The 227,149-nt window shown below is 71.9% G+C and carries 194 protein-coding genes, 6 tRNA genes, 1 rRNA gene, 1 other RNA gene, 1 pseudogene and 2 riboswitches (1 of these 205 cut by a window edge); of the genes and pseudogenes, 126 read left to right on the forward strand and 77 right to left on the reverse strand.

All coding sequences use genetic code 11. The features are described from left to right. Nucleotides 1-92: ribosomal RNA gene (rrf, locus tag ACH4MY_RS29135) — 5S ribosomal RNA — on the forward strand; the annotation flags it as partial. A gap of 104 nt (nucleotides 93-196) precedes the next feature. Here rrf and ACH4MY_RS29140 read toward each other — a convergent pair. The 6 genes from ACH4MY_RS29140 to ACH4MY_RS29165 form a co-directional block, all read right to left on the reverse strand. Beyond that, a complete protein-coding gene (locus tag ACH4MY_RS29140) occupies nucleotides 197-1,507 on the reverse strand; it encodes a DUF58 domain-containing protein (protein WP_398006710.1) in 1,311 nt (436 codons plus the stop codon). 12 nt (nucleotides 1,508-1,519) lie between these two features. Further along, nucleotides 1,520-2,503 carry an AAA family ATPase gene (locus ACH4MY_RS29145; RefSeq protein ID WP_398006711.1) on the reverse strand — a complete coding sequence of 328 codons (984 nt, stop codon included), beginning with the start codon at nucleotides 2,501-2,503 and terminating at the stop codon, nucleotides 1,520-1,522. Continuing rightward, nucleotides 2,500-3,696, reverse strand: a complete 1,197-nt coding sequence (locus ACH4MY_RS29150) for a DUF4350 domain-containing protein (protein ID WP_398006712.1) — start codon at nucleotides 3,694-3,696, stop codon at nucleotides 2,500-2,502. Before ACH4MY_RS29150 ends, ACH4MY_RS29145 begins: the two co-directional genes overlap by 4 nt. Continuing rightward, the gene (locus tag ACH4MY_RS29155; protein ID WP_398006713.1) at nucleotides 3,693-4,385 is read right to left on the reverse strand and encodes a DUF4129 domain-containing protein; all 693 of its coding nucleotides are present in this window, start codon (nucleotides 4,383-4,385) and stop codon (nucleotides 3,693-3,695) included. The genes ACH4MY_RS29150 and ACH4MY_RS29155 overlap by 4 nt, the downstream gene beginning before the upstream one ends. A 4-nt stretch (nucleotides 4,386-4,389) precedes the next feature. Continuing rightward, nucleotides 4,390-5,610, reverse strand: coding sequence for a hypothetical protein (locus ACH4MY_RS29160; RefSeq protein ID WP_398006714.1), 1,221 nt, complete (start codon nucleotides 5,608-5,610; stop codon nucleotides 4,390-4,392). A gap of 190 nt (nucleotides 5,611-5,800) precedes the next feature. Next, the gene (locus ACH4MY_RS29165; RefSeq protein WP_398006715.1) at nucleotides 5,801-6,298 is read right to left on the reverse strand and encodes a hypothetical protein; all 498 of its coding nucleotides are present in this window, start codon (nucleotides 6,296-6,298) and stop codon (nucleotides 5,801-5,803) included. A 275-nt stretch (nucleotides 6,299-6,573) separates the two neighbouring features. On the opposite strand from ACH4MY_RS29165, the gene mtrA reads away from it, so the two are divergent. The 6 genes from mtrA to ACH4MY_RS29195 all read left to right on the forward strand — a co-directional run bounded on the left by mtrA (nucleotide 6,574) and on the right by ACH4MY_RS29195 (nucleotide 14,077). Then, nucleotides 6,574-7,251 (forward strand): two-component system response regulator MtrA, encoded by a 678-nt coding sequence (gene mtrA / locus ACH4MY_RS29170; RefSeq protein ID WP_010356958.1) that lies wholly within the window; start codon nucleotides 6,574-6,576, stop codon nucleotides 7,249-7,251. Nucleotide 7,252: 1 nt separating this feature from the next. Beyond that, on the forward strand, nucleotides 7,253-9,268 hold the full coding sequence (gene mtrB / locus ACH4MY_RS29175) for an MtrAB system histidine kinase MtrB (protein ID WP_398006716.1): 2,016 nt from the start codon (nucleotides 7,253-7,255) through the stop codon (nucleotides 9,266-9,268). Nucleotides 9,269-9,353: 85 nt separating this feature from the next. Next, complete coding sequence (locus ACH4MY_RS29180; protein ID WP_398006885.1) at nucleotides 9,354-11,135, forward strand: LpqB family beta-propeller domain-containing protein; 1,782 nt, start codon at nucleotides 9,354-9,356, stop codon at nucleotides 11,133-11,135. Between the two features lie 175 nt (nucleotides 11,136-11,310). After that, the gene (locus ACH4MY_RS29185; protein WP_398006717.1) at nucleotides 11,311-12,129 is read left to right on the forward strand and encodes a ComF family protein; all 819 of its coding nucleotides are present in this window, start codon (nucleotides 11,311-11,313) and stop codon (nucleotides 12,127-12,129) included. Between the two features lie 295 nt (nucleotides 12,130-12,424). Beyond that, nucleotides 12,425-13,105, forward strand: coding sequence for a ribosome hibernation-promoting factor, HPF/YfiA family (hpf, locus tag ACH4MY_RS29190; RefSeq protein WP_398006718.1), 681 nt, complete (start codon nucleotides 12,425-12,427; stop codon nucleotides 13,103-13,105). A 219-nt stretch (nucleotides 13,106-13,324) separates the two neighbouring features. Continuing rightward, complete coding sequence (locus ACH4MY_RS29195; protein WP_327162341.1) at nucleotides 13,325-14,077, forward strand: response regulator transcription factor; 753 nt, start codon at nucleotides 13,325-13,327, stop codon at nucleotides 14,075-14,077. 27 nt (nucleotides 14,078-14,104) lie between these two features. Here ACH4MY_RS29195 and ACH4MY_RS29200 read toward each other — a convergent pair whose 3' ends face one another. Together ACH4MY_RS29200 and ACH4MY_RS29205 are read right to left on the reverse strand one after the other, a co-directional pair. Beyond that, nucleotides 14,105-15,301 (reverse strand): winged helix-turn-helix domain-containing protein, encoded by a 1,197-nt coding sequence (locus ACH4MY_RS29200; RefSeq protein ID WP_398006719.1) that lies wholly within the window; start codon nucleotides 15,299-15,301, stop codon nucleotides 14,105-14,107. Nucleotides 15,302-15,394: 93 nt separating this feature from the next. Continuing rightward, nucleotides 15,395-15,982, reverse strand: coding sequence for a GNAT family N-acetyltransferase (locus ACH4MY_RS29205; RefSeq protein ID WP_398006720.1), 588 nt, complete (start codon nucleotides 15,980-15,982; stop codon nucleotides 15,395-15,397). A gap of 239 nt (nucleotides 15,983-16,221) precedes the next feature. Here ACH4MY_RS29205 and secA point away from each other — a divergent pair, with 239 nt between their 5' ends. Next, nucleotides 16,222-19,026, forward strand: coding sequence for a preprotein translocase subunit SecA (secA, locus tag ACH4MY_RS29210; RefSeq protein WP_398006721.1), 2,805 nt, complete (start codon nucleotides 16,222-16,224; stop codon nucleotides 19,024-19,026). Between the two features lie 83 nt (nucleotides 19,027-19,109). Here secA and ACH4MY_RS29215 read toward each other — a convergent pair whose 3' ends face one another. Next, a complete protein-coding gene (locus ACH4MY_RS29215; RefSeq protein ID WP_398006722.1) occupies nucleotides 19,110-19,733 on the reverse strand; it encodes an Rv3235 family protein in 624 nt (207 codons plus the stop codon). A 276-nt stretch (nucleotides 19,734-20,009) separates the two neighbouring features. Here ACH4MY_RS29215 and ACH4MY_RS29220 point away from each other — a divergent pair, with 276 nt between their 5' ends. Together ACH4MY_RS29220 and ACH4MY_RS29225 are read left to right on the forward strand one after the other, a co-directional pair. Further along, nucleotides 20,010-20,516, forward strand: a complete 507-nt coding sequence (locus ACH4MY_RS29220; RefSeq protein WP_398006723.1) for a DUF6912 family protein — start codon at nucleotides 20,010-20,012, stop codon at nucleotides 20,514-20,516. Between the two features lie 121 nt (nucleotides 20,517-20,637). Beyond that, nucleotides 20,638-21,309 (forward strand): HAD family hydrolase, encoded by a 672-nt coding sequence (locus ACH4MY_RS29225; protein WP_398006724.1) that lies wholly within the window; start codon nucleotides 20,638-20,640, stop codon nucleotides 21,307-21,309. Between the two features lie 74 nt (nucleotides 21,310-21,383). On the opposite strand, the gene ACH4MY_RS29230 is transcribed toward ACH4MY_RS29225, so the two are convergent. After that, nucleotides 21,384-21,938, reverse strand: coding sequence for a DJ-1/PfpI family protein (locus ACH4MY_RS29230; RefSeq protein WP_398006725.1), 555 nt, complete (start codon nucleotides 21,936-21,938; stop codon nucleotides 21,384-21,386). A gap of 431 nt (nucleotides 21,939-22,369) precedes the next feature. Between ACH4MY_RS29230 and ACH4MY_RS29235 the strand changes: the two genes are divergently transcribed. Next, nucleotides 22,370-27,343 (forward strand): NAD-glutamate dehydrogenase, encoded by a 4,974-nt coding sequence (locus ACH4MY_RS29235; protein ID WP_398006726.1) that lies wholly within the window; start codon nucleotides 22,370-22,372, stop codon nucleotides 27,341-27,343. 125 nt (nucleotides 27,344-27,468) lie between these two features. Here ACH4MY_RS29235 and ACH4MY_RS29240 read toward each other — a convergent pair whose 3' ends face one another. From ACH4MY_RS29240 to ACH4MY_RS29250, 3 genes are read right to left on the reverse strand one after another with little or no spacing between them, the layout of a single operon-like run. After that, complete coding sequence (locus ACH4MY_RS29240) at nucleotides 27,469-28,773, reverse strand: glycosyltransferase 87 family protein (RefSeq protein ID WP_398006727.1); 1,305 nt, start codon at nucleotides 28,771-28,773, stop codon at nucleotides 27,469-27,471. 26 nt (nucleotides 28,774-28,799) lie between these two features. Beyond that, entirely contained in the window at nucleotides 28,800-29,615 is an 816-nt protein-coding gene (locus tag ACH4MY_RS29245; RefSeq protein WP_398006728.1) for an ABC transporter ATP-binding protein, read from the reverse strand. Further along, a complete protein-coding gene (locus ACH4MY_RS29250; protein WP_398006886.1) occupies nucleotides 29,602-30,462 on the reverse strand; it encodes an ABC transporter permease in 861 nt (286 codons plus the stop codon). The genes ACH4MY_RS29245 and ACH4MY_RS29250 overlap by 14 nt, the downstream gene beginning before the upstream one ends. Before the next feature lie 325 nt (nucleotides 30,463-30,787). Between ACH4MY_RS29250 and ACH4MY_RS29255 the strand changes: the two genes are divergently transcribed. Further along, nucleotides 30,788-31,387, forward strand: coding sequence for a TetR/AcrR family transcriptional regulator (locus tag ACH4MY_RS29255; protein ID WP_398006729.1), 600 nt, complete (start codon nucleotides 30,788-30,790; stop codon nucleotides 31,385-31,387). A 45-nt stretch (nucleotides 31,388-31,432) separates the two neighbouring features. Here ACH4MY_RS29255 and ACH4MY_RS29260 read toward each other — a convergent pair whose 3' ends face one another. The 4 genes from ACH4MY_RS29260 to ACH4MY_RS29275 all read right to left on the reverse strand — a co-directional run bounded on the left by ACH4MY_RS29260 (nucleotide 31,433) and on the right by ACH4MY_RS29275 (nucleotide 39,134). After that, nucleotides 31,433-32,353 (reverse strand): carbohydrate ABC transporter permease, encoded by a 921-nt coding sequence (locus ACH4MY_RS29260; protein WP_398006730.1) that lies wholly within the window; start codon nucleotides 32,351-32,353, stop codon nucleotides 31,433-31,435. Then, nucleotides 32,350-33,723, reverse strand: a complete 1,374-nt coding sequence (locus ACH4MY_RS29265; protein ID WP_398006731.1) for a carbohydrate ABC transporter permease — start codon at nucleotides 33,721-33,723, stop codon at nucleotides 32,350-32,352. The genes ACH4MY_RS29260 and ACH4MY_RS29265 overlap by 4 nt, the downstream gene beginning before the upstream one ends. 8 nt (nucleotides 33,724-33,731) lie before the next feature. Next, complete coding sequence (locus ACH4MY_RS29270) at nucleotides 33,732-35,096, reverse strand: ABC transporter substrate-binding protein (RefSeq protein ID WP_398006732.1); 1,365 nt, start codon at nucleotides 35,094-35,096, stop codon at nucleotides 33,732-33,734. Nucleotides 35,097-35,219: 123 nt separating this feature from the next. After that, complete coding sequence (locus ACH4MY_RS29275; RefSeq protein ID WP_398006733.1) at nucleotides 35,220-39,134, reverse strand: FtsK/SpoIIIE domain-containing protein; 3,915 nt, start codon at nucleotides 39,132-39,134, stop codon at nucleotides 35,220-35,222. Nucleotides 39,135-39,669: 535 nt separating this feature from the next. On the opposite strand from ACH4MY_RS29275, the gene ACH4MY_RS29280 reads away from it, so the two are divergent. The 4 genes from ACH4MY_RS29280 (at nucleotide 39,670) to ACH4MY_RS29295 (ending at nucleotide 45,069) form a co-directional block, all read left to right on the forward strand. Continuing rightward, a complete protein-coding gene (locus tag ACH4MY_RS29280) occupies nucleotides 39,670-41,457 on the forward strand; it encodes a serine/threonine-protein kinase (protein WP_398006734.1) in 1,788 nt (595 codons plus the stop codon). A 108-nt stretch (nucleotides 41,458-41,565) separates the two neighbouring features. Next, nucleotides 41,566-42,804 (forward strand): protein kinase, encoded by a 1,239-nt coding sequence (locus ACH4MY_RS29285; protein WP_398006735.1) that lies wholly within the window; start codon nucleotides 41,566-41,568, stop codon nucleotides 42,802-42,804. Between the two features lie 54 nt (nucleotides 42,805-42,858). Further along, entirely contained in the window at nucleotides 42,859-43,962 is a 1,104-nt protein-coding gene (gene prfB, locus ACH4MY_RS29290; protein WP_398006736.1) for a peptide chain release factor 2, read from the forward strand. Nucleotides 43,963-44,352: 390 nt separating this feature from the next. After that, nucleotides 44,353-45,069 (forward strand): LPXTG cell wall anchor domain-containing protein, encoded by a 717-nt coding sequence (locus tag ACH4MY_RS29295; protein WP_398006737.1) that lies wholly within the window; start codon nucleotides 44,353-44,355, stop codon nucleotides 45,067-45,069. Between the two features lie 117 nt (nucleotides 45,070-45,186). Here the strand turns inward: ACH4MY_RS29295 and ACH4MY_RS29300 are convergent, their stop codons facing one another. Then, a complete protein-coding gene (locus tag ACH4MY_RS29300; RefSeq protein ID WP_398006738.1) occupies nucleotides 45,187-45,372 on the reverse strand; it encodes a hypothetical protein in 186 nt (61 codons plus the stop codon). A 235-nt stretch (nucleotides 45,373-45,607) separates the two neighbouring features. Between ACH4MY_RS29300 and ftsE the strand changes: the two genes are divergently transcribed. The 5 genes from ftsE to ssrA all read left to right on the forward strand — a co-directional run bounded on the left by ftsE (nucleotide 45,608) and on the right by ssrA (nucleotide 49,562). Next, nucleotides 45,608-46,297, forward strand: a complete 690-nt coding sequence (gene ftsE, locus ACH4MY_RS29305) for a cell division ATP-binding protein FtsE (protein WP_030692056.1) — start codon at nucleotides 45,608-45,610, stop codon at nucleotides 46,295-46,297. 23 nt (nucleotides 46,298-46,320) lie between these two features. Beyond that, nucleotides 46,321-47,238 (forward strand): permease-like cell division protein FtsX, encoded by a 918-nt coding sequence (gene ftsX / locus ACH4MY_RS29310; RefSeq protein WP_398006739.1) that lies wholly within the window; start codon nucleotides 46,321-46,323, stop codon nucleotides 47,236-47,238. 78 nt (nucleotides 47,239-47,316) lie between these two features. Continuing rightward, a complete protein-coding gene (locus ACH4MY_RS29315) occupies nucleotides 47,317-48,513 on the forward strand; it encodes a S41 family peptidase (RefSeq protein WP_398006740.1) in 1,197 nt (398 codons plus the stop codon). Nucleotides 48,514-48,531: 18 nt separating this feature from the next. After that, entirely contained in the window at nucleotides 48,532-49,071 is a 540-nt protein-coding gene (gene smpB / locus ACH4MY_RS29320) for an SsrA-binding protein SmpB (RefSeq protein WP_398006741.1), read from the forward strand. Between the two features lie 98 nt (nucleotides 49,072-49,169). Beyond that, nucleotides 49,170-49,562, forward strand: a transfer-messenger RNA (tmRNA) gene (gene ssrA / locus ACH4MY_RS29325). Between the two features lie 83 nt (nucleotides 49,563-49,645). Here ssrA and ACH4MY_RS29330 read toward each other — a convergent pair. Beyond that, nucleotides 49,646-50,884, reverse strand: coding sequence for an MFS transporter (locus ACH4MY_RS29330; RefSeq protein WP_398006742.1), 1,239 nt, complete (start codon nucleotides 50,882-50,884; stop codon nucleotides 49,646-49,648). A 218-nt stretch (nucleotides 50,885-51,102) separates the two neighbouring features. Between ACH4MY_RS29330 and ACH4MY_RS29335 the strand changes: the two genes are divergently transcribed. From ACH4MY_RS29335 to ACH4MY_RS29365, 7 genes are all read left to right on the forward strand, one after another. After that, nucleotides 51,103-52,089, forward strand: a complete 987-nt coding sequence (locus ACH4MY_RS29335) for a LysR family transcriptional regulator (protein WP_398006887.1) — start codon at nucleotides 51,103-51,105, stop codon at nucleotides 52,087-52,089. A 222-nt stretch (nucleotides 52,090-52,311) separates the two neighbouring features. Then, complete coding sequence (locus tag ACH4MY_RS29340; protein WP_398006743.1) at nucleotides 52,312-53,670, forward strand: nitrate/nitrite transporter; 1,359 nt, start codon at nucleotides 52,312-52,314, stop codon at nucleotides 53,668-53,670. A gap of 84 nt (nucleotides 53,671-53,754) precedes the next feature. Then, nucleotides 53,755-54,891, forward strand: coding sequence for a uroporphyrinogen-III synthase (locus ACH4MY_RS29345; RefSeq protein ID WP_398006744.1), 1,137 nt, complete (start codon nucleotides 53,755-53,757; stop codon nucleotides 54,889-54,891). Between the two features lie 412 nt (nucleotides 54,892-55,303). Next, nucleotides 55,304-55,870 (forward strand): GNAT family N-acetyltransferase, encoded by a 567-nt coding sequence (locus tag ACH4MY_RS29350; protein WP_398006745.1) that lies wholly within the window; start codon nucleotides 55,304-55,306, stop codon nucleotides 55,868-55,870. A gap of 63 nt (nucleotides 55,871-55,933) precedes the next feature. Continuing rightward, nucleotides 55,934-58,282 carry a HelD family protein gene (locus tag ACH4MY_RS29355; RefSeq protein ID WP_398006746.1) on the forward strand — a complete coding sequence of 783 codons (2,349 nt, stop codon included), beginning with the start codon at nucleotides 55,934-55,936 and terminating at the stop codon, nucleotides 58,280-58,282. 399 nt (nucleotides 58,283-58,681) lie between these two features. Next, a complete protein-coding gene (locus tag ACH4MY_RS29360) occupies nucleotides 58,682-60,112 on the forward strand; it encodes an NAD-dependent malic enzyme (RefSeq protein ID WP_398006747.1) in 1,431 nt (476 codons plus the stop codon). A gap of 312 nt (nucleotides 60,113-60,424) precedes the next feature. After that, entirely contained in the window at nucleotides 60,425-60,706 is a 282-nt protein-coding gene (locus ACH4MY_RS29365; RefSeq protein WP_015033921.1) for an HU family DNA-binding protein, read from the forward strand. Nucleotides 60,707-60,893: 187 nt separating this feature from the next. Here the strand turns inward: ACH4MY_RS29365 and murA are convergent, their stop codons facing one another. Continuing rightward, nucleotides 60,894-62,234, reverse strand: coding sequence for a UDP-N-acetylglucosamine 1-carboxyvinyltransferase (gene murA, locus ACH4MY_RS29370; RefSeq protein ID WP_398006748.1), 1,341 nt, complete (start codon nucleotides 62,232-62,234; stop codon nucleotides 60,894-60,896). A gap of 300 nt (nucleotides 62,235-62,534) precedes the next feature. On the opposite strand from murA, the gene ACH4MY_RS29375 reads away from it, so the two are divergent. The 15 genes from ACH4MY_RS29375 (at nucleotide 62,535) to ACH4MY_RS29445 (ending at nucleotide 80,456) form a co-directional block, all read left to right on the forward strand. Continuing rightward, nucleotides 62,535-63,095 carry a YqgE/AlgH family protein gene (locus tag ACH4MY_RS29375; RefSeq protein WP_073913348.1) on the forward strand — a complete coding sequence of 187 codons (561 nt, stop codon included), beginning with the start codon at nucleotides 62,535-62,537 and terminating at the stop codon, nucleotides 63,093-63,095. 30 nt (nucleotides 63,096-63,125) lie between these two features. Further along, nucleotides 63,126-63,413 (forward strand): DUF3039 domain-containing protein, encoded by a 288-nt coding sequence (locus tag ACH4MY_RS29380; protein WP_024761666.1) that lies wholly within the window; start codon nucleotides 63,126-63,128, stop codon nucleotides 63,411-63,413. 271 nt (nucleotides 63,414-63,684) lie between these two features. After that, nucleotides 63,685-65,001: an extracellular solute-binding protein gene (locus ACH4MY_RS29385; RefSeq protein WP_398006749.1), complete on the forward strand. Its 1,317-nt coding sequence runs from the start codon at nucleotides 63,685-63,687 to the stop codon at nucleotides 64,999-65,001. A gap of 5 nt (nucleotides 65,002-65,006) precedes the next feature. Then, nucleotides 65,007-65,963 carry a carbohydrate ABC transporter permease gene (locus tag ACH4MY_RS29390; RefSeq protein WP_398006750.1) on the forward strand — a complete coding sequence of 319 codons (957 nt, stop codon included), beginning with the start codon at nucleotides 65,007-65,009 and terminating at the stop codon, nucleotides 65,961-65,963. Further along, the gene (locus ACH4MY_RS29395) at nucleotides 65,960-66,799 is read left to right on the forward strand and encodes a carbohydrate ABC transporter permease (protein ID WP_398006751.1); all 840 of its coding nucleotides are present in this window, start codon (nucleotides 65,960-65,962) and stop codon (nucleotides 66,797-66,799) included. The genes ACH4MY_RS29390 and ACH4MY_RS29395 overlap by 4 nt, the downstream gene beginning before the upstream one ends. 4 nt (nucleotides 66,800-66,803) lie before the next feature. Further along, on the forward strand, nucleotides 66,804-68,438 hold the full coding sequence (locus ACH4MY_RS29400; protein WP_398006752.1) for a beta-N-acetylhexosaminidase: 1,635 nt from the start codon (nucleotides 66,804-66,806) through the stop codon (nucleotides 68,436-68,438). A gap of 225 nt (nucleotides 68,439-68,663) precedes the next feature. After that, on the forward strand, nucleotides 68,664-69,539 hold the full coding sequence (locus tag ACH4MY_RS29405; protein WP_398006753.1) for an FAD binding domain-containing protein: 876 nt from the start codon (nucleotides 68,664-68,666) through the stop codon (nucleotides 69,537-69,539). Further along, complete coding sequence (locus tag ACH4MY_RS29410) at nucleotides 69,536-71,023, forward strand: (2Fe-2S)-binding protein (protein ID WP_398006754.1); 1,488 nt, start codon at nucleotides 69,536-69,538, stop codon at nucleotides 71,021-71,023. The genes ACH4MY_RS29405 and ACH4MY_RS29410 overlap by 4 nt, the downstream gene beginning before the upstream one ends. Further along, on the forward strand, nucleotides 71,020-73,347 hold the full coding sequence (locus ACH4MY_RS29415; protein WP_398006755.1) for a xanthine dehydrogenase family protein molybdopterin-binding subunit: 2,328 nt from the start codon (nucleotides 71,020-71,022) through the stop codon (nucleotides 73,345-73,347). The genes ACH4MY_RS29410 and ACH4MY_RS29415 overlap by 4 nt, the downstream gene beginning before the upstream one ends. Before the next feature lie 138 nt (nucleotides 73,348-73,485). After that, nucleotides 73,486-73,944 (forward strand): hypothetical protein, encoded by a 459-nt coding sequence (locus tag ACH4MY_RS29420; protein ID WP_398006756.1) that lies wholly within the window; start codon nucleotides 73,486-73,488, stop codon nucleotides 73,942-73,944. A gap of 44 nt (nucleotides 73,945-73,988) precedes the next feature. Beyond that, nucleotides 73,989-75,503, forward strand: coding sequence for a hypothetical protein (locus ACH4MY_RS29425; RefSeq protein ID WP_398006757.1), 1,515 nt, complete (start codon nucleotides 73,989-73,991; stop codon nucleotides 75,501-75,503). Between the two features lie 17 nt (nucleotides 75,504-75,520). Continuing rightward, a complete protein-coding gene (gene mycP, locus ACH4MY_RS29430; protein ID WP_398006758.1) occupies nucleotides 75,521-76,765 on the forward strand; it encodes a type VII secretion-associated serine protease mycosin in 1,245 nt (414 codons plus the stop codon). A 245-nt stretch (nucleotides 76,766-77,010) separates the two neighbouring features. Further along, on the forward strand, nucleotides 77,011-77,430 hold the full coding sequence (locus tag ACH4MY_RS29435) for a hypothetical protein (RefSeq protein WP_398006759.1): 420 nt from the start codon (nucleotides 77,011-77,013) through the stop codon (nucleotides 77,428-77,430). Nucleotides 77,431-77,466: 36 nt separating this feature from the next. Beyond that, nucleotides 77,467-79,809 (forward strand): hypothetical protein, encoded by a 2,343-nt coding sequence (locus ACH4MY_RS29440; RefSeq protein WP_398006760.1) that lies wholly within the window; start codon nucleotides 77,467-77,469, stop codon nucleotides 79,807-79,809. Next, nucleotides 79,806-80,456: a hypothetical protein gene (locus ACH4MY_RS29445; RefSeq protein ID WP_398006761.1), complete on the forward strand. Its 651-nt coding sequence runs from the start codon at nucleotides 79,806-79,808 to the stop codon at nucleotides 80,454-80,456. Before ACH4MY_RS29440 ends, ACH4MY_RS29445 begins: the two co-directional genes overlap by 4 nt. A 27-nt stretch (nucleotides 80,457-80,483) precedes the next feature. On the opposite strand, the gene ACH4MY_RS29450 is transcribed toward ACH4MY_RS29445, so the two are convergent. The 3 genes from ACH4MY_RS29450 to ACH4MY_RS29460 form a co-directional block, all read right to left on the reverse strand. After that, nucleotides 80,484-82,586 (reverse strand): PQQ-binding-like beta-propeller repeat protein, encoded by a 2,103-nt coding sequence (locus ACH4MY_RS29450; protein WP_398006762.1) that lies wholly within the window; start codon nucleotides 82,584-82,586, stop codon nucleotides 80,484-80,486. 54 nt (nucleotides 82,587-82,640) lie between these two features. Continuing rightward, nucleotides 82,641-84,839, reverse strand: coding sequence for a protein kinase (locus tag ACH4MY_RS29455; protein WP_398006763.1), 2,199 nt, complete (start codon nucleotides 84,837-84,839; stop codon nucleotides 82,641-82,643). Between the two features lie 84 nt (nucleotides 84,840-84,923). Beyond that, nucleotides 84,924-85,814: a serine/threonine protein kinase gene (locus ACH4MY_RS29460; RefSeq protein ID WP_398006764.1), complete on the reverse strand. Its 891-nt coding sequence runs from the start codon at nucleotides 85,812-85,814 to the stop codon at nucleotides 84,924-84,926. A gap of 323 nt (nucleotides 85,815-86,137) precedes the next feature. Here ACH4MY_RS29460 and ACH4MY_RS29465 point away from each other — a divergent pair, with 323 nt between their 5' ends. From ACH4MY_RS29465 to ACH4MY_RS29475, 3 genes are all read left to right on the forward strand, one after another. Continuing rightward, nucleotides 86,138-86,566, forward strand: a complete 429-nt coding sequence (locus tag ACH4MY_RS29465) for a hypothetical protein (protein ID WP_398006765.1) — start codon at nucleotides 86,138-86,140, stop codon at nucleotides 86,564-86,566. Between the two features lie 14 nt (nucleotides 86,567-86,580). After that, the gene (locus tag ACH4MY_RS29470) at nucleotides 86,581-88,920 is read left to right on the forward strand and encodes a hypothetical protein (RefSeq protein WP_398006766.1); all 2,340 of its coding nucleotides are present in this window, start codon (nucleotides 86,581-86,583) and stop codon (nucleotides 88,918-88,920) included. A gap of 74 nt (nucleotides 88,921-88,994) precedes the next feature. After that, nucleotides 88,995-89,678, forward strand: a complete 684-nt coding sequence (locus tag ACH4MY_RS29475; RefSeq protein WP_398006767.1) for a hypothetical protein — start codon at nucleotides 88,995-88,997, stop codon at nucleotides 89,676-89,678. Between the two features lie 213 nt (nucleotides 89,679-89,891). On the opposite strand, the gene ACH4MY_RS29480 is transcribed toward ACH4MY_RS29475, so the two are convergent. Further along, a tRNA-Cys gene (locus ACH4MY_RS29480) sits at nucleotides 89,892-89,963 on the reverse strand. Nucleotides 89,964-90,142: 179 nt separating this feature from the next. Here ACH4MY_RS29480 and ACH4MY_RS29485 point away from each other — a divergent pair. The 6 genes from ACH4MY_RS29485 to ACH4MY_RS29510 all read left to right on the forward strand — a co-directional run bounded on the left by ACH4MY_RS29485 (nucleotide 90,143) and on the right by ACH4MY_RS29510 (nucleotide 96,407). Then, nucleotides 90,143-91,621 carry an MFS transporter gene (locus ACH4MY_RS29485; protein ID WP_398006768.1) on the forward strand — a complete coding sequence of 493 codons (1,479 nt, stop codon included), beginning with the start codon at nucleotides 90,143-90,145 and terminating at the stop codon, nucleotides 91,619-91,621. A gap of 225 nt (nucleotides 91,622-91,846) precedes the next feature. Next, a complete protein-coding gene (locus ACH4MY_RS29490) occupies nucleotides 91,847-92,035 on the forward strand; it encodes a hypothetical protein (RefSeq protein WP_398006769.1) in 189 nt (62 codons plus the stop codon). Beyond that, a complete protein-coding gene (locus ACH4MY_RS29495; protein ID WP_398006770.1) occupies nucleotides 92,032-92,424 on the forward strand; it encodes a type II toxin-antitoxin system death-on-curing family toxin in 393 nt (130 codons plus the stop codon). Before ACH4MY_RS29490 ends, ACH4MY_RS29495 begins: the two co-directional genes overlap by 4 nt. A 106-nt stretch (nucleotides 92,425-92,530) precedes the next feature. Continuing rightward, a complete protein-coding gene (locus ACH4MY_RS29500; RefSeq protein WP_398006888.1) occupies nucleotides 92,531-94,327 on the forward strand; it encodes a DEAD/DEAH box helicase in 1,797 nt (598 codons plus the stop codon). Between the two features lie 513 nt (nucleotides 94,328-94,840). After that, nucleotides 94,841-95,482, forward strand: coding sequence for an IclR family transcriptional regulator (locus tag ACH4MY_RS29505; protein WP_015033894.1), 642 nt, complete (start codon nucleotides 94,841-94,843; stop codon nucleotides 95,480-95,482). Between the two features lie 130 nt (nucleotides 95,483-95,612). Beyond that, a complete protein-coding gene (locus tag ACH4MY_RS29510; RefSeq protein ID WP_398006771.1) occupies nucleotides 95,613-96,407 on the forward strand; it encodes a S16 family serine protease in 795 nt (264 codons plus the stop codon). Here the strand turns inward: ACH4MY_RS29510 and ACH4MY_RS29515 are convergent. From ACH4MY_RS29515 to ACH4MY_RS29530, 4 genes are all read right to left on the reverse strand, one after another. Next, a complete protein-coding gene (locus tag ACH4MY_RS29515) occupies nucleotides 96,340-97,707 on the reverse strand; it encodes an MFS transporter (RefSeq protein ID WP_398006772.1) in 1,368 nt (455 codons plus the stop codon). The genes ACH4MY_RS29510 and ACH4MY_RS29515 overlap by 68 nt on opposite strands. Next, nucleotides 97,704-97,904 carry a hypothetical protein gene (locus tag ACH4MY_RS29520; RefSeq protein WP_398006773.1) on the reverse strand — a complete coding sequence of 67 codons (201 nt, stop codon included), beginning with the start codon at nucleotides 97,902-97,904 and terminating at the stop codon, nucleotides 97,704-97,706. The genes ACH4MY_RS29515 and ACH4MY_RS29520 overlap by 4 nt, the downstream gene beginning before the upstream one ends. Before the next feature lie 19 nt (nucleotides 97,905-97,923). Continuing rightward, nucleotides 97,924-98,505: an ArsR/SmtB family transcription factor gene (locus tag ACH4MY_RS29525; protein ID WP_398006774.1), complete on the reverse strand. Its 582-nt coding sequence runs from the start codon at nucleotides 98,503-98,505 to the stop codon at nucleotides 97,924-97,926. 139 nt (nucleotides 98,506-98,644) lie between these two features. Then, entirely contained in the window at nucleotides 98,645-99,112 is a 468-nt protein-coding gene (locus tag ACH4MY_RS29530; RefSeq protein ID WP_398006775.1) for an Lrp/AsnC family transcriptional regulator, read from the reverse strand. A 121-nt stretch (nucleotides 99,113-99,233) separates the two neighbouring features. Here ACH4MY_RS29530 and hppD point away from each other — a divergent pair, with 121 nt between their 5' ends. Further along, the gene (gene hppD / locus ACH4MY_RS29535; protein ID WP_398006776.1) at nucleotides 99,234-100,379 is read left to right on the forward strand and encodes a 4-hydroxyphenylpyruvate dioxygenase; all 1,146 of its coding nucleotides are present in this window, start codon (nucleotides 99,234-99,236) and stop codon (nucleotides 100,377-100,379) included. 188 nt (nucleotides 100,380-100,567) lie between these two features. Here the strand turns inward: hppD and ACH4MY_RS29540 are convergent, their stop codons facing one another. After that, nucleotides 100,568-102,061: a tetratricopeptide repeat protein gene (locus ACH4MY_RS29540; RefSeq protein ID WP_398006777.1), complete on the reverse strand. Its 1,494-nt coding sequence runs from the start codon at nucleotides 102,059-102,061 to the stop codon at nucleotides 100,568-100,570. Nucleotides 102,062-102,159: 98 nt separating this feature from the next. On the opposite strand from ACH4MY_RS29540, the gene ACH4MY_RS29545 reads away from it, so the two are divergent. After that, nucleotides 102,160-103,527, forward strand: a complete 1,368-nt coding sequence (locus ACH4MY_RS29545) for an FAD-binding oxidoreductase (RefSeq protein ID WP_398006778.1) — start codon at nucleotides 102,160-102,162, stop codon at nucleotides 103,525-103,527. Between the two features lie 41 nt (nucleotides 103,528-103,568). Here the strand turns inward: ACH4MY_RS29545 and ACH4MY_RS29550 are convergent, their stop codons facing one another. Beyond that, on the reverse strand, nucleotides 103,569-104,060 hold the full coding sequence (locus ACH4MY_RS29550; protein ID WP_398006779.1) for an SsgA family sporulation/cell division regulator: 492 nt from the start codon (nucleotides 104,058-104,060) through the stop codon (nucleotides 103,569-103,571). 321 nt (nucleotides 104,061-104,381) lie between these two features. Between ACH4MY_RS29550 and ACH4MY_RS29555 the strand changes: the two genes are divergently transcribed. Both ACH4MY_RS29555 and ACH4MY_RS29560 read left to right on the forward strand, forming a co-directional pair. Further along, nucleotides 104,382-105,938: an RDD family protein gene (locus ACH4MY_RS29555; RefSeq protein ID WP_398006780.1), complete on the forward strand. Its 1,557-nt coding sequence runs from the start codon at nucleotides 104,382-104,384 to the stop codon at nucleotides 105,936-105,938. Nucleotides 105,939-106,069: 131 nt separating this feature from the next. After that, complete coding sequence (locus ACH4MY_RS29560) at nucleotides 106,070-106,867, forward strand: RDD family protein (RefSeq protein ID WP_398006781.1); 798 nt, start codon at nucleotides 106,070-106,072, stop codon at nucleotides 106,865-106,867. Nucleotides 106,868-106,880: 13 nt separating this feature from the next. On the opposite strand, the gene ACH4MY_RS29565 is transcribed toward ACH4MY_RS29560, so the two are convergent. Then, nucleotides 106,881-107,159, reverse strand: a complete 279-nt coding sequence (locus tag ACH4MY_RS29565) for a hypothetical protein (RefSeq protein WP_398006782.1) — start codon at nucleotides 107,157-107,159, stop codon at nucleotides 106,881-106,883. Between the two features lie 370 nt (nucleotides 107,160-107,529). Between ACH4MY_RS29565 and ACH4MY_RS29570 the strand changes: the two genes are divergently transcribed. Continuing rightward, nucleotides 107,530-109,968 (forward strand): immune inhibitor A domain-containing protein, encoded by a 2,439-nt coding sequence (locus ACH4MY_RS29570; protein WP_398006783.1) that lies wholly within the window; start codon nucleotides 107,530-107,532, stop codon nucleotides 109,966-109,968. Nucleotides 109,969-110,100: 132 nt separating this feature from the next. Beyond that, on the forward strand, nucleotides 110,101-110,412 hold the full coding sequence (locus tag ACH4MY_RS29575) for a hypothetical protein (protein WP_189829830.1): 312 nt from the start codon (nucleotides 110,101-110,103) through the stop codon (nucleotides 110,410-110,412). 107 nt (nucleotides 110,413-110,519) lie between these two features. On the opposite strand, the gene ACH4MY_RS29580 is transcribed toward ACH4MY_RS29575, so the two are convergent. Then, the gene (locus tag ACH4MY_RS29580; RefSeq protein WP_398006784.1) at nucleotides 110,520-111,119 is read right to left on the reverse strand and encodes a nicotinamidase; all 600 of its coding nucleotides are present in this window, start codon (nucleotides 111,117-111,119) and stop codon (nucleotides 110,520-110,522) included. Between the two features lie 207 nt (nucleotides 111,120-111,326). Continuing rightward, on the reverse strand, nucleotides 111,327-112,655 hold the full coding sequence (locus tag ACH4MY_RS29585) for a nicotinate phosphoribosyltransferase (RefSeq protein ID WP_398006785.1): 1,329 nt from the start codon (nucleotides 112,653-112,655) through the stop codon (nucleotides 111,327-111,329). 111 nt (nucleotides 112,656-112,766) lie between these two features. On the opposite strand from ACH4MY_RS29585, the gene clpS reads away from it, so the two are divergent. The 10 genes from clpS (at nucleotide 112,767) to ACH4MY_RS29635 (ending at nucleotide 120,465) form a co-directional block, all read left to right on the forward strand. Beyond that, nucleotides 112,767-113,072, forward strand: coding sequence for an ATP-dependent Clp protease adapter ClpS (clpS, locus tag ACH4MY_RS29590; protein WP_030222252.1), 306 nt, complete (start codon nucleotides 112,767-112,769; stop codon nucleotides 113,070-113,072). Next, nucleotides 113,072-113,653 carry a DUF2017 domain-containing protein gene (locus tag ACH4MY_RS29595; RefSeq protein ID WP_398006786.1) on the forward strand — a complete coding sequence of 194 codons (582 nt, stop codon included), beginning with the start codon at nucleotides 113,072-113,074 and terminating at the stop codon, nucleotides 113,651-113,653. Before clpS ends, ACH4MY_RS29595 begins: the two co-directional genes overlap by 1 nt. 332 nt (nucleotides 113,654-113,985) lie before the next feature. Then, the gene (locus ACH4MY_RS29600) at nucleotides 113,986-115,413 is read left to right on the forward strand and encodes an amino acid permease (protein ID WP_398006787.1); all 1,428 of its coding nucleotides are present in this window, start codon (nucleotides 113,986-113,988) and stop codon (nucleotides 115,411-115,413) included. 121 nt (nucleotides 115,414-115,534) lie between these two features. Next, a complete protein-coding gene (locus ACH4MY_RS29605; protein ID WP_398006788.1) occupies nucleotides 115,535-115,963 on the forward strand; it encodes a Mov34/MPN/PAD-1 family protein in 429 nt (142 codons plus the stop codon). A 32-nt stretch (nucleotides 115,964-115,995) separates the two neighbouring features. Beyond that, a riboswitch (cobalamin riboswitch) is annotated at nucleotides 115,996-116,071 on the forward strand. 59 nt (nucleotides 116,072-116,130) lie between these two features. Continuing rightward, the gene (locus tag ACH4MY_RS29610; RefSeq protein WP_398006789.1) at nucleotides 116,131-117,099 is read left to right on the forward strand and encodes an ABC transporter substrate-binding protein; all 969 of its coding nucleotides are present in this window, start codon (nucleotides 116,131-116,133) and stop codon (nucleotides 117,097-117,099) included. 10 nt (nucleotides 117,100-117,109) lie between these two features. Further along, nucleotides 117,110-118,195, forward strand: coding sequence for a FecCD family ABC transporter permease (locus ACH4MY_RS29615; RefSeq protein WP_398006790.1), 1,086 nt, complete (start codon nucleotides 117,110-117,112; stop codon nucleotides 118,193-118,195). Further along, on the forward strand, nucleotides 118,192-118,977 hold the full coding sequence (locus ACH4MY_RS29620; protein WP_398006791.1) for an ABC transporter ATP-binding protein: 786 nt from the start codon (nucleotides 118,192-118,194) through the stop codon (nucleotides 118,975-118,977). Before ACH4MY_RS29615 ends, ACH4MY_RS29620 begins: the two co-directional genes overlap by 4 nt. Nucleotides 118,978-119,021: 44 nt before the next feature. Continuing rightward, entirely contained in the window at nucleotides 119,022-119,138 is a 117-nt protein-coding gene (locus ACH4MY_RS29625) for a putative leader peptide (protein ID WP_327162274.1), read from the forward strand. 92 nt (nucleotides 119,139-119,230) lie between these two features. Further along, nucleotides 119,231-119,509: a MoaD/ThiS family protein gene (locus ACH4MY_RS29630; protein ID WP_398006792.1), complete on the forward strand. Its 279-nt coding sequence runs from the start codon at nucleotides 119,231-119,233 to the stop codon at nucleotides 119,507-119,509. Between the two features lie 5 nt (nucleotides 119,510-119,514). After that, nucleotides 119,515-120,465 carry a PLP-dependent cysteine synthase family protein gene (locus tag ACH4MY_RS29635; protein ID WP_398006793.1) on the forward strand — a complete coding sequence of 317 codons (951 nt, stop codon included), beginning with the start codon at nucleotides 119,515-119,517 and terminating at the stop codon, nucleotides 120,463-120,465. Between the two features lie 147 nt (nucleotides 120,466-120,612). Here ACH4MY_RS29635 and ACH4MY_RS29640 read toward each other — a convergent pair whose 3' ends face one another. After that, on the reverse strand, nucleotides 120,613-121,107 hold the full coding sequence (locus tag ACH4MY_RS29640; protein ID WP_398006794.1) for a type II toxin-antitoxin system PemK/MazF family toxin: 495 nt from the start codon (nucleotides 121,105-121,107) through the stop codon (nucleotides 120,613-120,615). 203 nt (nucleotides 121,108-121,310) lie between these two features. Between ACH4MY_RS29640 and ACH4MY_RS29645 the strand changes: the two genes are divergently transcribed. Continuing rightward, nucleotides 121,311-122,063, forward strand: coding sequence for an MBL fold metallo-hydrolase (locus ACH4MY_RS29645; protein ID WP_398006795.1), 753 nt, complete (start codon nucleotides 121,311-121,313; stop codon nucleotides 122,061-122,063). A gap of 74 nt (nucleotides 122,064-122,137) precedes the next feature. On the opposite strand, the gene ACH4MY_RS29650 is transcribed toward ACH4MY_RS29645, so the two are convergent. After that, nucleotides 122,138-123,403 (reverse strand): PTS transporter subunit EIIC, encoded by a 1,266-nt coding sequence (locus ACH4MY_RS29650; RefSeq protein ID WP_398006796.1) that lies wholly within the window; start codon nucleotides 123,401-123,403, stop codon nucleotides 122,138-122,140. 311 nt (nucleotides 123,404-123,714) lie between these two features. After that, complete coding sequence (locus ACH4MY_RS29655) at nucleotides 123,715-125,013, reverse strand: PTS transporter subunit EIIC (protein WP_398006797.1); 1,299 nt, start codon at nucleotides 125,011-125,013, stop codon at nucleotides 123,715-123,717. Between the two features lie 198 nt (nucleotides 125,014-125,211). On the opposite strand from ACH4MY_RS29655, the gene ACH4MY_RS29660 reads away from it, so the two are divergent. The 4 genes from ACH4MY_RS29660 (at nucleotide 125,212) to rdgB (ending at nucleotide 127,417) form a co-directional block, all read left to right on the forward strand. Continuing rightward, on the forward strand, nucleotides 125,212-125,484 hold the full coding sequence (locus tag ACH4MY_RS29660) for a glucose PTS transporter subunit EIIB (protein ID WP_398006889.1): 273 nt from the start codon (nucleotides 125,212-125,214) through the stop codon (nucleotides 125,482-125,484). Between the two features lie 123 nt (nucleotides 125,485-125,607). Then, entirely contained in the window at nucleotides 125,608-126,339 is a 732-nt protein-coding gene (rph, locus tag ACH4MY_RS29665; protein ID WP_398006798.1) for a ribonuclease PH, read from the forward strand. Between the two features lie 59 nt (nucleotides 126,340-126,398). Next, nucleotides 126,399-126,806 (forward strand): hypothetical protein, encoded by a 408-nt coding sequence (locus ACH4MY_RS29670; protein WP_398006799.1) that lies wholly within the window; start codon nucleotides 126,399-126,401, stop codon nucleotides 126,804-126,806. An 8-nt stretch (nucleotides 126,807-126,814) separates the two neighbouring features. Then, a complete protein-coding gene (rdgB, locus tag ACH4MY_RS29675; RefSeq protein ID WP_398006800.1) occupies nucleotides 126,815-127,417 on the forward strand; it encodes an RdgB/HAM1 family non-canonical purine NTP pyrophosphatase in 603 nt (200 codons plus the stop codon). Nucleotides 127,418-127,472: 55 nt separating this feature from the next. Here rdgB and ACH4MY_RS29680 read toward each other — a convergent pair. From ACH4MY_RS29680 to bcp, 3 genes are all read right to left on the reverse strand, one after another. After that, nucleotides 127,473-127,556: transfer RNA gene (locus ACH4MY_RS29680), tRNA-Leu, on the reverse strand. A gap of 242 nt (nucleotides 127,557-127,798) precedes the next feature. Next, nucleotides 127,799-129,298 carry a glycine betaine/L-proline transporter ProP gene (gene proP, locus ACH4MY_RS29685; protein WP_398006801.1) on the reverse strand — a complete coding sequence of 500 codons (1,500 nt, stop codon included), beginning with the start codon at nucleotides 129,296-129,298 and terminating at the stop codon, nucleotides 127,799-127,801. Between the two features lie 167 nt (nucleotides 129,299-129,465). Further along, entirely contained in the window at nucleotides 129,466-129,939 is a 474-nt protein-coding gene (gene bcp / locus ACH4MY_RS29690) for a thioredoxin-dependent thiol peroxidase (RefSeq protein WP_398006802.1), read from the reverse strand. A gap of 122 nt (nucleotides 129,940-130,061) precedes the next feature. Between bcp and ACH4MY_RS29695 the strand changes: the two genes are divergently transcribed. From ACH4MY_RS29695 to ACH4MY_RS29705, 3 genes are all read left to right on the forward strand, one after another. Further along, on the forward strand, nucleotides 130,062-130,382 hold the full coding sequence (locus ACH4MY_RS29695) for a DUF3618 domain-containing protein (RefSeq protein ID WP_398006803.1): 321 nt from the start codon (nucleotides 130,062-130,064) through the stop codon (nucleotides 130,380-130,382). Between the two features lie 46 nt (nucleotides 130,383-130,428). Then, nucleotides 130,429-130,767, forward strand: a complete 339-nt coding sequence (locus ACH4MY_RS29700; protein ID WP_015033852.1) for a co-chaperone GroES — start codon at nucleotides 130,429-130,431, stop codon at nucleotides 130,765-130,767. A 52-nt stretch (nucleotides 130,768-130,819) separates the two neighbouring features. Next, nucleotides 130,820-130,886, forward strand: a riboswitch (guanidine-III (ykkC-III) riboswitch). A 33-nt stretch (nucleotides 130,887-130,919) separates the two neighbouring features. Next, nucleotides 130,920-131,240 (forward strand): multidrug efflux SMR transporter, encoded by a 321-nt coding sequence (locus tag ACH4MY_RS29705; protein WP_093800677.1) that lies wholly within the window; start codon nucleotides 130,920-130,922, stop codon nucleotides 131,238-131,240. Nucleotides 131,241-131,265: 25 nt separating this feature from the next. Here ACH4MY_RS29705 and ACH4MY_RS29710 read toward each other — a convergent pair whose 3' ends face one another. Beyond that, nucleotides 131,266-133,629 carry a transglycosylase domain-containing protein gene (locus ACH4MY_RS29710; RefSeq protein ID WP_398006804.1) on the reverse strand — a complete coding sequence of 788 codons (2,364 nt, stop codon included), beginning with the start codon at nucleotides 133,627-133,629 and terminating at the stop codon, nucleotides 131,266-131,268. A 166-nt stretch (nucleotides 133,630-133,795) separates the two neighbouring features. Between ACH4MY_RS29710 and ACH4MY_RS29715 the strand changes: the two genes are divergently transcribed. Genes ACH4MY_RS29715 through ACH4MY_RS29730 form a run of 4 tightly spaced genes read left to right on the forward strand, consistent with a single transcriptional unit; the run spans nucleotide 133,796 to nucleotide 137,861 of the window. Next, nucleotides 133,796-134,596, forward strand: coding sequence for an ABC transporter permease (locus ACH4MY_RS29715; protein ID WP_398006890.1), 801 nt, complete (start codon nucleotides 133,796-133,798; stop codon nucleotides 134,594-134,596). Further along, nucleotides 134,589-135,596: an ABC transporter permease gene (locus ACH4MY_RS29720; RefSeq protein ID WP_398006805.1), complete on the forward strand. Its 1,008-nt coding sequence runs from the start codon at nucleotides 134,589-134,591 to the stop codon at nucleotides 135,594-135,596. The genes ACH4MY_RS29715 and ACH4MY_RS29720 overlap by 8 nt, the downstream gene beginning before the upstream one ends. Before the next feature lie 7 nt (nucleotides 135,597-135,603). Further along, a complete protein-coding gene (locus tag ACH4MY_RS29725) occupies nucleotides 135,604-136,581 on the forward strand; it encodes an ATP-binding cassette domain-containing protein (RefSeq protein WP_398006806.1) in 978 nt (325 codons plus the stop codon). 11 nt (nucleotides 136,582-136,592) lie between these two features. Continuing rightward, on the forward strand, nucleotides 136,593-137,861 hold the full coding sequence (locus ACH4MY_RS29730) for a DUF445 domain-containing protein (RefSeq protein ID WP_398006807.1): 1,269 nt from the start codon (nucleotides 136,593-136,595) through the stop codon (nucleotides 137,859-137,861). Between the two features lie 33 nt (nucleotides 137,862-137,894). Here ACH4MY_RS29730 and ACH4MY_RS29735 read toward each other — a convergent pair whose 3' ends face one another. Both ACH4MY_RS29735 and ACH4MY_RS29740 read right to left on the reverse strand, forming a co-directional pair. Continuing rightward, nucleotides 137,895-138,197, reverse strand: a complete 303-nt coding sequence (locus tag ACH4MY_RS29735) for a hypothetical protein (RefSeq protein WP_398006808.1) — start codon at nucleotides 138,195-138,197, stop codon at nucleotides 137,895-137,897. A 37-nt stretch (nucleotides 138,198-138,234) separates the two neighbouring features. Then, nucleotides 138,235-138,603, reverse strand: a complete 369-nt coding sequence (locus ACH4MY_RS29740; protein ID WP_398006809.1) for a hypothetical protein — start codon at nucleotides 138,601-138,603, stop codon at nucleotides 138,235-138,237. A gap of 807 nt (nucleotides 138,604-139,410) precedes the next feature. Here ACH4MY_RS29740 and ACH4MY_RS29745 point away from each other — a divergent pair. Then, nucleotides 139,411-140,106, forward strand: coding sequence for an aspartate/glutamate racemase family protein (locus ACH4MY_RS29745; RefSeq protein ID WP_398006810.1), 696 nt, complete (start codon nucleotides 139,411-139,413; stop codon nucleotides 140,104-140,106). A 577-nt stretch (nucleotides 140,107-140,683) separates the two neighbouring features. Here the strand turns inward: ACH4MY_RS29745 and ACH4MY_RS29750 are convergent. Further along, on the reverse strand, nucleotides 140,684-141,169 hold the full coding sequence (locus ACH4MY_RS29750; protein WP_398006811.1) for a TrmO family methyltransferase: 486 nt from the start codon (nucleotides 141,167-141,169) through the stop codon (nucleotides 140,684-140,686). A 55-nt stretch (nucleotides 141,170-141,224) separates the two neighbouring features. After that, on the reverse strand, nucleotides 141,225-142,610 hold the full coding sequence (locus tag ACH4MY_RS29755; protein WP_398006812.1) for a Tat pathway signal protein: 1,386 nt from the start codon (nucleotides 142,608-142,610) through the stop codon (nucleotides 141,225-141,227). A gap of 137 nt (nucleotides 142,611-142,747) precedes the next feature. On the opposite strand from ACH4MY_RS29755, the gene ACH4MY_RS29760 reads away from it, so the two are divergent. The 3 genes from ACH4MY_RS29760 to ACH4MY_RS29770 all read left to right on the forward strand — a co-directional run bounded on the left by ACH4MY_RS29760 (nucleotide 142,748) and on the right by ACH4MY_RS29770 (nucleotide 145,207). Next, on the forward strand, nucleotides 142,748-143,368 hold the full coding sequence (locus ACH4MY_RS29760) for an ATP-binding protein (protein ID WP_398006813.1): 621 nt from the start codon (nucleotides 142,748-142,750) through the stop codon (nucleotides 143,366-143,368). Between the two features lie 14 nt (nucleotides 143,369-143,382). Next, nucleotides 143,383-144,006, forward strand: coding sequence for an ATP-binding protein (locus ACH4MY_RS29765; protein ID WP_398006814.1), 624 nt, complete (start codon nucleotides 143,383-143,385; stop codon nucleotides 144,004-144,006). A gap of 190 nt (nucleotides 144,007-144,196) precedes the next feature. Further along, nucleotides 144,197-145,207 (forward strand): MrcB family domain-containing protein, encoded by a 1,011-nt coding sequence (locus ACH4MY_RS29770; protein WP_398006815.1) that lies wholly within the window; start codon nucleotides 144,197-144,199, stop codon nucleotides 145,205-145,207. 7 nt (nucleotides 145,208-145,214) lie between these two features. Here ACH4MY_RS29770 and ACH4MY_RS29775 read toward each other — a convergent pair whose 3' ends face one another. Continuing rightward, entirely contained in the window at nucleotides 145,215-146,216 is a 1,002-nt protein-coding gene (locus tag ACH4MY_RS29775; protein ID WP_398006816.1) for an SEC-C metal-binding domain-containing protein, read from the reverse strand. 63 nt (nucleotides 146,217-146,279) lie between these two features. Between ACH4MY_RS29775 and ACH4MY_RS29780 the strand changes: the two genes are divergently transcribed. After that, nucleotides 146,280-147,110 carry a class E sortase gene (locus ACH4MY_RS29780; protein ID WP_398006817.1) on the forward strand — a complete coding sequence of 277 codons (831 nt, stop codon included), beginning with the start codon at nucleotides 146,280-146,282 and terminating at the stop codon, nucleotides 147,108-147,110. Nucleotides 147,111-147,196: 86 nt separating this feature from the next. Here the strand turns inward: ACH4MY_RS29780 and ACH4MY_RS29785 are convergent, their stop codons facing one another. Beyond that, complete coding sequence (locus ACH4MY_RS29785; RefSeq protein ID WP_398006818.1) at nucleotides 147,197-148,654, reverse strand: MFS transporter; 1,458 nt, start codon at nucleotides 148,652-148,654, stop codon at nucleotides 147,197-147,199. A gap of 163 nt (nucleotides 148,655-148,817) precedes the next feature. Between ACH4MY_RS29785 and ACH4MY_RS29790 the strand changes: the two genes are divergently transcribed. From ACH4MY_RS29790 to ACH4MY_RS29805, 4 genes are all read left to right on the forward strand, one after another. Beyond that, nucleotides 148,818-149,360, forward strand: coding sequence for a winged helix-turn-helix transcriptional regulator (locus ACH4MY_RS29790; protein ID WP_398006819.1), 543 nt, complete (start codon nucleotides 148,818-148,820; stop codon nucleotides 149,358-149,360). An 84-nt stretch (nucleotides 149,361-149,444) separates the two neighbouring features. Further along, complete coding sequence (locus tag ACH4MY_RS29795; protein WP_398006820.1) at nucleotides 149,445-149,741, forward strand: DUF6412 domain-containing protein; 297 nt, start codon at nucleotides 149,445-149,447, stop codon at nucleotides 149,739-149,741. A gap of 114 nt (nucleotides 149,742-149,855) precedes the next feature. Then, the gene (locus tag ACH4MY_RS29800; protein ID WP_398006821.1) at nucleotides 149,856-150,584 is read left to right on the forward strand and encodes a YidC/Oxa1 family membrane protein insertase; all 729 of its coding nucleotides are present in this window, start codon (nucleotides 149,856-149,858) and stop codon (nucleotides 150,582-150,584) included. A 137-nt stretch (nucleotides 150,585-150,721) separates the two neighbouring features. Then, nucleotides 150,722-151,579, forward strand: a complete 858-nt coding sequence (locus ACH4MY_RS29805; protein WP_398006822.1) for a fumarylacetoacetate hydrolase family protein — start codon at nucleotides 150,722-150,724, stop codon at nucleotides 151,577-151,579. Nucleotides 151,580-151,745: 166 nt separating this feature from the next. Here the strand turns inward: ACH4MY_RS29805 and ACH4MY_RS29810 are convergent, their stop codons facing one another. Together ACH4MY_RS29810 and ACH4MY_RS29815 are read right to left on the reverse strand one after the other, a co-directional pair. After that, on the reverse strand, nucleotides 151,746-152,231 hold the full coding sequence (locus ACH4MY_RS29810) for a heme-degrading domain-containing protein (protein ID WP_398006823.1): 486 nt from the start codon (nucleotides 152,229-152,231) through the stop codon (nucleotides 151,746-151,748). Beyond that, on the reverse strand, nucleotides 152,228-153,349 hold the full coding sequence (locus tag ACH4MY_RS29815; protein WP_398006891.1) for a Gfo/Idh/MocA family oxidoreductase: 1,122 nt from the start codon (nucleotides 153,347-153,349) through the stop codon (nucleotides 152,228-152,230). Before ACH4MY_RS29815 ends, ACH4MY_RS29810 begins: the two co-directional genes overlap by 4 nt. 92 nt (nucleotides 153,350-153,441) lie before the next feature. Between ACH4MY_RS29815 and ACH4MY_RS29820 the strand changes: the two genes are divergently transcribed. From ACH4MY_RS29820 to ACH4MY_RS29885, 14 genes and pseudogenes are all read left to right on the forward strand, one after another. Then, nucleotides 153,442-154,488 carry an ROK family protein gene (locus ACH4MY_RS29820; RefSeq protein WP_398006892.1) on the forward strand — a complete coding sequence of 349 codons (1,047 nt, stop codon included), beginning with the start codon at nucleotides 153,442-153,444 and terminating at the stop codon, nucleotides 154,486-154,488. Nucleotides 154,489-154,769: 281 nt separating this feature from the next. Continuing rightward, nucleotides 154,770-155,804: a hypothetical protein gene (locus ACH4MY_RS29825; protein ID WP_398006824.1), complete on the forward strand. Its 1,035-nt coding sequence runs from the start codon at nucleotides 154,770-154,772 to the stop codon at nucleotides 155,802-155,804. A gap of 50 nt (nucleotides 155,805-155,854) precedes the next feature. Next, entirely contained in the window at nucleotides 155,855-156,613 is a 759-nt protein-coding gene (locus ACH4MY_RS29830; RefSeq protein ID WP_398006825.1) for a GntR family transcriptional regulator, read from the forward strand. Between the two features lie 135 nt (nucleotides 156,614-156,748). Next, a complete protein-coding gene (locus tag ACH4MY_RS29835) occupies nucleotides 156,749-157,870 on the forward strand; it encodes a TIGR03364 family FAD-dependent oxidoreductase (protein ID WP_398006826.1) in 1,122 nt (373 codons plus the stop codon). Nucleotides 157,871-157,884: 14 nt separating this feature from the next. Further along, a complete protein-coding gene (locus ACH4MY_RS29840) occupies nucleotides 157,885-158,604 on the forward strand; it encodes a phosphonatase-like hydrolase (protein WP_398006893.1) in 720 nt (239 codons plus the stop codon). Then, on the forward strand, nucleotides 158,601-159,662 hold the full coding sequence (locus ACH4MY_RS29845; protein ID WP_398006827.1) for an ABC transporter ATP-binding protein: 1,062 nt from the start codon (nucleotides 158,601-158,603) through the stop codon (nucleotides 159,660-159,662). The genes ACH4MY_RS29840 and ACH4MY_RS29845 overlap by 4 nt, the downstream gene beginning before the upstream one ends. Then, a complete protein-coding gene (locus tag ACH4MY_RS29850; protein WP_398006828.1) occupies nucleotides 159,655-160,509 on the forward strand; it encodes a 2-aminoethylphosphonate ABC transporter permease subunit in 855 nt (284 codons plus the stop codon). The genes ACH4MY_RS29845 and ACH4MY_RS29850 overlap by 8 nt, the downstream gene beginning before the upstream one ends. Continuing rightward, nucleotides 160,496-161,293, forward strand: a complete 798-nt coding sequence (locus ACH4MY_RS29855) for an ABC transporter permease (RefSeq protein WP_398006829.1) — start codon at nucleotides 160,496-160,498, stop codon at nucleotides 161,291-161,293. Before ACH4MY_RS29850 ends, ACH4MY_RS29855 begins: the two co-directional genes overlap by 14 nt. A gap of 24 nt (nucleotides 161,294-161,317) precedes the next feature. Beyond that, the gene (locus ACH4MY_RS29860) at nucleotides 161,318-162,376 is read left to right on the forward strand and encodes a 2-aminoethylphosphonate ABC transporter substrate-binding protein (RefSeq protein ID WP_398006830.1); all 1,059 of its coding nucleotides are present in this window, start codon (nucleotides 161,318-161,320) and stop codon (nucleotides 162,374-162,376) included. Between the two features lie 132 nt (nucleotides 162,377-162,508). Next, complete coding sequence (locus ACH4MY_RS29865) at nucleotides 162,509-164,044, forward strand: alkaline phosphatase family protein (RefSeq protein WP_398006831.1); 1,536 nt, start codon at nucleotides 162,509-162,511, stop codon at nucleotides 164,042-164,044. A 79-nt stretch (nucleotides 164,045-164,123) separates the two neighbouring features. Then, nucleotides 164,124-164,903 (forward strand): HAD-IIA family hydrolase, encoded by a 780-nt coding sequence (locus tag ACH4MY_RS29870; RefSeq protein ID WP_398006832.1) that lies wholly within the window; start codon nucleotides 164,124-164,126, stop codon nucleotides 164,901-164,903. A gap of 84 nt (nucleotides 164,904-164,987) precedes the next feature. Continuing rightward, nucleotides 164,988-165,698: a PT domain-containing protein gene (locus ACH4MY_RS29875; RefSeq protein ID WP_398006833.1), complete on the forward strand. Its 711-nt coding sequence runs from the start codon at nucleotides 164,988-164,990 to the stop codon at nucleotides 165,696-165,698. Then, nucleotides 165,695-166,369, forward strand: a complete 675-nt coding sequence (locus ACH4MY_RS29880) for a class F sortase (RefSeq protein WP_398006834.1) — start codon at nucleotides 165,695-165,697, stop codon at nucleotides 166,367-166,369. The genes ACH4MY_RS29875 and ACH4MY_RS29880 overlap by 4 nt, the downstream gene beginning before the upstream one ends. Nucleotides 166,370-166,940: 571 nt before the next feature. Then, a pseudogene (locus ACH4MY_RS29885) lies at nucleotides 166,941-167,986 on the forward strand (glycoside hydrolase family 6 protein). An 80-nt stretch (nucleotides 167,987-168,066) separates the two neighbouring features. On the opposite strand, the gene ACH4MY_RS29890 reads toward ACH4MY_RS29885, so the two are convergent. After that, nucleotides 168,067-168,140: transfer RNA gene (locus ACH4MY_RS29890), tRNA-Lys, on the reverse strand. Nucleotides 168,141-168,324: 184 nt separating this feature from the next. Between ACH4MY_RS29890 and ACH4MY_RS29895 the strand changes: the two genes are divergently transcribed. From ACH4MY_RS29895 to ACH4MY_RS29920, 6 genes are all read left to right on the forward strand, one after another. Continuing rightward, a complete protein-coding gene (locus tag ACH4MY_RS29895) occupies nucleotides 168,325-169,737 on the forward strand; it encodes a peptidoglycan-binding protein (RefSeq protein ID WP_398006835.1) in 1,413 nt (470 codons plus the stop codon). Between the two features lie 1,121 nt (nucleotides 169,738-170,858). Beyond that, nucleotides 170,859-172,655 carry an SPFH domain-containing protein gene (locus ACH4MY_RS29900; protein WP_398006836.1) on the forward strand — a complete coding sequence of 599 codons (1,797 nt, stop codon included), beginning with the start codon at nucleotides 170,859-170,861 and terminating at the stop codon, nucleotides 172,653-172,655. A gap of 129 nt (nucleotides 172,656-172,784) precedes the next feature. Then, a complete protein-coding gene (locus tag ACH4MY_RS29905; RefSeq protein WP_398006837.1) occupies nucleotides 172,785-173,378 on the forward strand; it encodes a lytic polysaccharide monooxygenase in 594 nt (197 codons plus the stop codon). Between the two features lie 68 nt (nucleotides 173,379-173,446). Continuing rightward, nucleotides 173,447-175,141 carry an AMP-binding protein gene (locus tag ACH4MY_RS29910; protein WP_398006838.1) on the forward strand — a complete coding sequence of 565 codons (1,695 nt, stop codon included), beginning with the start codon at nucleotides 173,447-173,449 and terminating at the stop codon, nucleotides 175,139-175,141. An 82-nt stretch (nucleotides 175,142-175,223) separates the two neighbouring features. After that, nucleotides 175,224-176,633: a sensor domain-containing protein gene (locus tag ACH4MY_RS29915; protein ID WP_398006839.1), complete on the forward strand. Its 1,410-nt coding sequence runs from the start codon at nucleotides 175,224-175,226 to the stop codon at nucleotides 176,631-176,633. Continuing rightward, on the forward strand, nucleotides 176,540-177,226 hold the full coding sequence (locus tag ACH4MY_RS29920) for a response regulator (RefSeq protein WP_398006894.1): 687 nt from the start codon (nucleotides 176,540-176,542) through the stop codon (nucleotides 177,224-177,226). Before ACH4MY_RS29915 ends, ACH4MY_RS29920 begins: the two co-directional genes overlap by 94 nt. Before the next feature lie 117 nt (nucleotides 177,227-177,343). Here the strand turns inward: ACH4MY_RS29920 and ACH4MY_RS29925 are convergent. Beyond that, a tRNA-Lys gene (locus ACH4MY_RS29925) sits at nucleotides 177,344-177,417 on the reverse strand. 84 nt (nucleotides 177,418-177,501) lie between these two features. Beyond that, complete coding sequence (locus tag ACH4MY_RS29930) at nucleotides 177,502-178,260, reverse strand: IclR family transcriptional regulator (RefSeq protein WP_189829773.1); 759 nt, start codon at nucleotides 178,258-178,260, stop codon at nucleotides 177,502-177,504. 383 nt (nucleotides 178,261-178,643) lie between these two features. On the opposite strand from ACH4MY_RS29930, the gene ACH4MY_RS29935 reads away from it, so the two are divergent. Together ACH4MY_RS29935 and ACH4MY_RS29940 are read left to right on the forward strand one after the other, a co-directional pair. Then, nucleotides 178,644-179,717 carry an LLM class flavin-dependent oxidoreductase gene (locus ACH4MY_RS29935; RefSeq protein ID WP_398006840.1) on the forward strand — a complete coding sequence of 358 codons (1,074 nt, stop codon included), beginning with the start codon at nucleotides 178,644-178,646 and terminating at the stop codon, nucleotides 179,715-179,717. A 295-nt stretch (nucleotides 179,718-180,012) separates the two neighbouring features. Beyond that, nucleotides 180,013-181,722, forward strand: a complete 1,710-nt coding sequence (locus tag ACH4MY_RS29940) for a glycosyl hydrolase family 18 protein (protein WP_398006841.1) — start codon at nucleotides 180,013-180,015, stop codon at nucleotides 181,720-181,722. Nucleotides 181,723-181,833: 111 nt separating this feature from the next. Here the strand turns inward: ACH4MY_RS29940 and ACH4MY_RS29945 are convergent, their stop codons facing one another. Further along, a complete protein-coding gene (locus ACH4MY_RS29945) occupies nucleotides 181,834-183,801 on the reverse strand; it encodes a putative bifunctional diguanylate cyclase/phosphodiesterase (protein ID WP_398006842.1) in 1,968 nt (655 codons plus the stop codon). Between the two features lie 356 nt (nucleotides 183,802-184,157). Between ACH4MY_RS29945 and ACH4MY_RS29950 the strand changes: the two genes are divergently transcribed. Continuing rightward, entirely contained in the window at nucleotides 184,158-185,408 is a 1,251-nt protein-coding gene (locus ACH4MY_RS29950) for a M6 family metalloprotease domain-containing protein (RefSeq protein WP_398006843.1), read from the forward strand. A gap of 78 nt (nucleotides 185,409-185,486) precedes the next feature. On the opposite strand, the gene ACH4MY_RS29955 is transcribed toward ACH4MY_RS29950, so the two are convergent. The 4 genes from ACH4MY_RS29955 to ACH4MY_RS29970 form a co-directional block, all read right to left on the reverse strand. Continuing rightward, a tRNA-Lys gene (locus ACH4MY_RS29955) sits at nucleotides 185,487-185,560 on the reverse strand. Next, nucleotides 185,551-186,177 (reverse strand): bifunctional DNA primase/polymerase, encoded by a 627-nt coding sequence (locus ACH4MY_RS29960; protein ID WP_398006844.1) that lies wholly within the window; start codon nucleotides 186,175-186,177, stop codon nucleotides 185,551-185,553. The genes ACH4MY_RS29955 and ACH4MY_RS29960 overlap by 10 nt, the downstream gene beginning before the upstream one ends. A 241-nt stretch (nucleotides 186,178-186,418) precedes the next feature. Continuing rightward, entirely contained in the window at nucleotides 186,419-186,775 is a 357-nt protein-coding gene (locus tag ACH4MY_RS29965; RefSeq protein WP_398006845.1) for a hypothetical protein, read from the reverse strand. A gap of 131 nt (nucleotides 186,776-186,906) precedes the next feature. Continuing rightward, nucleotides 186,907-187,521, reverse strand: coding sequence for a TetR/AcrR family transcriptional regulator (locus tag ACH4MY_RS29970; RefSeq protein WP_398006846.1), 615 nt, complete (start codon nucleotides 187,519-187,521; stop codon nucleotides 186,907-186,909). A gap of 161 nt (nucleotides 187,522-187,682) precedes the next feature. On the opposite strand from ACH4MY_RS29970, the gene ACH4MY_RS29975 reads away from it, so the two are divergent. Further along, on the forward strand, nucleotides 187,683-188,267 hold the full coding sequence (locus ACH4MY_RS29975; protein ID WP_398006847.1) for a peroxiredoxin-like family protein: 585 nt from the start codon (nucleotides 187,683-187,685) through the stop codon (nucleotides 188,265-188,267). On the opposite strand, the gene ACH4MY_RS29980 is transcribed toward ACH4MY_RS29975, so the two are convergent. Genes ACH4MY_RS29980 through ACH4MY_RS29995 form a run of 4 tightly spaced genes read right to left on the reverse strand, consistent with a single transcriptional unit; the run spans nucleotide 188,251 to nucleotide 193,133 of the window. Beyond that, entirely contained in the window at nucleotides 188,251-189,606 is a 1,356-nt protein-coding gene (locus ACH4MY_RS29980) for an AAA family ATPase (RefSeq protein ID WP_398006895.1), read from the reverse strand. The genes ACH4MY_RS29975 and ACH4MY_RS29980 overlap by 17 nt on opposite strands. Before the next feature lie 2 nt (nucleotides 189,607-189,608). Beyond that, complete coding sequence (locus ACH4MY_RS29985; protein WP_398006848.1) at nucleotides 189,609-191,198, reverse strand: hypothetical protein; 1,590 nt, start codon at nucleotides 191,196-191,198, stop codon at nucleotides 189,609-189,611. Continuing rightward, on the reverse strand, nucleotides 191,189-192,361 hold the full coding sequence (locus tag ACH4MY_RS29990; protein ID WP_398006849.1) for a hypothetical protein: 1,173 nt from the start codon (nucleotides 192,359-192,361) through the stop codon (nucleotides 191,189-191,191). The genes ACH4MY_RS29985 and ACH4MY_RS29990 overlap by 10 nt, the downstream gene beginning before the upstream one ends. Beyond that, nucleotides 192,294-193,133, reverse strand: coding sequence for a phosphatase PAP2 family protein (locus ACH4MY_RS29995; RefSeq protein ID WP_398006850.1), 840 nt, complete (start codon nucleotides 193,131-193,133; stop codon nucleotides 192,294-192,296). Before ACH4MY_RS29995 ends, ACH4MY_RS29990 begins: the two co-directional genes overlap by 68 nt. A 143-nt stretch (nucleotides 193,134-193,276) precedes the next feature. Here ACH4MY_RS29995 and ACH4MY_RS30000 point away from each other — a divergent pair, with 143 nt between their 5' ends. Continuing rightward, on the forward strand, nucleotides 193,277-193,870 hold the full coding sequence (locus ACH4MY_RS30000) for a histidine phosphatase family protein (protein WP_398006851.1): 594 nt from the start codon (nucleotides 193,277-193,279) through the stop codon (nucleotides 193,868-193,870). Between the two features lie 161 nt (nucleotides 193,871-194,031). Here ACH4MY_RS30000 and ACH4MY_RS30005 read toward each other — a convergent pair whose 3' ends face one another. Beyond that, on the reverse strand, nucleotides 194,032-195,318 hold the full coding sequence (locus ACH4MY_RS30005; protein WP_398006852.1) for a tetratricopeptide repeat protein: 1,287 nt from the start codon (nucleotides 195,316-195,318) through the stop codon (nucleotides 194,032-194,034). 226 nt (nucleotides 195,319-195,544) lie between these two features. On the opposite strand from ACH4MY_RS30005, the gene ACH4MY_RS30010 reads away from it, so the two are divergent. Both ACH4MY_RS30010 and ACH4MY_RS30015 read left to right on the forward strand, forming a co-directional pair. Next, a complete protein-coding gene (locus ACH4MY_RS30010; protein ID WP_398006853.1) occupies nucleotides 195,545-195,988 on the forward strand; it encodes a hypothetical protein in 444 nt (147 codons plus the stop codon). A gap of 76 nt (nucleotides 195,989-196,064) precedes the next feature. Beyond that, nucleotides 196,065-196,931: a spermidine synthase gene (locus ACH4MY_RS30015; RefSeq protein WP_398006854.1), complete on the forward strand. Its 867-nt coding sequence runs from the start codon at nucleotides 196,065-196,067 to the stop codon at nucleotides 196,929-196,931. A 24-nt stretch (nucleotides 196,932-196,955) separates the two neighbouring features. Here the strand turns inward: ACH4MY_RS30015 and ACH4MY_RS30020 are convergent, their stop codons facing one another. Next, nucleotides 196,956-197,534 (reverse strand): hypothetical protein, encoded by a 579-nt coding sequence (locus tag ACH4MY_RS30020; protein ID WP_398006896.1) that lies wholly within the window; start codon nucleotides 197,532-197,534, stop codon nucleotides 196,956-196,958. A 78-nt stretch (nucleotides 197,535-197,612) separates the two neighbouring features. On the opposite strand from ACH4MY_RS30020, the gene ACH4MY_RS30025 reads away from it, so the two are divergent. From ACH4MY_RS30025 to ACH4MY_RS30045, 5 genes are all read left to right on the forward strand, one after another. Beyond that, nucleotides 197,613-198,314 carry a response regulator transcription factor gene (locus ACH4MY_RS30025; protein WP_398006855.1) on the forward strand — a complete coding sequence of 234 codons (702 nt, stop codon included), beginning with the start codon at nucleotides 197,613-197,615 and terminating at the stop codon, nucleotides 198,312-198,314. Then, entirely contained in the window at nucleotides 198,311-199,720 is a 1,410-nt protein-coding gene (locus ACH4MY_RS30030; protein ID WP_398006856.1) for an ATP-binding protein, read from the forward strand. Before ACH4MY_RS30025 ends, ACH4MY_RS30030 begins: the two co-directional genes overlap by 4 nt. A 269-nt stretch (nucleotides 199,721-199,989) precedes the next feature. After that, nucleotides 199,990-201,507, forward strand: coding sequence for a cellulose binding domain-containing protein (locus ACH4MY_RS30035; protein WP_398006857.1), 1,518 nt, complete (start codon nucleotides 199,990-199,992; stop codon nucleotides 201,505-201,507). Nucleotides 201,508-201,705: 198 nt separating this feature from the next. Beyond that, the gene (locus ACH4MY_RS30040) at nucleotides 201,706-204,366 is read left to right on the forward strand and encodes a cellulose binding domain-containing protein (protein WP_398006858.1); all 2,661 of its coding nucleotides are present in this window, start codon (nucleotides 201,706-201,708) and stop codon (nucleotides 204,364-204,366) included. After that, on the forward strand, nucleotides 204,351-205,694 hold the full coding sequence (locus ACH4MY_RS30045; protein WP_398006859.1) for an endo-1,4-beta-xylanase: 1,344 nt from the start codon (nucleotides 204,351-204,353) through the stop codon (nucleotides 205,692-205,694). The genes ACH4MY_RS30040 and ACH4MY_RS30045 overlap by 16 nt, the downstream gene beginning before the upstream one ends. 47 nt (nucleotides 205,695-205,741) lie before the next feature. Here ACH4MY_RS30045 and ACH4MY_RS30050 read toward each other — a convergent pair. The 4 genes from ACH4MY_RS30050 to ACH4MY_RS30065 form a co-directional block, all read right to left on the reverse strand. After that, nucleotides 205,742-205,814 (reverse strand) — tRNA-His (locus tag ACH4MY_RS30050). A 118-nt stretch (nucleotides 205,815-205,932) separates the two neighbouring features. Beyond that, nucleotides 205,933-206,535, reverse strand: a complete 603-nt coding sequence (gene orn / locus ACH4MY_RS30055; RefSeq protein ID WP_398006860.1) for an oligoribonuclease — start codon at nucleotides 206,533-206,535, stop codon at nucleotides 205,933-205,935. Nucleotides 206,536-206,664: 129 nt separating this feature from the next. After that, nucleotides 206,665-207,834: a helix-turn-helix domain-containing protein gene (locus tag ACH4MY_RS30060; protein ID WP_398006861.1), complete on the reverse strand. Its 1,170-nt coding sequence runs from the start codon at nucleotides 207,832-207,834 to the stop codon at nucleotides 206,665-206,667. Between the two features lie 444 nt (nucleotides 207,835-208,278). Further along, nucleotides 208,279-208,659 carry a hypothetical protein gene (locus ACH4MY_RS30065; protein WP_398006862.1) on the reverse strand — a complete coding sequence of 127 codons (381 nt, stop codon included), beginning with the start codon at nucleotides 208,657-208,659 and terminating at the stop codon, nucleotides 208,279-208,281. A 345-nt stretch (nucleotides 208,660-209,004) separates the two neighbouring features. Between ACH4MY_RS30065 and ACH4MY_RS30070 the strand changes: the two genes are divergently transcribed. Beyond that, complete coding sequence (locus ACH4MY_RS30070) at nucleotides 209,005-209,526, forward strand: universal stress protein (protein WP_015033782.1); 522 nt, start codon at nucleotides 209,005-209,007, stop codon at nucleotides 209,524-209,526. A gap of 176 nt (nucleotides 209,527-209,702) precedes the next feature. Continuing rightward, entirely contained in the window at nucleotides 209,703-210,266 is a 564-nt protein-coding gene (locus ACH4MY_RS30075) for a GPR1/FUN34/YaaH family transporter (RefSeq protein ID WP_398006863.1), read from the forward strand. A 158-nt stretch (nucleotides 210,267-210,424) separates the two neighbouring features. Here ACH4MY_RS30075 and glmS read toward each other — a convergent pair whose 3' ends face one another. Next, entirely contained in the window at nucleotides 210,425-212,242 is a 1,818-nt protein-coding gene (gene glmS / locus ACH4MY_RS30080; protein ID WP_398006864.1) for a glutamine--fructose-6-phosphate transaminase (isomerizing), read from the reverse strand. 60 nt (nucleotides 212,243-212,302) lie between these two features. After that, the gene (locus ACH4MY_RS30085) at nucleotides 212,303-212,578 is read right to left on the reverse strand and encodes a hypothetical protein (protein ID WP_398006865.1); all 276 of its coding nucleotides are present in this window, start codon (nucleotides 212,576-212,578) and stop codon (nucleotides 212,303-212,305) included. A gap of 193 nt (nucleotides 212,579-212,771) precedes the next feature. On the opposite strand from ACH4MY_RS30085, the gene ACH4MY_RS30090 reads away from it, so the two are divergent. Continuing rightward, on the forward strand, nucleotides 212,772-214,415 hold the full coding sequence (locus tag ACH4MY_RS30090; RefSeq protein ID WP_398006866.1) for a beta-N-acetylhexosaminidase: 1,644 nt from the start codon (nucleotides 212,772-212,774) through the stop codon (nucleotides 214,413-214,415). An 87-nt stretch (nucleotides 214,416-214,502) separates the two neighbouring features. Here ACH4MY_RS30090 and ACH4MY_RS30095 read toward each other — a convergent pair whose 3' ends face one another. The 9 genes from ACH4MY_RS30095 to ACH4MY_RS30135 form a co-directional block, all read right to left on the reverse strand. Further along, nucleotides 214,503-216,290 carry an IucA/IucC family protein gene (locus tag ACH4MY_RS30095; RefSeq protein WP_398006867.1) on the reverse strand — a complete coding sequence of 596 codons (1,788 nt, stop codon included), beginning with the start codon at nucleotides 216,288-216,290 and terminating at the stop codon, nucleotides 214,503-214,505. Beyond that, nucleotides 216,287-216,817, reverse strand: a complete 531-nt coding sequence (locus ACH4MY_RS30100; RefSeq protein WP_398006868.1) for a GNAT family N-acetyltransferase — start codon at nucleotides 216,815-216,817, stop codon at nucleotides 216,287-216,289. Before ACH4MY_RS30100 ends, ACH4MY_RS30095 begins: the two co-directional genes overlap by 4 nt. Further along, a complete protein-coding gene (locus ACH4MY_RS30105; RefSeq protein WP_398006869.1) occupies nucleotides 216,814-218,097 on the reverse strand; it encodes a lysine N(6)-hydroxylase/L-ornithine N(5)-oxygenase family protein in 1,284 nt (427 codons plus the stop codon). Before ACH4MY_RS30105 ends, ACH4MY_RS30100 begins: the two co-directional genes overlap by 4 nt. Beyond that, complete coding sequence (locus tag ACH4MY_RS30110) at nucleotides 218,084-219,523, reverse strand: pyridoxal phosphate-dependent decarboxylase family protein (RefSeq protein ID WP_398006870.1); 1,440 nt, start codon at nucleotides 219,521-219,523, stop codon at nucleotides 218,084-218,086. The genes ACH4MY_RS30105 and ACH4MY_RS30110 overlap by 14 nt, the downstream gene beginning before the upstream one ends. A gap of 183 nt (nucleotides 219,524-219,706) precedes the next feature. Beyond that, on the reverse strand, nucleotides 219,707-220,558 hold the full coding sequence (locus tag ACH4MY_RS30115) for a siderophore-interacting protein (protein ID WP_398006871.1): 852 nt from the start codon (nucleotides 220,556-220,558) through the stop codon (nucleotides 219,707-219,709). Between the two features lie 96 nt (nucleotides 220,559-220,654). Continuing rightward, the gene (locus tag ACH4MY_RS30120; protein ID WP_398006872.1) at nucleotides 220,655-221,815 is read right to left on the reverse strand and encodes an acyl-CoA dehydrogenase family protein; all 1,161 of its coding nucleotides are present in this window, start codon (nucleotides 221,813-221,815) and stop codon (nucleotides 220,655-220,657) included. Between the two features lie 8 nt (nucleotides 221,816-221,823). Next, nucleotides 221,824-222,759: a hydroxymethylglutaryl-CoA lyase gene (locus ACH4MY_RS30125; RefSeq protein WP_398006873.1), complete on the reverse strand. Its 936-nt coding sequence runs from the start codon at nucleotides 222,757-222,759 to the stop codon at nucleotides 221,824-221,826. Beyond that, nucleotides 222,756-224,684, reverse strand: coding sequence for an acetyl/propionyl/methylcrotonyl-CoA carboxylase subunit alpha (locus ACH4MY_RS30130; protein ID WP_398006874.1), 1,929 nt, complete (start codon nucleotides 224,682-224,684; stop codon nucleotides 222,756-222,758). Before ACH4MY_RS30130 ends, ACH4MY_RS30125 begins: the two co-directional genes overlap by 4 nt. A gap of 14 nt (nucleotides 224,685-224,698) precedes the next feature. Then, entirely contained in the window at nucleotides 224,699-226,306 is a 1,608-nt protein-coding gene (locus ACH4MY_RS30135; protein WP_398006875.1) for a carboxyl transferase domain-containing protein, read from the reverse strand. Between the two features lie 87 nt (nucleotides 226,307-226,393). Between ACH4MY_RS30135 and ACH4MY_RS30140 the strand changes: the two genes are divergently transcribed. Further along, nucleotides 226,394-227,002: a TetR/AcrR family transcriptional regulator gene (locus ACH4MY_RS30140; RefSeq protein ID WP_398006876.1), complete on the forward strand. Its 609-nt coding sequence runs from the start codon at nucleotides 226,394-226,396 to the stop codon at nucleotides 227,000-227,002. Between the two features lie 122 nt (nucleotides 227,003-227,124). After that, nucleotides 227,125-227,149, forward strand: the 5' portion of a protein-coding gene (locus ACH4MY_RS30145; RefSeq protein ID WP_398006877.1) for a phosphatase. 752 nt of this gene lie beyond the right edge of the window; 25 of the gene's 777 nt are visible here — the first part of the coding sequence; it begins with the start codon at nucleotides 227,125-227,127; the stop codon falls past the right edge of the window.

Below are 227,149 nucleotides of genomic sequence, written 5' to 3' on the forward strand. Positions count from 1 at the left end.
CGCCCGGTTACATTCCGAACCCGGAAGCTAAGCCTTTCAGCGCCGATGGTACTGCAGGGGGGACCCTGTGGGAGAGTAGGACGCCGCCGAACAATCATTGTGGGAAAGCCCCGCACCTCATGGTGCGGGGCTTTTCTGCGTTTACGGTCCGGATCCCTTTCGGGCCCGCCCGGACCGGGCCGTGCGGTGGGCGGTGTCAGAGGCGGCCGGCTGCCTTCAGGGCGAGATAGGCGTCCGCCAGCGCGGGAGCGAGAGTGTCGGGTGTGGCGTCCACGACCGTGACGCCGTGGCGCTGGAGCTGCTCTGCGGTGCGAGAGCGCTGTACCTGGTTCTGAGTCGCCGCCGCGGCTTCGTAGACGCCCTCGATCGTCCCGCGCTTCGCCGCCATGCCGGCGATGTGGGGGTCCGCGACCGAGGCCACCAGGAGTGTGTGGCGCTGGGCGAGCTGCGGCAGGACGGGGAGGAGGCCCTCCTCGATCGGGGCCGCGTCGAGGCTCGTCAGGAGGACGATCAGGGAACGGCGGGGAGCGCGTGCGAGGGCCGTCGCCGCCAGGCCGCGGGCGTCCGTCTCCACCAGCTCGGGTTCGAGCGGGGCGAGGGCGTTGACCACGGCGGGCAGGACGTCGCCGGCGGAGCGGCCCTGGACCTGGGCGCGGAGCCGCCGGTCGTAGGCCAGGAGATCCACGCGGTCGCCGGCGCGGGAGGCCAGCGCGGTGAGGAGGAGGGCCGCGTCCATGGAGGCGTCCAGACGGGGGACGTCGCCGACGCGGCCGGCCGAGGTGCGGCCGGTGTCGAGCACGATGAGGATGTGGCGGTCGCGTTCGGGACGCCAGGTGCGGACGGCGACCGTGGTCCGGCGGGCGGTGGCACGCCAGTCGATCGAGCGGGTGTCGTCGCCGGGGACGTACTCGCGGAGGCTGTCGAACTCCGTGCCCTCACCGCGGGTCAGCACACTGGTGCGGCCGTCGAGTTCGCGGAGCCGGGCCAGCCGGGACGGCAGGTGCTTGCGGCTGGTGAACGGGGGCAGGACACGAACGGTCCAGGGGACCTCGTGGTTGCCCTGGCGGGCGGCGAGGCCGAGGGGGCCGTACGAGCGGACCGTGATCCGTTCGGCGTGGCGGTCGCCGCGGCGGGTCGGGCGCAGGGTCGTCGTGAGGCGGCGGCGTTCGCCGGCGGGGACGGTCAAGCGTCGGCGCGAGGAGGCCTGTTCGGTGCCGGGGAGCCAGCTGCTGGGCGGCCAGGCGTCGCGGAGCTGGGCGCGGAGGCGGCGGCGGGACGGGTTGGTGACCGTGAGCTGCACATCTGCCGCGTCACCGAGTCGAACGGATGTATCACCACTTCGGGTGAATTGGAGCGTTCGTACTGGCGCGGCCAGGGCGTAGTCGCACAGAATTGCGAGGGAGAGGGGCGCGTTCACCGCGAGCATCCCCGCCCAGCTGGGGGCGAGGACGCCGACGGGGAGCGATCCGAGGGCGGCGATCAGCGCGGTTCGTCCGGTGAGGGCCATGGGGCGCCGTTCTCAGCGGGGGACGGGGACGTGGGCGAGGATCGAGTTGATGACGGAGTCGGGGGTGACTCCCTCCATCTCGGCCTCGGGCCGCAGGTGGATGCGATGACGCAGGGTGGGGAGAGCGAGGGCCTTCACATCGTCCGGGGTGACGTAGTCCCGGCCGGTGAGCCAGGCCCAGGCGCGGGCGGTGGAGAGCAGGGCGGTGGCACCTCGGGGGGAGACCCCGAGGGTGAGTGAGGGGGATTCACGCGTGGCACGACAGATATCGACGACATAGCCGGCGATCTCGGCGGAGACCGAGACCTTGGCGACGGCGGTCCGGGCGGCTTCGAGTTCGGCGGGGCCGGCGACGGGGCGGACTCCGGCGGCCTTCAGGTCGCGGGGGTCGAAGCCCTCGGCGTGACGGGTGAGGACCTGGATCTCGTCCGCGCGGGAGGGCAGAGGGACCGTCAGCTTGAGCAGGAAGCGGTCCAGTTGGGCTTCGGGGAGAGGGTAGGTGCCCTCGTACTCGACGGGGTTCTGCGTCGCGGCGACCAGGAAGGGTTCCGGCAGGAGGCGCGGGGTGCCGTCGACCGTGACCTGGCGTTCCTCCATCGCCTCCAGGAGGGACGACTGGGTCTTCGGGGGCGTGCGGTTGATCTCGTCGGCGAGCAGGAGATTCGTGAAGACCGGGCCGGGCTGGAAGGAGAACTCCGAGTTCCGGGTGTCGTAGACCAGGGAGCCGGTGACATCACTGGGCATCAGGTCGGGGGTGAACTGGACGCGCTTGGTGTCGAGTTCGAGAGCGGCGGCGAGCGAGCGGACCAGCAGGGTCTTCGCGACGCCGGGGACGCCTTCGAGGAGGACATGTCCTCGGCAGAGCAGGGCGACGACGAGACCGGTGACGGCGGGGTCCTGGCCGACCACAGCCTTCCCGATCTCGGTGCGCAGGGCCTCCAGGGAGGCGCGGGCGCTGTCCGAGGTCGTAGCGGTCTCGGGGGTCGGGGCGCTCATGAGGTGCGTACCTCTCTTTCGAGGGCGTCGAGTTGGTCCGCCAGGCGGATGAGTGCGGCGTCGTCGGCGGGAGCCGGGCCGAAGAGGAGGTTCCCCGGATCCGCGGTGGTCTCGGGGAGACGGGCGGAGAGAGCGGGGAGGAGACGGTCGGAGGAGTGGGCGTCCTGGACGGGGACGCCGAGAAGGGGGGCGATCCGGGTGCGGGTCGCGGTGCGCAGGACGGAGGCGGCGCGGTCGCGGGCGTTGGCCTTGCGGTAGAGGCGGGCGCGGCCTTCGGTGGCCTCGGAGGCGCGGAGGGCGACGGGGAGTCGCTCGGTCACCAGGGGGCAGAGACGGCGGCCGCGCCAGATGGCGGCGAGCAGGGCCGCGATCGCGAGCTGGAGTGTGCCCCACAGCCAGCCGGAGGGGATGAGGGTGAGGAAGTTGCCCGTCGTGTCGTCGTCGGGTGTGTCGGCGGAGGCATCGGTCAGGGAGGGGAGGTACCAGACGAGATGGGGCCGGGAGCCGAGGAGTTGAAGGGCGAGCGAGGCGTTGCCCCGCTGGTCGAGACGGTCGTTGTAGAGGATGTCGGGCGAGCCGAGGAGGACCGTGTCGGTGGCGTCGGGGCCGGGGAGGCGGACCAGGGACGGCAGACCGTCGGAGGGGTAGCAGGAGTCGGCGGTGGTTCCGGGGGCGATGCGGTAGCGCTCGCCTCCGAGGTCGACGCTGCCGGCGCGGGTGGCTGCCGCCAGGGTGCAGGAGGGAGCACGGTTCCCCACTGGGGCGCTGGTGGCGCCGGTGACCTCCGGGGCCAGGGTGGGGAGGGAGGGATGACCTGCGCCGAGGAGGACGGTGCGGCCGGCGGTGCCCGCGATGACCCCGCGGAGTCTGGACTGCTGAGTCTCCGTCAACAGGTCGGGTGTGGTGACCAGGAGCGTGGCGTCGGCGTCGGTCGCCGTGGTGGCCTCGTCGAGGGTGGTGGCGAGGGTGATCGTGACGCCACGGGCCTTGAGGAGTTCGGCGACGGCTCGGCTGCCGGTCGGGTCGGCGGAGCGGGGGTCGAGGGCGCCGTGGGAGTCCGAGGAGCGCACCGTCGCGAGGACGAGGCCGCCGATGAGGACCAGGGCGAGGACGAGGGCCGCGCCGCGGGCTCGGGTCCAGAGCTGATGGGCGGAGGCGGCGGTCGACGTGGTGCTGGTGGCCGGGCGGCTCATGCGGGCGTCCCCGTGGAGGCGGTGTCGAGGGTGGGACGGGTGCGCTCCAGGGCGGTGTCCAGTTCCTCGATGCGGCGGTACGCGGGCTCGTCGGTGGTACGGCCGCCGTATGTGACGTCGTCGAAGGCGCGGACGGCGAGGCGGAGCTCGTCCGCGTGGGCCGGCAGGGAGCGGCCGGCCTCGGCGGCGGCCTCGTCCGCGGTGCGGCCGGGGCGGGGGTCGAGCAGGGCACGTTCCTCGAGGGAGCGGACGATGGCCCGGGTGCGTTCCTGGACGGCCTCGTTCCAGTGGCCGGCGGCGGCGTGGCGGTCGGCGGCCGCGCGGTGGTCGCGGGCGGTGCGGGGGCCGTCGGCGAAGAGGGAGTCTCCGGTGGCGCCGGGGGTCCGGTGCGGGGTGCCGAGCCGCCACCAGAGGGCGACGAGGACGGCGACCACGAGCAGGATCACCACGACGAGGCCGAGGACGCCGCCCGGGGTGGCCCCCGAGGCGGCGCCGAACAGGTCGTCGATCCACTCCCAGAAACGGTCGAGGCCGCGCTGGAGGAGGTTCGGGTCGTTCTCGTGGTACCTCGGATCGGACAGCTCCCGTTCCGCCGCCTCGCGGGCGGGGACGCGGGAGATGTCCACCGGGACGTCGCCGTCGGTGCGCAGGCGCGCCAGTGCCGTGGTCGTTCCCCCCGTGACCGTCACGGCATCAGCCGCCGACGGTCTGTTCGCCCGGTGTGGGGCCGTAGCCGGGGAGACCCGCGGCCCGTGCCAGTTCGAGGTCCAGGGCTTCGCGGCGGATGCGTTGGTCCACGTAGAGGAGGACCGTCACGCCCGCCGAGATCGGGTAGGTGATCGCGCTGGTGATCACGCCGCCGATGCCCGTGACGATCAGGAACGGCCAGCCGAAGGTGGCGGACGTGCCCGAGAGGAGGCCGGAGAAGCCGTCGCCGTCGACCGCGATGCCGATGATGGTGAACGGGATCGCCACGATCATGGCGAAGACGAAGATCAGCAGCTGCGTGAGCAGGGTGATCCCGAAGATCCGCCACCAGGTGCCCTGCACCAGCTTGGCCGAGCGCTTCAGGGACGCGATCACGCCCTGGCGCTCCAGCATCAGGGCGGGGGAGGCGAGACTGAAGCGGATCATCAGCCAGACGGCCGCCGCCAGGGCACCGAAACCGCCGACAATGACCAGGGCCACGCCCGCGGCGCCGCCGATCAGGAGTCCGGGCAGCAGACCGACCATGACGATGCCTGCGCTCAGTGCGGCGAGCAGCAGGGTCAGGCCCACGAGCTGGAGGAGCCGCGGCCGGGCCTCCTGCCAGGCGGAGCTCAGCGAGACCGGCTTGCCGAGGATGGCGCGGCTGATGACGACGGTCAGCAGGGCCGCGCTGACCAGGGACGCCATCAGCGTCACGAGCAGGGCGGGAGCCAGGCCGATCAGGGACGACTGGGCCGCGTCGAGGGACTGCTCAAGGGCCTCGGCGGGGGTGGCGTCCGCGCTCGCGGCGGGGACCTCGGGAACGAGATACCGCTGGGCGAGGATGTCGGCGATCTGGGAGACCACCGCGACCGTGACCGTGATCGCCAGGACCGTGCGCCAGTAGCTGCGGAGGGTCTTCACCGCGCCGTCGAGGATCTCGCCCATGGCCAGCGGGCGCAGCGGGATCACACCGGGCTTGGCGGCCGGCGGCCTGCCCCAGTGGGCGTTCGGGGGCGGAGCGCCCCAGCCCGGTCCCTGGCTCGGTGCCGGGGGAGGGGTCTGACCGGTCGGCGGGGACCACTGTCCGGCGGGCGGCTGGTCCTTGGACCACTGAGGGGCGGAGCCGTTCGCGTCGGCCGGAGCGGCGGGCCGGGGGACCCCGGAGCCGTTCTGGTCGTCGGAGGGGGCGGATCCGGGCGAGGTCCAGCCCGGAGTGTCGTTCACGGTCGTCCACCTCGGAGGGAATGGTCGCGGTGCCGGATCGGCGAACCGGCTCGGTCACGGCGGCCGACACCCTGACACGGCGGCGGGCCGGGTGCCATCGTGCCACGCGGGGCCCGCCCGTGGGCGGGACCGGCCTTGACGTTCGTACCTTTGTCCGGACCTTCGTGGTGCCGGTTCCGCTCCGGGCGGGTCAGAACTGGTCGCAGACCGTCTCGCGGAAGTCCTCGATCGAGGCGATGGACACCTCGTCGCCGATCTCGTACCGCACCTGGCCGGGCTTCAGCTCCGCGAGGTCCGCGGCGGTGAACCCCACAGGCGCGGAAGCCCAGGAGCTGTCGGTGGTCCAGCCGTACATGCGGTAGCTCTGCTCCGGGTCCAGGGTGCCCAGCGGCTTCTCGACGGTCCAGCCGTCGCCGGCGCCGTCGATGTCCGAGGTCAGGGGCCAGGTCGAGAAGCCGGTCAGGGCCTCGGAGCGGTGCCAGCGGCCGGCGGTGTCCCGCGTCGCCGGGTCGTCGTCGGCGGGGTAGAGGCTCGCGCCGTCGATGTGGTCGTGACACACGACGATCACGCCGAGCGGCTGTCCGTCCGCCGTCACCGAGATACCGGTCGCCCCGGCGGAGGGAACGGTGCAGCCCGTGAGGAAGGGGGCGGCGGCGAGCGCGGCCGGGCGGCGGGTCCATGTCGGCACGGACACATCCTGCGGCCCGTACCCGGGCCGTGGCCAGGGACGGGAGGGAAAGGCGAGGGGCTCGGGAACGGGTGACTCACCCCATGGGCCGCACCGGGCGGCACGCGGTACGGTTCATGGCGACCATGGGGGAGCCACGGGGGTGACATCCATGTCTGGCATCAACACACACGGACACCGGCAGTCGACGGTGGGCGATCACGGACGTCACCGCAGGTCAGTGAGGTATCTCACCAGCCGCCTTGAGACTGATACGGAAATGGGATGATGTCGATATGAAGGGACGCGTTCTTGTCGTCGACGACGACACCGCACTGGCCGAGATGCTCGGCATCGTGCTGCGGGGTGAAGGGTTCGAGCCGTCGTTCGTCGCGGACGGCGACAAGGCGCTTGCCGCATTCCGGGAGGCCAAGCCTGACCTGGTGCTGCTCGACCTGATGCTGCCCGGAAGGGACGGCATCGAGGTGTGCCGGCTCATCAGGGCCGAGTCGGGTGTGCCGATCGTCATGCTCACGGCCAAGAGCGACACGGTCGACGTGGTCGTGGGCCTGGAGTCCGGGGCGGACGACTACATCGTCAAGCCGTTCAAGCCGAAGGAGCTCGTCGCCCGTATCCGGGCACGGCTGCGGAGGTCCGAGGAGCCGGCTCCTGAGCAGCTCACCATCGGTGACCTGGTCATCGACGTGGCCGGCCACTCCGTGAAGCGGGACGGGCAGTCCATCGCCCTCACCCCGCTGGAGTTCGATCTGCTGGTCGCGCTGGCGCGCAAGCCGTGGCAGGTCTTCACCCGTGAGGTCCTGCTGGAGCAGGTCTGGGGATACCGGCACGCGGCCGACACCCGGCTGGTGAACGTGCACGTCCAGCGGTTGCGCTCGAAGGTCGAGAAGGACCCGGAGCGACCGGAGATCGTGGTGACCGTCCGTGGCGTCGGTTACAAGGCGGGACCGAGCTGACATGAGTACAGGCAGTACTGCTCCGAAGCCCGGGGATCCGGGAGTCCGTACGGGGCGGGCTGCCGGACCGGGGCGGGGGGGCTCGCGTACCGGCCGCCTGCCGCGAGGTGGACGACTCTTCCGGGACGGAACACCGGGCGGACCGGTCCTCCGGCTCTTCGCGCGCTGGGTGCGCCGGCCGTTGCTCCCCGCTGTGCGGCTGTGGCGACGGAACATCCAGCTGAGGATCGTCGCGGGCACCCTGCTGATGTCCCTCGGAGTGGTGCTGCTGCTCGGCCTGGTCGTGATCGGCCAGGTCCGCAACGGCCTGCTCGACGCCAAGGAGAGGGCCGCCCAGAGCCAGGCCGCCGGAGGGTTCTCCGCCGCCCAGGACAGGGCGGCGACCACCCCGTCGGCGCCCGGCGACCAGGACGGCGCGCGGGCCGGTTCCTCCGTGAACTGGCGCTCCACGCTGGTCGAGCAGCTCGCCAGCGGTGGCCAGAGCGCGTTCAACGTGGTCGCGCTCTCCCTCGACACCGGTGACACCGCGAGCCGAGGCGTCCGTGCCTCCGGCGAGGTCGACCCGATCACGAGCATCCCCGCCGATCTGCGGCACTCGGTCGCCCAGGGCGCCGGGACCTTCCAGAAGTTCACCAGCATCCACTACACCAGCGGCAAGGCGTCCGAGGCCGGTCTGGTGATCGGCAAGCGGCTCAACGAGGCCGACGGCACCCAGTACGAGCTGTACTACCTCTTCCCGCTGACGCAGGAGGAGGACTCCCTCACCCTGGTCAAGGGCACCCTCGCGACCGCCGGTCTCTTCGTCATGGTGCTGCTCGGCGCCATCGCCTGGCTCATGGTGCGCCAGGTCGTCACGCCCGTACGGATGGCCGCCGGGATCGCCGAGCGGCTCTCGGCCGGGCGTCTTCAGGAGCGGATGAAGGTCACCGGCGAGGACGACATCGCCCGGCTCGGCGAGGCCTTCAACAAGATGGCCCAGAACCTCCAGCTAAAGATCCAGCAGCTGGAGGAGTTGTCGCGGATGCAGCGGCGCTTCGTCTCGGACGTCTCGCACGAGCTGCGCACGCCGCTGACCACCGTCCGGATGGCCGCCGACGTCATCCACGAGGCCCGTGTCGACTTCGACCCGATCACCGCCCGCTCCGCCGAACTCCTCGGCGACCAGCTCGACCGCTTCGAGTCGCTGCTCTCCGACCTTCTGGAGATCAGCCGCTTCGACGCGGGAGCGGCGGCCCTGGAGGCCGAGCCGATCGACCTGCGTCAGGTCGTGCGCCGGGTCATCGGCGGCGCCGAACCCCTCGCGGAACGCAAGGGCACCCGCATCGTCGTCGTCGGGGACAAGCAGCCCGTGGTGGCCGAGGCGGACGCCCGCCGGGTCGAGCGGGTCCTGCGCAACCTCGTCGTCAACGCCGTGGAGCACGGCGAGGGCCGGGACGTCGTGGTGAAGCTGGCCGCCGCCGGTGGGGCCGTCGCCGTCGCGGTACGCGACTACGGCGTCGGACTCAAGCCGGGCGAGGCCACCCGGGTCTTCAACCGCTTCTGGCGCGCCGACCCCGCCCGCGCCCGCACCACCGGCGGCACCGGCCTCGGCCTGTCGATCGCCGTCGAGGACGCCCGGCTGCACGGCGGCTGGCTCCAGGCCTGGGGCGAGCCCGGCGGCGGATCGCAGTTCCGGCTCACCCTGCCGCGGACGGCGGACGAGCCGTTGCGGGGCTCCCCGATACCCCTGGAGCCCGAGGACTCACGGCGCAACCGCGAACAGGCGGCCGCCGGCCGCAGCCAGGAGAGCGCCCGGCTCGCGGCGGTGCCGGCGCAGCCCGCCGGCGACCGGCCGCAGCTCCCCGGACCACCGAGGCTGCCCTCGCCGCAGCGGGCGACCGTCGACCCGACGGCCCTGCCCGGCAGCGGCGCAAGGGTCGTGGCGCGCACGGCGACGGACAACGACGGTGGGGCGGGTCGGGCGACGGCCGGTGGACACGGGAACGCGGAGCGGGAGGACGGGACACGTGGGCGCTGACTCCCGAGAGGGGCACGCGGGGCGGGACGCGCGAGCGGGCCGGAGCAGGCGTGTCGTGGTGCTCGCCGCGTGCGGCGGGCTCCTGATGACCGGCTGCGCGACGATGCCCGACAGCGGGGACGTCCAGGAGGTCAAGGGAGCCAATCAGGGCGACTCGCAGGTGCGGGTCTATGCCGTCGCGCCCCGGGACAACGCGGATCCGGACGAGATCGTCGACGGCTTCCTGGAGGCGATGACCAGTGACGACCCCGGCTTCGCCACCGCCCGCAAGTATCTGACGAAGCAGGCCGCGCGGACCTGGAAGCCGGAGCAGAGCATCACCGTGCTCACCACCGCGCCCGACCGCGACCAGGCCGACCGGAACGCCGACCCCGACAACCAGGGCCGCGCCTATCCGCTGTCCGGCCGCAAGATCGCGACCGTGGACGCCCGGCACGCGTACCAGCCGATCAGCCCCGCCAAGTACCTGCAGTCGATCCATGTGGTGCAGCAGCCCACGGGCAACGGCAAGGGCAAGGAATGGCGCATCGACAGCCTTCCGCCCGGCCTGGTGCTGGGCGAGGCCGACTTCCTGCGCAACTACCGGTCGGTCAACAAGTACTACTTCGCCTCAGGGGAGGACTGGGTCGTCGCCGACCCCGTCTACATCCGGCAGCGCCAGGACCCCGTCACCCGGATGGACTCGGTGACGCAGACGGTCAGGGCGCTCCTCGAAGGTCCGACGAACTGGCTGAAGCCGGCCGTCGATTCGAGCTTCCCCTCCGGTACGGAGCTGAAGAAGGGCGTCACCACCCTCACGACCGACGACCAGTCGACGCTCAAGGTGCCGCTCAACGCCAAGGCGGACCTGGTGGGCGGCCAGCCGTGCCGGCGGATGGCGGCGCAGCTGCTGTTCACGCTGCGCGACCTGACCTCCGTACGGGTCGAGCAGGTGGAGCTCCAGGGCTCTTCCGGGCAGGCGCTGTGCCGGCTCGGCAAGGGGCAGGCGGCGGAGTTCGCCGCGGTGCGGGACACGGACCGGGACGAGAACCCGTACTTCGTGGACGAGCACCACAAGCTGATGGTGCTGGACGTCGGGGGCAAGGAGGCGACCGCGCCGACCGAGGTGCCCGGACCGCTCGGCAAGGGCACGACGCCGCTCCGGTCCGTCGCCGTCGACCGGGGCGAGACCCGTGCCGCGGGGGTCGGGGAGAGCGGCCGCGAGCTGTTCGTCTCCTCCATCACCACGGACCAGGAAGCCTCGCCGGCGATCCTCAGCAGCAAGGCGGCCAAGCCGGGCGACCGGCTGTCCGCGCCCAGCTGGGACGGCCGCGGCGACCTGTGGATCGCCGACCGCGACCCCGCCGCGCCCCAGCTGTGGATGGTGCCGGACGGCACCGGTGAGCCCGTCAAGGTGCGGACGCCGTGGCTGGAGGACGACACCAGGATCGAGTCGTTGCGGGTCTCCGCCGACGGGGTCCGGATCGCCCTGGTGGTCACCCGGGGCGGGGACACGACCCTGCAGATCGGCCGGGTCCAGCGGCAGACGACGGGTGAGGAGCCGGTGGTCTCCGTGCTCGACCTCCAGCCCGCCGCACCCCGGATGGAGTCGGTCACGGCCGTCTCCTGGGCCGGGCCGAGCCGGCTCGTGGTGGTCGGCAGGGAGGCGGGCGGCGTCCAGCAGATCCGCTACCTCCAGACGGACGGGTCGACCTCGGTGACCTCGGTGCTTCCCGGTCTGAACGGGGTGACCTCGGTGGCGGCGCCGCACAAGGACTCCGTGCCGGTGGTCGCCGACTCCGGCAACGACGGGATCGTGCGGCTGGCGCCGGGGACGAACTGGCAGCCGGTGGTCAAGACCGGGACCTCGCCCGTCTATCCGGGATAGCGGCTCCCGGCTCCCGGCTCCCCGGCCCCGGCTCCCGGCTTCCCGGGATCGGCCGTGGGGCCGGGACGGCCGCCCGCGCGCCTGACGTACCGCTGCGCACCTGACGTACTTCGGGGGCTCCCGCGGGTTTTCCACAGGGGTGGCCGGGGCGCCGGGGAAGGCGCAGAGTGGAGCCATGCGGGGGTGGTGGCGCGAGATCGCCGGGCTGGTGCTGCCGGTCGCCTGCGGAGGCTGCGGCCGACCGCGGACCGAGCTGTGCCCGTCGTGCGCGGCCGTGCTGACCGGGGCGACGGAGGGGGCGCGGGGGGCGCGCAGGGTGCGTCCTTCGCCCGAGCCGGCCGGGCTGCCCGTCGTCCATGCCGTCGCGCCGTACGACGCCGCCGTACGGGAACTTCTGCTCGCCCACAAGGAACGCGGGGCGCTCGGCCTCGCCCGGCCCCTGGGCGGAGCCCTGGCCGTCGCCGTGGAGGCCGCTGCCGGGCCCGTCGAGGGCTCCGCGGCGCGACCGCTTCTCCTTGTGCCGGTGCCGTCCTCGCGGCGCTCCGTGCGGGCGCGTGGCCACGATCCGACGCGGCGCGTCGCGCTGGCCGCGGCGGCCCGGCTGCGGAGCACCGGGCGGCGGGCGCGGGTCGTGCCGGTGCTGAGGCAGCGGCGGTACGTGGCGGACCAGGCGGGTCTCGGGGCGCGCGGACGGCTCGCGAACCTCTCCGGCGCGCTGGAGGTCGTGCCCGGCGGCGGACGGCTGCTCGGGGCGGGTCGGGTGGTCCTCGTGGACGACCTGATGACCACTGGAGCGTCGCTCGCGGAGGCCGCGCGCGCCGTCGGAGCCGTACGACTTCCGTTCATTACTGGAATACCGCACGGCTTACCGATCGGTTCGGCGCAGCGCGGATTCGAACAGCCGGTGGGGGCTGTGATCGCATCCTCTCCCGCTTCGTTCGAAATAAACCGGAACTCGTCAAGAACTTGGATCGTTGCAGGTGGTGAGAGGTGAAAGCGCCCGAACGGAGGTATGTCGCGGTAGCGGGTGCCGACACCCGTCCGAAGGGGCTATGTTCGGTTGTGAGGAATGGTGAAAGCCATCGCCTCGCCGATTACATGGTTGCGCCTACAGGACGGGAGTTCAGGGCGAATTAACCTCTTGTCGATGGGGTGGGGATCTTGTCGACTGGGGAGGAGGAGGTGAAAGTCGCCAAGTCCGAGCTCCGGTAATCCACCGGAGTCTGGTGCAAAGGGAGATGCCCGGCGGCCGAGGAGCCGATCCGGGCGATCCGGGAACGGAGTTCTGCGTGGACATCGTCGTCAAGGGCCGCAAGACCGAGGTGCCCGAGCGGTTCCGCAAGCATGTGGCCGAGAAGCTGAAGCTGGAGAAGATCCAGAAGCTCGACGGCAAGGTGATCAGCCTCGACGTCGAGGTGTCCAAGGAGCCCAACCCGCGGCAGGCCGACAGGTCCGACCGCGTGGAGATCACCCTCCACTCCCGAGGCCCGGTCATCCGGGCGGAAGCTGCGGCAGGCGACCCGTACGCAGCGCTCGACCTCGCCAGCGACAAGCTCGAGGCACGACTGCGCAAGCAGCACGACAAGCGGTACACCCGCCGTGGCAACGGCAGGCTTTCGGCGGCGGAGGTCGGGGACGTGGTGCCCGGCGCCGCCCAGCTCAACGGGGACGGCCAGCTCGTCGCCGACGAGTCCGACAAGGTGCCCACCACGATGATGGGTTCGATCGAAGTGCAGGGCGAAGGCCCGCTGGTGGTCCGCGAGAAGACCCACGGGGCCGCCCCGATGACACTCGACCAGGCGCTCTACGAGATGGAACTGGTCGGGCACGACTTCTACCTGTTCGTCGACTCCGACACGAAGCAGCCGAGCGTCGTCTACCGCCGGCACGCGTACGACTACGGCGTCATCCATCTGGAGAGCGACCCGCTTGCCGAAGGCGGCGGCGCCGGTGGTGCGCTGGGCGGCTGACGGCCGCTTCGCGCCCCCCACACCTCAGTTGCCCCTCACGGTGCCCCTGGAGCGACCTTCGCGCCCCCAGGGGCACCCTCGTGCGCCCGTGGGATCGCCACGGATCACGCGTTTGGCGCCGGGGCATGAAAGCATGACGTGCACGCCAACCGGTGCCCATCGCGTACCGGTTGGAGGACCGGAAACGAATTCAGGCCACGGCCTTCAGGGGGAGGAACGATGGCGGACAGCTTCGGGCCGGTGCTCAGCGGGCGGGAGCACGGTAGTGCGGTCCCGGAGGGATCGGATTCGGACAGTGGTGGATTCCGCAAGGAGCCCATCCGGGTCCTCGTCGTGGACGACCACGCCCTCTTCCGCCGCGGACTGGAGATCGTCCTCGCGCAGGAGGAGGACATCCAGGTCGTCGGAGAGGCCGGTGACGGCGCCGAGGCCGTCGACAAGGCGGCCGATCTGCTGCCCGACATCGTCCTGATGGACGTACGGATGCCCCGGCGCGGCGGCATCGAGGCCTGCACCTCCATCAAGGAGGTGGCCCCCAGCGCGAAGATCATCATGCTGACGATCAGCGACGAGGAGGCCGACCTCTACGACGCCATCAAGGCGGGGGCGACCGGCTACCTCCTCAAGGAGATCTCCACCGACGAGGTCGCGACGGCCATCCGCGCGGTCGCGGACGGGCAGTCGCAGATCAGCCCCTCGATGGCCTCCAAGCTCCTCACCGAGTTCAAGTCGATGATCCAGCGCACCGACGAGCGCCGGCTCGTGCCCGCGCCCCGGCTGACCGACCGTGAGCTGGAAGTGCTCAAGCTCGTCGCGACCGGGATGAACAACCGGGACATCGCCAAGGAGTTGTTCATCTCGGAGAACACCGTGAAGAACCACGTCCGGAACATCCTGGAGAAGCTTCAGCTCCACTCCCGGATGGAGGCCGTGGTCTACGCGATGCGGGAGAAGATCCTCGAGATCCGGTAGCCCCGCGGGCTCCGGCCGCCCGGGCGGTCAGCCCAGGGCGCGTACCAGCTCCGGTGCGAGCTCCGGGTGGTTCACCCGGTCCGGCACCACCGACACCGTGTCGCAGCCGACCCACTCGGCCGCCTCGCGCAGCGCCCGCGCCACCGCCGGCACGGCCTTCGGGCCGTCGAGCGTCACCTGCCGGGCGACGAGCGTCCTGCCCTCCCGCGCCGGATCCACCCGGCCGACCAGCCGGCCGCCGGCCAGGACCGGCATCGCGAAGTAGCCGTGCACCCGCTTCTGCTTCGGCACGTAGGCCTCAAGACGGTGCGTGAAGCCGAAGATCCGCTCCGTACGGGCCCGCTCCCAGATCAGCGAGTCGAACGGCGAGAGCAGGGTCGTACGGTGCCGGCCGCGCGGCTCCGAGGCCAGCGCCGCCGGGTCCGCCCAGGCGGGCTTCCCCCAGCCCGCGACCGTGACCGGCACCAGGCCCGCCGCCTCGACCACGGCGTCGAACTGCTCGCCCTTGAGCCGGTGGTAGTCGGCGATGTCCGCGCGCGTGCCCACGCCCAGCGCCTCGCCCGCCTGCCGGACAAGGCGCCGTACGCACTCGGTGTCGTCCAGCTCGTCGTGGAGCAGGGCCTGCGGGATCGCCCGCTCCGCCAGGTCGTACACCCGCTTCCAGCCGCGCCGCTCGACGACGACCACCTCGCCGTACATCAGCGCCCGCTCGACGGCGATCTTGGCGTCGGACCAGTCCCACCACTCGCCCTTGTTCTTGGCGCCGCCCAGCTCGGTCGCCGTCCGGGGCCCCTCGGCCCGCAGCTGGGCGATCACCTTGTCGTACGCCTCCTGCGACAGCTCGTGGCCCCAGTGGGGCCGGTCGCGGTAGGCGCGCCTGCGGAAGGCGAAGTGGGGCCATTCCTCGACGGGCAGCACGCAGGCCGCGTGCGACCAGTACTCGAAGGCGTGGGGTCGTTCCGGCGGGGTGCTGTCGCTCGCGGTCGGCCAGTAGGCGTCCTCGACCGCCGGACGGCCGACGGCGCCCAGGCGCGCGTACGGAATGAGCTCGTGCGAGCGGGCGAGGACGGAGATCGTGTCGAGCTGCACCTGGCCGAGTGCGCGCAGCACGCCGCGCACCCCCGCGCGCCGGTCGGGCGTGCCCAGGAAGCCCTGCGCGCGCAGCGCGATGCGGCGGGCTTCGTCGGCGGACAGTTCGGCGGCGGGGCGCGGCGCAGTCGTCATGAACGGCACCCTAGGCCCCGGCACTGACAGTCGTCCGGGGGGGTGATCCGCACCGGGGACGCGAGGCGGGCCCAGGGGCGCCGGGCGGGGGCGTCAGGGGTGGGACGGCAGTTCACGGGCCGGGAGGTACGGGAGGGGGCCGGCGAGGCCGAAGTCGGAGGGGAGCAGAGCGCCGATCCAGCAGTCCCGGAGCGTCCCCTTGTTGGTCAGGGCGGCCCGCTGGTCGCCCTCCATGACGAAGCCGACCCGCTCGGCCACGGCGCGCGAGCCGACGTTGCCGATCTCGGCGCGCCACACCAGACGCGTGCAGCCGAGCCCGGTGAAGGCCCAGTGGGCGACGGCCCGGACGGTCTCCGTCATATAGCCGCTGCCGCGGTGCTCCCCGCCCAGCCAGAAGCCGACCTCCCACACCCCGACGCCCCGGCTGCTCAGGGTGACGGCGGCGAGCAGCGGGCCACCGGCCAGCGGTTCGACGGCGAAGGTGTACTCGCTGTCCTCTCGCCAGCCGTCGGGCACGAGCCGGTGCACGAAGAGCTCGGCGTCCTGCCGCGTGTAGGGGTCGGGAACGACGGTCCAGCGGCGGATGGCCGGGTCCTGGCAGATGGCGTACACCGCTTCGAGGTCCTCCGGAACGAAGTTCCGCAGGCGCAGTCGGTCGGTGGTGAGGGTGATCGGCTCCATGCGTGGATTGTGGTGAGCCGGAGGTCGGGAAGCGAACACTTTTCGGGTGGGGCGGCACCTTCCGCCCACCTCGGGCGTTCTCTTTGCGGGCGGGCGTACGGCTCCGGCACTGTGGGCCTCCCTTCGCGAGGGCGGTCTCGCTTACGATGGCCGTTGCGGTGGGGACCACCTGCCGTGCCCGCGCTCGCGTCCATGACAAGACCCAGTGCCAGGCCCGACCGGCAAGGAGACCAGCCTCAGTGTCCGTCTTCAACAAGCTCATGCGTGCAGGCGAAGGAAAGATCCTGCGCAAACTGCACCGCATCGCGGACCAGGTCAACTCCATCGAAGAGGACTTCACCAACCTCTCCGACGCCGAGTTGCGGGCGCTCACCGATGAGTACAAGCAGCGGTTCGCCGACGGCGAGAGCCTCGACGACCTGATGCCCGAGGCCTTCGCGACGGTGCGCGAGGCCGCCAAGCGTGTCCTCGGTCAGCGCCACTACGACGTCCAGCTGATGGGCGGCGCCGCCCTCCACCTCGGCTATGTCGCCGAGATGAAGACCGGTGAGGGCAAGACCCTCGTCGGTACCCTCCCGGCGTACCTCAACGCGCTCTCCGGCAAGGGCGTGCACCTGATCACGGTCAACGACTACCTGGCCGAGCGCGACTCCGAGCTCATGGGCCGGGTGCACCGCTTCCTCGGTCTGACCATCGGCTGCATCCTCGCCAACATGACGCCGGCCCAGCGCCGTGAGCAGTACGCCTGCGACATCACGTACGGCACGAACAACGAGTTCGGCTTCGACTACCTGCGCGACAACATGGCGTGGTCCCAGGACGAGCTCGTCCAGCGCGGCCACAACTTCGCCTGTGTCGACGAGGTCGACTCCATCCTCGTCGACGAGGCCCGTACGCCGCTGATCATCTCCGGCCCGGCCGACCAGGCGACGAAGTGGTACGGCGACTTCGCCAAGCTCGTCACCCGTCTCGCCAAGGGCGAGCCCGGCAACCAGCTCAAGGGCATCGAGGAGACCGGCGACTACGAGGTCGACGAGAAGAAGCGCACCGTCGCCATCCACGAGGCCGGTGTCGCCAAGGTCGAGGACTGGCTCGGCATCGACAACCTCTACGAGTCGGTGAACACCCCGCTCGTGGGCTACTTGAACAACGCCATCAAGGCGAAGGAACTGTTCAAGAAGGACAAGGACTACGTCGTCATGGACGGCGAAGTGATGATCGTCGACGAGCACACCGGCCGTATCCTCGCCGGTCGCCGCTACAACGAGGGCATGCACCAGGCGATCGAGGCGAAGGAAGGGGTGGCGATCAAGGACGAGAACCAGACCCTCGCCACGATCACCCTGCAGAACTTCTTCCTCCTGTACTCGAAGCTCTCCGGCATGACCGGTACGGCCATGACCGAGGCCGCCGAGTTCCACCAGATCTACAAGCTGGGCGTCGTCCCGATCCCGACGAACAGGCCGATGATCCGCAAGGACCAGTCCGACCTGATCTACCGGACCGAGGTCGCCAAGTTCGCCGCCGTCGTCGACGACATCGCGGAGAAGCACGAGAAGGGTCAGCCGATCCTCGTCGGCACGACCTCCGTCGAGAAGTCCGAGTACCTCTCGCAGCAGCTCTCCAAGCGCGGTGTGCAGCACGAGGTCCTCAACGCCAAGCACCACGACCGCGAGGCCAGCATCGTCGCGCAGGCCGGCCGCCGCGGCGCCGTCACCGTCGCCACGAACATGGCCGGTCGCGGTACGGACATCAAGCTCGGCGGCAACCCGGACGACCTCGCCGAGGCCGAGCTGCGCCAGGCCGGTCTGGACCCGGTCGACCACGTCGAGGAGTGGGCCGCGGCCCTCCCCGCCGCCCTGGAGCGCGCCGTCAAGGCCGTCAAGGCGGAGTTCGAGGAGGTCAAGGACCTCGGCGGGCTGTACGTGCTCGGTACCGAGCGCCACGAGTCCCGCCGTATCGACAACCAGCTGCGCGGTCGTTCCGGCCGTCAGGGCGACCCCGGCGAGTCCCGCTTCTACCTCTCGCTCGGCGACGACCTGATGCGCCTCTTCAAGGCGCAGATGGTCGAGCGCGTGATGGCCATGGCCAACGTGCCGGACGACGTGCCGATCGAGAACAAGATGGTCACCCGGGCGATCGCCTCCGCCCAGTCGCAGGTCGAGACGCAGAACTTCGAGACCCGCAAGAACGTCCTGAAGTACGACGACGTCCTCAACCGGCAGCGCCAGGTCATCTACGGCGAGCGCCGCCGCGTTCTGGAGGGCGAGGACCTGCACGAGCAGATCCAGCACTTCATGGACGACACGATCGACGACTACATCCGCCAGGAGACCGCCGAGGGCTTCGCGGAGGAGTGGGACCTCGACCGTCTGTGGAACGCCTTCAAGCAGCTCTACCCGGTGAAGGTCACCGTGGAGGAGCTGGAGGACGAGGCCGGGGACCGCGCGGGCATCACCGCCGAGTTCATCGCCGGGGCCATCAAGGGCGACATCCACGAGCAGTACGAGTCGCGGGAGAAGCAGCTCGGCTCGGAGATCATGCGTGAGCTGGAGCGGCGCGTGGTCCTGTCCGTCCTGGACCGCAAGTGGCGCGAGCACCTCTACGAGATGGACTACCTCCAGGAGGGCATCGGCCTGCGCGCCATGGCGCAGAAGGACCCGCTGGTCGAGTACCAGCGCGAGGGCTTCGACATGTTCACCGCCATGATGGAGGGCATCAAGGAGGAGTCCGTCGGCTACCTGTTCAACCTGGAGGTCCAGGTCGAGCAGCAGGTCGAGGAGGTCCCGGTGCAGGCCAGCGCTCCCTCGCTGGACAAGCAGGACGCGGTCCCGGCCGGGCGTCCGGAGATCCGCGCCAAGGGGCTCGACGCCCCGCAGCGGCCGGACCGGCTGCACTTCTCCGCGCCGACCGTCGACGGTGACGGCGGTGTCGTCGAGGGCGACTTCGCCTCCGACGACGCGGACGCCGGCGACGGGATGACCCGCGCGGAGCGTCGCAAGGCGCAGAAGAACGCGGGCGGCGGGCGTCGTCGCAAGAAGTGACACCCGCCTGCTGACGCGCTGCCGCTGAGGCGGTGAGTGCTTCGCGGAGGGGTCGGTCGCCCGAGGGGTGGCCGGCCCCTTCGTCATGCCCGGCGGGCCGTCGCGCCGAGGCCGTCGAGCTCCACGGCGGCGCAGCGCCAGCGCTGGTCGGCGCCGCGCTCCAGCCGGAACGCCATCGCCCGTACGCGGTGGCCGGTGGCGATCGTCGCGAAGGCCTCCAGCGCCGTGCGGTCCTCGATCACCTGGACCGAGCAGCGGCGCAGGACCGGGCGGGGGCCGAGGGAACGCAGGGGCGTCTCCGGGGCGATCCGGACGAGCTGCTCGTAGGCCTCGCCGACCGTGTGGCCCAGCATCCAGTGGACCGGGCGTTCCCCGCTGAGCACGGCGAGGAGGCGCTCGGCGAAGGCGGTGTGCGGGGGGAGGGCGCGGGGCGGGGCCGTCGCGCGGGGCGGGGCCGTGCGGGGGTGGGTGCCGGCGGGGCCGCGGGGGCGGGTGCCCGCCGGGCCTCCCGGGGCGGTGCGGGGGCGTGGGGTGCGGGGGCGGGTGGTCGCGGTGGCGGGGTGCGCGTGGGGGTGCGGGGGTGACGGGGGCTGCGGCCGCGGGGCGGCGGGTGAGGGCGTGACGGCGGGCGGGTGCGGGGCCGCGTGCGGGGCCGGCGTGGGCGTGGCTGCGGGCGTGGCCGCTGTGGTGGTGAGCGTGGTGGTCATGGCGAGCCCCTGTCGTTGCGTCACCGAGCGATACCGGTCGGTAACTTTCCGTTGGGGATCTTGTACGGGTGGGCTCGGAGGGCCCGCAAGGACTCCGTCGCCGCGGGGCGGACCGAAAACGGAATCACCTATCCGGGTGACGCCGGGGAAAATCGGCTCTCGGGGGTCCTGACGAGGGCCTCCCGGAGTGGACGTACGCCTGCCCCGGTCGACCACCCCGAAGGGGGACTCCGCACGTATCCTGAGGGCCTCTCCGTCTACGAAAGCGGCCAGCCAATGCGCGTGTACGTCCCCCTGACCCTCCCCGGTCTCGCACAGGCGCACAAGGCGGGCGAGCTGGGATCCGGCCCGCTGACCGCCTATGCCGTCACCCCGGCCCTGCGCGAGTGGTACGTCTCCGACGACATCGAGGAGCTGGAGTACGCGGCGCTCAACCGGGCCGCGTCCGCCTCCCTGCGGCTGCTGGCCGGCGACCCCGAGGCCCCCCGGCGCCGGATCGTCGTGGCCGTCGACGTCGCCGACAAGGACGCCGTCACGGACCCCGACGGGGGGCTCACCGTCGCCTCCATCGGCGAGGTCCGGATCACCGGACCCGTCCCGTTCGCCAAGGCGGCGGCCGTGCACGCGGACGCGGGCGACGCGGTGGCGGACGTGACGGCGGCGGCGGACGCGCTGGGCGCGGCGGACCAGGGCGACGACGACGCGCAGTTCGTCGTCGACGGCGCCGAGGACCATGAACTGCTCTGGTTCGGGGTGCAGGAGATTCCGGCGCTGCTGGGCTGAGGCGGGTGGTGAGGGCCGTTCGGCGCCTTCGGCCGGCTCGACCGGTTCGGGCCGGTGGGTCGACTCTCACCGATCCCGTGCTCGAATCTTGAGTGTCCGAGTGGCCGGGTACCGTCCTTCCATGGGGAAGCGCGACAGCTTGCACGGCAAGCACCTGGTCTGGGACTGGAACGGCACACTGCTGGACGACACCGGCGCGGTCATCGGGGCGACCAACGCCGCCTTCGCCGAGCTCGGCCTCGAACCGATCACTCTGGAGCGGTACCGCGAGCTGTACACGGTGCCGGTGCCCAAGTTCTACGAGCGGCTCATGGGGCGGCTGCCCACCGACGCCGAGTGGACCGTCATGGACGGCGTCTTCCATCGGCACTACTGGACGCGGGCCGAGAACTGCGGGCTCACCTCCGGCGCCGCGGAGCTGCTCGCGGCACGGCAGGAGTCCGGCTTCACACAGTCACTGCTGTCCCTCGCGCCGCACGCGGAGCTGATACCGCTGGTGCGCCGGCACGGGATCGCCGAGCGGTTCGTGCGGATGGACGGGCGCGTCGACACGTCCACGGACGGGAAGTCCGGGCACATGGTGCGGCATCTGGCCGCCCTCGGCGGGGTTCCGGCGGAGCGGGTCGTCGTCATCGGTGACGCCGCGGACGACGCCCTGGCCGCGGCGCACGTCGGGGCGAAGGCGGTGCTCTACACCGGGGGATCCCACAGCCGGGCTTCGCTGGAGCGGGTGGGGGTGCCCGTGGTGGACTCGCTGGCCGAGGCCGTGGCCGTCGCGGAGGAGCTGGTCTGACGGGCTCGCCCCGGTGGGCGCGGCCGCCCACCGGGACGGGCGGGCGGAACGCCGCCCGCGGCCGCCCTGTGCCGTCAGCCCTTCGCGCGCAGGACCTTGAGGAATTCGCGCATCCAGGTGGGGTGGTCCGGCCAGGCCCGGGAGGAGACCAGGAGGCCGTCGACCACCGCCGCGCTGTCCTGGAAGGTCGCCCCGGCCGCCTGCATGTCCAGTTCCAGGGCCGGGTACGCCGTGACCCTGCGGCCCTCCAGGCCGCCGATCGCCGCCGTCAGGAGCGGACCGTGGCAGATCTGGGCCACCGGCTTGTCGGCGTCGAAGAAGGCCTTGAGGATCTTGCGGAGCTCGGGATCGTTGCGCAGGTACTCCGGCGCCCGGCCGCCCGGGATCACCACCGCCACGTACGCACCCGGGTCCACCTCCGAGAAGGCCAGGTCGGCGGGCCAGGTGTAGCCGGGCTTCTCCGTGTACGTGTCGAACCCGGGCTCGAAATCGTGGACGACGAACCGGAGCTGTTTGCGGGCCGGGGCCGCGATGTCGACCTCGTAACCCTCCTCGAGCAGCCGCTGGTAGGGGTACATCACCTCCAGCGACTCCGCCGCGTCCCCGGTCACGATCAGGATCTTCGCCATGGCTCTCCCAGATCACAGATGGTCGGTCTGCCGTGCTGCGCCCATGCTCGCGTACACGCTGCCCGCGGCGGGGCGCTTTGCCAAGAGGACATGTGTCGCTGTCCAGAACGTCAAACTTCCACCCCCTCTTTTGTACACATACGGACCATGACGGTTCGGGGGGCGAGGGCGATAGGCTTTTGCCGTGATCAGCGCGATACGCCGAGGGGGCAGTGAAGCCCCCGGCTGCCGCCCGGTCCGCGACAGCGGCCGGGCCGACAGCGCGTTCGCCGATCCTCTCCGTCCGGGCGCGCCGCGCTCTGTGGCCGAAACCGCCCCGGGCATCTCTCAAGCGGGCATAACGTCGTCTTCGACCGGAATCACCGCGTCGTGGCGTTGCGCCCTTTCTTCCACCGACGTCACGCAACGGCGCGCGACAGGAGTCAGAGGACATGCAGACCAAGCTGGACGAAGCCAAGGCCGAGCTGCTCGAAAGGGCCTCTCGGGTAGCTGAGCACAGCCCGGTCGGGGGGCGACTTCCGACGGGCCCGGAGGGTGCCGGGGAGCGCCCGGACCGGGACACCGTGCTCGAGTACCTCCAGCGCTACTACCTGCACACGGCACCGGAGGACCTCGGCGACCGGGACCCGGTCGACGTGTTCGGTGCCGCGCTCTCGCACTACCGCCTCGCGGAGAACCGACCGCAGGGCACCGCGAACGTGCGTGTCCACACTCCGACGGTCGAGGAGAACGGCTGGACAAGCAGCCACTCCGTCGTCGAGGTCGTCACCGACGACATGCCCTTCCTCGTCGACTCGGTCACCAACGAGCTCTCACGCCAGGGCCGCGGCATCCATGTCGTGATCCACCCGCAGGTCCTCGTCCGCCGTGATGTCACCGGCAGGCTCATCGAGGTCCTGTCGGCGCAGATCCAGGGCGAGCTGCCGCACGACGCGCTCACCGAGTCCTGGATCCACGTCGAGATCGACCGTGAGACCGACCGCGCCGACCTCAAGCAGATCACCGCCGATCTGCTGCGAGTCCTGTCCGACGTCCGCGAGACGGTCGAGGACTGGGACAAGATGCGCGACGCCGCTCTGCGGATCGCCGAGGGCCTTCCGGCCGAGCCCACCGCCTCCGACCTGCGTCCCACCGAGGTGGAGGAGGCCAGGGAGCTGCTGCGCTGGCTCGCCGACGATCACTTCACCTTCCTCGGCTACCGCGAGTATCAGCTGGTCAACGGGGACGCGCTGTCCGCCGTGCCCGGCACCGGCCTCGGCATCCTGCGCTCCGACCCGCAGCACACGGGCGACGACCAGGGCCACCACGCCCACCCCGTCTCGCCCTCCTTCAGCCGGCTGCCCGAGGACGTCCGCGCCAAGGCGCGCGAGCACAAGCTGCTGATCCTGACGAAGGCCAACAGCCGCTCGACCGTGCACCGCCCCTCGTACCTCGACTACGTCGGTGTGAAGAAGTTCGACGCCGACGGCAACGTCATCGGCGAGCGCCGCTTCCTCGGCCTGTTCTCCTCGGCCGCGTACACCGAGTCCGTCCGCCGGGTGCCGGTCGTCAAGCGCAAGGTCCAGGAGGTCCTGGCGGGCGCCGGCTTCTCGCCGAACAGCCACGACGGCCGCGACCTGCTCCAGATCCTGGAGACGTACCCGCGCGACGAGCTGTTCCAGACCCCGGCCGACCAGCTCCAGTCCATCGTCACCAGCGTCCTGTACCTCCAGGAGCGGCGCCGGCTGCGCCTGTACCTGCGCCAGGACGAGTACGGCCGCTACTACTCGGCCCTCGTCTACCTGCCGCGCGACCGCTACACGACCCGCGTCCGGCTGCGGCTCATCGACCTCCTGAAGGAGGAGCTCGACGGCATCAGCGTCGACTTCACCGCCTGGAACACCGAGTCGATCCTGTCCCGGCTGCACTTCGTCGTCCGCGTCCAGCCCGGCACCGAGCTGGCGAAGCTCACCGACGTCGATGTCGACCGCATCGAGGCCCGGCTCGTCGAGGCCGCCCGTTCCTGGTCCGACGGCTTCGGCGAGGCGCTGAACGCCGAGTGCGGCGAGGAGCGTGCCGCCGAGCTGCTGCGCCGCTACGGCAACGCCTTCCCCGAGGGCTACAAGGCCGACCACTCGCCGCGCGCGGCCGTCGCCGACCTGGTCCACCTGGAGGCCCTCACCCGGACCGGCGGCGGCAAGGACTTCTCGCTCTCGCTGTACGAGCCGGTCGTCGCGGGCCCCGGCGAGCGCCGCTTCAAGATCTACAAGACGGGTGATCCGATCTCCCTCTCCGCCGTGCTCCCGGTGCTGAACCGGCTCGGCGTCGAGGTGACCGACGAGCGCCCGTACGAGCTGCGCTGCGCCGACCGTACGCACGCGTGGGTCTACGACTTCGGCCTGCGGATGCCCATCGCGACCGCCAACGGCGGCGACTACCTCGGCGACGACGCCCGCGAGCGCTTCCAGGAGGCCTTCTCCGCCACCTGGACCGGCGAGGCCGAGAACGACAACTTCAACTCGCTCGTCCTCTCCGCCGGGCTCACCTGGCGCGAGGCGATGGTGCTGCGCGCCTACGCGAAGTACCTGCGCCAGGCCGGTGCGACGTTCAGCCAGGACTACATGGAGGACACCCTCCGCAACAACGTCCACACCACCCGGCTGCTCGTCAACCTCTTCGAGGCCCGGATGGCCCCGGAGCGCCAGCGCGCCGGCACCGAGCTGATCGACGCGCTCCTCGAAGAGCTGGACGCCGCCCTCGACCAGGTCGCGAGCCTGGACGAGGACCGGATCCTGCGGTCCTTCCTGACCGTCATCAAGGCCACGCTGCGGACCAACTTCTTCCAGCTGGCGACGGACGGGAAGCCGCACTCCTACGTGTCGATGAAGTTCGACCCGCAGGCCATCCCCGACCTTCCCGCGCCCCGCCCGGCCTTCGAGATCTGGGTGTACTCCCCGCGCGTCGAGGGCGTCCACCTGCGCTTCGGCAAGGTCGCCCGAGGCGGTCTGCGCTGGTCCGACCGCCGTGAGGACTTCCGTACGGAGATCCTCGGCCTGGTCAAGGCGCAGATGGTGAAGAACACCGTCATCGTGCCCGTCGGCGCCAAGGGCGGCTTCGTCGCCAAGCAGCTCCCGGACCCGTCCGTGGACCGTGACGCCTGGCTGGCCGAGGGCATCGCCTCGTACAAGACCTTCATCTCGGCGCTGCTCGACATCACCGACAACCTGGTCGCGGGCGAGGTCGTGCCGCCGCTCGACGTGGTCCGCCACGACGAGGACGACACCTACCTCGTGGTCGCCGCGGACAAGGGCACCGCGACCTTCTCCGACATCGCCAACGGGGTCGCCGAGTCGTACGGCTTCTGGCTGGGCGACGCCTTCGCCTCCGGCGGTTCCGCCGGCTACGACCACAAGGGCATGGGCATCACCGCCCGCGGCGCCTGGGAGTCCGTCAAGCGGCACTTCCGCGAGCTGGGCCACGACACCCAGACCGAGGACTTCACGGTCGTCGGCGTCGGCGACATGTCCGGCGACGTCTTCGGCAACGGCATGCTGCTCTCCGAGCACATCCGCCTGGTCGCGGCCTTCGACCACCGCCACATCTTCATCGACCCGAACCCGGACGCGGCCGTCTCGTACGCCGAGCGTCGCCGGCTGTTCGACCTGCCCCGCTCGTCCTGGGCCGACTACGACACGTCGCTGCTCTCCGCGGGCGGTGGCATCCACCCCCGTACCGCCAAGTCGATCCCGGTCAACGCCCAGGTCAGGGCCGCCCTCGGCATCGAGGACGGCATCGTCAAGATGACCCCGGCCGAGCTGATGAAGGCGGTGCTCCACGCGCCCGTCGATCTGCTGTGGAACGGCGGCATCGGCACGTACGTCAAGTCCTCGGCCGAGTCCAACGCCGACGTCGGCGACAAGGCCAACGACGCCATCCGCGTCGACGGCCAGGACGTCCGTGCCCAGGTCGTCGGCGAGGGCGGCAACCTCGGCGCGACCCAGCTGGGCCGCATCGAGTTCGCCAGGACCGGCGGCCCCGAGGGCCAGGGCGGCAAGGTCAACACCGACGCCATCGACAACAGCGCCGGCGTCGACACCTCCGACCACGAGGTCAACATCAAGATCCTGCTCAACGGGCTCGTCGCCGAGGGCGACATGACCGTCAAGCAGCGGAACAAGATCCTCGCGGAGATGACCGACGAGGTCGGGACGCTCGTCCTGCGCAACAACTACGCGCAGAACACGGCCCTCGCCAACGCCGTCGCCCAGTCGCCGTCCCTCCTCCACGCCCACCAGCGCTTCATGCGCCGCCTGGGCCGTGACGGGGCGCTCGACCGCTCCCTGGAGTTCCTGCCCAACGACCGGCAGATCCGCGAGCTGCTCAACAACGGCCGCGGCCTGAGCCAGCCGGAGCTCGCCGTCCTCCTCGCGTACACCAAGATCACGGTGGCCGACGAGCTCATCGGTACGGAGCTGCCGGACGACCCGTACCTGCGCGGGCTGCTCCACGCGTACTTCCCGACGCTGCTGCGCGAGAAGTTCACCGAGGCCGTCGACAACCACGCGCTGCGCCGCGAGATCATCACCACCGTCCTGGTCAACGACACCGTCAACGCCGGCGGCTCGACCTTCCTGCACCGCCTCCGCGAGGAGACCGGCGCGTCGATCGAGGAGATCGTCCGGGCGCAGACCGCGGCCCGGGTCGTCTTCCGTCTCGGTCAGGTCTGGGACGCCGTCGAGGCCCTCGACAACCAGGTGCCGGCCGACGTCCAGACCCGGATGCGGCTGCACTCCCGCCGACTGGTCGAGCGCGGCACGCGCTGGCTGCTCAACAACCGGCCGCAGCCGCTCCAGCTCACCGAGACCATCGAGTTCTTCGCCGAGCGCGTCGAGCAGGTCTGGGCGCAGCTGCCGAACCTGCTGCGCGGCTCGGACCTGGAGTGGTACCAGTCGATCGTCGAGGAGCTGACCGAGGTCGGTGTGCCCGAGGAGCTCGCGCTCCAGGTCGCCGGCTTCTCGTCCGCCTTCCCGATCCTCGACGTCGTCGCGATCGCGGACCGGACGGGCAAGGACCCGCTCGCCGTCGCCGAGGTCTACTTCGACCTGGCCGACCGGCTGCGGATCACCGACCTGATGGACCGGATCATCGAGCTGCCGCGCGACGACCGGTGGCAGTCGATGGCCCGCGCGTCGATCCGCGAGGACCTGTTCGCGGCGCACGCGGCGCTGACCGCGGACGTCCTGACGGTCGGGAACGGCTCGTCGAGCCCGGAGCAGCGGTTCAAGACCTGGGAGGAGAAGAACGCGGCGATCCTGGGCCGCGCGAAGTCGACCCTGGAGGAGATCCAGGGCTCGGACACCTTCGACCTGGCGAACCTGTCGGTGGCGATGCGGACCATGCGCACGCTGCTGCGCACGCACAGCTAGTCGTGCCGGAGCCGGCCGGTCTCGGTTGAGACGGCTGGTCACGCGTTGAGGAAGGGCCCCGCCGGACGACCGGCGGGGCCCTTCTCGTGTGCGGCTGAGGCTGTGCGGGCCGGGCCCGTGTGCGGCTAGGCCGATTCCTCGGGGGGACCCGTCACCGTCGACGTCCACAGGCGGCGGGCGGCGAGCAGGGTCGCCGCGAGCAGCAGACCGTTGCGGAGGACCATGACGGTCAGCCCCTGGGGGGTGCCGGCGATGACCTGGTCGTACAGGACGGGGTACGCGAGCGAGCTCAGCGCGGCCGCCGGGGCCAGCAGGAGCGCGACCGGGCGCATCACCGTGGTGCGGGAGGTCAGACAGACGGCGGCCAGGCCGAGCAGCCAGATCATGTACTGGGGGCTGATCACCCTGCTGGTGGTGGTGAACAGCAGGACCGCGGTGAGGGCCGCGTCGAGCGGGGTGGCGGCGGTCCAGCGGCGGGCCCGGACGCGCCACAGGAGCAGCCAGCCGAGGGCGACGACGGTGAGCAGCAGGGCGAGGTGGCCGAGGGTGGAGACGTACGGGCCGACGTACTCGAAGGCTCCGTAGCGGAAGTCGATCGTGCCCGGCCAGACGCCGGTGGCTTGGGCGAGCGCGAGGGCCGTGCCGCCCAGCGACTCGATCTGGATGCCGCGGCTGCCCTGCTGGCGCAGGAAGCCGAGGGACTCGGAGAAGAGGAGCGCGAGGGTGGCGAGGAGGGCGAGGGCGGTGACGGCCGCGGCGGTCCAGGCCTCGCGGCTGGTACGGCCCCGGGGGGTGCCGATCAGGGTGAGCAGCGGCCAGACCTTGACCATCGCGCCGAGGCCCGCGAGTGCCCCGCCGAGCCGGTGGGAGGCGGTCGGGCGGGCATTGAGGGCGAGGAGCGCGAGCACGGCGAGGGCCGTGGTCTGGACGTCGTACCGGGCGAGCGGCAGGTGCAGGAGCAGCGGCAGGCCGCAGACCCAGACCCAGGCGCCGTGGGTGAGGCGGGCGCTGTCGGCGCGGGCCAGGGCGCCGGCGACGACCGCGTCGGCGAGGAGGGTGAGGACGACGAACGCCTGGAAGTACGTCAGCCAGGGCAGGATGCCCGGCGACATGATCACGAGCCCGGCGCCGGGCGGGTACTGCCAGGTGACGTCGCCGGGCGGGAAGGTGCCCTGCGCGAACTGGGTGTACCAGTGCTGGTAGAGGTCCACCTCGCGGCCGACCCCGCCGATGCCGAGGCTGTCGCGGAGGAGCAGCAGGACCATGCCGACCCGGGTGAGGAGCCAGACGCCGGCGAGGGCGAGGTGGGGGCCGCGGCCGACGGTGACGAAGGTGGCGGAGGTGAAGGTGTCCGAGTCGAAGGGGGATCCGGTGAGGGAGGGGGGCTCGGTCCCGGTCCGGTGCGGCGACTGCGGGTGATCGTTCGTCATCCCTCCGTACTGTAGCCCGCAATGTGCTATTTGCCCGGTTTCTCGGGTCCCGGTCCGGTCCCTGTCGCGGTGAACTCCTCGTACGCCGCCACCACCTCCTTCGCCGGGCCGTCCATCCGCAGCGTGCCCGCCTCCAGCCACAGCGCGCGTTCGCAGGTCTCCGTGATGGTCGAGTTCGAGTGGCTGACCAGGAAGACCGTGCCCGCCTCCGCCCGCAGCTCGTCGATCCGCCGCTGACTGCGGCGGCGGAAGCGCGCGTCGCCGGTGGACAGGGCCTCGTCGATGAGCAGGACGTCGTGGCTCTTCGCGGCGGCGATGGAGAAGCGCAGCCGCGCTCCCATCCCGGAGGAGTACGTCCGCATCGGACGGGAGATCGCGTCGTCCTTCTCGTTGATGCCGGAGAAGTCCACGATCCCGTCGTACCGCTCCCGGACCTCCGCGCGGCTCATGCCCATGGCGAGGCCGCCCAGAATGACGTTCCGCTCGCCGGTGAGGTCGTTCATCAGGGCCGCGTTGACGCCGAGGAGCGAGGGCTGCCCCTGGGTGTAGACCTGGCCCCGTTCGACGGGCTGGAGGCCCGCGATGGCCTTCAGGAGCGTGGATTTCCCAGATCCGTTCGAACCGATCAGGCCAATCCCCTCGCCCCGGTGCGCGACGAAGCTGACCCCCTTCACGGCATGGACCCGGCGCGCGGCCGGCGCGGCCCCGCCGCGCCGAAGGATCCGGCTCAGCGCGGCGGTCGCGGCGCCCCGGCCGCCGGTGTGACCGCCGTGGACGGTGTAGGTGATGTGGACGCCGGCGGCCACGACGGTGGGGGTCTTCTCTTCCTCAGCCACGGCCATACGTCTCCTCCGCCTTCCAGAACCAGATGAAACCGCCCCCGAAGGCCAGCAGGGCCCAGCCGGCGGCGAGTGCCCAGACGTGCGGCGGCAGCTGGGCCGCGGTGTGGCTCTCGATCAGCGCGAAGCGCATGAGGTCGATGTAGACCGCCGCCGGGTTGCACTGGAGGGCCAGCACCACGCCCCCGGGGAAGCGTCCGCCGCTCGCCAGGTTCTGGATCGACCACATCGCGCCCGAGGCGTACATCCAGGTTCGGAGCACGAACGGCATCAGCTGCGAGATGTCCGGTGTCCGGGCCGCGAGCCGGGCCAGGACGAGGGCCACGCCCGTGTTGAACAGTGCCTGGCAGAGGAGGGCGGGGACGGCGAGCAGCCAGCTCCAGGTGGGGAACTCGCCGAAGCAGAACAGGATCACGGCGAGCGCGGCGAGCGAGAGGAGCAGTTGCTGGAGCTGCTGGAGCGCCAGCGAGATCGGCAGGCTCGCGCGCGGGAAGTGCAGGGCGCGGACCAGGCCCAGATTGCCGCTGATCGCCCGGGTGCCGGCCATGACCGTGTCGGAGGTGAACGTCCACACGAAGACACCGGTGATCAGGAAGGGCACGTAGTCGGGGACGCCCTGCTTGGCGTCCATGAGGACGCCGAAGATCGCGTAGTAGACGGCGGCGTTGAGCAGGGGGGTCATCACCTGCCAGACCTGGCCGAGCCGCGCCTGGCTGTACTGGGCGGTCAGGCGGGCGGTCGCGAAGGCGGCGATGAAGTCCCGGCGGGACCAGAGCTGCCGGGCGTAGGCGGGGAGCGAGGGGCGGGCGCCGCTGACGGTGAGGCCGTGGCGCAGGGCGAGGGCGCGCAGGTCCTTCTCGGGGGTGCGCGCTGAGGGTGCCCGCGGTGCGGGTGGGTGCTCGGCGGAGGCCTGTGGTGCGGCTGCCTGCGGTGCGGGGGCTTGCGGTGCGGCTACCTGCGGTGCGGGGGCCTGGGTTGCGGGTGTCCGCCGCGCGGGCGGGTCGACGGTCGTGGTCACGGGCGGGCGCTTTCGACGAGGGGATGTGCGGCGTACGTCGTCGGCGACGGAACGGGTCCGTATCGTCGCTACGGGGACAGTAGGGCGCTTCCACGTCGGAACGCAACCGTATCGTCGTTACGGATCCGAGGCATCGCCGTTGGTTAGGATGCCGTTCATGACCGAACCGACCCCCCGCCGCGCCCCCGCCGGAGCCGCCGTACTCCGCGAGGACGTGACCGAGGCCATCCGCGCCGCCGTCTTCGAGGAGCTCGCGGCCGTCGGCTTCGCCCGGATGTCCATCGAGGGCATCGCGCGCCGCGCCGGGGTCGGCAAGACCGCCGTCTACCGGCGCTGGAAGTCCAAGCTCGCCCTCGTCCTCGACCTCGTCGGCGCCTTCGCCGCACAGGGCCTGCCGGCGCCCGCCACCGGCTCCCTGTACGGGGACGTCCGCGCCCTCCTCGAAGTCGCCTCGCACGCCCTGCGCCACCCGGTCGCCTCGCAGGTCATCCCCGACCTGCTCGTCGAGGCCGCCCGGCACCCCGAGATCGCCGAGACCGTCAAGAGAGTGCTGCTCGACGGCCAGCAGGGCGTCATGACCCGGATCGTCCGCGAGGCCGTCGCACGCGGAGAACTCCCGGAGGGCGCCGACCCGGGCCGCGCCCTCGACCTGGTCGTCGGGCCGCTCTACTGGCGCCTCGTGGTCGTCCGCACCCCGCTGCCCCCGGGGTACGTGGACGACCTGGCGCGGTCCGCGGTGGCGGCGCTCAGGGCCTGAGCGCCGCGCGGGTGCCGCGGGGTACCGCCTCCGCGGGACGGGGTCCTACTTCACCGCGCCCGCCATCACCCCGGACGTGAACTGCCGCTGGAACGCGAAGAACACCACCAGCGGCACCACCATCGACACGAACGCCCCCGGTGCCAGTACGTCGACGTTGTTGCCGAACTGCCGTACCTGCTGCTGGAGCGCCACCGTGATCGGCGGCGACTGCGAGTCCGCGAAGATCAGCGCGATCAGCATGTCGTTCCAGACCCACAGGAACTGGAAGATCCCCAGCGAGGCGATCGCCGGACCGCCGAGGGGCAGCACCACCCGGGTGAAGAGCCGGATCTCGCCCGCCCCGTCGAGCCGCGCCGCCTCCAGGAGCTCGCGCGGGATCTCCGCGAAGAAGTTCCGCAGCAGGAAGATCGCGAACGGCAGCCCGAAGGCCGTGTGGAAGAGGACCACCCCGAGGGTCGTCTCGAAGAGCCCCACCGCCCCGAAGAGCTTCGACACCGGGACCAGGGCGACCTGCACGGGGACCACGAGCAGGGCCACCACGCCCAGGAACCACCAGTCCCTGCCCGGGAACTCCAGCCACGCGAACGCGTACCCGGCGAACGAGCCGATGACGAGGACGAGCAGCGTGGCCGGGACGGTGATCAGGACCGTGGAGAGCAGGGAGTCGGTGATCGTCTCGTTCGTGAGGAGACGGGTGTAGTTCTCGGTGGTCAGCCGGGCCGGGGCCGTGAACACCTGCCACCAGCCGCTCGCCGCGATGTCGGAGGGCGAGCGGAGCGAGGAGAGCAGCAGCCCCACCGTCGGCAGCAGCCAGAACAGACCCGCCAGGACGAGGAACACCCGGACCGCGCCCCCGGCGGCACGGGCGGTGGCCCGCGCCGCGAACGTCCTGCGGGAGGGGGAACCCGCGAGCGGCACGGCGGCGGCGGTACGCGCGCGGGTGCGGGTGGCGGAGGAACTCATCGGCGGGCCTCCCGGCGCAGGCGGCGGATGTTGAGGACCATCACCGGGACCACCAGGAGCAGCAGCAGGACGGCGATGGCCGAGCCGACCCCGAGATCGGCGTCCGTACCGAACGACGAGCGGTACAGCTGGAGCGCGAGCACGTTCGCGTCGTCCTGGGCGGAGCCCGGAGCGATGACGAAGACCAGGTCGAAGACCTTGAGCACATTGATCATCAGGGTGACGAGGACGACCGCGAGGACCGGCGCCAGGAGCGGCACCGTGATCCGGCGGAACACCTGCCACTCGTTCGCCCCGTCCACCCGCGCCGCTTCGAGCAGCTCACGCGGCACGGCGGCGAGCCCGGCGCCGATCAGCACCATCGCGAAGCCGGCCCACATCCACACGTACGCGCCGATCACGGCCGGGGTGACGAGCGTCGGGCCCAGCCACTCCACGCCGTTGTACTGCTCCCGGAAATTGCTCGCCGGCAGCCGGAGCACGGCTCCGTCCGCCCGGTCGGCGGGCAGCGTGAAGGTGCCGTCGGCGGCGGCCGTGGTCTCGGCGACCACCTTTCCGTCCCGGACGGCCTCGATCCGCAGCCCCGCGAGGCCCAGTTCGGCCGGGTCGACCGTGTTCGGCCGTCCGCCGCCGCCCCGGGTGAAGTCCAGCCAGGCCGTACCGGCGATCGTCCCCGCGGCGGGCGTCCCTTCCCGAGCCGGAGGGGCCGGGCGGGCCGGCCGTGCCTCCTTCGGCATCTGCCCCGGCGCCACCCCGATCAGCGGCAGCGGTACGGGCTCCCCGGCGCGGACCGGCTCCTTCGTGACGAACGCGCCGCCGCCGGCCGCCTTCAGCGGATGGACGGGCAGCGGCCGGGCCCGGGGGAACCCGGAGGACTCGGCGAAGGTGTCGTGGACCCCGACCCAGACGGCGTTGGCGACCCCGCGGTCCGGGTCCTGCTCGTAGACCAGCCGGAAGATGATCCCGGAGGCGAGCATCGAGATCGCCATCGGCATGAAGACGACCAGCTTGAACGCCGTACCCCAGCGGACGCGTTCGGTGAGCACGGCGAAGACCAGACCGAGGGCCGTCGCGACCGCCGGGGCGAGGACCAGCCAGATCACGTTGTTGCGGACGGCGGTGCGGAGCGACTCGTCCGTGACGAGGGCGAGGTAGTTGTCCAGGCCGACGAAGGAGGAGCCGGAGCGGTCGAAGAGCGAACGCTGGACGGAGTACCCGATCGGGTAGACGACGAGCGCGCCGAGCAGGAGCAGGGCGGGGAGCAGGAACCCCGCCGCCAACGTCCTGCTCCTGTGGCCGCTGCGGAGGGAGGGGGGCTTCCCGCCGTTGCCGTTGCTTGCGGTGGTGGGGATGCGGGCGGTCCGCGGCATCCGGGGCCTCAGCTCTTCGCCGCGGCCCGGTACGCCTTCTCCGCGTCCGCTTCGAGGCGCGCCTGTGTGCCCGCGATGTCCTTCGGGTTCTTCAGGAAGTCCTGGAGCGCCTTCCACTCGCCCTTGCCCGGCGTCCCGCCGAAGGACTGCGGCATCTGGTCCGACATGTCGAAGCGGAAGTCGTCACCGGCGCCGATGAGCGCCTTGGCGATCTCGCGCTGGACGTCGTTCGGGTACGCCGAGGGGGCCAGGTTCTTGTTGGGGGAGAGGAAACCGCCCTCGGCCGCCCAGATCTTCGCCGCGTCCGGGGAGGCCAGGAAGGCGAGCAGCGCCCGCGCCCCCTTGGTGTCCTTGAGGGCCACGGCCGCGTCGCCCGCCGTCACCACGGGCGCGGTGCCGGTGCCGACGGTGGGGAACGGGAAGACCTTGGCGTCCGTGCCGATCTTCGCCTCGGTCTGGGCGATGTTGACGGCCGCGAAGTCGCCCTCGAAGACCATCGCGCCCTTCGGCTGGTCGCCGCCCGTGAAGGTCTGGGTGACCGAGACCGGGTACTCCGTCTGCAGCGCGCCGCTCGCGCCGCCCGCGAGCAGCGCCGGCTTGCCGAACAGCTCGGCGAGCGTGGTCAGGGCCGCGGTGACCGACGGATCCGTCCACTTGATCGTGTGCTTCGCCAGCTGGTCGTACTTGGCCGGGCCCGCCTGGGAGAGATAGACGTTCTCGAACCAGTCGGTGAGGGTCCAGCCGTCCGCGCCGCCCACGGAGACCGGAGTGACGCCGGAGGCCGAGATCGTCTCGGCGGTGGTGAGGAATTCCTTCCAGGTCTTCGGCTCGGCGGCGCCCGCGTTCTCGAAGACGGCGGTGTTGTACCAGACCAGGGACTTGTTGGCGGCCTTGAAATAGACCCCGTACTGCGTCCCGTCGACCGCGCCGAGCTCCTGCCAGCCGCGCGAGTAGTGGGCGGCCAGCTGGGCCTCCGCCTCCGGGCCGACCGGCTTGAGCCACTTCTGGGCGGCGGCCTGCCGGATCGCGCCGACCTGCGGGAGCATCGCGACGTCGGGCGGCGAACCGCCCGCGATCTTCGTACCGAGGAAGTTCACGATCGGGTCCTGGGCGGGCACGAAGGTGACGGTCGCGCCGGTGCGCTTCTCGAACTCCTTCAGGACCTTGGTGAAGTTCTCCTGCTCGGGGCCCGTCCAGACGGCCGCGACCTCGATCTTCTCGCCCTTGAGGGGGAGGGCGCCGCCGCTGGGCCCGGATTCCCCCGGGTCCTTCTCGGCCCCGCCACCACCGCAGGCGGCGAGGGCGAGTGCGGTCAGTGCCGTGAACGCCGTGATGGTCACCGCGGCCCTGCGTGGCCGAAGAGTTGTACGCATCGCTGCCCCGTCTCTCCCGTGCGCTTCGCTGTCCCGTGCCGACAGGTCTACGCCGGGTGGCGGGGCCCCGCAATACCGCCTTCCGTGTCAAGCGGGCGATCGTGACGCCCTCGTGACGTCGCGTCAGCCGTGTGTCGCGGGGGTCAGCGGGGGCACGGGAGCCGCCTCGACCGAGCGGGCGGCCCGGTCGAGCGCACTCGCGAGGAGTGCCAGGTCCGTCGGTCCGTTGCCCAGCTCGCGGACCGGGCGGCGGGTGGGCGGATCGCCCATCCGCTCCCACTCCAGCGGCACGACGGTGGGGCGGAGCGTCGCCGTCCGGGGGATCCGGCCGGTGACACGGCCCGCCTGGAACGGGGTCACCCGGCCGTCCGGATGCCCGAGGCGTCCACGCCCCGCCGCCGGCACGTCCGGTCCCGCGGTCACCGGCGGCGCGTCGAGCACGATCCGCAGCCGGGCCCCGTGGGCCAGCTCCGTGTCGGCGGTCCGGTCCGGGCGCGCGGAGGTCGCGACGAGGTGCACCCCGAGCCGCTCGCCGTTCCGCGCGACGGCTTCGAGCGCGCGGACGACGGACCCGGCGGCAGGCCGCCCGGAGGCGCCGAGGGCGGGGGCGACGAGGGCGTCGAAGTCGTCGACGAGGACGACGAGCCGGGGGAGGTGGACGGCGCCGGCGGCCCGCGCGGGGGCGTGCTCACCGGTGGCGGGCCGGGGGATCCGGCCGCTCGCCTCGTCACCCGCGGGCCGGGAGACCCGGTCCCCGTCCCCGGAGCGGAGCACGCGCCCGCTGGGGCGGTCGGCGAGGTCGCCGTTCCCCGTGCGGAGGGTGCGGCTGCTCGGGCGGTCGTCCAGGGGGCCGCCGTCCCGGCGCGGCAGCCGCCCGCTGGGGGTGTCGGCCAGGAAGGCGTCGCCGCCGGGCCGCGTCCGGGCACTCGACCGCTCGTCGAGCGAGCCGTCGGCGGTGCGGGGGGCGCGTCCGCCGGGGTACCCGCCGAGGTCGTCCGTGCCGGTGCGGGGCGTGCGTCCGCTCGCGTACCCGGTCACGTCCTCCGCGCCGGTGCGCGCCGTCCGTCCGCTCGGCCGGTCCGTGACGAGGTCCTCGTCACCCGTGCGGAGCGTGCGGCTGCTGGGGCGCGCGCCGAGGTCCTCGGAGCCGGGGTACGCGACCCTGCCGCTCGCCCGGCTGTCGAGGTCGCCGGGGTAGGGGGTGCGTCCGCTCGCGCGGCTGTCGAGGTCGCCGGGGTAGGGGGTGCGTCCGCTCGCGCGGCTGTCGAGGTCGCCGGGGTAGGGGGTGCGTCCGCTCGCGCGGCTGTCGACGTCGCCGTACGTGATCCGGCCGCTGGGGCGGCCGCCGAGGTCGTCCGCTCCGGGGTACGGGCCACCCGTGCGGCCGCTCCTGGTGCTCGGGAGGGCGCCGATCGTGCCGTCGCCCGTGCGGAGCGTACGACCGCTCGCCCGGTCCGCGAGGTCGCCCGTGTCCTGGAGGCGGACGGTCGCGCGAGCGCCCTGGGGCACGGACTCCGCCGCGCTCGGAGAGCGCTGGCCGATCAGCCGGTCGGCGGCCGTGGGCGCCGCGCGCGTGCCCCGGCGGTCGGCGAAGTGGCCGTCGCCCAGGATCTCCGCACGGCGCTTCAGCTCCGCGCCGAGCGCCTGCGCGAACTCCCGCATCCGCACCGGGTCCGAGGCGACCAGGTGCTCGGTGACGTGCGGCAGCTCCGTACAGGCCGTGAGTCCCTCGCCGCGCTCGCCGCCCGCCCCGTCCACCAGGAGCAGGCCGAGCCGGTCGGGGCGGCCGCCGGCCGCGAGCGAGGCGGCGATCGAACGGAGCAGCTCCGTCCGCCCGCTCCCCGCGGGGCCCTCGATCAGCAGGTGCGGGCCCTCCTTGGTGAGGTCCACGGCCAGCGGCCCGCGCGGCCCCGCGCCCAGGACGGCCGTGCCGTCCCCGGCGGAGGCCCAGCGGGCCATCAGGGAGGCGGGGGTGGCACGGGCGAGCCCGAGCTCGTCCAGAAGACGTGCCGAGGGGGGCAGCGCGGCGGCCCGGGCGCCCGGCGCGGCCGCCGCGTCCGTACGCAGCGGGGCCAGCGCGCGGCCGAACCGCTCGGCCCAGGCGACCGAGACCGCGTCGACCACGCCGACGGTGCCGTGGCCCGCGACCCGCCCGCCGGAGGTCCGGAGCAGTCGCAGCGCCGTCGCCACGTCACCGCTGAGGAGCGCCGCGGCCCCGCACTCGCGGAAGGCGAGGGAGGCGGCGCAGGCCGTCTCGTAGGTGGCGGCCACCGGGGAGACCGGGGAGGCCGAGGGCGCCTCGGCGAGGCACAGGAGATGGATGCCGGCCGCCGCGCCGGCGCCGGCCAGCCGCGCCACCGTCTCGCGCAGTGCGGCCGAACCGGGGTCGCCGTCCACGACCACGACCGTCGTGGGCCCTTCGTGGCGGGCGGCGGCCTCGGCGACGGACGCGCGGTCGGCGCTGGGCCAGCCCGGTCCGAGCGGACCGTCGTCGAGCCGCCGGGTCAGCTCCGCCGTACGGGCCTGGGCCTGTTCGCGGTCGTACGCCAGGAGCAGCCGGCAGTCCTGGCCGTGGGCCGGGCGGACGTGCGGAAGCCAGCCGAGCCAGCCCCAGGCCCGGCGCCGCTCGTCGAGCGAGCGGTTCCGGTCGGCGCTGATGAGCACGATCTCCAGATCGGAGGGGGAGTGCAGGGCGGCGAGCTGGGCGACCACCGAGCGGGCGAGTCCGGCGAGCCGGTCGGCGGGGCCGGCGAGACCGAGGGACCCGGCCTCGCGCAGCGCCACGGTGACCGGTACGCCGGAGAGCTCGGCGCGGTCCGTCGTGCCGAGCCGGACCACGAGGGACTCGGGGTGGTGCCGGTCGCGCTCCCAGAGCCGGGGGCCGGGGCCGAGGGCGGTGAGCAGGACGGTGGCCGGGTCGGGCCAGGTGTCGGCCACCGGCGGGGGCGCCGGGGTGCCGCTCCGCACGCCGGCGCCGGGCCGGGTGCCGGCGTGGGTGTCCGGTGCGGTGCGGAGGTCGGAGACGCCGGCCGGGAGTTCCTCCCGGCCGCCGGTCAGCCGCCGGGCCCACGCGCCGAGTCCGCGCTTGCCGCCCGCGCGCGTGGAGCCGGTCGGCGTCGTGTCGCCCCGCGCCGGGCGGGTCCTGCCGTGGGCCTCTCCGCCCTCGGGTCCGCCGTCTCCGTCGTGGTGGTCGCCCGCGCGCGCGTGGCCGGGGGAGTCGGCGCCGTGGCGCCCGTCGTACGGGTCCTCGGCCGGGGTGCCGGACAGGATGCCGCGCGCCCCGCCGTGGGTGGTGTCGTCCGGCGGGCCCGCGGGAGCCGTACGGGGTACGCCGGCCGGTCCCGGCCGGTCGGTCCGCTCCGCCGAGTCCCGCCCGTCGCCCGCCGGGGCCACCCGCAGATGGCCCTCGCCGTCCGGGGCCGTCGCCCTCGTCTCCGTACCGCCGAGGTCGTCGCCCGGGCCGGTCAGGCGGAGGGCGGACTCGCCGAGGCGCAGCAGGGCGCCGGGGAGGAAGCGGACCGGGCGGTCGCCGACCGGTGCGCCGTCGAGCGTCGTGCCGTTGGTCGAGCCCCGGTCGGCGACGGTGACGCGGCCGTCCTCGCCGACGGTCACCGTGCAGTGGGCGCGGGAGACGTCCGGGTCGTCGAGCGGTACGTCGGCGTCGGCGGAACGGCCGATTCTGATCGGTCCGCCGTGCAGAAGATGAACCCCGCCGGCGTCCGGTCCCGCGACCACGTGCAGCCGGGCGGTGGCCGTCTCGTCGGCGCGCTCGTCGGGGCCGGGGACCTGGAGGGAGAGGACCGCTCCGTCGACCAGCGGGGGCTCGCCGAGCACACAGCGGCGGCCGTCGAGCCGCTCCGCGCCCGCGTAGAGCACGGTGGTGCCCGACGCGGAGGTGTCGGGGCCGGTGACGGCGGCGGCGAGATTCGAGGCCACGGCGGCGAGAGCCGTCCCGGCGGGGGCCGTGACGAGCACGTCGCACGCACGCCCGGCGCCGTGGCCGGCGTACGGCGCGAGGACGGTCAGCCGGATCTGCATCGCCGTCAGCGGTCCCTTCTGCGCGAGGTGCCCGGCAGGGGAACCGCCCTGTGACTCCCCCCACCCGGCACGGACGCTTCGCCCGGTACAGGTCGGCACGGCGCGGGGCTCCCGACCCCTGGATGCGACGTGCTGGAGGCATCCTCGCACCTGCCACCGACAACCCGCCCCCGGGTCGGCCGGAAGTGATCTTGAATGGTCGGCTGTGGACGCAAAAGTGCCTGGTTGAGCATGCCTTCGGAACATGCCCGGCAACCGTCACGCGCCCATGAGCGTCTTCTTCCGGACAGAAGCCGCGTCCGGCGCCGGACGCCCCCGGCCCGTGGCGGACCCCGGCCCGCCCCGAGCAGGAGGGCCGCCGGGACCCCACCGGCCCCGGCCGCCGACACCGGAATCGGCCTGTGGAGGACCAACCGGTACCCCGTTCGGCGGCACTAAAGTGGGTCGGACACCCGGACGGGTCACAACAGAGGACAGGGACCCCGGGAACAGCACCGGATCACCCCAGGACCACGATCAGCAGGGAGCGCGTGACGTGCGGCCTATCGGCAGCAAGTACCTGCTCGAGGAGCCGCTCGGCCGCGGCGCCACGGGCACCGTCTGGCGAGCCCGCCAGCGGGAGACGGCGGGCGCCGAGGCGGCCGTCGCCGGCCAGCCCGGCGAGACCGTCGCGATCAAGGTCCTCAAGGAGGAGCTGGCCAACGACGCGGACATCGTGATGCGCTTCCTGCGCGAGCGGTCCGTGCTGCTCCGGCTCACCCACCCGAACATCGTGCGCACCCGCGACCTGGTGGTCGAGGGTGATGTCCTCGCGCTCGTCATGGACCTCGTCGAGGGCCCCGACCTGCACCGGTACATCCGGGAGAGCGGCCCGCTCACCCCGGTCGCCGCGGCCCTCCTGACCGCCCAGATCGCCGACGCGCTCGCCGCGAGCCACGCGGACGGCGTCGTCCACCGCGACCTGAAGCCGGCCAACGTGCTGCTCGCCGAGCAGGGCGGCCAGATGCACCCGATGCTCACCGACTTCGGCATCGCGCGCCTCGCGGACTCCCCGGGCCTGACCCGCACCCACGAGTTCGTGGGCACGCCCGCGTACGTGGCGCCGGAGTCCGCCGAGGGACGCCCGCAGACCTCCGCCGTCGACATCTACGGCGCGGGCATCCTGCTCTACGAGCTGGTCACCGGCCGGCCCCCGTTCTCCGGCGGCACCGCCCTCGAGGTCCTCCACCGGCACCTCAGCGAGGAGCCGCGCCGTCCGTCGACCGTGCCCGGACCGCTGTGGACGGTGATAGAGCGCTGCCTCAGCAAGGACCCGGACCGGCGGCCGAGCGCGGTGAACCTCGCGCGCGGTCTCCGCGCGGTCGCCGCCGGAATCGGTGTGCACGCCACGCCCGCCCAGATCGAGGCGGCGGACGGCGTCGGGGCGCTCCTCGCCCCGGACCCGGCGCCCGCGCCCGTCCCGGAGACCCCGGGGGCCGCGGACCCCACCCAGGTGCTGCCCAGCGGTGCCGGGACGCCCCCGCGGTACGACCCCGCCGGAGCGACCAGCGTCATGCCGACCGGCGGCCCGGGCGCCGCCGATCCGACGGCCGTCATGCCCCCCGTACCGCCGCAGCCGCCGCAGCCCGGTCAGGGTGCGCAGTCCGAGGAGCCGCACCCCTGGCAGAGCCAGCTGCGCGCCGCCCGCGACCGCAACGAGCAGACGCAGGTGCAGTACCTGGACCCGAACCAGGACCCGCTGCGCCGCCGCCCGCAGCGGCAGCAGCCGCCGCAGCAGGACGCCCGGCCCGGCCAGTACGGTCAGCAGCAGGGCGGTCAGCCCGGCCAGTACGGCCAGCAGCAGGGCGGTCAGCCCGGCCAGTACGGGCAGCAGTCGCCGCAGCAGTACCAGCAGCAGCAGCGCCCTGCCGCGCAGCGGCCGCCCCAGCCGTACCCGCCGCAGCACCAGCAGCAGCACCAGCCGCAGCAGTACGCGCCGCCGCCCGCCCCGCAGCAGTACGCGCCGCCCCAGCAGCAGTACACCCCGCCGCAGCCGCCGCCCCAGGCCCCGGCACCGCGCGAGCCGCGTCCGCCGCGTCAGCGCGGTGCCAACCCGGTACGGATCCCCGGTCTCGGCTGCCTCAAGGGCTGTCTGGTCATGGTCGTGCTGTTCGTGGTCGCGGGCTGGCTGGTCTGGGAGCTGACCCCGCTCCAGGACTGGATCGCCGAGGGCAAGAGCTACTGGCAGGCCATCGGCGACGGCATCTCGTCGGTGACCGACTGGATCTCCTCGATCGGCGAGAGCACCGGCTCCGGGGGTACTACCGGCGGTACGGGGCAGTAATACTGCCGATTTATCGACTTCCGAGGGGTGATTTCCCCTCGGAAGTGACGACCGGCGGCCGTGGACGCGTAACTTTGCACGCGAACCGCAGCCGCTGAGGGAGCAGTCTTGGCACGGAACATCGGCAGCCGCTACACCACCCACCAGATCCTCGGGCGGGGCAGTGCCGGAACGGTGTGGCTCGGCGAGGGGCCCGAGGGTCCCGTCGCCGTCAAACTGCTGCGCGAGGACCTGGCCTCCGACCAGGAGCTCGTCGGCCGCTTCGTCCAGGAGCGGACCGCCCTGCTCGGCCTCGACCACCCCCGGGTGGTCAAGGTCCGCGACCTCGTCGTCGACGGCAACGACCTGGCCCTCGTCATGGACCTCGTCCGCGGCACCGACCTGCGCACCCGCCTCGACCGGGAACGACGCCTCGCCCCCGAGGCGGCCGTCGCGATCATCGCCGACGTCGCCGACGCCCTCGCCGCCGCACACGCGGCCGGGGTGGTCCACCGGGACGTCAAGCCCGAGAACATCCTGCTCGACATGGAGGGACCGCTCGGGCCCGGCGGCGCCCACCCGGCCCTCCTCACCGACTTCGGCGTCGCCAAGCTGATCGACACACCGGGCCGTACCAAGGCCACCCGGATCATCGGCACCCCCGACTACCTCGCCCCCGAGATCGTCGAGGGCCTCCCGCCGCGCGCCGCCGTCGACATCTACGCCCTCGCGACCGTCCTGTACGAGCTGCTCGCGGGCTTCACCCCCTTCGGCGGCGGCCACCCCGGCGCCGTCCTGCGCCGCCATGTCACCGAGACCGTCGTCCCGCTTCCCGGCATCCCCGAGGAGCTGTGGCAGCTGATCGTGCAGTGCCTGGCGAAGGCCCCGGCCTCCCGGCTGCGCGCCTCCGAGCTCGCCGCCCGCCTCAAGGACGTCCTGCCGCTGCTCAAGGGCATCCCGCCGCTCGACGTGGACGAGCCGGACGCGGAGCCGGCCCCGGAGCCGTACGAGGAGGACACGTACGCGACCGGTACGGGCGCGGGTGAGCCCGGCCCGCGCCGGGCCGCCGTCCCGCTCGTCCCCGGCGCCTCGGCCGACTCCAACCGCGACACCCACACCTCCATGCGGGTCCCGGCGCCCGACGAGCTCGCCGGCGGCCCCCTGGGCACCGCCCGCGCCCCGCGCCCCGCGGGTGCCCGCAGACCCGGCTCGGCCCGCCACAAGGCCGAGACGGTCCGCAAGCGCCGGATCACCCTCACCGTCGCGGCGGTCGTCGTCGCGGGGGCGCTCGGCGCCGGCGGCTACCTCGCGTCCTCCGGGGACACGGACACCCCGCCGCAGGACTCCAAGCAGTCCACGCAGCCGTAGGGACCCCGACGGCCAAAGGTTCGGCTCCTTGCCCGGAGCCGTTACGCTGGACGCGTGGCAGTCGTCGATGTATCCGAAGAGCTGAAGTCCCTCTCCTCGACCATGGGGTCGATCGAGGCCGTCCTGGACCTCGAGAAGCTGAGGGCCGACATCGCCGTGCTCGAAGAGCAGGCCGCGGCCCCGTCCCTGTGGGACGACCCGGAGGCGGCGCAGAAGATCACGAGCAAGCTTTCGCACCTCCAGGCCGAGGTCCGCAAGGCCGAGACCCTGCGCGGGCGGATCGACGACCTCGCGGTGCTCTTCGAGCTCGCCGAGGAGATGGACGACCCGGACACCCTCGCCGAGGCCGAGACGGAGCTCACCTCCGTCCGCAAGGCCCTCGACGAGATGGAGGTCCGTACCCTCCTCTCCGGCGAGTACGACGAGCGCGAGGCCCTGGTCAACATCCGCGCCGAGGCCGGTGGCGTCGACGCCTCCGACTTCGCCGAGCGGCTCCAGCGCATGTACCTGCGCTGGGCGGAGCGCCACGGCTACCCGACCGAGATCTACGAGACCTCGTACGCGGAAGAGGCCGGCATCAAGTCGACCACCTTCGTGGTGAAGGCGCCGTACGCCTACGGCACGCTCTCCGTCGAGCAGGGCACCCACCGGCTGGTCCGCATCTCGCCCTTCGACAACCAGGGCCGCCGTCAGACCTCCTTCGCCGGTGTCGAGATCCTGCCGGTCGTCGAGTCCTCCGACCACGTCGAGATCGACGAGTCCGAGCTGCGCATCGACGTCTACCGTGCCTCGGGCCCGGGCGGCCAGGGCGTCAACACGACCGACTCGGCCGTGCGCATCACGCACCTCCCGACCGGCATCGTCGTCTCCTGCCAGAACGAGCGCTCGCAGATCCAGAACAAGGCGAGCGCCATGAACGTCCTCCAGGCGAAGCTGCTGGAGCGTCAGCGCCAGGAGGAGCGGGCCAGGATGGACGCCCTGAAGGACAGCGGCAGCTCCTGGGGCAACCAGATGCGCTCGTACGTCCTGCACCCGTACCAGATGGTCAAGGACCTCCGTACGGAGTTCGAGGTCGGCAACCCGCAGTCCGTCCTGGACGGCGAGATCGACGGCTTCCTCGAGGCGGGCATCCGCTGGCGCAAGCAGCAGGAGAAGTAGCCCCACGGCAGCATGTGTTCGGGCCCCGCACCCTTCGGTGCGGGGCCCGTCGCCGTTCTCTCCCGTCGCGTCCGCCCGGTCGGCGGATTCGCTGACGCAAGCGGAAACAGCGTGGCTGGGACGCTTTGTCGACAAGGGAACTGGCGCTGCGGGGCCCGGAGTTCCGGGTTTACGTCACAGTTGCATCGTTGTATGTGGGACAGCTCGTGATCTTTCGGGCATCGCACGCGCAACGACCTTGACGCTTCATCGGAAAATCGGAAGGGTGGCCCACTGGCATGCGCATTTCTGGGGCGCGTGCGACGGGGGCCGGCCCAGTAGTGAGCCGCTCCTGTCGCGGCCCCCGAGCGCTGCCCCATGACGAGATGAGCTACTGGGGGTAGCAGCCAGATGACCAAGCAGATGCGAGTCCGTATCGCGCGCATCGCCGCCGGTGCGGTGATCGCCGCCGGCGCGTCGCTCACCGCGGCGGGTGCGGCGCAGGCCGTGGGCGCCTTCAGCGACGGCCCGACCCCGACGCCTACGTGCATCCCCGGGGATGTCGGTTGTGAGGAGACCACCGCGCCTCCGACCACCACGCCTCCCACGACGGAGCCGCCCACCACCGCGCCTCCGACCACGGAGCCGCCCACCACCGCGCCTCCGACCACGGAGCCGCCCACCACCGCGCCTCCCACGACGGAGCCGCCCACCACCGCGCCTCCGACCACGGAGCCGCCCACCAACCCGCCCACCACCGACCCGGGTACCACGGAGCCGCCGGTCACCACGCCGCCGACCACCGCCCCGGAGCCGGGTGACACGGACGCCCCCGGCGGCACCGACTCGCCGGTCACGCCCGGCGACGACGACAACGGGTCGAGCGACCCCGGCACCTGCACCGTCGACCTCGACGGCGCCGAGTGCGTCGACACCGGCAACAGCAACACCGACACCAACAACGCCGGCTCGCAGCCCGTGCAGCAGGGTCAGGCGAAGGAGGAGCTCGCCGAGACCGGTGCGGCCGAGACCTCGTTCCTGATCATCGGTGCCGCGACGATGATCGCCGGTGGCATCGGCTTCCGTATGCTGCCGCGTCTCGTCGCCGGTGGCCGTACCGCCGTCTGATCGATCCGTTCGGTCCGCGCTCCCGTCCGCGGGGCGCACCACGCATGACGAAGGGCCGGGGAGTCTCTCCCCGGCCCTTCGTCATGCTTCCGGCTTGTGTGGCGTCGCGCGGCCCGGCTAGAGCGTACGGACCGCCGCGAGCAGGGCGATCGCGGCCAGCAGGGCGATCGCCAGGGTCAACAGCATCGCGGGCGAGAGACCCCCCTGAGGGGTCAGTCGCTCCCGGTTGGCGCGGCAGACGGGGCAGCGGCCCTCGGCGACCGGGGCCGCGCAGTTGGCGCACACCAGTCGGTCGTAGGTCATGCGCTCTCCTCCTCCCGCACTGGGTTTCACACCAGGACAACGTCCGACGGTGTCCGGACGTTCCCCCTACCACTGTGCCAGCTCGGCGGCGTTTCGGCGCGCCCCGCCGGATTGCCCCTGTTCCGTCCCGAGGGGCGAAAAGGATAAACGGCGCAAGCCAGGACCGCGACTGCGCGGGCCTTCCCCGTTCGCGTAAGGTCACGCACACCTACTCCCGGCCGACCGTGGTGCATCCGTGATCCGATTCGACAACGTCTCCAAGTCCTATCCGAAGCAGAGCCGCCCCGCGCTCCGGGATGTCTCCCTGGAGATCGAGAAGGGGGAGTTCGTCTTCCTCGTCGGTTCCTCCGGCTCCGGAAAGTCGACTTTCCTGCGACTGCTCCTGCGTGAGGAGCGCGCCAGCCAGGGTCAGGTGCACGTCCTCGGGAAGGACCTCGCCCGGCTCTCCAACTGGAAGGTGCCGCAGATGCGGCGCCAGCTCGGCACCGTCTTCCAGGACTTCCGCCTGCTGCCCAACAAGACCGTCGCCGAGAACGTGGCCTTCGCCCAGGAGGTCATCGGCAAGCCGCGCGGCGAGATCCGCAAGGCCGTGCCGCAGGTTCTCGACCTCGTCGGGCTCGGCGGCAAGGAGGACCGGATGCCGGGCGAGCTCTCCGGTGGTGAGCAGCAGCGCGTCGCCATCGCCCGGGCCTTCGTCAACCGCCCGATGCTGCTGATCGCCGACGAGCCCACCGGCAACCTCGACCCGCAGACCTCGGTCGGCATCATGAAGCTGCTCGACCGCATCAACAGGACAGGGACCACCGTCGTCATGGCGACCCACGACCAGAACATCGTCGACCAGATGCGCAAGCGCGTCATCGAGCTGGAGAAGGGCCGTCTCGTCCGCGACCAGGCCCGCGGCGTCTACGGTTACCAGCACTGAGCAGCTAGGGGACAGAACACACCATGCGCGCTCAGTTCGTGCTCTCCGAGATCGGCGTCGGTCTCCGGCGCAATCTCACGATGACCTTCGCCGTCATCGTCTCCGTGGCCCTCTCGCTCGCCCTCTTCGGCGGCGCGCTGCTCATGCGCGAGCAGGTCAGCACGATGAAGGACTACTGGTACGACAAGGTCAACGTCTCGATCTTCCTCTGCAACAAGGCCGACGCGGCCACGGCGGCCAAGTGCGCCAAGGGCGCCGTCACCGGGCAGCAGAAGGAGCAGATCGAGGCCGACCTCAAGAAGATGGACATCGTCGAGACCGTCCAGCACGAGTCGGCCGACCAGGCGTTCAAGCACTACAAGGAGCAGTACGGCGACACCGCCATCGCCTCCGTGGTGACGCCCGACCAGATGCAGGAGTCGTTCCGGGTCAAGCTCAAGGACCCGGAGAAGTACAAGGTGGTGGCCACGGCCTTCGCCGGCCGCGACGGGGTCGAGTCGGTCCAGGACCAGCGGAACATCCTGCAGAACCTCTTCGACCTGATGAACGGCATGAACATCGCCGCCCTCGGCGTCATGGGGCTGATGCTGGTCATCGCGCTGATGCTGATCGTCAACACCGTCCGGGTCTCGGCCTTCAGCCGGCGCCGTGAGACCGGCATCATGCGGCTCGTCGGCGCGTCCAGCTTCTACATCCAGATGCCGTTCATCATGGAGGCCGCCTTCGCCGGGCTCCTGGGCGGCGGAGTCGCCTGTGTGCTGCTCCTCGTCGGCAGGTACTTCCTGATCGACCACGGCATCGCGCTCGCGGAGAAGATGCAGCTCGTCAACTTCATCGGCTGGGACGCCGTCCTCGCCAAGCTGCCGCTCGTGATCGCCATCGGGCTGCTGATGCCCGCCGTGGCCGCCTTCATCGCGCTGCGCAAGTACCTGAAGGTGTGACAAGAAGCTTCTGACGGCGGATGGCGTCGTACGGGCAAAGCCCGTGCGGCGCCATCGCCTTGTCCTAGAGTGGGCGCCATGCCGGCCGGCACCGACCACTTCTGTATCCGGCCCCGCGGAGTGCTCCGTGGGGCCGTTCTGACGTTGGTCTTCACCGGAGTCCTCGCCACCGCCGCGGCCACCGGCTCCCTGCCCCGGCAGGATTCCGCCGACGGCCCCGCGGGGGCGTCCGCGCGCGCGGGGCAGCGGCCCCCCGGCGGTGCGGGCCGCGACACCGTCGACAGCGCCGCGCTGAGCCGGGCCGCCGCCGCCGCCATGGCCGACGGGAAGTCGGGCAAGAAGGCCGCGGAGGAGTTCGTCAGCCGCAGCGGGGACCGCTGGGGCGCGGTGTACGACAAGAGGGAGTACGCCGAGTTCGAGCAGTCCCTCGACGGCGCCTACACCGGTGTGGGGCTCTCCGCCGGACGGGCCGCCGAGGGCCGCGTCCGGGTGACCCGGGTACAGGCCGGCGGCCCCGCGCAGAAGGCCGGGATCCGGTCGGGCGACCGGCTCGTCTCCGTCGACGGACGCCCGGTCGACGGGCTCTCGGTCTCCGAGGTCGTCGCCCTCCTGCGCGGCGACGGCGTCCCCGGCACCACCGTCGCCCTCCGGATCGAGCGCGGCCGCGCCGCCTGGACGCAGACCCTGCGGCGGGCCCGGCTCGCCACGGACCCCGTCACCGTCCGCCGCCTCGACGACGGGACCCTGCTGATCCGGGTCGCCGCCTTCACCAAGGGCGCGGGCACCCGCGTACGGGACGCGGTACGGGACGCCCCGGCGGGCGCCGGCGTCCTCCTGGACCTGCGGGGCAACGCGGGCGGCCTGGTCGCGGAGGCCGCCGTGGCCGCCTCCGCCTTCCTGGACGGCGGCCTGGTCGCCACGTACGACGTGGAGGGCCGGCAGCGGGCCGTGTACGCCGAGGGCGGGGGCGACACCGTCCGGCCCCTGGTGGCGCTGATCGACGGCGGCACGATGAGCGCGGCCGAGCTGCTCACCGGCGCCCTCCAGGACCGGGGCCGGGCGGTCACGGTCGGTTCGCGCACCTTCGGCAAGGGCTCGGTGCAGATGCCGAGCGCCCTGCCGGACGGCTCCGTCGCCGAGCTGACCGTCGGCCACTACCGCACACCGGCCGGGCACGCCGTGGACGGACGCGGCATCACGCCGGACCTGGCGGCCGGGGAACGGGCCGAGGAACGGGCGAAGACAGTATTGAGTGGCCTCGGAGGGGGCTCGTAGTGCGAAAATGACCCCACTATGGCAAAGGGACTCGTGAACGTGCAGGGCAAGCCTGCGAAGAAGAACCAGGACAAGGCGCCCGAGCGCAAGATCATCGCGCAGAACAAGAAGGTGCAACACGACTATCACATCGTCGACACCTACGAGTGCGGTCTGGTGCTCATGGGCACCGAGGTGAAGTCGCTGCGGATGGGCCGCGCCTCGCTCGTCGACGGCTTCGTGCAGATCGACAACCACGAGGCGTGGCTGCACAACATCCATGTGCCCGAGTACATGCAGGGCAGCTGGACCAACCACTCGGCGAAGCGGAAGCGCAAGCTGCTGCTGCACCGCGAGGAGATCGACAAGCTGGAGTCGAAGTCGCAGGAGACGGGTCACACGATCGTGCCCCTCGCCCTGTACTTCCTCAACGGCCGGGTCAAGGTCGAGATCGCGCTCGCCAAGGGCAAGAAGGAGTTCGACAAGCGGCAGACGCTGCGCGAGAAGCAGGACACCCGCGAGACCAACCGGGCCATCGCGGCGGCCAAGCGCAAGCAGCGGGCGGCCCAGGCCGGCTAGCGGCACGGCCGCGGGTAATACGCTGGCGACAGCCCCCGTCGGTCACGTACGATGGGTCACGCACCTCACAGCGGGTGCGACCTTTGAAAAAACAACATGGGGATGATCGGTTTCGACAGCGGATACCGATGCAGGGGAAGCGTGTCGAGGAAGCGGCAATGATCTCGTTAACCATATGTCGCAACCAATAATCGCCAACTCCAAGAGCGATAACTCCCGCTTCGCCCTCGCTGCCTAATTTTAGGTAACGACAAGAAGCCTCTGTGAGGAGCGTCAGCCCGGGGATGGTCCCGACCCGGATCCTGGCGTCATTTAGGGATCTAAACCTCTAGCCCCGGTCACGGGGGTTGGAGGGAAATCAAACAGTGACTGAGCCCGTCGGAGACTTGTCCGTGTGATCTCCGGGGCTGAGAAACTCGTAGCGGACTGCGCACGGAGAAGCCCTGTTTCCGTACCGTTGGACGCGGGTTCGATTCCCGCCATCTCCACCGAGCGTCCGAGGGGGCATGCCCCACCCGGACACCTCATCCCATGTGGGCAGAGGCCCGGCAGTCGTCAGACTGGCGGGCCTTTGTCATGCCCGGCCACCCACCCGGGCCGCCGAGCAGAGGACGAGCGCCAGGGACGCCGCGCCCGCCGGCACCAGGAAGCCGAAGGAGGCGAAGGGGGCGTGGTCGGCGGCCCAGCCGCCGGTGGCGGAGCCGGCCGCGATGCCGCCGAGGAGCGCGGTCACGGCCAGCGTCATGCCCTCGTTGAGCTGGGACGGCGGAGTCAGGCGCTGGACCAGGCCCATGCCCGTCACCAGCGTCGGCGCCGTCGCCATGCCCGCCACCAGAAGTCCGGCGGCGAGCGCCGGGAGGAAGCCGGCCGAGGCCCCGAGCAGCGGCAGCGTCATCAGGAGCGCCATCGCGGCCAGACAGGTGCGGAGCCGGGCGACGCGGCGGGCGCGGCCGTAGAGGAGGCCGGCCACGCAGGAGCCGGTGGCCTGGAGGGCGAGGACCGGGCCGGCGACGGGGCCGTCCACGTACGCCAGGGTCACCACCTCCATGGAGCCGAAGACCGCCCCGGTGGCGAGGAAGACCGCCAGGAGCGGGGCCATCCCGGGGACCCGCAGCGGGGAGCCCGCCGCGGTGCGGGGCGCGACCGGCGGTGCGGTGGAGCGCTGGGCGGCGAAGATCAGCACGCCGCTGAGGAAGAGGGCCGCGCCGACGAGGGTGCCCGCCTCGGGGAACAGGGTCGAGCAGAGCACCGCGGCGACGACCGGGCCGAGCATGAAGCAGAGTTCGTCGGTGGCCTGCTCGAGGGCGTTGGCGGTGTGCAGGGCGTCCCGGTCGCCCTTGAGGAGGTGGGCCCAGCGGGCGCGGGACATGCCGCCGGTGTTGGGGGCGGTGGCGCTGAGCGCCGTGGTGGCGAACAGGGCCCAGACGGGCGCCCGTTCGTGGACGCACAGCAGCAGGACGAGATGGCCGAGGACCGCGTGGACGGTGGCGGGGACGGCGATCCGCGCCTGGCCGTACCGGTCGACGAGCCGGGCGATCCAGGGGGCGGTGAGGGCTCCGGCGGCCATGCCGGTGGCGGTCACGCCGCCCGCGAGCGCGTACGAGCCGTACGCCCCCGCGATCATGATCACGGCGCTGACGCCGAACATGCCCATGGGCAGTCGGGCGATCAGATTGCCCACCGTGAAGGCGCGGGTGCCGGGGACGGTGAAGAGGCGGAGGTACGGGTTGCGGGGGGCGGTGGTCGCTCGCTCGCGGTAGCGAGGGGCGAGGGCCGGGCCCGCCGGGGTGAGGGTGAGGTCCGGTTGCGGCATGGCTCAAGGTTCGGGTGGGCGGGCCCAGTGGGTCCAACACCTGTTCGATGGCTATTCACGCATCTGTGTTGTTAAATGCGGCGGTGGTCCTCCCGGCATCCTCCCCTGATCCCTCCGTCCCCGACCCTTCCGCCCCCGCGGCCGTCCCCGCCTCTGCCGCCTCCTTCTCCTCCGCTTCCCCTCTCGTCTCCTCCGCCGCGCATGACGTCGACCCCCGGCTGCTGCGCGCCTTCACCGCCGTCGCCGAGGAACTGCACTTCACCCGCGCGGCCGCCCGCCTCTACGTCGCCCAGCAGGCCCTCAGCCGCGACATCCGGCGCCTGGAACGCGAGTTGGGCGCCGAGCTCTTCGTCCGGACCACCCGGCAGGTCGCCCTCACCCCGGACGGCGAGCGCCTTCTCCCGTACGCGCGAAGGGTGCTGGCCGCCCACGACGAACTGACCGAGGCCTTCCGCGCCGCGCCCCGCCCCCTCCTCGTCGACCTCAACAGCCCCGGCCTCGCCCCGGAGGAGGTCCTGCGCCGGGCCCGTGAACTCGCCCCGGACCAGGAGCTGATGGCCCGCTACGAGAGCGGACTCACCGGAGCCGTACGGGAGATCCTCGCCGGTCGGATCGACACCTCCTTCGGCCGGTACGGAGGACTCGACGCGGCGCTGCGGGCACGGCTCGACGTCCAGTTCGTGCGGTACGAGCGGATGGCCGTGATCCTTCCCGAGGACCACCCCCTCGCCGGACTGCCCGAGGTCCCCCTCGCGGCCCTCGCGGGGGAACGGGTCTACGCGGGCGCGGGGAACGACCGCACGCCCGAGTGGACCGACCTCGCCGCCCGGCTCTTCGCCGGACGGGGCATCGGGATCGCTGCGCCCGCGCCGCTCGCCGTCGGCAAGGAGGAGTTCCGCCGCATCATGGCCAAGCACCGCACCCCGGTGCTCGCCGTCGTCGACTTCCCGCCCATGCCCGACTGTGTGCTGCGGCCGCTCGTCGACCCCGTACCCCTGTCACCGGTGAGCCTCGTGTGGCGCAAGGGGCTGCGCCACCCCGGCCTGGACGCCTTGCGGGCCGCCGCCGCCGAGATCGGCGCCAGGAAGGGCTGGCAGAACCGCCCGGCCGGCTCCTGGCTGCCGGAGGACGAGCCGGGGCTGCCCGGGGGCCCGGGAGGCCCGGGAGGCCGGGGCGGGGCCGGTCAGGGCCCCAGCGGGGCCTGAGGCGGGCCTGAGCGGGCCCGAGGCAGGCCTGAGTGGCCCTGAGGGCCCAGAAGGGCGCGAGGGCGCTCGGCGGCGCTCACAGGACCTCCGCGCCCCGGGTGAGAGCAAGGTTCCGCTCCCGTCACCTCGCGGCACCAGGCTGAAACGCGGCCTCCCTAGCGTCGGAGGCAGGTGGACCGGGGCTGTGGACGCCCCAGGACCCGACACCCGCGGAGGTACGACATGGGCGGCGGCCGGTGGATCGAACAGTGGGAGCCGGAGGACGAGACCTTCTGGCGTGAGAAGGGGGAGCGGATCGCACGACGGAACCTGCTCTACTCCGTGCTCTCCGAGCACATCGGCTTCTCCATCTGGAGCCTCTGGTCGGTCATGGTCCTCTTCATGGGCCCGCAGTACGGCATCGACCCCGCCGGCAAGTTCTTCCTGATCGGAACCGCGACCTTCGTCGGCGCGCTGATCCGGATCCCGTACACCTTCGCCGTCGCCCGCTTCGGCGGCCGGAACTGGACCGTCTTCAGCGCCCTGCTGCTCCTGCTGCCCATCGGCTTCGCCTTCGCGGTGATGGAGCCCGGCACCTCGTACACCACCTTCGTCCTGGTGGCCGCGCTCACCGGCGTCGGCGGCGGCAACTTCGCCTCCTCCATGACCAACATCAACGCCTTCTTCCCGCTGCGGAAGAAGGGCTGGGCACTCGGCCTCAACGCGGGCGGCGGCAACATCGGCGTCCCCGTCGTCCAGCTCGTCGGCCTCCTCGTCATCGGCACCGCCGGAGCCGCACACCCCAGGATCGTGCTCGGCGTCTACCTGCCCCTGGTCGTGATCGCCGCCACGTGCGCCGCGCTCTTCATGGACAACCTCGCCCCCGTCAAGAACGACGCCGGGGCCGCGAAGGAAGCCGTGCGCGCCCGCCACACCTGGATCATGGCCTTCCTCTACATCGGCACCTTCGGCTCCTTCATCGGCTACAGCTTCGCCTTCGGACTCGTGCTCCAGACCCAGTTCGGACGCACCCCGCTCCAGGCCGCCTCGCTCACCTTCATCGGCCCTCTGCTCGGCTCGCTCATCCGGCCCGTCGGCGGCTCCCTCGCCGACCGGCACGGCGGCGCCCGCATCACCCTGGGGACCTTCGCCGCCATGGCCGCCGCGACCGGCGTGGTGATCTACGCCTCCGTGATCGAATCCCTCACCGTCTTCCTCGTCGGCTTCATCGGACTCTTCGTCCTCAGCGGCCTCGGCAACGGCTCCACCTACAAGATGATCCCGGCGATCTTCCTCGCCCAGGGGCACCGCGAGGGGCTCGCGGGAGAGACCGCCGAGGCCTACGGACGACGCCTCTCCGGGGCCGCCATGGGCCTCATCGGAGCGGTCGGCGCACTCGGCGGCCTCGGCATCAACCTCGCCTTCCGCCAGTCCTTCCAGACCTCCGGCACCGGCACCGCCGCCTTCGTGGCCTTCCTGGCCTTCTACGCCGCCTGCATGGTCGTCACCTGGGCGGTATACCTTCGGCGCCCCGCCGCGGTCCCCGCGACCGCCGAGGCCGTCACCGAGTCGGAGCCCCGGCCCGGCTACGCGAAGGTGTGATCCACCGTGCCCGGCGCGGACCGTAACGACCAGGAAATACGGGCGAACCGAGACTGTCACGCGTCCCCGTCAGGCTCAGGCACCATGGACGAGCAAGAACACGGCCCCCTCGCCGGCTTCACCGTCGGCGTCACCGCGGCGCGGCGCGCGGACGAACTCATCGCGCTGCTGCGCCGACGCGGCGCGGCTGTCGTCCACGGCCCCGCCCTGCGGATCGTGCCCCTCGCGGACGACACCGAACTCCTCGCCGCCACCAAGGAACTCATCGGCCACGCCCCGGACGTCGTCATCGCCACCACGGCGATCGGCTTCCGGGGCTGGGTCGAGGCCGCCGACGGCTGGGGACACGGCGAAGAGCTCCTCACCGTCCTCCGCGACGTCGAACTCCTCGCCCGGGGCCCCAAGGTCAAGGGAGCCGTACGGGCCGCCGGACTCACCGAATCCTGGTCGCCCAGCTCGGAATCCATGGCCGAGGTCCTCGACCGGCTCCTCGCCGAAGGAGTCGCCGGCCGCCGGATCGCCCTCCAGCTGCACGGCGAACCGCTGCCCGGCTTCGTCGAGGCGCTCACCGCCGGCGGCGCCGAGGTCGTCGGCGTCCCCGTCTACCGCTGGATGCCCCCCGAGGACATCGGCCCGCTCGACCGGCTCCTCGACGCGGCCCTCTCCGGCGGCCTCGACGCCGTCACCTTCACCAGCGCCCCCGCCGCGGCCTCCCTGCTCACCCGGGCCGAGGAGAAGGGCGTACGGGACCAGCTCGTCGCCGCACTGCGCCACGACGTCCTCGCGTTGTGCGTGGGCCCCGTGACGGCGCTGCCGCTCCAGGCCGAGGACATCGACACCTACCAGCCCGAGCGCTTCCGGCTCGGACCCCTCGTCCAACTGCTCTGCAGGGAACTGCCCGCCCGCGCACGCATCCTTCCCGTGGCCGGACACCGGATGGAGGTCCGCGGCCACGCCGTCCTCGTCGACGGCGTCCTGCGGCCCGTCCCGCCCGCCGGAATGGCCCTCCTGGCGCTCCTCGCCCGCCGCCCCGGCTGGGTCGTCTCCCGGGCCGACCTGCTGCGGGCGCTGCCCGGCGCGGGGCGGGACGAGCACGCGGTGGAGACGGCGATGGCCCGCCTCAGGGCGGCGCTCGGCACGCCCAAGCTGATCCAGACGGTGGTGAAGCGGGGGTATCGGCTGGCGCTGGATCCGGCGGCGGACGAGAAGTACGACGGCTAGGGGGCGGGGGGGGCATCGCCGTGGCCCCCACGTGCGGGCCCCGCACGGTGCGGGCCGGACCAGGCCACCGCTGCCGCCCGGCCCCCCGTGCGGGCACGCGGCCGCCGCCCGCCCCGCCACCGCCCGTGTGGGCATTCGTCCCGCTGGGGCGGGACGGGTGGGCACACGGGACGCGCGCTTGGCGGCGCGTCCGGCCCTTGTGCCTGGACCCGCACCAACAGTGCGGCGCATCAGGGGTGCGGGTTACGGCGCGGAAGCCTGGGCCCGGCAAGGGGCGACGTTCCGTTGTGCCCACCCGTTCCGCCCCAGCGGAACGAATGCCCACAACGCGAGGGTGGCCCACAACGAGGTGGGCAGCGCCCGCAACGCGTGGGCGACCCGCCCGTCCGGTGGGCGGCGGTAGCGTGCGGGGATGGTTGAGCCGATTCGTATCCGTTCCGCCGCTCCCGAGGACGCCACCGCCCTCGCCGCCGCGCTCGTGCGCAACCGGGCGTACATGCGGAACCGTGAGCCCTACCGGCCCGAGCGGTACTACACCGCCGAGGGGCAGGCCGAGCGGCTCGCGGACGGTGGGGTGCGGTTCTTCGCGGTGGCGCCGGAGCCCGGGGGCGGGACGGTCGTCGTCGGGGCCGCCACTCTCTCCGGGATCGCCCTGGGGCCCTTCCGCAGTGCCTCCCTGGGCTACTGGGTCGACCAGGGACACACCGGTCGCGGTCTGGCCACCGCGCTGGTCGAGGAGGCCTGCCGGGCCGCCCGCGAGGAGCTCGGGCTGCACCGGGTCGAGGCCGGGACCGTTCTCGACAACCACGCCTCCCAACGTGTGCTCGCCAAGAGCGGTTTCACCCGTATCGGGACCGCTCCCCGCTACCTCCACATCGACGGGGAGTGGCGCGATCACGACCTCTTCCAGCGTCTTCTCCACGACGACCCGCCGCCCGGCGTTCCGGACGCCGAATCCCCGTACGGTGATCTCGCCTGACACGGTGCCTTCCGGTGGCGTACGCTCGACGGCTGCCCAGTGCACGTCAGAAGGGGGCCTTAGGTGGCCGCGCAGGAAGCCGTGGACACGGTCAGAGACCGTGAGATCGGTGTCGAGCAGGAACATCTGGATCACGTCTACCGCCGACTGGAGGAGAAGATCCACGAGGCGGAGTTCCTGATGAACGACGCCGCCCAGCGGGGGCAGGTCGGCACGCCCGGCGCCCTCGCCGAGCGCGACGCCCAGGTCTTCCGGGCCGGCATCCACCTCAACAGGCTCAACAACGAGTTCGAGGACTTCCTCTTCGGCCGGATCGACCTTCTTCACGGGAAGGACGGGAAGAAGGGACCGGACGGGGCGTACACCTCGATCGAGCCCGCCGAGGACGCCGTACGTCCCGACAACACGGCCGAGATCGGCGAGACCCTCCACATCGGCCGGATCGGCGTCCTCGACTCCGACTACGCGCCGCTGGTGATCGACTGGCGCGCGCCCGCCGCCGCGCCGTTCTACCGGTCGACCCCGGTCGATCCGGGCCGGGTCGTGCGCCGGCGCGTCATCCGCTCCAAGGGCCGCAAGGTCCTCGGTGTCGAGGACGACCTGATGCGCCCCGAGCTGCAGGCCACCCTCGACGGGCGCGGACTGCCCGTCATCGGCGACGGCGCCCTTATGGCCGCCCTCGGCCAGGCCCGCAGCCACACGATGCGGGACATCGTCTCGTCCATCCAGGCGGAGCAGGACCTCGTCATCCGTGCTCCCGCCGCCTCCGTCACCTATGTGGAGGGCGGTCCCGGCACCGGCAAGACCGCCGTGGCCCTGCACCGGGCCGCGTACCTGCTCTACCAGGACCGGCGGCGGTACGCGGGCGGCATCCTGATCGTCTCCCCGACCCCGCTGCTCGTCTCGTACACCGAGGGCGTCCTGCCCTCGCTCGGCGAGGAGGGCCAGGTCGCGATCCGCGCGGTCGGTTCGCTGGTCGACGGCGCGGAGGCCACCGCGTACGACGATCCGGCCGTCGCCCGGATCAAGGGTTCCTCCCGCATGCTCCATGTGCTCCGCAAGGCCGCACGTGGCGCCCTGGAGACCCCGGCGCCCAGGGGCCAGGCGCAGCTCGCCCTGGGGGAGGACGACGAGGCGCCCGCGCCCACCGGCACCCCCACCCGCCTGCGGGTGGTCGCCTTCGGCCGCCGGCTGGAGCTGGAGGCCGAGGACCTGCGGCGCATCCGCCACAACGTCCTCGGCGGCACCGCGCCCGTCAACCTGCTCCGTCCGCGGGCCCGCCGGCTGCTCCTCGACGCGCTGTACTCCAAGTCGGGTGCGTCCGGCCGGCACAGCGACCCGGAGCTCGCCGCCGAACTGCGCTCCTCCTTCGACGAGGACGTCTCCACCGAGGACTCCTTCCTCACCTTCCTCGACGCCTGGTGGCCCGAGCTCACCCCGCGCGGGGTCCTGGGCGCGATGGCCGACGAGCGGCGGCTCGGCCGCTGGGCCCGCCGCATCCTGAATCCGGGCGAGGTGCGGCGGCTCGCCCGCTCGCTGCGCCGCGGGGACCTCTCCGTCCACGACGTGGCCCTCCTCGACGAGCTGGGGACCCTGCTCGGCGCCCCGGCCCGGCCGAGGAAGCGCCGGGAGTACGACCCGCTGGACCAGCTCACGGGTCTGGAGGAGCTCATGCCCACGCGGGAGGAGACGCAGCGCGAGCGGGCCGAGCGGCTCGCCGCCGAGCGCACCGAGTACGCGCATGTGATCGTCGACGAGGCGCAGGACCTCACGCCCATGCAGTGGCGGATGGTCGGGCGCCGCGGCCGGCACGCCACCTGGACGGTCGTCGGCGACCCGGCGCAGTCCTCCTGGTCGGATCCGGACGAGGCCGCCGAGGCCCGTGACGAGGCGCTCGGCTCCCGGCCGCGGCGCCGCTTCGAGCTGACCGTCAACTACCGGAACCCGGCGGAGATCGCGGAGCTCGCGGCCAAGGTGCTCGCCCTCGCCATGCCGGGCAAGGAGTCGCCGCGGGCCGTCCGATCGACGGGAGTCGAGCCCCGTTTCGTCCCGGTGCGGGAGACGGCGGGGAAGCCGGATCTGGCCGAAACCGTACGGTCCGAGGCGCGACTGCTCCTGGAGCGGGTCGAGGGCACGGTCGGTGTCGTCGTCGCCATGAACCGGCGTGCGGAGGCGGCCCGCTGGCTCGCCGAGCTGGGCGACCGGGTGGTGGCGCTGGGTTCCCTGGAGGCGAAGGGCCTGGAGTACGACGCCACGGTGGTCGTCTCGCCCGCGGAGATCGCGGACGAGTCCCCGGCCGGTCTGCGGGTGCTCTACGTGGCCCTGACGCGGGCGACGCAGCAGCTCACGGTGGTCGCGGCGGCGGCGGACATGCCGGACGAGGCGGGGGTTCCGGACCTGCTGAGGGACTGATCCGGGGGTGGCGCGGAGGGGGCCGGGGGCTGATTTCAGGTCAACCTGTGGCGCTGGAATCGCCGCACGGGGTCGTTTGTTAGCCTTGTCGTGGCACCGGCTCGATCCAAGCCCCCGGGCCCAACCTTCGTCCCTTTGAGGGACCACTTGCCGCGAGGCGAGCATGGCGGGTCGGTGCCACCTAGTGCATAGCTACGAAGTTGAGGTCCCCGTCACCCCTGGTGACGGGGACCTCTTCTGTTTCCCCGCCACTTCTCGTATGGTGGAAACTACTTTCCGAAAACAAAATGACCGCATTACCTGCTACCGGCAGGTAGGTGCGACCATCGGAGGGCGCCGCCAGGCAACCAGCCGGGGCGGCGTAGCAATGAAGCTCAGGGAAAGCAGAGGAACCCGGCCATGGCAACGGCGCCCAGCGTCTCGTACTCGATGACGGTCCGGCTGGAGGTTCCCGCGAGCGGAACCGCGGTCTCCCAGCTCACCACGGCGGTGGAGTCCCACGGCGGATCCGTCACCGGCCTCGACGTCACCGCTTCCGGCCACGAGAAGCTCCGCATCGACGTCACCATCGCCGCGACCTCCACCGCGCACGCCGACGAGATCGTCGAGCAGCTGCGCACCATCGAGGGCGTCGTCCTCGGCAAGGTCTCCGACCGTACGTTCCTGATGCACCTCGGCGGCAAGATCGAGATGGCGTCCAAGCACCCCATCCGCAACCGTGACGACCTCTCCATGATCTACACCCCGGGTGTCGCCCGCGTGTGCATGGCGATCGCCGAGAACCCCGAGGACGCCCGCCGCCTCACCATCAAGCGCAACTCCGTCGCGGTCGTCACCGACGGCTCCGCCGTCCTCGGCCTCGGCAACATCGGCCCGATGGCCTCCCTGCCCGTCATGGAGGGCAAGGCCGCCCTCTTCAAGCGCTTCGCCGGCATCGACGCCTGGCCGATCTGCCTCGACACGCAGGACACCGACGAGATCGTCGCGATCGTCAAGGCCATCGCCCCCGGCTTCGCGGGCATCAACCTGGAGGACATCTCGGCGCCGCGCTGCTTCGAGATCGAGGCCCGGCTGCGCGAGGCCCTGGACATCCCCGTCTTCCACGACGACCAGCACGGCACCGCCATCGTCGTCCTCGCCGCCCTCACCAACGCGCTGCGCGTGGTCAACAAGGGCATCGGCGACGTACGGGTCGTCATGTCCGGTGCCGGCGCCGCCGGTACGGCCATCCTGAAGCTGCTGATCGCGGCGGGCGTGAAGCACGCCGTGGTCGCCGACATCCACGGTGTCGTGCACGCGGGCCGCGAGGACCTCGTGGACGCCCCGGCCGACTCGCCGCTGCGCTGGATCGCCGACAACACCAACCCCGAGGGCGTCACCGGCACCCTCAAGCAGGCCGTGGCCGGCGCGGACGTCTTCATCGGCGTCTCCGCCCCCAACCTGCTCGGCGCGGAGGACGTCGCCGCCATGGCGGAGGGTTCGATCGTGTTCGCGCTCGCGAACCCCGACCCGGAGGTCGACCCGGCCGCCGCCCGTCAGACGGCCGCCGTCGTCGCCACCGGCCGCTCCGACTTCCCGAACCAGATCAACAACGTGCTGGTCTTCCCGGGTGTCTTCCGCGGTCTCCTCGACGCCCAGTCCCGTACGGTCAACACGGAGATGATGCTGGCGGCCGCCACGGCCCTCGCCGACGTCGTCACCGAGGACGAGCTGAACCCGAACTACATCATTCCGTCGGTCTTCAACGACAAGGTCGCGGGCGCGGTCGCGGGAGCGGTCCGCACCGCGGCGAAGGCCGCGGGCTCCGGCCCGGCGTCGACCGGGCGCTGACGGCGCGTCGCGATTCGCGGAGCCGTAAACCCGCCTTTAGGGTGGCTTTTCGGCTCCGCTTGGTTTTCGCGGAGTCGACAGAACGTCACCACCACGGGGCTCTGGCGCTTTTCGTGTGACCCCAGGGGGTGCCGGATTGGCGTTCCCGCCGCTGGTGGGGGCAGGATGCGTGTTTGGGCGCGAGGGTCTGTCATTAGACCCGGGTCCGGGGACTGTCCGAAGGCCCTGGCAGCATCGGCTTCGCTGTACCCAATCACGCGGCTTCCGCCGCGTGGCACGCCTCACAGGCAAGAAGAACACGGGAGTAACAACATGAACCGCAGTGAGCTGGTGGCCGCCCTGGCCGACCGCGCCGAGGTGACCCGCAAGGACGCCGACGCCGTGCTGGCCGCTCTCGCCGAGACCGTCGGTGAGGTCGTCGCCAAGGGCGACGAGAAGGTCACCATCCCCGGCTTCCTGACCTTCGAGCGCACCCACCGTGCCGCTCGCACCGCTCGCAACCCGCAGACCGGCGACCCGATCGACATCCCGGCCGGCTACAGCGTGAAGGTCTCCGCGGGCTCGAAGCTCAAGGAAGCCGCCAAGGGCAAGTAAGGCAGCCTAGAGGCGCAGAAAGGGCGGCCACCCTGTCAGGGGGTGGCCGCCCTTTCGTATGCCCGTCAGAAGCCCCTCAGGGCCCGTCGGGCCCTGAGGGGCCTCCGGCGCCCTCGGCGGGGGCGTACCCGCCTGGGGAGGAGGTGTACGCGCGCGTGGAGTCGCTCCACGCGCGCGTACCGCCCGCTCAGACCAGTGCGCTGCCCGGGAGCTCGACCTTGGCGCCGAGCTCGACGAGCTTCTCCATGAAGTTCTCGTAACCGCGGTTGATCAGCTCGATGCCGTGCACCCGGGAGGTGCCCTGGGCCGCGAGCGCCGCGATCAGGTACGAGAAGCCGCCGCGCAGGTCGGGGATGACCAGGTCGGCGCCCTGGAGCTTCGTCGGGCCGGACACGACCGCCGAGTGCAGGAAGTTGCGCTGGCCGAAGCGGCAGTCGGAGCCGCCGAGGCACTCGCGGTACAGCTGGATGTGAGCGCCCATCTGGTTGAGCGCGGAGGTGAAGCCGAGCCGCGACTCGTACACCGTCTCGTGGACGATGGAGAGGCCGGAGGCCTGCGTCAGGGCGACGACCAGCGGCTGCTGCCAGTCCGTCTGGAAGCCCGGGTGCACGTCCGTCTCCAGGTGGATCGCGTTGAGCGAGCCGCCCGGGTGCCAGAAGCGGATGCCCTCGTCGTCGATCTCGAAGGCGCCACCCACCTTCCGGTAGGTGTTGAGGAAGGTCATCATCGAGCGCTGCTGGGCGCCGCGCACGTAGATGTTGCCCTCGGTGGCGAGCGCCGCGGACGCCCAGGAGGCCGCCTCGAGGCGGTCCGGGAGGGCGCGGTGGGTGTAGCCGTCGAGACGGTCGACACCGGTGATCCGGATGGTCCGGTCGGTGTCCATGGAGATGATCGCGCCCATTTTCTGCAGGACGCAGATCAGGTCCTCGATCTCGGGCTCCACCGCGGCGTTCGACAGCTCGGTGACGCCCTCGGCGAGCACCGCCGTGAGCAGCACCTGCTCGGTCGAGCCGACCGAGGGGTACGGCAGGCGGATCCTGCACCCGCGAAGGCGCTGCGGGGCCTCCAGGTACTGGCCGCCCTCCCGCTTCTCGATGGTGGCGCCGAACTGGCGCAGCACGTCGAAGTGGAAGTCGATGGGCCGGCCGCCGATGTCGCAGCCGCCCAGGCCCGGGATGAAGGCGTGGCCGAGGCGGTGCAGCAGCGGGCCGCAGAAGAGGATCGGGATGCGGGACGAACCGGCGTGGGCATCGATGTCGGCGACGTTCGCCGACTCGACGTGCGTCGGGTCGAGGACGAGCTCGCCGGGCTCCTCGCCCGGACGGACCGTCACCCCGTGCAGCTGGAGCAGTCCGCGGACGACGCGGACGTCACGGATGTCGGGCACATTGCGCAGGCGGCTCGGGCCGCTGCCGAGCAGTGCGGCGACCATCGCCTTGGGCACGAGGTTCTTCGCGCCGCGGACGCGGATCTCGCCCTCCAGCGGGGTTCCGCCGTGGACAAGCAGGACATCGTCTGTGCCGGTCATGAATCTCGCGTTCCGGAGTGGGGTCGGTCGGGTGGCCAGTGAAAAGGGTAAGGGGCCATGAGACCTCTCTTGGGTGCCTCGGGGGGCCTGGCAGATGTAATGAATTCGGCACAACACCCTCTGTTCCCGTGATCTTGCGGAGTGTCACCGTCCACTTCCCTCGCCGAGACGGCCCTTGGCCCCCTCTCCGTCGCGGCGGTCACCGATCTGATCTGCGGTGGTCGGCGACTTCCCGCCATCGGCCCGTCCGTCCCGTCCGACGCCCCCCGCGAACGCCGAAGATGCGGGATCATGTGTCGCATGACCGAGGTGTCCTCGCTCACAGGACGGCTGCTCGTCGCCACCCCCGCGCTGGCGGACCCGAATTTCGACCGCGCGGTGGTGCTCCTGCTCGACCACGACGACGAGGGCTCCCTCGGCGTGGTCCTCAACCGGCCGACCCCCGTGACCGTCGGCGACATCCTCGCCCCCTGGGCCGGACTCGCCGGCGAACCCGGAGTCGTCTTCCAGGGCGGCCCCGTCTCGCTCGACGCGGCCCTCGGCGTCGCCGTGATCCCCGGCGACGAGGGCCCCCTCGGCTGGCGGCGGGTGTACGGGGCGATCGGCCTCGTCGATCTGGAGACCCCGCCCGAGCTGCTCGGACCCGCCCTCGGCTCGCTGCGGATCTTCGCCGGATACGCGGGCTGGGGCCCCGGCCAGCTGGAGACCGAGCTCGGCGACGGTGCCTGGTACGTGGTCGAGTCGGAGCCCGGCGACGTCTCCTCGCCGCAGCCCGAGACGCTCTGGCGGCAGGTGCTCCGACGGCAGCGCGGCGACCTCGCGATGATCGCGACCTACCCCGACGACCCGTCCCTCAACTGAGGGCCCCGGCTTTCAGTACCCTTGGCGGTTATGAGCACTCTCGAGCCCGAGCGCGGGGCAGGTACGGGAACCCTCGTCGAGCCGACGCCGCAGGTGTCCCACGGTGACGGCGACCACGAGCGCTACGCCCATTACGTCCAGAAGGACAAGATCATGGCGAGCGCTCTCGACGGCACTCCCGTCGTGGCGCTGTGCGGCAAGGTCTGGGTACCGGGGCGCGACCCGAAGAAGTACCCCGTCTGTCCGATGTGCAAGGAGATCTACGAATCCATGGGCGCCGGCGGTGGCGACAAGGACAAGGGCGGCAAGGACAAGTAGCGGTGTCCTGACGCCGGGGAACGTCCTGGCGCGGGGGAATGACGGCGACGGCCCCCGTCGCGTGTGCTTCGGCATGCGCGACGGGGGCCGTTTCGCGTGGTGGGGGTCTTCCGGCGGGCGTTGCGCAGGGTGCTTTCGCCGGTCACGGAGTGGTTGAGGTGGTCGAGACCTCTTGTCGGGCCGCCTGAGGCGCGCCTAACCTCTCGCGTGTTGTGCAGAACGAAACGTTCATTGCACATGTTGCAACGCATGCACCTGGAGGGGATCCGTCATGAAGCTTCCTGCCCGTGTCTCGGCCCGCGTCACCGCCCCGGCCGCCGCACTCCTGCTGGCCGGCCTGACCGCCACGGCCTGCGCGCCCCAGACCTCCGACGGCAAGGCCACGACGGACGAGAAGACCGGCACCCTTCGTGTCTGGCTCTTCCAGGAGGTGAGCAACAAGCCCAAGGAACAGGTCGTCGAGCAGGCCGTCGCCGCCTTCGAGAAGAAGCACCAGGGCGCGAAGGTCGAGGTCGAGTACATCCCCGTCGAGACCCGCGCCCAGCGCGTCAAGGCCGCCTTCAACGACCCCAGGTCGGCGCCCGACCTCATCGAGTACGGCAACACCGACACCGCCGGATACGTGAAGGACGGCGGACTCGCCGACATCAGCGCCGAGTTCGGCGCCTGGGACGAGGCCAAGGACACCGACCCCACCGCGAAGCAGTCCGTCACCGTCGGCGGCAAGATCTACGGCGCCCCGCTCTTCGTCGGCCTCCGCGCCCTCTACTACCGCACCGACGTGTTCAAGGAACTCGGCCTCACCGCCCCCAAGAGCCAGGCCGAACTCGTCTCCACCGCGAAGAAGATCCGCAAGGCGAAGCCCGAGCTCTACGGCCTCGCCGTCGGCGGCGCCTACACCTACGGCGCCATGCCCTTCGTATGGGCGGCGGGCGGCGAACTCGCCACCGTGAACGGCGACTCGTACACGTCGGCCATCAACAGCGAGGCCGCCCTCAAGGGCATCACCACCTACACCTCGCTCTTCGGCGACGACAACTGCCCCGCCGCCAAGTGCGCCCAGATGGGCGGCAACGCGACCGTCACCGCCTTCGCCTCCGGCAAGGCCGCCATGGCCATCGGCGGCGACTTCAGCCACGCCGCCGTCGAGGCCGGCACCGTGAAGGGCAAGTACGCCGTCGTCCCGCTGCCCGGCCTCACGCCCGGCTCCATCGCCCCGGCCTTCGCCGGCGGCAACAACATCGGCGTCCTCAAGAGCACCTCGCACCGCACCCTCGCCGTCGACCTCCTCAAGTCCCTGACCGGCAAGGAGACCCAGGGCCGGCTCTTCGACGCACTGGGCTTCCTGCCCACGTACACCGACGTCCGGGCCGCGGCGGCACAGCGGCAGCCCTTCGTGAAGCCCTTCATCGACACCCTCGGCGCGGGCACCAAGTTCGTCCCCGCGTCCCCCGGCTGGGGCCAGATCGACGCCTCCCTCGTCCTGCCGACGATGTTCCAGGAGGTCGTCAGCGGCCGTAAGGACGTCAAGGCGGCGGCCGACGACGCCGCGAAGAAGATGGACGCGGCCTTCGCGCCGGCGGGCTGAGACGCATGACGACCCAGCTCACCGAGAAGCGGCCGGACACGACCGCGCCCCCGGCCCCCCGGCCGGCCCGGCGCGGCGGCCCCAGAGGCCACCGCCCCTGGACCCCCTGGCTCTACCTCCTGCCCGCCCTCGTCGTCCTCGGCGGACTCCTCGTCTACCCCGTCTACCAGCTGGGCCTGATCTCCTTCCTGGAGTACACCCAGGCCCAGGTCAGCGGCGGCGAACCGACCTCCTTCAAGGGCTTCGGCAACTACACGACCCTCTTCGCCGACCCCCAGTTCTGGCAGGTCCTCCTCGCCACCGTCCTCTTCGCCGCCGCCTGCGTCGTCACCACGCTCGCCGTCGGCTGCGCCCTCGCCGTACTCCTCACCCGGGTCCGGGCGCTGCCCCGGTTCGTCCTGATGGTGGCCGCGCTCGGCGCCTGGGCCACCCCCGCGATCACCGGCTCCACGGTGTGGGTCTTCCTCTTCGACGCCGACTTCGGCCCCGTCAACAAGCTGCTCGGACTCGGCGACTTCTCCTGGACCTACGGCAGGTACAGCGCCTTCGCCCTGGTCCTCCTCGAAGTCGTCTGGTGTTCCTTCCCGTTCGTGATGGTCACCGTCTACGCCGGTATCAAGGCCATCCCGTCCGAGGTCCTGGAGGCCGCCGCCCTCGACGGTGCCTCGCAGTGGCGGATCTGGCGCTCGGTCATGGCGCCGATGCTCCGGCCGATCCTGGTCGTCGTCACCATCCAGTCGATCATCTGGGACTTCAAGCTCTTCACCCAGATCTACGTGATGACGAACGGCGGCGGCATCGCCGGCCAGAACCTCGTCCTCAACGTGTACGCCTACCAGAAGGCCTTCGCCTCGTCCCAGTACAGCCTGGGCTCGGCCATCGGCGTCGTCATGCTGCTCATCCTGCTGGCCGTGACGCTCGTCTACCTGCGCCTCCTGCGACGCCAGGGAGAAGAACTGTGACCGCATTCCGTGTCCGCCGGCCCGGGCGCCTCGCCGCCGAGGCCGTCACCCTGCTCGTCGCGGCCGCCGTCGCCTTCCCGCTGTACTGGATGGTCCTCTCCGCCTTCAAGCCGGCGGGCGAGATCCAGTCCACCGACCCCCGGCCGTGGACCCTCTCCCCGTCCCTCGACTCCTTCCGGCGCGTCTTCGAGCAGCAGGAGTTCGGCCGCTACTTCCTGAACTCGCTGATCGTGGCGGGCACGGTCGTCCTCGCCTCCGCGCTCATCGCCTTCCTGGCGGCGACGGCCGTCACCCGGTTCCGCTTCAAGTTCCGGACGACGCTCCTCATCATGTTCCTGGTCGCCCAGATGGTGCCGGTGGAGGCCCTGACCATCCCGCTGTTCTTCCTCATGCGGGACGCCGGACAGCTCAACACCCTCGGCTCGCTGATCCTGCCGCACATCGCCTTCTCGCTGCCCTTCGCGATCTGGATGCTGCGCGGCTTCGTCAAGGCGGTCCCCGAGGCCCTGGAGGAACAGGCCCAGGTCGACGGAGCGAGCCGGACCCGCTTCCTGTGGCAGATCCTCTTCCCGCTGGTCTTCCCCGGACTCGTCGCGACCAGCGTCTTCTCGTTCATCTCCACCTGGAACGACTTCCTCTTCGCGAAGTCGTTCATCATCAGCGACACCTCGCAGTCCACCCTCCCCATGGCCCTGCTCGTCTTCTTCAAGCCGGACGAGAACGACTGGGGAGGCATCATGGCCGGCTCGACGGTGATGACCGTCCCGGTGCTCGTCTTCTTCGTACTCGTACAGCGCCGCCTGGTCTCCGGACTGGGCGGGGCGGTGAAGGACTGACGCGATGACCCACCCCATGGACCTGATCCCGGCCCCCGCGCGCGTGGAGGGGCCGCACCGCAGCGGCTTCACCCTGGACCGGCGGACGACGCTCAGCGCCGCCACCGGCACCGGGACCACCGCACGCTGGCTGCGGGACACGCTCGGCGCCGCCTTCGGGCTGCCCCTGCGCGAGACGACCGACGAGAAGGCCACCAACACCGTCAGGCTGCGCCTCGACGACGGCTTCGCCCCCGAGGCGTACCGGCTCGACGTCCTGATCGACGAGGTCGTCGAGATCACCGGCGGCGGACCGGCCGGCGTCTTCTGGGGAGCCCAGACCCTCCGCCAGCTCCTCGGCCCCGAGGCCTTCCGCGCGGCGCCCGTGAGCGAGGGGGCGGTCGCGGGCCTGCCGGCGCAGAGGATCGAGGACGCCCCCCGCTTCGGCTGGCGCGGTCTCATGCTCGACGTCTCGCGGCACTTCATGCCCAAGGAGGACGTCCTGCGCTACCTCGACCTGCTCGCCGCCCACAAGCTCAACGTCTTCCACTTCCACCTCACCGACGACCAGGGCTGGCGCATCGAGATCAAGCGCCACCCCAAGCTCACCGAGACCGGATCCTGGCGGGCCCGCAGCAAGTGGGGCCACCGGGCCTCGCCCCTCTGGGACGACACCCCGCACGGCGGGTTCTACACCCAGGACGACATCCGCGAGATCGTCGCCTACGCCGCCGACCGGCACATCACCGTCGTCCCCGAGATCGACCTCCCCGGCCACTCGCAGGCCGCCATCTCCGCGTACCCCGAACTCGGCAACACCGACGTCGTCGACACCGCAGCCCTCACCGTCTGGGACACCTGGGGCGTCAACCCGAACGTCCTCGCCCCCACCGAAGCGGTCCTGCGCTTCTACGAGGGCGTCTTCGAGGAGGTCCTCGACCTCTTCCCGTCCACCTTCGTCCACGTCGGCGGCGACGAGTGCCCCAAGGACCAGTGGAAGGCCTCCCCGGCCGCCCAGGCCCGGATCGAGGAGCTCGGGCTCGCCGACGAGGACGAGCTCCAGTCCTGGTTCATCCGCCACTTCGACCGCTGGCTCGCCGCCCGCGGACGGCGGCTCATCGGCTGGGACGAGATCCTGGAGGGCGGCCTCGCCGACGGGGCGGCCGTGTCGTCCTGGCGGGGGTACGGAGGCGGGATCGCGGCCGCCGAGGCCGGCCACGACGTCGTCATGTGCCCCGAACAGCAGGTGTACCTGGACCACCGTCAGGCGCCGGGCGAGGACGAGCCGATGCCCATCGGATACGTCCGCACCCTGGAGGACGTCTACCGCTTCGAGCCCGTGCCGCCGGGCCTCGCGCCGGAGGCCGCCGCCCACATCCTGGGAACCCAGGCCAACGTCTGGACCGAGGTCATGCAGAACCGGTCCCGCGTCGACTACCAGGTCTTCCCCCGCCTCGCCGCCTTCGCCGAGGTCGCCTGGTCCGCGCTGCCCGCGCCCGAGGCGCGCGACTACCCGGCCTTCGAACGCCGGATGCACACCCACTACCGGCGCCTCGACGCCCTCGGCGTCGACTACCGGCCGCCCGCCGGACCCCACCCCCGGCAGCGCCGCCCCGGCATCCTCGGCCGCCCCCTGGACGGCAAGCCCCCGATCGTGTGAGAGACCCGACGTCCCCCTTCACCCAAGAGCGGCGAAACGGAAGTTACCGTCGCTCGTCGGGGCGTCCCGGACGGAACAGTCCTTCGCGGACCCTCGCGCCGGACCGCTCGGAAGATGTGCCAGAGTTGCCACGTCCGGCCTGTGAGCACGTACGGTACGCCCACACGCAGGCGCGACCGCCGGGCACAGTCGGGGACCACCGGGACACCGGGAAGGGGCAGCGGGTTGACCACGCACGCACCACAGACGGCGCAGTCCGTGACGCTGCCCGCCTCGCTCGACGAGGCCGTGGCGGCGCTCACGGCCATGCCGGCCGCCGTGCCCGTCGCCGGCGGCACGGACCTGATGGCCGCCGTCAACAAAGGTCAGCTCCGCCCCGCCGGACTCGTCGGCCTGAGCCGCATCAACGAGATCCGCGGCTGGCAGTACCAGGACGGCCACGCCCTCCTCGGCGCCGGCCTCACCCACGCCCGGATGGGCCGCCCCGACTTCGCCGCCCTCATCCCGGCCCTCGCCGCCGCCTCCCGCGCCGCGGGACCGCCCCAGATCCGCAACGCGGGCACCCTCGGCGGCAACGTCGTCACCGCCGCGCCCACCGGCGACTCGCTGCCCGTCCTCGCCGCCCTCGAGGCCGACCTGGTCGTCCTCGGGCCGCTCGGCAGCCGCGAGATCCCCGTCTCCCACCTGCTGGCGGGACGGGACCTGCTGGCCCCCGGCGAGCTCGTCGCCTTCGTCCGCGTCCCGCTGCTCCACGCCCCCCAGGTCTTCCTCAAGGCCACCGGCCGCACCGGCCCGGCCCGCGCCACCGCCTCCGTCGCCGTGGTCCTCGACCCGGCCCGGCGCGGTGTCCGCTGCGCGGTCGGCGCCGTCGCGCCCATGCCGCTGCGGCCGCTGGAGGCGGAGCGCTGGATCGCCTCGCTGGTGGACTGGGACAACGACCGGGGGCTCGCCCCGGAGGCGCTCGCGGCGTTCGGCGAGTACGTCGCCGCCGCCTGCATCCCGGACCCGGCGGGCGACGAGGTGTTGCCCCCGGCTGTACTGCACCTGCGGCGCACGGTCGCCGCACTCGCCCGACGGGCACTGGGGAGGGCACTGTCGTGAGCAGCAACGAACAGCACGGGAACCAGGGCGGGAGCCCCGGCGGCTGGGAGCCGATCCCGCAGAGCGAGGGCTACGACGGGGACGCGACCGCGTTCGTCCAGCTGCCGCCCGACTTCATGCTGGACGGAGTGCCCCTCGAGGCGCCCGGCCACGGCTACGTACCGCCGATGATCACGCCGCTCCAGCCGCTCACCCCGACGGCGGCGACCGACCCGGCGGCGACGGGCTCGTGGAACGTCCACCTGCCGACGCAGGCGGAGCAGACGCAGTACTTCGACGGGGCGGAGTACGCGGAGCGGGGCGGGTCCTTCCAGCCGGCCGAGCAGTTCCGGCAGCAGAGCGAGTACGCGGACCAGAACGAGTACGTCGAGCAGGGCGAGTACGTCGAGCAGCCCGGGCACTTCGACCGGGCCGGGCACTTCGAGCGGCCCGGTCACGCCGAGCACCCCGGGCACCCCGGGCACGCCGAGCACTTCGACCAGGACCCGCAGGCGACCGCGGAGTGGCGCTTCACGGAGGTGACGGCGCCCGCCGCCGGCCCCGGCGCCACAGGACAGTGGGAGATTCCGGCCGTACCGGACACGGCTGAGGCGGCCGACGCGGGGGAGTACACGGGCGCACCCGTCACCCCGTACGCCGAGGCCCCGGCGACCCTGCCCGGCGGCGCCCCGGCGCCGTGGGCGCTCGCCGAGGAGCCGGAGGCCGCGACGGAGGCCGTCGCCGCCGACGAGACCGCAGACACCGCCGACGCGGCCGCGGCCGGCCCGGAGGAGGAGCCGGAGGCCGCCGCCGACGAGGCGGACCGGGGCACGCCCGGCGAGCCGGGCACGGACGGCGAGCCGCTCGCGCCCGAGGAGCCCACCGACGCCGGCCTCGACCCGGCCCTCGGCGCGAGCGTCGCCGCCTCCACCGACAGCGACGAGCACCCCCACACCTCGTACACCCTCCGCGTCAACGGCGCCGACCGGCCCGTCACCGGGTCCTGGATCGGCGAGTCGCTGCTCTACGTCCTGCGGGAGCGCCTCGGCCTCGCCGGGGCCAAGGACGGCTGCTCGCAGGGCGAGTGCGGCGCGTGCAACGTGCAGGTCGACGGCCGGCTCGTCGCCTCCTGCCTGGTTCCCGCGGCCACCGCCGCCGGGAGCGAGGTGCGGACGGTCGAGGGCCTCGCGGCCGACGGGGAGCCCTCCGACGTGCAGCGGGCCATGGCCAAGTGCGGCACCGTCCAGTGCGGCTTCTGCATCCCCGGCATGTGCATGACCGTGCACGACCTCCTGGAGGGCAACCACGCCCCCACCGAGCTGGAGGCCCGCCAGGCGCTCGCCGGCAACCTGTGCCGCTGCTCGGGCTACCGGGGCGTGCTCGACGCCGTACGGGACGTCGTCGCCGAGCGCGAGGCGAGCGCCGCGGCCACCGCGTCCGCGGCCGCCGACGAGCCCCGTGTCCCGCACCAGATTCCCCACCCGCACGACGGAGGCATGGCGTGAGCAGCGACGCGACCACCGCCGTTCCCACGGCCCCGGTCCTGGACACCCCCGGGACCCCGGGCCAGGAGCCGCCCGCGCACGGCCTCGGCGCCTCGCTCCCGCAGGCCGAGTCCAGGGCGAAGACCGAGGGCACCTTCCCCTACGCCTCCGACCTGTGGGCCGAGGGACTGCTCTGGGCCGCGATCCTGCGCTCCCCGCACCCGCACGCCCGCATCGTCTCCGTCGACACCAGCGCCGCGACCGCCATGCCGGGCGTCCGCGCCGTGGTGACGGCCGCCGACGTCCCCGGCGCCGCGACCTACGGCCGACGGGTCGCCGACCGGCCGGTCTTCGCCGCCGACCTGGTCCGGCACCACGGCGAGGCCATCGCCGCCATCGCCGCCGACCACCCCGACACGGCCCGGCTCGCCGCCGCCGCGATCAGCGTCGAGTACGAGCTCCTCGACCCGGTCACCGACCCCGAGAAGGCGTTCGAGGCCGAGGCGCTGCACCCCGACGGGAACCTGATCCGGCACATTCCGCTCCGCTTCGGCGACCCGGACGCCACCGGCGAGATCGTCGTCGAGGGGCTGTACCGGATCGGACGCCAGGACCCGGCACCGATCGGCGCCGAGGCCGGCCTCGCCGTACCCCGGCCCGACGGCGGCGTCGAGCTCTACACCGCCTCCACCGACCCGCACACCGACCGCGACCTGGCCGCCGCCTGCTTCGGGCTGCCGCCCGAGCAGGTCAAGCTGGTCGTCACCGGAGTCCCCGGCGCCACCGGCGACCGCGAGGACCCGGGCTTCCAGATCCCGCTGGGCCTCCTCGCACTGCGTACCGGCTGCCCGGTCAAGCTCACCGCCACGCGCGAGGAATCCTTCCTCGGCCACGCCCACCGCCACCCCACCCTGCTGCGCTACCGCCACCACGCGGACGCGGAAGGACACCTGGTGAAGGTGGAGGCGCAGATCCTGCTCGACGCGGGCGCCTACGCCGACTCCTCGTCCGAGTCCCTCGCGGCCGCCGTGGCCTTCGCCTGCGGCCCGTACGTCGTCCCGCACGCCTTCGTCGAAGGCTGGGCGGTCCGTACGAACAACCCGCCGTCCGGCCATGTGCGGGGCGAGGGCGCGATGCAGGTCTGTGCCGCCTACGAGGCGCAGATGGACAAACTGGCGGCGAAGCTGGGTGTCGACCCGGCCGAGCTGCGCATGCGGAACGTCATGGCGACCGGCGACATCCTGCCCACCGGGCAGACGGTGACCTGCCCGGCCCCAGTGGCCGAACTCCTCGCCGCCGTACGGGACTTCCCGCTGCCCCCGCTGCCCAAGGACACCCCCGAGGGCGAGTGGCTGCTGCCCGGCGGCCCCGAGGGCGCCGGCGAACCCGGCGCGGTCCGGCGGGGCGTGGGCTACGCGCTCGGCATGGTGCACATGCTGGGCGCCGAGGGCACCGACGAGGTCTCCACGGCCACCGTCCGCGTCCAGGACGGCACCGCCACGGTCATCTGCTCCGCCGTGGACACCGGTTCCGGCTTCTCGACCCTCGCCCGCCAGATCGTCCAGGACACCCTCGGCATCGACGAGGTCCACGTCGCCCCCGTCGACACCGACCAGCCGCCGGCCGGCCCGGCCGCCCACGGCCGCCACACCTGGGTCTCGGGCGGGGCGGTGGAACGGGCCGCGAAGATGGTCCGTACACAGCTTCTCCAGCCGCTGGCCCACCAGTTCGGCATGTCGACGGAGCTCCTCCAGATCACCGACGGCAAGATCACCTCGTACGACGGCGTCCTCTCGACGACGGTCACCGAGGCGATGGACGGCAAGGAACTCTGGGCCACCGCCCAGTGCCGCCCCCACCCCACCGAGCCGCTCGACGAGGCCGGCCAGGGCGACGCGTTCGTCGGCCTCGCGTTCTGCGCGATCCGCGCGGTCGTCGACGTGGACATCGAACTCGGCGCCGTACGCGTCGTGGAGATGGCCGTCGCCCAGGACGTCGGCCGCGTCCTCAACCCCGCCCAGCTCGCCACCCGCATCGAGGCGGGCGTCACCCAGGGCGTCGGCGCGGCCCTCACGGAGAACCTCCGCACCGCCCGCGGCCTGGTCCGGCACCCCGACTTCACGGGCTACGCACTCCCGACATCCCTGGATGCCCCGGACATTCGCATCGTGAAACTGGTCGAGGAACGCGATGTCGTCGCCCCCTTCGGCGCCAAGGCCGCGAGCGCGATCCCGGTCGTCACCTCACCCGCCGCAGTGGCCTCAGCGGTGCGCGCGGCGACCGGACGCCCGGTCAACCGCCTCCCGATCCGCCCCCAGGCGGCCGTCGCCGTGCCCAATTCGTAACCATGTGATGTCCGTTGCTTGTGCAACCCGGAGGTGCGCACTGTCGTCGTTCCTGGCTACAGTGAACTTCTAGACTCGGTAGTAGACGTCGTGGACGCGGACGTCGCAGCAGGTGGTTCACGGGGGAGGGGAACGGGTATGGCGATCGTGGGCATGGGCATGTCGGCGCAGGCCCTGCGGTACAGCGCTGATTCCATGGAGACGTTCCGAAAGGACGTCCAGGGCCTGATCGAACAGCTCGGCGGCTCCGAGGCGAGCGCCGACAAGATCAAGTCGGAAACGGTGACGCGGGACAAGTTCGGCGGCGGCGGCGCGGCCTGGGCCGAGGCCCAGGGCGTGTACACGGCGTACGACGCGGTGCTCGGCCGCCTCGTGGATCTCTCCACCCTCCTCAGCGACTGCCTGGAGGGCCTCGGCATCGCGATCGTCGCCTCCAAGAACGGCATCGAGGAGATGGACGACGACGTCAAGCGCCGGATGATCGAGATCCACCAGCGGACGAAGGACGCGAAGCGCCAGGCGGAGATCGAGGCCGGCAAGGGCGCACCTGCCAGCGAGGGCAGCGAGGGCACCGAAGGCGGCGGCTCCTTCAAGTAGGCAGCCGCTGACGGAATTTCAGGGACACGGGGAAGAGGCGACAGATGAGGCCTGCAGAGGGCGGCGGAGGCGGCGGAGGCACCGACTTCAGCGGCATGTCCCACCAGCAGATGCTGGCGTGGCTGGACGAGGCGAGCAGCTTCTACGTCGGGGACGCCGCACAGCGGTTGAAGACCATCGGTGCGCAGATGGAGAAGATCGCCGAGGACCTGCGCGTCCGCATGAAGGGCATGGACTGGGAGGGCGAGGCCGAGAAGGCCTTCGTCGAGTGGGCCACCAATGTGGCGAACTCGACCTCTGCGCTCGCCTCTTACAGCAAGAAGGGCGCGGTGCCGATGGAGGACAACTCCAGCGCCATCGCCTCGGCGCAGAGCGCCATGCCCCGGTACACCTCGCACGAGCAGGCCAAGGAGAACCTGGCCGCCGCGCGGAAGTACCACAACGACCCGGACTCGCAGACCATCGCGGGCAAGGCCAAGAGCTCCATGGCCGACTCCGAGGACGCCGCGGCCATCGCGGCCAAGGAAGAGGCGAACCGCCAGGCGGCCGCCGCGGAGATGCGCCGCCTCTCGTCGACGTACCAGTGGTCGAGCCTCCGGATGAACAACGAGGTGCCGCCTACGTTTCCGCCGCCGCCGGGGGCGTTCGTTCCCGAGAACGTCGGTGACCGGGGTACGTCCAACAACATCGGATCCACCCAGCAGAGCGACCGCCGCACCGTCGGAAGCGACACGGGCACCACGACGAACACGAACACCACGCGTCCGCAGCAGGACACCCGAACCACGCCGGACACGAACATCGTCCAGCCCCCGGGAGACCCGACCGGGCCGACGCACGTCGTCCGTCCCGAGGTCCGTCCCGAGGTCCCCGTGGACCTCGGCATCGACAGCGTGGACACCAAGACGCCGCCGACCACGACCGGACCGACGACGCAGACCCCGGGCGGTCCGCCGCCGATCACCAAGCCGGACGGCTCCTCGCCCCCGTTCGTGACCACCACCGGCATGCCCCCGCTCCCCGGCAAGGCCGGCCCGGGGGCGCCGCCTCCCACCGGCCCCGTCACCGGCGGCACGCGCAACCCGATGAACACCGGGCCGCGCGGCCTACCGACGGGCCCCGGCCCGCTGGGCGGCACCCGCGAGGGCATCAGCGGCGGCAAGGCGGTGCCCAACGCGGGGCGCTCCCAGACCGGCCTCCCGCGCAGCACGGTCATCGGCGCCGAGCAGGGCGGACGCAACGGCACAGGCATGGGCCGCGGCATGGGTGGCGGCATGGGCGGCCCGATGGGCGGCGGCACGGGCGGCCAGAACGGCATCAGCGGCGGACGCCGTCTCGCCGGTGAGTCCGGCGGGGTCGTCGGCGGCAAGGCGCAGCGCGCCGGCGCCGCCGGTGGTGCCGGGCGCCCCTTCACGCCCGGTGGCTCCGGCCTCGTGCGCGGAGGCGCCACGAAGCCCGGCGAACGCGAGGAGCAGAACGGAGAGCGTCCCGACTACCTTGTCGAGGACGAGGAGACCTGGCAGCAGGGGCGCCGCGTGGCGCCGCCCGTCATCGACTGATCAGCGCGAGGAAGCAGATGCGTACCAGCAGTATTCGTCGGAGCCGTGCCCGAGTCACCGCCTCGGCCGCCTTGGGGTTGCTGCTGGTGGGCATCGCTTCCGTCCCCGCCCACGCGGAGAACTTCCGGGCCCAGCAGTGGCACTTGGATGCCATGGGCGCCGAGGAGATCTGGGATCTCAGCACGGGCAAGGGGGTGACCGTCGCGGTCCTCGACAGTGGCGTGGAGAAGGGCAACCCCGACCTGCGGGGGCAGGTTCTCAAGGGTAAGAACTTCGCTCCGGACAAGCCCGGTGACGAGTACACCGACTACACCGGGCACGGCACCGGCATGGCCGGCCTTATCGCAGGCACCGGAGCAAGGGACGGCGGGAACGGCGCGTTCGGGCTGGCCCCCGGTGCAAAGATCCTGCCGGTCCGCGTACCCGGGGCGGACATGGGAACGTCCAGTCAGGCAGCGGCCAACGAAGAGTTCAACAGGGTCATGCCGCAAGCGATCCGCTACGCCGCCGACTCCGGGGCGAAGGTCATCAACATCTCGCAGGGCGCTACGGAGGGCTCGCAGCAGCTCACGGACGCGGTGAAGTACGCCCTCGGCAAGGGAGCCCTGGTCTTTGCCGCCGTCGGAAACACCGCAGACAAGGGCAACGACGTGGAGTACCCGGGCGCGACCCCCGGCGTCGTCGGTGTCGGTGCCGTAGGCAAGGACATGAAGCGCATCCCCATGTCCCAGCACGGCGATCAGGTCGACATCGTCGCCCCCGGTCTGGACACCGTGCATGCCTGCGGCGGCACCACCGGTATGTGCAAGTCCACCGGCACCAGTGACGCCACCGCCCTCGCCTCCGCCGCCGCCGCGCTCCTCTGGTCGAAGCACCCCGAGTGGACCAACAACCAGGTCCTGAAGGTCATGCTCAACACCGTCGCCGCACCGACCGGCGGCGAGAAGCGCAGTGACTTCGTCGGTTACGGTGCCATCCGGCCGCTCCGTACGCTGAAGACGCCCGGTGACCCGGGTCCGGCCGACGTCCGGCCCATCGACGACCTGAAGGCGCCGGAGACCAAGGCTCCCGAGGCCGGGGCCACCGGCAGCGCGACCGCCGACCCCGAGCCCGTGGGGTCCCCTTCGGCTTCCGCGCCGGCCGCCCTGGCCGCGGACGAGGACGGCGGCAGCGCCGGTCTCTGGATCGGGCTCGGCATCGGCGCGGCCGTGCTGCTCGGTGCCGCTGTCGCCGTGCTCGTACTGCGTTCGCGGCGGAGCTGACTCCGGCCCGTCGTCGCCCGATCCCCGGCGAATCCGGCCCGTCCGGCTCCATCGGGCGGGCCCGCCATGCCCGCGTCGGCCTCCGAGCGGCCGAAGAGGAAAGCAGCACCGGTCTCCGGGTCGGGCTCGGCATCGGCGCGGCCGTGCTGCTCGGTGCCGCTGTCGCCGTGCCCCTACCGCGTTCGCGGCGGGGCCGAGTGCCGCCCCTGCCGCTGGATGTCCACAACTCACTCAGAGGGAAGCAGATGTCGTTCGACGACGAGTGGAGCCAAGTCCGCAGCCAGACCGCGGCGATGAGGCTCAATGGTGTGCCCGCCGAGCCGGGTGGCGGTGGCGGCGGCCCCAGCGACTACAAGGTGACGTCCGCCGACCTCAAGGCCATCGGCAACGAGGCCCAGGAGCTCTTCCACTGGTTCGAGCGGGACGCCTTCCACGCGGGCGCCCAGACCGACACGGCCGCCAAGAGCCTGGACGGTGACGGGTTCCGTACGGGGTCGGCGATGTGGACCATGTGGGACACCTGGCGCGGCCAGGCCGAGACGCTCCTCAGTGCCTGCGCGCACATCCACAACCACCTTGAGGACACCGTCATCAGCCATGCCAACCATGAAGAAGTACTGGTCACGAACTTCTCCATGTCCACGATCGACAAGCACTTCAACTGAGCCGACGAGCCTGCCAGCGGCTGACGAGGGAAACAGATGCTGAAGTTCGACCAGGTCCTCCATGCCCACCTCGGGAGCCTCAAGGAGGCGATAACGGGGTGGTCCGAGACGGTCACCAAGCTGGAGAAGGCCAAGGAGAAGGCCGAGACCGGCCTTCGGGGCAAGGCGGAGAAGGCCGACTGGAAGGGTGAGAACGCCGGCGTGACGCAGGCGTTCGTCCGGAAGACGGCCAAGGAGTTCGGCGACGCCCTGACCGAGGCGACCAGCATCCGCAACATCCTGCGGGACACGGAGGCCGAGTTCCAGGCCGCGAAGAGCGAGCTGGAGAAGCTGGTCGCGGAGGCGCCCGGCAAGGGCATGCGCATCGATCAGGCGGGTGTCGTCAGCCATCTGATCCGTCCGGACAGCCGGTCCAAGGACTACGACGGTCCCAAGCCGCAGCCGGCCGACTTCGATGCGATGAACGCGGCGATCAAGGCTGCGATCGCCCGCGCCGACGACGCTGATGACGTCGCTTCCCGCGCTCTGCGCGGGCTCGTCGGCAATGACCAGAACAACTTCTCCGGCACGAAGTACGACTCCCTCAAGGCCGCCTCCAAGGCGCAGGACGCCGAGGACGCGCACGCCGCCTACGAGCTGTACAAGAAGGGCGACGAGGCCACTCCGGAGGAGATCGACAGGCTCAACGCCCTTTTCAAGGCCAACCAGAAGGACCCCTACTTCGCCGAGAAGTTCGCTCTGGAGGTCGGGCCGAAGGGCAGCATGGAGTACTGGGCGGACATGGGCGACCCGAGCGACGGCTCCCGCCTGGGCGTGGACCACCGGGACAAGCTCAAGGAGCTCCAGACGAACTGGAGTCTGACGCTTGCCACCGCGACCCATTCCACGAGCCCCGAGATGGAGCAGTGGAAGGCCGACGTCATCAAGGCCGGCAGCGAGCCCATCCAGACGCGCGGCACCAGCCCGTACGGCTTCCAGGTCATGAGCAACCTGATGCGGGTCGGCGACTACGACGACAAGTTCCTGAAGGATTACGGCAACGGCCTCGTCGTCACCGAGCGGAAGATGACACACGACGGCCGTCTGCCCGCCGACCGGGCCTGGCAGCAGATGGGCGGCATGCCGAGTCACCTGAACTGGCAGGGCGGCGGAATCGGCAAGGACCCGATGATCGGCTTCATGGAGGCGCTCGGGCACAACCCGAAGGCGTCGACGGACTTCTTCAACGGCGACATCGACCTCACGCCGGAGAACGGCAAGGACGACAAGAAGCTCGACCCCTTCGACTACTTCTCGAAGGACCGCAAGTGGCCCGACGAGCTGAACGACAAGGGCGACCTGTCGAAGGAACCCGGGTACAACGCACTCGGCCACGCCCTGGAGTCCGCGACCACCGGCCATCCGTACGACGCCGAGGCCGAGGGCCTCAAGGACGTGCGGACCAAGGAGAACGCGGAGGTCATGCAGAAGGTCGTGGAGCGGTACGGCAGCGACCCCAAGTTCATGCACCAGCAGCCGGGCATCGACGACAGCCTGAGCAAGATGGGGGCCGCCTACATCGACGAGTTCAACCGCTCCTTGGAGCAGGAGAACGAGACGTCGATGGAGGAGATGCCGGACTCGCCGTTCGGTGCCAGGCCCCACGCGAACGGCGAGCCGCGGTTCGGCAAGGAGTTCGAGGACAGCCTGCTGTTCAACAGGGGTGACGCGGTCAACTTCCTGGGCACGGTGGCGCAGAGCGAAGTCGGTCACGCACAGCTGTCGGCCGCGCAGTCGATCTACACGACGAGCGTCATGGACGAGGTGGGCCCCAAGCCGGGATCGGGACCCGCGCGCGAACTGGACCTCACCGATGCCAAGACCACGCTGCGGATCGGCGCGGAGACCCACTCGATCTTCGACCAGGCGCGCATGGGGCAGATCGACCAGCAGTACGAGATCGATTCCGACGAGCACAAGAAGGCCGTCGGGAGGACGACGGAATGGGTCAAGTTCGGAGTCGGCGCGGCAGCGGCGGGCGGTGTCGTGGCCCTGACCGGTGGTGCCGGGGGAGTCCTGGTCCCGCTGGCCGCGGAGACCGTCGGAGGCGCCGTGACGACCTTCATCGGTATGGAAGCGGATGACATCGGAGAGAAGTACTCGGAGGACAAGCTCCTCAAGCAGAAGTCGGACGACCTCAAGGACGAGGCTCTGGCCGCGGGCAAGGGCAACGCGCTGATGCCCGGCCAGGCCTACGCGCGGGATCCCGGCTGGAGCCACAGCGATTCCAACTACCTTGAGGAAGAGCTGACCAAGTATGTGAAGGACAGCAGGGGGCACGTCAGGGACGACTCCCTGCCCGACCCGTACAACGAGAAGAAGGACGGCAAGGTCACATGACGGCGAAGAGCGCACGGGGTGTCTGGGCTGCGGTGGCGCTGCTCTCCGTCGTGGCGACGGGCTGTTCCGCCGGCGGCGACGGCGCGGTGGCCACGGGCCGGCAGGCCTCGGAGGTCTGCGGTGGCTTCGCCGGGGAGCCCGCGGTCGCCGCGGCGCTCGAGGCCGTCGCGGGCAAGGGCGTACCGCTGACCAGTGAGCAGTCCGAGCCGGACAGGGTTCTCGACGAGCTGCGGAAGGCCGCGCGGACGCCGCAGGCCGGCAAGCCGCGGATGGAGCGCGTCCCCTTCTGCGAGCTGGAAGTGGCCGCGGACGAGAAGAACGTTCTGACCCTCTTCTTCCGCGAGGCCCTCGCCGTTCCCGGGAACGACGGGGCCGAGGGAAGGGTGACGGCCTACTCGACCGGCCGAAGGGCCACGTCCTCCGATCTCCACGCCTCGATCTACTTCACCTGCCGGATGAAGGCGCCTGCCCATGACATCGTCATCGATGCCGAGTTGGAGCGGGCCGACGAGAACGAGGCCGATCACCCGGGGATCCGGGCGGAGCAGATCACCCTCGCCAACGCCGCCGCCCGGCACGTCGCCGACAAGCTGGGCTGTGCCGATACGGGGCTCGTCGACGGCGTGCCCGCCGAGACGCCGTCCTGAGCGTGGCGATGCCGGTGCGGGGTCGGGCTACATCTCGAACACCGGCATCGCCGCGATGCGGCCGCCCCGGGCGATGAAGACGCGATTGCCGCCGCTCGCCAGCTGGTAGGTGCCCGTGCGCTGCAACCTGGCCTGGAAGAGGCGCTTGTGCGTGGTCTTGTGGAGGACCTGGACGTAGCTGTTGTCGGGGGCGTGGACCCAGACCGTCGCGCCTTCCACCGCAGGGGGGTTGACGGTGCCGGGGCCCGTGTCGTCCAGGACCTCGTACCAGTCCGAGACCGGGAAGTGGACGTCCGCCATCGTGCTGTAGCGGTAGGCGTTGTAGGCGTTGGACGCGAAGACGAGGTCGCCGCTCGCCGTGGGGGTGCCCCAGCCGTGCGGGGAGGCGTCGCTCTTCGCCGCTTCCGTCCACATGAAGTCGCCGCGGTCGAGCCGGCGGGCCGTCAGCGCGGAGCCGCCGAAGTAGGCGATGTTGTTGTCGCCGAGCGCCGGGGCCTGACCGGCGGTGCCCTGGTCTTTGATCTCCCAGTCGGTCTTGCCCGTCTCGGTGTAGAGCGCGGCGCAATGGCCGTCCCGGCCGTGGATCACGAGCCGCTTCCTGCCCACGGCGGCCTTCGCGGGGCCGTTGGGCGAGCGGGGTGACGTCATCGGGCGGGCCCAGGTGGTCGCGAGGGTCCAGGCGTTGACGGCGCGGAGTTCGTTGTCCTTGGTCACGAGGTAGACATGGGTGTCGTCAGCGGCGAGGACGTCGTCGACGTCGCTGCCCGTCTGCCAGACGGGCGCGCCGGTGGAGGCGACGAACGAGCGCAGGCCGCCCTGCTTGTCCACGCCGACGACGAGCCGGTCGGCGACGGAGACGAAGCCGGCGTCGGCGTCGATGTCCTTGGCCCTCCACCGCTCCTTCCCGTCCTTGACGGCGAGCGCGAGCAGCCCGCCCGTCTTCGCCTGCACGATCACCACATCCCGTACGGGCAAGGGGAGTTCGCCCTCCGCCGCCGTCACGTCGAGCGGCCCCCACAGGGGACCGGGGGCCTGCTCCTCCTGGACGTCGATGGTCGAGACGAACGCCGCCTCCGGGGTCGCCGCGGCGGGCGGCACGTCGAACGACGGGGTCTTCTCGCCCCGGTTCAGCCACCACGCACCCGCTCCGCCACCGGCGCCCAGGACCGCCACGCCCACGGCCGCGCCGGTGAGGAAACGCCGCCGGGACGGCGAGGAGGAGGGTACGGCGGTGTCCGCGGGCGCGGTCAGGCGCTTGGTCGCGGTCTCACGTCGCTTGATGTCATCGGCGAGCGGACCCTTGCGCCAGGCACGGTCGGCGCCCTTCGGCGGGGCGAAGGCCTCCGCGACCTGCGGGGGCAGCGGGCGGTACGCCGGGTCCTTCGCCAGGCACGGCCCGATCAGCTCCTGGAGCTCCGGCGGGACCAGGCTCAGGTCCGGGGTGCCGTGCACGACCTCGTACTGGACGGCCGGCACGTGCGCGCCGTCGAAGGTCCGCCGGCCGCTCGCCGCGTACGCCAGCACCGCGCCGAGCGAGAAGACGTCCGAGGCCGGTCCGACCCGCTGTCCGAGGACCTGCTCGGGAGCTCCGTACCCCGGAGTGACCGGGATCTGGCCCGTCGTCGTGAGGGTGAGGCCGTGTTCGGGGCGCGCGATGCCGAAGTCGATGATCCGGGGACCGGTGGAGGTGAGGACGATGTTCGCGGGCTTGAGGTCGCGGTGGACCAGGCCGGCCGCGTGGATGTCGTGCAGGGTGCGGGCGAGCTGGGCGGCGACGGCGCGGACCGTCGGCACGTCCATCGGCCCGTACGCGCGGACGGCCTCGTCGAGCGTCGGTCCCGCGAGGAACTCGGCGGCGATCCACGGCCGCCCGCCCTCGGTCTGCGCCGCGAGGACCCGGGCGACGCCGCCGCTGGTGACGGCCCGCGCCATGTCGGCCTCGCGGACGAAGCGCTGGGCGAGGTGCTGGTCGTGGGCGAGCTCGGGGCGGAGGACCTTGACGGCGGCCGGGATTCCGGCGGCGTCCCTGCCGACGTACACCTTGCCCATGCCGCCCTCACCGAGGACGCCGAGCAGGCGGTACGGGCCGAGCCGGAGCGGGTCGCCGGTGGCGAGGGGCTGCGTGGTCACGGAAATGCCTTCTGGTGGAGTCGGATGAGGAGGAGAGGAGAGACGAGAGGGCCGTCAGACGTAGGGGATGGCCATGACGGACGTTTCCCCGGCCCCGATCACACGGGTCCGTTCCCTGTCGACGACGAACCGTGTGGCATCCGTCGGGAACACCCAGTCCGAGACGTGGGTCGTGCGGTCGACCGCGCTCAGGCCGCCCCTGACCGGTGCGTACACGTACTTCTCGCCGACCACGGGCTTCTCGAAAAGGGCCGGCGTCACGCTGCGGCCCGAGTAGATCTCCTCCCAGCGCTTGAGGCCCTTGTCCGCGCTGACGGCCACGATCCCCACGCCGTTCTTGTTCGCGTGGACGAGGCCGTCGGCGAGCACCGGCACGCCGTACTCGGTGCTCCGGGTGCCCGAGCCGAACTCCCACGCGATCCTGCCGTCGCTCAGGCGCAGGGCCCGCAGCCGGTCACCGCCCAGGTAGACGTGCCGGTCGTCGGTGGTGAGGTGGCCGGGGATGTACCACGACGAGTCCTCCAGGGGCAGCCGTCGCTGCCACAGCTGCCGGCCGGTGCGCAGGCTCCTCGCCTGGACGAGGAAGGACTTCAGGTCGCCGCTGTTCTTGCCGAGGATCAGCCGGTCGCCCACGATCCTGGAGAGCCAGGGGCGCACGCCGTCCCAGTCGTACGCGAAGCGCCACACCAGCTTGCCCGTGCGCAGGTCGACGGCGAACATGTGCCAGTCGACGTCGTTCTTGTCCACCGAGTCGTCGAAGGAGCCGCGGCGGGCCGTCGCGTAGAGGACGCCGTCGGCGGCGGTGAACAGTTCCATGTTCCGGCCGGCGCCGTCGAAGCCCTTGAGGACGATCTTCCGGGCCGTCTCCTTGCCGGTGAGGGGGGCGAGCGTACGGATGTGGAGCTCGCCCGGACCGTCCACGGGGCCGTCCGCGGCGTAGAAGGACGTGCCGTCGGTGGTGACGTGCAGCGCCTCCGAGACCCGGTTGTCCGTCCAGAGTTCGGTGTTGTCCTTCGGGTCCACGGCCCGGAAGGAGACCGTCTCGGCGAACCCGACGACGCCACCGGCGAGCAGCGGGGTGGCCTTCTCCTCGCGGTCGAGCACATTGCCCCGCCACAGAGCCGCGGGTGCGCCGTCGGAGGCCGTCGTCGCGGGGATGGCCGTGGGGCCCGTCGGGGTCGCGGCGCCCGTCGTGATCCCCGTACCGCCCTCGTCGTCCCGGGAACCCAGCCACGCCCACAGTCCGCCCCCCGCCCCCGCCACCCCCAGCAGGGCCGCGCCGCCCGTGGAGAGGAGGCGGCGGCGGGAGAGCGGGGCGTCGGGGGTGGTCTCCGCCCGTGCGGAGTCCGCCGGGGGCGGCAGGCGGTGGGGGGCGTGCAGCCAGACGTCGGTCGCGCGGCGGGCGATGTCGGTGAGGAGGAGCGGGGGGAGGTGGTCGGCGAACTCGCCGTGGCCGTCGTGGAGCCGGTCGATCAGGACGCCGGTCGTGGGGCGGGCCGCCGGGTCCTTGGAGAGGCAGGCCGTCAGGAGCGGCAGCAGCGCCTCCGGTACGCCGGTGAGGTCGGGGTCGGCGTAGCGGACGCGGTAGAGGAGGTCGGCTGCGGAGCCCGTACCGAAGGGGCCGTGGCCGGTGGCGGCGAAGACGAGGACACCGGCGAGCGCGAACACATCGCCCGCGGGCGGGTGTTCCTGGCCGCTGGCCTGCTCCGGAGACATGAACGCGGGTGTGCCGGCCGCCGCTCCCGTCCGCGTGAGGTGCTCGTCGCCGGCCGCGCGGGCGATGCCGAAGTCGATGATCTTCGGGCCGTACGCGGTGACGAGGACGTTCGAGGGCTTCAGGTCGCGGTGGACCACGTCCGAGGAGTGCAGCTGGGCGAGGGCCCCGGCGAGCGCCGCGCCCAGGGCGCGGACGGTCGGCTCGGGGAGCGGGCCGCCGAGCGCGACGGCGTCGTCGAGCGGCGGCCCGAGGACGTACTCGGTGGCCAGCCACGGCGTCTCGGCCAGCGGGTCGGCGTCGACGACGGCCGCGCCGTGGCGGGCGCCGATGATCCGCGCCGCGTCCGTCTCCAGCCGGAAACGGGCCCGGAAGGCGGGGTCGGTGGCGAGCCGCGCGTGCACGGTCTTGAGCGCGACGGTACGGCCGCCGGGGGTGCGTGCCAGATAGACCGTGCCCATGCCGCCGGAGCCGAGGCGGGCGAGGAGTCGGTACGTGGCGACGGCGGCCGGGTCGTCGTGGGTCAGGGGCGACAGCATGGATGTGGTCCGTCAGATCCGGGAGGGAGAGGGTGGGGGAAGGAAGGTGGTCGGGTGTGCGGCGGGCCGCCGGGCCGGGGGCCCTCAGGCCCGGGCCGGCTCGGGGAGTTCGGCGGCGAGGAGCTCGGAGGACTGGCGGGCCAGCGCGGCGACCACCCGGCCCGGCAGCCAGCCCGGGGCGAGCAGGGAGCCGGCCGAGTTCAGCACCGTCTCGTGGGCGGTCGTCGGGGCGAGCGCCGCCACGAGGGCGGCGGCCGTGGGCCGGTCGGCCGGATCGCGGGACAGACAGGAGGCGATCACCGGGCGCAGGGCGGACGGGAGTTCGTCCCGCTCGGGCACGGTGTGCCCGGTGGCGGCGTACGCGAGGACGGCGCCGAGCGCGAAGACGTCACCCGGCGGACGCGGGCGGCCTCCCGAGGCCTGCTCCGGGGCCAGCGCCCCCGGGTCGAGCCCCGGCAGGCCGGTGCGCGGCTCACCGTCGGCCGAGGCGGCCCGTACCGCGCCGAAGCAGGTCAGCCGGGGTCCGTCGGCGGTGAGCAGGACGGCGGCGGGGGAGACCCCGGCGTGCGTGAGGCCCTGGCCGTGCGCGACGGCGAGCGCCTCGGCGAGCGCGGCCCCGACGGCCCGCACGGTGGGCTCGGGCAGCGGGCCGCCGTGGACGGCGAGGGCCACGGGGAGCGGGAGCGCCGGAACGTACGGGCTCGCGGACCAGGGGGCCTCGCCGGGGCCCGCCACACCGGTCACCGGGGCGATCCAGGGGCCGAGGAGGAAGCGGGCGGCCTCGGCCTCCGCGGCGAACCGGGCGGGATCGGTGCCGGGCAGCGGGGCGCTGAGCAGCACGGTGTCCTCCCCGTTCTCGGAGCGGGCCACGAACCGGCGGCAGGGCAGCGCGGAACGGGGCGGATCGAGACGGGTGATCAGCCGGAACGGGCCGATCCGCCGCGCGGATTCCTGCTGTGTGCGCGACTGTTCCACCGCTCGTGCCCCCCGTCGTCCGTGCACCCCGTGGTGACGGGGGCGGGTCGAGCCTACCGAGACGGGGGCGGCGGGCCGTGCGCGGGAGGTGTGCGGGAATGCGAACGCAGGCGCGTACGGGGCGCGGTGTGGTCCGGGAAGTCCGGGGTGTCCCGGTTGCGAAGGTGAAGTGGGCCTGCGGACACCGTAAAGACCTCGCGGCCGCCGACGATTCCCGGTGGGCAATGCTCGAAGAGGCACCCGAGGGACTACGATCACCACGTTTCCGTGGGCACGGAACTTGCTGAGGCGAAGCCGGAACGATCACCGTCACGGGGGAGAGCATGTCGTTCGAACAGGAGTGGGCGTCGGTACGGTCCGCGTCCACGGCCAACGTGAGCATGAGACTCAACCAGCTTGCCCCCGAACCCGGCGGTGGCGGCGGCGGGAACGCCGACCTCAGCGTCGACCAGGACAAGCTCGGAGCCATCGGCAGCGCCGCCTACGCGCTGCACGGCCGGCTGGCCAAGGACGGCAACCACGCGCGGACGAACACCACGGACGCGGCGACGGGCATGTCCAGCCACGGCTTCGCCACCGGGTCCGCGATGTCGACCGTGCAGGAGACGTGGAGCTCGCAGCTGAACACGCTGCTCGACGCCTGCGCCAACATCTCCAACCACCTCGACTACAGCGCGGCCTCGCACGCCAAGGAAGAGGCGGACATCCAGGCGGCCCTCGCGGCCTCCAAGATCAACGAGTACTTCAAGTAGGCGGGGGACCTGCTGTGCTGACCTTTGACAACGTGTACCAGGCGCCGCTCGACAAGATGAAGTCCGCGGCCGACGACTGGTCCGCGATGAAGGGCAAGCTGGACAAGCTCGCCGACGACGCCCGGACGACGATGGCCGCGAAGGCCAAGGACGACTACTGGCGCGGCGTGAACGCCGAGGTCACGAAGCCGTTCGTGGACAAGACCGCGAAGGAGTTCGACGACGCGGCCAAGGCCGCCGACGGCATCCACAAGGTCCTTGAGGACGGCTACAACGCCTTCAAGAAGGCGAAGGACGACCTCAAGAAGATCGTGGAGACCGAGGCCCCCGCCCAGGGCTTCCGGGTCAACTCCAGCGGCAAGGTCGAGGCCGTCGAGCCGCTGTCCCAGACCAAGGACCAGGGGATGCGGCACGACCCCGACTTCCAGGAGCTGGTCCGCAAGGAGAACGCCGACATCCGGGCGATGCAGCAGCGGATCGACGCGATCGTCGAGACCTGCGACGACGCCGACGTCTCCTGCTCCAACGCGCTCAAGGCCAACATCACCGGCGAGAAGCACAACTTCAGCGCCCCGAAGTACGGCAGCCTCGACGCCGAGGAGGCGCAGCGCGCCGTCGACCTGGCCAAGAAGGGCCGGGACATCTCCCACGAGGAGCTGATGCGCCTCAACGAGCTGCTCAAGGACAACAGCGGCTCGAAGGAGTTCTCACGGAACTTCTACGACGGCATGGGCCCGAAGGGCGCGCTGGAGTTCTTCGGCCAGCTCTCCACGGACACGTACGACTACTCGAAGGTCGACAAGGAGCGCCTCGCCGACGTCCAGGAACTCCAGAAGAACCTGGGCATGAACCTGGCGACGGCGACGCAGGGCGGCGACGCGTGGACCGACAAGTGGTCCACGGACATGCGCAAGCTCGGCACCGAGCGCATCCCGCTGATCAAGTACGACAACAACCCGGCCTTCGGCTACCAGTTGCTCGGCGGCATCATGCGCTACGGCAACTACGACCCCAAGTTCCTCGTCCCGATCGCCGAGCACGTCACCCAGCTCCACGCGAAGGACCCGTACCTCTTCGCCAACAGCAAGCCGATGATCAGCGGCGGGCTGCAGAACCAGTACAACCCCTCGGGCGTCAACGGCGCCGGCTTCGACCCGATGGTCTCGATGCTGGAGTCGCTGGGGCACAGCCCGGAGGCGGCGAAGGAGTTCTTCTCGAAGGACCCGCTCACGTCGTACAACAAGGACGGCAGCCTCGGCGGCGAGCTGAACCTGGGGAAGGACAAGGACGGCAACAAGATCGAGAACTACCTCGACTTCTTCGGCAACGAGAAGTACGACTTCTTCCCCGACATCGACGGGCACGACCCCGACGCCGCCAAGAAGTCCGCCGACTACATGCCCGACGCCCTCGGCCACGCCCTGGAGTCCGCGACGCTCGGCCACGCCTGGGACGACACGACGCCGACGCTGAACCGCGACGAGACCACGGCCCAGATCATGCAGGACGTCGTCACGAAGTACGGCGGCGACGCCGAGCTGGTCAAGAAGTGGCAGTCCCCGCTCGCGGACAGCCTCGGCAACATGGGCGCCGGTTACATCGACGACCTCAACTGGGCGCTGGACAAGAACACCCCGGACAGCGCCTTCCTGCCGACGAAGGACAGGGGAGCCCACCCCGAGTTCGGGCGGGGGGCCGCGGTCGACTTCCTCAGCACCCTCGGCCAGCACCCCGACGCCTACGCCACCGTCTCCACCGCCGAGCGCCTCTACGCCACGAGCGTGCTCGAGGCGCAGGTCGGCCCGGACGGCAAGATCGACGAGGGTCACGCACGGGGCGTCGCCTACACGGGCGCCACCCTTCAGGGACTGCTCGACGAGTCGCGCGGAGCCCAGGTCGAGGCCGAGGGCATGAAGAAGCACGAGGAGTACGAGAAGGCGGCGGCGGCCAAGGCCGGCTGGGTGGAGCTCGGCGCCACGGTGGGCATCGCGGCAGGCGTCGCCTTCCTGCCCGCCACCGCTGCGGTCGGCGCGGCCGCCGTCCTCGTCCCGCTCGCCGTCGACACCGGTTCGGGGGTCATGGAGCAGCTCGCCGGTCAGGTCATCGGCGACTGGTCGGACAAGTCGGTCGACGACCACAAGGACAAGACCGAGGACGACATCCACAAGGACAACAAGGCCATGTACACGGCCGGCCGCTACAGCGCCGAGTCGCCGATGGAACGATTCCTGTTCGAGCACCGCGGCCAGGTGAGCAGCGAATTCCGTCAGGACATGATCGAGTCCGTGGGCAGCGGCTACCTGAACGGCAACGCCCACGCGCGGCAGACCGGCAACGCCCCCGAGACCGGCTGAGCCGCTTCCGTCGCCGTCACCGTCAAGCTCACCGACTCCGACTCCGACTCCATGAGGAACCCCGAGGAATCCCGATGAGAAGAGCGTCCGCGACCGTATCGACCGTGCTGGCGCTCGGTCTGCTCCTCACCGCCTGCGGCAGCGACGAGAAGGAGCCGCCGCGGGTCACCGCCGCGCAGCAGTGCGACGGGGCGCTCTCGCCCGTGGCGGCGGGCGCGCTGGAGTCGGTGCTGGGTACGCAGAAGTTCTCGGCGGCCGGGAGCGGGGGGCTGGAGCGGGCCGTGAACGAGCTGATCGAGGACCGGGCGGCGACGGGGCGGCCCCCCGGCCACCGTGCGATGTGCGAGGCCGAAGCCGACGCCGCCGCCCCGAGTGCCGGGGTCACGATCGGCTTCAGGCTGTACGAGCGCGACGACCTGTACGACGACGGTGCCCGGTGGACGGCCCAGGGCCGGTACCTCTACGGGATGGGCCGGGAGGCGAGCACCGACAACAAGGCGGCCCATCTCTTCGTCGGGTGCACCAGTCCGCGGCTGAAGGGTTCGGACCGGGAGCCTGCCCCCATCGAGGGCGAGCTCAGGTTCGCCAAGTCGGCGAAGGGCGCCTTCCCCGAGAACACCGCCGCCACCCGGGAGGCGTACCTCACCGTCCTCCACTCCGTCACCCTGGCGGTCGTGAAGAAGCTGGGCTGCGAGAAGGACGCCGGGCTCGCCGAGAAGCCCGTCTTCGAGACGAAGCAGTGGCGGGGGGAGCGGTAGAGGCCGCGGGACCACCGTCACCAGGGCCGCCGCGGAGACGGAGAGGACGGAGAGGACGGAGAGGACGGCGTCGGGCGCTCCGCGCCCGGCGTCACGCCCGGCAGCAGGCCGCCGACGAGGGCCGGGCCCACGAGGACGCCCGGCTTGCGTCCGCCCTGATCACTCAAGGGCGGACCGCGGCACGGCCCCATGAGGGCCGTGTAGATCCGATAGAGACCGTGGCGGGAATTGAACCCACGTAACTCGCTTTGCAGGCGAGCCCCTCAACCACTCGGGCACACGGTCGTGTTGTGCACGAGTACGACCGTACGGCGGGGCGGGAAGGGGCTCAAGGGGTTCGGGTGCGGTGCAACGCGACTGCCATACCGCTGCCACACTCCGTTCACGGTCGTACGTCCAAGGGCTGAGCGGCATCGGGACTCCTGACAGGGGTCATCCAGCGCTTCACCTCTTACCCTGGGGGAATGAGCGCCCTCGAACCCCGCGACGCCGACGTCGCCCCACGCCCCGGACCCGGTGCCGTCGCGCACGACGACACCAGGGGATCCGTCCTCGACCCGGCCCACCGGGCGCTCAGCATCGGCATCGTCTCCGTCGTCCTGCTCATCGCCTTCGAGGCGACCGCCGTCGGCACGGCGATGCCCGTCGCGGCCCGCGAGCTGAACGGCGTGTCCGTCTACGCCTTCGCCTTCTCCGCGTACTTCACCACCAGCCTCTTCGCCATGGTCCTGGCCGGACAGTGGTCCGACCGGAGCGGGCCGCTCGCGCCCCTCACCGCGGGCATCAGCGCCTTCGCCGTCGGACTGCTGCTCTCCGGGACCGCCGGCGCCATGTGGATGTTCATCCTCGGCCGGGCCGTCCAGGGCCTGGGCGGCGGGCTCGTGATCGTCGCGCTGTACGTGATCGTCGGCCGGGCCTACGCGGAGCACCTCAGGCCCGCGATCATGGCCGCGTTCGCCGCCTGCTGGGTCGTCCCCTCCGTCGTCGGACCGCTCGCCGCCGGAACGGTCACCGAGCACCTCGGCTGGCGCTGGGTCTTCGTCGGCATCCCCGTCCTCGTCGTCTTCCCGCTGGCCCTCGCCCTCCCCGCGATACGCCGCACCGCCTCCGGCCCCGCCGACCCGACCGCACCGGTCGCCCCCTGGGACCGGCGCCGGATCCGGCTCGCGCTCGGCATCTCGGCGGGCGCGGCGCTCCTTCAGTACGCCGGACAGGAGCTGCGCTGGCTCTCCCTGCTGCCGGCCGCGGCGGGCGTCGCGCTGCTCGTCCCCGCCGTCCGCGGTCTGCTGCCGCACGGCACCTGGCGGGCGGCCCGCGGGCTGCCGTCCGTCGTCCTGCTGCGGGGGATCGCCGCGGGCGCCTTCATCGCGGCCGAGTCCTTCGTGCCGCTGATGCTGGTCACCCAGCGGGGCCTGAGCCCCACCCTCGCCGGCTTCTCGCTCGCCGCGGGCGGCCTCACCTGGGCCCTCGGCTCCTGGATCCAGGCCCGGCCCTGGACGGAGCCGTACCGGGAACGGCTGGTCGTCCTCGGCATGGTCCTGGTCGCGCTCTCCATCGCGGCGGCACCGAGCGTGCTGATCACGGCCGTGCCCGTGTGGGTGCTCGCGGCGGTCTGGGGCCTCGGCTGCCTCGGCATGGGCGCCGTGATCGCCTCGACGAGCGTGCTGCTCATGAAGCTCTCCGCGCCCGAGGAGGTCGGCGCGAACTCGGCCGCCCTGCAGATCTCGGACGGCCTCTCCAACGTCCTCCTGCTCGCGGCGGGCGGCGCGGCCTTCGCGGCGCTGGGCGGCGGCGCGGTCGGCCACACGGTCACGTCCTCCGCGGCCACGGGCTCCCACCCGGCGGCCTTCGCGGCGGTCTTCCTGCCGATGGCGGCGGTGGCGGCGGTGGGCGCGTGGGTGGCGACCCGGCTGCACGGCGAGCAGGGCGCGGGGCGGGGGTAGGGGGGCGAGCCCGCGCCTACGGAGAAGGGTGCGGGGGCGGACACCGACGCGGGCCGTGGGGCGGGGCGCGGGGGCGGACACCGACGCGGGCCGTGGGGCGGGGCGCGGGGGCGGACACCGACGCGGGCCGTGGGGCGGGCTCGGAGGTACGGACTGGGCCGCGGGGGTATGCGGCGGGGCGTAAAGCCGTCGCCGGGCGGGACGGCGGCCCCGTACGCTCGCGCCATGCGTGACATGACCGTTTCGGTCGGTGACGGGTTCGCCGATCTCGCCGACGCCCGGGGCGTCACCCCGGAGGAGCTGGCCGAGCAGGCCCTCGCCCGGTTCCTGACCGTCGAGGCCACCCTCGTACAGCATCACGCCGTGCGTCTCGCCCTGCGGCACGACTCCCTCCTGAGGAGGCTCGGCGAATGACCACGCGTGCCACCACTCGCTTCCTGACCGTCGCCGAGGTCGAGGGGATCGCCCGGACCGCCTTCACCGGCGAGGGCGTGCCCGAGCTGCGGGCCCCGGGGCTCCTGGAGTCCGCCGTGCACCGGCCGAGGGCGCGGATGTTCGGCGAGAGCGCCTACACCGACCTGTGGGAGCAGGCCGCCGTCCTGCTCCACGCGCTCGCCGCCAACCACCCCTTCGTCGACGGGAACAAGCGCGCCGCCTGGCTCTCCGCGGCCACCTTCCTCGCCGTGAACGGAGTCGATCTCGCCGAGGCCGACAAGGACCGCGCATACGCGCTGGTCATCGATGTCGCGGCCGGTACCGAGGGGGACATTCCGGGCATTGCGCGGCGGCTGCGGGAGCTGTGAGGACTCTCTCAAGCGGCCTCGCCACACCCTCGCCGGGGGTCGGGCGAGGCACCCGCACCGGTAAGGTGGCCCGGTTGTCATATCTGGACGAGCGTCGAACCCGGAGATCGTGACTACTACCACCACCTCCTCACACCACCTCTCTCCCGCCTTCCCCGGCCGGGCCCCGTGGGGTACCGCCGGCAAGCTGCGAGCCTGGCAGCAGGGCGCCATGGACCGGTACCTCCAGGAGCAGCCCCGTGACTTCCTCGCCGTCGCCACCCCCGGCGCCGGCAAGACGACCTTCGCCCTGACCCTCGCGTCCTGGCTGCTGCACCACCATGTCGTGCAGCAGATCACCGTGGTCGCGCCCACCGAGCACCTCAAGAAGCAGTGGGCCGCGGCCGCCGCGAGGATAGGGATCAAGCTGGACCCGGACTACAGCGCCGGGCCGCTCAGCAAGGAGTACGACGGCGTCGCGATCACCTACGCGGGTGTCGGCGTCCGCCCCATGCTCCACCGCAACCGCTGCGAGCAGCGCAAGACCCTCGTCATCCTCGACGAGATCCACCACGCCGGAGACTCCAAGTCCTGGGGCGAGGCCTGCCTGGAGGCGTTCGAGCCCGCGACGCGGCGCCTCGCGCTGACCGGTACGCCCTTCCGGTCCGACACCAACCCCATCCCCTTCGTCACGTACGAGGAGGGGAACGACGGCATCCGCAGGTCCTCGGCGGACTACACGTACGGCTACGGCAACGCCCTCGGCGACGGCGTCGTCCGGCCGGTCATCTTCCTCTCCTACAGCGGCAACATGCGCTGGCGCACCAAGGCGGGCGACGAGATCGCCGCCCGCCTCGGCGAGCCGATGACCAAGGACGCCGTCTCGCAGGCCTGGCGCACCGCGCTGGACGCGAAGGGCGACTGGATGCCCAACGTGCTGCGCGCGGCCGACCAGCGGCTCACCGAGGTCCGCAAGTCCATCCCGGACGCCGGTGGCCTCGTCATCGCCTCCGACCAGGAATCGGCCCGTTCGTACGCCAAGCTGATCCGCGAGATCACCGGCACCAAGGCCACCGTCGTCCTCTCCGACGACACCGGCGCCTCGAACCGCATCGACGAGTTCAGCGAGAACAACGATCGCTGGATGGTCGCCGTCCGCATGGTGTCCGAGGGCGTCGACGTGCCACGCCTCTCCGTCGGCGTGTACGCGACGACGATCTCGACCCCGCTCTTCTTCGCGCAGGCCGTCGGCCGCTTCGTGCGTTCCCGCAGGCGCGGCGAGACCGCCTCCGTGTTCCTTCCGACGATTCCCAGTCTCCTCGGCTTCGCCAACGAGATGGAGGTCGAGCGGGACCACGTCCTTGACAAGCCGAAGAAGGCGGGCGAGGACGAGGACCCGTACGCCGAGTCCGAGAAGGAGATGGCGGAGGCCGAGCGCGAGCAGGACGAGGACACCGGTGAGCAGGACATGCTGCCCTTCGAGGCGCTGGAGTCCGACGCGGTCTTCGACCGGGTCCTCTACAACAGCGCCGAGTTCGGCATGCAGGCCCACCCCGGCAGCGCCGAGGAGCAGGACTACCTCGGCATCCCCGGGCTTCTCGAACCCGACCAGGTCCAGCTGCTGCTGCAGAAGCGCCAGGCCCGGCAGATCGCGCACAGCCGCAAGAAGCCGGACGACGAGGCGGACCTCCTGGAGCTTCCGGCCGAGCGGCGCCCTGTCGTTTCGCACAAGGAGCTCCTGGAACTGCGCAAGCAGCTCAACACGATGGTGGGCGCGTACGTCCACCAGACCGGCAAGCCCCACGGCGTGATCCACACGGAGCTGCGCCGGGTGTGCGGCGGTCCGCCGAGCGCGGAGGCCACCGCCGGCCAGATCCGGGAACGGATCAAGAAGGTGCAGGAGTGGGCCACCCGGATGCGGTGACCCCTTCCGCCGGCCGGCGCGAGCGGTGATCCCTTCCGCCCGCGGCGGGCGCGAGCGGTGACGCCTTCGCCCGCGAAGGCGCGGCAGATGTGGCTGAGGCCCGTACGACGGCGGTCGTACGGGCCTCATTCGTCCCACGCGGCGGTGGATCCGGCGGGGAAGACCGACGGCGGGACCACCTCGGAGACCGGCCCCCACGGTCGGCCTCCCGGCCCTCCACGCTAAGGGCACGACAAAGCCGATCTTGTCCGCCAAAGTCCCGCGTGCGACCGACGAAGGTCCCGAACCGTCTCTATACGGTCGCCGACGCCCGGATTCTGGACGAGGTCTTCCGCTGAGCGGAGCGGGTCGCTACTGTCCCGGCTCAATAGCAATCGCCCCGTGGCAGCGCCGCCGCGGAGCGCAGCCGGTGTACCCCTTCCTGCCGGCGGCCTCTGACGTGCGTCGCCGACGGGACCGGCGACGCGACCCCGTGAGAGCACCGCCGCCACTCACTCCGAAGGAGAGGGCGTCGTGACCGCGGAGACCTCCCAGACGCTCGACCGGGGACTCAGAGTCCTCAAACTGCTCGCCGACACCGACCACGGCCTGACCGTCACCGAGTTGTCCAACAAACTCGGTGTCAACCGGACAGTGGTCTACCGTCTGCTCGCCACCCTCGAGCAGCACGCCCTCGTCCGCCGCGACCTCGGCGGACGTGCCCGCGTCGGCCTCGGCGTGCTCCGGCTCGGCCGCCAGGTCCACCCCCTGGTCCGAGAGGCCGCGCTGCCCGCGCTGCGCTCGCTCGCCGAGGACATCGGCGCGACGGCCCATCTGACCCTGGTCGACGGGGCGGAGGCGCTCGCCGTCGCGGTCGTCGAACCGACCTGGACCGACTACCACGTCGCCTACCGGGCCGGCTTCCGTCACCCGCTGGACCGGGGCGCGGCCGGCCGCGCCATTCTCGCCGCCCGCCAGGGCGGACTGATCGAACCGGGCTTCACCCTCACCCACGGCGAGCTGGAGGCCGGGGCGAGCGGTGCGGCCGCACCGCTGGTCGGCGTGACCGGGGTCGAGGGCAGCGTCGGCGTCGTGATGCTCGCGGACGCGGTGCCGGAGCGTGTGGGGCCGCGAGTGGTGGACGCGGCGCGAGAGGTCGCCGACGCCCTGCGCTAGGGCGTGGGACGCGGGGCGCGGGGCGCTCGAACGCGCGGCTGCCCGGGGGTACGGCTCCGGGCGAGGGCCGGGCACCCGCCCGTCGGCTGCCCGTGCCCCGGTAGCCCGCGCGCCCCAGTAGATTGGACGCGTGCTCTCCAGTCTCTCCCGTCCCCGCGCGCTCGCACTCTGCGCCCTGCCCGTCGCCGCGCTCTTCGCCGTCGTCGGGCTCGCGCCGCTGCCGTACGCGATCGCGCAGCCCGGCACCACCGCCGACGTGCTCGGCAAGGACAAGGGGCAGGAGGTCATCACCATCACCGGTGCCCCCGTCCGGGACACCGAGGGCCAGCTGCGGATGACGACGATCGTCGCGACCGGGCCGTCCACGGACGTGGACCTCGCGGACGTGGCCGACGCCTGGTTCCGTACCGACCGGGCCGTCCTTCCGCACGACTCCGTCTACCCCTCGGGGAAGTCCGACGCCGAGATCGAGAAGCACAACCTCGGCCAGATGAAGGAGTCGCAGGACGCGGCCACCCTCGCCGCGCTCGACTACCTCGAGATGGACCCCGAGAAGGTGAAGGTGACCCTGCACCTCGCCGACATCGGCGGGCCCAGTGCCGGGCTGCTCTTCTCCCTCGGCATCGTCGAGAAGCTCGACGGCGACGGTGACGGCGGTGACCTCACCGGCGGCCGTATCGTCGCCGGTACGGGCACCATCGAGGCGAACGGCACGGTCGGCGCCGTCGGCGGGGTCTCCCTGAAGACCCAGGCCGCCTCCCGCGACGGGGCCACCGTCTTCCTCGTACCGAAGGACGAGTGCTCGGACGCCCGGGCCGAGCTGCCGGCGGGGATGCGGCTCATCCCCGTCACCGCGCTCAGCGACGCGGTGGCGTCCCTCCGGGCGTTGGAGCAGGGTCAGGAGTCGAAGGTTCCGGCCTGCTGATCCCCGCCGCACCGGCCGCGGCCGTTCCCGGCGCGTCCATGCCCCGCCAGGAGGGGAACACCAGCGGTGACAGGCTGGCCAGGAAGTACACCCCGCCGATCGTGAGCAGCGCCGAGGTGAGCCCCGCACGCTCCACCAGGAATCCGGCGGCGAGCCCGCCGAGCGGGGCGGTGAGCAGCACGGAGGCCGTGCTGGCGCCGCCGACACGGCTGCGCAGTGCCTCCGGGACGGTCTCGTAGAAGACCGTGGTGAGAATCGGGTTGAGCACGCCCGCCCCGAGCCCGCCGAGGGCCATCGCCACGAGCAGCGGCGCGGTGGTGTCGGTGAGGGCCGCGGTCACGTACGCGGGTGCGCCGGTGAGCAGGAACCCGGCCGCGAAGACCGGACGGCGCGGGAGGTGGTGGCCGACGGCCCCGTAGACCAGCGCCCCGACGAGGGCGCAGCCGCCCGAGACGGCGACGAGCAGGCCGAGCGAGGCCGAACCGCCGAGGTCCTCGCGGGCGTGGAGCGGGAGGAGGACCGAACTCCAGCTCTGCGCCAGACCGTTGGTCATCATCACCGCGAAGTTGATGCCGAGGAGCAGCCGGGTGCGCAGCAGGAAGGCGTAGCCCTCGCGCAGATCGGCCCGGTAGGCGGCCGGCGAGAGCGGCGGGGCTCCGCGCAGGGGTTCGGCGGAGGGGATGCCGCGCAGGCCGGCGAGGACGAGCAGCGCGGAGACGGCGAACGTGGCGGCGTCGACGTACAGGACGGTGTCGGCGCCCATGAACGCCACGAGGAGGCCGGCCAGGGCGGCGCCGGTCATCCGGGCGCCGCGCGACACGGCGTCGTAGAGGCTGGCGGCGCGGGTGAGGGGGGTGCCGGCGTGCCGCGCCAGGTCGGGGACGAGGACATGGCGGGCCGTCTCGCCGGGTGCGTGGAAGAGGCCGGTGACGGCCATCAGCGCGCACAGCATCCAGAACTGCAGGAGTCCGGCCCGGTTGAGCAGCGGGATCGCGGCGAGCGCGACGGCGCAGACGAGGTCCGAGGCGATGGAGACCCGGCGCCGCCCGATCCGGTCGATGACGGGGCCGCCGGCGATCGCGGAGACCAGGACGGGCAGGGCGGCGCAGAAGGCGACGATCCCGGCCTTGCCGGGGCTTCCCGTGGTGTCGAGCGCGAACCACGGGACGCCGATGAGTGTGAGCGAATTGCCTGTGATGGATACGGCGTTGGCGGTGAGGACGGTCGCGAGCGGGATCCGGTCCGCCTTCGCCGCGCCCGCCTTCGCGGTACCCGTGTCGCTTCCCCCCGGAGCGGTCATGCGGCCAGGGTGACCGGGCGGCGGTGCGCGGGCGTGGCCAGGCGCAGGCCCAGCTCCACGAGCCGCCAGCCGAGCTGGACACGGAGGGTGGGGCCGGGGAGGCGAGGGCCGGTGTCCGGCCGGGCGGTGGCCGCGGCCTCGCGGTGGAGTTCGGCGGCGTGCAGCTGGTGGAGCTGGAGGTGGATATCGGCGTGCATGACTCCGTGGTTCCTTCCGTCAGTTCTCGTGCTGCGGGAACGCGTGCAGATGGATCCGTACGCGCTCGGCGTCCGGGGCGTCCGACTCCTCGACGTCCCGGTAGCTCGCGATGAGGGCGTGCATCCTCGTGTCGAGCTCGCGGAGTCTCTCGGGGGTCAGGCGCAGCGTGAAGTCGCTCATGTCGGAGACGCCGACCCAGGCGTCGCCCCAGTCGTGCCGGGTGCCGAGGTAGGTGCTCAGCTCCTGGGTGTGGATGGTGGCGATCTCGTGGACGTAGAGGTCGAGGGCGCCGCGGACCTCGGGGTCCGGGTTGCGGGAGAGCGTCTCGTCGACGGTCACGCCCTGCTGGCCGGCCTTCCACCACCGCTCGCGGCCCTTGCCCCGCGTCGGGTCGTCCTCGACGAAGCCGTGGGCGGCGAGCTGGCGCAGGTGGTAGCTGGTCGCGCCGCTGGACTCGCCCAGTCGTTCCGCCAGTTGGGAGGCGGTGGCGGGGCCGTGGGCGCGAAGGGCGCGCAGCAGCTGGATGCGGAGGGGGTGGGCGAGTCCGCGCAGGGTGCGCGGGTCCAGGGGGCGGGTCGAGAATCCTTCGGGCTCGGGCATGGTCCGAGCGTAGAGTTGCAAAGGACCAGTTGCAAGGGATTCTTTGCAACTGGTCCTTTGTAACTACTGCGCGGGCCGGCCCGGCTCCTCGTGCGGCGCCTGCTCCTGTGCCGCCACGCGTACGCCGGCACTCCTGCCGCTACTCCTGTGCCGCCTGCTCCACCAGCGGGATGATCCGCAGCGGCACCGGGTTCTCCATCACGATCGCCGTCGACGCCCGCACGATCCCCTCGAAGGCGACCACCTTGTCGATCACCCGCTGGAGGTCCGCGTTCGAGCGGGCGACGAGACGGCAGAGCATGTCGCCGTGGCCCGTCGTCGTGTGCAGTTCCAGCACCTCCGGCACCGTCGCCAGGTGCTCCCGCACGTCCGCTCCCTGCCCCTGCTTGATCTCCAGGGTCGCGAAGGCCGTCACCGGGTAGCCCAGGGCCGCCGGGTCCACCTGGGGTCCGAAGCCCCTGATCACCCCGCTCGCCTGGAGCCGGTCGAGCCGCGCCTGCACCGTGCCGCGCGCCACCCCCAGCCGCCGGGAGGCCTCCAGGACCCCGATGCGCGGCTCGCGCGCGAGGAGCCCGATCAGCCGGCCGTCCAAATGATCGATCGCCACAGCGGTCTCCCCATGGTCAGGATGTACAAGTCGCACGGCCATACTCGCCCGTCACTGTGCAACATGACCAGCAGATCAACGAACTCTTGCGCACCTTGCAGAACGGCGGGACATTGCTGCCATGACTGAGACCATCGATCACACCCCCTCCACCGCGCGTAAGGCCGATCCCTTCCCGGTCAAGGGAATGGACGCGGTCGTCTTCGCCGTCGGCAACGCCAAGCAGGCCGCGCACTACTACTCCACGGCCTTCGGCATGAAGCTCGTCGCCTACTCCGGACCGGAGAACGGCAGCCGCGAGACCGCCAGCTACGTGCTCACCAACGGCGCCGCCCGTTTCGTGTTCACCTCCGTCATCAAGGTCTCCACCGACCGGGGCCGCTTCCTCGCCGACCACGTCGCCGAGCACGGTGACGGCGTCGTCGACCTGGCGATCGAGGTGCCGGACGCGCGTGCGGCGTACGCGTACGCCGTCGAGCACGGTGCCACCGGCCTCACCGAGCCGCACGAGGTGAAGGACGAGAACGGCACCGTCGTCCTCGCCGCCATCGCGACGTACGGCAAGACCCGCCACACCCTCGTCGAGCGCTCCGGCTACGACGGCCCCTACCTGCCGGGCTTCGTCGCCGCCAAGCCGATCGTCGAGCCGCCGGCCAAGCGCACCTTCCAGGCCATCGACCACTGCGTCGGCAACGTCGAGCTCGGCCGGATGAACGACTGGGTCGGCTTCTACAACAAGGTCATGGGCTTCACGAACATGAAGGAGTTCGTGGGCGACGACATCGCGACCGAGTACTCGGCGCTGATGTCGAAGGTCGTCGCGGACGGCACCCTCAAGGTGAAGTTCCCGATCAACGAGCCCGCGATCGCGAAGAAGAAGTCGCAGATCGACGAGTACCTGGAGTTCTACGGCGGCGCCGGCGTCCAGCACATCGCCCTCGCCACCAACGACATCGTCGCCACCGTGCGCGCGATGCGGGCCGCGGGTGTCTCCTTCCTCGACACCCCCGACTCGTACTACGACACCCTCGGCGAGTGGGCCGGCGAGACCCGCGTGCCCGTCGAGACCCTGCGCGAGCTGAAGATCCTCGTCGACCGCGACGAGGACGGCTACCTGCTGCAGATCTTCACCAAGCCGGTCCAGGACCGCCCGACCGTCTTCTTCGAGATGATCGAGCGCCACGGCTCCATGGGCTTCGGCAAGGGCAACTTCAAGGCGCTGTTCGAGGCCATCGAGCGCGAGCAGGAGAAGCGCGGCAACCTCTAGACACCCGTTCGCACGGTGAGGGGCCCGGGGCCACACCCCGGGCCCCTCACCGTGCGCCACAGACCGGGCCGACCCGGGCGCCCGCGGCCGACGCAGGGTGGCCGGGACGGCCCTGGGCGTCCCGGCGGGACACGGGGCTCGTCCGGGACGCCCCACCTCTCCGCCGATGCCCGCGCGCCCCGCCCGTCCTACTGCGTCGCGGGCGTCGCGGGCTCGGCGGGCTTCGCCGACGAGTCCGCCGGTTCCGCCCCGGCCGGGTCCGCCTTCGCCGGTTCCGCGGCCTCCGCCGGCGCCGCCGCCTTCCGCGGTGTCTCGGGCTCCGGGCGGAGCTCCTTCGGGGGTTCGTCCGAGGGCTCGCCCAGCGCCGCCATCGCCTGCGTCGCCTTCGGCGCGAGCAGCGGCGAGAAGTGCGGGTTGATCCGCAGCGCCTCCGCCAGATGACGCCGGGCCGGGCCGGACCGCTCAAGAGCCCGTTCGATCTCGCCCCGGTGGTACGTGAACAGCGCGCTCCGCAGCCCCTCGTCCGTGGCCCGCTTCGCGTACTCCAGCGCCTCCCCGGTCGCGCCCGACCGGTGCAGCGCCCATCCCAGCGCGTCCGCCACCCGCACCGAACGGTGCCCGCGCGCCCACTCCGCCCGCATCCGGGCGACCGCCGCCGCCGGGTTGCCGTGGTCCGCGTCGAGCAGCGCGAGGGTCACCCCGCCCTGCGCCCAGGTGCCCGTCCGCAGCCGCTCGTACAGGGCCCGCGCGTCCGCGTCCCTGCCCAGCGACTCGTACAGCTCGCCGGCCTCCAGGAGGTACTCGGGCAGCGGCAGCCGGGCCAGCGCCGCCCGCCAGTCGCGCACCGCCTCGTCGGTGCGGCCCAGCGCCGCGAGCGCCCGCGCACGGCCCGCGAGCGAGGGCCCGTGGTCCCGTACGAGCCCCAGCGCCGCCCCGTACCGCACCAGTGCCTCGTCCGGTTCGCCCCGGTCCCACGCCAGGTCCCCGAGCCGCGCGAGCGAGGCCGCCTTCTCCGCGCCCGTCTCCGCGAGCGCCACCGCGTCCAGGGCCGCGAGGTCGGCGTCCTCGCGCCAGCCGCGGTCCCGGTAGGTCTGCGACGCCCTGCTCCGTACCACCGCGCCCCCGCGGAGCCCCTCCAGGCTCTCCATCGCCTTCTGGGCCGCCCTGTACTCCCCGAGACCGTTGTACGCGTCCATCAGGACCGGATACACGGGCCAGCGGCGCGGATCGGCCTTCCGGACCTTCTCGCCCCACTCCTTCGCGGACCTCCAGTCGCCGCGCGCCCCCGCGAGCGCCCCCAGCCCCAGCTGCGCGGCGAGATTGCCCCCGGCTGCGGGCTTCTCGGCGAGGGAGCGCCGCAGCGCCTTCTCGGCCCGCGGATAGTCCCGTACGTCACCGAGGCGCGTCCCGCGCTCCGTGTACGCCGCGCCGAGCTCCGCCCACGACGCCTCGTCGTCCGGATGGGACCGCAGCCACTTCTCCCGGTCGGTGATCAGCGCGACCAGGTCGGGCAGCGCGGCCTGCGCGCCCGCGTGCGCCGCGATCGTCGCCCGTTCCGCCGGTCCGGGCGGGGGCGGCGGCCCCTGGCCGACGAGCTCGGGGACGTACAGCAGCGCCGTCGCCGCGAGCACCGCGCCCACTCCGGCCGCCAGGACCGTCCTCGACACGTTCTGCGTCTTCATGGCGCTCACTGTGCGCCCGCCCGCACCTGTACGAAGAGCACACGAAGCGCCCGCCCCGGCGGGTTCACACCGATGGCCCCGGGTGCCAGGCTGGAGGCATGGACGATCTTCTGACGCGGCTGCGCGCCGGGCTCCCCGCCGAGGCGCTGCTCACCGACCCGGACGTGACCGCCTCCTACGCGCGCGACATGGCGAGCTTCTGCGAGGCCGGCGCCCCCGCGGTCGTCGTGCTCCCGCGCACCGTCGAACAGGTGCAGCACGTCATGCGCACCGCGACCGAGCTCCGCGTCCCCGTCGTCCCGCAGGGCGCCCGCACCGGCCTCTCCGGCGGGGCCAACGCCTCCGAGGGCTGCATCGTGCTCTCCCTGGTCAAGATGGACCGCGTCCTGGAGATCAGCCCGGTCGACCGGATCGCCGTCGTCGAACCGGGCGTGATCAACGCCGTGCTGTCACGGGCCGTCGCCGAACACGGCCTGTACTACCCGCCGGACCCGTCCAGCTGGGAGATGTGCACCATCGGCGGGAACATCGGCACGGCCTCCGGCGGACTGTGCTGTGTGAAGTACGGGGTGACGGCCGAGTACGTCCTCGGCCTCGACGTCGTCCTCGCCGACGGCCGCCTCCTGACCACCGGCCGCCGCACCGCCAAGGGCGTCGCCGGGTATGACCTGACCAGGCTCTTCGTCGGCTCGGAGGGCAGCCTCGGCATCGTCGTCAAGGCCGTGCTCGCCCTCAGGCCGCAGCCTCCGGCGCAGCTCGCGCTCGCCGCCGAGTTCCCCTCCGCGGCCGCCGCCTGCGCGGCCGTCTGCGCGATCATGGAGCGCGGCCACACCCCGTCGCTGCTCGAACTCATGGACCGCACCACCGTCCAGGCCGTCAACAAGCTGGCGCGCATGGGACTGCCCGACACCACCGAGGCGCTGCTCCTGTGTGCCTTCGACACCCCGGACCCGGCCGCCGATCTGGCCGCCGTCGGGGAGCTGTGCGTGGCGGCGGGCGCCACCGAGGTCGTCCCGGCCGCGGACACCGCCGAGTCCGCACTCCTCCTCCAGGCGCGCCGGCTCTCCCTCACGGCCCTGGAGACCATCAAGTCCGCGACGATGATCGACGACGTGTGCGTGCCGCGGACACGGCTCGCCGAGATGCTCGACGGCACGGCGGCCGTCGCGGAGAAGTACGGCCTGACCATCGGGGTCTGCGCGCACGCCGGCGACGGCAACACCCACCCCGTCGTCTGCTTCGACCACACCGACGAGGACGAGTCGCGGCGGGCGCGGGAGTCCTTCGACGAGATCATGGCGCTCGGGCTCGCGCTCGGCGGCACGATCACCGGCGAGCACGGCGTGGGCGTCCTCAAGAAGGAGTGGCTGGCACGGGAGCTGGGGCCGGTCGGTCTGGAACTCCAGCGCGGGATCAAGGCCACCTTCGACCCGTTGGGCCTCCTCAACCCCGGAAAGCTGTTCTGACGACAGGGGCACGCCGACGACGGGCCCCGGGGGTACGGGGATCACAGCTCGCCGTCCTGCGACTCGTCCGACGGCCACGGGTCGCGCAGCCACAGCTCGTCGGAGATCGCGGTGGTCGCCAGGAGCTCGGCGAGTCCGTCGTCGATGCCGAGCCGCTCGGACTCGGTGCCCGGCGGCACCGCGCGCAGGGTCCGCTCCAGCCAGGCGGACACCTGCGCGGACGGGGCTTCGAGGAGGGCGTCGCCGTCGGGGGAGGAGAGCGCCATCAGGACGACCCCGCGGCCGTCGACCTTGGTGGGCCAGATCCGCACGTCACCGTGCCCGCACGCCCGGAACACGCCCTCGACCAGGAGTTCGCGTGCGAACGTCCAGTTGACCGGGTGGTCCGTGCCGATGTGGAAGGTGACGTGGACGGCGTACGGGTCGTCGGTGCGGTAGGCGAGCCGGGCGGGGACGGGGACGGACCGCTCGGGCGAGAGCACCAGCTTCAGCTCCAGCTCGCGCTCGACGGTGGTGTTGTCGGTGTTCTGCATGGTCGTTCTCCCTCTCGCGGACCGGCCCCGGGCGGGCCTTCACAGGGAGAGAGCGAGGTGCCCACGTCTCATTACGCGACTTCGGGAAGTTTTCCCGGGAAGTTTTCTCCGGGCCGGTTCCACGCCGGACGTCGGACGGAGGCGCCGCCCCGAACATCACCGGGAGTGATCGATTCCGGTACCTGTCCCCCCGAAGGCCTGCTTTCTCGCGGGCTCTTTGTTCCCTCGGGGACGTTCTTCGTTACTGTCCTCCTTGGGCGCGGCACGCCCGGCACGCGGCCGTGCGGATCAAAGGCGTTGTGACTGAACGGAGTCGGGGCAGTGGCTACTCCTCCTGGAGGCGGCGAAGAGGTACCGCAGGCGGGGTACTACCCGGACCCGTCCATTCCCGGGTACATCCGGTTCTGGAACGGGGGAGCCTGGGTTCCCGGTACGAGCCGGCCCGCCCCTCGGGACGGCGAGGTCCCGCCGCTTCCGCCCGCCTCGGCGATCCCGGCCGGACCGATCCTGGCCTCCGGCCCGACGCCCACCCCTGTCTCCGTCCACGCGGACCGGCCCGAGCCCGTACAGCCGGCGCGGCAGCACCAGGAGCAGCAGCACCAGCACCAGGACCAGGGCCAGGACCAGCAGGGCCACCGGCCCGAGCCCGTACAGCCCGAGCCCGTACAGCCCGAGCACCGGCAGCAGCAGCGTCCGCAGCCCGCTCCCGAGCCCGGCCCCGGGCGGCCCGCCGTCTCCGCGCCCCCTCAGGTCCAGGCGCCCGCTCACGTCCCCGCCCAGGCCCAGGCTCCCGCCTCCCTCCCCGTACCCGCGGTGGAGGAGACCGGACCCGTCTTCTTCGACGAGGAGCCGGTCGCCGCGGAACCCGCCTCCGCCTGGCAGGCGGACACCTCCCGCCAGACCGGCTTCGGCGGCGACCGCGACCAGAAGGTCTCCTGGGGCGCGCCCCGGAGCCCCGACCCGCGCACCCCGGCCGAGTGGCCGGTCGCCGGTGCGAGCGAGCCCGCCGAGGCGGGGACCGCGGCTCCGGCGCGTGCGGTGGACCCCCGGGCGTCAGGGACGGCCGGGCGGCTCGGCGGAATGCCCGTCACACGGATCCCCACGCCCGCCCAGACGCCGCAGCAGCCCCAGCCGGACCCCCGGCCCCAGCCGACTCCCCAGCAGGCTCCTCGGCCGACTCCGCAGCCGGCCCCCGAGGCCGTAGCGGCTGCCCCGGCACCCGCGCCCGCCCCCGCGCACCGGACGCCCGCCCCGTCGCCCGCCGCCCCCTCCTGGGCCCAGCAGCCTCAGGCACAACAGCCGCAGGCTCCGCAGCCCCAGGAGCAGCAGCCGCCCGTCGTCCCCTGGAAGCCGCCCGTCGACGACCTCTTCGTCCAGGCGGCCCGCGCGCAGGCCTCGGCGCGCCCCGCCGGGCTCGGCAGGCGCCTGTTCGCCCGGATCATCGACACCGTCGTCCTGGGGGCGCTCGTCGGCGCCGCCTCGTTCCCGTTCGTGACCGCCGCCCTCGACCACATCGACGGCAAGATCGAGGCGGCCAAGCAGTCCGGCGCCACGGTCCAGGTCTGGCTGCTGGACGCCACGACCTCGGTCCAGTTCGGTATCGCGCTGGCCTCGCTGTTCGTCATCGGCGTGCTGTACGAGGCCCTGCCCACCGCCAAGTGGGGCCGGACGCTCGGCAAGAAGCTGTGCGGGATCGAGGTGCGGGACATCGAGGCGCACCAGCCGCCGAGGTTCGGTGCCTCCCTGCGCCGCTGGCTCGTCTACAGCGTCCTGGGGCTACTGGTCGTCGGCGTCCTCAACGTCCTGTGGTGCCTCTTCGACCGGCCCTGGCGCCAGTGCTGGCACGACAAGGCCGCCCGTACCTTCGTGGCCCGCTGAGCCCGCGGCGGGCCGCCCGGCCCCCGGCGGCCCGGAGCTCCCCGGCGGACGGGGATCCCCCGATGGCCGGGGGTCCCCCGAACGGGCGGTGATTCCTTGCGGGGGTGCCGCGCCCGGGATGCACTGCCCCCATGAGCACCGATCAGCCGCCGTCCGGCCAGCCGCCCGAGGAGGACCCCTTCCTCAAGAGGCCGCAGGAGCCTCCGCCGCCCTCCGCGGGCCAGCCGCCCCCGCCGGGGCCGCCGTCCGATCCGCCGCCGGGAGGCCCGCCCCCTGGAGGCCCGCCGCCGGGAGGTCCCCCGCCGGGAGGCCCGCCGCCGGGTAATCCGTACGGCCCCACCGGCGGCTCCCCGTACGGCCCCACGGGCGGCTCCCCGTACGGCAACGACATGCCGCCGCCCCCGCCCCCGTACGGTGGCTACGGCGCCGGCTACGGCGGGACCGACCCGCTCTCCGGGATGCCGCCGCTCGCCGAGTCCGGCAAGCGCATCATCGCCCGGATCATCGACTGGCTGATCATCGCGATCCCGCTGGCGATCATCGGCATCCCGTTCGACATCTACTCGCGGGCGACCTCCGACGGCAACGACTTCGGCGACACGGTCAACAGCCTCAACGGCGGCAGCCAGTTGGTCTTCCAGCTGATCACCATTGTCGCGTATGTCGCCTACGACACCGTGATGGTGGCCAAGAACGGCCAGACCCTCGGCAAGAAGTGGATGAAGCTGCGGGTCGCGATGCTCAACGACGGCTCGACGCCCCCGATGAGCCAGTCGCTGCTGCGCGCCGTCGTGCTGTGGCTGCCCGCGCTGATCTGCTGCGCCTGCCTGTGGCCGCTGCTCCTGCTGATCCTGATCCTGGTCGACAAGCCCTACAAGCAGGGTCTGCACGACAAGGCGGCGAAGACGGTGGTGGTCTCCGCCCCGTAGGGGGAGGGGCTCGTCACGACCCGGTCCGGGTATCGGCCCCCGCGCCCACGCGCACGGTCGATACCCGGATCTTCTCGTTCTCCGGGGGAGCCTGAACGGTCTCCGGGCCCTTGACGGCGGGCGCCCGCACCGGCATCGTCACCGCAACGAGCAGTCCGAGCAGCAGGCCGGCGAGGCTGATCACCGCGATGCCCGAGGTCGTGGTCGTGCCCGAGAGCAGCAGCAGGGCGACGGTCGCGAGGACGACGGTGGCCGAGCCGTAGGCGAGTTGCGCGGCGTTCGGACGCTGCATGACAAATACCGCCCTCTCAGGACAACGGTCGGCTCTGGGCCCGGCTCTATGACAGTGGATGCCCGGGCGGACCAAACGTAAGCGTGACCTAACCCACGGTGCCGGGTGCACGGGGGGCGCACGGAGTCATCCGGGCGGGCAAGTGCCGCCGTCAATGCGCTCGTTGAGGTTCGCGGGCCGGCCGGGCGGCGAAGGCGGAGTGTCCGAATATCGGAATCAGACTCCCACATAGTGCACTTGGTCTGTGCAAGTCAAGATCTGTCTTTTCTCGTCTCCCTCCGGTCGAATGTCGTCACTTGTGACGCGCGACCCGCCGGACGGACACCCCACCTTCGGTCCGAGAACGCGGGCGCCGGGGAGGACATATCAAGTGACCAACAGACGACGGGCGATCAGAACGTCCGCAGTCGTCGTGGCGCTCGCGGCCACCGCCGCCACCGCCTCGACCTTCACCACCGCATGGGCCGACAATCACGGCAGCGTGACGCCGGCCGATGTCCGTCACGACCCGGCGCTCGGCGCCGGCATCGACAAGACGGCGGTCGACCACGACCTCGACGGCCCGTTCAGCAAGCAGCAGGAGCAGCAGCGCAAGGCTGCCCTGGAGCAGGTGCTGAGCGGCGAGTCGAAGGTGGAGCGCCGCGGTGGCTCCCAGGTGGTCAAGCTCGACAGCAAGAAGTACGTCGAGCTCGGCCGCGAGAAGACCGACAAGATCTTCACGATCCTCGTCGAGTTCGGCGACAAGGTGGACACCACCACCCTCGTCGACCGTGCCGACGACGACACGACCGAGCCGAAGCCGAAGTTCGGCGGCACGCCCGGTCCCCTGCACAACCAGATAGCCGAGCCCGACCGTGTGAACGACAACTCCACGGCGTGGCAGGCGGACTACGACCAGAAGCACTTCCAGGACCTGTACTTCGGCACCGGCAAGGACGCCAAGGGACAGCCCAAGCAGTCGCTGAAGACCTACTACGAGAAGACCTCGTCCGGCCGTTACTCGGTCGACGGCGGCGTCTCCGACTGGGTCAAGGTCGAGTACAACGAGGCCCGTTACGGCTCGAACTACTGCGGCAACACCAACTGCGCCAACGTCTGGGACGCGGTACGCGACGGCGTCACCGCCTTCGTCGCCGACCAGAAGGCCAAGGGTCGCACCGACGCCCAGATCAAGGCCGACATGGCCCAGTACGACCTCTGGGACCGGTACGACTTCGACGGCGACGGCAACTTCAACGAGCCCGACGGGTACATCGACCACTTCCAGATCGTCCACGCGGGCGAGGACGAGTCGGCGGGCGGCGGCGCCCAGGCGACCGACGCCCTGTGGGCCCACCGCTGGTACGCCTACGGCACCAACGCGGGCAAGACCGGTCCGGCGAACAACAAGGCCGGCGGCACGCAGATCGGTGACTCCGGCATCTGGGTCGGCGACTACACGATGCAGCCGGAGAACGGCGGCCTCGGCGTCTTCGCGCACGAGTACGGCCACGACCTCGGTCTGCCGGACCTGTACGACACCTCCGGTGCCAAGGGTGCCGAGAACTCGACCGGCTTCTGGTCGCTCATGTCCTCGGGTTCCTGGCTCGGCCGCGGCAAGGACGCCATCGGCGACCTGCCCGGCGACATGAACGCCTGGGACAAGCTCCAGCTCGGCTGGCTGAACTACACCAAGGTGGCGAACGAGGCTCGCGCCTGGAACTCCACGCACAAGCTCGGTGTGGCCGCGTACAACACGAAGAACCCCCAGGCGCTCCTCGTCGAGCTGCCGAAGAAGGCCGTCACCACCGATGTCGTCGCGCCCGCCGAGGGTGCCACGCAGTGGTGGAGCAACATGGGTGACGACCTCAAGAACACCCTGACCCGCTCCGTCGACCTGACGGGCAAGACGTCCGCCTCCCTGAACCTCAAGGGCTGGTACGACATCGAGCTCGACTACGACTACCTCTACACCGAGGTGTCGACCGACGGTGGCGCCAACTGGACGGCCCTGGACGGCACCGCCGACGGCAAGCCGCTCCCGCGCGACGCGAGTGGCGCCCCGGCGCTGACCGACGTCTCGGGCGCCCACAAGGAGCTCGTCTACGGCCTCGACGCCTACGCGGGCAAGAAGTTCGACCTCCGCTTCCGCTACCAGACGGACGGCGGCGCGGGCGGCAAGGGCTTCACGGCCGACGCCATCACGCTGACCGCCGACGGTGCCACCGTCTTCTCGGACAACGCCGAGAACGGTGACAACGGCTGGACGGCCAAGGGCTTCTCGCGCGTCGGCAAGGGCTTCACGAAGTCGTACGACCAGTACTACATCGCGGAGAACCGCCAGTACGTCTCGTACGACGCCACCCTCAAGGTCGGCCCGTACAACTTCGGGTTCACCGGTGACAAGTCGAGCTGGGTCGAGCACTACCCGTACCAGAACGGCCTGCTCATCTGGAAGTGGGACCTCTCCCAGAAGGACAACAACACCGCCGTCCACCCGGGCGCCGGTCTGATCCTTCCGATCGACTCCCACCCGACCCCGCTGAAGTTCAAGGACGGCAGCCTGATGCGCAACCGCGTCCAGGCCTACGACTCCACCTTCGGCACCTACCGGACCGACAGCCTTCTGCTTCACAAGGCCGACGTCGCGGCGTTCGTCCCGTCGCTGCCGGGCAACCCGGTCTTCGACGACCGCAAGGGCACGTACTGGCTGCAGGAGACCGCGCGTGCGGGTGTCCAGGTAACTGACACCAACACCAAGATCCAGGTCGTCCAGGAGCCGAAGAGCGGCGAGACGATCACGGTTCGCGTGGGTCCGTCCACGAAGTAACAGGTAAAACTGCAGGTCAAAGCATGATCGGCCGTCGCCCTCTAGCGGGCGGCGGCCGATCGTGTTTAGGTGCGTCTGGCAGTACAGACCGATGTTCTTATTGACAGTCGATCCACGGGGGAGTGGTTCCGCATGCCCAACGGAGGGTTCTGCAAGTTGCCGGGAGGCAGTGTGGTCGTCGCGATAGGGCTGCCCAGCCCGGCCCGCGACGGGGCCAGCGTCCGCTTCCTCGTCCACGCCGCCAACCGTGCCCGCGCCCTGACCCGGCTGCGGAACCTGGGGCTGCGAGCGGTCTACCTCCGGGGCAACAGCGAGCCGCCCACCCCGGACGAGATCACGGCCGTCCTGCACCACCCGGACGGGCTGCTGTGGAGATCGACCCCGGGCGCCGCCCAGGAGCTCTGGCACCCCGTACGGTCCCTCCCCAGGGAACCGGCGGCCTGACCCCGAGGGGTCCCGGAGGGGGCCCCGGCCCGGGCAGGACCGGGACCGGGACCCGGACGCGGACCCGGACCTCGCGGGTCCCTGACGGAGCCCGGGACCCGGTGTGCTCAGGCCACCACGGGCTTGCCGGTCAGCTCCACGCCCGCCGTCCGCAGCTCCTCCAGGGCCCGGTCCGTCGTCGGCTTCGAGACGCCCGCCGTCAGATCGAGCAGCACATGGGTCCGGAATCCCTCGCGGGCCGCGTCCAGGGCGGTCGCCCGGACGCAGTGGTCGGTGGCGATGCCCACCACGTCGACCTCGGTGACCTCCCGCTCGCGCAGCCACTCCGCGAGCGTCCGCCCGTTCTCGTCGTGCCCCTCGAAACCGCTGTACGCCGCGTCGTACGCGCCCTTGTCGAAGACGGCGTCGATCGCCCCGCTGGCGACGGCGGGCGCGAAGTTCGGGTGGAAGCCGACCCCCTCCGTACCGGCCACGCAGTGCACCGGCCAGGAGGTGACGAAGTCCGGCTCCTCGCCGGCCGGGGCGAAGTGCCCGCCCGGGTCGACATGGTGGTCACGGGTGGCGACCACATGCCGGTAGGAGGTGCCCGCCGTCTGGCCGACCAGGTCGGTGATGGCGGCGGCGACGTCCGCGCCGCCGGTCACCGCGAGGCTGCCGCCCTCGCAGAAGTCGTTCTGAACGTCCACAACGATCAATGCGCGGTGCATGGCGGGTGTCCTTAGCGCGTCGGGGGAGGGGTGGGTTCGAGCCTAGAGACTTCACCCTCCCACCGGGAGGGGGCGGGTCCGGTCCTCCCGGAGGAACCCTCCGGGAGGACCCCCACGACGTCTCCGTGGGTCCGGAGACCGGTCCGGGGCCGGTTCCGGACCGGCCGGGACCGGCCGGGGCCGGTCAGGCGACCGGCCCGGAGACCCCTACATGTACTCCGTCGGCAGCACCGGCTCACCGCGGGAGAGCTGGATCGCCGACATCGGCAGCCCGGCGCGGGCCGCGATGTGCCGGGACCGGGCGGCCTCCAGGGGCTCCCGGGCCACCACGTCACCTCCCTTGACCAGCTCGACCAGGAGCTGGTGGTCGGCGAGCTCCGGCGGGACCGGTCCGGTGCCCAGGACCTCCGCCTCGGCGATTCCGGACGCGTCGGGCCGGCGCGCCGCCCACTTGCGGCCGCCGACCGAGGCCTTGCCGCCCAGGGACTTCTTCGCGACCGGGGCGAGGGGCGCCTTGGGGTCGGCCGAGGTGGCCCGCGCGACCAGCTTGTAGACCATGGAGCAGGTGGGGTGGCCGCTGCCGGTGACCAGCTGGGTGCCCACCCCGTACGCGTCGACCGGCGCCGCCGCCAGCGAGGCGATGGCGTACTCGTCGAGGTCCGAGGTGACGACGATCTTCGTGTCCCGCGCGCCCAGCTCGTCGAGCTGGGCCCGCACCCGGTGGGCGACGAGCAGCAGATCGCCCGAGTCGATGCGGACGGCGCCGAGCTCGGGCCCCGCCACCTCGACGGCGGTACGGACGGCCTCGGTCACGTCGTAGGTGTCGACGAGCAGGGTCGTACCGCGCCCGAGGCTCTCGACCTGCGCCCGGAAGGCGTCCCGCTCGTTGTCGTGGAGGAGGGTGAAGGCGTGGGCGGAGGTGCCGACGGTCGGGATGCCGTAGCGGAAGCCGGCCGCGAGGTCCGACGTGGAGTCGAAGCCGCCGACGTAGGCGGCGCGGGAGGCGGCGACGGCCGCCAGTTCGTGGGTGCGCCGGGCGCCCATCTCGATCAGGCGGCGGCCGGAGGCCGCGGCCGACATGCGGGAGGCGGCGGCGGCGATGGCCGAGTCGTGGTTGAGGATCGAGAGGATCACCGTCTCCAGGAGCACGCACTCGGCGAAGGAGCCCTCGACGCGCAGCACGGGGGAGCCGGGGAAGTACACCTCGCCCTCGGGGTAGCCCCAGATGTCGCCGGAGAAGCGGTAGCGCCCCAGCCATGCGAGGGTCGGCTCGTCGACGATGCCGTGCTCGCGGAGGAAGCCGAGGACGGCGGGGTCGAAGCGGAAGTTCTCGACGGCGTCCAGGACCCGTCCGACGCCCGCGAGGACGCCGTAGCGCCGGCCCTCGGGCAGCCTTCGGGTGAAGACCTCGAAGACGGAGCGCCGGTCGGCGGTGCCGGCCCGGAGGGCGGCCTGGAGCATGGTCAGCTCGTACTGATCGGTGAAGAGCGCGGTCGACGGCACGTCCACCGGCAGCCCAAGGTCCGCAGCGTTCATGTCAGCGATGCTAGCGCAGAAATCGTCACTCTGACGATTTCTAGGCCGTACGTGTGCGGGAGGCCCTACCCGTTTGTGCGACGGGCCCCCCGGGGTGGCAGCATGGGGTGAGTGAGCGTCGCGCCTATTGAGATCGAACGTACGGAATCGGCCGAGGAGGTCTCCGCGGTCGTCGAACCGGACGTGCCCTGGGTGACCCTCGTGCACAACGATCCGGTCAACCTGATGAGCTACGTGACCTACGTCTTCCAGGCGTACTTCGGCTACTCCAAGGACAAGGCGCACAAGCTGATGCTCGACGTGCACCACAAGGGCCGCGCGGTGGTCTCCAGCGGCACCCGCGAGGAGATGGAACGCGACGTGCAGGCCATGCACGGCTACGGCCTCTGGGCGACCCTCACGCAGGACCGCGGCTGATGGCCGGCCGCTTCGAGACCCTGCCCGGCGGCGGTGCCGCCGTCGCCCTCGACGACGTCGAGATCTCCATCCTCCGCTCCCTCGCCGTCCAGCTCCTGGAGCTGATCGGGCCGGGCGAAGAGCCCGCCGCGGACGCGGACCCGCTGGCCGCGCTCTTCGACGAGGGCCCGAGCAAGCCGCCGTCCGACCCCGCGCTCAAGCGTCTCTTCCCCGACGCGTACGGGGACGACAGCGAGGAGCTGCGCGCGGCCGCCTCCGACTTCCGCCGCTACACCGAGAACGACCTGCGGGCCCGCAAGCGCGAGGACGCCCTCGTCGTGGTGCGCGCCCTGGACGGGCTCTCCGTCGACGCGGCGGGCGAGGGCGGCGCGGTCCTGAAGCTGACCGCGGACGAGTCCCGGGCCTGGCTCGGCGCCCTCAACGACCTGCGGCTGACCATCGGGACCCGTCTGGAGGTCACGGACGAGGAGGGCGAGCAGCTGTACCGGCTGCCGGACTCCGACCCCCGCAAGCCGATGGTGATGGCGTACCTCTGGCTCGGGGCGCTCCAGGAGTCCCTCGTCGAGACCCTGATGTCGTAGGACCCTCCCAGGGGCACCCCTCCGTCATGGGGTGTTCGCTCAGCGGACGCTCAAATCCGGATAACGAATGCGTTATCAGAGCGTCCGCTTTGCCGTCTTGCATCCCTTTTTCCCGGCGATTTCTGTGGCCTGCGCCACATGGAACTCCCTCGATCGCGCCCCGCCCCGTGATAAATCTTCACGACCGCTCGGGGACGCCACCCCTGTTCCCGAGGGCGCTTTGGCCGGCTGACCGCCGGTAGCACTCCATCCACATCCGGGGGGATCAGGATCTGATCCGCGGCAGACGCACTCGCAGTCGCGCGGATCAGCATGGAGAAAGGCGCATCACCATGACCTCTGTGCAGGTCGACAAGCAGCACGACGGCACCGACGGGGCCGTGGACGGCGGCGAGGGCTACCAGCGTGGCCTCGGCGCCCGGCAGATCCAGATGATCGCGATCGGCGGTGCCATCGGCACCGGCCTCTTCCTCGGCGCCGGCAAGGCCATCGCCAAGGCGGGACCCAGCCTGATCCTCGCGTACGCCATCGCGGGCCTGGTCATCTTCTTCATCATGCGCGCCCTGGGCGAGCTCCTCATGTACCGCCCCGTGTCCGGCTCCTTCGCGGAGTACGCACGGGAGTTCGTCGGCCCGTTCTGGGGCTTCGTGACCGGATGGACGTACTGGCTCTTCTGGGTCGTCACCGGCATCACCGAGGTCACCGCGGCGGCCACCTACATGACGTACTGGTGGGACATCCCGCAGTGGATCTCCGCACTGGTCTTCACGTTCGTCCTCTACGGCGCCAACCTGATCTCCGTGAAGCTCTTCGGTGAGCTGGAGTTCTGGTTCTCCATGGTCAAGGTCACCGCCATCATCGGCATGATCCTGATCTGCGCCGGAATCCTCACCATGGGCTTCTCCGACGCCGGCGACACCGCCTCCGTGACCCACCTGTGGGACCAGGGCGGCTTCTTCCCCACCGGCATCGGCAACACGCTGATGACCCTGCAGATCGTCATGTTCGCCTTCCTCGCCGTCGAGCTGGTCGGCGTCACCGCCGGCGAGTCCAAGGACCCCAAGACGGTCCTGCCCAAGGCCATCAACACCGTGCCGTGGCGCATCGCCGTCTTCTACGTCGGCGCGCTGATCATGATCCTGTCGGTCGTCCCGTGGACCGAGTTCCAGCCGGGCGTCTCCCCGTTCGTCGCGGCCTTCGAGAAGATGGGCCTCGGCGTCGGCGCCGCCATCGTCAACTTCGTGGTGCTGACCGCGGCCCTTTCCTCCTGCAACTCGGGCATGTACTCCACCGGCCGCATGCTGCGCGACCTCGCGCTCAACGGCCAGGGCCCGAAGGTCTTCACCAAGCTCACCAAGAGCGGCACCCCGCTGCTCGGCCTGACCTTCTCCGCCTCGCTGATGCTCGTCGGCGTCTGGATCAACTACGTCGCCCCCGGCAAGGCCTTCGAGTACGTCGTCTCCTTCGCCACCATCTCCGGCATGTGGGCCTGGATCATGATCCTGGTCTGCCAGATCCGCTACCGGGCCAAGGCGAACCGCGGCGAGCTCCCCGAGTCCGCCTTCAAGGCCCCGGGAGCCCCGTACACCAGCTGGTTCGCACTCGCCTTCATCATCATGGTCATCGTGATGATGGGCATCGACGAGGGTGCGCGGGTCTCGCTGTACGCCGCCCCGGTGTGGGGTCTGATCCTCGGCGTCTCCTACCTGGTCCTCAAGGCCCGCAACCCCGAGGGCGCCGCCTTCGCCAAGCGGTCCTGACAGGTCCCCGCGAGCGGTCGCCGCAGGTCGTCCCCAAGCGGCCCTGACCGATCGTCTCGGCATTCGGGCCGTCCCGTACCACTCCTCGGTACGGGACGGCCCGTCCGCTTATCCTGTCGGCATGCTGACCATCACCCGGGCCCTGTACGACCAGATCGTGGAACACTCCCGCGCGGACCACCCCGACGAGGCCTGCGGCGTGGTCGCGGGCCCGGTCGGCACCGGGCGCCCCGAGCGGTTCATCCCGATGCTCAACGCCGCCCGCTCGCCCACCTTCTACGAGTTCGACTCCGCGGACCTGCTCAAGCTCTACCGCGAGATGGACGACCGGGACGAGGAGCCCGTCATCGTCTACCACTCGCACACCGCGACCGAGGCCTACCCGTCCCGCACGGACATCTCGTACGCGAACGAGCCCCAGGCCCACTACGTCCTCGTCTCCACCGCCGACAGCGACGGCGCCGGCCCCTTCCAGTTCCGCTCCTTCGGCATCGTCGACGGCGTCGTCACCGAAGAGGACGTCAAGGTCGTCGAGGCGTACGACGCCTGAGAGACTGACCGGGACCAACGGGCGGCAGGAGCCAGGAAGCCGGTGTGAATCCGGCACGGTCCCGCCACTGTGACCAGCCCCCCCCCGGGGGCTGGGAGCCAGGAACTGACCTGCCGCCTCTCACCACCGATCGGGGACGTGGAAATCCCCGGAGGAGGCACTCCGCCATGACCCGGCCCCGCCGCGCCCTGCTGCCCGCCGCCGTCCTGCTCCCGCTGCTCGCCGCCTGCTCGGCCGCCCCCGGGACCCCCGCCGCGAAAACCGCACCGGGATTCCCGTACACCGTCACCAACTGCGGTGTGAAGACGACGTACCAGGCCCCGCCGCAGCGCGCGGTCACCATGAACCAGCACGTCACCGAGGTCATGCTCGCCCTCGGCCTGGAGAAGTCGCTCGTCGGCACCGCCTACCTCGACGACGCGATCCTCCCCGCGTACAAGAAGGCGTACGACAGCGTCCCCGTGCTCGCGAAGGAGTACCCCTCCAAGGAGGCCCTGCTCGCCGCGAACCCCGACTTCGTGTACGGCGGTTACTCCTCCGCCTTCACCGCCAAGGACGGCCGGAGCCGCGACGACCTGAAGCGCGCGGGCATCGACACCCGCCTCAACACCGAGTACTGCCCCTCCGGCGCGCCCTCCGTCGACGACCTCTACCGCGAAGTCCGCGAGACCGGCCGGACCTTCGGCGTCCCCGACCGGGCCGAGACCTGGATCAAGGAGGCGAAGACCACCGTCGCCGCCACCGAGAAGCGCCTCAAGGGAGTCGAGCCGGTCTCCGTCCTCGTCTACGACAGCGGCGACAAGACCGCCTTCACCGCCGGCGGGAAGGGCATCGGCAACGAGCTCATCACCCGCGCCGGCGGCCGGAACGTCTTCGCCGACCTCGACAAGGCCTTCGGCGACGCCACCTGGGAACAGGTCGTCGCCCGCAGGCCCGAGGTCGTCGTCATCTACGACTACGGCTCCACCACCGTCGAACAGAAGAAGAAGCGGCTCCTCGACGACCCGGCGCTGAAGGACGTCCCCGCGATCAAGAACCGCCGGTTCGCCGTCATGCCGCTCTCCGACACCGTCCTCGGCGTCCGCGTCCCCGCCGCCGTCGACAAGCTGGCCGCCCAGCTCCACCCCGCCCGATAGCCCCGGCGCGATGACAACCGCACTCCGCCCGGCCCGGACACCCGTCCGGGCCCCGGCCCCCGCGCGCCCCGTCCGGTACGCCCTCGTCGTCGCCGGACTCCTCGTCGCCCTCGCCGCCGCCGCGACCGCCTCGCTCGCCCTCGGCTCCGTCCGCATCCCGCCCGGCCAGGTGCTCGACGCCCTCACCGGGCGGTCCGGGCCCTCCCCGTACCGCACGATCGTCCTCGACGTACGGCTGCCCAGGGTCCTGCTCGGCGCGGTCGTCGGCGCCGGACTCGCCGTCGTCGGCGCCGTCCTCCAGGCCCTCGTCCGCAACCGGCTCGCCGACCCCTTCCTCCTCGGGATCTCCTCCGGCGCCTCCGCCGGAGCCGTCCTCGTCCTGGTCGTGGGCGGCGGAGCGGGCCTCGTGGGAGGCGTGACCACCACCGTCGCCCTGCCCGCCGGCGCCTTCGCGGGCGCCCTGCTCGCCCTCGTCCTCGTCTACGGGCTCGCCCGCCGCGGCGGCACCATGACCGGCACCCGGCTCGTCCTCGCCGGAGTCGCCGTCTCCTACATCCTGTCCGCCCTCGCCACCCTGATCCTGGTCGTCGCCGGACGCCCCGAGCAGTTCCAGGAGGCCATGTACTGGTCCCTCGGCGGCCTCGGCAGCGCCCGCTGGGACACCCTCGCCCTGCCCGCCGCCGTCCTCGCCCTCGGCGTCGGCGTCCTCCTCACCCTCGCCCGCCCGCTCGACCTGCTCCTCGTCGGCGAGGAGGAGGCCACCGTCCTCGGCCTCGACACCGCCCGCTTCCGCGCCGCCGTCTTCGTCCTCGCCTCCCTCGTCACCGCCGTCATGGTCTCCGCGAGCGGAGCCGTCGGCTTCGTCGGACTGATGGCCCCGCACGCCGCCCGGCTCGCCGTCGGCGCCCCGCACCGCCGGCTCCTCCCGGTCGCCGCCCTCGGCGGAGCACTCGCCCTGGTCCTCGCCGACCTCGCCGCCCGGACCGTCGCCGCGCCCCAGGACATCCCCGTCGGCGTCCTCACCGCGCTCACCGGCGGCCCGTTCTTCCTCTGGCTGATGCGCCGCCGCCCGGGCCCGGAAGGAGCGGCCCTGTGACCGAACTGCGCCTGCACGGCCTCTCGTACGAGGAACGGCTCCGCGCCGTCGACCTCACCGTCCGCCCCGGCGAGACCGTCGGCCTCATCGGCCCCAACGGCAGCGGCAAGACCACCCTCCTGCGCTGTGTCTACGGCACCCTCGTCCCCACCGCCGGCCAGGCCCTCCTCGACGGCGACGACCTCCACGCCCTCGGACCCAAGGCCCGCGCCCGCCGCGTCGCCACTGTCCCCCAGGACAGCGCCACCGAGTTCGAGCTCACCGTCCGCGAACTCGTCGCCCTCGGCCGCTCCCCGCACAAACGGTTCTGGGAGGGGGACACCGGCGCCGACCGGGAGCGCGCCGATGCCGCCCTCGCCCGCGTCGGCCTCGGGGACCTCGCCGACCGCCCGTACCCCACCCTCTCCGGCGGCGAACGCCAGCGCGCCCTCGTCGCCCGAGCCCTCGTCCAGGACCCGGCCCTCCTCGTCCTCGACGAGCCCACCAACCACCTGGACATCCGCCACCAGCTGGACGTCCTCGCCCTCGTCCGCACACTGGGCACCACCAACCTGCTCGCCCTCCACGACCTCAACCTGGCGGGGGCGTACTGCGACCGGATCTACGTCCTGGAGCGCGGCCGGGTCGTCACCGGCGGCACCCCCACCGAGGTCCTCACCCCGGCCCTCCTGGAAGCCGTCTACGGTGTGGATGCCGAGGTCATCCCGCATCCGAGGACGGGCAGCCCGACCGTCCTCTACCAGCACCGTCCGGCAGTCGGGCAGGAAGTATCCACCATGTGAGATCACATTCCGGAACCCGGACCGGGAATCGATACGATGAGCCCATGGTTTCCCACGACGTGAGCGAAGAGACTCCGGGCACGCCCCTGCTCGTTGCGCGCCTGCACGTCGACCTGTGCCGCCTCGCCAGCGCGATCTGTCCGATCCGCGCTGCGCTCTGAGCGACCGGCCGAGCGCACTTTCGTACGACCCCCCTCCGCGCGGGGGCCCCAGCAGCGCGCCCACCACGCCACTTCCGACAGGAGCCCACGCCATGGCCATCGAGGTCCGCATCCCGACCATCCTCCGCACCTACACCGACGGCGAGAAGGCCGTCGAGGGCAGCGGCGCCACCCTCGCCGAGCTCTTCACCGACCTGGAGACCCGCCACAACGGGATCGAGGCCCGCATCGTCGACGGCGGCAAGCTCCGCCGCTTCGTCAACGTCTACCTCAACGACGAGGACGTCCGCTTCCTCGACGGCATCGACACCAAGCTCACCGACGGCGACAGCGTCACGATCCTGCCGGCCGTCGCCGGTGGCATGGTCTGATCCACATGCGCTACGACTCCTCGCTGGCGGCGGTCGGCAACACGCCGCTCGTCCGCCTCCCCCGGCTCTCGCCCTCGGACGACGTCCGCATCTGGGCGAAGCTGGAGGACCGCAACCCGACCGGCTCGGTCAAGGACCGCCCCGCGCTCCACATGGTCGAGCAGGCGGAGAAGGACGGCCGCCTCACCCCCGGCTGCACCATCCTGGAGCCGACCAGCGGCAACACCGGCATCTCCCTCGCCATGGCCGCCAAGCTCAAGGGCTACCGCATCGTCTGCGTCATGCCCGAGAACACCAGCGAGGAGCGTCGCCAGCTGCTCGCCATGTGGGGCGCGGAGATCATCTCGTCCCCCGCGGCGGGCGGATCGAACACGGCGGTACGCGTCGCCAAGGAGCTCGCCGCCGAGAACCCGTCCTGGGTGATGCTGTACCAGTACGGCAACCCCCACAACGCCGGTGCGCACTACGCCACCACCGGCCCCGAGATCCTCGCCGACCTGCCGTCCATCACCCACTTCGTCGCCGGCCTCGGCACGACGGGCACCCTGATGGGCGTCGGCCGCTACCTGCGCGAGCAGAAGCCCGACGTCAAGATCGTCGCCGCCGAGCCCCGCTACGACGACCTCGTCTACGGCCTGCGGAACCTCGACGAGGGCTTCGTACCGGAGCTGTACGACGCCTCCGTCCTCACCACCCGCTTCTCCGTCGGCTCCGCGGACGCCGTCACCCGCACCCGCGAACTCCTCCAGCAGGAGGGCATCTTCGCGGGCGTCTCCACGGGCGCGGCACTGCACGCGGCCATCGGCGTCGGCAACAAGGCGGTGAAGGCGGGCGAGAGCGCGGACATCGCCTTCGTCGTCGCCGACGGCGGCTGGAAGTACCTGTCGACCGGCCTCTACACGGCGGCGACGACGGAAGAGGCGATCGCCTCGGTCCAGGGACAGCTCTGGGCGTAGGAGCGCGGGGGCCCGGGTGCCGGCCACCCTTCCGCAGGACGGGACGGGCGGGCACACCGGAACGGCGAGCCGAGCCGCGCCCCCGGTGACTGAACCCGCACCACCCGGCCCGGTGACTGAACCCGCACCACCCGGCCCCGCGGCCGGCTAGCGCGCCAGATGGCGGACCTGGTCCCAGAGGACCGGGTCCGCCATCCCCACTTTCCGCCGGAAATCCGACACCGGCACCTCCCGCAGCTCGTCCGTCTCCAGGAAGCTCGGCCGGCCCTGCGCGTCACCCACCGCACCCGGCGGCAGCGCGATCACGCCCGGCCGCTCGTCGTGGTACTTGCTGGTGATCTTGGCGACCAGCGCGGTGTCCCCGTGCAGCGCGAGCACCAGACACGGCCGGTCCTTCGAACCCGGCCCGTCCTCGAAGGGCACGTCCGCCCACCAGATCTCCGTCGCCTTCGGCAGTCGCGACGGAGCCTTCCGGGGCCCGGCCGGCCGGCCCGGCGGCCGGGTCCGCTCCGGCGCCCGGGTCCGCCCCGAGGGCCGCCGGCCCGTCGGCCGGCGCGACGAGCGCCGCCGTCCGTCGGCGAGCGCCACGACCAGTCCGATCACCAGGACCGCGACCAGCGCGGGCCACCACGACGTGTCCATACCTCAAGACGGTACCGGCGCGCGCCTCACTCCGCCGCAACGGCCCGCCATCCATCCGAACCGGTGACAGAGCCCGTGAGTTCGCCCACAACGGGCCACCGCGAAGGAGCGACAGGCCCTCGTGCGCCTTACGCTCGACAGACCGCACAGCCTCCCCCTTCCTCAGCGCGCTTTCCGTATCCGTCCACGGAGGTTCCCGCTCCATGAAGCTCACCGTCGTCGGCTGCTCCGGGTCGTTCCCGTCCGCGGATTCGGCCTGTTCGAGCTACCTCGTCGAGGCCGACGGCTTCCGGCTGCTCCTCGACATGGGCAACGGCGCCCTGGGTGAGCTGCAGCGACACATCGGTCTGTACGACCTCGACGCGATCTTCCTCAGCCATCTGCACGCGGACCACTGCATCGACATGTGCGGGTACTTCGTCGCCCGCTACTACCGGCACGAGGGCGGGCGCTGCGACGCGATCCCCGTCTACGCGCCGGAGGGTGCCGAGCAGCGGCTGACCACGGCGTACGCGGACACCCCGTCCCCCACCTCGATGAGCGAGGTCTTCGACTTCCGCACGCTGAAGTCGGAGGCCTTCGAGATCGGACCGTTCTCCGTCCGTACGGAGAAGGTCTGCCACCCGGTCGAGGCGTACGGCATCCGTGTCGAGCACGGCGGCCGCTCGCTCACCTACTCCGGGGACACCGGGGTCTGCGAGTCGCTGCACAAGCTCGCCGAGGGCACGGACCTCTTCCTCTGCGAGGCCTCCTTCACCCATGGCAAGGAGGACATCCCGGCCCTCCACCTCAACGGCCGGGAGGCGGGTGCGGAGGCGACGCGCTCCTCGGTGGGCCGGCTCGTCCTCACCCACATCCCGCCGTGGACCGACGGCGAGCAGAACCTGGCGGACGCGCGCCAGGTGTACACGGGCCCGTCGGAGCTGGCGAGACCGGGCGCGGTCTACGAGGTCTGACGTTCTTTCGCACGTACGGGGAAGGCCCCGGAACCTGGACGGTTCCGGGGCCTTCCCTTCGTACGGGAGGGGACTCACGCCTTGGTGAGGTCCTCGAGCTCCTCGTCGGACTCGCGGCCCGGCGTCGGGAGGTTGAACTTGGTGATCGCGAAGCGGAAGACCACGTAGTAGATCGCCGCGAAGACGAGACCGATCGGGATGATCAGCCACGGCTTGGTCGCGAGGTTCCAGTTCAGCAGGTAGTCGATACCGCCGGCCGAGAAGGTGAAGCCCGCGTGGACACCGAAGGCCCAGGTGACGGCCATGGACACGGCCGTCAGGACGGCGTGGATCGCGTACAGGACCGGCGCGATGAACATGAAGGTGAACTCGATCGGCTCCGTGATACCGGTGACGAAGGAGGTCAGCGCGAGCGAGACCATCATGCCCATCACGGCCTTGCGGCGCTCGGGGCGAGCGGCGTGGGCGATGGCGATCGCGGCGGCCGGGAGGCCGAACATCATGATGGGGAAGAAGCCCGACATGAAGATTCCGGCGCTCGGGTCACCGGCGAAGAAGCGGTTGAGGTCACCGTGGACGACCTCGCCCGCGGCGTTGGTGAAGTCACCGATCTGGAACCAGGAGACGGTGTTCACGAACTGGTGCATGCCGACGGGGATCAGCGCGCGGTTGATGAGACCGAAGAGGCCGGCGCCACCGGCACCGAGGCCGGTCATCCACTCGCCGAAGTTGGAGATGCCCTCACCGATGGGCTCCCAGACCAGACCGAACACGACACCGACGATGGTGCCGACGAAGGCCATGATGATCGGGACGAGACGGCGGCCGTTGAAGAAGCCGAGCCAGTCGACGAGCTTGGTCCGGTGGAACTTCTGCCACAGGACGGCCGCGATGAGACCCATCAGGATGCCGCCGAGGACACCCGGGTTGTTGAACTTCGCGGCGACGTCGACGCCCTTGTTGGCGGTCGTGTTGACGACGGCCTCGGCGACGGGGAAGGCCTTCAGCACATTGCTGTAGACCAGGAAGCCGACGAGCGCGGCCAGGGCGGTGGAGCCGTCCGCCTTCTTGGCGAAGCCGATGGCGACACCGATGCAGAAGAGCAGGGGCAGATTGTCGAAGACCGCGCCGCCGGCGGTGGCGAAGACAGAGGCGACCTTGTCCCAGCCGAGACCGTCGGCGCCGAAGACGTCGGGCTGGCCGAGACGGAGCAAGATACCCGCGGCCGGCAGAACGGCGATCGGCAGCTGCAGGCTGCGACCGACCTTCTGCAGGCCCTGGAACAGGCCGGATCCGCGCTTCTTCGCGGGAGCGGCGGCCTGGGCGGTGGCCGTACTCATCAACTTCCTCCAGAAAGGCAAGGCGCCGCCAGGGACTGTGAACACGGGGGGGAGGCGACGTCTCATGGAACGCGGTGGTCTGGACCGCGTGGTCTACACCAATGAGTGGTGTAGACCAGTTGTAGCACGTGTGACTTAGATAAGGAACCTTCGAATTTTGTGTGCTCAGCCATAGCTGGAAATGCACGACATAAGGCCCCCGGACCGTCAGGTCCAGGGGCCTTTCGCGGGTCTTACGGGAGGGGCAAAAGCCCTGAAACGGTCAGGCTCCGGCGAGTGAGCGCGGCACTACCTGACGTTGTCGAGCCGCCTCACTTGACGTTCTCGCGCTCCATCTCGTCCCCCACCTCGTCCGGCTCGCGGCCGGGGGTCTGGAGGTCGAACTTGGTGATCGCGAACCGGAAGATCACGTAGTACACGACGGCGAACCCGAGACCGATCGGAATGATCAGCCAGGGCTTCGTGGCCAGGTTCCAGTTGATCACGTAGTCGATCAGCCCCGCCGAGAAGCTGAAGCCGTCCTTCACTCCGAGCGCCCACGTCAACGCCATCGAGACACCCGTCAGCACCGCGTGGACCGCGTACAGCAGCGGCGCGATGAAGAGGAACGAGTACTCCAGCGGCTCCGTGATGCCGGTGACGAACGAGGTCAGCGCCACCGACAGCATCAGACCGCCGATCTCCTTGCGGCGGTGCGGCTTCGCGCAGTGGGTGATCGCCAGCGCCGCCGCGGGCAGCGCGAACATCATGATCGGGAAGAAGCCCGTCAGGAACTGACCGGCGTTCGGGTCGCCCGCCAGGAACATGGGGATGTCACCGTGGACCACCGTGCCGTCCGGCTTCGTGTACGTGCCGAACTGGAACCAGATGGGCACGTTCAGGAACTGGTGCAGGCCGATGACGAGCAGCGCCCGGTTCGCCACGCCGAAGATGCCCGCACCCCATTCGTCGAGCCCGACCAGCCAGTCGCTGAAGCTCTCCAGGGCGTCACCGATCGGCGGCCAGATCCACAGACAGACCGCGGCGAAGGCGATCGCCACGAACGTCATGATGATCGGGACGAGACGGCGGCCGTTGAAGAAGCCGAGCCAGTCGACCAGCTTCGTCCGGTGGTAGCGCTGCCACAGGTACGCGGTGAGCAGACCCATCACGATGCCGCCGAAGACACCGGGGTTCTGGTACGTGTAGCCGGCGAAGGAGTCGTCGGTACCGAGGCAGCCGCCACCGATGTCGGTCGTACCCGTCGGGCAGTCCTTCGGGAACTGACGCAGCACCGTGTAGTAGACGAGGAAGCCCACGACGGCCGCGAGCGCGGTGGAGCCGTCCGACTTCTTCGCCATGCCGATCGCGACACCGATGCAGAACAGCAGCGGCAGACCGAGGCTTCCGTCGAGGAGGGCGCCGCCCGCGCCCGCCATCACCTTCGCGACGTTGTCCCAGCCGAGACCGTCCGCGCCGAAGACGTCCGGCTGCCCGAGCCGGTTGATGATGCCCGCGGCCGGCAGGACGGCGATGGGGAGCTGGAGGCTGCGCCCCATCTTCTGCAGCCCCTGGAAGAGTCCGCCCCACACGGACTTCTTCGGCCGCGCCGCGGCGCTTTCGGTACTCATCGGCGTCCTCCCTGCCCGGGAACGACCCGGGTCCGCGTCTCGTTGCACACTGGTGTAGACCAGTTGCGATAGGCTCCCCGGAGCCCACTGAGGACAGGCCGCCGGTGATCGTCATCATTCGGCAGAACGGCGGCACTCGCTCGCGAAGTTGGGCCAACCGTGGGTTACCGTGACAAAGCGGACCACAGGTGCGCCGAGATTCGCGTTCGCGCGAACGGAACGGACAGGGAGAAACACATGGCCACCAAGGCTGAGAAGATCGTCGCCGGACTCGGCGGCATCGGGAACATCGAAGAGGTCGAAGGCTGCATCACCCGCCTGCGCACCGAGGTCGTGGACCCCGCCCTCGTCGACGAGGCCGCCCTCAAGGCCGCCGGCGCCCACGGCGTCGTGAAGATGGGCACCGCGATCCAGGTCGTCATCGGCACCGACGCCGACCCGATCGCCGCCGACATCGAAGACATGATGTGAGCGACTGACACACGTCGGCCGAATCACGTCGGCGCAGGGCCCGTTCCGGCAGGGGAACGGGCCCTTCGTCATGGACGGACACAACGGAGGAACCCCCTCCCCGTGTCCCGCTAGGCTCGTCCCATGTCTCGTATCGACGGCCGTACCCCCGAACAGCTCCGCCCCGTCACCATCGACCGCGGATGGAGCAAGCACGCCGAGGGCTCCGTCCTCGTCTCCTTCGGCGACACCAAGGTCTTCTGCACCGCCTCCGTCACCGAAGGCGTCCCGCGCTGGCGCAAGGGCAGCGGCGAAGGCTGGGTCACCGGCGAGTACTCCATGCTTCCCCGCGCCACCAACACCCGCGGCGACCGCGAATCCGTCCGCGGCAAGATCGGCGGCCGCACCCACGAGATCTCCCGCCTCATCGGCCGCTCCCTGCGCGCCGTCATCGACTACAAGGCGCTCGGCGAGAACACCATCGTCCTCGACTGCGACGTCCTCCAGGCCGACGGCGGCACCCGCACCGCCGCCATCACCGGCGCCTACGTCGCCCTCGCCGACGCCGTCGCCTGGGCCCAGGGCAAGAAGCTCGTCAAGGCCGGCCGCAAGCCCCTCACCGGCACCGTCGCCGCCGTCTCCGTCGGCATCGTCGACGGCATCCCCCTCCTCGACCTCTGCTACGAGGAGGACGTCCGCGCCGACACCGACATGAACGTCGTCTGCACCGGCGACGGACGCTTCGTCGAGGTCCAGGGCACCGCCGAGGCCGAGCCCTTCGACCGCAAGGAGCTCAACGCCCTCCTCGACCTCGCGTCCGGCGGCTGCGCCGAACTCGCCGAGATCCAGCGCAAGGCCCTCGAAGGAACTCTCTGACCCCTCACCGCGTCATGACGGGCAACGGGCGCACGGATACGATCCGTGCGCCCGCACCAATGTCATGCACAGGGGGAGGACCCGCCTTGAAGCGCCGTCTCGCACTCGCCGTGGCCACGGCCGCCGCACTCACCACCGTCCTGAGCGGCTGTGGAGCCCTCGACAAGGCCATGGACTGCGTCAAGACCGCCGACGCGATAGCCACCTCGGTCACCAAGCTCCAGGACGCCGTCTCCAACGCCTCCAACGACGCCACACAGATCGAGGAGTCCCTCAACTCGATCTCCACCGAGCTCGGCAACCTCAAGGACACCACCGACAACGCCGACCTCGCCAAGGCCGTCGACGACCTCACCAAGGGGGTCGACACCGTCCGCACCGCCGTCAAGAACGGCGACACCACCCCGGACATCACCCCCATCACCGACGGGGCCACCGAGATCGGCAAGGTCTGCACCCCGGGATAATCGACGGCATGACCCGTCTGATCCTCGCCACCCGCAACTCGGGAAAGATCACCGAACTCCACGCGATCCTCGCCGACGCAGGTCTCGACCTGGAACTCGTCGGCGCGGACGCGTACCCGGAGATCCCCGACGTCAAGGAAACCGGCGTCACCTTCGCCGAGAACGCCCTCCTCAAGGCCCACGCCCTCGCGCAGGCCACCGGCCTGCCCGCCGTCGCCGACGACTCCGGCCTCTGCGTCGACGTCCTGAACGGCGCCCCCGGCATCTTCTCCGCCCGCTGGTCCGGCACCCACGGCAACGACCGCGCGAACCTGGACCTCCTCCTGGCCCAACTCTCCGACATCGCCGACGAACACCGGGGCGCCCACTTCGCCTGCGCGGCGGCCCTGGCCCTCCCGGACGGCACGGAACGAGTCGTCGAAGGCCACATGCCGGGCACGCTCCGCCACACCCCGACGGGCACGAACGGCTTCGGCTACGACCCGATCCTCCAGCCGGAGGGCCACGAGATCACCTGCGCGGAACTGACCCCGGCGGAGAAGAACGCGATCAGCCACCGCGGCAAGGCGTTCCGGGCGCTGGTGCCGGTGGTGAGGGAGCTGCTGGGCTGAGGGCCCGTATGCGAACGGCCTGCGAATCGATCCTTCGATTCGCAGGCCGTTTCTGTGCGGCGGAAGGGATTCGAACCCTCAAGCCCGATCAAGGGCCACAGATCCTAAGTCTGCTGCGTCGCCATTGCGCCACCGCCGCTCGCTGCGTGTCATCGTACCGGGCGCCACCCCGGCACCACGTCGTGGTGGTCGCATGGCAGTCGGGGCACAGCAGCCTCAGGTTGGTGGCGGTCCGGTGCCCCCCCCATCGCGTCCCTTCCCCTGTGCGGATCTCGTACGGACCAACGACCCGAATATCGGACGGCCACGTCATATCGCGTACGAAGGGCACGAGAACGGCCCGCGCCGGGATGGCCGGTGCGGGCCGTTCGGGGGTGTGGGTCAGAACTTCGGGTCCGGAGTCTGGGACATGACCAGTTCCGCCGCTTCCTCCGGGGTCTCCACCGACGGCGGGGAGCCCTCCAGGGGCTGCTGGGCCGTCTCCTTCATGCAGGCCACCGCGATCACTCCGACGAGCGCCGCGCCCATCGCGTAGTACGCCGGCATCAGGTTGCTGCCGGTCGCGCCGATCAGGGCCGTGATCACCAGCGGGGTCGTACCGCCGAACAGGGACGCCGACAGGTTGTAGCCGACCGAGAGGGAGCCGTAGCGGACGTCCGTCGGGAAGAGCGCCGGGAGCGCCGCCGACATCGTGCCGAGCATGCAGACCAGCGACAGGCCGAGCATCAGCATGCCCGCCGTGATCGCCGCCACGCCGCCCTGCCCGATCAGCAGGAACGCGGGCAGCGACAGGAAGAGGAAGCCCAGCATGCCCGCCATCAGTACCGGCTTGCGCCCGAAGTGGTCGTTCAGCCGGCCGACCTGAGTGATGATCAGCATGAGGAGGACCATCACGCCGAGCAGGATCAGCAGCCCGTGGGTCTCGCTGTAGCCGAGCTCGTCGGAGAGGTACGTCGGCATGTACGACAGCAGCATGTAGTCGGTGATGTTGTACGCGCCGACCAGCGCGATGCACAGGATCAGCGTCGGCCACTGCTGCCGGAAGATCTTCGCCAGGTCGCCCTTGGCGGAGGTCTCCACCGCGTCCGCCGCCTCCGAGGCCCGCGCCGACTCGCTCTCCAGCTTCTGGAAGGCGGGCGTCTCGTCGAGCCGCAGCCGCAGGTAGAGGCCGACCAGGCCCAGCGGGCCGGCCACGAGGAACGGCACGCGCCAGCCCCACGCCTCCATCGTGTCGGAGCCGAGCCAGGTGGTGAGTGCCGTCACGAGGCCCGCCGCGGCGACGTATCCCGCGAGGGTGCCGAATTCCAGGAAGCTGCCGAAGTAGCCCCGGCGGCGGTCGGGCGCGTACTCGGCGATGAAGGTCGAGGCGCCGCCGTACTCGCCACCGGTGGAGAAGCCCTGGAGCATCCGGAAGAGGATCAGGAGCAGGGGTGCCCAGAAGCCGATCGAGGCGTACGACGGGATCAGGCCGATCGCGAAGGTGCCGACCGCCATGAGGATCATGGTCAGCGCGAGGACCTTCTTTCGGCCCAGCCTGTCACCCATCGGGCCGAACACCATGCCGCCGAGCGGACGGACCAGGAAGGCGACCGCGAACGTCGCGAACGACGACAGCAGCTGGACCGTGTCGTTTCCGGAGGGGAAGAAGACGTGGCCGAGGGTGACGGCGAGGTAGGCGTAGATGCCGAAGTCGAACCACTCCATGGCATTGCCGAGCGAGGCCGCCTTCACGGCTCTCTTGACCGCCGCCTCGTCGGTCACCGTGATGTCGGTCCGCCGCAGCCGGGGCTGCCGACGCCGGGTGACGGCCCTGAACAGGTGCGGATGGCGCCTCTGGGCCTCGGGATCGGCGGCGGGGTCGTCGCGGTCTGTGGCCGGCATGGCCGTACGTCCTCTCTCCGGGAAAACTCCAGAGGACCTTCTGCACGGTCATGCCGTTCACAAACGGGAACCGCCCGGGAATGGGACGTGCGTCACGTCGCATGGGACGTGCGTCACGTCGCACGGGGCGTGTGTCGCGGCGCCCCCGTCCCGGGCCCGGCCCCGTGTCAGGCCTCGATCGAGAGGTCCCTGAGGATCTTGGCGACGTGTCCGGTGGCCTTCACGTTGTAGAAGGCGTGTTCCACCTTGCCGTCCTCGTCCACGACGACCGTCGAGCGGATCACGCCCGTGACCGTCTTGCCGTACAGCTTCTTCTCGCCGAAGGCGCCGTACGCCTCCAGGGTCTTCTTCTCCGGGTCGCCGACCAGCGTGACCTTCAGGTTCTCCTTCTCGCGGAACTTCGCCAGCTTCTCCGGCTTGTCCGGGGAGACGCCGATGACGTCGTAGCCCGCGGCCGCGAGCACGTCCAGGTTGTCCGTGAAGTCGCAGGCCTGCTTGGTGCAGCCGGGGGTGAGGGCGGCCGGGTAGAAGTAGACGATGACCTTGCGGCCCTTGTGGTCCGCGAGGGAGACGTCGTTGCCGTCCGCGTCGGGCAGGGTGAAGGCGGGGGCGGTGTCGCCGGGCTGCAGTCGCTCGCTCATGGCTCTCCTCGGGATGGTTCGCGTACGCGTTCAGAGCCTAATGGGGGTCTGGGACGACCCGGAGGCGACAGAACTGACAGACTGTCCATCAACGACCGGATCACGACTACGGAGGCAGCGCGGTGTCGGACGCCAGGACCCCTGCGCAGATCGAGGCGGACATCGTCCGCCGGCGCGAGCAGCTCGCCGTCACTCTCGACGAGATCGGCATTCGGGTGCACCCGAAGACGATCATCGGGGACGCGAAGGCCAAGGTCGCCTCGACGGTCGACCAGACCGCCGGACGCGCCTTCGTCGCCGTCAACCGAGTCGTCTCGGATGTGAAGGCACGTTTCACCGATGAGGAGGGCGCGCCCCGCCTGGAGCGCGTGGTGCCGGCCGCCCTCGTGGCCGTGGCGGTGATCGGGCTGCTCGCCGTGTCCTCCCGCAAGGGCAGGGGATGACCCCTCCCCGCCACGGGCGTCACCGCCGGGCAGGTAGGTTCACTCCGTGAGCGAGAACACGCACGACAAGCTGCCCATCCGGATGCTCCACGACCGGGTCCTGGTCCGCACCGACTCCCCTGAGGGGGAGCGGCGTTCGGGCGGCGGCATTCTGATTCCGGCGACCGCCGCCGTGGGGCGTCGGCTCGCCTGGGCCGAGGTGGTCGCGGTCGGTCAGAACGTCCGTACCGTCGAGATCGGCGACCGGGTGCTCTACGACCCCGAGGACCGTGCCGAGGTCGAGGTGCGGGGCGTCGCGTACGTCCTGATGCGGGAGCGCGACCTGCACGCGGTGGCCGCGGACCGGTTCCAGGGCACGACGGACTCGACCGGGCTCTATCTGTAGCGGTGGCTTCTCCGGAAGGCCCTGGTGACCACGGTCACCAGGGCCTTCCGTCGTTTTTTGCTAGCCTGGGGACACCCGACGAGACGCGCCGTACCGGGATTCCGACAAGACGACGCACCCCTGTTGTTCCGTCTCGCGGAGGTGTTGTCGTCATGGCCTGGGTTCTTCTTGTCGTCGCGGGTCTGCTGGAAGTCGGCTGGTCGATCGGGATGAAGTACACCGACGGCTTCACGCGGCTCTGGCCCAGTGTGTTCACCGGGGCGGGGATCGTCGCCTCCATGGTGCTGCTGTCGCATGCCGCCAAGACGCTGCCGATCGGTACGGCGTACGGCGTGTGGGTCGGGATCGGCGCGGCCGGTGCGGCGGTGCTCGGCATGGTGGTGCTGGGGGAGCCGGCGACCGCCGCCCGGATCTTCTTCGTCTGTCTGCTCCTGGTCGCCGTGGTGGGGCTCAAGGCGACGTCGGGTCACTGACCTGGGAGAACGAGGCGGCCTCGGGTCATCGGCCCGGAGGAGCGGGGCGGCTTCCGGTCGTCGGCCGGGGCCGGGGACCGGGGCGGGGCGGTCCGGGGTTGCGCGAGTCCGCTCTCGGGCCGCGCGAGGCCGCTCCCGGGCCCGCCTCGCCCGTCTCGTAAGTCTCTCCGGCCGCATCGGGCCTGTCGGGCCTGTCCGTGGTGTCGGGTCCGGCGGGCCGCTTGGTCCGCTCCGCCGTGACGGCCTCCTCGACCCTGCCCGTGCCGTCGGTGCCGTCGGTGCCGTCGTTCCGGTCCGTGCGGTCGGTTCCGTCGGCGCCCTCCGGGCCGTCCGGCGTCGGCGGGACCGGGGGCAGCGCCTCCGCCCCCGGCATCAGCCTGAGGTCGAAGTCCCGTGGTGCCGCGTCCGCCAGTGCCTCCCGGGTGAAATGGGCCCAGATCTCGGCGGGTGCCCCGCCGCCGTTGACCCGGGACTCTCCGAGGGCTCCGTACAGGGGTTCCTGTCGGCCCGACTCCGGGTCCTGGCCCATCAGGGCGACGACCGTCGCGAGTTCCGGGGTGTAGCCGGCGAACCAGGCGGCCTTGTCGTCCTCCGCCGTGCCCGTCTTGCCCGCCGCGGGCCGGCCGGCGGCCTGCGCGGCCGTTCCGCTGCCGACCTCGACGACGCTCCGCAGGATCGACGTGGTCGTGTCGGCGGCCTCCCGGCTCACCGCCTGCCGGGTCTCGGCGGCCGGTGCCGTCAGTTCCCGGTCGTCCCTGGTGACGCGTTCGACCAGCGTGTACGTGCCGTGCCGGCCGTGCGCGGCGAGGGTGGCGTACGCCGTCGCCATGTCGAGGACGCTGGCCGTGGCGGGGCCGAGCGCGATGGAGGGGGAGGCGGTGAGGTCGGGGGTGGAGCCGGGGAGTCCGAGGGCGATCGCGGTCCGCCGTACGTGTCCGGGGCCGACGTCGACGGCCATCTGGGCGTACACGGCGTTCACCGACAGATCGGTGGCGGCGCCGACGGGGATCTCCCCGTAGTTCTCGTCGTCCTCGTTGGCGGGGTCGTACGGGCCGCCGTTCCAGCCCTCGACCGGGCGCCGGTTGCTTCCGTCGTACATCGTGTGCGGGGTGATCGGTTCGCCGTGCTGGGTCTGGGCCCCGCTCTGGACGGCGGCCGTGAAGACGAAGGGTTTGAAGGTGGAGCCGACCTGGTAGTCGCGGCGGGTGGCGTTGTTGACGTACTGCTGGGTGTAGTCGACGCCGCCGTACATGGCGAGGACCTTGCCGTTCTCGGGGTCGACGGCCGCCGCCCCGACCCGTACGTACCGGTCGGCGGGGGCGCGCGTGGGGTCGAGGCGGGTCATGACCTGTTCCTCGACGGCCTGGACGAGCGCCTCCTGTTTGGCGGGTTCGAGGGTGGTGGTGATGCGGAAGCCACCGCCGGCGAGGGTCTTCTCGTCGACGATGCCGTGGTCGGTGAGGTACTCCTCGACGGCCTGGACGAGATAGCCGCGCTGTCCGGAGAGACCGGTGGCGGGGCGGGCGGTCTGGGGGGCGGGGAAGCGGGCGTCGGCGCGGTCGGCGCGGCTGAGCCAGCCCTCGGTGACCATGCCGTCGAGGACGTAGTTCCAGCGGGCGACGGCCTTGGCGCGGTTCTCGGGGTGGGTGGTGACGTCGTAGGCGCTGGGGGCTTTGAGGAGGGAGGCGAGGTACGCGCCCTCGGCGGTGTCGAGGCGCTCGACGTCCTTGCCGTAGTAGGCGCGGGCGGCGGCCTGGACGCCGTACGCGTTCCGTCCGAAGTAGCTGGTGTTCAGATAGCCCTGGAGGATCTCCTCCTTGCTCTTCTCGCGGCCCAGCTTGATCGAGATGAAGAACTCCTTCGCCTTGCGGCTGAGGGTCTGCTCCTGGCCCAGGTAGTAGTTCTTGACGTACTGCTGGGTGATGGTGGAGCCGGACTGGCGGCCCTTGCCGGTGACGGTGTTCCAGGCGGCGCGGACCATCGCCTTGGGGTCGACGGCGCGCGAGGTGTGGAAGTCGCGGTCCTCGGCGGCGAGGACGGCCTGCCGGACGGTGAGCGGGACGCGGTCGAGCCGTACGTTTTCGCGGTTGACCTCGCCGTCCCGGGCGAGGGGGCTGCCGTCGCGGTAGAGGTAGACGTTGGACTGGGCGACGGCGGCGGAGTTGGCGGGCGGGATCTCCACGAGGAGGTAGCCGGCGACGAAGGCGCCGGCGAGCAGCAGGGTCCCGAGGAGGAGCAGCCCGAAGAGGGTGCGCAGGAGGCGGCGGGGCCGGCGCTTCGGCGCGGGGGATGGCTTCGGTGAGGAGAGGGTGGGGTCCCTCGGCTCCCAGCTCGTCGGGCGGGCTGGCCGGGGGGCGTCGGAGTCGCTCGTGCCGGAGGAAGGGGACATGGCATCCCATATTGCCCCCAAGGTGACGAAACTCCTGAATACGACCCGAAGCTGACGGGAAATCCGGTCGCGGTGTCGGCGCGGATCCCGCTAGGGTCGTGCGCTTCGGCGTTTTTCCGTGTTTGACGGACTTGGTGTCCTACGTACCGGAAGGGGGAGCGGCATGCTGCGGCTGTACGTGACGGTGGCCGCGGGCGGGTTCCGGCGCCATGCCACCTATCGGGTGGCGACGGCGGCGGGTGTCTTCACCAACACCGTCTTCGGCCTCATCCTGTCGTACACGTACATCGCCCTCTGGGACGAACGCCCGCAGCTCGGCGGCTACTCCGCGGACGACGCCCTCGCCTACGTCTGGATCGGGCAGGCGCTGATCACGGTCTGCGGGATGATGGGCGGCGGCTTCGAGGACGAGCTCATCGATCGGATCAGGACCGGTGACATCGCGGTCGACCTCTACCGGCCCGCCGACCTCCAGATCTGGTGGTTCTCGGCCAATCTGGGCCGGTCCGCCTTCCAGCTGCTCGGCCGCGGGGTCGTCCCGATGGCGATCGGCTGGCTCGCCTTCCGCTTCACGCTGCCGTCCGGGCCGGGAGCCTGGCTCGCCTTCCTGGTGGCCGTGGCGCTGGGCTCCACGGTCAGCTTCGCGATCTGGTACCTGGTGGCGATGAGCGCGTTCTGGCTGATGGACGGTCAGGGTGCGGTGCAGGTCGCCTGGCTGGGCGGCCTGTTCTTCTCGGGGATGCTGCTCCCGCTGAACGTCTTCCCGGGCGCGCTCGGCGAGGTCGCGCGAGTGCTGCCGTGGGCGTCGCTGCTCCAGGTGCCGGCCGATGTGTACCTGGGGAGGTACGAGGGCTGGGCGCTCGCGGGGGCGTACGCCTTCCAGGGCTGCTGGGCGCTGGTCCTGTTCGGCGCGGGGCGGGCGGCGCAGGCGGCGGCGACACGGAAGGTGGTGGTGCAGGGTGGCTGAGGCCTCGCGGGTGGAGGGAGCGGAGGGGGTGGACGCGGGTCCCGGAGGGCGTACGGAAGAGCTCGGCGGCGACTCCGAAGGAGGCACGGACGGGCTCGGCGGCGACTCCGAAGGGTGCGTGGACGGGCTCGGCGGCGGTTCCGGAGGGCGTACGGAAGGGGTCGGCGGCGACTCCTGGGAACGTCCGGACGGGCTCCTCGCCGACTCCTGGCGTACGTACGGCATGGTCGCGGGCATGTGGATCCGCTCCACGATGACGTACCGCTCGTCCTTCGTGCTCACGCTCGTCACCGGCTTCTGCGTGACCTTCTTCGACTTCGTCGTCATCATCCTGATGTTCGGCCAGGTGGAGGGCCTCGGCGGCTTCGCGTTCGCGGAGGTCGCGCTGCTGTACGGGACGGCGGGCACGGCGTTCGGGATCGCGGACCTGACGATGGGCTCGCTGCAGCGGATGGGCAAGCGGGTCAGGGACGGCTCGCTCGACACGTTCCTGATGCGCCCGGCGCCGCTGCTCGCGCAGGTCGCGGCGGACAAGTTCGCGCTGCGGCGGTTCGGCCGGATCCTCCAGGGCCTTTTCGTCCTCGTCTGGGCCCTGGTCCTGCTGGACGTGGAGTGGACACCGCCGAAGGTGCTGCTGCTGCCGGTGACGGTGGTCTGCGGGGCGGTGATCTTCGCCGCGTTGATGGTGCTGGGCGCGTCGGCGCTCTTCTGGATGCAGGACGCGACGGAGGTGACGAACGCGTTCACGTACGGCGGGAACACCCTCCTCGGATACCCGCCGACGATCTTCGCCCAGGACCTGGTGCGGGGCGTCGTGTACGTCGTACCGCTGGCGTTCGTGAACTGGCTGCCCGTGCTGTACGTCCTCGGCCGGCCGGCCCCGGCCGGGGTGCCGGAGTGGGCGGCGTTCGCCTCGCCGCTGGTGGCGGCGGTCTGCTGCGGGGTGGCGGCGCTGGCGTGGCGGGCCGGAATCCATTCGTACCGATCGACAGGAAGCTGAGGCGGGCGTGCCGTTCATCGAACTGGACGCACTGGAGAAGACCTTCACGGTCCGCCGGAAGGCGGGCCTGTTCCGCCGGGAGAAGCGAGAGGTCCGGGCGGTCGACGGCATCAGCTTCGGCGTCGAGCGGGGCGAGATGGTCGGCTACATCGGCCCGAACGGCGCCGGGAAGTCGACCACGATCAAGATGCTGACCGGCATCCTCACCCCCACCGGCGGCCGGCTGCGGGTCGCCGGCATCGACCCCTCGCGCGAGCGGACCCGGCTGGCGCAGCGGATAGGGGTGGTCTTCGGGCAGCGGACGACGCTCTGGTGGGACCTGCCGCTGCGGGACTCGTACCGGCTGATGCACCGGATGTACCGCATCCCCGACGCCCGCTACCGGGAGAACCTCGGCCGCTGCGTGGAGCTCCTGGAGCTGGGGGAACTCCTCGACGTACCGGTACGGCAGCTCTCCCTCGGCCAGCGGATGCGCGGCGACATCGCGGCCGCCCTCCTCCACGACCCGGAGGTGCTGTACCTGGACGAGCCGACGATCGGCCTGGACGTCGTGTCCAAGGCGAGGGTGCGGGAGTTCCTCGGCGACCTCAACACCACACGGGGCACCACGGTCCTCCTGACCACCCACGACCTCACCGACATCGAACAGCTCTGCTCGCGCGTGATGGTCATCGACCACGGACGCCTGATGTACGACGGGGGACTCGCCGGCCTGCACGCCGTGGGCGAGAGCGAACGGCTCCTGGTGGTGGACCTGGAGCGGGAGCTGCGGCCGATCGAGGTCCCGGGAGCCCGCTTCGTACGGTCGGAGGGCCCCCGCCAGTGGCTGGCCTTCCCGGCCACCGCATCGGCGGCTCCGCTGGTGGCGGCGGTGGCCGGGGCGTATCCCCTGATCGACCTGTCGGTGCGGGAACCCGACATCGAGACGGTGATCGCGAAGATGTACGGGGGAACTCGGGAGGACCGCCGGGAGTCCCTCAGGTAGGGAGGCAGTCGATGGTGAGTTTTTCGTACACGGCGGCGGACGAGGAAAAGAGCAGAGGCGTCCGCCGCATGAAGACGCTGGCGACGGCGCTGCTGCTCGCCGTGGCGGTGATCTACGCCCTGGCGACCTGGGCCGAGAACTCGGGCTGGGGGGCCTGGACGGGCTATGTCGCCGCGGCGGCGGAGGCGGGCATGGTCGGCGCGCTCGCGGACTGGTTCGCGGTGACGGCCCTGTTCCGGCACCCGCTGGGCCTGCCGATCCCGCACACGGCGATCATCCCGACGAAGAAGGACCAGCTGGGCGCGTCACTGGGCCAGTTCGTGGGCGAGAACTTCCTGTCGGCCGATGTCGTACGGGGCAGGCTGGCGGCCCTGGGCATCGGCGCCCGCCTGGGCGGCTGGCTGTCGGACCCGGCCCACGCGGACCGTGTGACGGCGGAACTCTCCACGGCCCTCCGCGGCGCGCTCACCGTCCTCCGCGACTCCGACGTCCAGGCGGTCGTCGGCGAGGCCATCACCCGGCGGGCCGAGGCGGCCGAGATCGCGCCCGGCCTCGGCAAGACCCTGGAGAGGATCGTCGCCGACGGGGCCCACCACCGGGCCGTCGACCTGGTCTGCACCCGCGCCCACGACTGGCTCGTCACCCACGGGGAATCCGTGATGGACGCGGTGCAGGGCGGCGCGCCCGGCTGGACCCCGCGCTTCGTGGACCGCCGCATCGGCGAACGGGTCTACAAGGAACTCCTCCGCTTCGTGACGGAGATGCGGGACATGCCGGGCCACCCGGCGCGCGGCGCGATCGACCGCTTCCTCGGCGACTTCGCCGCCGACCTCCAGGCCGACACCGACACCCGCGCCCGCGTCGAACGCCTCAAGTCCGACCTCCTGGCCCGCCCCGAGGTCCAGGACATCATCGCCTCGGCCTGGTCGTCGGTCCGCAACCTGATCATCGCGGCGGCCGAGGACGACCACAGCCAGCTCCGCCTCCGCGCCCGCGCCTCCCTGATCTCCCTCGGTAAGCGCCTGTCGACGGACTCCCGCCTCCAGTCGAAGGTCGAGGGCTGGGCGGAGGACGCGGCGGCGTACGTGGTGACGACGTACCGCGGCGAGATCACGTCCCTGATCACGGACACGGTCGCAGGCTGGGACGCCACCCAGACCTCGAAGAAGATCGAGGCGAACATCGGCCGCGACCTCCAGTTCATCCGCATCAACGGCACGGTGGTGGGAGCACTGGCGGGGCTGCTGATCTATACGGTGAGCCATGGGGTGGGGGGCTGAGGGGGCTTGTGCACACTCCGCCCCCGGGCGGGGTCAGCCCCGGTCGCGGGTGACGGCCCAGGAGGCGGCGGCCATGCCTCCGGCGACGGAGAACACCGCGGGCCAGGCCCCGATCTTCTTGGCCAGCGGATGGGACCCGGCGAAGGCGGCGACGTAGGCGGTCCCGAGCCCGGCAGCCACCTTGGCCCCACCGACCTGCTGCCACTCCCGGGCGGCGACAGCCCCGGCCCCCGCCAGCACGACCCCACCGAGGGGCCGCTTCTTGGTCCAACGCGCCACGGCGTAACCCCCCACGAGTCCGGCGGCGGCGATGACGGGGGAGGGGATGCGGGGCATGGGGGGGCCTTTCGCTCGGCTTGGTTGCCCTTCGAGCCTACGAGGGGGCGCGGGTGTGTTCCCCGCCGGGCACCGACATGGGCTCGTTACGGGCGGGCGTGGCGCATGCGGGGCACAGGGTCTCGTCGGCGAGGGGCCGGAACAGCATGGGCTGGGTGTGGTGGCCGGCGCACTCGCGTGTGCCTTCGAGGCGGACGGAGAGCCGGATCCGTGTGGGGGCAGGTGTGGGCGGGGTCGGCAGAGCGCGGGGTGGGACGTCGCGGAGGAGATGGCGGACGAGTCCGCCGGGTCGGTGAACGGGCGTGCCGGTGCCGGGCAGGCCGCGTAGGACGTGCTCGTGGACGTCGGCGGACGAGTGCCCGGCGTCGAGCCAGCGGGCGGCGAGGCGGGTGAGCTCGTCGCGCATGCCGGGCGGGATGTGCCGCAGGGCGGGGGAGAGGAGGGGCAGCGCTCCGACGAGGGCGCGGGCGCCCTCGAAGTGAGGGTCGGCAGGCGTGCCGCCGACAGGTACGGGGGCAGATGCGGGCGCATCGACGGTCTCGGCCGGTTCGGCCGATGTGGCCGGCTCGACCGACTCGGCCGGAGGGTTGGAGGTGTCTACCCTCAGGTGTTTGTCTGGATGACCGTCGGTCGACGGGGTGGTCGGCCGACCGGCGGCCGGTTTCCGGGGACTCGGCGCGACCTGTGGGGATACGCGGTTCGTGCAGGTGAGGAGGCCGACGGCCTCGTCGGAGGTCAACGGGGTGCTGGAGACGAGCTGTTGGGTGACCCATCGCCCGCCGGGTCCCTGAACACGCCGTTCATGCACGAACCCCTCCTCCTTCAGCTGACGCTTGGCGCGGGTGAAGGCGCATCCCCCGATCCGGGCACGTCGGGCGGTCGCGGAGAACGACTCGCGCGCGTCGGTGGGGAGGGAGAGCTGCCAGGTCAGGAGCCGAACGGCGTCGGAGGTGAGCCGAGGATGCCGAATGATCTCGTGCGAGAACTGACTGAAGGCATGGGAGGGCGCGTTAAAGTGCCGGTAGATCACGGTGGAGTCCAGTTCCGCTAGTGGTTCAGGCCCTCGCAGATGGTTGGCGCCATCAGCGAGGGCCGTTTTGCGCGAACGTACAGCACGGAGAGTGCGCGAAGGGATGCGCGGAGTGAAGAGCGCTCGTGTGGGTGACCATGAAGAGGAGCGGCTGAACTCCATGTGCAGGTGAAGGGCGGGGCGATGAGGACGATCGGGCTGATCGGTGGGATGAGCTGGGAGTCGACGGCGGAGTACTACCGGCTGTTGAACGAGCTCACGCGTGACCGCCTCGGTGGGCTCCACTCGGCGCGGTGCGTGCTCTACTCGGTGGACTTCGCGGAGATCGAGCAGTTGCAGGTCCAGAACCGGTGGACGGAGGCGGGCGAGATCCTGGCTGCGGCCGCACGGGCTCTGGAGGCGGCGGGCGCGGACATGGTGCTGATCTGCACCAACACCATGCACAAGGTCGCCGACCAGGTGGAGACGGCGGTTTCGGTGCCTCTGCTGCACCTGGCCGACGCCACGGCGGAGGCGGTACGGGCGTCGGGCCTGCGCCGAGTCGGCCTGCTGGGCACGGCGTTCACGATGGAGCAGGACTTCTACCGAGGTCGCCTGGAAGTCGGCGGACTGGACGTACACACCCCGGACGCTGTTGGGCGCGAGATCGTCCACCGCGTGATCTACGAGGAACTCTGCCTGGGCATCGTGCGGGAGGAGTCGCGCGCCGCGTACCAGAAGGTCATGGCGGAACTGGTCGCCGACGGCGCTGAAGGCATCATTCTGGGCTGCACCGAGATCGAGCTTCTCATCGGTCCCGAGGACAGCCCCGTCCCGGTCTTCCCCACGGCACGACTTCACGCGGAGGCCGCCGTGAACGCGGCCCTGGCAGCCGAATAGCCCGGCAACGGCCGGGCACTACGGGCGAACCGGCAACGGAAGTGCGGGCGCGGCCGCCCTCTTTCCGAGTGTGGCGGCCTGCACCACCGCGTCAAGGGCGCTCCTGCGTCGCGTCGCTGCGCGATGGGCTGCGCCCACCCTTGACCCGGCGGTGCAGGCCGCCTTTTCACACTCGGAGGGCGGCCGAGGGCGTGACCACGCGGGGCTTCGGGCAGTGGGCGGCGTCGGGGTGCGTCTGCCGGTCGGTGGGGTGGGGCTTGGTTCGTGGCCGGGCGGGGTGGGCCGCTTTGCCTTGTTTCGGGGTGCGCGGTTGTTGATTGGGGCGGCCCGGCGGCGCTCAGCGTCTGCCCGCCGTCGTTGGGTGGGGATTCAGGCCCCGCTGGTCGCCCTCCGTGGGTGGTGGGAGCGGGCGGCGAGAGTTTCCTGCACTTTCATCGCCCGATAAGGGCGATTCGCCGTGATTGCCCGTCTCTCTCGGGCGAGTTACTCCGAGTTATGCGCAGTTACTCATGCCGCGACCCACCGGGAGTGACCAGCGGGGCCTGAAGCCCCGGACATCCCACCCACCCCCACTGCCTCAGCGCTCGGAGGCGTCTCGCCAGTAGTCCGTGAGCATCTCGCCCGGCCACGTCGGCTGAGTCACGGGTTCGCGAGGGAGCATCTCCTGGAACACCGCGACGAGATCGACGATCTGAGTGCCGTCGTCGGCGTCGAGGTCCACGACGTGCAGGTCGCGCCCGTCGACCTTGAGCAGCCTCGGAAAGGAAGTAGCCAGCCGGGCAGGACGGCGATGGTTGTGGTGGACGAAGGTGCCGGTCGCCGGCCACGCGGGGTTGTCGCGAGGGCTGCGGGCATGGAGCGCGACATCGTCCGGTGAACCAAGATTGAAGAACCATGTGACCTGGAGGTGCGAGAACTCCTCGATGCCCTGCAAGGTCTCGACGGGGAACTCCGGCCGCAGGCGGATGACTGATTCCACACCACCCTTGAAGTCGTCGAGCCGCCCGCTGTGGCCCCCGACCACGTCGGCGATGACGGGCACCTCGATGAACCGTGCAGGCACAGTTTGGCCTCTCTTACCGTCAACTCACTTATGAGATAGGGCGACTTCGACGCCGTCAGGTTACTCGTCGGAGCGCGATCCGGGCTCGCTCGTCCACGTCGGTGACGGAGGGGATTCCGCGATTGCGAAAGGGTGAAAGGACCGTACGCATGGTGGCGGCCGCCTCCCGTGCCCTACCGGACTGCACGCCGTCCATGGCGTCCAGGGCTTGGGACCAGGTGTGGCACGCCGCATCGATATTGCCCTGTCCGGCTTGAACGGTGCCCATGTAGCCGAGCGTGACAGCGTGGGTTCGACTGAAGGAGTCAGTCCTACGGTGTCGAACGCTGGCGCGGAAGTGACGCAGGGCGCCGTCGAGGTCTCTCAGAGCCCATAGTGTGCGGGCGGTTTCATGGGCGAGGGACGCCTCCTGGAAGAACCACACTCGCTGCGGTTCGTCGTCGCCTACCGCAGCCCGCCCGAGGTCGGATTCGGCTTGGCCAATCGCGGCGATGGCGTTTCGATGCTGGCCGTCCACGGCCAGCGCCCGCGCACGCACGATGCCGATCAGGGCTCGTTCGCGCGGGGTGGCGTGGTCGTATCTCTTGCGCTCGGTAGAGGCGGTGGCGAGGTCCAAGGCCGCTCTGATGTGCCCCAGATCTATGGCCTGATGGGCCATCGCCCGCAGGATGTGCCCAGCGAGGGGAGCATTGTCGGCTTCGGCGGCAAGCCGGAGGGCAAGGGTGAAGTAGCGTCGTGCGTACTCGTGTTCAGAGGCGTCGAAGCTCATCCAGCCAGCCACGTAGACTGCTTCGGCTGCTGCGGAGTACAGAGACCGCCGGGATTTCTCGCTGCTGAAAACTCCGCCGATGTACCGGGCGACATCGTCGACGATGTACTGGTAGAGGGCCGTTCGACCGTCGACACCCCCGTGGCGCTGATCGCGTCGGGCGAAGAACTCAGTCATCTCGCGAACGGCCCGCACTTCGATCCCGCCGACCTTCCGGTTCGGGTCGGCCACGCGAAAGCGCGCCCGCTGCGGAGCGTCGTCCCACCACGGATCCCTGGGCAGGACTAATCCGCCGACCGAGTAGACGGCGGCGCCGGCGAGGAGGCGGCGGCGTTCGCGGTCCATGCTGTTCCTCCATAGGTCGAACAGAGCCGTCAGCGTGTCGGTGTCCCACTCGGACTCGGTGGCCGTATCCGAGGCGTTCCCCCTGAGGCCGATCTCCGTGAGTGTGAGTGGACGTCCCAACCGTCGCGACAGAGTTTCTCGCAAGACGTCGGCTGCCCGGCCCCGGGGCCGGGTTCCAGCGATCCACATGGCGATGTGTGAGCGTGTGACGTTGAGAAGTTCGTCGGCCCCAGCTTCCGCCGCGACGCGCACCACTGCGGCAGCCACCACGGGCTGTGACCAGCCTGTCTCGATCACTCCAGCCAGTTCGTCGTTCCTGCGCGTCATGCGGCGCCCCTGTTCACATGAGAACAATCTTTGACGGGTTTGACGGCGTCGAGGCCTAGGCGGGGATATCCGCCCGCCGCGAATCACGGTTCGCTAGGGGAACACGAAACCACCACATGGTGATTGAGGGAGGACGAATGGTGGCTTTCAGCCACGTGAGTGACGGCGAAGGGCGTGAGGCTCCAGCCCCGATTTCGACGGCGTCCGACGCGCTTGATCCGCGAACGGACTTTCGAGCTTTCGCCTCTTTGGTGTCCCCCTCGAATGGCGCCAGGGGTACTGCGGGGGCGCACCCGTTCGCAGGTGAGGAATCTGTGCTTGCGGCTAGCGGTTTGAGGTCAGCGCCCGCTTACTCCTATCCCACAGGGCACCCCGCGTACTCGCAGACGCTCCCGCGCGAACCGCAGAGCGCGGCGGTCGCCCGCAGGCTGGTCAGCACGGCACTGACTCTCTGGAGTCTGGAAGCCCTGATCTCTGATGCCCGCCTCGTGATCACCGAATTGGTCTCCAACGCGGTCGGTCACAGTCGACTCCCTTTGATCCGTGTGATCGTCGCCAGACCCTCCACGGACGGTGTTCGCCTCGGTGTAGTCGACCGATCCAAGGCCATCCCGATTTTGAGAAGCGACGTCGCCGACGACCAGACCCGGGGACGAGGACTGCTCCTTGTCGACGCCCTCACGGACCGGTGGGGTACCGAGCTGTACCGATGGGGGAAACAGGTCTGGGCCGAGCTGCGAAAGGGGAGCGGGCAGTGACCGAGGAGGGCTGCATGGTGCGCAAGCCGTGGGAATTGCAGTTCCTGGCGGAGCCAGGGGAGATCGCCGGGCTGCGGCGTGTGGTGCGGCTTCACTTGAAGCTCTGGGGGTTGTCGCGGCAGAGCGAAGCGGCTCAGCTCTGCGCGGGAGAGTTGGCTTCGCTCGTATTCCGTCAGGGAGGAGCGGGCACTTCCTCATCGCTGCGCTTGTCGATGCGTGGCACCTTCCTACGGATCGAGGTGAGAGATTCGGGAGTCCATACGCACCCGACACTCGCCGTCCTCACGTCGGACGACGAGGCGGACATGGGCCTGGCGCTGGTGGATGGGATCGCGGATCGATGGGGTGTCCTGGTGGGGCCGGACCACAAGGGCACCTGGTGTGAGATCGCTACCGACCTCACATCTCCCCATGGCCACAGTGGTGGCGCGCGCGTCACGCGCGCGGAAGCCATGATCTCCCTGTATGGCGCTATCAGTTCTCCTCGGGCGGTCAACGCGACCAAGGTGACCGCCGCTACGGCCAAGGACGCGGTGATCGAGGTGGTCGCGGATCTCCTACGTTGGGTGGACGCTCACGGTTATGACACCGACGATGTCCTGGACGCGGCCCAAGCGCGCTTTGACTTCGGGCTGTGAGGACCGTGTGGCTTCTCAGGACGGGTCCTCAGCGAGGTGACGAGCTAGCACGAGCCCATATCCCCGAGAAGACGCCGTGATCTAGATTTCCCGCATGGGGATGCGAGATCTGCTCAGCGAGGTAGCGAGCACATATGACCGAACCGCTGGTTCGAGGCGAGACGTGGCTGGACAGCAGGTGCTGCGAGGCGTGGCGAGCCGCACCGACCTCGCCCTTCCGCATGGATACAAGGCGGAAGGGCATGGCGGTCAGACCACTCCGGCGGCGACGCCTTGGATCGGTGTCTTCGCAGAAGAAGGCGACAAGGATCCCAAGAGGGGCCTCTACCTCGCTTACATCTTCAGTGCCGATCTGAAGAATGTGACGCTGACCTTGCAGCAGGGCATCACGTGGCTGGAGGAGCGGCTGGGGAGAGGGCGTGCGCGCGAAGAGCACCTTCGTCATCACGCGGCCAGGCTCCGTCGAGCCGTGCGGCGACAGGAGGCGCAGGGCTGGGTGGACGAGCCCGAGCTTCGGGACAAGGCGGCTCGCCCCAGGGCCTACGAGGCGGCCAGCGTTATCGCCAAGACGTATGACACGGCTGGCTTGCCCAGTGATGTCACATTGGTGGAAGACCTGCTGACCGGCATCGCGTTCTTGCATCGAGTGCAGGAAGCGGACCGCGTGTGGTGGATGGGTGACGACGCGGACGCTCTGGAGATGTCGTACGAGCCGCATGTCCACGTAGGCCCGATCGCCGACCCGCTCGCTGGCTTCCATCCGAAGGACAGCAGTGACTACGTGGTGGAGATCAAGGCTCGGCAGCAGGTCAAGCGACGAAGCCACGAGAAACTCGTCGAAGACTTCGGCGGCCATGTCGTGAAGCGTGGATTCGACCCCATCACGCATCTACAGCATCCCAAGGACCTTGTACTCCGCCGGCATGGCGGGGATGCGGGCGAGGAGTGGCTCGTAGAGGCGAAGGTCGTCCGAGGTGGAAACCCGACGGTGGCGGTGCGTGAGGCGCTCGGGCAGCTCTACGAGTACCGACACTTCCTCTACCGAGATCAGCCTGAGCTTTTCCTCATAGGGCTCTTTTCTGAAGAAATCGGCGTCTATGCCCCGTACCTCGAAGGCCACGGGATCGCTTCGGTCTGGCGGTCCGGTGACGGATGGGATGGTTCTCCCAAGGCGCGAGGCTGGGGCATGACGACGGGGTAGGTCCGGCTCAGGTCGTAGCGCCCCCATGGCACTCCCCGTACGTGGCGGCCCGGCCGCACCAGCAGGCCGCCGTGCGGGCCGGGGGCCAGGTCGTTGCGCGGGCTCGGGCTGCCAGGGTCGTCGCGTACTGGGGGAGCAGGTCCGCGTTGGACGGGTGGGTGGATTCCGAGGCTGCGAAGGCTTCGTAGGAGGGGACCGTCGCGCGGACGATGCCCAGGTTCGGGGTGCCCGCCTGGGCGAGTTCTCTGAGGGAGGCCTCGATGTCCGTGAGGTGGGCGCGGTACGTGGGGTACTCCGCCTCCAGTTCCGGGTACGCCGCCAGCAGTTCGTCCAGTTCCGGTTCCGGCCAGTGGAGGACCGCCACCGGGAACGGGCGGGAGAGCGCCGTGCGGTACGTGCCCAGTTCCGAGCGGAGGCGGGCGATCTCGGCCTGGAGTTCCGCCGGGTCCTCCGAGCCGAGGGACCACAGGCGCTTCGGGTCGTGGAGTTCGTCCAGGGGGACCGCCGCCGTGTGCAGGCGGTCCGCCAGGTCGTCCCCGGCGTCGTGCGGCAGGGCCAGCATTCTGCGGACCCGGTGGCGCGTGGTGAGGAGCGACTGGGTCGCGTGGGGGAGTTCCTCGGTGGTGACCAGGAGGTCCGCCGCTTCCGTGAGCGTGGACTCGGCCGCCTCCAGTTCGTCGTGGGCCTCCAGCGTCTCCGCCGCGATCTCCCACGGCGCCGCGTCCTGCGGCCTCGCCCGTCGGACGCCCTCGATGATCGCGCGGGCCTCGGCCTCGTGGCCGTACTCCCACAGGTTCGCCGCCTTCAGTGACCTGATCAGGAGCGGGTTCGTGGGGGAGGAGGACAGGAGGGCGTCGTAGAGGGCCGTCGCCGCCTCGCGGTCGCCCGCCAGTTCCAGGTGGGCCGCGGCCTGGAGGTGGAGGGGTTCCCGGTCTCCCGGGTACTGCGCTGCCGTGCGCAGCAGGCGCTCGGCTTCGGTGGTGTGGGCGGCAGGCGTGTCGGGGCGCATGCTCTCCACCGTACTGCTGTACGGGCCTGGAGAGTTGGCGCCTCAGCGCTTATCGTGCCCCGCGTGCGGGCCAGGGTGGGGCAGCGGGTGCCGGTCGTCGTCCAGTCGCGGGGGCGGCGCCGTACGGGTGCCCGCGTGCTGTGGGTGTGCGCCGAGACCGTCGTCACCTGTGGTGTTGTCGTTCTGCTTCTCGTGGTGCATCAGCTCTGGTGGACCAACCAGCAGGCCCGTGCCGAGGCCGGGCGGCAGGTGCGGGTGCTTGAGCGGGAGTGGGACATCTCTCTCCCGGTCGACGGTCCCTCCACCGGGCTGTCCGCCGCTCCCTCGGCCGGTCCTTCGGCGGGGCCGTCGGGTGGGCCTTCCGCCGGTCCCGCCGCCGGCGGTTCCGTGGACGGTGACGGCGTCGTCCGGGCCCGTCCCACCGCCGATCCCTCCGGCCGTGACACATCGGCCTCGTCCGCCTTCGCCGTCCTCCGCATCCCCCGTCTCGGTCTCACCGTTCCCGTCGCCGACGGCGTCTCCAAGCGGTCCGTTCTCGACAAGGGGTACGCCGGGCACTATCCCGGTACCGCCGCCCCCGGCCGTACCGGGAACTTCGCGCTCGCCGGGCACCGCAACACCCACGGCGAGCCCTTCCGGTACATCAACCGGCTCGCGAAGGGGGACGTGATCTCGGTGCGGACCCGGGACGCCACGTACACCTATCGCGTCGATCAGATCCTGCCGCGGACCGCTCCCCGCGACGTGGGGGTGATCCGGGATGTTCCCCGGTCCCTCGTCAAGCCTTCGTACGGCTACGGGGCCCCCGGTGCCTATCTCACCCTCACGACCTGCACCCCCGAGTTCAGCAGCGCCTACCGGCTCGTCGTCTGGGCGAAGCTGGTCGCGGGCTAGGGGTGTCGTGCCGCGTGTGGATGGGGCGGTCTTCGTTCGGGTGCTGATGTCCGGTGAGGGGTACGCGATCCTCGCCCTTGAGGAGTTCACCGGCGCGGCCGTCGTCCGAGAGTCAGGGTGATCCCCGCGCCGGTGAGGGCGAGCGCCGCCGCGACCAGGACCGCGGTGTCCGGGCCCGTCCCCGTCGTCGCCAGTGCCAGCATCAGGGCCACACCCGCCGAGGAGCCGATGTAGCGCGCGGTGTTGTTCGCCCCGGAGCCCATCGCCGCGCGCTCCGGCGGTACGGAGTCGACCGCGAGCCGGGGCAGCGCCGCGTTGAGGAGGCCGCTGCCCGCGCCCGCGACCACCAGGCCCGGGAGCAGGCGCGGCCACGCGTCGGCCGGGCCTTCCAGGGCGCCGAGCAGGGCCAGGACCCCCGCCGCCGACAGGACGAACCCGAGGGTCAGCTGGTACGGGGCCGAGAGCCGGCCCGCGAGACGGCGCGACTGAAGGGCCACCACGAACGCCGTGCCCGACCAGAGCACGAACAGCCACGCCGCCCCGAGCGGCGACATCCCCGCCCCGCCCTGGAGCAGGGCGGGCACCACACTGAACAGGCCGATCACCGCCAGGCCGGTGAACAGCGCCCCCAGCGTCGACGCGAGGAACGCGGGCCGCCGCAGCAGCGCCAGATCCACCATGGGCGTACGGCTCCGGTGCTCGACGGCCACGAACAGGGCCGTCAGCACGACGGACGCGAGGAGCAGCAGGGCCACGGGGAGCCGCAGCCAGCCGTCCCGGCCCAGGGTGAGGGCGGTGAGCAGGGCCGCGAGAGCCAGGCCGAGGGCGGTCGCGCCGGCGATGTCCTGGCGGGTGCCCGGCTTCTGCGGTCCCGCCAGGACAAGGCGGGTGCCCGGCTTCTCCGGTCCCGCCGCCGCTTCGTCGGACCCCGCCCCACCGGCCGTCCGGTCGTCCGTCAGCGTGCGCGCGCCCACCACCGCGATCACGAGCGCGGCCACGCCCAGCGCCTCGTACGCGAGGCGCCAGTCCACCAGGCTCAGGGCGCCCGCGAGCAGCGGGCCGAGCGCGATGCCGCCGCTCACCGAGGCCCCCCAGATCCCGGTCGCCCTGATCCGGTCCCGGCCCGCCGGGTACGCGTGGGCGAGCAGTCCCAGGCTGCCCGCGAGGAGGGCGGCGCTCGCGGCGCCCTGGGCGATCCGGGCCGCGGTGAAGGTGAGCGTGGAGCCCGCGAAGCCGCCGAGGGCGGTGGTGAGGCCGAGGGCGAGGGTGCCGAGGAGGAAGATCCGGCGGCGCCCGTGCGCGTCGGCGAGGCTGCCGGCCACCAGGAGGAGGACGGCGAGGCCGAGCGGGGTGCCGTTGAGCAGCCAGGCCTGGGCGGAGGCGGGGGTCCCGAAGGCGGCGGCCATGTCGGGGAGGGTGAGCATCGGGGCCGTGTAGTTCATCAGCGCGACGGCGGTGGCCGCGGCGGTGACGGCGAGGGTGGCCCGGGGGCGGGTGCCGTGGGGCGGCGCGGCGGCGGGGGCGGTGGACGCGAGCTGGGGCACGGCGGGGACCTCCACCTGTCGGTCGGGTCGGTCTTTCGAGGTGAGCCGGTCGGTCGTTCGAAGCGAGGCGGTCGGGCGGTCCACTGGTCGGTTCGGTCAATGAACTCGCTGATTCGATCCACGGTACCAGCAAGGTTCAGTCAATGAACTTTGAATGGGTAGGATGGATCCCATGGCTCTCGGCAAGGACTACGCGCAGCAGCAGTGCTCCATCGCCCGCGCCCTCGAAGTCGTCGGCGAGCGCTGGACCCTGCTCGTCGTCCGCGACGCCTTCTACGGCGTCCGCCGCTACAACGACTTCCTCGTCCATCTCGGCGCCCCCCGCGCCGTCCTCGCCGCCCGCCTCCAGGCCCTCGTCGAGGCCGGGATCCTCGACCGGCGGCGCTACCGGGAGTCGCCCTCGCGCGACGAGTACGTGCTGACCGGGCGCGGCCTCGCCCTCTGGCCCGTCCTGCGCTCGCTCGGCGCCTGGGGTCGGGCCGAGCTCCCCGGAGCCGTACCGGTGCGCCACTTCCACCACGCCGACTGCGGCACCGAACTCGGCCCGTACGGCGAATGCCCGGCCTGCCGTGTCCCCGTACCGCCCGCCGACGTCGAGATGCGGCCCGGCGCCGGGCTCGACCGGGACCCGGCCGATCCGGTGAGCCGTGCCCTCCTGGACCCTCGCCGACTGCTCGATCCCCTGCGGCCGGGACGCGGGGAATGAGAAGTGCCGACAGCGGGAACTCCTGAGCCGCTCCGTACGTCCTCCCCGTGAGACAGCATCCGGCGGGCGAGAGGAGGGACGGACATGACGACCAGAAGCCTTGTCCTGCGCGTGGTCGCGCCGCTCTTCTTCCTCCTCGCCCTCGCCGACCTCCTCCTCTCCGACGGCGGTGGCGTCTCCGCCGCCGTGGCCCTCGCCGCGACCACCGTCGTCTGCTCCCTGTTCGGAGCCCGTACGGCCCCGGCCGTGCCGCCCACCGTCGTCCGCACGGCCATCCGCGACCGCGAGCGGCGCACCGCCTTCCTGCCCCAGCGCGATCCCGACGCCGCAGGGCGCCGCAGACCCCGCGCTCCCGGCCGTCCCCTCCCGACGGCCGCGTAGGGAGCCCCCGCACCACATCACCCCGGACACGCTCACCGGGCATCCCCCACGCGGATCCGTCATGCCGAGACCCGATATCTCCCCGGCACGACGAGACCCCATGGAGGGCTCCCCTTGTCCGTCTTCGCTTCCTTGGTCGAGCGGCTCGCCGACCTGCTCCAGCCGCTCTTCGCGACCACCGCCACGGCCGCCGCGATCGTCCTCTTCACGATGCTCGTACGGCTCGCGATCCACCCGCTGTCCCGGGCCTCGGCCCGCGGCCAGAAGGCGCGCACCCGGATCGCGCCGGAGCTCGCCGCGCTCCGCAAGAAGCACGCCAAGAACCCCGAGCGGCTGCGGAAGGCGACGATGGAGCTGCACGCGCGGGAGAAGGTGTCGCCGTTCGCCGGCATCCTGCCCAGCCTGCTCCAGGCGCCCGCCTTCCTGCTCATGTACCACCTGTTCTCCGGCGACCGGATGGCCGGGCACACCCTCCTCGCCGCCCCGCTCGGCGACCACTGGGCCGATGCCCTCGCCCACGGCGGTGTCCTCGGCCCGGCCGGGCGGGTCTATCTCGTCCTCTTCGCGCTCGTCGCGGGCGTGGCCACGTTCACGTACCGGCGCACCAAGGCGCAGCTCGCCGCCCAGCCGCTCGACCTCGGGCAGCCCACGCCGGGTGCGGGTGCCATCGCCAAGGTGATGCCGCTGCTCTCCTTCGCCACCCTGATCACGGTGGCCGTCGTCCCCCTCGCCGCCGCCCTCTATGTCGTGACCAGCACCACGTGGACCGCCGTCGAGCGGGCCCTTCTCTTCCGGGATCGGGGCGAGAAGGAGGCCCCCGTACCGCTTGCTACTCGCGCGTAAGGGTCCAGTGGCTGAACGGGGTCTTGCAGAGTGACCCGTTCTCTTGGAGGATCGACCAATCCTCCGATGGCCGCACTCCATCGGCCGGGGTACCTCAGGGCCCTTCCCGGGCCCGCCTCGACCACAGGGAGAAGTCCATGAAGCTGCTGCGTGTCGGCCCGCCCGGAGCCGAGCGTCCCGCCCTGCTCGACCAGGAGGGGACGCTTCGCGACCTGTCCGCGCTGGTCGACGACATCGACGGCAGTCTGCTCGCCGACGCCTCCGCCCTGGACCGGGTACGGGCCGCCGCCGGCGCGGGTGTGCTGCCCGCGCTCGACGCCACCGGCCTGCGCGTCGGCCCGCCCGTCGGGCGGATCGGCAAGGTCGTGTGCATCGGGCTGAACTACCACGGGCACGCCGCCGAGACCGGGCAGGCCACCCCCGCCGAGCCCGTCGTCTTCCTGAAGGCCGCCGACACCGTCGTCGGCCCGGACGACACGGTGCTCGTACCCCGCGGCTCGGTGAAAACCGACTGGGAGGTGGAGCTCGCCATCGTCATCGGCCGCACCGCCCGCTACCTGGAGACCGACGAGGAGGCCCTCGCGCACGTCGCCGGGTACGCCGTCGCCCACGACGTGTCCGAGCGCGAGTTCCAGATCGAGCGCGGCGGCACCTGGGACAAGGGCAAGAACTGCGAGACCTTCAACCCGCTCGGCCCCTGGCTGGTCACCTCCGACGAGGTGCCCGACCCGCAGGCCCTCGGCCTGCGGCTCTGGGTCAACGGCGAGCTCAAGCAGGACGGTCACACCTCGGACCAGATCTTCCCGGTCGCGGAGGTCGTGCGCTACGTCAGCCGGTTCATGACCCTCTACCCCGGCGACATCATCAACACGGGTACGCCCGCGGGTGTCGCCATGGGGCAGCCGGAGCCCAAGCCGTACCTGCGTCCCGGTGACGTCGTCGAGCTGGAGGTCGACGGGCTGGGCCGGCAGCGGCAGGAGCTCAAGGGCGCCTGATCCCTTCCGGCAGTTCCCTCCTTCGGAGAACGGCGGCGCCCCCGTGGGGCGCCGCCGTTTCTGTCATCGGCCGGCGGTGGAGGCCGGCGAGCAGAGCGGTGCCGTCGGTCATCGGCCGGCGGCCGGGCGGCGTCATCGGCCGACAGCGGGCGGCCGAGCGGCGTCGTCAGCCCGCGGCGGGGGCGGGCAAACCGCCGATCAAGCGCTCCAGCGCCTCGACGACCATGGCGTGGTCCTCGGCCTGCGGCAGCCCCGAGACCGTGACCGAGCCGATCACGCCCACCCCCTCGACCGCGACCGGGAACGCGCCGCCGTGCGCCGCGTACCGGCCGGGGTCGAGGCGCGAGGACTCCTCGAACGTCGTCCCCTTGGCGCGGAACCGGGCCCCGACCAGGAACGAGCTCACGCCGTACCGCTCGACGACCCGTCGCTTGCGGTCGATCCAGGCGTCGTTGTCCGCGCTGGAGCCGGGCAGCGCGCAGTGGAACAGCTGCTGCGGCCCGCGCCGGATGTCGATCGCCACCGGCGCCTCACGCTCGCGCGCCATGCCGACGAGCAGGGTGCCGAGCCTCCAGGCGTCCTCGTACGTGAACCGGGGGAGGACCAGCCGGGCTTCCTGGGCCTCCAGCTCGCTCACCTCCTGGGCGCTCACAGCGCCACCGTGATTCCCTCGCGGGCGGACCGCTTCGCCGCCTCCAGGACGTCGAGCGCGGCCGCGGCCTCGTGTGCCGTGACCGGGTTCTCGCCGGTGCCGCGCAGGGCGGCGGCGACGGCCGCGTAGTACGCGGGGTAGGCGCCCGGCAGGGACTCGACCGGGGTTCCGCCGCCGGTCAGCGGGGACTCGCCGGAGCCGAGCCGGCCCCACAGCTCCTTCGGCTCCACACCCCACACCGCGCCCGGCACGGGCCGCAGGCCCTCGCGCAGGTCGGCCTCCTGCGGGTCGAGCCCGTACTTCACGAAGCCCGCGCGCTGCCCGAGGACCCGGAAACGGGGTCCGAGCTGGGCGGTGGTGGCGCTCACGTACAGATGGGAGCGGACGCCGTTCGCGTGGGTGAGTGCGAGGAAGGTGTCGTCGTCGGCCTCGGCGCCCGGCCTGCGGACGTCCGACTCGGCGTACACGGAGACCACCGGGCCGAAGAGGACGAGGGCCTGGTCGACGACATGGCTGCCGAGGTCGTAGAGCAGTCCGCCGATCTCCGAGGGAGCGCCGGATTCGCGCCAGCCGCCCTTGGGGAGCGGGCGCCAGCGCTCGAAGCGGGACTCGAAGCGCTGGACCTCGCCGAGGGCGCCCTCGGCGACGAGGTGGCGGAGGGTGAGGAAGTCGTTGTCCCAGCGGCGGTTCTGGAAGACGGAGAGCAGCAGGCCGCGCTCCTCGGCGAGGGCGGCGAGGGTGCGGGCCTCGGCGGCGGTCCCGGCCAGCGGCTTGTCGACGACGACCGGGAGGCCGGCCTCCAGGGCGGCCGTGGCGATCGCGACGTGCGTCTTGTTGGGGGAGGCGACGACGACCAGGTCGAGCGCGTCCGCCGCGCCGTCCTCCCACAGCTCCTCAGGGGTGGCGACGATCCGGACGCCGGGGTGGGCGGCGCGGGCCTCGGCGGCCCGTTCGGGATTGCCGGTGGTGACGGCGGCGAGGACGAGGTCCTCGGAGGCGGCGATCAGCGGGGCGTGGAAGACGGAGCCCGCGAGGCCGTAGCCGACGAGTCCGACGCGGAGGGGGGTGCGGGGGGAGGTGCCCGTCGTGGCGGGGCCGGTCGGTCCCGAGCCGGTCATGTCGGTGCCAGTCATGCCCCTCACTTAAGCAACGGTGTTGCCAAAGTGCAAGCGACAGCGACAATGGGCGGGTGAAGACGGACCTGGGTGGAGTGAACGTACCGGCACTGCGCAGCCACAACGCGGCGCTCGTGCTCGACCTGCTGCGCGTGGCGGGCGAGACCGGGATCAGCCGTCTGGAGCTGGCCGAGCGGACCGGGCTCACCCCGCAGGCCGTCAGCAAGATCACCGCACGGCTCCGGACCGAGGGCCTCGCCACCGAGGCCGGGCACCGCGCCTCGACCGGCGGCAAGCCGCGCACGGTCCTGCGGCTCGTCCCCTCCGCCGGGTACGCCGTCGGCGTCCACCTCGACCGCGACGAGCTGACGACCCTCCTCACCGACCTCGCCGGCACGGTCGTCGCCCTCCGCCGGCGCGTCCTGGACCTGGGGGCCGGCGCGGGGCCGGTCCTGGACGCGGTGACGGAGGAGGTACGGGCGCTCCTGGCCGACGCGCCTTCGCCCGGCACCGTCCTCGGCGCCGGGGTCGCCATGCCCGGCCCGCTCGACCACCGTGCCGGGGTGCCGGGCCGGGTGACCGGCTTCCCCGCGTGGGAGGGCCACCCCGTCCGAGAGGAGCTGGCCGGACACCTCGGACTGCCCGTCGTCCTCGACAAGGACACCAACGCCGCCGCCCTCGGCCTCGCCCTCCGCCCCGCCGCCCCCGACTCCTTCGCCTACGTCCACCTCGGTACGGGCCTCGGCGCCGGCCTCGTCCTCGGCGGGGCGCCGCTCCGGGGGGCCAGGACGGGCGCGGGCGAACTCGGGCACCAGACCGTGCAGCTCGACGGACCCCTGTGCGACTGCGGCGGGCGCGGCTGCCTGGAGGTCCTGTGCCTCGCGGCCGTCGCGCGCGGCGACACGGCCGAGGCCGCGCGCATCCTCGGCGCGGGCGCGGCCAACCTCGTACGGCTCCTCGACATCGACCAGGTGCTGCTGGGCGGCCGCGTGGTCCTCGCCGCGCCGGAGGAGTTCGCCGCCGGGGTTCGGGAGGTCCTGACCGGGCTCGGACTGACGGCGCCCGTGGGGGTGGCGGGGGAGCGGGACGCGGTGGCGGAGGGAGCGGCCTGGCTGGTCCTGGCACCGGTCTTCGGCGCCTAGGAGGGCGGCGGCCTCCGGGCGATCGCGCCTCGGGCAGAAGCCCGGCCTCCGGACCTCGGCCTCCGGACCTCGGCCTCCGGACCTCGGCCTCCGGACCTCGGCCTCCGGACCGCCGAAAGGCACCCGTCTTCAGTTCATAGGGAAGTAGGAAAGTAGGCCGATCGGGCGGATCGGCCAGGCCGTTCGGGGGGTGTGCCCGGCGTCGCTCCCCGGCCCGCCCGGCCCCGCGTGGCAGCGTCGCGGCCGACCCGTACGTCCGCGAGCAGCAAAGGCCCCGCCCCATGGCATCTGCCCCCCTGCGACCGCGCAGCGCCCGCGCCGCCCTGACGACGGCGGCCGCGCTGGCCGCCGCCGCGGCGGCCCATCTGACGGGCGCCGCACCGGCGCTGTCGGCACCGGCCCTGTCGTCCCCGGCCTCGCCGGCCGGCCCGTGGGCCCCCGCGCCCCCGGCCCCCCACGCCCCCGCCCCCGATCCCCCCGCTCCCGCCTGCGGCGCCTCCACCGGCTCCGCCTTCCCCCTTGACACCCGGATCCACGGGGGTCCCGTCGACTACCCGGCCGGCGGGCCGTTCCAGGAGTGGAAGCTCGATCTCACCAACACCACCGCCGAGCCCTGTTCCGGGATCCACCCCGTGCTCGTGCTCACGGACCGGGAGCGGGTGCTGCGGCCCGAGCAGATCCGGTTCGAGTTCTACGACGCCGGGGCCGCGCGGTGGCGGCCGGTGACCTTCGAGGCGACCGAAGAGGCGGAGAACGTAGGTGTGTTCACCGGTGCGGAAGGGTCCGAAGGGTCTGACGGTTCCGGCGGGATCGACGGGACTGCCGGGACTGCCGGGATCGACAGCCCCGGCGAGTCCGACAGGTCCGACGACCCCGTCGGCTTCCCCGGCTTCGCGGTGCCCGCCGGCCGGACCCTCACCGTGCCCGTACGGCTCGCCTTCCGCGCGGAGGCCGCTCCCGGCGACGTCGTCGTGAACGCCGCCGTCGTGCAACGCCGGGGCACCGACGGCGACTGGGTCGGCGAGTCCGGCGACTACCGGCTGAGCATCGGTTCCGCCTCGCCCACCGGCCCGAAGGATCCCGCACCTGACACATCCGGCGCGGCCGACCCCTCCAGGTCCCCCGCGCCCGCGTCCCGCCCGCCGGGCTCCCCCCGGGACCAGGAAGCGCCCGTGACCGGTGACCTCGGCAGTGAACTCGCCCGTACGGGACGGCAGTCGGAGGAGTACGCCCTGCTCCTCGCCCCGCTCGCGGCCGTGCTCGTCCTCCTCGGAGTCGTCCTCGTCCGCACCCACCGCCGCCCCCGGCACCGCTGAGCCATGCCGCGTACACCTTCCCGTTCATCCCCGTCTGCGACCATCCCCCGGTGAACTACCAGAACACCCCCGGCGCCCCCGTGAACTCCGGCATCCCGGAGCACGGCCGCGTGCCCAAGTACTACGCCGTCAAGGCCAGACTCGCCCTGATGGTCGACGAGTTGGGGGAGGGCGGGCTGCTGCCCACCGAGCGCGACCTCGCCGTCCGGTACGAGGTGTCCCGCGAGACCGTCCGGCAGGCGCTGCGCGAACTCCTCCTGGAGGGGCGGCTGCGGCGCCAGGGCCGCGGCACGGTCGTCGCGGGCCCGAAGCTCGAACAGCCCCTCTCACTCGCCAGCTACACGGAGGGGGTGCGCCTCCAGGGCCGCCGCCCCGGCCGCAGCCTCATCTCGCTCGACCGCTTCCCCTGCCCGGAGGCGCTCGCCCCCGAGGTCGGCGCCGAACGCGGCGAGCCCGTCTGGCACATGGAGCGCGTCCTGCTCGCCGACGACGAGCGGGTCGGCCTGGAGAGCACCTATGTCTCCGAGGCCCGCGCCCCGCGGCTGGACGCCGAGTTCGACCCGGACTCCTCCTTCTACGCCTATCTCCACGACCACCTCGGCATCTCGTTCGGCGACGCCGACGAACGCATCGAGACGGTGCTCGCGACGCCCCGTGAGGCCCTGCTGATCGGCACCCCGCCGGCGCTCCCGATGCTGCTGCTCCACCGTGTGTCCCGGGACACCTCGGGGCGGCCGCTGGAGCGGGTCCGCACCCTCTACCGGGGGGACAGGTTCAGCTTCACCGCGCACCTGGGGGCGCGGGGCTGAGTCACCCGTACCGCCACAAGCCGCCACTCCAGATCACGTAAAGATAACGGGTCTGGTCCAAGCTTGTCGGTCCGTTCACCGTCCCGTCGTCCACCGGCCCCGTCCGGGACACCCGCCCCCACGAGCGTCGACGTCATGAAGGTGATCGTCGTAGGAGCCGGCGTGGTGGGAACCATGCACGCCTGGCACGCAGTGGAACGCGGCCACGAGGTCGTACACATCGAGCGCGAGGCCGAGGCGCGCGGGGCGTCCCTCCGCAACTTCGGCCAGATCTGGGTGAGTGGACGGGCGGGCGGCGAGGAGCTGGACACCGCCCTGCGCGCCCGCGAACTCTGGGAGGGCGTCGGGGCCCGGGTCCCCGGGCTCGGCTTCCGGGCCATCGGCTCCCTCACCCCCGTACGGAACGAGCTGGAGCTCGCCGTCGCCGAGGCCGCCGTCGCCCGTCCCGACGCCGCCGCCCGCGGCTACAAGCTGCTCACGGCCGCCGAGGCCCGCGCGCTCAACCCCGCCCTGCGCGGCGACTTCGAGGCCGCGCTGTGGTGCGAGCGGGACGCGGCCGTCGAGCCGCGCCTCGCACAGCTCGCCCTCCGCGAGGCCCTCCTCGCCACCGGGAAGTACACCTTCCTGCCGAACCGCGAGGTCCGCGACGTCGTCGGCGAGAACGCCGTCCGCGACGACCGCGGTGAGGTCCACAGCGGCGACGCCGTCGTCCTGTGCACCGGCGCCTGGCTCTCCGGCCTCGTCCGCGAGGTCGCCGGCGAGATACCCGTCCGCCGGGTCCGGCTCCAGATGATGCAGACCGAGCCCCTCGGCGAGGCGCTCACCACCTCCGTCGCCGACGCCGACTCCTTCCGCTACTACCCGGCGTACGCCTCCGAGGCCCTGGACTCCCTCCGGGCCGCGCAGCCGCAGGACCCGACCGCCGCCGCCCACAAGATGCAGCTCCTGATGGTGCAGCGCCTCGACGGCGGACTGACCGTCGGCGACACCCACGAGTACGAGCACCCCTTCGCCTTCGACACCCTCGAAGACCCCTACGAGCACCTCACCCGCGTCGTCGAGTCCTTCCTCGGCCGCCCGCTGCCGAAGGTCAGGCGGCGCTGGGCCGGGGTGTACGCGCAGTGCGTCGACACCGGCCGGGTCGTGCACCGCCAGCGGGTCCGCGACGGCGTGTGGCTGGTGACCGGGCCCGGCGGCCGCGGCATGACCTGCTCGCCCGCCATCGCCGAGAAGACCGCCGACGAACTGGGCTGGTGAACCACATGAACCACATGAACCACATGAACCGCACGGACCGCACGGACTCCGCAGGCAAGCGCACGCACGACCTCGTCGTCCTCGACATGGCCGGCACCACCGTCGCCGACGGCGGCCTCGTCGAGCAGGCCTTCACCGCCGCCGCCGAGCGCCTCGGCGAAGACCCCGCCACGATGATCGACCACGTCCGCGCCACCATGGGCGAGTCCAAGATCTCCGTCTTCCGCCATCTCCTCGGCGGCGACGAGACCCGCGCCCGGCAGGCCAACCTCGCCTTCGAGACGGCTTACGGCGAACTGGTCTCCGACGGCCGGATCGCCCCGGTACCCGGCGCGGCCGAGGCGATCGCCGAGCTGAAGGCCCAGGGCCGCAGGGTGGTCCTCACCACCGGGTTCGCCCGGGTCACCCAGGACGCCATCCTCGACGCGCTCGGCTGGCGGGACACGGTCGAGCTGACCCTCTGCCCGGCGGACGCCGGCGGCCGGGGCCGCCCCTACCCCGACATGGTCCTCGCGGCCCTCCTCCGCACGGGGGCCGTCGACGACGTCCGGCGGATCGCCGTCGCGGGCGACACCTCGTACGACATGCTCAGCGGGGTCCGCTCGGGCGCCGGGATCGTCGCGGGCGTCCTGACGGGCGCGCACGACGAGGCGGCGCTCAAGGAGCACGGCGCGACGCACGTCCTGGCCTCGGTCGCCGAACTCCCCGCGCTGATCACGGAGTCGGAAGCATGACCAGTGGCATCCGCTTCGACGGCGTGTCCGTCGTGTACGGCGGCACCACCGTCCTCGACCGCCTCGACCTGACCGTCGAGCCCGGCGAGGTCATGGCCCTCCTCGGACCCTCCGGCTCCGGCAAGACCACCGCGCTGCGGGGCGTCGCCGGGTTCGTGCGGCCGGCCTCCGGGCGGGTGCTCATCGGCGACCGTGACGTCACCGGCCTCCCGCCGTACAAGCGGGGGATCGGGATGGTCGTCCAGCAGTACGCCCTCTTCCCGCACCTGCGGGTCGAGGCCAACGTCGCCTTCGGCCTCAAGGCCCGGAAGGTGCCGAAGGGCGAGATCCCCGGCCGGGTCGCCGAGGCCCTGGAGATGACCGGCATGGCGGCCTACGCCCACCGGTACCCCCGGGAGCTCTCCGGCGGCCAGCAGCAGCGCGTGGCCATCGCGCGGGCGCTCGCCATCCGGCCCCGGGTCCTCCTCCTCGACGAGCCGCTCTCCGCGCTCGACGCCCGGCTGCGCTCCGGGATGCTGGCCGAACTGGCCCGACTTCACCGGGAGTTGCCAGAAGTGTCGATCCTGTACGTCACCCACGACCAGGTCGAGGCGCTGACCCTCGCGGACCGGATCGCCGTCATGGACAAGGCCCGGCTCCAGGACTGCGGCACCCCGCAGGACCTGTACCGCAGGCCCCGTACGGAGTTCACCGCCTCGTTCGTCGGCAACGCCAACCTGCTGCCGGTGACGGTCGGCGCGGACGGGGTCGCCTTCGAGGGGACCGAACTGAAGGTCGCCGCCGACGACCCGACCGGTCCGGCCCCCGGCGCGGTCGCCACCCTCTGCGTCCGGCCCCACCTGGTCGGACTCGGAGACGGACCGAACGCGCTGCGGGGCCGCATCAGCGAGGTCCAGTGGCGCGGGTCCACCCACCGGCTGTACGTGGAGGTGGGCGGGCACCGGGTGAAGGCGGACGTACGGGAGCTGCGGGAGACGCCCCTCCTCGGGGCCGAGGTCACCCTGCACTTCGCACCCGAGGACGCCGTCCTGCTGGGCGCGGGGGTGTCGGATGGCTAGCGCGGTGAGCGCCGCCGCCCCGGCGGCGACCGGCACGCGGTCGCGCCGCACCACCCCCGTCTGGGTCTGGGCGCTTCCCCCCGTCGCCGTCCTCGCGCTCGTCTTCCTCTATCCCCTCGCGCTCGTCGTCCAGGAGTCCCTGGCCCCCGGCGCCTACGCCGGCGTCTTCGCCTCCGCGTCCTTCCGCGAGGCCCTCGTCACCACCGTGTGGCTCGCCGTCGCCGCCACCGCCGGCTGTCTGGTCCTCGGCTTCGTGCTCGCGGTCGTGATCGCGTTCGTGCCGTTCCCCGGCGGGAAGGCGGTGTCGAAGTTCATCGACGTCTTCCTCTCCTTCCCGTCCTTCCTGATCACGCTCGCCCTGCTCTTCCTCTACGGCACGGTCGGCATGGCCAACGGCGTCTGGACCGACGTCACCGGCGACCCCTCGGGACCGTTCCGGTTCCTGAGCACGCCGTGGGGCGTCCTCCTCGCCGAGATCACGTACTTCACCCCGTTCGTGATGCGGCCGCTGCTCGCCGCCTTCTCGCAGATGGAGACGGCCCAGCTGGAGGTGGCCTCCTCGCTCGGCGCCCGGCCGCTGCGGATCGTCCGGCAGGTGATCCTGCCCGAGGCGCTGCCCGCGCTCGCCGCCGGCGGCAGCCTCGTCCTCGTCATGTGCCTCAACGAGTTCGGGATCGTCCTCTTCACCGGGGCCAAGGGCGTGACGACCCTCCCGATGCTCGTCTACGGCAAGGCGATCCTCGAATCCGACTACGCCGCCGCCTGTGTCGTCGCCGTCGTCAACGTCGCGCTCTCCGTGGGCCTCCACACCCTCTACCGGGGGGTGAGCCGCCGTGCTGGTGCATAGCCGTACGGGCAGGTGGACGGCGTGGGCCGTGTTCGCCGTCCTGTTCGTCCCGCTCTTCGCCCTGCCGATCCTCGTCATCGTCGCCGCCTCGTTCTCCACGCACTGGTCCGGCGCCTTCCCCTCCGGGCCGACCACCGCGCACTACGCGGCGGCCGTCCGCGGCGAGTCCCTCCAGGCGCTCACCACCAGCCTGGTCACCGCCGTCACCGCGAGCCTGATCGCCCTGACCGTCGGCACCTGGGCGGCGCTCGCCGGCGCCGCGCTCGGCCGGAAGGGCAAGCGGGCCCTCGACGCGCTGTTCATGCTGCCGGTCGCCGTGCCGTCCGTGGTCGTCGGCCTCGCCGTCCTCGTCGCGTACTCGCAGCCGCCGTTCCTTCTCAACGGCACTCGCTGGATCGTGATCCTCGCGCACACCGTCCTCGTCACGGCCTTCGCCCACCAGTCGGTCTCGGCCGCGATCCAGCGGCTCGACCCGATGTACGAGCAGGCGGCGGCCGGCCTCGGCGCCCGCCCCTCGTACGTCCTGCTCCGGGTGAGGCTGCCGCTCCTGCTGCCGTCCCTGAACGCGGCGGCCGGACTCTGCTTCGCCCTGTCCATGGGCGAGCTGAGCGCCACGATGATGCTCTACCCGCCGGACTGGATGCCGCTCCCGGTGCTCATCTTCACCGCCACCGACCGCGGCTCCCTCTTCACGGGCTCGGCGCTCGCCGTGGTCCTCATGGCGGCGACCCTGCTCGCCCTGCTCGCCGTCTCCCGTATCCGCACCAAAGCCTCCTTCCGCTGAAGATCCTCAGGAGAGAACGACGTCATGCGTACCTACGCCAAGCCGATCGCCGCCGTCACCGGCTCCCTCGTCCTCGCCGCGGGGCTCACCGCCTGCGGTGACTCCTCCGCCGCCTCCGACGGGAAGACCGTCACCGTCTACAGCGCCGACGGCCTCAAGGGGGAGGCGGGCGACGGCTGGTACGACAAGGTCTTCGCCGCCTTCGAGAAGAAGACCGGCATCAAGGTCAAGTACGTCGAGGGCGGCTCGGGGGAGATGGTCCAGCGCGCCCTCCGCGAGAAGGGCAACACCCAGGCCGACGTCCTCGTGACCCTGCCGCCCTTCATCCAGCAGGCCGGCTCCAAGGGCCTCCTCCAGAAGTACACCCCGCAGGGCGCCGACCAGGTCGGCGGCGGCGACAAGGCGGGCGACGGCTCCTGGACCTCGGTCGTCAACAACTACTTCGGCTTCGTCCACAACAAGAAGGAGCTGCCGGCCGCCCCGAAGAGCTGGGAGGAGCTGCTCGACGCGAAGTTCGAGGACAGGCTCCAGTACTCCACCCCGGGTGTCGCGGGCGACGGCACCGCCGTCCTCATCAAGGCGATGCACGACTTCGGCGGCCGGGAGCCGGCCATGGCGTACCTGAAGAAGCTCCAGGCCAACAACGTCGGTCCGTCCTCCTCCACCTCCAAGCTCGCCCCCAAGGTGGACAAGGGTGAACTCCTCGTCGCCAACGGCGATGTGCAGATGAACTTCGCCCAGTCCAAGGCCATGCCGAACCTCGGCATCTGGTTCCCGGCCAAGGGCACCGGCCGGCCCACCACCTTCGCCCTGCCGTACGCGGCCGGCCTGGTGGACAAGGCCCCGCACACCGAGAACGGCAAGAAGCTCCTCGACTTCATGCTCAGCGAGGGCGCCCAGCGCGAGGTCAGCGCGATCGGCGGCGGCTTCCCGGCCCGCAAGGACGTCAGGCCCACCGATGCCAACGCCATCGAACTCGCCAAGCTCCTGGAGGGCGTCGAGATCTTCGAGCCGGACTGGGCCGACATCGACAAGAACCTCAAGACCTACGTCGACGCGTGGAAGTCGGCGACCGGAAGCTGAGAGTTCACGGTACGACTCTGGAAAGCCTCCGTTGATCGCGGAAAGATAACGGGTACGGACCAACGCCCCTGAGAGATCAGGGGCGTCGGCGTGTGTACGCGACCCACCGATCCCCTGACGGAGGACTCCGACATGCCGATCACCGGCATCTCCCGCCGCACCGTGCTCGCCGCCGCCGGTGCCACCGCGGCCGTCGCCGCCACCGGCCTCGCCACCGCCCCCGCCGCACAGGCGGCCTCGCCCACGCTCCCCGACGGCACCAGCAAGGACAAGGTGCTCGTCGTCGGCATGGACGGCCTGCGGTACGACCGGATCGACGCCGCCCGCGCCCCGAACCTCAAGTCCCTGATGGCGAACGGCACCTTCGGCCGCTCCCTGCTCTACGCCGACCCGATGGCCGCGACCTCCTCCGGCCCCGGCTGGTCCACGATCTCCACCGGCGTCTGGCCCGACAAACACGGCGTCAAGGACAACACCTTCACCGGCAAGAACTACGGCCGGTACCCCGGCTTCCTCGCCCGCCTGCACCAGGTCCGCCCCGAGCTCTCGCTCTTCGCCGCCGTCGACTGGCCCGAGCTCGACACCCACGGCACCGTCACGCCCGGCGCCGACGCCAAGCTCGTCTACAACAACAACTACGTCGTCAACGACCTCGTGATCACCGACATCACCGAGGACATCCTGCGCAACCAGAACCCCGACGTCCTCTTCGTCTACTTCGGCGAGACCGACGAGATCGGCCACGACAACGGCGCCGCGAGCCCCAGGTACCTCGACGCGATCGACGTCCAGGACGGCTACCTCGGACGGCTGCTCACCGCGATCAAGGCCCGCCCGGCATACGCCACCGAGCGCTGGACGGTCGTCGTCGCGACCGACCACGGTCACACCGACGGCGGCGGTCACGGCGGCTCCTCCATCGAGGAACGGCGCACCTTCGTCCTCGCCCAGGGCCCCGGCATCGCCGCCGGCGCCCGCCCCTTCGACACCCGGCTCGTCGATGTCGCCGCCACCGTCTTCCACCAGCTCGGCATCACCCCCGACCCTGCCTGGGGCCTCGACGGCAAGCCGATCCAGCAGCGCTCCACCGACCCGTTCGACAGCCTCTACGGGTCGCTCACCGGCCGCGTCGACGAGACCGGCATCCCCGCCGGAGTCCTCGGCTTCACCCGTACCCCGCCCAGCGGCTGGTCGGTCGTCAACAACGCCATGGGTACCGGCGGTGTGACCGAGTGGCACGGCTGGTCCTTCGCCACCGACGAGTTCTGGTCCCGCTCTCAGCGCGACCAGTCCCGCGAACTGAATGTGCGTGCCCGGGGCGTGTTCGCCGTCGCCGACTCCGACGAGTGGGCCGACAAGGCCTTCTCCGGTACGTACGACTCGACCCTCGTCACCCCGGCGTACAGCGTCTCCGGAGCCGCGACGGTCACCCTCGGCTTCACGACCCTCTACCGCCAGGAAGGCGCCCAGACCGCCCAGGTCCTGGCGAGCTTCAACGGCGGCACCCCGACCCCGGTCAAGAGCTACACGGCCGACGTCCTCTCCCAGCCCCAGTCGCTCACGGTCGCCGTCCCCGCCGGCGCCTCCAGCGTGAGCTTCCGCTTCCGCTACACCGGGTCCAACAACTGGTACTGGACGATCGACGGGGTCAAGGTCACGGCTTCCTGATTAGGCTGGGGGCGTCGCCACAGCGCTGTCGCGGCGTCCCCAGCACACCGCACGTTTGTACGGCAGGAGTCCCGCACCCATGGCAGAGCGCAAGCCGATCGAATCCTGGCTGACCGACATGGACGGCGTCCTCATCCATGAGGGCGTGCCGATCCCCGGCGCCGACGCGTTCATCAAGAAGCTGCGGGAGACCGGGAAGCCCTTCCTGGTCCTGACCAACAACTCGATCTACACGGCCCGCGACCTGCACGCCCGGCTCGCCCGGATGGGTCTCGAAGTGCCCGTCGAGAACATCTGGACCTCGGCCCTCGCCACCGCCAAGTTCCTCGACGACCAGCGCCCCGGCGGCACCGCGTACGTCATCGGCGAAGCCGGTCTCACCACCGCGCTGCACGACATCGGCTACGTCCTCACCGACCACGACCCCGACTACGTGGTGCTCGGCGAGACCCGTACGTACTCCTTCGAGGCGATGACCAAGGCCGTCCGCCTCATCAACGCGGGCGCCCGCTTCATCTGCACCAACCCCGACGAGACCGGCCCCTCGCTCGAAGGGCCGCTGCCGGCCACCGGCTCCGTCGCCGCGCTCATCACGAAGGCCACCGGCAAGGAGCCGTACTTCGCGGGCAAGCCGAACCCGCTCATGATGCGCACCGGGCTCAACGCCATCGGCGCCCACTCCGAGTCCAGCGCCATGATCGGCGACCGGATGGACACCGACATCCTGGCCGGCCTGGAAGCGGGCATGCAGACCTTCCTGGTGCTGACCGGCCTGACGTCCGAGGCGGAGATCGACCGCTTCCCGTTCCGCCCGTCCAAGATCGTCAAGTCGATCGCGGACATCGTCGACCGCGTCTGACGGCCTCCGGCGAGCCGGGCGCCGCCGCCCTGCGGATGCGAGAAGCCCCGATCCGGGTGAACCTGCCAGTATCAGGAGGTCACGATGCGTTCAGGTCCCATTGCTCTCCGTGCCGCAGGGGCGGCCCTGGTACTCGTGCTGGCACCCGCCGCCGGCAGCGCGTACGCCCACGACGGGGTGAAGGTCACCGTCACCCCGTCCACCGCCTGGCCCGGCGCCGACGTCGACGTCCGCGTCCAGGGCTGCAAGGGCACGACCGGTGCCGCGAAGTCCCAGGCGTTCGTCGCCGACGCGGAACTCACCGGCCGGGACGGTGGGGGCGCCCCGCTGTTCGGCGACACCACCGTCAGATCAGGTCTTGAGAACGGCACCTACAAGGTCAGCGTGACCTGCGACGGCCACGACCACCCGGACGTCGGCACCGTGCGCGTCGAGCACCGGAAGCCCACGCACGAGCCGACCCACCAGCCGACGCACCGGCCCACCCAGCAGCCGACTCATCAGCCGACTCATCAGCCGACTCATGAGCCGACGCACCAGCCGACGCACCAGCCGACGCACCACCCGAGCCCGGTCGCCCCGGTCCGCGCCGGTGGCGGCGGCACCGCCGCCTTCGCCGCCCCGGCCGCCCCCGGCGTCGCCCAGACCACCAGCGAGAGCGGCCTCGGCACCCCGTACACCCTGCTCGGCCTCGGCCTGGCGGCCGTCGCCGCCGTCGCGGTCGCCTTCCGCAGCTCCCGCCGCCGCGCCCCCGGCTCCGGTACGGGCACGGGCACGGGCACGGGCACGGAATGACGGCGTCGTCCGGATCCCGCCCGGCGGGTCACGGGCGACTCGTCACCGGCGTGGTCTGGGCGCTGCTGCTCTCCGGGCTCTGGCTCTGGGGCCGCGAGGCCACCGAGGGCCCCGGCGGCAGCTCCGCGCCGACCACCGGCGACATCGCCGCCGTCGGCCGCCCGCTCGGCGCGGCACTGCCCCCGGCCAGGGACCCGCTCGCACCCGTCGAACCCCGACAGGTGGAGATCCCCTCCCTCGGCATCACCGCGCCCGTCGTGGCCCGCGACCTGGACGGCACGGGCGCGATCGACCCGCCGCCGTACGAGATGCCCCACACCGTCGGCTGGTTCGGCGCGGGCACCCGGCCGGGCGCCGTCGGCCCCGCCCTGCTCGTCGGCCACGTCGACACCGACACCCGGCCGGCGGTCTTCTACGGCCTGAGCGCGGCCCGCCCCGGCGCCAAGGTCCGCGTCACCCGGACGGACGGATCGGTCGCCGAATTCACGGTCGACGACGTCCAGGTCTACCCCCGGGAACACTTCGACGCCCGCAAGGTCTACGGCGCGAGGGACCCCCATCGGGCGGAACTCCGCCTGATCACCTGCGGCGGCACGTTCGACCGCGAGGCGGGCGCGTACACGGCGAACGTGGTGGTCTCGGCCTACCTGACAGCAGCGCACACCCCCTGAGCTCCACGACAACGCATTCGTTCCGCCGGTCCGGAGCGGGCGGTCACGACGTGCGTCGCCGCCACCCCGTTGTGGGCAGTTGTTCCTCCCCCAGACTCCGTCCGGGGGGACCCCCAGGGCGGAACGGGTGGGCACAACGGAACGTCGCCCTTTGCCGAGCCCAGGCTTCCGCGCCGTAACCCACACCCCTTGTGCGCCGAGCCTGTGGTGCGGGTTCGGGCGCAGGGGGCGGACGCGCCGCCAAGCGCGCGTCCCGTGTGCCCACCCGTCCCGCCCCAGCGTGCGCGTGCCCACACGGGGGTGGGCGGGGGTGGCGACCAGGGCCACGCCGGGGGTGGGCGGGGGCGGTCCCGTACGGGCCGTCGGCCGGGTCCCGGTCGGCGGTGTCGCGTCCCGCAGCCGCCGCCGACCGGGCCGGTCCTCGACCGCAGGGCTCGCAGGCGCGGGAGGGGCCCGGTGCCACCGCGGGAGGTCGGGGTTCCGGCCACTGTAGAGGCCCCGCCTCGCCCGGCCCAGAGGGCTGTCGTGTCACGATGGTCACGACCGCTCCGCAGGATTCCGAGGGGCCCGCATGTCCGCACGTCCGGCCGTGTGCCGAGCCGGGTTCTCCCTTCCGGCCGTCGCGTTTCTGCTCCTCCTCGCCGCCGTCTCCGCCTGCTCGGCCCCGGCCCCGCGTCCCGCCCGTGAGGCCCCGGCCGCGGCGGGCCCCGGAGGGCCGAGAACATCGCGCGCCGTTCCGGCCGACGGCCCCTACCGGGTGAACCCGGACGGCAAGGCGGCCCGCGCGGTGGCCGAGCATCTCGCCGCGGGCCGCACCGCCGTGGCCGAGTCGCTGCGGAGGGTCTCCTCCGGCCCCAGGCGGAGTGGATCGGACCGGACCGTCCGGAGGAGGAGACCCGGGCGCTCACCGCGGCCGCCACCCGCGCCGGGCGGGAGGCGCTCCTCGTGCTCTACGACATCCCCGACCGTGACTGCGGCCAGTACTCGGCGGGCGGTGCGGCGGACGCCGCCGCCTACCGGAACTGGGTGGACGGGGTGGCCCGCGGCATCGGCGACCGGCGTGCGACGGCCGTCCTGGAACCGGACGCCGTGATGCACGCTCTCGCCGGCTGTGTCGGGGCGCGGCAGAGGGCCGAGCGGTTCGCGCTGCTCAAGGCGGCGGTCCGGCGGCTGAAGCGGCAGCCCGCCACCACCGTCTACCTGGACGCGGGCAACGCGGGCTGGGGCAGGCCGGCGGACCTCCGGGTCCCCCTGCGGGAGGCCGGGATCGCGGAGGCCGACGGCTTCGCGGTCAACGTCTCGAACTTCCGGACGACCGCGGAGAGCACCGCGTACGGCCGCTCGCTCTCGGCCCTGGTCGGCGGCAAGCCCTTCGTGATCGACACCGGCAGGAACGGGAACGGCCCCTGGGCGGAGGGCGACCCGGCCGACAGCTGGTGCAATCCGCCGGGCCGCGCGCTCGGCGAGCCTCCGACCCGGCGCACCGGGGATCCGCTGGTGGCGGCGTATCTGTGGATCAAGCGGCCCGGCGAGTCGGACGGTCTGTGCCGGGGCGGCCCGAAGGCGGGGGAGTGGTTCGACTCGTACGCGCAGGAACTGGCCCGCAACGCACGGTAGTTCGATCCCGGTGCGGTCGAAAAAAGGCCGGAAGACGACCAAGACCCCCTCACCGATGGTGAGGGGGTCTTGACTCTGCGTGCGCCGCCAGGGACTCGAACCCCGGACCCGCTGATTAAGAGTCAGCTGCTCTAACCAACTGAGCTAGCGGCGCCTGCTGACAGAGAGAACTCTACCTGACGTGCGGGTGTGCTCCCGACCAATACCGGTCACCTCCGGCCTGTCGGATGGTCGTATCAGGCCTTCGATCCGTCAAAATGCGATTTGTCCAGACAGTTGAGACACTGGCGCCCAAAACCAAGGGTCAAAAGATCTTGACGAGTGTGGAGGGGAATCCCATGAGCGTGCCGGTCTTCGAGGAGTTCGAACCCGCGGCCGACTGCGGCTGCCCGGGGTGCGCCCGGCAGCGGCGTGACCTCGCGCTTGGCCTGCCCGTCCGGGCGGGCGGCCACCCCGCGGCGCACGGCGCCCGCCGCGCTCTGGTCCTGGTGACCGCGGCGGGGGTGGTCCTGGGCGGCGGCGGGGTGGTGTCGGCGGCGGCCCTTCCGCCGCCGGCCGGACCGTTCGCCCCGGCGGGGCTGACGGACCCGGCGGATCTCGCCGGCCCGACGGACCTCACGGACCCGGCGGACCTCACGGACGGACCCGCGCCGGCCGCCGACCCCGGACCCGACACCCCGCAGGGCGGCCGGGGGCCGCTGCACGGGGCCCCGGGCCCCGGGCCGGACCCCTCCCCGGCCGCGACGCCGACGACCAGTCAGATCTCGACCGGCACCCTGCGGCAGACGACCCGGGCCGAGATCATCAACCGCGCCAAGCTGTGGGTGACCGCCCAGGTCCCGTACTCCATGGAGAGGTACTGGACGGACGGCTACCGCCAGGACTGCTCCGGCTACATCTCGATGGCCTGGAACCTGCGCAGCAACGAGTGGACCGGCAGCCTCGACCGCTTCGCCGAGCGGATCGACCGCACCGAGCTCCAGCCCGGCGACATCCTGCTCTTCCACAACCCGGCCAACCCGACGCGCGGCTCGCACGTCACGATCTTCGGCGGCTGGACCGACTACACCCACACCTCCTACGTCGCGTACGAGCAGACCAAGCCGCGCACGCGGAAGCAGGCCACGCCGATGGCGTACTGGGAGAACTCCGACCGGTACGTGGCCTACCGCTACAAGGGCGTGGTCAGCGGCGGCACCGGCGGCGGGGCGACGCCCACGGCGGAGCCGTACCCCGGCACGGCGATGTTCGGTCCCGGCGCGAACAACCCGTTCATCACCCAGCTCGGGCGGCTCCTCGTCGACCGCGGCGGCCAGAAGTACTACAGCAAGGGGCCCGGCCCGAAGTGGGGCGAGGCGGACCGGCGCGCGACCCAGGCGTTCCAGCTGGCGCAGGGCTGGAAGGGCAAGGAGGCGGACGGCCTTCCCGGTCCCCAGACGTGGAAGCTCCTCGTCACCGGCGGGGGCAGGAGCATCGGCGGTTCGAGTGGTTCGAGCGGGTCGAGTTCGAATGCGACGGGATTTCCCGGGCGTGGCTCCTTCCGTCCGGGCCAATCCAACGCATATGTGGAGAAGCTGGGCAAACAACTGGTGAAGCGGGGCTTCGGCAAGCACTACCTGTCGGGACCCGGTCCGCGCTGGACGGAGGCGGACCGCCGCAACGTCGAGGCGTTCCAGCGGGCTCAGGGCTGGCGCGGCGCAGCGGCCGACGGCTACCCGGGCCCGGAGACCTGGCGGCGTTTGTTCCGATGACCCCGAGAGCATGAGGTGGACCCCGAATGACGGCATCGACCCCGAACCCCGCGGACTCCGGTGCGGCGGCCTCACGTGACGCGGCCCGCACGGCGAGGCGTCTGACGGACGGCACCCTCCCGCGTACGTCCCCTCCGCAGGGGGCGCCCCCGGGCACCCCGCCGCCGACACGGCAGGACGCGCCGGCGGAGTCCGCGCGGGACGGCGAGGCGGGGGAGGCGGGCACCACGCCGGCACCGAGCGGGGACGGCGCACCGGCCGGTGCGCCGGAGTCCGCGTCCGGCGGCGTGCCGGACTCGGCGCCGGGTGCCGCCCCGGACTCCGCGTCGGCTGCCGCCCCGGCCGCTACGTCGGCTTCTGCGGCTGGTACGTCGGCCGGGACACCGGCCTCTGCCGCCGGCGCATCGACCGGTACGTCGGCCTCTGCGGCCGGTGGCCCGGCGGCCCTTCAAGGGGCCGGGGAGCCGGGGTCGTCGTCGGGCAGGGTCCCGGTCTGGCCGGAGCCGGGCGCGAGAGGTGGCGGCTCCGCCTCGGCGGGTGCGGAGTCCGCCCCGACGGGCACGTGGCCGGCAGCCGACCCGTCCGGGCGCGCCGACCTCTCACCCGGCCAGGGAGCAGGGTCCGCCGGTGCGTCGCCCGACCACCGGGCAGGGATCGCCGGTACGTCACCGGGCCACGCATCGGGACCTGTCGGTGCGTCACCGGGTCCCGGAGTAGGCCCTGACGATGGCCGGCCGGGGGTTCATTCGTCGCGGTCCTCCGGTACGCGGCCGGGGCAGCCGGCCACGGCTGCCGTCGGTTCGGCCGCGGGGGCGTCCGCGGCCTCGGGCACCGCCCCGACGGCCCCCGCCCCGGCAGTGCGCACGGGCCTCGTGGAGCCCGGTCCGTCCGTCGACGCCGCCGGTGGACAGCACGCCTCCCCGGCGGGCCGCGACGGTGCGGCCTCGGTTCAGCCGGGCGGTCCGGCCTCCGGTCCCGCGGGTGCGCGGCCCGGCGAGCCGGCGACCGGCCCGCTGCCGGTCCGTCCGGTCGCGTCCGCTTCCGCTCCGCCGTCCGCTGCGACGCCCGCCCCGACCAGTCCGGCCGCGGCCGGTCGGCCCGAGGCGTCCGGCGGCTCGTCGATGATCACCCGGGTCCAACCCGTCGTACCCGGCTACCCCGGGACGCGACCGAGCGCTCCGGCGGCTTCCGCCGGCGCGTCGGCGGGCCGTCCCGCCGGTTCCGTCTCCGGTACGGCGACAGGGGCCGCAGCCACCCCCGCGACCGCCCCCACCGCCCCGGCCGCCCCCACCGCCCCGGCCGCCCCGGCCGGCTCGGGTACGGGCAAGCACGCCCGCCCGGTGGCCGCCTCCGCCGCTTGCTCCTCCCCGAAGGTCGCCACCGCCACCACCGCCACCACCGCCACCGCCACCGCCACCACTTCCACCGTCACCGTGCGGTCCGGTGGTCCGGCACCGGTCCCCGCCGCGGTCGCGGTCGCCGCGCCCTCCGCCCCGACCGGCACCGAGCCCAGGACGAAGCCCGAGCCGGAGCCGAAGACCGAGCCCGCGCCCACGCCCACATCCGCGCCCACCTCCGACCGTCCCGCCGTGCGCGCCGACACACCGGACTTCGGGCGGATCGCCGGCGGCGGTGTCGGATCCGTCGCCGTGCCCGTCGCCGGCGTGGTGCGGGTGGCGCGGCGGAAGAACGTGATCGGGTCCGAGACCACCGGCTCCATCCCCGTGCATCTGCTCTTCCGGGACGAGCCGGGTACCACCGGGCGCCCCGCGGCGGGTGACGACGACGGGGGCCCCGACACCGTCGCCATGGCCGCGCCCGCGATTCCGGCCCCGTCGAAGGTCCAGGCCGGCACCGAGTCCCTCACCAACGGCACACCGAAGTCCACGTCCAGATCCGTGCCCGTCATGACGCCCGCCAAGGGCCCGGCCAAGACGCTCGCCAGGGGGACCGTCAAGGCGTCCGGCACGACACCCGCCGCGGCCGCCCCCGCCCGGCCCGCGCCCACCGCCGATCCCGCTCTCGTCGAGCGGCCCGGACCGGTGCTGCCCGGGTGGGTCGGGGTGGTCGGCGGGGCCCTCGCGCTCGCCGCGTGCGCGGCGGTCGTGTGGTGGGCCGGGGCCGTGCCCCATGAGGCGTCCAGGATGCTGCGGCTGCCGGAACGCCCGTACAACGGCATCCATCTCGGCCAGTGGGCGCTTCTCGCGGCCGGTGTGGTGCTCGCCCTGTTCGCGCTCGGTGGTCTCGGCCGCGGCCGGGTCGGCTACGCCTGGGTGCTGACCCTGTTCGGGGACTACCGCGGCACGGTCCGCCGTACCGGTCTGGTCTGGGTCAGCCCGCTCCTGCTGCGTCGCCGGGTCGACGTACGGCTCCGGCACTGGCGCAGTGAGCCGCTGTCCGCCGTGGACGCCAAGGGCACGGCGCTCGATGTCGTCGTCCTCGTGGTGTGGCGGGTGCGGGACACGGTCCGGGCGGCGCTCGGGGTCGACGGTCACGAGGAGTACCTGCGGGAGCAGGTGGAGGCGGCGATGGCCCGGGTGCTGTCGCAGCTTCCGGCGGACGCCTTCCACGAGGACGCCCCGACGCTCCGGGACGCGGAGGCGGTCGGCGAGGCCCTGACGCGGATGCTGTCGGCGGAGTGCGCTCCGGTCGGTGTGGACGTGTTCTCGGCGCAGCCGACGCGGATCGAGTACGCGCCGGAGGTGGCGGCGGCGATGACGAGGCGCCGGATCGCGGCGATCGACGCGAAGCACCGGGACAGTGTTCTCACCTCGGTGGTGGACGCGGTCGACGACGTGGTCCACCGGCTGACCAGTCGTGGTCTGGTGGAGCTCGACGACTATGAGCGCAAGGCGCTGGTCAAGGACCTGACGGTGGCGTTCTACACGGGGAGGACGGGTCCGGTCGAGGGGGCCTGAGGGGATGGACATGTTCAGCTTCCGTCCATACCTTGGTACTTGGTCCAGACCAAAATCGGTACGACGTAAGACCGCACGCGTGCGCGCACGGCCCAACGGAACTCCCCCACGTTTTCCTGGAGCGACAGCATGCGCAAAAAGTCAGTCGGGTCGGCGGTGGTGGCGCTCGGCGTCGCCGGCGTCACCCTCTTCGCCACCGGTAGTGCCGGCAGTCACGGCTACACCGACTCGCCGATCAGCCGCCAGAAGCTCTGCGCCAACGGCACCGTGACCAACTGCGGCTCCATACAGTGGGAGCCGCAGTCGGTCGAGGGTCTCAAGGGTTTCCCCGCCGCCGGTCCCGCCGACGGCAAGATCTGTTCCGCCGGGCTCACGCAGTTCGCCCAGCTGGACGACCCCCGGGGCGGCGCCTGGCCCGCGACACAGCTCAGCGCGGGGCAGAGCTACAGCTTCCGCTGGCAGTTCACCGCCCGGCACCGCACCACCGACTTCAAGTACTACATCACCAAGAACGGCTGGGACCCGAATCAGAAGCTGACCCGGGCCGCGCTCGACCCCCAGCCGTTCCTGACCGTTCCCTACAACAACCAGCAGCCGCCGGCGACCCTCTCGCACTCCGGGACGGTCCCGGCGGGCAAGACGGGCCGTCACCTGATCCTGGCGGTGTGGACGGTCGCGGACACCGCGAACGCCTTCTACGCCTGCTCGGACGTCAAGTTCTGACGGCCGGGCGGTTCGGGGGCCGTTCCTGACGGTTCATTTCTGATGAGCCGTCAGTTACAGTCCGGCCCATGAGGGGTGCGGACACCGTCGCGGAACTCGTAGGGCGCCAATGGGGCGACCACCGGATCGGGCTGAGGGACGAGCACCACACCCTCACCCACCACCAGGTCGCCGCCGGCGCCGCCGCGCGGGCCGCACTGCTCGTGGACCTGATGCCCTCCCTGCCGGGGGGCGAGCCGCACCTCGGCATCCTGCTCGACAACACGCCGGAGTACCCGCTCTGGCTCAGCGCGGCGGCCCTCGCGGGGGCCGCCGTCGCCGGGATCAACCCCACCCGGCGCGGCGCCGAACTCGCCCGGGACATCCGGCACACCGAGTGCCGGGTCCTGGTCACCGAGCGCGCCCACCTGCCGCTCCTCGACGGCCTCCCGCTGCCGGGCGTGCGCATCCTGGTCACCGACACCGACGCGTACCGGGAACTCCTCGCCCCCTACGGGAGCGCCCGCCCCGGCGACGCGCGCCTCGGTCCCGTACACCCCGGCAGCCGCTTCCTGCTCTCCTTCACCTCCGGTTCCACGGGCGCGCCCAAGGCCGCCCTCTGCAGCCAGGGACGGCTCGCGGCGGCCGGCGCCTCCCTCGTCCGGCACTTCGGGGTCGGCCCGGACGACGTCCACTACATCTGCATGCCGATGTTCCACGGCAACGCGGTGATCGCCGACTGGGCGCCCGCGCTCGCCGCCGGCGCCGGAGTCGCGCTGCGGGCCCGCTTCTCCGCCTCCCGCTTCCTCCCCGACGTACGCCGCTTCGGCGCCACCTACTTCACCTACGTGGGCCGGGCCGTGCAGTACCTGCTCGCCACCCCGCCCGAACCCGACGACCGAAGGCACCCGCTGCGCCTCGGCTTCGGCACCGAGGCGGGGGCGGTGGACGCGGCCCGCTTCCGGGAACGCTTCGGGGTCCCGCTCGTCGAGGGGTACGGCTCCTCCGAGGGCGGCGCGGCGATCCAGCGCACCCCGGACACCCCGACGGGCGCGATCGGACGGGCGGCGGCGGGCGACGACCTGGCGGTGGTGGACACGGAGACGGGGCTCGCATGCGCCCCGGCCCGCTTCTCGCCCGCCGGCCGGCTCCTCAACGCCTCCGAGGCGGTCGGCGAACTCGTCAACCGCGGCCCCAGCCCCTTCGAGGGCTACTGGCGCAACCCGGAGGCGGAGGCGGCCCGGCTGCGCGACGGCTGGTACTGGACGGGCGACCTCTTCTACCGGGACGGCGAGGGCTACCTCTACTTCGCGGGCCGCACGGACGACCGGCTGCGGGTCGACAGCGAGAACCTGGCGGCCGCGATGATCGAACACATCCTGGCCCGCTGGGACCGGGCCGCGGGGGTCGCGGTCTACCCGATACCGGACCCGGTGGCGGGGGACCGGGTCATGGCGGCGGTCGCGCTGCACGAGGGCGCGGCCTTCGACCCGGCGGAGTTCGCCGCCTTCCTCGCCGCCCAGCAGGACCTGGGGACGAAGATGCCGCCGCGCTTCGTCCGCGTCATGGAGGAACTCCCCCTGACGGCGACGAACAAGATCCACCGAGTGGCCCTCCGCCGGGCGGCCTTCCTCTGCGAGGACCCCGTCTGGTGGCGCCCGACCCCGACGGCCCCGTACGAACGGCTGACCCCGGAGGCCACCACGGCCCTCCGCGCGGAGTACGCCGGCCACGGCCGCGCCCCGACGGAGGACCTGCCCGACCGGGCCGCTCCTTCGGCATGATCCGGGGTAGGTCCAGCCCCACCCCGTCACACCCCCCAGGCCCATGGCCCCGCCGGCCGAACGCCGCCTACCGTGGGGCGTCATGGACCCCCGTACTCCCTGGCAGGCACTCACCCGCCCCCGTTTCCCCCTCGGGCCCTGGCCCTGGCGGGCCGCCGCGTACCTGGTCACCGGGGGCCTGATCGGCGCCGCCTGCTGTGCCCTGTTCCTGCTGCTCGGACTGTTCTCCGTCTTCCTCGTCGGGCTGCCCCCGCTCCTGCTCTCCGGGCTGGCCCTCGGCGGCGTCGAGCGCCGGCGTCTCCGGCTCGTCGACCTGGACCCGGCCCCCGACCCGCACCGCGTCCCCACCGCCCCCGGCCCGGCCGCCTGGCTCCGGCTGCGGGCGGGGGAGCAGGCGACCTGGCGGGAGCTGGCGTACGCCCTGCTCCTCGCCACCGTCCTGTGGCCGCTCGACCTCCTCGCCGTCGCCGTCGGGATCGGCCTGCCGGTCACCCTCCTCAGCGCCCCCGTCCAACTGGCGGTGGACGGCGAGGAGGCCAAGGTCGTCAAGGCGTATCTGGTCTCCTCCTATCCGGAGGCCTTCGCGACCGCCCTCCTCGGCGCACTGCTCCTCGTCGTCCTCGCCTATCCGCTCGCCGCCGTCGCCGGAGCGCGGGCCGGCCTCGCCCGCGCCCTGCTCGCCCCGCGCGAGAGCGACACGCGCGGCGGCAGGATCGGCGAGGTCATCGCCTCCCGGGCCCGGCTCGTCGACGCGTTCGAGGCCGAGCGGCGCCGGATCGAGCGCGATCTGCACGACGGGGCCCAGCAACGCCTGGTCGCCCTCACCATGACCCTCGGCCTCGCCCGGCTCGACGCCCCTCCGGGGCCGCTCGCCGAGCAGCTGGCGAAGGCGCACACGGAGGCCGGGCGGGTCCTGGCCGAGCTGCGCGAGCTCATCCACGGCATCCATCCGCAGGTCCTCGCCGACTACGGGCTCGGCCCGGCCCTCGCCGACGCCGCCGACCGGTCCGCCGTCCCGGTCACCGTCGACATCGAGCTGCCCCGGCTGCCGGTGTCCGTCGAGAGCGCGGGGTACTTCGCCGGCTGTGAGGCGCTCGCCAACATCGGCAAGCACAGCGGGGCGGCCCGGGCGGGCATCCGGGCGCGGCACGAGGAGGGCGTGCTGCGGATCGAGATCGAGGACGACGGCCGCGGCGCCGCCGATCCGGCCGGGGGCACCGGGCTCACCGGACTCGCCGACCGGATCGCCGTTCTCGATGGCACACTGGCGATCATGAGCCCGCCGGGCGGGCCGACCCTCCTCCGAGTGGAGATCCCGTGCCCCGCACTGACCGACAGCCCGGCGCCGAGCGAGAGCACGGCACCGACCGAGAGCTCGGCATCGACCGAGAGCTCGGCATCGACCGGCCGTCCGACGACCGACAGCCCGGCGCCGGCCGGAAGCTCCGAGTCGTCCTCGCCGAGGACAGCGTCCTCCTCCGGGAGGGACTGATCGGTCTCCTCGCCCGGTTCGGCCACGAGGTCGTCGCCGCCGTCGGTGACGCCGACGGTCTGCGCGAGGCGGTCGTCGCCCACGACCCGGACATCGTGGTGACCGACGTCCGGATGCCGCCGGGCTTCCAGGACGAGGGGCTGCGGGCCGCGGTCGCGCTCCGCGCCGAGCGGCCCGCGCTTCCGGTCCTCGTCCTCAGCCAGTACGTGCAGCGCAGCTACGCCGCCGACCTGCTCGACGCGGGCGACGGCACCGGCGTGGGCTATCTCCTCAAGGACCGGGTCGGGCAGGTGGAGGAGTTCCTGGACGCGCTCGCCCGGGTCGCGGACGGCGGGACGGTCGTCGACCCCGAGGTCGTACGGCAGCTGCTGCGCCGCCACCGGGATCCGCTGGAGGCGCTGACCCCGCGCGAGCGCGAGGTCCTCGGGCTCGTCGCCGAGGGGCATTCGAACGGGGCGATCGCCCGGCGTCTGGTCGTGACCGAGGCCGCCGTGGGCAAGCACATCGGCAACATCCTGGCGAAGCTGGACCTGCCTCCGGCCGAGGACACCCATCGCCGCGTCCTGGCCGTCCTCACCTACCTCAGAGCCTGAGGAGAGCGGCTCGGCCACCCGCGGGAACGGCCCGCTCCTGCCGGGAGCGGCTCGGCCCCCGGCGGGGGCGAGGGCACGAAAAAGCCCCCCGCTTCCGCGAGGGGCTTCTTCCGTCTGTGCGCCGCCAGGGACTCGAACCCCGGACCCGCTGATTAAGAGTCAGCTGCTCTAACCAACTGAGCTAGCGGCGCCTGCTGACAGAGAAAATACTACCCGGTTCCGCGGGGTGCTCATGACCACCCCGCGCGACCGGGCCGTCAGGGCCCCCGAATGCCTCAGATCGCCAGCGCCATGACCACCGGAGCGGCCCTGCGGTTCAGCGTGTCGGCCGCCGAGCGCAGCCGGTGGGCGTGCTCGATCGGCAGGGAGAGCGCCAGACAGCCCACGGCGGAGCCGGCCGTCAGCGGGACGGCGGCGCAGACCGTGCCCACCGCGTACTCCTGGAGGTCGAGCACCGGGACCGTCGGGGGCTGGCTGTCCAGCTTGGAGAAGAGGATCCGCTCGCTGGTGATCGTCCGGGAGGTCAGCCGGGCGATCTTGTGGCGGGAGAGGTGGTCCCGCCGTCCGTTCTGGTCGAGCTGGGTGAGCAGGCACTTGCCGACCGCGCTGGCGTGCGCCGCCGAGCGGAAGTCCACCCACTCGTTGACCTTGGGCGTGCGCGGGCCGTCGGCGAATTGGGTGATCTTCACCTCGCCGTCGATGTAGCGGCTGATGTAGACCGCGGCGCCGACGGAGTCGCGCAGCTCGGTCAGGGTCTCCTGGAGTTTCGCCTCCAGGGCCTCGCGGCGGGTCATGCCGGAGCCGAGGAGGACGAGGGAGTCCCCGATCACGTACGCGCCGTCGGCGACCTGCTCGACGTACCCCTCGCGCCGGAGCATGAGGAGCAGCGAGGAGAGGTGGGCGACGGGCAGGCCCGTTTCGCGCGCGATCTGGACGTCCGTCACTCCGCCACCGTGCCGTGAGATCGTCTCGAGGACGCGCAAGGCGTATTGCACCGAGTGGAACGGCGCGGTGGGCTCGGGCTTCAGCGCCACGGTTTCCCCCTACCAGGTTGTGACCGCAAGCTTTCTTACCACGATAGCCGCCAAGCACCGTTTACGGGGCGGCTGTTGGCGAGAATGATGCGGAGCATCCGGGCCCTACGCTGGGGCGCACCACCCTGGCATATGCCATGGTCATGAGTGCTTCGCAGAGGCTCAGGTCAGGGCTGTACGCGAGGGTGCTCGCGCAGGTGTTCGGCCCGGGGGAGCGGGAGATTTTTTATGGGGAAGCGGACGCCGCAGCGGTCCGACCGGTGGCCGAGAACCGCCGGAATAAACGGAGACTCCCTCCTGTTCTCCCCCTGATATAGCCGATCGACGTGTCCGCGTGGCACGTCGGCGAAGTGTCCGCGAGCGTGCCGAGGAGGGTCCCGAAGGTGACCGACGCTATTCGAGGAGAGGCGCGGGGGACCGCGCCCGTACCGCTGTCCGTACTGGACCTGGTGACCGTCGGCAGCGGCAGGACCGCGACCGAGGCGCTGGCCACCAGTGTCGAGCTGAGCAGGCTCGCCGAGCGGCGCGGCTTCCACCGGCACTGGGTGGCCGAACACCACTCCATGCCCGGCGTCGCCTCCTCGTCCCCGGCGGTGATCCTCGCCCACCTCGCCGCCCACACCCGGCGCATCCGCCTCGGCTCGGGCGGCGTCATGCTGCCCAACCACGCGCCGCTCGTCGTCGCCGAACAGTTCGGCACCCTGGAGGCCTTCGCCCCGGGCCGGATCGACCTCGGCCTCGGGCGCGCGCCCGGCACCGACGGGGCCACCGCCGCCGCCCTCCGGCGCACCACCACCCTCAACGAGGGTGCGGACGACTTCCCGGAGCAGCTCGCCGAGCTGACCCGGTTCCTGGACGACGAATTCCCGGACGGCCATCCGTACGCCCGGATCCACGCCGTCCCCGGCCCGGTGCAGGGCCCGAAGGGCCGCCCGCCGATCTGGCTGCTCGGCTCCTCCGGCTTCAGCGCCCGGCTGGCCGGCCTGCTCGGGCTGCCCTTCGCCTTCGCCCACCACTTCTCGGCCAGGAACACGATCCCGGCGCTCGACCTCTACCGGGACTCCTTCCGGCCCTCGGCGCTGCTCGACACCCCGTACGCGATGATCGGCGTCTCGGCGTTCGCCGCCGAGGAGGCGGCGCAGGCGCGCCGTCAGGTCCTCGCCGGCGCCCTCGCGATGCTGCGGCTGCGCACCGGCAGGCCCGGTCTCGTGCCGACGCCGGAGGAGGCGGAGGCGTACGGATTCAGTTCCGCCGAGCGGGAGTTCGTGAACGACTGGCTGGCGAACATCGTGTACGGCACCCCGGACGAGGTCCGTACGGGCCTCGACGACCTCCGCAAGCGGACCGGCGCGGACGAACTGATGATCACGGCCAACGGGCACGGCGGGGCGGAGCGGGTGCGGAGCTACGAGCTCATCGCGGACGCGTACGAACTCCCGGAGCTGCCGGAGCCGTAGGGGCGCGGCGTGCGTTCCGGGCCGGGGGCGGCCGGGTAAAAACCCTGGTCCGCGCCACCGGTTGGTTCCTGCACGGATCCGGCTCGCGTGAACCGTAAGTGAACCTTAAACCGCTCGTCACCGATGGTGGCGGGCGGTTCCGTTTTGTGCTGCGGGTCGCTGACAAGGCCTTTCTTCCTCGAATTGGTCTAGTCCTCAATCTGGTTCAGACCATTGACGCACTGTTCACGCGCCGGTTATCACTGCTCCAGCTCCTGTACGGCACCACCCCCGCACTCCCCCATGGAGGCCGCACGTGCACCCCCGTAAGCCCTTGATCGCCGCGCTCCTCAGCACGGCCCTCGCCGCCGGCGCCCTCGCGGCGACCGTCGGCCTCGGCTCCGCCCAGGCGGCCGACACGACGACCACTGCCGCTGCGGGTGGTGTGCGTATCGCGTACTACGACCAGTGGAGCGTCTACGGCAACGCGTTCTACCCCAAGCACCTCGACACCCGGGGCATCGCGGGCCAGCTGGACGTCATCAACTACTCGTTCGGCAACATCCACCCCACCAACCTCACCTGTTTCGAGGCCAACAAGGCCGCCGGTGACGACAACAACCCCAACGCGGGTGACGGTGCGGGCGACTCGTACGCCGACTACCAGAAGTCCTTCAGCGCGGCGGACAGCGTCGACGGCGTCGCCGACAAGTGGGACCAGCCGATCGTGGGCGTCTTCAACCAGTTCAAGGAACTGAAGGCGAAGTACCCCCACCTGAAGATCAACATCTCGCTCGGCGGCTGGACGTACTCCAAGTACTTCAGCGACGCGGCGAAGACGGACGCGAGCCGCAAGAAGCTCGTCACCTCCTGCATCGACCAGTACATCAAGGGCAACCTGCCCGTCGAGGGCGGCTTCGGCGGCGCCGGCACGGCGGCCGGCATCTTCGACGGCATCGACATCGACTGGGAGTACCCCGGCTCCTCCGGCGGTCACCTGGGCAACCACTACGCCCCCGAGGACAAGCAGAACTTCACGCTGCTCCTCGCCGAGTTCCGCAAGCAGCTCGACGCGTACGGCACGGCCAACGGCGGCAAGAAGTACCTGCTGACCGCGGCCCTCCCGGCCGGCCAGGACAAGATCAAGTACATCGAGACGGACAAGATCGGCGCGTACCTCGACTACGCGAACATCATGACGTACGACATGCACGGCGCCTGGGACGGCGACGGGCCCACGTACCACCAGTCCCCGCTGTACTCCGGTGCGAACGACCCGACCGACGTGATCGCGCCCGGCACCGAGAAGTACTCGATCGACAACGCGATCGACTCCTGGATCGACGGCAAGCCGGCCTACGGCATCACGGGCGGCTTCCCCGCCAACAAGCTGACCCTCGGCTACGAGTTCTACTACCGCGGCTGGAAGGGCGTCCCGGCCGGGACCACCAACGGCCTCGCGCAGACCGCGACCGGCGGCTCCAACGTCCGCCCGCTCAGCCAGCAGGCCGGCATCGCGCACTACAAGGAGCTCGGCGGCATCGTCGACAACGCGTCGACCACCTTCTGGGACGAGCCCTCGAAGTCCTCGTACTTCTACAAGGACGGCGAGTTCTTCACCGGCCTGAACCAGAAGTCCATCCAGGCCCGGGTGGACTACGCCAAGCAGCGCGGCCTGGCCGGCGCGATGATGTACTCGCTCCTCGGTCTGGACGAGAACGTCACCCTGCTCAAGCAGATCAACACCGCGCTCGGCGGCACCACCACCCCGCCCACCACGACGCCGCCGACCACCCCGCCGACGACGCCCCCGACCACCCCGCCCACCACGCCCCCGACGACCCCGCCGACGACCCCGCCCACGGGCTGCGGCTCGCTCCCGGCGTACGTGGCCGGCACGGTCTACAACGCGGGCAACGAGGTCTCCCACAACGGCCGCAAGTACAAGGCCCAGTGGTGGACCCAGAACGAGACGCCGGGCACGACCGGCGAGTGGGGCGTCTGGAAGGACCTCGGCGCCTGCTGAGTGACTGACCCGCCGAACCCCTCATGAACCGCTGCCCCCGCCCGGAATGTCCCTCCGGCCGGGGGCAGTTCCATGCCCTCGCGCTCTTGCTCGCCCGTGCCTCCGGAGCCCTCAGACGCTCAGCGGCTCCGTGCCGATCAGTTCGGCGATACGGTCCGGGGTCACCGCCCGCGAGTACAGCCAGCCCTGCCCCGTGTCGCAGCCGATCCGGCGCAGCCGGCTCGCCTGCCCCGAGGTCTCCACGCACTCCGCGGTGACCGTGAGCCCCAGCCGGTGCGCCAGCTGCACCAGTGCCTCGACGATCAGCTCGTCCGCCGGGTTGGCGTGCTCCTCGTCCTGGAAGCCCCGTACGAAGGAGCCGTCCAGCTTGAGCACAGAGACGGGCAGCCGGCTGAGATAGGCCAGGTTCGAGTAGCCGGTGCCGAAGTCGTCGATCGCGATCCGCACCCCCATGTCGCTCAGCGCCTGGAGGGCCTGGAGCGGCCGTCCGGCCGAGCCCATCACGGCGGACTCCGTCAGCTCCAGCTGGAGCAGATGCGGGGCGAGACCGGTCTCCGCGAGAATGCCGGCCACGTCCGCGACCAGGTCGGAGTCCCACACCTGACGCACCGCCACGTTCACGCTCACGAAGATCGGACGCTCGCCCGGCCGGTCCTTCTGCCACTGCCGGGCCTGACGGCAGGACGTGCGCAGCACCCACCGGCCCAGTTCCACGATGGAGCCGTCCTCCTCGGCGATCCCGATGAACCGATTCGGCGCGAGCGAGCCGAACTGTGGGTGGTTCCAGCGCACCAGCGCCTCCACCCCGCGCACGGCCCCGTCCGAGAGGTCCACCAGGGGCTGGTACTCCAGGGCGAACTCCCCGCGCTCCACGGCCGGCCGCAGGGTGGAGGAGAGCGCCTGCCGGGTCATCCGGTGCGCGTTGCGCTCCGGGTCGAAGAGGGTCCAGCGGGCCTTGCCGTCCGCCTTCGCCCAGTACAGCGTGGTGTCCGCGGCCTGCATCAGCGAGGTCGCCGTCGTCCCGTGTCCCGAGCGCTCGACCACCCCGATCGAGGCGGAGACCGAGAGCCGCTGACCGGCCAGGTCGAAGGGCTGCTGGAGCGCGCACAGCACCGACCGGGCCAGATCGGCCAGTTGCTCCGTGCCGGTGGAGTCCTCGACCAGGACCGCGAACTCGTCGCCGCCGAGCCGGGCCACGAGATGGCCGCCGCTGCGGGTGTAGCCGTCGCTGTCCGCACACTCCGTCAGACGGGCGGCGACGGCGGCGAGGAGACGGTCGCCGACGCGGTGGCCGAGGGTGTCGTTGACGGCCTTGAAGCCGTCGAGATCGAGGTAGCAGAGACCGATCCGCCCTGTTCTGCCATACCCGTACGACTCGTACGACTCGTACGAAGAGCTGGCCGCCGCGCTCGCCTCCGGACCGCGGGCGTTCCCGGAGTCCTCGGCGTCGTCGGTGTCCTCGGTTTCTTCGACGTCCTGCGCGGAGGCCTCCAGGGCCGCCGAGAGGCGCTCGAAGAAGAGGGCGCGGTTGGGCAGCCGGGTCACCGGGTCGTGCATCTGGAGGTGGCGCAGCCGCGCCTGGAGCTCGCGCCGGTCGCTGATGTCCGCGATCGACAGCAGCACGCGCCGGCCGTCGGGCACGGGCGCGACGGTGACCTCGGCCCACAGCGAGCGCCCGTCGGGGTGCTTGAGGCGGCGGGTGCAGCGGAAGCGGGAGCGGCGGCCGCGCAGCACCTCGCGGTACGCGTGCCAGGTCCGTCCGTCGGACGCGAGGTCGACGAGATCGGCGGCGGCCTGGTCGCGGAGCGCCCCGGGCTCGGTGCCGAGGAGGGCGCCGAAGGAGTCGTTGGCGGCGACGACCACGCCGTCCTGGTCGACGACGGCCATGGCGAGCTGGGCGACCCGGAAGGCGGCGCGGTAGTCGTGGAGTTCGGCGGCGCGGCGGTCGGCGTACTGCTCGGGGCGGTGCTCGGGGCGGTGCTCGGCGTACCGCTCGGGGTGACGCTCCGTGAGTGCGGGCTCCGCCGCGTGCGTCTCCGGCGGCTCTGGGTGCACCGGTCCTTCGGGGGTTCCGTTCACCGCTCGCTCCCGTAGTGCAGTCGGGCCGGTCACATGTGGTCGGGACGGTCGGCCGAGGAAGAGTGTGCCGATCATAGAGCCCGTGCGGGGGAGCCTTCCAGCTTCGTGACGCCCCGGGGGAGCGTCCGGCGCTGTGAGGCTGCCCACCGCCGCACCCCGCCCGATCGTTTCTGCGCGGGTCTGACACGGGTCGGTGCTGACGTGACCGAATGTGACTTTCCGTGAACTGAAGCACGTTCGTGTCGCGTCGACCCGGCGGCGCGCCCTCACCCGACCGGGGCAGCGGAAACATGCGAAACGCCGCAAACCGTCACAAGGTGGGTGGGGAGTCCCGCATTCCCGATCCGGAGGTCCACGTGAGGGGTCAGCAGCCACCCGGGGGAGTGGAACGCTCACGACTGCGTGCGGGGGCGGCCGCGTTCACCTCGCTCGCCGCCCTGGCGGCCACCGGGCTCGTCGCGGGCCCCGCCGTCGGCGCGAGCTCGGCGAGTCCCTGCGCCCTGCCCCGTACCGCGGCCCATCACTCGCTCGGCCTCGACACCTGGAACAGGTCGTATCCGCGACCCGACCGCACCCTCGACGCGGTCATGATCTTCCTGTCCTTCCCCGACTCCGAGCCGCTCACCGGACCGGCCGAACTCACCGCCGACCACTTCCCCGCGACCAGCGAGTACTTCGCCCGCGCGTCCTACGGGCGCTTCGTCCTGCGCCCGCACCCCCAGCGCGTCTGGACCCCGATGCCCAAGGAGTCGGGCGCGTACGACATACAGCGCGACTGGGACGCCGGGCAGCGTGCCGCGTACCTCAGGGACGCGATCGCCGCCGCCGACGCGAGCGTCGACTTCTCCCGGTACGACATCGTCTATCTCGTCGCCGACCCGGACGCGCCCGGTGTGGACTCCGACGCCACCAAGGTCGTCAACCTCGAACACCCCATGAAGGTCGACGGAACCGAGATCAAGCGGGTCGTCACCGTCTTCGAGCGGCACCCGCCCGACCGCAACGTCCTCGCCCACGAGACCGGGCACGTCTTCGACCTGCCCGACCTCTACCACCGCCCGGAGGACGGCAAGGGCGACTGGGACACCCATGTGGGTGACTGGGACGTCATGGGCAGCCAGTTCGGGCTCTCCCCCGACCTCTTCGGCTGGCACAAGTGGAAGCTCGGCTGGCTCTCCCGCGACCAGGTGACCTGCGTCCAGGGCACCTCGCCCCGGATGGTCACCCTGGAGCCCACCGACACCCAGCCGGCGCCCGGCGCGACGCTCGGCACCCGGCTCGCCGTCGTCCGTACCGGCCCCGACAGCGTCCTCGCGATCGAGGCCCGGAGCGACGCCGGGAACAACGCCGGGACCTGCACCGAGGGCGTGCTCGTCTACCGGGTCAGGGCCGACGCGGCCTCCGGCGACGGCCCCGTCGAGGTCGTCGACGCGCACCCGCGCACCGAGGCCTGCTGGGACAGCTCGGTCTACCCGCCGCTCGCGGACGCCCCCCTGGAGGAGGGCGAGACCCTCACCGTGCCCGGGACCGGGGTCCGGGTCGAGGTCACGGACCGCACGGAGGCCGGTGGCTGGACGGTCCGGATCGCGCCGCCCGCCGTCGGCTGACCCGCGCGCGGCGCCCCGGTCCGGCCGGCCCGGAACACGAAGAAGCCCCCCGCTTCCGCGAGGGGCTTCTTCTGTCTGTGCGCCGCCAGGGACTCGAACCCCGGACCCGCTGATTAAGAGTCAGCTGCTCTAACCAACTGAGCTAGCGGCGCCTGCTGACGTCGTAGACATTAGCATCCGGATCGGCGGGAGGAAAAATCGATACCCGCACGTCGGCGGCGGAAGCGGCCCGGACGGCCCGGACGCAGGCCCAGAGCACCACCTCGGGGCCGGGCAGCCAGGGGTTGCGGGTGTCGGGCGCCACCAGCCAGCGGGGCCCGGAGTCCCCGGAGGGCACGAGCGGCGGCACGGTCACGGCGTCCCCGACCCCGTGACAGAGCGGCCGGGGCACCGCCTCGCCCCACTCCTCCCAGTCGAGGAGGGCCGGCAGTCGCTGCGCCGTCCCCGGCGCGGCGAACAGCATCATCCGGCCCCGGTGCACGGCGACGGGCCCGGAACCCGGGCCCTCCTCCCACAGCCGGTCCAGCATGCGGCGGCCGAAGACCGGGTCCACGTTGACGACGTCGAAGACCGTGCCGCAGGGCAGTGCCGCCGACGAGGCCGGCCGGGTCTCCCAGCGGGTGAGCGCGGCCTCGCGGTCCCCGGCGGCCGAGGTGAGCCAGGCGGCCCCGTCGGCGGTCACCCGGGCGGTCTGGTGCCGCCCCTCGTCGCCCGCCCGGAGGAACCGGAAGATGTCGTGCGGGGTCTCTTCGCGCAGCCACGTCGTCATGACTCCAGATCTACCAGGAGTCACCTGCCGGTTGCCGAGAGTTCACGGAATCCCGGACAGGCGGGGAGGGGGAGGAGTATCGTGCACCCCCGGCATATGCCAGGGGTGCTTTTTCGGCCACCGGGACGGGCGGACGCCCCACGCTCACGCAGGGCCGTACGGCCCCCGCTCGCGGGCGGGTCGGACGCCCACCGGTTCACGGGTGGACGTACGGCCCCGCTCGCCGGCGTACGGCCCCCGCTCAGTCCTCCGCGGGCCGTCCGTCCGTCCTGATCAGATCGCGGCCGAACTCGATCATCTTCCGGGCGTAGTCCTCGGTCCACTGGGCCCGCTCGGCGACGTCCGCCGCCGTCAGCCGGTCGAACCGGCGCGGATCCGCCAGCTGGGCCGCCGCGATCGCCTGGAACTCGGTCGCGCGGTCCGTCGCCGCGCGGAACGCCAGCGTCAGCTCCGTCGCACGGGAGAGCAGCTCCCGCGGATCCTCTATCGACTCCAGGTCGAAGAAATGCTCCGGGTCGGCGGTCGCCTCGGCAGGCTCGAAGACCAGCGGAGCCGGCCTGAGCCGCCGCTGTCCGCTCCGCTCCGCGGGTTCCGCCATTGTCGTTCTCCTCTTCACGCTTCACTCACCGGTGCTTCGCGCACCGGCTCTTCGCACACGGGCGGCCCGGAACCCCGGGCCGGTTTCCATTGTCCCGCGCCCCGCAAGAGGGCGTCCGGTCCCGGGCGCGGTCAGCCGTCGAGACCGCGCAGGAGCAGTCGCAGGCCGCCGAAGAACTCCTGGTCGGGGCCCACCTCGCCGGCCGTCCGCGCGGTCTGCGTCAGATACGGGAACCGGTCCTCGGGCAGTGCGGCGATGGCCGAGGTGCCGGCTCCGGCCAGCGGCCCGAGGTGTTCGAGCTGGATCGCCCCGGTGACGTATCCGTGGAGCGCGCGCAGGGCGACGACCCGTCGTGCGCCGTCGATCCCCGCCTCGGCCAGGATGCCGAGCACGGTCTCCGACCAGAGCAGTCCCCCGGGCGCGCGGTGCCGGTGGGTGAGGGTCAGCCGGACGGCTTCCGGGTGGCGGACGACGGCGTCGCGCAGCCGCCCGACCATGGTCTCGATCCGGTCCCGCCAGGGCGCGTCGGCTGCGGGCGGGCCGGTGTCCATGTCGCCCAGGACGCGGTCGACCACGAGCCCCTCCAGCTCCTCGCGGTCGGCGACGTAGCGGTAGAGCCCCATGGGGCTCATGCCGAGTTCCCTGGCGACGGTGCGCATCGAGAGGGCGGCGAGTCCGTCGCGGTCGATGACGGCGAGGGCGGCGGCGGCCAGCCGGTCCGGGGTGAGGGAGCGAGGTCGTGGCATGACGGTTGACAGCGTACGCCTTACGCCTACGCTGTTAGGAGTACGCCGTACGCCTACGAGGATGGTGTCCCATGAGCCTGCCCCAGACCCCTCCCGCAACCCCTCCCGCAAGCCCTTCGGCGACCCGGCCCCGCAGCCGCCGGCCGGCCCCCGGCGACCCCGTGCCGAGCCGCACCCTCACCCCGGTCCTCGGCCCCGAGCTGACCCTCCCGGACCCCGAACGGACCACCCACGTGCAGTTCCGGCGCTTCGCGGGCTGCCCCGTCTGCAACCTCCATCTGCGCTCGGTCGCCCAGCGCCACGAGGAGATCGCACGGGCCGGCATCCGGGAGGTCGTGTTCTTCCACTCGCCGGCCGAGGAGCTCCGCGAGCACGTGGCCCATCTGCCGTTCGCCGTCGTCGCGGACCCCGGCAAGGTGCTGTACGCCGAGTTCGGCGTGGAGTCCCACCGCCGGGCCCTGCTCGATCCGCGCGGCTGGCCCGCGATCGCCGGGGGCGTGCTCCGTGACACCTGGGAGCTGCTCCGGGGCAGGGGCCGACTGCCGGCCGCCGAGCAGCCCGCCGGCCGCCTCGGCCTCCCCGCCGACTTCCTGATCACGCCCGACGGCCGCGTCGCCGCCGTGAAGTACGGCGAACACGTCTACGACCAGTGGTCGGTCGACGAACTCCTCGCCCTGGCGGCCGGGAGGACCGGGGCGCCCTCGGGCGGCGGGCCGGGCCGGGACGGCCTCAGGGCGTCCAGCTGACCCGGTGCTCCGCCAGATGGGAGAGGACCGCGTGGTTCGCCTCCCAGCCGTCCGGGAACGAGACGGCGACGCCCAGCTGCACCGGCTCCGTCGACGGGTGCGCGTCGAGCAGGTCCGCCACCCCCGCCCGGCAGACCACGACACACGCGTGCCGGTGCCGGGAGGCGAGGACGCACAGCCGGCCCGTCTCCAGATGGAAGGCCGTCGCGTCGGGCCGCCCGGACAGCGGATGGAGGACGACCGTCACGTCGTACTCACGCCCCTGGAGCCGGTTCGCGGTGTCCACGGTCACGCCCGTCACACCGAGCTCCGCGAGCGCCGCCCGCACCGCCGCCGCCTGGTCGCGGTGGGCGGTGCCGACCGCCACCCGGTCGGGGGTCAGGGGTACCGGGGTCTCCGAGCGCTCCGAGACCGCGGCCCCGCCCCGGTCGAGGAGCCGGCGCACCACCAGGGCGACCGCGCCGACCGCCTCGGGGTCGGTCCGCGGGGTGTGCCGGGCCGGGAGTTCGAGCAGGCCCCAGCCCGACTCCGCCGCCTCGTCGAGGACCCGGTCGGGACCCGAACCGTCCGACGCCACCCCGAAGGAGAGCTTCCGGTCCCCGTGCCCGGTGCCGCTGCGGAAGGGCGTGAACGGATAGAAGGCGTCCGAGACCAGCGGCGCCGCCGAGGCGGGCAGCCGCCAGGACACCGGCAGCCGGTGCTGCGGCAGCTCGGGGTTGTGCGCGAGCAGGGTCGAGACCGCGCTCGCCGACGGGTCGTACGAGAGACCCGCCCACTGCTCCGCGCCCACCACCGAGAACGGGTCCAACTGCCCGGGGTCGCCCACGAACAGCGCCCGCTCGAAGAGACCCGCCACGGCGAGCAGCGCGTCCGAGCGCATCTGGTACGCCTCGTCGACGATCGCGTGCGCCCAGGGCTCGACGTTCTTCACGTGCGCCCACTTGGCGGCCGTGGAGAGGACCACCGGCAGCCCGGCCAGCTCCCCGGCCTTCGCCGACTTCCGTACGTTCTCCAGGTCGTCGAGCGCCTTGTCGTACGGGTCGGAGTCGTTCGAGTGCAGCCGGCCCACGTCGAGGTCCGGCTCCTTCTCGGCGAGCCGCAGCACCAGATCGTCCACCTGCGCGTTCGTCTGGGCCACCACCATCAGGGGGCGCCCGGCGGCGGCCAGTTCGAGCGCGGCCCGCACCACGAGCGTCGACTTGCCGGCGCCGGGCGGGGAGTCCACGACGACACCGCGCGCGGTGCCGTGCAGGGTCGCGGCCAGGATGTCCGCCGTCGCCTTCCCGGCCGCCGCCGACGGGTCGAGGGCCCCGGCGCTGTCCCTCGAAAGGTCGAACACGGTCACAGCACGTCCTCCGCGGTCACGGCGTCGGGCAGTTCCACGGTGTCCGCACGGGGCGGACCGCCGTGCGTCCAGGGCGTCTCCTCCGCCTCCGGCAGCTGAGGCCCGACCCGCTGGTCGTGCTCGAACAGCGTCCAGGCGATCCGCTCGCCCTTCTCCGGCACCGAACCCTCCGCGGGCTCCTTCGACCGGCCCATCTTGTCGAGGAGCCGCAGCAGCACCGCCCCGTCCTCCTCGTACCGCACGAACTCCGCCGACTGCGGCTTCCCGCCGAGCGAGCGGAACACCTTCACCTTCTCGCCCAGGTGCGGCCGGTCCTCGGTGCGGACCGTGAGGAGCGGACGCGGCGCGGGCCGCTTCGACTCCGTCCAGGCCATCGTCACCTCGACCACCTCGGCCGTGAACGCCTCGCCCGCGAGCCTCCGCCCGGCCAGGACCAGCGGATCGTCGAGGGCCTCCTGCGCCTCCAGCTGCCCCTGCGCCTGCTCGCGCGCGGCGAGCTTCCGGGCCGCCGTCACGGCGTCGTCCCGGCGCGGCTGCGGCGGCTCACCCGCGGTGACCCGGTCCCGGTGGGCGGTGAAGGACCAGCGGTCGCGGGTCCAGCGGTCCTCGACCCTGGCACCCTCCGGCAGCTCCCGGAGCAGGCCGATCGCCCGCCAGACCGCGTCCCAGGTCGGCTTCAGCTGGGAGCCGACCAGCCGGCGCAGTTCCCGCTCGGCCCCGTGCAGTCCGGCCAGTCCCCGCTCGGCCGCCTCGCCGTCCTCGGCCGTGCCGATCGCCTGCCGGGCCTTGTCGTACCGCTCGATCGCGGGTGCGAGGAGGCCGTTGTCGAAGGCCGGGTCGGTGGCGGGCCCGGCGGGCGGGCACAGCAGCCGGCCCCGGGCGTCGCGTCCCACCTCGGCCCGCAGCGCCGCCTCGGCACCCGACTCCCCGTCGCGCGGGTCGATCCAGGCGAGCAGCGCACCGAGGTGCTGGTCCTCAAGGGACGACTGGCCGGTCGCCCAGTGCCGGTTGAGGAGATCGGTCGCGGCGAGCAGCAGCGAGGAGCCCGGCACCCGGGCCCGGTCGCCGAAGTGCGTCAGCCAGCGCCCGAGGAGCGGGACGCGCGGCGGCGCGGGGAACGGCGTCTCCGGGTCCTGCTCGGCCGTCCGCCGGAACCGCGTCGACCGCCCCAGCAGCCGTACGTACTCGACGCCCGCCCGGCTCGGCACGATCAGCTGCGGCGCGTCCGCGCACAGCTCGACCTCGACCTTCACCTTCTTGCCGGTCTCGGGATCGATCTCGCTCTTCTCCGCCGCCTCGACGGCCCCCGCGAAGGAGTCGATGTACGGCAGGACCTCCTCGGCCAGATCGGCGAGGAACGCGAACCGCAGGTCACGGTCCCGCGGCTGGGTCACCACGAGCAGCCGCGGCTCGTCGGCGTCGGTGCCCACGAGCGCGCCCAGCGGGGCGCCCGCCTCACCGGCCGTCGTCAGCGGCACGAGGACGAGCGGCCGCCCGGACAGACGCCGGTGGCGGACGGTCGCCAGCGGCTGCGCCCGGCCGGACTCGACGGCCTCCATCCGGGCCAGGGTGGAGATCAACGACATGCGACGTCCTCCAGCGAATCGACCGGCCCCGGTGACCCGGCCCGCTCCCGTGACGCCTGCCCCAGAGCCTCCTGGCGCAGCGCCCGCGCCCGGCGCAGCGCCGCCACCGCCGGATCCTCCGGGTCGCCCTCCTCGCCGCGGGCCGCCGCGAGGACCGCGCCGACCGTCGTCAGACCGCCCAGCTCACCCCGTACCGAACGGCCCAGGGTCTCCACCGCGCCGGCCTCCCGGGCCCGCGACCGGCAGTGGAAGGCCAGCTCGCAGGCGGCCAGGCACTCCGGCGCGTACTGATGGGGCACGCACTCCACGGCCGCCGTCAGCTCCTCCGCCGACCGCTCCGCCACATCGAAGCTGACGCCCTCCGGCAGGGCCTCCGCGATCTCGTCGATCCGGGTCAGCCGGGCGAGCTGGCGCCGGGTGACCGACCGCTGCTTGCGCACATCGACGACCGAGGCCGTCGGCACGTTCGAGAAGTCCTTCGGGCAGACGAGGAGCACCGACCGCGCGACCCGCGCGCCCTCCGTCAGGGCCGCCACCCGCTCGAGGGCCAGCACGTACACCGCGGCCTGGCGGGCCGCCGCGCCCACCTTCGACGCGTCCGCCGCACCGTCGACCATCGGGAAGGACTTGATCTCCACGACCGTCCACCCGCCGTCGGGACGGACCACCACCGCGTCCGGCTCCAGATACACCGGCGAACCGGCCACCTCCAGGGCGAGCAGCGGATGGTCGAGCAGGGTCCACCCGTCGGCCCCGGTCGCCTCCCGCAGCGCGAGCGCCGTGCGCGCCACCCGCCCCTCCGGGCCGGCCGCCGCCAGACCGGGCACGGAGACCGTGCCCGGATCCTCGACACCGATCAGCCGCAGCAGCTCACGGCCGCCGTCCGCCTTGACCTTGGCCTCGAAGGAGTTGCCCCGCACGATCGCGAACTGCGACTGCCCGAAGGGGGCCGGCGAGCCGAGCTTCGCGGCCAGCGCGGACTTGTCGACCCCGGCGCCGTCGAGCAGGGCGCGTCGTCTGCACCCGGGGTTCGCGGCCAGCGCGGCGAGGGCCCGCGCGTCCAGCGGACGCGGCGGTGTGGCCGGTCCGCGCAGCTCAGCGAGCCGCTGCCGACGTGTCGTCTGCGGAGTTCGTGACAGACCGCTGTCCAGGGATGCGCTCACCCGTGGAAGTCTCGCATCCGCCACTGACAACCGGGGGTGCTTCCACCGTCCCGCGCACCCGGACGGCGAGCCGCAGCGCGTACGGGGTCAGCAGCAGACCGGCGCCCATCACGGCCGCGCCGGCCACCGCGTCGAGCAGATAGTGGTTGGCGGTCCCCATCACGACGACCGTCGTGAGCAGCGGGTACGCCACCCCGAGGGCCTTCGCCGCGGGCGTCCGCCCGTACCGCCACAGCATCACCCCGCACCACAGCGCCCAGCCCACGTGGAGGCTGGGCATCGCCGCGTACTGGTTCGTCATGCCGCCGAGCCCGCGCGGCGCGCTGGCCTCGCCGCCCCACCAGCCGTACGCGCTGAAGTGCGCCATCGTGTCGGTGAAGCCGTACGCGGGGTCGAGCAGCCGGGGCGGACAGGTCGGCAGCAGGGTGAAGCCGACGAGACCGAGCAGCGTGGAGACCATCAGCCAGGTGCGGGCGGCCCGGTAGTGGGCGGGACGGCGCCGGAAGAGCCAGACCAGGATCGCCGGGGTGACGAGGTAGTGCAGGGAGGCGTACGCGAAGTCCGCCGGTATCCCGAGCGCGGGCACGTCCGTGAACAGCCGGTTCAGCGGGTCCTCGGCGTCGATGCCGAACAGCTCCTCGATACGCAGGATCGCCAGCCCGTGGGCGACGGCCGAGGCCTCGTCGCCCCGCACCAGGAGCCGCCCGCCGGTGTAGGCCGCGTACACGACCGCGAGCAGCGACAACTCGGCCCACCAGCGTGGCTTGCGCATCGAGAAGGTCCCCCCAGACAGTGATCGCCCCGGGGGAGGGGACGCCGGAAGCCGTCCCGGGGTTGCCCGGAGGCCACCCCGAATCCATGTGGGCGATGATGGGAGAGGCACGTCCGCACCGTGAACCCCTGGAGATCCTTCCCATGGCACCGCGCATCCTGCTCGCCCGGCACGGCCAGACCGAGTGGTCACTTCTCGGCCGGCACACCGGCAGGACCGACATCCCGCTGCTCGACGAGGGGCGGCGCGGCGCGAAGCTGCTCGGTGAGCGCCTGCACCGCGGCCCCTGGCAGGGACTGCCCGGGGTGGAGGTGCGCACCAGCCCGCTGGTCCGCGCGAGCGAGACCTGCGAGCTGGCCGGCTTCGGCGAGCGCGCCGAGCCCTGGGACGCGCTGATGGAGTGGGACTACGGGGCGTACGAGGGACTGACCCCGCCCCAGATCCAGGACATCCAGCCGGGCTGGTTCATCTGGCGCGACGGGGTCCCCGAGGGCGAGACGATGGCGCAGCTGTCGGACCGCGCCGACGAGATCGTGAACTGGGCCCGCTCCGCCGACCGTGACGTCCTGGTCTTCGCGCACGGGCACATCCTGCGCTCGATCGGCGCCCGCTGGCTCGGCGAGGACGTCTCCTTCGCCGCCCGCATCCGCCTCGACCCGACGAGCCTGTCCGTCCTCGGCTGGGCGTACGGCGCCCCGGCGGTCGAGCGCTGGAACGACACCGGGCACCTGGAGTAGAACCGGGCGCCGGAGGCGGACCGGCGCCGGAGGCGGACCGGGCGCTCGGAGCGGACCGGCCCCCGGATCGGGGGCTCCCCGGATCGAGGGGTCCCGTCCGCGCGTCCCGCAGATTCCGCCGATGGCCCGCCGACGCGTCCCGCCGACGCGTCCGCCCGGAATCAGTACGCGGCGAGGACCCGGCGGGTCTCCGCGAGCATCCCGCGGATCCGGGCCGAGGCGATGCCCTCCAGGGAATCCGTCACCCGCTTGGCCTCCGCCGCGGCCTCGTCCGGGCGGCCGGCGTGCGCCAGGTCCTTGGCGAGATGGGCGCGGTACAGCGCCAGGTTCCGCGCGAAGTGCGGGTTCTGCAGGACCGTGGCCCGGTGGGCGTGCCGGGCGGCCCGGCTCCAGTCGCCCAGCGCCGACCAGCACTGGGCCTCCAGGGCCTCCCGCTCCGGCTCCCCGAAGAACGACATCCACTCGGGGTCGCCGTCGGCCGGGCCCCGGTCGAAGAAACCGTGGGCGCGGCCGAGGGCCTGCTCACAGGCCGAACGGTCACCGATCCCCGCCCACGCGGCGGCCTCCCGCAGCGACAGCAGGGAGAGGAGCCGGGCCGAGTCCAGGGGCTGCGCGGCCCGCAGGCCCGCCTGCGCCGCCCGCACCGCCTCGCGGTACCGGCCGGTGTCCCGGGCCAGGAACGAGGTGTTGCAGAAAGCGTGCGCCTCCAGGGCCGCGTTCCCCGACACGCGCGCGGTGGCGAGGGCCTCGGCGTAGTGCGAGCGCGCGTCCTCGTGGCGGCCCGAGTCGTGGGCCAGCCAGCCGACGGAGAGGGAGAGTTCGCCCGCGCCCGCGTGCAGCCGGTCCTCGGTGGAGCGGCGGGTCATGGTCCCCGTGTCGAGCAGCGCGTACGCGGCACGGAGCGGCTGGGCGGCGACCTTGTAGAGCCCGTCGGCGCCGTGCCGGTCGTCGAGCAGCCGGATCTGCCGTACGGCGTCCTCGACGGCACTCACCTCGGCCTCGCCGATCCGGTGGGGGCCGCGGGGGGCGGGGATCGCGACGGCGGGGCCGCCGAGTCCCAGCGAGGCGGCCGCCAGGGTGGCGGAGCCGCTCGTCATGAATGCGCGACGCAGCACGTCGCTCTCCTCATCGTTCCGGGTGGGGATGGCGGCGGGAGTCGGAGCCCCGGCCGCGACCGGCTGCCGCCGGCCGCGCACCGTCTCCCGCGCGGAGAAGCCCAGGTCGGAGAGGCCCAGACCGGGGAACATATGCAGGAAGACCCGCTCGTACGCGTAGTTGGGACACCGGATCTCGCCCGCTTCCACGCGCCCGATGTAGCGGGCGTCGCACGCGACCTGTTCGCCGATCTCCCGCGCCGCCCGGCGGACCGCCGCGGCGAACTCCGCCGGCGAGTGCTGTCCGCGGAGCCGGCGGAAGGCGAGATTGGGAACTGCCCGTGACATCGCCATGGCCGAGCCCTCTCCTGTGCTGCCGGGTGTTCCGGCAGCACAGGAACGTACCTGCTGTGACCGGATGCGTACGCAGAGTTTGGCTACAAATCGGATATCTCGCCTGTGATCTGCCATGAACTGCCATCCTTTGCGGCGGCATGGCGCCGTAGCCGTTGACGCGCACGGGCGTTGAACCGTAAGGGAGAGACGGAACGTGTCTCCTCAGGAGCGAGGAGGGGTCCCCATGTCGGAGATCGGTTCGCAGTCGGCCACGTGGCACGCGCCCGCCCCGGAGACCGACGGGCCCCAGCCCGCCGCCGAACCCTGGGACCTGGTGACCGTGCCGGTCCGGCAGGGCCTGGAGGCCGTGGACATCCTGCGCCGCGGCGCCGCCCCCGCCGTCGGCCCCGTCGTCCACGACGGCAGCTGCGACACCCTGGGCTTCCTGGTCCCGCCCGGCACCGCCGCCGCCTGGGACATGCCCGGCAGCGCCTGTACGCGGACCTCGGGGCGCGGTCTTCGCCTCCCCGAGCTGCCGGAACTCCCCGAACCGGCCGGGGACGCGCCCCGCCCCGCCGGCTGGCTGCTGCCTCCGGGCGACACCGGCCCGGTCACCGACCCCGTCGTGCTGCGCGAGGCGCTCGGCGAGGCGGCCCGGCTCATCGAGGCGGCCGACGGCTGCCACTGAGGCCGCCCGGCCCGCCGGATCCCCCCGGGCCCCGGCCGCCGGGCGGGGCCCTCGCGCGAGGCCCGATAATGGGCCCGTGGCCAGGAACAAGCAGCGCGACCGGGCGGCCGCCGCCGCCTCCGTCGTCGAGACCGTCGACGGCGGACTCGCCGAACTCATACCCGACCGGGAACGCGCCCGCGCCTGGACACTGCTCATCGACGGCGCCCCGCAGTCCCATGTGGACCTCGACGACCCGGCCCACCTCGCCTTCGAGTACCAGCGGCGCCTCGGCCACATCGCCGACCTCGTCGCCCCGCCGAACAGGCCGCTCCAGGTCGTCCACCTCGGCGGCGGCGCCTTCACCCTCGCCCGGTACGTCGCCGCGACCCGGCCCCGCTCCACCCAGCAGATCGTGGAACTCGACGGGGCCCTCGTCCAGCTGGTCCGCCGGGAACTGCCGCTCGACACCGGAGCCCGGATCAGGGTCCGCTCCACCGACGCCCGCGCCGGACTCGCCAAGGTCCAGGACGGCTGGGCCGACCTGGTCATCGCCGACGTGTTCAGCGGGGCCCGCACCCCGGCCCATCTGACCAGCACCGAGTTCCTCGCCGAGGTGCGGCGGGTGCTGCGCCCCGACGGCTTCTACGCGGCGAACCTCGCCGACGGCCCGCCCCTGACCCATCTGCGCGGCCAGATCGCCACGGCCGCCTCCGTCTTCCCCGAGCTGGCGCTGACCGCCGACCCGACGGTGCTGCGCGGACGCCGCTTCGGCAACGCCGTGCTGCTGGCCTCCGGCCGGGAGCTGCCGGTGGCCGAGCTGACCCGCCGGGTCGCCACCGACCCGCACCCGGGCCGGGTCGAACACGGCCGGGCGCTCGCCGACTTCGCCGGGGGAGCGGCGCCGGTCACCGACGCGAGCGCCAAGCCCTCGCCCGTACCCCCCGCGTCCGTCTTCCGCTGACGTCGCCGGGGCCCGTCCCCGGGCTCAGACGGCGCGGTCCTCGATCTCCACGCGGGGCGCTGTGTCGTGCCAGACGCAGAAGACGGACAGCTCACGGCCGTCGGCGGTGAACGTGACCCGGACCCAGCTCGGCTGCTTCCACACCTGCATCTGCCAGCCGGAGGCCGGGGTCGCGGAGACCAGCTCGGCCGAGGTCTCGCCCAGGTCGAAGGTGACCCGGCCGCCGTCCACCGTGTAGCTCTTCACGTTCGAGCCGGAGTCGGCGGGGGCGGTGGAGGGGGCCTCGGTCGTCGGCTTCGGCTGCCGGGACGGGGGCGTGGACGGGGTGGCCGGGGCCGAACGCCCGGCGCTCGGCGTGGGCTTCGTCGTGGCGGGTGCGGAGGGCTCGGTGGTGTCGGGCCGCCGGGTCGAGGAGGTCAGCGGATCGCTGCCGGCCGCGACCGGTTCGTCGGCGCTGCCGGCCGGGAGGGGAAGGGCGCGCGGGGGGTCGTACACCGTGCCGGACAGCACCGTGTGCACTCCCCACCAGGACAGCGTGACCGCCGCGCCGGTGGCGAGCGACCAGGCCAGGGCGTGAACGAGTCCTCTTCGCATCCGGGCCATACTGCACCACACCACCGGGACCTCCGTCGGAGGGTGGCCACTCCTTCACATTCCCCCGAATGGCGTACGGTGCGGCCCATGGCAAGTGTGCTCGTGGTCGAGGACGACCAGTTCGTGCGCTCCGCCCTCATCCGTCAGCTGTCCGAGGCCTCCCACACGGTACGGAGCGTCGGTACGGCTCTCGAGGCGTTGCGCGAGGTCGCCCATTTCCGTTTCGACGTGGTCATCCTCGACCTCGGACTGCCCGACCTGGACGGGTCCGAGGCGCTCAAGATGCTGCGCGGAATCACCGACGTACCGGTGATCATCGCGACCGCCCGGGACGACGAGGCGGAGATCGTACGGCTCCTCCACGCCGGGGCCGACGACTACCTCGTGAAGCCCTTCTCGGTCGACCACCTCTCGGCCCGGATGGCCGCCGTCCTGCGCAGGGCCCGGTCCGGCGCGGGCGAGGTGTCGCCGTCCCAGGTGATCCGGGTCGGCGGGCTCACCGTCGACCCGCTGCGCCGTCAGGCGGAGCTCGACGGGGCGCCGCTGGACCTCACCCGGCGCGAGTTCGACCTGCTGGCCTTCCTCGCCGGGCGGCCCGGCGTCGTCGTCCCGCGCAAGGAACTGCTGGCCGAGGTGTGGCAGCAGTCGTACGGGGACGACCAGACCATCGACGTACATTTGTCATGGCTACGGCGGAAGTTGGGCGAAAAGGCCGCCCGGCCCCGCTATCTGCACACCCTGCGCGGCGTCGGTGTGAAGCTGGAGCCGCCCCGGGAGCCGCAGCCGTGAGATGGGCGCTCGTCAAGGTGTCGCTGGCCGTCACCGCCATGGTCGTCTTCGCCTTCGCCGTACCCCTCGGGCTCGTCGTCAAGGAGATGGCCCGCGACCGGGCCTTCTCCAACGCCGAACGGCGGGCCGCCGGCCTCGCCCCCGTGCTCGCCATCACCACCGACCGCGACGAGCTCGACAAGGCCGTCGCCACCACCGAGGACGGGGCCGCCGGACGGCTCGCCGTGCACGTGCCCGCCGGCGAACCCGGCGCCACGGCCCTGGAGATCGGCACCCGACGGGCCGGTGAGGAGGAGCTCGCCGCCACCCGCCGGCTCGGCCGGGCCTCCATCGCCGAGGTCCCGGGCGGCTTCGTGCTGCTCCAGCCCACCGCCCTCAGCAGCGGCGAGGTCGCCGTCGTCGAACTCTTCGTCCCCGAGGACGAGGTGTCCAACGGCGTCGCCACCGCCTGGCTGGTCCTCGCCGGAGTCGGCATCGCCCTGATCGTCGGCTCCGTCGCCGTCGCCGACCGGCTCGGCGTCCGGATGGTGCAGCCCGCCCAGCGGCTCGCCGGCGCCGCCCACGACCTCGGCGAGGGCAGGCTCGGCGCACGCGTCCCCGAGGAGGGCCCGCCCGAACTCAAGTCGGCCGCCGTCGCGTTCAACTCCATGGCCGACCAGGTCGTCCAACTGCTCGCCAACGAAAGGGAACTGGCCGCCGACCTCTCCCACCGGCTCCGCACCCCGCTCACCGTGCTCCGCCTCAACGCGGCCTCGCTGGGCTCCGGTCCGGCCGTCGAGCAGACCCGCGCGGCCGTCGAGCAGCTGGAGCGCGAGGTCGACATCATCATCCGCACGGCCCGCGACGCGAAGCCGCAGACCCAGGCGACCGGTCCCGGCGCGGGCTGCGACGCCGCCGAAGTGGTGCGTGAGCGGATGGAGTTCTGGTCGGCGCTCGCCGAGGACGAGGGCCGCAGGGTCCGGGTCGCGGGCGTCGAACGCCCCGTCCGCATCCCGGTCGCCCGCCCCGAGCTCGTCGCCGCCCTCGACGCCCTGCTCGGCAACGTCTTCCGGCACACCGCCGAGGGCACGGCCTTCTCGATCGACGTCCACAACGGCGACGACGCCGTCATCGTCCTGGTCTCCGACGCGGGCTCCGGCATCGCCGACCCCGCAGCCGCGCTCGCCCGGGGCAACAGCGGTGCCCGGGACGGCTCCACGGGTCTCGGCCTCGACATCGTGCGGCGCATGGCGGAGGCCACCGGCGGCGACGTCCGCATCGGGCACTCGGTGCTCGGCGGCACCGAGGTCCGGATCTGGATCGGGCTCGACGGGCGCCGCACGGGCGGCGCCGCCGGCCGCCGCGGACACCGCCCGCCCCGCCGCCGGCGCGGGGGCACGGGCACCCGCCGGGCCGTCGACGGCTGACGGGGACCGGCCGGGCCGTCGACGGCTGACGGAACCGGTCGGACCGTCGACGGTCCGGCGAGTCCCCGCCGGCCGGCGGTGACCGACCGGGCCGCCGCCGGCCGACGGGGACTCGCCGGGCCCCCAACCTTTCCTGGTTCCGATGCCTCCCTTAAGCGGACCCTAAGGATCCCCGTCGGCGTCCCCGGACGCCCGTTTGTCCGTTCCCCGCTCGCTAGCGTGCTGCCGCACCCCTTCCCCACCCCCCAGCACGCAGAGGCAGGCACGCGATGGGCACCAGTTCGCACCGGCGCACGGCGAGCACCAGGACCAAGGTCGTCGGAGCGGTCGTCGCCGCGGCCGTGGTCGGCGGCGCCGCGTTCGCGCTCACCGGTACGGCCCAGGCCGCCGCGGTCGGCGCCGCGTACACCAGGACCAGCTCCTGGACCGGCGGCTACACCGGTCAGTACGTCGTCACCAACGAGACCTCCGCCGCCCAGTCCGACTGGACCCTGGAGTTCGACCTCCCGGCCGGGACGACCATCGGTTCCCTCTGGAACGGCGAGCACACCGTCTCCGGCAGCCACGTCACCGTGAAGCCCGCGAGCTGGAACAAGCAGCTCGCGCCCGGCCAGTCGGTCACCGTCGGCTTCGTCACCGCGGCCGCGGGACAGGCCGGCGACCCCGCCAACTGCCGTATCAACAAGGCGGCCTGCTCCGCCGGAGGCACCGCCCCCACCCCCAGCGGCCGCCCCACCGAGCAGCCCACCGCCACGGCCTCCCCCTCGGCCACCGCGAGCCCGAAGCCGACCGCCACCGCCACGGCCACCGCGAGCCCGAAGCCGACGGCCACCGCGACCACGGCGCCGACCCCCACCCCGACGCCCACCGCGACCGCGACCGGCGCCCCCGTCGCCGCGGCCCGGTACGCCCCCTACGTCGACACCTCGCTCTACCCGACGTACGACCTGCTCGCGACCGCCGACGCCACCGGCGTGAAGGAGTTCAACCTCGCCTTCATCACCTCCGGCGGCTCCTGCGCCCCGCTGTGGGGCGGGGTCACCGACCTGGCGAACGACAAGGTCGCCGCCCAGATAGGCGCCCTGCGCGCCAAGGGCGGTGACGTCCGGGTCTCCTTCGGCGGCGCCGCCGGTCACGAGCTGGCCCTGAACTGCTCGTCCTCCTCGGCGCTGGCCGCCGCGTACGGCAAGGTCGTCGACCAGTACAAGCTGACCAAGGTCGACTTCGACGTCGAGGGCGCGGCCCTGCCGGACACCGCCGCCAACACCCGCCGCTCGCAGGCGATCGCCCAGCTCCAGAAGTCCCACCCGGGTCTGAACGTCTCCTTCACCCTGCCGGTCATGCCCGAGGGTCTGACCCAGCCGGGCGTGGACCTGCTCGCCGACGCCAAGCGCAACGGGGTCCGCATCGACGCCGTCAACATCATGGCGATGGACTACGGGCCGGCGTACAGCGCCGACATGGGGACGTACGCGATCCAGGCCGCGACCGCGACCCAGGCCCAGATCAAGGGCGTCCTCGGACTCTCCGACGCGGCCGCCTGGAAGGCCGTCGCCGTCACCCCGATGATCGGCGTCAACGACGTCGCCAGCGAGATCTTCAAGGTCGACGACGCCACCCAGCTCGTCGACTTCGCGAAGTCCAAGGGGATCGGCTGGCTGTCGATGTGGTCCTCGACCCGTGACAGGCAGTGCGCGGCGGGCGCGTTGAACTACGCGGACGCCACCTGCTCCTCGATCCTCCAGCAGCCGCTGGCCTTCACGAAGGCCTTCGCCGCCTACAAGTAGGACCCGCGGCACCGCCCCAGGAGCCATTTCGCCCCCCCACCGCGCGCCCCGGCCGGAGACACCCCACCTCCCGGCCGGGGCGCGCACCCCTTTTCCCGTGCCGCCGTCGAATGTCTTCGACGATTCCCGGACCTTGACCGTGTTCTGACAGCACCTCAATAGTGGGAGCGCTCCCATTCAATCTTCGACGGGATATCCATGCGCAGCACACGCCCTCTGCTCGCGGGGCTCGCCCTCACCGCGGGCCTCCTCGCGGGAGCGGTACCGGCCACCGCCGCCCCCACCCCCGCCGAGCCCCCGGCCGCCGCGGCCGCACCCGCCTCCTCCTACACCTGGAAGAACGTCCGCGTCGACGGCGGCGGCTTCGTCCCCGGCATCGTCTTCAACCGGACCGAGAAGAACCTCGTCTACGCCCGCACCGACATCGGCGGCGCCTACCGCTGGAACCAGGCCGCCTCCACCTGGACCCCGCTCCTCGACGCCGTCGGCTGGGACCACTGGGGCCACACCGGCGTCGTCGGCCTCGCCTCCGACGGCGTCGACCCCGACAAGGTGTACGCGGCGGTCGGCACCTACACCAACGACTGGGACCCCGGCAACGGCGCCGTCCTCCGCTCCGCCGACCGGGGCGCCACCTGGCAGCGCGCCGACCTCCCCTTCAAGCTCGGCGGCAACATGCCGGGCCGCGGCATGGGCGAGCGGCTCGCCGTCGACCCGCACAGGAACAGCGTCCTCTACCTCGGCACCCCCAGCGGCAACGGCCTCTGGCGCTCCACCGACTCCGGCGTCACCTGGTCGAAGGTCACCTCCTTCACCAACCCCGGCGGCCACCAGCAGGACCCCACCGACACCAGCGGCTACAACTCAGACCAGCAGGGCATCGTCTGGGTCACCTTCGACGAGTCCACCGGGACCGCCGGCAGTGCCACGAGCACGATCTACGTCGGCGTCGGCGACAAGCAGAACGCCGTCTACCGCTCCACCGACGCCGGTGCCACCTGGACCCGGCTCCCCGGCCAGCCCACCGGGTACCTCGCCCACAAGGGCGTCCTCGACGCCGAGAACGGCTACCTCTACCTCGCGTACAGCGACACGGCGGGCCCGTACGACGGGGCCAAGGGCCGGGTCTGGCGGTACGCCACCGCCACCGGCACCTGGACGGACATCAGCCCCGTCGCCGAGGCCGACACCTACTACGGCTTCAGCGGTCTCACCGTCGACCGGCAGCACCCCGGCACCGTCATGGTCTCCGGCTACAGCTCCTGGTTCCCCGACACCCAGATCTTCCGCTCCACCGACAGCGGCGCCTCCTGGACCAGGGCCTGGGACTACACCTCGTACCCGAACCGGTCCAACCGCTACACGATGGACGTCTCCTCCGTGCCCTGGCTGACCTGGGGCGCCGACCCGGCCCCGCCCGAGCAGACCCCGAAGCTCGGCTGGATGACCGAGGCCCTGGAGATCGACCCCTTCGACTCGAACCGCATGATGTACGGCACGGGCGCCACGGTGTACGGCACCCAGGACCTCGGCAAGTGGGACACGGGCACGCCCTTCACCATCCGGCCCATGGTCCGGGGCCTGGAGGAGACCGCCGTCCTCGACCTGGCCTCGCCGCCCTCCGGGGCCCCGCTGATCAGCGCCCTCGGCGACATCGGCGGCTTCCGGCACACGGACCTCGCCAAGGTCCCGTCGATGATGTTCACCGGCCCCAACTTCACCTCCACCACCAGCGTCGACTTCGCCGAGACCAAGCCCGACACCGTCGTACGCGCCGGGAACCTCGACGGCGGTCCGCACGTCGCCTTCTCCGCCGACAACGGCGCCAACTGGCGCGCCGGACAGGAGCCTTCGGGCGTCACCGGCGGCGGCACGGTCGCCGCGTCTGCCGACGGCACCCGCTTCGTCTGGAGCCCGGACGGCACCGGCGTCCACACCGGCACCGGGAGCGCGTGGACGGCCTCCACCGGCATCCCGGCCGGCGCGACCGTCGAGTCCGACCGCGTCGACCCGCTCACCTTCTACGGCTTCACGTCCGGCACCCTCTACGCCAGTACGGACGGCGGCGCCTCCTTCACCGCCCGCGCCACCGGCCTCCCCGCCAAGGGCGACGTCCGCTTCAAGGCCGTCCCCGGGAGGAAGGGCGACATCTGGCTCTCCGGCGGCGCCCCCGACGCCACGTACGGCCTCTGGCACTCCACCGACGGCGGCGCCACCTTCACCCGGATCTCCGGCGTCGAGCAGGCCGACACCGTCGGCTTCGGCAAGGCCGCCCCCGGAGCCGCCTACCCCGCCCTCTACACGAGCGCGAAGATCGGCGGCGTACGCGGCATCTTCCGTTCCACCGACGCGGGCGCGAGCTGGGTCCGCGTCAACGACGACGCCCACCAGTGGGGCTGGACCGGCGGCGCGATCACCGGCGACCCCCGCGTCTACGGCCGGGTGTACGTCTCCACCAACGGCCGCGGCATCATCTACGGCGACACGAGCGAGACCGGCGGCGGAGACGGCGGCACCACCGAGCCGCCCGCGCCCACCGGCGCCTGCAAGGTCGCCTACAAGGTGACCAACCAGTGGCAGGGCGGCTTCCAGGCCGACGTCACCCTCACCAACACCTCCACCACCGCGTGGACCGGCTGGACGCTCGGCTGGGACTACCCGGCGGGCCAGCGCGTCGGCCAGATGTGGAACGCGACCCCCGTCCAGACCGGCACCGCCGTCACCGCCCGGAACGCCGGCTGGAACGGCGCCGTCGCCGCCGGGGGCTCCGCCTCCTTCGGCTTCACCGGCACCTGGACCGGCACCAACCCCGTACCGGCCGCCTTCACCCTCGGAGGCGCGACATGTTCCGTCGCCTGATCACCGGAGCCGCCCTCCTCGCCGCGGTCCTCGTCCCCACCGCGCCCGCCTCCGCCGCCGACACCCTGCTGCGGGACCTCGCCGCGGCCCGGGGGATCCATCTCGGCACCGCCGTCACCGGGGGGAAGCTCACCGGCGGGTACGGGGACCTCGCCGGGGCCCAGTTCGGCTCCCTCACCCCCGGCAACGAGATGAAGTGGGACTCCGTCGAGCGCACCCGGGGCACATACGACTGGAGCGGCGCGGACCGCGTCGTCGCCTTCGCCGAGGCCCACGGCCAGCAGGTGCGCGGCCACACCCTCGTCTGGCACAGCCAGCTCCCCGGCTGGCTCACCGGGGGCAGCTGGACCGCCGCCCAGCTCCGCACCCTCATGACCGACCACGTCACCGCCGAGGCCGGCCGCTACAAGGGCCGGATCGGCCACTGGGACGTCGTCAACGAACCGCTGAACGAGGACGGCACCCTGCGTCCGTCCCTCTGGGGCGCGGCCCTCGGCGAGTCGTACATCGCGGACGCCTTCCGCGCGGCACGCGCCGCCGACCCGGCCGCGAAGCTCTATCTCAACGACTACTCCACCGACGCCGTCGGCGCGAAGAGCGACGGCATGTACGCCCTGGTGAAGCGGCTCCTCGCGCAGGGCGTCCCGGTCGACGGGGTCGGCTTCCAGGCCCATCTCGTCCTCGGCCAGGTCCCCGCCTCCCTGGAGGCCAACCTGCGCCGCTTCGCCGCACTCGGCGTGGACGTGGCGATCACCGAGCTGGACATCCGGATGACCCTGCCCGCGACCGACGCGAAGCTGGCCCAGCAGAAGGCGGACTACGCCTCCGTCCTGCGCGCCTGCCTCGCCGTCACCCGCTGCGCGGGCGTCACCGTCTGGGGCTTCACCGACTCCGACTCGTGGATCCCGGACTTCTTCCCGGGTCAGGGCGCGGCGACGCCGTACGACGAGAACCTCGCGCCCAAGCCCGCGCACGCCGGGATCGCCGAGACACTCGCCCCGGTGACCCCACCCGCCCCCGGTGTGTGCTCCGTCACATATGCGGTCACCAGTCAGTGGACGGGCGGTTTCACGGCCCAGGTCACCCTCCGGAACACCGGCACGGCCCCGCTGAACGGCTGGACGGTGCGGTGGACCCAGCCCGCCGGCCAGCGGGTCACCCAGGCGTGGAACGCGACGGTCGCCCAGACCGGGGCGGAGGTGACGGCCTCGCACCTCCCGTACAACGCGACGGTCCCGCCGGGCGGCACGGCGGCCTTCGGCTTCAACGGCTCCTGGTCGGGCGCCAACCCGCCCCCGACGGCCCTCACCTGCGCCGCCGGAACGTAGAAAAGACTCAGGCCCCGGTTCTTTCGAACCGGGGCCTGAGCCATCAGGGTGAGTAACGGGACTTGAACCCGCGACATCCTGGACCACAACCAGGTGCTCTGCCAGCTGAGCTATACCCACCATGCCCGGCGGTTTTCCCGAAGGTTTCCCCGACCGGCCGAGAAGAAGTCTACAGGGTTCTGGAGGGTGCTCGCGCCCCCATTGATCGGGGGCGCGAGCAGGCCCTATGCGAAGGGGGTCATTCGGCCGGAACGACGTGACGGGCCGCGATCCGCTTCGCGGTCTCCGAGTCCGGACCGGGCTGCGGGACGAAGACCGCCTCGCGGTAGTAGCGCAGCTCCGCGATGGACTCGCGGATGTCGGCGAGCGCCCGGTGGTTGCCGTTCTTCTCCGGACTGTTGAAGTACGCCCTCGGGTACCAGCGGCGGGCCAGCTCCTTGACCGAGGAGACATCGACGATCCGGTAGTGCAGGTGGCTCTCCAGGGCGGGCATGTCCCGGGCGAGGAAGCCGCGGTCCGTGGAGACCGAGTTCCCGCACAGGGGTGCCTTGCCGGGTTCCTTGACGTGCTCGCGGATGTACGCGAGGACCTGGGCCTCCGCGTCGGCGAGCGTGGTGCCGCCGGCGAGCGCGTCGAGCAGCCCCGAGGCCGTGTGCATCTGGCGCACGATCTCGGGCATGGTCTCCAGGGCCGTGTCCGGCGGGCGGATCACGATGTCCACCCCGTCGCCGAGCACGTTCAGTTCCGAGTCGGTGACCAGCGCGGCCACCTCGATGAGTGCGTCGTCCGTCAGCGAGAGCCCGGTCATCTCGCAGTCGATCCACACCATGCGATCGTTCATGCGTCCACCTTAGGGGCTCTTCCCCCCGCCCGAGCGGGTCGGGCGTCCCGAGCAGCCCTGAGGGCGCCCGGGGAAGGTCTCCCCGGGCGCCCTCAGGTCCTGCGATGCGCGGCTTGTGGCCGCGCGGCTCTACGGCGCGCTGCGCTGGCCCGGGAACGACGGGCGTCCCGGAGCGTAGACGTCGGACTGCGGCTTCCCCTGCTCCAGCGGGGACGCCGGGCGGCGGATGCCGGCCGAGACCTGCGCGGGCACGACCGAGTCGAGCACGGCGGTGCCGACCTCACCCTGCGGCCGCCGGGCACGGTACGCCGCCCGGTAGGCGGCCGGCGAGGAGCCGAGCTGGCGCCGGAAGTGGCCGCGCAGTGCCACCGGGGACCGGAAGCCGCATCTGCCCGCGACCTCGTCGACCGAGTAGTCGGAGGTTTCGAGCAGCCGCTGCGCCTGGAGCACCCGCTGGGTGATCAGCCACTGGAGCGGCGCCGAACCGGTCAGCGAGCGGAACCGGCGGTCGAAGGTCCGCCGTGACATGTACGCGCGGGCGGCCAGGGTCTCCACGTCGAACTGCTCGTGGAGGTGCTCCAGCGCCCAGGCGACGACCTCGGCCAGCGGGTCGGCGCCGATCTCCTCTGGTAAAGACCTGTCGAGGTAGCGCTCCTGACCGCCGCTGCGCCGCGGCGGGACGACCAGCCGGCGCGCCAGGGCGCCCGCGGCCTCCGTGCCGTGGTCGGTCCGCACGATGTGCAGACACAGATCGATTCCGGCCGCCGTGCCGGCGGAGGTCAGCACGTCCCCGTCGTCGACGAAGAGCTCCCGGGGGTCCACATGGACCGACGGGTAGCGCTTGGCGAGCGTCGGCGCGTACATCCAGTGCGTCGTCGCCGGGCGGCCGTCGAGCAGACCGGCCGCGGCGAGGACGAACGCCCCGGTGCACAGACCGACGATCCGCGCGCCCTCCTCGTGGGCACGGCGCAGCGCTTCGAGCGCCTCCGGCGGCGGCGGCGAGGTGATCGACCGCCAGGCCGGGACGACGACGGTGCCCGCCCGGCTGATGGCCTCCAGGCCGTACGGCGCGGTCAGTTCGAGTCCACCGGTGGTCCGCAGCGGGCCGTCCTCGCCCGCACAGACGAGAAGCCGGTAGCGGGGCACCCCGGCGTCCTGCCGGTCGATGCCGAAAACGGAGAGCGGGATGGAGCTCTCGAAGATGGGGCCGCCACTGAACAGCAGCACCGCGACGACTTCGCGACGGCGGCGCCCGGTCAGTTTCCGTGCGGCCTCCGGTGCGGCGGAGTCCTGGCTCATGACGCTAAGCCCCCCTCGGTGTTCGCGTCTCCCTGGTCGTGTCGCTCCTGCACGTTTCCCCTCGGTTTTGCACGAGACCCCAGTCTTCGGTACCCATGATCGAATCTACTGTGTCCTGTGGCGCCGGCGTGACAAGTTCTCCATCCGGTGGATTGTCGACAAGGCCACTTGGCGCGAAGCGATCGATCGCGAAGTCTTCCGTCCGGCGGCCGCCGGGGGAAGGGGCGGTGCGGCGAACGCCCCCGTACGCGGGGGGTGTGAGCCCTTGTGGCGGGGCATTTTCGGGTGCCGGCGCCGGGGTTGGGCAACCGTTCCGCCAAGGACTCGCCGACAGATGGAAGTTGGCTGAAAACATATCGGTTCGCGTGTACGAACCTGTCAACTCCACGGGGGTCGGGACCGGCGGGCGCCCCGATTGGGAGCGTTTTGTCCCCGGCTACTCCCTCAACCGCGCCGCCGGCCGCGGGCACCCTCGCCGCGCAGCCCCCGTTCCGAGCGGCGCAACAGCACCCGGCAGGCCGTCGTCACCGAGACGAGACCGAGCGCGGTCCCGGCGGCGCCGCCGAGCGAGGTGCCGCAGACGACGAGGACCACCGGGACGAGCACACAGCAGAAGGCCGCCCAGCGGACGACGTCGCCGGCCTGCTCCGCCGGCCCCGCGACCGGCACCACGCCCACCACCGCCGGCGCGGTTCCCGGATCGTGATCCGGGTCCGGCCGGCCGGTCGCGGAGAGGACGGGTGCCCGACGGCGGCCGCGGGGGGCGCCGAGCGCGGCGGCGGGGACGGTCGGGGTCTGGCCTGCGGCGGTCGATGGTGCGGGCACGGGCGGTCTCCCTGCGACGGTGGGCTGGACCTGTGGGCAACGAGGAGCGGAACCCTCCGGTCACTCTGGGCGACGTCCGTTTGGCCCCCGTACGGACGCCTGTAGGGCACAACCGGCATTGCCAGATCCCGAGCCCCTGTTGCATGCTCCCTGCAACGCCGCGCGCGAGCGGCACGCACGTCGGGGAGTGGAGCGGCTGGCTCTGGGCAGGAGAGGAGTGTCGCCGTACCCTTGGGGGTATGGGCTTGGGAAGATGATTCCCGGACACAGCTCCGCCGCCACCCGTTGTTCCGTCCCCTCCGTTCCCCGTCCCTTCCCACGAGGACTCTCTTCGCCGAGACACCGATGGCCGGTCACGAATTCCCCGAACCCGCGGACCGCAAGCGCGTCGCCGACTCCACGGTCGACCCCCTCGCGGTCGAACAGCCACGTCATGCCTGCGACCCGGCCTTCCGGCACGGGGTCGTCGTCGGCTTCGACGGATCCACGTCCAGTGAGCGCGCCCTCGCGTACGCCATCGGCATGGCCAGGCGCTCCGGCTCGGGCCTGATCATCGTGCACGTGGCCAACCGGCTGCCCACCACGGTGTGGGCCGGCTGCGAGCCCCCCGTCTTCGTCGACGTGCCCGACCATCGCACCGAGGTCCTCGGGCTGGAGCTGGCCTGCGCCGAGCACCTCTCCGAGGTGCCCTGGATCCTCGTCGAGCGCGGTGGCGACATCTGTCACGAGCTGGAGGAGGTCGGCCGCGAGTACTCGGCCGACGCGATCGTGGTCGGCTCCACGCACGGAATCGTCGGCCGGATCTTCGGATCGGTGGCCGGCCGCCTCGCGCGCCGCGCCCAGCGGCCCGTGATCGTCATCCCGTAGCGCTGCCGGATTCCCCCTCCGTCACGGACGGGCTGTCAGGTCTCTCCTTCAACTGCCGTCATCCGGCCATAAATTCGGCCTTCGACAGGTGAATTGTGCGCTTGTGAAGGGTACATAAAGGTCACCGGATCACAGCAGCTCACGCAGCACACCTGCGCATCTGAAGGGAGCCCGCCGTGGACAACGAAGTCGCCGCGGGAAACACCACCTCCACTCTCGGCAACCTCGCACTCGGACTGACCCTGCTGGCCTTCGGCCTGGGCGGTACGGGTGCCATCGACAACGTCGCGGCAGCGGATGCCGCGGGCCTCGCCACCTGGGTCGGCGGGGTCACGCTCTTCCTCGTCGGCCTGCTCGCCCTCAGGGCGGGCGACAAGGGGGACGGCACGGCGTACGCGGCCCTCGGCGCCTTCTGGTTCACCTGGGGGACCGCCGTCGGCGGCGGTGCCACGGCCGACGCCGTGGGCGTCTTCCTGCTCCTGTGGGCGCTCCTGGCACTCACGCTGACGCTGGCCGCCAAGGGCGGCGGACTCTTCGGACAGGGCGTGTACGGGCTGCTGTTCGTCGCGCTGCTGCTGCTCGGCATCGGGGCGCTCGCCGACAACGGCGGCCTCGGGAAGGCGGGCGGCTGGGTCGCCGCCGTCGCCGGTCTCGTCGCCTGGTACGGCGCCACGGCGGCCGTCGCGGGCTGGCCGACCGCCCTGGGGCGCGCGAACCGCACCCCGGCCGAGGCGAGCTGACCGTACGACCGCGGCCGGACGGCCGCGGGAAACCGTACAACCGAGAAAAAGCGGTCCCCGTGCACCTGGGATGCACGGGGACCGCTTTCGTGTCCGGTCGAACCTCCGGGGGACAGGCCCGGCGGCGCGGCTCGGGGGGACAGGCCCCGAGGCCGCTGCTACTCGACCGTGACGGACTTGGCCAGGTTGCGCGGCTTGTCGATGTCGCGGCCCATGGCGAGCGCCGTGTGGTAGGCGAGGAGCTGGAGCGGGATGCCCATCAGGATCGGGTCCAGCTCGTCCTCGTTCTTCGGCACGACGATGGTGTGGTCGGCCTTCGCCTGCGGCTGGTGCGCGACCGCGAGGATGCGGCCGCTGCGGGCCTTGATCTCCTCCAGGGCGGCGCGGTTCTTCTCCAGCAGGTCGTCGTCGGGGACGATCGCGACCGTCGGCAGGGCCGGCTCGATGAGGGCGAGCGGGCCGTGCTTCAGCTCGGAGGCCGGGTACGCCTCGGCGTGGATGTAGGAGATCTCCTTCAGCTTGAGGGAGGCCTCCAGGGCGACGGGGTAGCCCCGGACGCGGCCGATGAACATCATCGACTGGGCCCCGGCGTACTCCGCGGCGATCTTCTTGATCTCGTCCTCGGTGTCGAGGATCTCCTGGATCTGCGCGGGCAGCTTGCGCAGGCCCTCGATGATCCGCTTGCCGTCGGTGACGGACAGGTCGCGGATGCGGCCCAGGTGCAGGGCGAGCAGCGCGAAGGCGGTGACCGTGTTGGTGAAGCACTTGGTGGAGACGACGCAGACCTCGGGGCCGGCGTGGACGTACACGCCGCCGTCGGCCTCGCGGGCGATGGCGGAGCCGACCACGTTGACCACGCCGAGGACGCGGGCGCCCTTGCGCTTGAGCTCCTGGACGGCGGCCAGCACGTCGTAGGTCTCACCGGACTGGGAGACGGCGATGTAGAGGGTGTCGGGGTCCACGACCGGGTTGCGGTAGCGGAACTCCGAGGCCGGCTCGGCGTCGGCGGGGATGCGGGCCATGGACTCGATGAGCCCGGCGCCGATGAGGCCGGCGTGGTACGAGGTGCCACAGCCGAGGATCTTGATGCGACGGATGGTGCGGGCCTCGCGCGGGTCCAGGTTCAGACCGCCCAGGTGCACGGTGGAGAAGCGGTCGTCGATGCGGCCGCGCAGCACGCGGTCGACCGCGTCGGGCTGCTCGGAGATCTCCTTGTGCATGAAGGTGTCGTGGCCGCCCATGTCGTAGGAGGCGGCCTCCCACTCGACGGTCTCCGGGGTGGCGGTGGTGGTCGCGCCCGAGGTCGTGTACGTGCGGAAGTCGTCGGCCTTCAGGGTGGCCATCTCGCCGTCGTCGAGGGTGACGACCTGGCGGGTGTGGGCGATCAGGGCGGCGACGTCGGAGGCGACGAGCATCTCCTTCTCGCCGATGCCGAGGATGACCGGCGAGCCGTTGCGGGCCACGACGATGCGGTCGTTGAAGTCGGCGTGCATCACGGCGATGCCGTAGGTGCCCTCGATGACCTTGAGCGCCTCGCGGACCTTCTCCTCCAGGCTCTCGGCCTGGGAGCGGGCGATGAGGTGGGTGATGACCTCGGTGTCCGTCTCGGAGGCGAAGACGACGCCGTCGGCCTCCAGCTTGGCGCGGAGCTCCTGGGCGTTGTCGACGATGCCGTTGTGGACGACGGCGACCTTGTTCTCGGGGTCCAGGTGCGGGTGCGAGTTGACGTCGCTCGGCGCGCCGTGGGTGGCCCAGCGGGTGTGGGCGATGCCGGTGGTACCGGTGAAGCGCTTGGGCACGCGGGCTTCCAGGTCGCGGACGCGACCCTTGGCCTTCACCATCTTCAGGCCGGAGGCCTTCGGGCTGGTGATGACCATGCCGGCCGAGTCGTATCCCCGGTACTCAAGACGCGCCAGGCCCTCGAGGAGCAGCGGGGCGACGTCGCGCTTTCCGATGTAACCGACAATTCCGCACATAAAGGTGAAACCCCTCCAGGTCAGTGGATGTACTCGGCCGTCCGGGCGGTCCGGTGCGCCTCAGCCGTAGACGATGCGGCGCAGCTGTCGGAGCGAGAGCTCCGGCGGCGCCACGGCCCGGTGTGGCAGCTCCGCCGCGATCCGTTCGAAGATCTCGGCGTTCACGGCCCCGCCGGACTGCAGTTCGCGGTGGCGGCGGCGGACGAACTCCTCGGCCGTCTCGTCGAAGTACGCCAGCACGTCGAGCACCACCCGGGCGGCCTCACCGCGCTGGAGCGCGGTGCTGCGGACCAGGTGGTCGATGAGGTCGTCGTGCGACGGGCGGCGTTCGAGCACCCGTGAATACTGAGGGGTACCGCTCGACTTTCGCAAGAATCCTGCCCGATATCGGGCAGGTGTGCCGCGATCCGCCCTCACGGAGAGGGGCTTGGTCCAGACCTTGACCGAAAGGAGCCACAGCGGTACGCATGGTGACGGTTCGGATATACAACTCGACAGACGCGTCCAACGCCCGAAGGGGACCAAGCCTGTGAGACAGCGCCGAAGGATTCCGCGCCTGATCGGATCCCTGCTCCTGGTCGCCGCCGCCGGTGTCGGCTGCGGCGAGGCAGCCGCCACCAGCCTCTGGAAGGACAAGGGGGACGGCGGCAGGTCCGCCGCCGAGCCCGAGGTCCGCCCGCTCGGCCGCATCGTGCCCCTACCCGCCTCCATCACCCCCGAGGGCGAGCCCTACACCCTCACCCACGCCACCCGCATCGGCGTGGACACGGCCGACCGGGAGGCCAAGGACCTCGGCCGCTACCTCGCCGGGCTGCTCCGCCCCGCCACCGGCTTCCCGCTCCCCGTCGTCGACGACCAGGCCGCCCGCGGCGGCATCCGGCTCCGCCTCAGCCCCGGCGACACCGCGCTCGGCGACGAGGGCTACCGCCTCCGCTCCGCCCCCGAGGGCCTCACCCTCACCGCGCGCGCACCCGCCGGCCTCTTCCGCGGTGTCCAGACCCTGCGCCAGCAGCTGCCCTCCGCCGTCGAGCGCAAGAGCGTCCAGAACGGCCCCTGGAAGATCGCGGGCGGCACCATCACCGACACCCCGCGGTTCGGCTACCGGGGCGCCATGCTCGACGTCGCCCGCCACTTCTTCACCGTCGACGAGGTGAAGCGGTACATCGACCAGCTCGCGCTCTACAAGGTCAACACCCTCCATCTGCACCTCTCCGACGACCAGGGCTGGCGCATCGCCGTCGACTCCTGGCCCCGGCTCACCACCTACGGCGGCTCCACCGAGGTCGGCGGCGGCCCCGGCGGCTTCTACACCAAGGAGGAGTACAAGGAGATCGTCCGGTACGCCGCCTCCCGCTACCAGGAGGTGATCCCGGAGATCGACATGCCGGGCCACACCAACGCGGCCCTCGCCTCCTACGCCGAGCTCAACTGCGACGGCGTCGCCCCGCCCCTCTACACCGGCACCAAGGTCGGCTTCAGCTCCCTGTGCGTGCCCAAGCCCGTCACGTACGACTTCGTCGACGACGTGATCCGCGAGATCGCCGCGCTCACCCCCGGCCGCTACCTCCACATCGGCGGCGACGAGGCGCACTCCACCAGCCACGCGGACTACGTGGCCTTCATGGACAAGGTGCAGCCGGTCGTCGGGAAGTACGGCAAGAAGGTCGTCGGCTGGCACCAGCTCACCGGCACCACCCCCGCGGAGGGCGCCCTCGTCCAGTACTGGGGCCTGGACCGCACCCCCGCCGCCGAGAAGGAGCGGGTCGCCGCGGCGGCGCGCAACGGCACCGGCCTGATCCTCTCGCCCGCCGACCGCACCTACCTCGACATGAAGTACACCAAGGACACCCCGCTCGGCCTCGCCTGGGCCGGGTACGTCGAGGTGCGGCGGTCGTACGACTGGAATCCGGCCACCTATCTGCCGGGGGCGCCGGAGAGCGCCGTCCGGGGCGTCGAGGCGCCGCTGTGGACGGAGACACTGGCCACCACGGACGACCTCGACGTGATGGCCTTCCCCCGCCTGCCGGGCGTGGCGGAGCTGGGCTGGTCGCCGGCGGCCGGCCACGACTGGGAGACGTACAAGGTGCGGCTGGCGGAACAGGCGCCGAGGTTCGACGCGATGGGCATCGACTACTACCGCTCGCCCCAGGTTCCGTGGCCCGCCGCACGGTGAGCCGCGCGTAGCGAGCCGGGCCGGGCCGGGCATGGATGTGAGCCCTGGCGGGGGACCGTCCCCGCCAGGGCTCACACCGGTCCGGGGTTACCTGAACCGCGCGATCGGGTTCACCAGGTCGCCGACCAGCTGGAGGGCCGCCGACGGGTCCGACAGGTCGACCATCTGCTTGTTGTCGCGGAGCTGGAGGCGGTTGAGGGCCGACAGGGCGAAGGTGTCCGCGAACATGTCGTACTGGGCGAACCGGTCCGACAGTTCCGGCTTCGACTCCTCGTAGCCCCGCACGCACTCCGCGACCGTCCGCCAGAAGCCGTCCTCGTCGAGGACGCCCTCCGTCGCGAGCGACGAGGCCAGGAAGCGGAAGAAGCAGTCGAAGACGTCGGTGAAGACCGAGAGGAGCTTCATGTCCTCGGGGATGTCCGCCCGCACCCGCTCCACCGCCGGCGGCAGCACCGCCGCCGGGTCCATGACGACGATCTCCTCGGCGATGTCCTTGAAGATCGCCCGCACGACCGCGCCGCGCTCGTCGAGGACGAGGATCACGTTCTCGCCGTGCGGCATGAACGCCAGGTCGTACGCGTAGAAGCTGTGCAGCACCGGGAGCAGGTACGCGTCCAGGTACCGGCGCAGCCAGACGGACGCCTCCAGGCCCGACTCCTCGATCAGCGCGCCCGCGAAGGACGCGCCGGTGTGGTCCACATGGACCAGGGAGGCCATCGTCGCGAGCCGCTCGCCCTCGGCGAGGGACGGCACGGGGGACTCGCGCCAGAGCGCGGCCAGCATCTTGCGGTACGGCGAGTAGCGGTCGGTCGCGGCCTCGTACTCCAGGTGCCGGTAGCCGACGGCCGCCCGCTCGCGGATGATCGAGAAGCGGGCCTCCTTGAAGACGGAGTCCGACTCGATCAGGCCGTGCAGCCAGTCGTTGATGGCCGGCGTGGCCTCCATGTACGCGGCCGACAGGCCCCGCATGAAGCCCATGTTGAGGACCGAGAGCGCCGTCTTGACGTAGTGCTTGGCCGGGTCCGAGGTGTTGAAGAAGGTACGGATCGACTGCTGGGCGAGGTACGCGTCGTCGCCCTCGCCCAGGTACACCAGGCGCTGCTGCGCGACCTCGGCCGCGAAGGTGACCGAGAGCTTGTTCCACCACTGCCAGGGGTGGACCGGCATCAGGAGGTAGTCCGCCAGGTCCAGGCCGCGGGCGGCGAGGACCGCGGCGAAGCCGTCCACCGCGGCGTCGCCGAGCTCGGCGCGGACGAAGGCCTCGTAGTCGATGCCCGCGCCGGCGGTGAAGGTGGTGCGGTCGCGCCGGGCCGCCAGCCAGATCAGATGGATCTCGCTCGCGGCCTCGGGGGCGTAGGCGCGGAACTCGTCGACGCCGAAGCCGAGCCGGCCGTTGTTGGCGACGAAGCAGGGGTGGCCCTCGGTCATCCCGGTCTCGATGGCCTGGAAGCCGGCCCGGGCCAGTTCGGCGGAGGTGACGGGCGGCTTGGTCGCCTTGAAGGCGGTGCCGGCGAGGGTGGAGGAGATCTCCTCCAGGTAGACCGGCAGGACCTCGTCGCTCAGGCCGAGGGAACCGCGCAGTTCGGTGATGAACCGGAGCGCGTCGAGCGGGAGCCGCTCGTCGCCGCGGTGGCGGCTGATCGACTCGGGGTAGACCTGCCAGTGGTCGAGGGCGTACCGGTCCGCGGTGAAGCGGTACTCGGTGGCGCCGTCGTCGGAGAGGACCTTGTAGCGGCTCTCGCCGAGCTCCTCGGGGTCGAGGAGCCGCTCGTGGGTGAACTCGGCGAGGCCCTTGCGGATCAGGGCGCGGTTGGCGTCGGCCCAGAGCTCGGGGGTGAGGTGGGCGACGGGGTCGACGCGGTCGGTGGTGTTCACGCGGCGACTCCCACGGCGGCCTCGAACTGCTCCCGGGTGCAGAAGCTCAGCAGAGCCTTCTTCTCCGGCTTCTGGATCTCGCGCTCGGGGACGAAGCCGACGGCCTCGTTGAGCGCGTGGACGGCCTTGTTGGACACGTCGGGCTCGACGACCACGCGGGCGGTCGCCGGGTCGGCGAACAGCTCGGTCATCACGGCGGTGATCACCTTGCGGGTGAAGCCGTGCACGGGGGTGTCGGTCGGGGCGACGAGGAAGTGCATGCCGACGTCACCGGGCCGCGGGTCGTAGAGTCCGACCAGCTCCAGGTGGGCGGGGTCGTAGCGCTCCATGAGGATCGCGGGCGTCCCGTCGACCAGGCCGATGAACGCCTCGTGGTGCGGGTGCTCGGCGAAGGCCGTGTACTCGCGCACGACGTCCTCCGGGGTCGCGTCCTGCATCATCCAGAAGGCGGCCTTGGGGTGGGTGACCCAGGCGTGGAGCAGCTCCGCGTCCTTGAGGGGATCGAGCGGGCGGAAGCGGACGGTCATGCGGCGAACTCCTGGAAGGCGATGGTCTTCTCGACGGGGTAGTGGTCGTAGCCCAGCATCGCCCTGATGATGTACGCGTTGCGGTACGCACCCATGCCGAGGTCGGGCGAGGTGATCGAGTGGGTGTGCACGGCGGAGTTCTGCAGGAAGACGCCGCGGCCCGTGGTGTCGATGGCGTAGTTGCGGGCCACGTCGAAGCGGCCCCGGCCGTCCCAGTTGAGGCGGTCGCGGACGGGCTCCAGGAAGGCGGGGACGGCGTACTTGTACCCCGTGGCGAGGATCAGGCCCTCGGTGTCCAGGGTGAAGTCCTTCTCCTGCTCCTCCTGGCGGAAGCCGAGGGTGTACGTGCCGGTCGACTCCTCGTACGCGGCGGTGTGCAGCGCGGAGTTGGTGAGGAGCCGGGTGGGCACGGGGCCGTTCAGGTTCTTCTGGTAGAGCAGGTCGAAGATGGCGTCGATCAGCTCGCCGTCGATGCCCTTGAAGAGGCCCTTCTGCTCGGTCTCCATGCGGTAGCGGGTCTGCTCGGGCAGCGCGTGGAAGTAGTCCACGTACTCCGGGGAGGTCATCTCCAGGGTGAGCTTGGTGTACTCCAGCGGGAAGAAGCGCGGGGAGCGGGTCACCCAGTTCAGCCGGTAGCCGTGGACGTCGATCTCGCTCAGGAGGTCGTAGTAGATCTCGGCGGCGCTCTGGCCGCTGCCGACCAGGGTGATCGACTTCTTCTTCTGGAGCTCCGCCTTGTTGGGCAGGTAGCGCGAGTTGTGGATCAGGTCGCCGCCGAGGTCCCGGCAGGTCTCGGGGACGTACGCCGGGGTGCCGGTGCCGAGGACGATCCGACGCGAGCGGAACGTTTCTCCGGCCTCGGTGGTCACCACGTACACCTCGGCGGCCCCGTCGAAGGTCACCGAGGCGACCGTCGTCGAGAAGCGGATGGAGGAGAGCCGCCCGGCGGCCCAGCGGCAGTAGTCGTTGTACTCGGTCCGCAGCGGGTAGAAGTTCTCGCGGATGTAGAACGAGTACAGCCTGCCCTTGTCCTTCAGGTAGTTGAGGAAGGAGTACGGCGAGGTCGGGTCGGCCATCGTGACCAGGTCCGACATGAACGGGGTCTGGAGGTGCGCGCCTTCGAGGAACATCCCCGAGTGCCACTCGAAGTCGGGCTTCGACTCCAGGAAGAGGCCGTTCAGCTCGTCGATCGGCTCGGTCAGGCAGGCGAGTCCGAGGTTGAACGGACCGAGCCCGATGCCGATGAAGTCGTGGATCTCGGTCGTCTCAGGCGTGGACAAGGGTCTCTCCCAGGTACTGCTCGGCGTGGCCGGCGATCAGATCGAGGACGGCGGCGATGTCGGCCGCGGTGGTCTCGGGGTTGAGCAGGGTGAACTTGAGGTACTGGCGGCCGTCGACCTTGGTGCCGGCGACGACGGCCTCACCGGAGGCGAACAGGGCCTTGCGGGCGTGCAGGTTGGCCCGGTCGACGTCTTCGGGGGACGTGACGTCCTCCGGGATGTAGCGGTAGACGAGGGTGGAGAGCTGCGGCGCGACCACGACGTCGTAGCGCGGGTCGGCGGCGAGCAGCGCGAAGCCCTCGGCGGCCAGGTCACAGACCTCGTCGAAGAGCTGCCCGACACCGTCGGCGCCCATCACGCGCAGGGTCATCCACAGCTTGAGCGCGTCGAAGCGGCGGGTGGTCTGGAGGGACTTGTCGACCTGGTTGGGGATCTGCTCGGCGACCGTGCGCAGCGGGTTGAGGTAGTCGGCGTGGTAGGTCGCGTGGCGCAGGGTGGCGCCGTCGCGGACCAGGATCGCGGAGGAGCTCACCGGCTGGAAGAAGGACTTGTGGAAGTCGACGGTGACCGAGTCGGCCCGCTCGATGCCGTCCAGCAGCCCGCGGCGGGTCGGCGAGGCGAGCAGCCCGCAGCCGTAGGCGGCGTCCACGTGCATCCAGGCGCCGTACTCGTCGGCCAGGACGGCGATCTCGGGCAGCGGGTCGATGGAGCCGAAGTCGGTGGTGCCGGCGGTGGCGACGATCGCCATCGGGACGAGGCCCTCGGCGCGGCAGGCCTCCAGCTCGGCGGCGAGGACGACGGACTGCATCCGCTTGTTCCGGTCGACCGGGACGGAGACGACGGCGTCCGGGCCGAGGCCGAGGAGCTTGGCGGACTTCTGGACGCTGAAGTGGCCGCACTCGGAGGAGAAGATCCGAAGCCTCGACAGGTCGTCCGTCTTGGCCTCGTCGCGGGCCAGGAGGAGCGCCTGGAGGTTGGACTGCGAACCGCCGCTGGTGAACACGCCGTCGGCGGCGGGGCCGAATCCGATGCGGCCGTTGGTCCAGTCGACGAGCTTGCGCTCGATGAGGGTGCCGCCCGCGCTCTGGTCCCAGGTGTCGAGCGAGGAGTTGACCGCCGAGAGGACGGCCTCGCCGAGGACGGCGGGGATGACCACGGGGCAGTTGAGGTGGCCCAGGTAGCGGGGGTGGTGGAAGTAGACGGCGTCCCGGAGGTAGACGCTCTCCAGCTCGTCCAGGGCGGCGGAGGAGTCACCGAGCGGCTTGTCGAGGTCGACGGCGTCGATGACGGGTGCGAGCTCGGCGGGGGTCACCCCGGTGAACGGACCCCGCGTCGTGGCGAGTTTGTCCGCCACCCGCTCGACTCCTTCGATGACGGAGCGTCGGTAGCTCTCCGCCGTGGCGTCGTTGAGCAGGTGAGAGCGCATGTGGGGGGCCTCCCGGTACGGGGCTCGGTCGCGCCTCCGGACAGGAAAGGGGCGAGGGGCGACGCGGTGAAAACAAGGTTAGCCTAACCTAACTTTTCACGCCATGCCCCTCGCCCCTCACGAGGTACGGCAGTTGGTGCGCGTACCGCCCGGAGTGTCCGGATCATCGGATTGTGACCTCCGCTACGACTCGTCCCGCGTCTCGTCCGGCACCTCGCGCAGCGCGTCCTCGGACAGTCCCTTGCGCCAGTAGCCCACGAACGTCACCCGGCGGCGGTCGAGTTCACGGTCCCGCACGAAGTGCCGGCGCAGCGCCTTCACGGCGCCGGACTCGCCCGCGATCCAGACGTACGGGGCCTCCCCGGGCAGTTCGGCCCCGCGCACCGCGTCCACGGCGGACGGCGCCCCCTCCTCCCGTACGAGCCAGGTCACGCTCGCGTCGGCCCGCGTCGCGAGCTCCGTGCGGTCGCCGGAGTACGGCACCTCCAGGAAGACCTGGGCGCGGGTGTCGGCCGGCAGCCATTCGAGGATGGCCGAAGCGGCCGGAAGAGCCGTCTCGTCCGCCCAGATCAGGACGGAGTCGGCGTCCTCGGGCAGCCGGAAGCGGACGCCGGTGTTGTCGGCGACCGCCGGGCCGAGCACGACCACCCGGTCGCCGGGCGTCGCGCGCCCGGCCCAACGGCAGGCGGGGCCACCGTCCTCGTGGATCGCGAAGTCGATGTCGACCTCGCTCACCGGCTCGGTGCGCTGTTCGCGGACGGTGTACGAGCGCATCACGGCCCGTACGTCGTCGGGCATGGCCCGCCAGGCGCCGAGGATCGCGTACATGTCCGCGTCGTCCAACGGCGGCAGGACGGGCGCCTCCTGGCCGGGGTGCGGCAGGAAGAGGGAGAGCGACTGGTCGCGGCCGCCGGCGGCGAAGCCCTTGAGGTCGTCCCCGGTGAAGGTGATCCGGACCAGCGACGGGCCGAGCCGCCGGGTCCGGTCCACCTGGAGGTGGAAGAACTGGAAGGGGGCGGTCTCGGGGTTCGTCATGAAAAAATAGGTTAGCCTAACCTCATAAACGCGGGAAAGGGGGGAGGGCCCGACACCCCCAAGGGGCGACGGACCCTCCGTGCGAGCCGGGCCGGATCAGGCCTGCAGGCCCAACTCCCGCGCGATCAGCATCCGCTGGACCTCACTCGTGCCCTCGCCGATCTCCAGGATCTTCGAGTCACGCCACATCCGGGCCACCGGATACTCGTTCATGAAGCCGTAGCCGCCGTGGATCTGGGTCGCCTCACGGGCGTTGTCCACGGCCACCGTGGAGGAGTACAGCTTCGCGATCGCCGCCTCCTTCTTGAACGGCTCGCCGAGCACCAGCCGCGAGGCCGCGTCCCGCCAGCCGATCCGGGCCATGTGGGCCTTCGTCTCCATGTCGGCGATCTTGAACTGGATCGCCTGGTTGTCGCCGATCGGCCGGCCGAAGGCATGACGCTCCTTCGCGTACTTCACCGACTCGTCCACACAGCCCTGCGCGAGGCCCGTCGCCAGGGCCGAGATCGCGACCCGGCCCTCGTCGAGGGTCCGCAGGAACTGCGCGTAGCCGCGGCCCTCTTCGCCCACCAGGTTCGCGACGGGCACCCGCACGTCGTCGAAGGACAGCTCGCGGGTGTCCGAGGCGTTCCAGCCGACCTTGGAGTACGGCGCGGCGACCGTGAAGCCGGGCGTGCCCGAGGGGACGATGATCGAGGAGATCAGCGGACGGCCGTCGGGCTTGCGGCCGGTGACCGCCGTGACCGTCACCAGACCCGTGATGTCCGTACCGGAGTTGGTGATGAAGCACTTCGAGCCGTTGATCACCCACTCGTCGCCGTCACGGACGGCGGTGGTGCGGGTGCCGCCGGCATCGCTGCCCGCGCCGGGCTCGGTCAGTCCGAAGGCACCCAGGATCTCGCCCGAGCACATCCGGGGGAGCCACTCCCGCTTCTGCTCCTCGGTGCCGAAGAGATGGAGCGGCATCGCGCCCAGCGAGACGCCCGCCTCCAGGGTGATCGCGACGGAGGAGTCGACCCGGGCCAGCTCCTCCAGGGCGATGCCGAGCGCCAGGTAGTCGCCGCCCATACCGCCGTACTCCTCGGGGAACGGCAGCCCGAACAGGCCCATACGGCCCATCTCACGGACGATCTCGTAGGGGAACTCGTGCCGCTCGTAGTAGTCGCCGATCTTCGGCGCCACCACGTCGTGGGCGAACGCCTCGACGGTACGGCGGAGTTCCTGGTGCTCTGCGGAGAGCCGGTGGTCGAGGGACATGGAAATCGTCACTCCTTGTGGGAGAGGGCGCGGACGGTACGGGAAGGGCTGGGTCGGCCCAGCTGTTCGGCCATCCACACGCTCGTGGCGGTGAGGGCGGCCAGATCGACTCCGGTCTCGATGCCGAGACCCTGGAGCATCCACACGAGATCCTCGGTGGCGAGATTGCCGGTCGCGCTCTTCGCGTACGGGCAGCCGCCGAGGCCGCCGGCGGAGGCGTCGACGGTGGTCACCCCGTGGCGCAGGGCGGCCAGGGTGTTGGAGAGGGCCTGGCCGTAGGTGTCGTGGAAGTGCACGGCCAGCCGGGAGGTGGGGACACCGGCCCCGCCGAGCGCCGTCAGCAGCTCCGCGACATGACCCGGCGTGGCCACCCCGATGGTGTCCCCGAGACTCAGCTCGTCGCAGCCCATCTCGGCCAGGGCCCTGGTCACCCGGACCACCTGCTCGATCGGCACGGCGCCCTCCCAGGGGTCGCCGAAGCACATCGACAGATACCCGCGGACCTTCAGCCCCGCCTCTATGGCGCGGGTCACCGTCGGCGCGAAGAGCGCGAGGGCCTCGTCCACCGTCCGGTTCAGGTTGGCCTTCGCGAAGGACTCCGTGGCGGAGGCGAAGACGGCGATCTCCCGGACCCCGAGAGCGAGCGCCCGGTCGAGACCGCGCTCGTTCGGGACGAGGACGGGCAGCCGGACCGGCAGATCGCGGACGAGCGGGAACAGCGCCTCCGCGTCCGCCAGCTGGGGCACCCACTTCGGATGCACGAAGCTGGTCGCCTCGACGGTGGAGAGCCCGGCGGCGGCGAGCCGCCGGACGAACTCGGCCTTCACGTCCGTCGGGACGGCCGTCTTCTCGTTCTGCAGCCCGTCGCGGGCCCCGACCTCGTGGATCCGCACACGGGCGGGCAGCGCGGGATCGTGCACCACCATCGGCAGACCGGTGGTCATGATTCCTCCCGCGGAGCGACGACGGCCAGGATCTGGTCCATGGCGACGGTGGTGCCGGGCGTGACATCCAGCTCGGTGACGGTGCCGGCGTGCGGGGCGGAGATGACGTGCTCCATCTTCATCGCCTCGACGACCAGCAGACTCTGCCCCGCCTCCACCTCGTCCCCGACGGCCACCTTGACGACGGTCACGGTCCCCGGCATCGGCGCGGCGAGCGTGTCCGCCCCACCGTGCCGCGCACCGCTGAGCGCGGCGGCGACGGGATCGTGATCCATCACGTGCCAGGAGTCCCCGTCACGGCCGAGCCAGCCACCGGCGCGGTGGAAGCGGTGCGCGATCCCGTCCACGGTGACCGTCACGGAGGTGTCCGTGACCCGGGCGCCGGCCGGCGCCTCGACCATGACGGGTTCGAGCCCCGGCACGCGCAACGGGAAGGGGAGCGGGGCGGGCCGGCCGCCCATCCGCCAGGCGCTCGGCACCGAGAACGGGTCCGTCCAGCCCTCCCGGGGCGCCGGGGCCAGCCCGGCGAGCCGGACGGCCGCCGCCGCCGCGTACACCTCAGCCGGGACCCCCTCGGGGACCAGGCTCTCCGCGTCCCGCTCCACCAGGCCCGTGTCCAGGGCGCCCGCCACCACGTCCTCGTGCGCCAGAAGCCTGCGCAGGAAGCCCGCGTTCGTCGGAACGCCCAGGGTGACCGTGTCCGCCAGGGCCGCGCGGAGCCGGCGCAGGGCCGTCGGGCGGTCCGGGGCGTGCACGATGACCTTCGACAGCATCGGGTCGTAGAGGGACGACACCTCCGTGCCCTCCGACAGGCCCGAGTCCGTACGGACGCCGTCACCCGAGGGCTCGTGCAGGGCCAGGACCGTGCCGCCCGAGGGGAGGAAGCCCCGGGAGGGGTCCTCCGCGCAGATACGTGCCTCGATCGCCCAGCCGGTGAGGGTGATGTCCTCCTGGCGGAAGGGGAGCGGCTCGCCGGCCGCCACCCGCAGCTGCCACTCCACCAGGTCCACGCCCGTGATCAGCTCCGTGACCGGGTGCTCGACCTGGAGGCGGGTGTTCATCTCCATGAAGTAGTACGACGAGGGGTCGCCGCCCGGGACGATGAACTCGACCGTCCCCGCGCCCACATACCCGCAGGAGCGCGCCGCCTCGACCGCCGCCGCGCCCATCGCCGCCCGGATCTCCGGGGTCAGCAGGACGCTCGGCGCCTCCTCGATGATCTTCTGGTGGCGCCGCTGGAGCGAGCACTCGCGCTCGCCCAGGTGGATCACGTTCCCGTGGGCGTCGGCGAGGACCTGGATCTCGATGTGCCGCGGGCGGTCGATCCACCGCTCCACGAGCAGCGTGTCGTCGCCGAAGGAGGAGCGGGCCTCGCGGCGGGCCGACGCGATCTCCTCGGTCAGCGTCGACAGGTCACGCACCAGGCGCATGCCCTTGCCGCCGCCGCCCGCCGAGGGCTTGAGCAGGACCGGGGCGCCCAGCTCGCGGGCCGCCGCCTCCAGTTCCGGGTCGGCGGCGCCCGGGACGACCGGGACTCCCGCCGCCCGCACGGTCTTCTTCGCCGTGATCTTGTCGCCCATCAGGGAGATCGCGGAGGCCGAAGGGCCGATGAAGACCAGACCCGCGTCCGCGCAGGCCTGCGCGAAGCCCGCGTTCTCGGCGAGGAAGCCGTAGCCGGGGTGGACGGCCTGCGCGCCGGTACGGGCGGCGGCGTCGAGCAGCGCCGGTACGGACAGATACGACTCGGCGGCCGGCGGCGGGCCGATCCGTACCGCCGTGTCCGCCTCCCGTACGTGCCGGGCGTCGGCGTCCGCGTCGCTGTACACGGCCACCGAGCGCACGCCCATCGCCCGCAGGGTGCGGATGACGCGAACGGCGATCTCGCCCCGGTTGGCCACGAGGACGGTGTCGAACATGCTGTGCATCTCCTGGGGGCCCTTCACATCCGGAAGACGCCGAACTGGGGTTCTCCCAGGGGCGCGTTGGCACAGGCGGTCAGGGCGAGGCCGAGGACCTGCCGGGTCTCCATCGGGTCGATGACCCCGTCGTCCCACAGTCGGGCCGACGCGTAGTAGGCGCTGCCCTGGGTGTCGTACTGCTCGCGGATCGGGGCCTTGAAGGCCTCTTCCTCCTCCGCGCTCCACCCGTCGCCGAGCTGGTCGCGCTTCACCGTCGCGAGGACGGACGCGGCCTGCTCACCGCCCATGACCGAGATCTTGGCGTTGGGCCACATCCACAGGAAGCGCGGCGAGTACGCCCGGCCGCACATCGAGTAGTTGCCCGCGCCGTACGAACCGCCGACGACGACCGTCAGCTTCGGCACCCGGGTGGTGGCCACGGCCGTCACCATCTTGGCGCCGTGCTTGGCGATGCCGCCGTGCTCGTACGCCTTGCCGACCATGAAGCCGGTGATGTTCTGCAGGAAGACCAGCGGGATGCCGCGCTGGTCGCACAGCTCGATGAAGTGCGCGCCCTTCTGGGCGGACTCCGCGAACAGGATGCCGTTGTTGGCGACGATCCCCACCGGGTGGCCGTGGATCCGGGCGAAGCCGGTGATCAGCGTCTGCCCGTACTCGGACTTGAACTCCTGGAAACGGGAGGCGTCCACCACCCGGGCGATGACCTCACGCACGTCGTACGGGGTACGGGAGTCCACCGGCACCGCGCCGTACAGCCCCGCCGGATCCACCTTCGGCTCCTCGACCGGCTCGACCGACCAGGGCAGCGGGCCGCGCTCGGGGAGCGTGGCGACGATGTTCCGGACGATACGGAGGGCGTGGGCGTCGTCCTCGGCCAGATGATCGGTGACGCCGGAGATCCGGGAGTGGACCTCGCCGCCGCCCAGCTCCTCCGCCGTGACGACCTCACCGGTCGCCGCCTTCACCAGCGGCGGACCGCCGAGGAAGATCGTGCCCTGGTTCCGTACGATCACGGCCTCGTCGCTCATCGCCGGGACGTACGCGCCGCCCGCCGTGCACGAGCCGAGGACCGCCGCGATCTGCGGGATGCCCGCACCGGACATCCGGGCCTGGTTGTAGAAGATCCGGCCGAAGTGCTCCCGGTCGGGGAAGACCTCGTCCTGCATCGGCAGGAACGCGCCGCCGGAGTCGACCAGGTAGAGGCAGGGGAGACGGTTCTCCAGCGCCACCTCCTGGGCGCGGAGGTGCTTCTTCACCGTCATCGGGTAGTACGTGCCGCCCTTGACCGTCGCGTCGTTGGCGACGATCACGCACTCGCGGCCCGAGACCCGGCCGATGCCCGCGATGACCCCGGCCGCCGGAGCCGCGTCGCCGTACATGCCGTTCGCGGCGAGCGGGGCCAGTTCCAGGAACGGGGAGCCCGGGTCGAGGAGGGTGTCCACCCGGTCCCTCGGCAGCAGCTTCCCGCGCGCGGTGTGCCGGGCCCGGGACTTCTCACCGCCGCCCAGCGCCGCCGCCGCGAGCTTGGCACGCAGGACGGCCGCCAGCTCGTGGTGCGCCGCCTCGTTCGCCTGCCAGGCCGGCGAGGCGGGATCCGCCGCACTCGTCAGCACAGGTGCCTGCTGCATCCCTCGAGCTCCCTTGCTCGGTTAATGAGCGTTAACGTATGTCGTTCAGGTTAACGACCGCTAACCGGGTTGTCTAGAATCGAATCCATGACCACGACCTCGACCGCCGGCAGAACCGCCACCGGCAGGACCGATGCCCCGACGCGGCGCGAGCAGATCCTCAAGGAGGCCGCCCGCCTCTTCGCCGAGCGCGGCTTCCACGGCGTCGGCGTCGACGAGATAGGGGCCGCCGTCGGCATCAGCGGCCCCGGGCTCTACCGCCACTTCCCCGGCAAGGACGCGATGCTCGCCGAGCTCCTCGTCGGCATCAGCGAACGGCTCCTCGACGGCGGCCGGCTACGGGTCGGCGAGACCACCGGCGACCCCGAGGCCCTGCTCGGCGCCCTCATCGACGGCCACATCGACTTCGCCCTCGACGACCGGCCGCTGATCACCCTCCACGACCGGGAGCTGGACCGGCTCAAGGACGAGGACCGCAAGCGGGTACGGCAGCTCCAGCGCCAGTACGTGGAGCTGTGGGTCACCGTCGTGGGGGAGCTGTACCCGGACGCCTCCCAGAGCGAGGTGCGGACCGCCGTCCACGCGGTCTTCGGCCTGCTGAACTCGACCCCCCACCTCGACACGGTGGGACGCCGCTCCATGGAACAGCTCCTGCGGCGGCTCGCCCACGGGGCGTTCGGGGCGCTCGGCCGCTAGCACCGGCGGCGGCACCGGCGTCGGTGCTAGCGGCGGCACCGGGTCGGCACCGGCGGCCCCCGGCCGGTCCATGGGGCGGAACGATTGCCCACAACGGCACGGCGTCCTCCAGAATGACCCCTATGCCGATACTCAGCCGCCCCGCCC

Origin of the sequence: Streptomyces sp. NPDC017246 (genome assembly GCF_044331325.1) — a bacterium.
Classification (GTDB): Bacteria; Actinomycetota; Actinomycetes; order Streptomycetales; family Streptomycetaceae; genus Streptomyces.

What these genes read in the sequence shown, in the direction of transcription:
- ACH4MY_RS29140 (WP_398006710.1), bottom strand. Translation starts at nt 1,507, where the DNA reads ATGGCCCTCACCGGACGAACCGCGCTGATCGCCGCCCTCGGATCGCTC.
- ACH4MY_RS29145 (WP_398006711.1), bottom strand. Translation starts at nt 2,503, where the DNA reads ATGAGCGCCCCGACCCCCGAGACCGCTACGACCTCGGACAGCGCCCGC.
- ACH4MY_RS29150 (WP_398006712.1), bottom strand. Translation starts at nt 3,696, where the DNA reads ATGAGCCGCCCGGCCACCAGCACCACGTCGACCGCCGCCTCCGCCCAT.
- mtrA (WP_010356958.1), top strand. Translation starts at nt 6,574, where the DNA reads ATGAAGGGACGCGTTCTTGTCGTCGACGACGACACCGCACTGGCCGAG.
- mtrB (WP_398006716.1), top strand. Translation starts at nt 7,253, where the DNA reads ATGAGTACAGGCAGTACTGCTCCGAAGCCCGGGGATCCGGGAGTCCGT.
- ACH4MY_RS29180 (WP_398006885.1), top strand. Translation starts at nt 9,354, where the DNA reads ATGACCGGCTGCGCGACGATGCCCGACAGCGGGGACGTCCAGGAGGTC.
- ACH4MY_RS29185 (WP_398006717.1), top strand. Translation starts at nt 11,311, where the DNA reads ATGCGGGGGTGGTGGCGCGAGATCGCCGGGCTGGTGCTGCCGGTCGCC.
- ACH4MY_RS29195 (WP_327162341.1), top strand. Translation starts at nt 13,325, where the DNA reads ATGGCGGACAGCTTCGGGCCGGTGCTCAGCGGGCGGGAGCACGGTAGT.
- ACH4MY_RS29200 (WP_398006719.1), bottom strand. Translation starts at nt 15,301, where the DNA reads ATGACGACTGCGCCGCGCCCCGCCGCCGAACTGTCCGCCGACGAAGCC.
- ACH4MY_RS29205 (WP_398006720.1), bottom strand. Translation starts at nt 15,982, where the DNA reads ATGGAGCCGATCACCCTCACCACCGACCGACTGCGCCTGCGGAACTTC.
- ACH4MY_RS29215 (WP_398006722.1), bottom strand. Translation starts at nt 19,733, where the DNA reads ATGACCACCACGCTCACCACCACAGCGGCCACGCCCGCAGCCACGCCC.
- ACH4MY_RS29220 (WP_398006723.1), top strand. Translation starts at nt 20,010, where the DNA reads ATGCGCGTGTACGTCCCCCTGACCCTCCCCGGTCTCGCACAGGCGCAC.
- ACH4MY_RS29225 (WP_398006724.1), top strand. Translation starts at nt 20,638, where the DNA reads ATGGGGAAGCGCGACAGCTTGCACGGCAAGCACCTGGTCTGGGACTGG.
- ACH4MY_RS29230 (WP_398006725.1), bottom strand. Translation starts at nt 21,938, where the DNA reads ATGGCGAAGATCCTGATCGTGACCGGGGACGCGGCGGAGTCGCTGGAG.
- ACH4MY_RS29235 (WP_398006726.1), top strand. Translation starts at nt 22,370, where the DNA reads ATGCAGACCAAGCTGGACGAAGCCAAGGCCGAGCTGCTCGAAAGGGCC.
- ACH4MY_RS29240 (WP_398006727.1), bottom strand. Translation starts at nt 28,773, where the DNA reads ATGACGAACGATCACCCGCAGTCGCCGCACCGGACCGGGACCGAGCCC.
- ACH4MY_RS29245 (WP_398006728.1), bottom strand. Translation starts at nt 29,615, where the DNA reads ATGGCCGTGGCTGAGGAAGAGAAGACCCCCACCGTCGTGGCCGCCGGC.
- ACH4MY_RS29255 (WP_398006729.1), top strand. Translation starts at nt 30,788, where the DNA reads ATGACCGAACCGACCCCCCGCCGCGCCCCCGCCGGAGCCGCCGTACTC.
- ACH4MY_RS29260 (WP_398006730.1), bottom strand. Translation starts at nt 32,353, where the DNA reads ATGAGTTCCTCCGCCACCCGCACCCGCGCGCGTACCGCCGCCGCCGTG.
- ACH4MY_RS29265 (WP_398006731.1), bottom strand. Translation starts at nt 33,723, where the DNA reads ATGCCGCGGACCGCCCGCATCCCCACCACCGCAAGCAACGGCAACGGC.
- ACH4MY_RS29270 (WP_398006732.1), bottom strand. Translation starts at nt 35,096, where the DNA reads ATGCGTACAACTCTTCGGCCACGCAGGGCCGCGGTGACCATCACGGCG.
- ACH4MY_RS29275 (WP_398006733.1), bottom strand. Translation starts at nt 39,134, where the DNA reads ATGCAGATCCGGCTGACCGTCCTCGCGCCGTACGCCGGCCACGGCGCC.
- ACH4MY_RS29295 (WP_398006737.1), top strand. Translation starts at nt 44,353, where the DNA reads ATGACCAAGCAGATGCGAGTCCGTATCGCGCGCATCGCCGCCGGTGCG.
- ACH4MY_RS29300 (WP_398006738.1), bottom strand. Translation starts at nt 45,372, where the DNA reads ATGACCTACGACCGACTGGTGTGCGCCAACTGCGCGGCCCCGGTCGCC.
- ftsX (WP_398006739.1), top strand. Translation starts at nt 46,321, where the DNA reads ATGCGCGCTCAGTTCGTGCTCTCCGAGATCGGCGTCGGTCTCCGGCGC.
- ACH4MY_RS29315 (WP_398006740.1), top strand. Translation starts at nt 47,317, where the DNA reads ATGCCGGCCGGCACCGACCACTTCTGTATCCGGCCCCGCGGAGTGCTC.
- smpB (WP_398006741.1), top strand. Translation starts at nt 48,532, where the DNA reads ATGGCAAAGGGACTCGTGAACGTGCAGGGCAAGCCTGCGAAGAAGAAC.
- ACH4MY_RS29330 (WP_398006742.1), bottom strand. Translation starts at nt 50,884, where the DNA reads ATGCCGCAACCGGACCTCACCCTCACCCCGGCGGGCCCGGCCCTCGCC.
- ACH4MY_RS29340 (WP_398006743.1), top strand. Translation starts at nt 52,312, where the DNA reads ATGGGCGGCGGCCGGTGGATCGAACAGTGGGAGCCGGAGGACGAGACC.
- ACH4MY_RS29345 (WP_398006744.1), top strand. Translation starts at nt 53,755, where the DNA reads ATGGACGAGCAAGAACACGGCCCCCTCGCCGGCTTCACCGTCGGCGTC.
- ACH4MY_RS29350 (WP_398006745.1), top strand. Translation starts at nt 55,304, where the DNA reads ATGGTTGAGCCGATTCGTATCCGTTCCGCCGCTCCCGAGGACGCCACC.
- ACH4MY_RS29360 (WP_398006747.1), top strand. Translation starts at nt 58,682, where the DNA reads ATGGCAACGGCGCCCAGCGTCTCGTACTCGATGACGGTCCGGCTGGAG.
- ACH4MY_RS29365 (WP_015033921.1), top strand. Translation starts at nt 60,425, where the DNA reads ATGAACCGCAGTGAGCTGGTGGCCGCCCTGGCCGACCGCGCCGAGGTG.
- murA (WP_398006748.1), bottom strand. Translation starts at nt 62,234, where the DNA reads ATGACCGGCACAGACGATGTCCTGCTTGTCCACGGCGGAACCCCGCTG.
- ACH4MY_RS29375 (WP_073913348.1), top strand. Translation starts at nt 62,535, where the DNA reads ATGACCGAGGTGTCCTCGCTCACAGGACGGCTGCTCGTCGCCACCCCC.
- ACH4MY_RS29380 (WP_024761666.1), top strand. Translation starts at nt 63,126, where the DNA reads ATGAGCACTCTCGAGCCCGAGCGCGGGGCAGGTACGGGAACCCTCGTC.
- ACH4MY_RS29385 (WP_398006749.1), top strand. Translation starts at nt 63,685, where the DNA reads ATGAAGCTTCCTGCCCGTGTCTCGGCCCGCGTCACCGCCCCGGCCGCC.
- ACH4MY_RS29390 (WP_398006750.1), top strand. Translation starts at nt 65,007, where the DNA reads ATGACGACCCAGCTCACCGAGAAGCGGCCGGACACGACCGCGCCCCCG.
- ACH4MY_RS29400 (WP_398006752.1), top strand. Translation starts at nt 66,804, where the DNA reads ATGACCCACCCCATGGACCTGATCCCGGCCCCCGCGCGCGTGGAGGGG.
- ACH4MY_RS29420 (WP_398006756.1), top strand. Translation starts at nt 73,486, where the DNA reads ATGGCGATCGTGGGCATGGGCATGTCGGCGCAGGCCCTGCGGTACAGC.
- ACH4MY_RS29425 (WP_398006757.1), top strand. Translation starts at nt 73,989, where the DNA reads ATGAGGCCTGCAGAGGGCGGCGGAGGCGGCGGAGGCACCGACTTCAGC.
- mycP (WP_398006758.1), top strand. Translation starts at nt 75,521, where the DNA reads ATGCGTACCAGCAGTATTCGTCGGAGCCGTGCCCGAGTCACCGCCTCG.
- ACH4MY_RS29435 (WP_398006759.1), top strand. Translation starts at nt 77,011, where the DNA reads ATGTCGTTCGACGACGAGTGGAGCCAAGTCCGCAGCCAGACCGCGGCG.
- ACH4MY_RS29440 (WP_398006760.1), top strand. Translation starts at nt 77,467, where the DNA reads ATGCTGAAGTTCGACCAGGTCCTCCATGCCCACCTCGGGAGCCTCAAG.
- ACH4MY_RS29445 (WP_398006761.1), top strand. Translation starts at nt 79,806, where the DNA reads ATGACGGCGAAGAGCGCACGGGGTGTCTGGGCTGCGGTGGCGCTGCTC.
- ACH4MY_RS29455 (WP_398006763.1), bottom strand. Translation starts at nt 84,839, where the DNA reads ATGCTGTCGCCCCTGACCCACGACGACCCGGCCGCCGTCGCCACGTAC.
- ACH4MY_RS29465 (WP_398006765.1), top strand. Translation starts at nt 86,138, where the DNA reads ATGTCGTTCGAACAGGAGTGGGCGTCGGTACGGTCCGCGTCCACGGCC.
- ACH4MY_RS29475 (WP_398006767.1), top strand. Translation starts at nt 88,995, where the DNA reads ATGAGAAGAGCGTCCGCGACCGTATCGACCGTGCTGGCGCTCGGTCTG.
- ACH4MY_RS29485 (WP_398006768.1), top strand. Translation starts at nt 90,143, where the DNA reads ATGAGCGCCCTCGAACCCCGCGACGCCGACGTCGCCCCACGCCCCGGA.
- ACH4MY_RS29490 (WP_398006769.1), top strand. Translation starts at nt 91,847, where the DNA reads ATGCGTGACATGACCGTTTCGGTCGGTGACGGGTTCGCCGATCTCGCC.
- ACH4MY_RS29495 (WP_398006770.1), top strand. Translation starts at nt 92,032, where the DNA reads ATGACCACGCGTGCCACCACTCGCTTCCTGACCGTCGCCGAGGTCGAG.
- ACH4MY_RS29515 (WP_398006772.1), bottom strand. Translation starts at nt 97,707, where the DNA reads ATGACCGCTCCGGGGGGAAGCGACACGGGTACCGCGAAGGCGGGCGCG.
- ACH4MY_RS29520 (WP_398006773.1), bottom strand. Translation starts at nt 97,904, where the DNA reads ATGCACGCCGATATCCACCTCCAGCTCCACCAGCTGCACGCCGCCGAA.
- ACH4MY_RS29525 (WP_398006774.1), bottom strand. Translation starts at nt 98,505, where the DNA reads ATGCCCGAGCCCGAAGGATTCTCGACCCGCCCCCTGGACCCGCGCACC.
- hppD (WP_398006776.1), top strand. Translation starts at nt 99,234, where the DNA reads ATGACTGAGACCATCGATCACACCCCCTCCACCGCGCGTAAGGCCGAT.
- ACH4MY_RS29540 (WP_398006777.1), bottom strand. Translation starts at nt 102,061, where the DNA reads ATGAAGACGCAGAACGTGTCGAGGACGGTCCTGGCGGCCGGAGTGGGC.
- ACH4MY_RS29545 (WP_398006778.1), top strand. Translation starts at nt 102,160, where the DNA reads ATGGACGATCTTCTGACGCGGCTGCGCGCCGGGCTCCCCGCCGAGGCG.
- ACH4MY_RS29550 (WP_398006779.1), bottom strand. Translation starts at nt 104,060, where the DNA reads ATGCAGAACACCGACAACACCACCGTCGAGCGCGAGCTGGAGCTGAAG.
- ACH4MY_RS29560 (WP_398006781.1), top strand. Translation starts at nt 106,070, where the DNA reads ATGAGCACCGATCAGCCGCCGTCCGGCCAGCCGCCCGAGGAGGACCCC.
- ACH4MY_RS29565 (WP_398006782.1), bottom strand. Translation starts at nt 107,159, where the DNA reads ATGCAGCGTCCGAACGCCGCGCAACTCGCCTACGGCTCGGCCACCGTC.
- ACH4MY_RS29575 (WP_189829830.1), top strand. Translation starts at nt 110,101, where the DNA reads ATGCCCAACGGAGGGTTCTGCAAGTTGCCGGGAGGCAGTGTGGTCGTC.
- ACH4MY_RS29580 (WP_398006784.1), bottom strand. Translation starts at nt 111,119, where the DNA reads ATGCACCGCGCATTGATCGTTGTGGACGTTCAGAACGACTTCTGCGAG.
- ACH4MY_RS29585 (WP_398006785.1), bottom strand. Translation starts at nt 112,655, where the DNA reads ATGAACGCTGCGGACCTTGGGCTGCCGGTGGACGTGCCGTCGACCGCG.
- ACH4MY_RS29595 (WP_398006786.1), top strand. Translation starts at nt 113,072, where the DNA reads ATGGCCGGCCGCTTCGAGACCCTGCCCGGCGGCGGTGCCGCCGTCGCC.
- ACH4MY_RS29600 (WP_398006787.1), top strand. Translation starts at nt 113,986, where the DNA reads ATGACCTCTGTGCAGGTCGACAAGCAGCACGACGGCACCGACGGGGCC.
- ACH4MY_RS29605 (WP_398006788.1), top strand. Translation starts at nt 115,535, where the DNA reads ATGCTGACCATCACCCGGGCCCTGTACGACCAGATCGTGGAACACTCC.
- ACH4MY_RS29610 (WP_398006789.1), top strand. Translation starts at nt 116,131, where the DNA reads ATGACCCGGCCCCGCCGCGCCCTGCTGCCCGCCGCCGTCCTGCTCCCG.
- ACH4MY_RS29615 (WP_398006790.1), top strand. Translation starts at nt 117,110, where the DNA reads ATGACAACCGCACTCCGCCCGGCCCGGACACCCGTCCGGGCCCCGGCC.
- ACH4MY_RS29625 (WP_327162274.1), top strand. Translation starts at nt 119,022, where the DNA reads ATGGTTTCCCACGACGTGAGCGAAGAGACTCCGGGCACGCCCCTGCTC.
- ACH4MY_RS29630 (WP_398006792.1), top strand. Translation starts at nt 119,231, where the DNA reads ATGGCCATCGAGGTCCGCATCCCGACCATCCTCCGCACCTACACCGAC.
- ACH4MY_RS29635 (WP_398006793.1), top strand. Translation starts at nt 119,515, where the DNA reads ATGCGCTACGACTCCTCGCTGGCGGCGGTCGGCAACACGCCGCTCGTC.
- ACH4MY_RS29640 (WP_398006794.1), bottom strand. Translation starts at nt 121,107, where the DNA reads ATGGACACGTCGTGGTGGCCCGCGCTGGTCGCGGTCCTGGTGATCGGA.
- ACH4MY_RS29645 (WP_398006795.1), top strand. Translation starts at nt 121,311, where the DNA reads ATGAAGCTCACCGTCGTCGGCTGCTCCGGGTCGTTCCCGTCCGCGGAT.
- ACH4MY_RS29650 (WP_398006796.1), bottom strand. Translation starts at nt 123,403, where the DNA reads ATGAGTACGGCCACCGCCCAGGCCGCCGCTCCCGCGAAGAAGCGCGGA.
- ACH4MY_RS29655 (WP_398006797.1), bottom strand. Translation starts at nt 125,013, where the DNA reads ATGAGTACCGAAAGCGCCGCGGCGCGGCCGAAGAAGTCCGTGTGGGGC.
- rph (WP_398006798.1), top strand. Translation starts at nt 125,608, where the DNA reads ATGTCTCGTATCGACGGCCGTACCCCCGAACAGCTCCGCCCCGTCACC.
- ACH4MY_RS29670 (WP_398006799.1), top strand. Translation starts at nt 126,399, where the DNA reads ATGTCATGCACAGGGGGAGGACCCGCCTTGAAGCGCCGTCTCGCACTC.
- rdgB (WP_398006800.1), top strand. Translation starts at nt 126,815, where the DNA reads ATGACCCGTCTGATCCTCGCCACCCGCAACTCGGGAAAGATCACCGAA.
- proP (WP_398006801.1), bottom strand. Translation starts at nt 129,298, where the DNA reads ATGCCGGCCACAGACCGCGACGACCCCGCCGCCGATCCCGAGGCCCAG.
- bcp (WP_398006802.1), bottom strand. Translation starts at nt 129,939, where the DNA reads ATGAGCGAGCGACTGCAGCCCGGCGACACCGCCCCCGCCTTCACCCTG.
- ACH4MY_RS29705 (WP_093800677.1), top strand. Translation starts at nt 130,920, where the DNA reads ATGGCCTGGGTTCTTCTTGTCGTCGCGGGTCTGCTGGAAGTCGGCTGG.
- ACH4MY_RS29710 (WP_398006804.1), bottom strand. Translation starts at nt 133,629, where the DNA reads ATGTCCCCTTCCTCCGGCACGAGCGACTCCGACGCCCCCCGGCCAGCC.
- ACH4MY_RS29730 (WP_398006807.1), top strand. Translation starts at nt 136,593, where the DNA reads ATGGTGAGTTTTTCGTACACGGCGGCGGACGAGGAAAAGAGCAGAGGC.
- ACH4MY_RS29735 (WP_398006808.1), bottom strand. Translation starts at nt 138,197, where the DNA reads ATGCCCCGCATCCCCTCCCCCGTCATCGCCGCCGCCGGACTCGTGGGG.
- ACH4MY_RS29740 (WP_398006809.1), bottom strand. Translation starts at nt 138,603, where the DNA reads ATGCGCGACGAGCTCACCCGCCTCGCCGCCCGCTGGCTCGACGCCGGG.
- ACH4MY_RS29745 (WP_398006810.1), top strand. Translation starts at nt 139,411, where the DNA reads ATGAGGACGATCGGGCTGATCGGTGGGATGAGCTGGGAGTCGACGGCG.
- ACH4MY_RS29755 (WP_398006812.1), bottom strand. Translation starts at nt 142,610, where the DNA reads ATGACGCGCAGGAACGACGAACTGGCTGGAGTGATCGAGACAGGCTGG.
- ACH4MY_RS29760 (WP_398006813.1), top strand. Translation starts at nt 142,748, where the DNA reads ATGGTGGCTTTCAGCCACGTGAGTGACGGCGAAGGGCGTGAGGCTCCA.
- ACH4MY_RS29765 (WP_398006814.1), top strand. Translation starts at nt 143,383, where the DNA reads ATGGTGCGCAAGCCGTGGGAATTGCAGTTCCTGGCGGAGCCAGGGGAG.
- ACH4MY_RS29775 (WP_398006816.1), bottom strand. Translation starts at nt 146,216, where the DNA reads ATGCGCCCCGACACGCCTGCCGCCCACACCACCGAAGCCGAGCGCCTG.
- ACH4MY_RS29790 (WP_398006819.1), top strand. Translation starts at nt 148,818, where the DNA reads ATGGATCCCATGGCTCTCGGCAAGGACTACGCGCAGCAGCAGTGCTCC.
- ACH4MY_RS29795 (WP_398006820.1), top strand. Translation starts at nt 149,445, where the DNA reads ATGACGACCAGAAGCCTTGTCCTGCGCGTGGTCGCGCCGCTCTTCTTC.
- ACH4MY_RS29805 (WP_398006822.1), top strand. Translation starts at nt 150,722, where the DNA reads ATGAAGCTGCTGCGTGTCGGCCCGCCCGGAGCCGAGCGTCCCGCCCTG.
- ACH4MY_RS29815 (WP_398006891.1), bottom strand. Translation starts at nt 153,349, where the DNA reads ATGACCGGCTCGGGACCGACCGGCCCCGCCACGACGGGCACCTCCCCC.
- ACH4MY_RS29825 (WP_398006824.1), top strand. Translation starts at nt 154,770, where the DNA reads ATGGCATCTGCCCCCCTGCGACCGCGCAGCGCCCGCGCCGCCCTGACG.
- ACH4MY_RS29835 (WP_398006826.1), top strand. Translation starts at nt 156,749, where the DNA reads ATGAAGGTGATCGTCGTAGGAGCCGGCGTGGTGGGAACCATGCACGCC.
- ACH4MY_RS29840 (WP_398006893.1), top strand. Translation starts at nt 157,885, where the DNA reads ATGAACCACATGAACCGCACGGACCGCACGGACTCCGCAGGCAAGCGC.
- ACH4MY_RS29845 (WP_398006827.1), top strand. Translation starts at nt 158,601, where the DNA reads ATGACCAGTGGCATCCGCTTCGACGGCGTGTCCGTCGTGTACGGCGGC.
- ACH4MY_RS29850 (WP_398006828.1), top strand. Translation starts at nt 159,655, where the DNA reads ATGGCTAGCGCGGTGAGCGCCGCCGCCCCGGCGGCGACCGGCACGCGG.
- ACH4MY_RS29860 (WP_398006830.1), top strand. Translation starts at nt 161,318, where the DNA reads ATGCGTACCTACGCCAAGCCGATCGCCGCCGTCACCGGCTCCCTCGTC.
- ACH4MY_RS29865 (WP_398006831.1), top strand. Translation starts at nt 162,509, where the DNA reads ATGCCGATCACCGGCATCTCCCGCCGCACCGTGCTCGCCGCCGCCGGT.
- ACH4MY_RS29870 (WP_398006832.1), top strand. Translation starts at nt 164,124, where the DNA reads ATGGCAGAGCGCAAGCCGATCGAATCCTGGCTGACCGACATGGACGGC.
- ACH4MY_RS29875 (WP_398006833.1), top strand. Translation starts at nt 164,988, where the DNA reads ATGCGTTCAGGTCCCATTGCTCTCCGTGCCGCAGGGGCGGCCCTGGTA.
- ACH4MY_RS29880 (WP_398006834.1), top strand. Translation starts at nt 165,695, where the DNA reads ATGACGGCGTCGTCCGGATCCCGCCCGGCGGGTCACGGGCGACTCGTC.
- ACH4MY_RS29895 (WP_398006835.1), top strand. Translation starts at nt 168,325, where the DNA reads ATGAGCGTGCCGGTCTTCGAGGAGTTCGAACCCGCGGCCGACTGCGGC.
- ACH4MY_RS29900 (WP_398006836.1), top strand. Translation starts at nt 170,859, where the DNA reads ATGATCACCCGGGTCCAACCCGTCGTACCCGGCTACCCCGGGACGCGA.
- ACH4MY_RS29905 (WP_398006837.1), top strand. Translation starts at nt 172,785, where the DNA reads ATGCGCAAAAAGTCAGTCGGGTCGGCGGTGGTGGCGCTCGGCGTCGCC.
- ACH4MY_RS29910 (WP_398006838.1), top strand. Translation starts at nt 173,447, where the DNA reads ATGAGGGGTGCGGACACCGTCGCGGAACTCGTAGGGCGCCAATGGGGC.
- ACH4MY_RS29915 (WP_398006839.1), top strand. Translation starts at nt 175,224, where the DNA reads ATGGACCCCCGTACTCCCTGGCAGGCACTCACCCGCCCCCGTTTCCCC.
- ACH4MY_RS29960 (WP_398006844.1), bottom strand. Translation starts at nt 186,177, where the DNA reads ATGACGACGTGGCTGCGCGAAGAGACCCCGCACGACATCTTCCGGTTC.
- ACH4MY_RS29965 (WP_398006845.1), bottom strand. Translation starts at nt 186,775, where the DNA reads ATGGCGGAACCCGCGGAGCGGAGCGGACAGCGGCGGCTCAGGCCGGCT.
- ACH4MY_RS29970 (WP_398006846.1), bottom strand. Translation starts at nt 187,521, where the DNA reads ATGCCACGACCTCGCTCCCTCACCCCGGACCGGCTGGCCGCCGCCGCC.
- ACH4MY_RS29985 (WP_398006848.1), bottom strand. Translation starts at nt 191,198, where the DNA reads ATGTCGTTGATCTCCACCCTGGCCCGGATGGAGGCCGTCGAGTCCGGC.
- ACH4MY_RS29995 (WP_398006850.1), bottom strand. Translation starts at nt 193,133, where the DNA reads ATGCGCAAGCCACGCTGGTGGGCCGAGTTGTCGCTGCTCGCGGTCGTG.
- ACH4MY_RS30000 (WP_398006851.1), top strand. Translation starts at nt 193,277, where the DNA reads ATGGCACCGCGCATCCTGCTCGCCCGGCACGGCCAGACCGAGTGGTCA.
- ACH4MY_RS30005 (WP_398006852.1), bottom strand. Translation starts at nt 195,318, where the DNA reads ATGGCGATGTCACGGGCAGTTCCCAATCTCGCCTTCCGCCGGCTCCGC.
- ACH4MY_RS30010 (WP_398006853.1), top strand. Translation starts at nt 195,545, where the DNA reads ATGTCGGAGATCGGTTCGCAGTCGGCCACGTGGCACGCGCCCGCCCCG.
- ACH4MY_RS30020 (WP_398006896.1), bottom strand. Translation starts at nt 197,534, where the DNA reads ATGGCCCGGATGCGAAGAGGACTCGTTCACGCCCTGGCCTGGTCGCTC.
- ACH4MY_RS30025 (WP_398006855.1), top strand. Translation starts at nt 197,613, where the DNA reads ATGGCAAGTGTGCTCGTGGTCGAGGACGACCAGTTCGTGCGCTCCGCC.
- ACH4MY_RS30035 (WP_398006857.1), top strand. Translation starts at nt 199,990, where the DNA reads ATGGGCACCAGTTCGCACCGGCGCACGGCGAGCACCAGGACCAAGGTC.
- ACH4MY_RS30040 (WP_398006858.1), top strand. Translation starts at nt 201,706, where the DNA reads ATGCGCAGCACACGCCCTCTGCTCGCGGGGCTCGCCCTCACCGCGGGC.
- ACH4MY_RS30045 (WP_398006859.1), top strand. Translation starts at nt 204,351, where the DNA reads ATGTTCCGTCGCCTGATCACCGGAGCCGCCCTCCTCGCCGCGGTCCTC.
- orn (WP_398006860.1), bottom strand. Translation starts at nt 206,535, where the DNA reads ATGAACGATCGCATGGTGTGGATCGACTGCGAGATGACCGGGCTCTCG.
- ACH4MY_RS30060 (WP_398006861.1), bottom strand. Translation starts at nt 207,834, where the DNA reads ATGAGCCAGGACTCCGCCGCACCGGAGGCCGCACGGAAACTGACCGGG.
- ACH4MY_RS30070 (WP_015033782.1), top strand. Translation starts at nt 209,005, where the DNA reads ATGGCCGGTCACGAATTCCCCGAACCCGCGGACCGCAAGCGCGTCGCC.
- glmS (WP_398006864.1), bottom strand. Translation starts at nt 212,242, where the DNA reads ATGTGCGGAATTGTCGGTTACATCGGAAAGCGCGACGTCGCCCCGCTG.
- ACH4MY_RS30100 (WP_398006868.1), bottom strand. Translation starts at nt 216,817, where the DNA reads ATGACCGTCCGCTTCCGCCCGCTCGATCCCCTCAAGGACGCGGAGCTG.
- ACH4MY_RS30110 (WP_398006870.1), bottom strand. Translation starts at nt 219,523, where the DNA reads ATGCGCTCTCACCTGCTCAACGACGCCACGGCGGAGAGCTACCGACGC.
- ACH4MY_RS30115 (WP_398006871.1), bottom strand. Translation starts at nt 220,558, where the DNA reads ATGACGAACCCCGAGACCGCCCCCTTCCAGTTCTTCCACCTCCAGGTG.
- ACH4MY_RS30120 (WP_398006872.1), bottom strand. Translation starts at nt 221,815, where the DNA reads ATGTCCCTCGACCACCGGCTCTCCGCAGAGCACCAGGAACTCCGCCGT.
- ACH4MY_RS30125 (WP_398006873.1), bottom strand. Translation starts at nt 222,759, where the DNA reads ATGACCACCGGTCTGCCGATGGTGGTGCACGATCCCGCGCTGCCCGCC.
- ACH4MY_RS30130 (WP_398006874.1), bottom strand. Translation starts at nt 224,684, where the DNA reads ATGCACAGCATGTTCGACACCGTCCTCGTGGCCAACCGGGGCGAGATC.
- ACH4MY_RS30135 (WP_398006875.1), bottom strand. Translation starts at nt 226,306, where the DNA reads ATGCAGCAGGCACCTGTGCTGACGAGTGCGGCGGATCCCGCCTCGCCG.
- ACH4MY_RS30140 (WP_398006876.1), top strand. Translation starts at nt 226,394, where the DNA reads ATGACCACGACCTCGACCGCCGGCAGAACCGCCACCGGCAGGACCGAT.